At 65.1% G+C, this 230686-nt stretch carries 150 protein-coding genes and 5 tRNA genes (2 of these 155 running past the window's edge); 91 read left to right on the top strand and 64 right to left on the bottom strand.

What is annotated here, in order from left to right:
* Positions 1-326: the 3' end of an SDR family oxidoreductase gene (locus OHA42_RS06405; RefSeq protein ID WP_406235369.1), read on the top strand. It extends 433 nt beyond the left edge of the window; only the last 326 of its 759 coding nucleotides appear in the window; its start codon lies beyond the left edge, outside the window; it ends in the stop codon at positions 324-326.
* Positions 327-427: 101 nt separating this feature from the next.
* Here OHA42_RS06405 and OHA42_RS06400 read toward each other — a convergent pair.
* The 5 genes from OHA42_RS06400 to OHA42_RS06380 all read right to left on the bottom strand — a co-directional run bounded on the left by OHA42_RS06400 (position 428) and on the right by OHA42_RS06380 (position 2834).
* A tRNA-Ser gene (locus OHA42_RS06400) sits at positions 428-518 on the bottom strand.
* A 76-nt stretch (positions 519-594) separates the two neighbouring features.
* Positions 595-1167: a PIN domain-containing protein gene (locus OHA42_RS06395; RefSeq protein WP_406235367.1), complete on the bottom strand. Its 573-nt coding sequence runs from the start codon at positions 1165-1167 to the stop codon at positions 595-597.
* Positions 1168-1176: 9 nt separating this feature from the next.
* A complete protein-coding gene (locus OHA42_RS06390) occupies positions 1177-1704 on the bottom strand; it encodes a helix-turn-helix domain-containing protein (RefSeq protein ID WP_406239130.1) in 528 nt (175 codons plus the stop codon).
* A gap of 102 nt (positions 1705-1806) precedes the next feature.
* Positions 1807-2241 carry a nucleoside deaminase gene (locus tag OHA42_RS06385; RefSeq protein ID WP_406239128.1) on the bottom strand — a complete coding sequence of 145 codons (435 nt, stop codon included), beginning with the start codon at positions 2239-2241 and terminating at the stop codon, positions 1807-1809.
* Between the two features lie 53 nt (positions 2242-2294).
* Complete coding sequence (locus OHA42_RS06380; RefSeq protein WP_328408135.1) at positions 2295-2834, bottom strand: tRNA adenosine deaminase-associated protein; 540 nt, start codon at positions 2832-2834, stop codon at positions 2295-2297.
* Between the two features lie 58 nt (positions 2835-2892).
* Between OHA42_RS06380 and OHA42_RS06375 the strand changes: the two genes are divergently transcribed.
* Complete coding sequence (locus OHA42_RS06375; protein WP_406235365.1) at positions 2893-3843, top strand: prephenate dehydrogenase; 951 nt, start codon at positions 2893-2895, stop codon at positions 3841-3843.
* Between the two features lie 278 nt (positions 3844-4121).
* Here OHA42_RS06375 and OHA42_RS06370 read toward each other — a convergent pair whose 3' ends face one another.
* The 3 genes from OHA42_RS06370 to OHA42_RS06360 all read right to left on the bottom strand — a co-directional run bounded on the left by OHA42_RS06370 (position 4122) and on the right by OHA42_RS06360 (position 8659).
* Entirely contained in the window at positions 4122-4637 is a 516-nt protein-coding gene (locus tag OHA42_RS06370) for a putative glycolipid-binding domain-containing protein (RefSeq protein ID WP_406239126.1), read from the bottom strand.
* Positions 4638-4760: 123 nt separating this feature from the next.
* Positions 4761-6815, bottom strand: a complete 2055-nt coding sequence (locus tag OHA42_RS06365) for an ABC transporter ATP-binding protein (protein ID WP_406235363.1) — start codon at positions 6813-6815, stop codon at positions 4761-4763.
* Positions 6812-8659 carry an ABC transporter ATP-binding protein gene (locus OHA42_RS06360; RefSeq protein WP_406235361.1) on the bottom strand — a complete coding sequence of 616 codons (1848 nt, stop codon included), beginning with the start codon at positions 8657-8659 and terminating at the stop codon, positions 6812-6814. Before OHA42_RS06360 ends, OHA42_RS06365 begins: the two co-directional genes overlap by 4 nt.
* A gap of 275 nt (positions 8660-8934) precedes the next feature.
* Here OHA42_RS06360 and OHA42_RS06355 point away from each other — a divergent pair, with 275 nt between their 5' ends.
* A complete protein-coding gene (locus OHA42_RS06355) occupies positions 8935-9213 on the top strand; it encodes a putative quinol monooxygenase (RefSeq protein WP_406235360.1) in 279 nt (92 codons plus the stop codon).
* Positions 9214-9223: 10 nt separating this feature from the next.
* On the opposite strand, the gene fadD32 (OHA42_RS06350) is transcribed toward OHA42_RS06355, so the two are convergent.
* The gene (gene fadD32 / locus OHA42_RS06350; protein ID WP_406235358.1) at positions 9224-11140 is read right to left on the bottom strand and encodes a long-chain-fatty-acid--AMP ligase FadD32; all 1917 of its coding nucleotides are present in this window, start codon (positions 11138-11140) and stop codon (positions 9224-9226) included.
* A gap of 100 nt (positions 11141-11240) precedes the next feature.
* Positions 11241-12491, bottom strand: coding sequence for a KasA/KasB family beta-ketoacyl-ACP synthase (locus OHA42_RS06345; protein WP_406235357.1), 1251 nt, complete (start codon positions 12489-12491; stop codon positions 11241-11243).
* A gap of 368 nt (positions 12492-12859) precedes the next feature.
* Between OHA42_RS06345 and OHA42_RS06340 the strand changes: the two genes are divergently transcribed.
* The 3 genes from OHA42_RS06340 to OHA42_RS06330 all read left to right on the top strand — a co-directional run bounded on the left by OHA42_RS06340 (position 12860) and on the right by OHA42_RS06330 (position 15419).
* Entirely contained in the window at positions 12860-14014 is a 1155-nt protein-coding gene (locus tag OHA42_RS06340) for a DNA cytosine methyltransferase (RefSeq protein WP_406235355.1), read from the top strand.
* Positions 14011-14442 (top strand): very short patch repair endonuclease, encoded by a 432-nt coding sequence (locus OHA42_RS06335; RefSeq protein WP_406235354.1) that lies wholly within the window; start codon positions 14011-14013, stop codon positions 14440-14442. Before OHA42_RS06340 ends, OHA42_RS06335 begins: the two co-directional genes overlap by 4 nt.
* A 269-nt stretch (positions 14443-14711) precedes the next feature.
* A complete protein-coding gene (locus tag OHA42_RS06330) occupies positions 14712-15419 on the top strand; it encodes a DUF998 domain-containing protein (protein WP_406235352.1) in 708 nt (235 codons plus the stop codon).
* Here OHA42_RS06330 and OHA42_RS06325 read toward each other — a convergent pair.
* Positions 15416-16990, bottom strand: coding sequence for an esterase-like activity of phytase family protein (locus OHA42_RS06325; protein ID WP_406235351.1), 1575 nt, complete (start codon positions 16988-16990; stop codon positions 15416-15418). The two genes, OHA42_RS06330 and OHA42_RS06325, sit on opposite strands and share 4 nt — an antisense overlap.
* Before the next feature lie 72 nt (positions 16991-17062).
* On the opposite strand from OHA42_RS06325, the gene OHA42_RS06320 reads away from it, so the two are divergent.
* The 5 genes from OHA42_RS06320 to OHA42_RS06300 all read left to right on the top strand — a co-directional run bounded on the left by OHA42_RS06320 (position 17063) and on the right by OHA42_RS06300 (position 21681).
* Positions 17063-17455, top strand: a complete 393-nt coding sequence (locus OHA42_RS06320; protein ID WP_406235349.1) for a RidA family protein — start codon at positions 17063-17065, stop codon at positions 17453-17455.
* Positions 17456-17524: 69 nt separating this feature from the next.
* Complete coding sequence (locus tag OHA42_RS06315; RefSeq protein ID WP_406235347.1) at positions 17525-18253, top strand: maleylpyruvate isomerase family mycothiol-dependent enzyme; 729 nt, start codon at positions 17525-17527, stop codon at positions 18251-18253.
* 297 nt (positions 18254-18550) lie between these two features.
* Entirely contained in the window at positions 18551-19318 is a 768-nt protein-coding gene (locus OHA42_RS06310; RefSeq protein ID WP_406235345.1) for a VOC family protein, read from the top strand.
* A 186-nt stretch (positions 19319-19504) separates the two neighbouring features.
* Entirely contained in the window at positions 19505-19933 is a 429-nt protein-coding gene (locus OHA42_RS06305; RefSeq protein ID WP_406235343.1) for a GNAT family N-acetyltransferase, read from the top strand.
* 512 nt (positions 19934-20445) lie between these two features.
* Complete coding sequence (locus tag OHA42_RS06300) at positions 20446-21681, top strand: IS256 family transposase (protein WP_406230349.1); 1236 nt, start codon at positions 20446-20448, stop codon at positions 21679-21681.
* A gap of 100 nt (positions 21682-21781) precedes the next feature.
* Here the strand turns inward: OHA42_RS06300 and OHA42_RS06295 are convergent, their stop codons facing one another.
* Positions 21782-22087 (bottom strand): YdcF family protein, encoded by a 306-nt coding sequence (locus OHA42_RS06295; RefSeq protein WP_406235342.1) that lies wholly within the window; start codon positions 22085-22087, stop codon positions 21782-21784.
* A gap of 246 nt (positions 22088-22333) precedes the next feature.
* Here OHA42_RS06295 and OHA42_RS06290 point away from each other — a divergent pair, with 246 nt between their 5' ends.
* The 3 genes from OHA42_RS06290 (at position 22334) to OHA42_RS06280 (ending at position 24335) form a co-directional block, all read left to right on the top strand.
* On the top strand, positions 22334-22555 hold the full coding sequence (locus OHA42_RS06290) for a cold-shock protein (protein ID WP_406235340.1): 222 nt from the start codon (positions 22334-22336) through the stop codon (positions 22553-22555).
* 188 nt (positions 22556-22743) lie between these two features.
* The gene (locus OHA42_RS06285) at positions 22744-23004 is read left to right on the top strand and encodes a hypothetical protein (protein ID WP_406235339.1); all 261 of its coding nucleotides are present in this window, start codon (positions 22744-22746) and stop codon (positions 23002-23004) included.
* A gap of 689 nt (positions 23005-23693) precedes the next feature.
* Positions 23694-24335 carry a hypothetical protein gene (locus tag OHA42_RS06280; protein WP_406235337.1) on the top strand — a complete coding sequence of 214 codons (642 nt, stop codon included), beginning with the start codon at positions 23694-23696 and terminating at the stop codon, positions 24333-24335.
* A 274-nt stretch (positions 24336-24609) separates the two neighbouring features.
* Here the strand turns inward: OHA42_RS06280 and OHA42_RS06275 are convergent, their stop codons facing one another.
* Together OHA42_RS06275 and OHA42_RS06270 are read right to left on the bottom strand one after the other, a co-directional pair.
* Positions 24610-24915, bottom strand: a complete 306-nt coding sequence (locus OHA42_RS06275) for a hypothetical protein (protein WP_406235335.1) — start codon at positions 24913-24915, stop codon at positions 24610-24612.
* A gap of 826 nt (positions 24916-25741) precedes the next feature.
* Positions 25742-26575: a sigma-70 family RNA polymerase sigma factor gene (locus tag OHA42_RS06270; protein WP_406235333.1), complete on the bottom strand. Its 834-nt coding sequence runs from the start codon at positions 26573-26575 to the stop codon at positions 25742-25744.
* A gap of 160 nt (positions 26576-26735) precedes the next feature.
* Between OHA42_RS06270 and OHA42_RS06265 the strand changes: the two genes are divergently transcribed.
* The 11 genes from OHA42_RS06265 to OHA42_RS06215 all read left to right on the top strand — a co-directional run bounded on the left by OHA42_RS06265 (position 26736) and on the right by OHA42_RS06215 (position 33935).
* Positions 26736-27176: a hypothetical protein gene (locus OHA42_RS06265; RefSeq protein ID WP_406235331.1), complete on the top strand. Its 441-nt coding sequence runs from the start codon at positions 26736-26738 to the stop codon at positions 27174-27176.
* A 14-nt stretch (positions 27177-27190) separates the two neighbouring features.
* Positions 27191-27445, top strand: a complete 255-nt coding sequence (locus tag OHA42_RS06260) for a hypothetical protein (protein WP_406235329.1) — start codon at positions 27191-27193, stop codon at positions 27443-27445.
* Between the two features lie 2 nt (positions 27446-27447).
* Entirely contained in the window at positions 27448-28041 is a 594-nt protein-coding gene (locus tag OHA42_RS06255; RefSeq protein WP_406235327.1) for a DUF2637 domain-containing protein, read from the top strand.
* Positions 28042-28057: 16 nt separating this feature from the next.
* Positions 28058-29332 (top strand): FtsK/SpoIIIE domain-containing protein, encoded by a 1275-nt coding sequence (locus OHA42_RS06250; protein WP_406235323.1) that lies wholly within the window; start codon positions 28058-28060, stop codon positions 29330-29332.
* On the top strand, positions 29329-29652 hold the full coding sequence (locus tag OHA42_RS06245; protein ID WP_406235320.1) for a hypothetical protein: 324 nt from the start codon (positions 29329-29331) through the stop codon (positions 29650-29652). Before OHA42_RS06250 ends, OHA42_RS06245 begins: the two co-directional genes overlap by 4 nt.
* A complete protein-coding gene (locus OHA42_RS06240) occupies positions 29649-29825 on the top strand; it encodes a hypothetical protein (protein WP_406235318.1) in 177 nt (58 codons plus the stop codon). Before OHA42_RS06245 ends, OHA42_RS06240 begins: the two co-directional genes overlap by 4 nt.
* Before the next feature lie 44 nt (positions 29826-29869).
* Complete coding sequence (locus OHA42_RS06235) at positions 29870-30133, top strand: hypothetical protein (RefSeq protein ID WP_406235316.1); 264 nt, start codon at positions 29870-29872, stop codon at positions 30131-30133.
* 174 nt (positions 30134-30307) lie between these two features.
* Positions 30308-30751 (top strand): hypothetical protein, encoded by a 444-nt coding sequence (locus tag OHA42_RS06230; RefSeq protein WP_406235314.1) that lies wholly within the window; start codon positions 30308-30310, stop codon positions 30749-30751.
* 130 nt (positions 30752-30881) lie between these two features.
* Entirely contained in the window at positions 30882-32594 is a 1713-nt protein-coding gene (locus OHA42_RS06225) for a replication initiator (RefSeq protein ID WP_406235313.1), read from the top strand.
* A 13-nt stretch (positions 32595-32607) separates the two neighbouring features.
* Entirely contained in the window at positions 32608-32781 is a 174-nt protein-coding gene (locus tag OHA42_RS06220) for an excisionase (RefSeq protein WP_406235311.1), read from the top strand.
* Positions 32781-33935, top strand: coding sequence for a tyrosine-type recombinase/integrase (locus OHA42_RS06215; protein ID WP_406235310.1), 1155 nt, complete (start codon positions 32781-32783; stop codon positions 33933-33935). The genes OHA42_RS06220 and OHA42_RS06215 overlap by 1 nt, the downstream gene beginning before the upstream one ends.
* Positions 33936-34033: 98 nt before the next feature.
* On the opposite strand, the gene OHA42_RS06210 is transcribed toward OHA42_RS06215, so the two are convergent.
* The 3 genes from OHA42_RS06210 to OHA42_RS06200 form a co-directional block, all read right to left on the bottom strand.
* A tRNA-Arg gene (locus OHA42_RS06210) sits at positions 34034-34106 on the bottom strand.
* A gap of 37 nt (positions 34107-34143) precedes the next feature.
* Positions 34144-34233: transfer RNA gene (locus tag OHA42_RS06205), tRNA-Ser, on the bottom strand.
* A gap of 91 nt (positions 34234-34324) precedes the next feature.
* On the bottom strand, positions 34325-35065 hold the full coding sequence (locus OHA42_RS06200) for a dienelactone hydrolase family protein (RefSeq protein ID WP_406235308.1): 741 nt from the start codon (positions 35063-35065) through the stop codon (positions 34325-34327).
* A 96-nt stretch (positions 35066-35161) separates the two neighbouring features.
* On the opposite strand from OHA42_RS06200, the gene hisC reads away from it, so the two are divergent.
* Positions 35162-36256 carry a histidinol-phosphate transaminase gene (gene hisC, locus OHA42_RS06195; RefSeq protein WP_406235307.1) on the top strand — a complete coding sequence of 365 codons (1095 nt, stop codon included), beginning with the start codon at positions 35162-35164 and terminating at the stop codon, positions 36254-36256.
* 34 nt (positions 36257-36290) lie between these two features.
* Here hisC and OHA42_RS06190 read toward each other — a convergent pair whose 3' ends face one another.
* On the bottom strand, positions 36291-37106 hold the full coding sequence (locus OHA42_RS06190) for an alpha/beta hydrolase (protein WP_406235305.1): 816 nt from the start codon (positions 37104-37106) through the stop codon (positions 36291-36293).
* Between the two features lie 58 nt (positions 37107-37164).
* On the opposite strand from OHA42_RS06190, the gene OHA42_RS06185 reads away from it, so the two are divergent.
* The gene (locus OHA42_RS06185) at positions 37165-37383 is read left to right on the top strand and encodes a hypothetical protein (RefSeq protein ID WP_406235303.1); all 219 of its coding nucleotides are present in this window, start codon (positions 37165-37167) and stop codon (positions 37381-37383) included.
* A gap of 315 nt (positions 37384-37698) precedes the next feature.
* On the opposite strand, the gene OHA42_RS06180 is transcribed toward OHA42_RS06185, so the two are convergent.
* Complete coding sequence (locus OHA42_RS06180) at positions 37699-37845, bottom strand: hypothetical protein (protein WP_328408102.1); 147 nt, start codon at positions 37843-37845, stop codon at positions 37699-37701.
* Between the two features lie 297 nt (positions 37846-38142).
* Between OHA42_RS06180 and OHA42_RS06175 the strand changes: the two genes are divergently transcribed.
* A complete protein-coding gene (locus OHA42_RS06175) occupies positions 38143-39195 on the top strand; it encodes a nitric oxide synthase oxygenase (RefSeq protein WP_406239124.1) in 1053 nt (350 codons plus the stop codon).
* A 27-nt stretch (positions 39196-39222) separates the two neighbouring features.
* Here the strand turns inward: OHA42_RS06175 and OHA42_RS06170 are convergent.
* From OHA42_RS06170 to OHA42_RS06160, 3 genes are all read right to left on the bottom strand, one after another.
* Positions 39223-39307 (bottom strand) — tRNA-Ser (locus OHA42_RS06170).
* 24 nt (positions 39308-39331) lie between these two features.
* Positions 39332-39832 carry a MarR family winged helix-turn-helix transcriptional regulator gene (locus OHA42_RS06165; RefSeq protein WP_406235301.1) on the bottom strand — a complete coding sequence of 167 codons (501 nt, stop codon included), beginning with the start codon at positions 39830-39832 and terminating at the stop codon, positions 39332-39334.
* 43 nt (positions 39833-39875) lie between these two features.
* Positions 39876-41051, bottom strand: a complete 1176-nt coding sequence (locus OHA42_RS06160; RefSeq protein ID WP_406235299.1) for a lactate 2-monooxygenase — start codon at positions 41049-41051, stop codon at positions 39876-39878.
* 195 nt (positions 41052-41246) lie between these two features.
* Between OHA42_RS06160 and OHA42_RS06155 the strand changes: the two genes are divergently transcribed.
* On the top strand, positions 41247-42209 hold the full coding sequence (locus OHA42_RS06155; RefSeq protein ID WP_406239122.1) for an NAD(P)H-quinone oxidoreductase: 963 nt from the start codon (positions 41247-41249) through the stop codon (positions 42207-42209).
* Between the two features lie 75 nt (positions 42210-42284).
* Here OHA42_RS06155 and OHA42_RS06150 read toward each other — a convergent pair whose 3' ends face one another.
* Positions 42285-43163 (bottom strand): RNA polymerase sigma-70 factor, encoded by an 879-nt coding sequence (locus OHA42_RS06150; protein ID WP_406235297.1) that lies wholly within the window; start codon positions 43161-43163, stop codon positions 42285-42287.
* 173 nt (positions 43164-43336) lie between these two features.
* Between OHA42_RS06150 and OHA42_RS06145 the strand changes: the two genes are divergently transcribed.
* Positions 43337-43822, top strand: a complete 486-nt coding sequence (locus OHA42_RS06145) for a carboxymuconolactone decarboxylase family protein (protein WP_406235295.1) — start codon at positions 43337-43339, stop codon at positions 43820-43822.
* 227 nt (positions 43823-44049) lie between these two features.
* Here OHA42_RS06145 and OHA42_RS06140 read toward each other — a convergent pair whose 3' ends face one another.
* The gene (locus OHA42_RS06140) at positions 44050-45252 is read right to left on the bottom strand and encodes a cysteine desulfurase-like protein (protein WP_366529420.1); all 1203 of its coding nucleotides are present in this window, start codon (positions 45250-45252) and stop codon (positions 44050-44052) included.
* Between the two features lie 237 nt (positions 45253-45489).
* Between OHA42_RS06140 and OHA42_RS06135 the strand changes: the two genes are divergently transcribed.
* The 7 genes from OHA42_RS06135 (at position 45490) to OHA42_RS06105 (ending at position 52318) form a co-directional block, all read left to right on the top strand.
* The gene (locus OHA42_RS06135; protein ID WP_406235293.1) at positions 45490-46098 is read left to right on the top strand and encodes a bacterial proteasome activator family protein; all 609 of its coding nucleotides are present in this window, start codon (positions 45490-45492) and stop codon (positions 46096-46098) included.
* 264 nt (positions 46099-46362) lie between these two features.
* A complete protein-coding gene (locus tag OHA42_RS06130; RefSeq protein WP_406239120.1) occupies positions 46363-47217 on the top strand; it encodes an ABC transporter permease in 855 nt (284 codons plus the stop codon).
* A gap of 10 nt (positions 47218-47227) precedes the next feature.
* Positions 47228-48067, top strand: coding sequence for an ABC transporter ATP-binding protein (locus OHA42_RS06125; RefSeq protein WP_406235292.1), 840 nt, complete (start codon positions 47228-47230; stop codon positions 48065-48067).
* A gap of 73 nt (positions 48068-48140) precedes the next feature.
* A complete protein-coding gene (locus OHA42_RS06120; protein WP_406235290.1) occupies positions 48141-49232 on the top strand; it encodes a glycosyltransferase in 1092 nt (363 codons plus the stop codon).
* Positions 49233-49505: 273 nt separating this feature from the next.
* Positions 49506-50555, top strand: a complete 1050-nt coding sequence (gene rsgA / locus OHA42_RS06115) for a ribosome small subunit-dependent GTPase A (RefSeq protein ID WP_406235288.1) — start codon at positions 49506-49508, stop codon at positions 50553-50555.
* A 55-nt stretch (positions 50556-50610) separates the two neighbouring features.
* Positions 50611-51306 (top strand): hypothetical protein, encoded by a 696-nt coding sequence (locus OHA42_RS06110; RefSeq protein WP_406235286.1) that lies wholly within the window; start codon positions 50611-50613, stop codon positions 51304-51306.
* A gap of 160 nt (positions 51307-51466) precedes the next feature.
* Positions 51467-52318 (top strand): NAD(P)-dependent oxidoreductase, encoded by an 852-nt coding sequence (locus OHA42_RS06105; protein WP_328408081.1) that lies wholly within the window; start codon positions 51467-51469, stop codon positions 52316-52318.
* A gap of 203 nt (positions 52319-52521) precedes the next feature.
* On the opposite strand, the gene OHA42_RS06100 is transcribed toward OHA42_RS06105, so the two are convergent.
* On the bottom strand, positions 52522-54423 hold the full coding sequence (locus OHA42_RS06100) for a glycosyltransferase (RefSeq protein WP_406235285.1): 1902 nt from the start codon (positions 54421-54423) through the stop codon (positions 52522-52524).
* Between the two features lie 154 nt (positions 54424-54577).
* The gene (locus OHA42_RS06095; protein ID WP_406235283.1) at positions 54578-55168 is read right to left on the bottom strand and encodes a GtrA family protein; all 591 of its coding nucleotides are present in this window, start codon (positions 55166-55168) and stop codon (positions 54578-54580) included.
* A gap of 138 nt (positions 55169-55306) precedes the next feature.
* Here OHA42_RS06095 and OHA42_RS06090 point away from each other — a divergent pair, with 138 nt between their 5' ends.
* The 3 genes from OHA42_RS06090 (at position 55307) to OHA42_RS06080 (ending at position 58995) form a co-directional block, all read left to right on the top strand.
* Positions 55307-56299: a glycosyltransferase gene (locus tag OHA42_RS06090; RefSeq protein ID WP_406235281.1), complete on the top strand. Its 993-nt coding sequence runs from the start codon at positions 55307-55309 to the stop codon at positions 56297-56299.
* Entirely contained in the window at positions 56296-57969 is a 1674-nt protein-coding gene (locus OHA42_RS06085; RefSeq protein WP_406235280.1) for a DUF2142 domain-containing protein, read from the top strand. Before OHA42_RS06090 ends, OHA42_RS06085 begins: the two co-directional genes overlap by 4 nt.
* A 321-nt stretch (positions 57970-58290) precedes the next feature.
* On the top strand, positions 58291-58995 hold the full coding sequence (locus tag OHA42_RS06080) for a hypothetical protein (RefSeq protein WP_406235278.1): 705 nt from the start codon (positions 58291-58293) through the stop codon (positions 58993-58995).
* 61 nt (positions 58996-59056) lie between these two features.
* Here the strand turns inward: OHA42_RS06080 and rfbB are convergent, their stop codons facing one another.
* Complete coding sequence (rfbB, locus tag OHA42_RS06075; RefSeq protein ID WP_406235276.1) at positions 59057-60070, bottom strand: dTDP-glucose 4,6-dehydratase; 1014 nt, start codon at positions 60068-60070, stop codon at positions 59057-59059.
* A gap of 297 nt (positions 60071-60367) precedes the next feature.
* On the opposite strand from rfbB, the gene OHA42_RS06070 reads away from it, so the two are divergent.
* Positions 60368-61078 carry a hypothetical protein gene (locus OHA42_RS06070; RefSeq protein ID WP_406235274.1) on the top strand — a complete coding sequence of 237 codons (711 nt, stop codon included), beginning with the start codon at positions 60368-60370 and terminating at the stop codon, positions 61076-61078.
* Between the two features lie 302 nt (positions 61079-61380).
* Here OHA42_RS06070 and OHA42_RS06065 read toward each other — a convergent pair whose 3' ends face one another.
* Positions 61381-62373: an alpha/beta hydrolase gene (locus tag OHA42_RS06065; RefSeq protein ID WP_406235272.1), complete on the bottom strand. Its 993-nt coding sequence runs from the start codon at positions 62371-62373 to the stop codon at positions 61381-61383.
* 225 nt (positions 62374-62598) lie between these two features.
* Between OHA42_RS06065 and rfbA the strand changes: the two genes are divergently transcribed.
* Together rfbA and OHA42_RS06055 are read left to right on the top strand one after the other, a co-directional pair.
* Complete coding sequence (gene rfbA / locus OHA42_RS06060; RefSeq protein ID WP_406235270.1) at positions 62599-63471, top strand: glucose-1-phosphate thymidylyltransferase RfbA; 873 nt, start codon at positions 62599-62601, stop codon at positions 63469-63471.
* A 2-nt stretch (positions 63472-63473) separates the two neighbouring features.
* The gene (locus OHA42_RS06055) at positions 63474-64022 is read left to right on the top strand and encodes a dTDP-4-dehydrorhamnose 3,5-epimerase family protein (RefSeq protein ID WP_406235268.1); all 549 of its coding nucleotides are present in this window, start codon (positions 63474-63476) and stop codon (positions 64020-64022) included.
* Between the two features lie 71 nt (positions 64023-64093).
* On the opposite strand, the gene OHA42_RS06050 is transcribed toward OHA42_RS06055, so the two are convergent.
* Positions 64094-65554, bottom strand: a complete 1461-nt coding sequence (locus OHA42_RS06050) for an MFS transporter (RefSeq protein WP_406235266.1) — start codon at positions 65552-65554, stop codon at positions 64094-64096.
* A gap of 85 nt (positions 65555-65639) precedes the next feature.
* Here OHA42_RS06050 and OHA42_RS06045 point away from each other — a divergent pair, with 85 nt between their 5' ends.
* On the top strand, positions 65640-66065 hold the full coding sequence (locus OHA42_RS06045; RefSeq protein WP_406235265.1) for a MarR family winged helix-turn-helix transcriptional regulator: 426 nt from the start codon (positions 65640-65642) through the stop codon (positions 66063-66065).
* Positions 66066-66095: 30 nt separating this feature from the next.
* Here OHA42_RS06045 and OHA42_RS06040 read toward each other — a convergent pair whose 3' ends face one another.
* Positions 66096-66971, bottom strand: a complete 876-nt coding sequence (locus OHA42_RS06040; RefSeq protein ID WP_406235263.1) for a helix-turn-helix domain-containing protein — start codon at positions 66969-66971, stop codon at positions 66096-66098.
* A 220-nt stretch (positions 66972-67191) separates the two neighbouring features.
* A complete protein-coding gene (locus tag OHA42_RS06035; protein ID WP_406235261.1) occupies positions 67192-67752 on the bottom strand; it encodes a DUF4282 domain-containing protein in 561 nt (186 codons plus the stop codon).
* Positions 67753-67937: 185 nt separating this feature from the next.
* Between OHA42_RS06035 and OHA42_RS06030 the strand changes: the two genes are divergently transcribed.
* The 3 genes from OHA42_RS06030 (at position 67938) to OHA42_RS06020 (ending at position 71601) form a co-directional block, all read left to right on the top strand.
* Positions 67938-68429 carry a hypothetical protein gene (locus tag OHA42_RS06030; protein ID WP_406235259.1) on the top strand — a complete coding sequence of 164 codons (492 nt, stop codon included), beginning with the start codon at positions 67938-67940 and terminating at the stop codon, positions 68427-68429.
* 116 nt (positions 68430-68545) lie between these two features.
* The gene (locus tag OHA42_RS06025) at positions 68546-70735 is read left to right on the top strand and encodes a molybdopterin-dependent oxidoreductase (protein ID WP_406235258.1); all 2190 of its coding nucleotides are present in this window, start codon (positions 68546-68548) and stop codon (positions 70733-70735) included.
* Between the two features lie 224 nt (positions 70736-70959).
* A complete protein-coding gene (locus OHA42_RS06020; RefSeq protein WP_406235256.1) occupies positions 70960-71601 on the top strand; it encodes a pyridoxamine 5'-phosphate oxidase family protein in 642 nt (213 codons plus the stop codon).
* An 85-nt stretch (positions 71602-71686) separates the two neighbouring features.
* Here OHA42_RS06020 and OHA42_RS06015 read toward each other — a convergent pair whose 3' ends face one another.
* On the bottom strand, positions 71687-72142 hold the full coding sequence (locus OHA42_RS06015) for a GtrA family protein (RefSeq protein WP_406235254.1): 456 nt from the start codon (positions 72140-72142) through the stop codon (positions 71687-71689).
* Positions 72143-72259: 117 nt separating this feature from the next.
* On the opposite strand from OHA42_RS06015, the gene OHA42_RS06010 reads away from it, so the two are divergent.
* From OHA42_RS06010 to OHA42_RS05985, 6 genes are all read left to right on the top strand, one after another.
* A complete protein-coding gene (locus tag OHA42_RS06010) occupies positions 72260-73717 on the top strand; it encodes an FAD-binding protein (protein ID WP_406235253.1) in 1458 nt (485 codons plus the stop codon).
* Complete coding sequence (locus OHA42_RS06005; RefSeq protein WP_406235251.1) at positions 73714-74475, top strand: decaprenylphospho-beta-D-erythro-pentofuranosid-2-ulose 2-reductase; 762 nt, start codon at positions 73714-73716, stop codon at positions 74473-74475. The genes OHA42_RS06010 and OHA42_RS06005 overlap by 4 nt, the downstream gene beginning before the upstream one ends.
* 281 nt (positions 74476-74756) lie before the next feature.
* A complete protein-coding gene (locus OHA42_RS06000; protein WP_406235250.1) occupies positions 74757-74900 on the top strand; it encodes a hypothetical protein in 144 nt (47 codons plus the stop codon).
* Positions 74897-77152 (top strand): galactan 5-O-arabinofuranosyltransferase, encoded by a 2256-nt coding sequence (locus OHA42_RS05995; protein ID WP_406235249.1) that lies wholly within the window; start codon positions 74897-74899, stop codon positions 77150-77152. Before OHA42_RS06000 ends, OHA42_RS05995 begins: the two co-directional genes overlap by 4 nt.
* A gap of 615 nt (positions 77153-77767) precedes the next feature.
* Positions 77768-79570: a glycosyl transferase gene (locus OHA42_RS05990; RefSeq protein ID WP_406235248.1), complete on the top strand. Its 1803-nt coding sequence runs from the start codon at positions 77768-77770 to the stop codon at positions 79568-79570.
* Positions 79571-79592: 22 nt separating this feature from the next.
* The gene (locus tag OHA42_RS05985; RefSeq protein WP_406239118.1) at positions 79593-83102 is read left to right on the top strand and encodes an arabinosyltransferase domain-containing protein; all 3510 of its coding nucleotides are present in this window, start codon (positions 79593-79595) and stop codon (positions 83100-83102) included.
* 194 nt (positions 83103-83296) lie between these two features.
* Here OHA42_RS05985 and OHA42_RS05980 read toward each other — a convergent pair whose 3' ends face one another.
* Complete coding sequence (locus OHA42_RS05980) at positions 83297-84229, bottom strand: NADP-dependent oxidoreductase (RefSeq protein WP_406235246.1); 933 nt, start codon at positions 84227-84229, stop codon at positions 83297-83299.
* 98 nt (positions 84230-84327) lie between these two features.
* On the opposite strand from OHA42_RS05980, the gene OHA42_RS05975 reads away from it, so the two are divergent.
* Positions 84328-84732 carry a winged helix-turn-helix transcriptional regulator gene (locus tag OHA42_RS05975; protein ID WP_406235244.1) on the top strand — a complete coding sequence of 135 codons (405 nt, stop codon included), beginning with the start codon at positions 84328-84330 and terminating at the stop codon, positions 84730-84732.
* 83 nt (positions 84733-84815) lie between these two features.
* The gene (locus OHA42_RS05970) at positions 84816-84977 is read left to right on the top strand and encodes a hypothetical protein (protein WP_379062104.1); all 162 of its coding nucleotides are present in this window, start codon (positions 84816-84818) and stop codon (positions 84975-84977) included.
* Positions 84978-85086: 109 nt separating this feature from the next.
* On the opposite strand, the gene OHA42_RS05965 is transcribed toward OHA42_RS05970, so the two are convergent.
* Positions 85087-88425 (bottom strand): arabinosyltransferase domain-containing protein, encoded by a 3339-nt coding sequence (locus OHA42_RS05965; RefSeq protein WP_406235242.1) that lies wholly within the window; start codon positions 88423-88425, stop codon positions 85087-85089.
* A gap of 265 nt (positions 88426-88690) precedes the next feature.
* On the opposite strand from OHA42_RS05965, the gene OHA42_RS05960 reads away from it, so the two are divergent.
* Positions 88691-89188: a peptidylprolyl isomerase gene (locus tag OHA42_RS05960; protein WP_406235241.1), complete on the top strand. Its 498-nt coding sequence runs from the start codon at positions 88691-88693 to the stop codon at positions 89186-89188.
* Positions 89189-89254: 66 nt separating this feature from the next.
* Here the strand turns inward: OHA42_RS05960 and OHA42_RS05955 are convergent, their stop codons facing one another.
* The 16 genes from OHA42_RS05955 to glf all read right to left on the bottom strand — a co-directional run bounded on the left by OHA42_RS05955 (position 89255) and on the right by glf (position 115479).
* Positions 89255-90799 carry an acyl-CoA carboxylase subunit beta gene (locus OHA42_RS05955; RefSeq protein ID WP_328408034.1) on the bottom strand — a complete coding sequence of 515 codons (1545 nt, stop codon included), beginning with the start codon at positions 90797-90799 and terminating at the stop codon, positions 89255-89257.
* Between the two features lie 30 nt (positions 90800-90829).
* Positions 90830-96196 (bottom strand): polyketide synthase Pks13, encoded by a 5367-nt coding sequence (pks13, locus tag OHA42_RS05950; protein ID WP_406235239.1) that lies wholly within the window; start codon positions 96194-96196, stop codon positions 90830-90832.
* Between the two features lie 114 nt (positions 96197-96310).
* Positions 96311-98224, bottom strand: a complete 1914-nt coding sequence (gene fadD32, locus OHA42_RS05945; RefSeq protein ID WP_406235237.1) for a long-chain-fatty-acid--AMP ligase FadD32 — start codon at positions 98222-98224, stop codon at positions 96311-96313.
* Between the two features lie 193 nt (positions 98225-98417).
* The gene (locus OHA42_RS05940; protein ID WP_406235235.1) at positions 98418-99437 is read right to left on the bottom strand and encodes an LLM class F420-dependent oxidoreductase; all 1020 of its coding nucleotides are present in this window, start codon (positions 99435-99437) and stop codon (positions 98418-98420) included.
* A gap of 194 nt (positions 99438-99631) precedes the next feature.
* Positions 99632-100606, bottom strand: coding sequence for a cutinase family protein (locus tag OHA42_RS05935; RefSeq protein WP_406239116.1), 975 nt, complete (start codon positions 100604-100606; stop codon positions 99632-99634).
* A gap of 14 nt (positions 100607-100620) precedes the next feature.
* On the bottom strand, positions 100621-101157 hold the full coding sequence (locus tag OHA42_RS05930; protein WP_406235233.1) for a DUF732 domain-containing protein: 537 nt from the start codon (positions 101155-101157) through the stop codon (positions 100621-100623).
* 102 nt (positions 101158-101259) lie between these two features.
* Positions 101260-103032 carry an alpha/beta hydrolase-fold protein gene (locus tag OHA42_RS05925; protein WP_406239114.1) on the bottom strand — a complete coding sequence of 591 codons (1773 nt, stop codon included), beginning with the start codon at positions 103030-103032 and terminating at the stop codon, positions 101260-101262.
* Between the two features lie 263 nt (positions 103033-103295).
* Complete coding sequence (locus tag OHA42_RS05920) at positions 103296-104330, bottom strand: alpha/beta hydrolase (protein WP_406235232.1); 1035 nt, start codon at positions 104328-104330, stop codon at positions 103296-103298.
* 284 nt (positions 104331-104614) lie between these two features.
* Positions 104615-105658 (bottom strand): alpha/beta hydrolase, encoded by a 1044-nt coding sequence (locus OHA42_RS05915; RefSeq protein WP_406235231.1) that lies wholly within the window; start codon positions 105656-105658, stop codon positions 104615-104617.
* Between the two features lie 349 nt (positions 105659-106007).
* Positions 106008-107069 carry an alpha/beta hydrolase gene (locus OHA42_RS05910; RefSeq protein WP_406235229.1) on the bottom strand — a complete coding sequence of 354 codons (1062 nt, stop codon included), beginning with the start codon at positions 107067-107069 and terminating at the stop codon, positions 106008-106010.
* 324 nt (positions 107070-107393) lie between these two features.
* Entirely contained in the window at positions 107394-108485 is a 1092-nt protein-coding gene (locus OHA42_RS05905) for an alpha/beta hydrolase (protein WP_406235227.1), read from the bottom strand.
* 235 nt (positions 108486-108720) lie between these two features.
* The gene (gene zomB, locus OHA42_RS05900) at positions 108721-110676 is read right to left on the bottom strand and encodes a flagellar motor control protein ZomB (RefSeq protein WP_406235226.1); all 1956 of its coding nucleotides are present in this window, start codon (positions 110674-110676) and stop codon (positions 108721-108723) included.
* Between the two features lie 4 nt (positions 110677-110680).
* The gene (locus OHA42_RS05895; protein ID WP_328408017.1) at positions 110681-111607 is read right to left on the bottom strand and encodes a decaprenyl-phosphate phosphoribosyltransferase; all 927 of its coding nucleotides are present in this window, start codon (positions 111605-111607) and stop codon (positions 110681-110683) included.
* 1 nt (position 111608) lies between these two features.
* Positions 111609-112121, bottom strand: coding sequence for a phosphatase PAP2 family protein (locus OHA42_RS05890; RefSeq protein ID WP_328412583.1), 513 nt, complete (start codon positions 112119-112121; stop codon positions 111609-111611).
* A gap of 116 nt (positions 112122-112237) precedes the next feature.
* Positions 112238-114175 carry a glycosyltransferase gene (locus OHA42_RS05885; protein WP_406235224.1) on the bottom strand — a complete coding sequence of 646 codons (1938 nt, stop codon included), beginning with the start codon at positions 114173-114175 and terminating at the stop codon, positions 112238-112240.
* 77 nt (positions 114176-114252) lie between these two features.
* Complete coding sequence (gene glf / locus OHA42_RS05880) at positions 114253-115479, bottom strand: UDP-galactopyranose mutase (protein WP_406235222.1); 1227 nt, start codon at positions 115477-115479, stop codon at positions 114253-114255.
* A 246-nt stretch (positions 115480-115725) separates the two neighbouring features.
* Between glf and OHA42_RS05875 the strand changes: the two genes are divergently transcribed.
* Positions 115726-116949, top strand: a complete 1224-nt coding sequence (locus OHA42_RS05875) for a hypothetical protein (RefSeq protein ID WP_406235221.1) — start codon at positions 115726-115728, stop codon at positions 116947-116949.
* 22 nt (positions 116950-116971) lie between these two features.
* Here OHA42_RS05875 and OHA42_RS05870 read toward each other — a convergent pair whose 3' ends face one another.
* The gene (locus tag OHA42_RS05870; protein ID WP_406235219.1) at positions 116972-117694 is read right to left on the bottom strand and encodes an SDR family NAD(P)-dependent oxidoreductase; all 723 of its coding nucleotides are present in this window, start codon (positions 117692-117694) and stop codon (positions 116972-116974) included.
* A gap of 107 nt (positions 117695-117801) precedes the next feature.
* Between OHA42_RS05870 and OHA42_RS05865 the strand changes: the two genes are divergently transcribed.
* Complete coding sequence (locus OHA42_RS05865) at positions 117802-118428, top strand: TetR/AcrR family transcriptional regulator (RefSeq protein ID WP_406235217.1); 627 nt, start codon at positions 117802-117804, stop codon at positions 118426-118428.
* 312 nt (positions 118429-118740) lie between these two features.
* Here OHA42_RS05865 and OHA42_RS05860 read toward each other — a convergent pair whose 3' ends face one another.
* From OHA42_RS05860 to OHA42_RS05845, 4 genes are all read right to left on the bottom strand, one after another.
* Positions 118741-119316, bottom strand: coding sequence for a hypothetical protein (locus OHA42_RS05860; RefSeq protein WP_406235216.1), 576 nt, complete (start codon positions 119314-119316; stop codon positions 118741-118743).
* Positions 119317-119375: 59 nt separating this feature from the next.
* A complete protein-coding gene (locus OHA42_RS05855; protein ID WP_406235215.1) occupies positions 119376-119954 on the bottom strand; it encodes a hypothetical protein in 579 nt (192 codons plus the stop codon).
* 245 nt (positions 119955-120199) lie between these two features.
* Positions 120200-120964: a MerR family transcriptional regulator gene (locus tag OHA42_RS05850; RefSeq protein WP_406235213.1), complete on the bottom strand. Its 765-nt coding sequence runs from the start codon at positions 120962-120964 to the stop codon at positions 120200-120202.
* Between the two features lie 82 nt (positions 120965-121046).
* Entirely contained in the window at positions 121047-121985 is a 939-nt protein-coding gene (locus OHA42_RS05845) for an EamA family transporter (protein ID WP_406235211.1), read from the bottom strand.
* A gap of 107 nt (positions 121986-122092) precedes the next feature.
* Here OHA42_RS05845 and OHA42_RS05840 point away from each other — a divergent pair, with 107 nt between their 5' ends.
* Positions 122093-122593, top strand: a complete 501-nt coding sequence (locus OHA42_RS05840; protein ID WP_406235210.1) for a MarR family winged helix-turn-helix transcriptional regulator — start codon at positions 122093-122095, stop codon at positions 122591-122593.
* A 103-nt stretch (positions 122594-122696) separates the two neighbouring features.
* On the opposite strand, the gene OHA42_RS05835 is transcribed toward OHA42_RS05840, so the two are convergent.
* The gene (locus OHA42_RS05835; RefSeq protein WP_406235208.1) at positions 122697-124085 is read right to left on the bottom strand and encodes a SpoIID/LytB domain-containing protein; all 1389 of its coding nucleotides are present in this window, start codon (positions 124083-124085) and stop codon (positions 122697-122699) included.
* Positions 124086-124405: 320 nt separating this feature from the next.
* On the opposite strand from OHA42_RS05835, the gene OHA42_RS05830 reads away from it, so the two are divergent.
* On the top strand, positions 124406-126802 hold the full coding sequence (locus OHA42_RS05830) for an N-acetylmuramoyl-L-alanine amidase (protein WP_406235206.1): 2397 nt from the start codon (positions 124406-124408) through the stop codon (positions 126800-126802).
* A gap of 88 nt (positions 126803-126890) precedes the next feature.
* On the opposite strand, the gene OHA42_RS05825 is transcribed toward OHA42_RS05830, so the two are convergent.
* On the bottom strand, positions 126891-127691 hold the full coding sequence (locus OHA42_RS05825) for an HAD family hydrolase (RefSeq protein ID WP_406239111.1): 801 nt from the start codon (positions 127689-127691) through the stop codon (positions 126891-126893).
* A 257-nt stretch (positions 127692-127948) separates the two neighbouring features.
* Between OHA42_RS05825 and OHA42_RS05820 the strand changes: the two genes are divergently transcribed.
* The 8 genes from OHA42_RS05820 (at position 127949) to OHA42_RS05785 (ending at position 137947) form a co-directional block, all read left to right on the top strand.
* Positions 127949-128926: an ABC transporter permease gene (locus tag OHA42_RS05820; protein WP_406235204.1), complete on the top strand. Its 978-nt coding sequence runs from the start codon at positions 127949-127951 to the stop codon at positions 128924-128926.
* Positions 128923-129843 carry an ABC transporter permease gene (locus OHA42_RS05815; protein WP_406235202.1) on the top strand — a complete coding sequence of 307 codons (921 nt, stop codon included), beginning with the start codon at positions 128923-128925 and terminating at the stop codon, positions 129841-129843. Before OHA42_RS05820 ends, OHA42_RS05815 begins: the two co-directional genes overlap by 4 nt.
* Positions 129840-131690 carry an ABC transporter ATP-binding protein gene (locus OHA42_RS05810; protein ID WP_406235200.1) on the top strand — a complete coding sequence of 617 codons (1851 nt, stop codon included), beginning with the start codon at positions 129840-129842 and terminating at the stop codon, positions 131688-131690. The genes OHA42_RS05815 and OHA42_RS05810 overlap by 4 nt, the downstream gene beginning before the upstream one ends.
* Positions 131691-131714: 24 nt before the next feature.
* Positions 131715-133424, top strand: coding sequence for an ABC transporter family substrate-binding protein (locus OHA42_RS05805; protein WP_406235198.1), 1710 nt, complete (start codon positions 131715-131717; stop codon positions 133422-133424).
* Between the two features lie 32 nt (positions 133425-133456).
* The gene (locus tag OHA42_RS05800) at positions 133457-135136 is read left to right on the top strand and encodes an ABC transporter family substrate-binding protein (protein ID WP_406235196.1); all 1680 of its coding nucleotides are present in this window, start codon (positions 133457-133459) and stop codon (positions 135134-135136) included.
* An 11-nt stretch (positions 135137-135147) separates the two neighbouring features.
* Entirely contained in the window at positions 135148-136815 is a 1668-nt protein-coding gene (locus OHA42_RS05795; RefSeq protein WP_406235194.1) for an ABC transporter family substrate-binding protein, read from the top strand.
* Positions 136812-137474 carry a hypothetical protein gene (locus OHA42_RS05790; RefSeq protein WP_406235192.1) on the top strand — a complete coding sequence of 221 codons (663 nt, stop codon included), beginning with the start codon at positions 136812-136814 and terminating at the stop codon, positions 137472-137474. The genes OHA42_RS05795 and OHA42_RS05790 overlap by 4 nt, the downstream gene beginning before the upstream one ends.
* Positions 137475-137602: 128 nt before the next feature.
* Positions 137603-137947 (top strand): PCC domain-containing protein, encoded by a 345-nt coding sequence (locus OHA42_RS05785; protein ID WP_406235190.1) that lies wholly within the window; start codon positions 137603-137605, stop codon positions 137945-137947.
* 60 nt (positions 137948-138007) lie between these two features.
* Here OHA42_RS05785 and cutA read toward each other — a convergent pair whose 3' ends face one another.
* Together cutA and OHA42_RS05775 are read right to left on the bottom strand one after the other, a co-directional pair.
* On the bottom strand, positions 138008-138340 hold the full coding sequence (cutA, locus tag OHA42_RS05780; RefSeq protein WP_406235188.1) for a divalent-cation tolerance protein CutA: 333 nt from the start codon (positions 138338-138340) through the stop codon (positions 138008-138010).
* 159 nt (positions 138341-138499) lie between these two features.
* Positions 138500-138844: a YrdB family protein gene (locus OHA42_RS05775; protein ID WP_406235186.1), complete on the bottom strand. Its 345-nt coding sequence runs from the start codon at positions 138842-138844 to the stop codon at positions 138500-138502.
* Positions 138845-139021: 177 nt separating this feature from the next.
* Between OHA42_RS05775 and OHA42_RS05770 the strand changes: the two genes are divergently transcribed.
* Positions 139022-139744, top strand: coding sequence for a FadR/GntR family transcriptional regulator (locus OHA42_RS05770; RefSeq protein WP_406235184.1), 723 nt, complete (start codon positions 139022-139024; stop codon positions 139742-139744).
* 93 nt (positions 139745-139837) lie between these two features.
* Entirely contained in the window at positions 139838-140476 is a 639-nt protein-coding gene (locus OHA42_RS05765) for a sterol desaturase family protein (RefSeq protein ID WP_406239109.1), read from the top strand.
* A gap of 286 nt (positions 140477-140762) precedes the next feature.
* Here OHA42_RS05765 and OHA42_RS05760 read toward each other — a convergent pair whose 3' ends face one another.
* Positions 140763-141320 carry a TetR/AcrR family transcriptional regulator gene (locus tag OHA42_RS05760; RefSeq protein ID WP_406235182.1) on the bottom strand — a complete coding sequence of 186 codons (558 nt, stop codon included), beginning with the start codon at positions 141318-141320 and terminating at the stop codon, positions 140763-140765.
* A 119-nt stretch (positions 141321-141439) separates the two neighbouring features.
* On the opposite strand from OHA42_RS05760, the gene OHA42_RS05755 reads away from it, so the two are divergent.
* From OHA42_RS05755 to OHA42_RS05670, 18 genes are all read left to right on the top strand, one after another.
* The gene (locus OHA42_RS05755) at positions 141440-142201 is read left to right on the top strand and encodes a carboxymuconolactone decarboxylase family protein (RefSeq protein ID WP_406235180.1); all 762 of its coding nucleotides are present in this window, start codon (positions 141440-141442) and stop codon (positions 142199-142201) included.
* Between the two features lie 593 nt (positions 142202-142794).
* Positions 142795-144213, top strand: coding sequence for an MFS transporter (locus tag OHA42_RS05750; protein WP_406235179.1), 1419 nt, complete (start codon positions 142795-142797; stop codon positions 144211-144213).
* A gap of 74 nt (positions 144214-144287) precedes the next feature.
* Positions 144288-144509 carry a heavy-metal-associated domain-containing protein gene (locus tag OHA42_RS05745; protein WP_406235177.1) on the top strand — a complete coding sequence of 74 codons (222 nt, stop codon included), beginning with the start codon at positions 144288-144290 and terminating at the stop codon, positions 144507-144509.
* A 29-nt stretch (positions 144510-144538) separates the two neighbouring features.
* The gene (locus tag OHA42_RS05740; RefSeq protein ID WP_406235176.1) at positions 144539-145474 is read left to right on the top strand and encodes a hypothetical protein; all 936 of its coding nucleotides are present in this window, start codon (positions 144539-144541) and stop codon (positions 145472-145474) included.
* A gap of 283 nt (positions 145475-145757) precedes the next feature.
* Complete coding sequence (locus tag OHA42_RS05735; protein ID WP_406235175.1) at positions 145758-148085, top strand: heavy metal translocating P-type ATPase; 2328 nt, start codon at positions 145758-145760, stop codon at positions 148083-148085.
* 279 nt (positions 148086-148364) lie between these two features.
* Complete coding sequence (locus OHA42_RS05730; RefSeq protein ID WP_406235174.1) at positions 148365-148508, top strand: hypothetical protein; 144 nt, start codon at positions 148365-148367, stop codon at positions 148506-148508.
* 576 nt (positions 148509-149084) lie between these two features.
* On the top strand, positions 149085-150419 hold the full coding sequence (locus tag OHA42_RS05725; protein ID WP_406235172.1) for an ATP-binding protein: 1335 nt from the start codon (positions 149085-149087) through the stop codon (positions 150417-150419).
* Positions 150416-150832, top strand: coding sequence for a roadblock/LC7 domain-containing protein (locus tag OHA42_RS05720; protein WP_328407958.1), 417 nt, complete (start codon positions 150416-150418; stop codon positions 150830-150832). Before OHA42_RS05725 ends, OHA42_RS05720 begins: the two co-directional genes overlap by 4 nt.
* The gene (locus OHA42_RS05715; protein ID WP_406235170.1) at positions 150829-151200 is read left to right on the top strand and encodes a DUF742 domain-containing protein; all 372 of its coding nucleotides are present in this window, start codon (positions 150829-150831) and stop codon (positions 151198-151200) included. Before OHA42_RS05720 ends, OHA42_RS05715 begins: the two co-directional genes overlap by 4 nt.
* Positions 151181-151825, top strand: a complete 645-nt coding sequence (locus OHA42_RS05710) for a GTP-binding protein (RefSeq protein ID WP_406235168.1) — start codon at positions 151181-151183, stop codon at positions 151823-151825. The genes OHA42_RS05715 and OHA42_RS05710 overlap by 20 nt, the downstream gene beginning before the upstream one ends.
* Entirely contained in the window at positions 151822-153096 is a 1275-nt protein-coding gene (locus OHA42_RS05705) for a cytochrome P450 (RefSeq protein ID WP_406235166.1), read from the top strand. Before OHA42_RS05710 ends, OHA42_RS05705 begins: the two co-directional genes overlap by 4 nt.
* Entirely contained in the window at positions 153093-154346 is a 1254-nt protein-coding gene (locus OHA42_RS05700; RefSeq protein ID WP_406235164.1) for a cytochrome P450, read from the top strand. The genes OHA42_RS05705 and OHA42_RS05700 overlap by 4 nt, the downstream gene beginning before the upstream one ends.
* A gap of 353 nt (positions 154347-154699) precedes the next feature.
* Positions 154700-170281, top strand: coding sequence for a hypothetical protein (locus tag OHA42_RS05695; RefSeq protein WP_406235162.1), 15582 nt, complete (start codon positions 154700-154702; stop codon positions 170279-170281).
* 138 nt (positions 170282-170419) lie between these two features.
* Positions 170420-172312 carry a hypothetical protein gene (locus OHA42_RS05690; RefSeq protein WP_406235160.1) on the top strand — a complete coding sequence of 631 codons (1893 nt, stop codon included), beginning with the start codon at positions 170420-170422 and terminating at the stop codon, positions 172310-172312.
* Between the two features lie 484 nt (positions 172313-172796).
* Positions 172797-174440 (top strand): hypothetical protein, encoded by a 1644-nt coding sequence (locus OHA42_RS05685; RefSeq protein WP_406235158.1) that lies wholly within the window; start codon positions 172797-172799, stop codon positions 174438-174440.
* A 56-nt stretch (positions 174441-174496) separates the two neighbouring features.
* Entirely contained in the window at positions 174497-222724 is a 48228-nt protein-coding gene (gene add, locus OHA42_RS05680; RefSeq protein ID WP_406235156.1) for an adenosine deaminase, read from the top strand.
* A gap of 414 nt (positions 222725-223138) precedes the next feature.
* Positions 223139-224551 carry a hypothetical protein gene (locus OHA42_RS05675; protein WP_406235154.1) on the top strand — a complete coding sequence of 471 codons (1413 nt, stop codon included), beginning with the start codon at positions 223139-223141 and terminating at the stop codon, positions 224549-224551.
* Between the two features lie 6 nt (positions 224552-224557).
* Positions 224558-224992 (top strand): YbaB/EbfC family nucleoid-associated protein, encoded by a 435-nt coding sequence (locus tag OHA42_RS05670; protein WP_406235152.1) that lies wholly within the window; start codon positions 224558-224560, stop codon positions 224990-224992.
* Between the two features lies 1 nt (position 224993).
* Here OHA42_RS05670 and OHA42_RS05665 read toward each other — a convergent pair.
* Together OHA42_RS05665 and OHA42_RS05660 are read right to left on the bottom strand one after the other, a co-directional pair.
* A tRNA-Gly gene (locus OHA42_RS05665) sits at positions 224994-225065 on the bottom strand.
* A 538-nt stretch (positions 225066-225603) separates the two neighbouring features.
* Positions 225604-226485, bottom strand: coding sequence for an SDR family NAD(P)-dependent oxidoreductase (locus OHA42_RS05660; RefSeq protein ID WP_406235150.1), 882 nt, complete (start codon positions 226483-226485; stop codon positions 225604-225606).
* Positions 226486-226570: 85 nt separating this feature from the next.
* Between OHA42_RS05660 and OHA42_RS05655 the strand changes: the two genes are divergently transcribed.
* Positions 226571-227386 carry a helix-turn-helix domain-containing protein gene (locus tag OHA42_RS05655; protein ID WP_406235148.1) on the top strand — a complete coding sequence of 272 codons (816 nt, stop codon included), beginning with the start codon at positions 226571-226573 and terminating at the stop codon, positions 227384-227386.
* A gap of 416 nt (positions 227387-227802) precedes the next feature.
* Here OHA42_RS05655 and OHA42_RS05650 read toward each other — a convergent pair whose 3' ends face one another.
* Positions 227803-228009, bottom strand: coding sequence for a hypothetical protein (locus OHA42_RS05650; protein WP_406235146.1), 207 nt, complete (start codon positions 228007-228009; stop codon positions 227803-227805).
* Between the two features lie 7 nt (positions 228010-228016).
* Positions 228017-228769 carry a lysophospholipid acyltransferase family protein gene (locus OHA42_RS05645; protein ID WP_406235145.1) on the bottom strand — a complete coding sequence of 251 codons (753 nt, stop codon included), beginning with the start codon at positions 228767-228769 and terminating at the stop codon, positions 228017-228019.
* 134 nt (positions 228770-228903) lie between these two features.
* On the opposite strand from OHA42_RS05645, the gene OHA42_RS05640 reads away from it, so the two are divergent.
* Positions 228904-229896 (top strand): hypothetical protein, encoded by a 993-nt coding sequence (locus tag OHA42_RS05640; protein ID WP_406235143.1) that lies wholly within the window; start codon positions 228904-228906, stop codon positions 229894-229896.
* Positions 229897-229938: 42 nt separating this feature from the next.
* Positions 229939-230686: the beginning of a Rieske 2Fe-2S domain-containing protein gene (locus OHA42_RS05635; protein WP_406235141.1), read on the top strand. The gene runs 794 nt beyond the window's last position; only the first 748 of its 1542 coding nucleotides appear in the window; the start codon lies at positions 229939-229941; the stop codon falls past the right edge of the window.

Below are 230686 nucleotides of genomic sequence, written 5' to 3'. Positions count from 1 at the left end.
GCGACGATGTGGCCTACGTCCCCGCAACCCGCACCCAACTCGTCGCCGCCCGCACCGTCGCCGAAAAACTGGCCGAACTCGCCACCGACGGAACGGCTCCCACTACAACCATCGAAATAGCAGGCCCGGAAGAGCTCAACCTCGCCGCCGCCACATCCCGGCTCGCCGCCCGCCGTGGCGCCCCCTCCCGAGTCGAAGAAATCACCGACCTCGAAGACCCCAACCACGAACTCCAAGCAAACGGCGCCCTACTCCCCGGGCCCGACGCAGTCCTCGCCGGACCAACCTTCACCGAGTGGCTGGACGAGCACTACCCCGCCCGATAACCCGCGCAGCGGATGGCGGCATGTCCCAGACGACGGAGACGGACGCGGAGTCGGAGTCGGCATAGAAAAAGCCCTCCACCTGGAATTCAGGTGAAGGGCTTTGGCGGTGGCGGAGGGATTTGAACCCTCGGAGGGGGGTTACCCCTCACACGCTTTCGAGGCGTGCTCCTTAGGCCGCTCGGACACGCCACCGCCGACAACCATACCGGACCACCGCCGGATCGATAAATCGCCTGTAGAGACGGGAAAACGGAGCTTTGGCGGCCCGCTACATGACACTGCGGATGAGGTCGACTGCTTCGCTCATGCCGTACAGCGTCACCAGGCGATCGAGTATCACTTCGACCGTCTCGGGTGGATTCTTGTGGCGGTTCGCGATCGCCTCGACGGCCTGTAGAGCCGTGTCTGGAGAGACGGATACCGCGTCGGCTGCGAAGACGGCAGGCCGGAGGATCTGAATCTGACTAGGTATCGAGGTCAGCGGGAAGTCGCGCACGTTACTGGTCACGATTGCCGCTGCACCGCCTACAACCGCAGCCGCGAGGACATGCTCGTCGTCCGGATCCGGGAGGTTGAAAGTGCCCTCGTGCGGTTCCCAATTCTGCACCAGAGCATCATCGAATGCCGACTGCATCGCCTCGATCAGACGGCTCGCCTTGGCAGCGGCCTTCGTCGAATCCTCGCCGCGCTCAACGCACTTCCTGGCTTCGTGGTATTCCAGCTCTTCCAAGATCGTCGCCGACCATAACGGCCGGTAGATGCCTTCGATCGCGAGCGATAACAGGAAGTCACGCTGCAGACTCGGCCAGAGGACACAGGTATCGAGCACTACGGCGAACATCGATCCCTTTCAGCCTTTCGCCCTCCGGCGTTCTGCTACAGCGTGACGCACGGCACGCAGCTGCTCGCGGATCGCTTCGGGTTCCTCGTCGGCATCGATGTCGATCGCAGTGGCGGCCAGCGCGTCGTACTGACGCTGCCGACGGGCCTCGCGATAAGCCAAGACATCTTCGAGCCGCAGTCGATGCCGGGTCCCGATGCGCTCTGCAGGTAGGTCACCTTTCTCGATGATCCGTTTGACCGTCGGCCTGCTCACACCGAGCAGGTCAGCTGCCTGTTGTGAGGTCAGCGTCATGCTCCGGGGAGCGATTGTCACAGCTTTACCGGCCAGCATGGCCGCGACCACCTGAATCAGCGCCTTATGCACTTCTTGCGGTAGCTCGATCCGGTCGTGCTCACCCACACCGACGAGTGCATAGCTGGGCTCAACGGCGGTTCCGCGATGCTGCTCGTGAGCTTCGAGGAAGCTCAGGACGGGCGCCAACTGCTTCGGGTGCTCTGTGATGAACGTCCGTTCCTCCAACGCCTGTGCGCTCATCTCTAACCTCCCTCGCCTGATCTCGGCGATGCTCAAACGAATGTTCCAAACTATGTTTCGAAACGTTCGTTTAGCGTCTCATGTCGAGGCCGATTAGTCGAGTCAACGTTGGGCACGGAAGAAGTCGTCGAGGAGCGCCACGCACTCCTGCTCGAGCACGCCGCCGCGCACCTCGGGGCGGTGGTTGAGGCGGCGGTCGCGGACTACATCCCAGAGTGAGCCGACGGCGCCGGTTTTGGGTTCCCATGCGCCGAATACGACGCGGGCGACGCGGGCGAGGACTAGTGCGCCCGCGCACATGGTGCATGGTTCCAGGGTGACAGCGAGGGTCATGCCTTCCAGGCGCCACCCATCACCGTGCACCTCGGCGGCGCGGCGCAGGGCGAGGATTTCCGCGTGTGCGGTCGGGTCGCCGAGGGCTTCGCGCGCATTGACCGCGCGGGCGAGCTCGCGGCCTGCCGAATCGAACACCACGGCGCCCACCGGGACGTCGCGGACACCCGCGTCGCCGGCGGCGGCGATCGCGGCGCGCACCATGTCGGAGTCGGAGAGACCGTCTCTCAGCAAGCCCACGTCGGCCGACACACTCCTCAGCGCGGCAGCTTGTCCAGCACGGCCGACAGCTCGTTGGCGAAGCCGAGCCGCTGGGCGATCATGCCGAGTTGTTCATCCGGGTACAGGTCGGTCTCGGCGAGGATCACGCTGAGCACAGGTTCGGGCAGGCCGAGATCGGCGAGGACGCCGAGGTCGCCTTCCTCCCATGGCTCGATGTCGTCGAGTTCGTCGGGGTCGATATCCGGGATTTCGACATTGAGGGCCTCGAGCACATCGGCGGCGATGTCGTAGTCGATCGCGGCGGTCGCGTCCGAGACCAGCATGCGGGTGCCGCTGGGTGCGGGCCGGAGCACGATGAAGAACTCGTCATCGATGTCGAGTAGTCCGAACACCGCGCCGGAACTGCGCAATGCCTTGAGCTCGTTCTCCGCCGCGGACAGATCGGTGAGTGCAGCCGAACTGAGCGGACTACACCGCCATTGTCCTTCTTCGCGGACAACGGCCACTGCGAACCCTTCTACGTCGTCGTAATCATCCGACGCCGCCCTGTTCGTGCCCGAGCGCTGTGCTGCCATGGCCGCAACGGTAGTCGGCTCGAGCCGAAATGTTGAAGTCGTATGCGAATCTGTTCCGGTGACTCGTGACCAGAAAGCACCCGTGTGCGTCCTCGGGACGGGCTTGATCGGTGGTTCCCTGCTCCGCGCAGCTGCCGGCGCGGGCTTCGACGCCTGGGGATACAACCGATCGGAGTCGGGTGCGCACGCCGCACGCGCCGACGGATTCGATGTCACCGGCAATCTGCGCGGTGTGTTGACCAGGGCCGCGGACACCGACGCGACGATCGTCGTCGCGGTGCCGATGCCCGCGGTCGACCACATCCTCACGGAGGTTTCCGCCTTCGCGCCCAGGTGCACGCTCACCGATGTGGTGAGCGTGAAGGCTCCGGTGGCGGCGGCCGTACACAAGCACGGACTGTCCGCGCGCTATGTGGGCGGCCATCCGATGGCGGGCACCTCCGAATCCGGCTGGGCCGCCACTGATCCGGGTCTGTTCCGAGGCGCGGCGTGGGCGGTCGGCGTCGACGAGGGCACGCACCCGGAACCGTGGACGCGCGTGGTGCGGCTGGCGCTGGCCTGCGATTCGGTGGTCGTGCCGGTTGTCGCGGACGAGCACGACAGCGCCGTCGCCCGGATTTCGCACCTGCCACATGTGCTGGCCGAGGCGCTCGCGATCGCGGGTGACGGCGGCGGGGAGCTGGCGCTCGGGCTCGCGGCGGGCTCGTTCCGCGATGGCACCAGAGTGGCGGGGACCGCGCCGGCCCTGGTGCGCGCGATCTGCGAACCGAATTCCGCGGCGCTGCTCGCCACGTTGAACGACACGCTCACGGTGCTCGCCGCCGCCCGCGACAGCCTGCGAGAGACAGGATCGCTCGAGGATCTCGTCGACGCCGGGTTCGCGGCACGGCAGCGCTACGAAACGGCGCAGCGCTGGGAGATCACCGGTGTCCACCCTGGCGAGCACGACTGGCTGGGGCAGTTGCGCGAAGCTGGTCGGCGCGGCGGCGTTATCACCAGTCTGGGCTGATGATCGGTCACCCGGCCGATCACGATGCTGGTTGAGGCACAGGATGGTGCGTGCAGAATCCAGCACGGCGTCATCGGTTCAGCTGGATTGATGGGCCGAATGTTCGGCCGATGCGATGTTGATCGAGGCTCGACCTACGCAGGCAGCTTCCGCTCGATGCGCAGCATCGGCGCCGAGCGGAAAGGCGTCCGCGAGGACATTCGTCCACGAGCGGACCGGGCCTGGTGGGGGCGATCAACCGTGCTGCTGGTCATGGGTCACCAACAGTCGGGCTGCCGTCAAATTCGCTCGGCCAGGCCGGGGTAGTCCAGCAGGAAGCCGTCGGCGTCGACGGTGACAGTGGCGCTGGAAACCGGCGACAGGACGCTGATCCCGTCCGTGCCGCTGCTGTAGGTGAGGCTGGCTTCCTGGACGAGCAGGTCGGGGAGGCGGACGTAGACGACCGGCACCTGGACATCGCCGACCGCGTGCTGCAGGCCGAAGCGGCGGATCGGCAGGGTGTTGAAGAACGGACTCAGCACCACATCCACGTCGAGCGCACCCGCGAAGGTGGAGCGCACATGGCTGCCACCCGCATCCACCAGCCAGTAGTTCTCTTCATCGCGCGCGATGGACGCGTGCCGCTCCCCCGCCGCAGTGGTGCTGCGCAGCGACAGCCGCTTGGTGACGCCGTTCTCGTCGGTGACCAGATCGTAGGAGGCGCTGAAGGCGGGATGGTCCGCGCAGGCGCCACCGATCATCCGGCCCGCGGCGCGGATGCGGTTGCCGTTGAGCGTCACGCGCACCGACTCCATCCGCACTGCGTTGTGCGCACGCCAGGTGAGAATCGCCGGCCACCGCGATGCCGGTTGGCTGTCAGGGCCAGAGGCTGGGTTCGTCACGTATCTACCGTAAGGGACGCAGCCGTCTGCCCCGCGTCACACCAGCGACTCGCGCCAGGCCGCGTGCAGACCGGCGAACCGTCCGGTGCCCCCGATCAGGGCGTCGGGGGTGCCGTCCTCGACGATCCTGCCGGATTCCAGCACCAGCACCCGGTCGGCGATGGCGACGGTGGAGAGCCGGTGCGCGATGATCACCGCGGTGCGGTCGCGCAGCACCGTTTCCAGTGCCTGCTGGACCAGCCGCTCGCTCGGGATGTCCAGGCTCGAAGTGGCCTCGTCCAGCACGATCACCGCGGGATCCGCGAGGAACACCCTCGCGAAGGACACCAACTGCCGCTGGCCCGCCGAGAGCCTGCCGCCGCGCTTGCGCACGTCGGTGTCGAAACCCTCGGGCAACGCCTGCACGAAGTCGTACAGTCCGATCGCGCGGGCCGCCGCGTGCACCTCCTCGTCGGTGGCGTCGGGTCTGCCGAGCCGGATGTTGTCGGCCACCGATCCGGAGAACAGGTACGACTCCTGGGTGACCATCACAACATTGCGCCGCAGGTCGACATCGGTCAGCTTGCGCAGGTCGATGCCGTCCAGGGTCACCGTGCCGCCGGACGGATCGTAGAAACGTGTCAGCAACTTGGCCAGCGTCGACTTGCCCGCACCGGTCGCGCCGACCAGGGCCATCACCTGCCCCGCCGGGATGTCCAAGGTGAACTCCGGCAACACAGTGCGGGTCCCGCCTTCCGGCTTCGATACCTTGTCTAGCGTTATACCGTTGGGCTGCAACGCCTTTGTGGCTTCGTTACCCATCGCGGACACGGCTGTGCCCACCTCGGGCAGCGGCTCGGCATCGTCGGGCAGCGCATTCACACCACCGCCGTCGACCTGCTGCTTCGCACCGGTCTCCGCGGGCCGGTTCGCACTGGAGTCGTATCCGAACCACACGCGATCCATCCGGACCGCGCCCTGGGCCTTACCGAGCGATGTCGGCTCGGTCGGTTCCGGCACCGACGGCTCCTCCTCCAGCACACCGGAGATCTTCTCCAGCGCCGCCGCCGCGGACTGATAGGAATTGAAGACCTGGGCCAGTTCGTCGAGCGGACCGTAGAACTCATTGAGGTACAGCAGGTACGCGGCGAGGACACCGACCGCGAGGTCACCCTCGATCACCCGCCACGCACCGACCACGATGACGATCACGGTGGTCAGGTTGCCGAGCAGCCGGGTGAGTCCGGCGTAGTCGCCCATGCCGCGCATGGCGGCGGTGGTGGCCTGCCGATACTCCGAATCCTCCAGTGCCAGCACCGATTCGTTGCGCTGTTCGCGCCGGAAGGTCTGCACGGCGCGGATGCCGCCCATCGACTCGACGAACTGCACGACGACCTTCGCGATGGCGCCGCGCGTACGTCGATAGCCCGCGCGCTGCCTGCGCTGCGCCCAGCGGGTGACGAGCACCAGTGGGACGAAACCGACGAGCACGATCGCGGCGAGTGTCTGATCGAGATAGACCAGCAGGACCGCGATGGTGAGCACCGAAAGGATCGCGCTCAGTGCCTGATTCAGCGCGCTCTCCAGCAGTTCCTGGAGTGTCTCGATATCGCCGGTCAACCGGGCGACAACCTTGCCCGAGGTGTACTTCTCGTGGAAGGCGACGCTGAGCCGCTGCATGTGCTCGAACGAGCGGACCCGCAGGTCGAACAGCACGCTCTGACTCAGATTGCCGGAAACCCGCAGGAAGAAGAACGTGGTGAGCACGCCGAGGCCGACCGTGCCGAGGTAACCGACGACGGTGAGCGCCAACGGAGTCCAGTTACCCCGGGCTCCTTCGGCGATCCCGGTGTCGAGACCATGCGCGATGAACAGCGGCGCCGAAACCATCGCGGCGTTGTCCACCACGATCAGCACCATGGCGAGCACCGCGATCTTGCGGTACGGCCGAACCAGGTCGAGCAGCAGTCGCCGGGATCGACCGGCCAGCACCAGGTTTCCGGTCTGGGTGACCTCTTTGTCCTCGCTGGCGATGCCGCGCCAATCGGCGACCGAATCCCGGGTGGCCGGTTCGGCCGCACTCGGCGTGGTCGCTTCCGCTTCCGTCGTCATGATTCACCTCCCATCAGCTCGCGATAACGGCTGTTGGTCTTCAGCAATTGATCGTGGGAGCCTTCGGCGACGATCCGGCCGTCGGCGAGCACCGCGACCCGGTCGGCCAGCGCCGCCGTGGACGGCCGATGCGCGACGAGCAGCGTGGTCGCTCCCGCCAACACGGTGCGCAGCCGTTCCTGCACGCGCTCTTCGGTTTCCACGTCGAGCGCCGACAGCGGGTCGTCGAGCACCATGATCCGGGTCCGATCACCCACGCTCTGCCGACCATTTCGATTGGCATGTCCGTTGTCGCTGACGGGGCCGAGCACCGCACGGGCCAGCGCGAGCCGCTGACGCTGACCGCCGGAGAGGCTGAGCCCTTGCTCACCGATCCTGGTGTCGAGCCCCCACGGCAGGTCATCCACGAACTCCGCGGCCTGGGCGATGTCTAGCGCGCGGCGCACATCCACATCGGTGGCCTCGGGGTCACCGAGCGCGACGTTCTCCCGCACGCTCGCCGAGAACAGCACCGGATCCTCGAATGCCACCGAGACCAGCGACCGCAGATCCGACACCCGCATCGCGGAGATATCGATGCCGTCGATGGTGATGACACCGTCGGAGACGTCGTAGAGCCGCGGAATCAGGTTGAGCAGCGCGGTTTTTCCGCTGCCCGTCGCGCCGACGAGCGCCACCGTTTCACCAGGGCGCACCTTCAGCGAGACATCGTGCAGCACCTCCCCTTTCGCGTCGGGGAAGGCGAACCGCACACCGTCCAAGGTCAGCTCGCCCGCGATGTGCGCAGGCAGCTCTACCGGGTCGGCCGGATCGGTGATGTCGACCGGGGTGTCGATGATCTCCCAGTACCGGTCCGCCGCGGTGCGCGAATCGTTGAGCTCGGCAAGTAGGAATCCGGTCCAGATGATCGGCCACTGCAGGAACGTCGACAGCGTGATGGCCGCGACCAAGGTGCCGAGCGTCATCGTGCCGTGCGCGACGGCGTAGCCGCCGTAGCCGAGCGCGAAGGCGATCGCCAGCTGCGGCAGGCTCATCATCGCCGACCACAATGTCGCGTCCAACCGGACTTTGAGCATTTCGGTCTGTTGCAGTTCGCGCGACTGTGCGGTGAAGCGTCCGCCGAAGAACACGCCGCGGCCGAACGCTTTCAACACTCGGACGCCCTGCGCCGACTCCTCGGCGGTTGTCGCCAGATCACCGGACTGGTCCTGCGAGCGGCGCGACGCCACCTCGTAGCGCCGCACGAACCGCGTGCAGATGTACACCAGCGGGATCGAGATGATCCCGAAGATCAACCCGATCTGCCAGCTCAGCGCGCACAACACGAGCAGGCCGACCGGAATGATGACGAAGTGCAGCACCAGGAACGGGCCCGCGAACGCGACGAACCGGCGCAGCGTGGCCAGATCATCGATCGCGCGGGAGAGCAGCTGTCCCGATTCCCAGGCATCGTGGCGTCCGATCGCCAGCGACTGCAGTTTGCGGAAGATCTTGGCGCGCATCGTGATTTCGAAATGCGTCGCGGGTTTGGAAACCAGCCATCGGCGTCCCCACACGCCGAGTGCCTCCAGCAGGCCGAGTGTCAGCACCGCGAGCACCGGCAGGACCGCACCGGAGAAATCGCGATGGGCGATCGGGCCATCGATGATGCGCGCGATCAGCAACGGGATCACGATCGCGGTCAGGGTAGCGACCACGGCAAGCGCCGTCGCCCCGATCAGTGCGGCGCGATACGGCCGAAGGTAGGGCAGAAACCGACGCAGCGAATGCAAGCGTCCAGGCGCGGCGGCATCGAGCCGCTCCGGTCTATCGGCCTCCGGTTCGGCCGACGGCCGTTCGAGCATGACAGACAAGGCTCCCCCTCGTGGTCCGTGGATCGGCGGTGTCGCGAACGGACCTTCCCATGATGTTCGCATCGGGGTCCGACAATCCAGCGTCGCATCGACGCGCGCTCCCGCCAACCGATTTTTCCGGCTGGTCAGCGACCGCCGCACCGGTATCTGTAAGGGAAGTCGCGCTCGGGCAGGTCGGCACCGCAGTCATGTCCACAGCCAACAACCTCGAGTTATCTCGAGGTCAAGCAAGCACGGGCGGTACCCGCCGGGCATAGACTCCGGAAGTGATCATCGTCGCCGGCTACCTGCGCGTCACCGACCGGCAGAAATACCTCGCGAGCTGCCGCGCGGTCGTCGAGTTCGCCCGCGCGACCGAGGGCTGCCTGGATTTCAGCCTCGGCGCCGATCTGGTCGAACCGGATCGGGTCAACGTCTACGAGCGCTGGTCCACCCGAACCGCGCTCGACCGGTTCCGCGGCGCCGGCACCGAAGGCGAACTCGACGCCCAGATCCTGGGCGCCGAGGTCCGCGAATTCGACTACACCGACGAAACACGGTTGTAGCGGCGGTTTCTCACACGGCCGTCTGCTGATCGCTCGGCGCGTCCGGGAAGTCCTGCTGCTGATGTCCGCCGCGCAGGGTGCCCTCGAGGTAGGCGGCCCGGCAGGCGCGGCGGGCGATCTTGCCGCTGGAGGTGCGCGGGATGGAACCCGCGGGCACCAGCAGCACGTCGCGGACGGTGACGCCGTGCCGTTGCGCGATGGCCACACGCACGATGTCCGCGACCGGCTGCGGGTCCAGCTTGCCCGCGCCGGACCCACGCTCGGCGACGATGACCAACTGCTCGGAGGTGTCCTCGGCGTCGTAGTTCAGACCGGAGCGACTGCCCTGCTCGAACACCAACGCGGGCAACTCGTTCGCAGGCACCGAGAACGCCGCGACGAATCCCGGGCGCAGCGCGGTGCTGGATTCCTGTGCCGAGAACTCCAGATCCTGCGGGTAGTGGTTGCGGCCGTCGACGATCACCAGATCCTTGACCCGGCCGGTGATGAACAGCTCGCCGTCGAAGTAGGCACCGAAATCGCCGGTACGCATCCACTTCGCGTCGGAAGCGGTGCCCTGGGCATGACTGCCGTCGGGTAGCCGCTTGGTGAGCCTGTTCTGGAAAGTCGCGACGGATTCCTCCGGGTGCCCCCAATAACCGATGCCCATATTCTCGCCGTGCAGCCAGATCTCGCCGACCTCGCCGTCGGCGCGCTCGATGCCGGACTCCGGATCGACGATCACCGCCCACTGCGACAACGCGACGTAGCCGCACGAAACCTGGGCGATCGCGTTGTCGGTGCCCGGCTCGACCTCGACCATGCGTCCGCCGTTGAGCTCGCCACGATCCACATAGACCACCTTGGCCTCGTCCTCGGCCTTGGTCGCCGAGACGAACAGCGTTGCCTCCGCCATGCCGTAGCACGGCTTGATGGTGGTTTTCGGCAGACCGTAGGGCCCGAACGCCTCGTTGAACTTCTTCATCGACGACACCGATACCGGCTCACTGCCGTTGATCAAGCCGATCACATTGGACAGATCCAGCGCCTCGCCCGGCTTCGGCTTGCCCCGGGCCGCGGCATGCTCGAACGCGAAATTCGGTGCGGCGGCAAAGGTTCCCGCACCGTCGGAGGCGGCGGCCAATTCCTTGATCCAACGATAGGGCCGACGCACGAACGCGCTCGGCGACATGATCGTGATGAAGCCGCCGCCGATGGTCGGCAGGATCACGCACAGCAGACCCATGTCGTGGAACAGCGGCAGCCAGGTGACGCCGCGCGAGTTCTCGGTGACGCCGATGGCATCGATCATCTGCAGCAGGTTCGTGCCGACCGAGCGGTGGGTGATCGCCACACCCGCAGGCGTCCGCGTCGACCCCGAGGTGTACTGCAGATAGGCGACGCTGTCGATATTGATCTCCGGGCGCACCCACGCCGCACCGACGCTGTCGGGGATCGCGTCGACGGCGATGACGCGCGGACGCTGCCCCGCGGGCAGATGCCGGAAGAAGTTCCGCACCCCCGCCGCAGCGGATCCGACCGTCAGAATCGCCGCGGGCGCGCAGTCACCGAGCACCGCGTGTAGGCGATCGGTGTGACCCTGCTCTTCGGGGTCGAACAGCGGCACCGCGATATTGCCCGCGTAGACAGCCGCGAAGATCGACACGACGTAGTCGAGGCCTTGCGGGGCAAGGATCGCCACCCGATCGCCCGGCTGCGACACCTGCTGGAGTCGAGCCGCGACCGCCCGCAGCCGGACACCGAACTCGCGCCAGGTCAGTTCCAGGTACTCACCATCGCGTTCCCGTGAGTAGTCGATAAAGCGGTACGCGAGTCCGTCACCGTTCTCCGCGCTGTGCTTGTCGACGAAGTCGATCAAGGTCTTGTCACCCAAGATCTTGATATTGCCCTGCTCGTCCAAATAGTCGTCGAAGGTTTCGCCGATCATCGCCTTATCCTTTTCCAACGCACGCACTAAGCCATGACACTGAACACAGACAGACACCGGAGCGCCGGGAAGATTAGCAGGTCCGGTGGCCCCGGGTCACTCAGTACCGACCGAAAGTGAGTGCGACGTTGTGCCCACCGAAGCCGAAAGAGTTGTTCACGGCGTACTCGATGCGCCCGGCCCTTGCCTGACCCCTGACGATGTCGAGGTCGACTTCCGGATCCTGATTCTCCAGGTTCAGCGTCGGCGGGACGATGGCGTCACGCACCGAAAGCACGGTGATCACCGACTCGAGCGCGCCGACGGCGCCGATGGAATGTCCGAGTGCCGATTTCGGCGCGTACACCGACGCATGGTTGCCGATCGCCTTGCTGATCGCGAGCGCCTCGGCGGTGTCACCGATCGGTGTCGCGGTCGCATGGGCATTGATGTGGTCGACATCGTGTTTGGTCAATCCGGCGCTCTGCAGCGCCCTGGTCATCGCACGCGCTGCGCCGGAACCCTCGGGGTCGGGAGCAACCAGATGGAAACCGTCGGAGGTGATCCCCGCACCCAGCAGCCGCGCGTGGATGGTCGCGCCGCGCGCTTTGGCGTGCTCCTCGGTCTCGACGATCATCATCGCGCCTGCCTCGCCGAAGACGAACCCGTCGCGATCGACGTCGAACGGCCGCGACGCGCACTTCGGGTCGTCGTTGCGCGTACTCATCGCGCGCATCATGGTGAATGCCGCGATCGGCAGCGCCTGAATGGAGCCCTCGACGCCGCCGGTGACAACCATGTCGGCATCGCCCATCACGATCATCCGCCACGCGTTGGCGATCGCCTCCGACCCGGACGAACAAGCCGACACCGGCGTCACGACACCGGCTCGGGCACCGAGCTCCATGCCGACGCAGGCGGCAGCGCCGTTGGGCATGATCGCCTGCACGGTGAGCGGCGAAACCTTGCGGTAGCCACCGTTTTCCATTTTGTCGCGGGCGTCGACGATGGCCTCGGCGCCGCCGAGGCCGGTGCCGATCGCGACGCCGAGGCGGTCCCTGTCCACCTCCGGGCTGCCCGCATTGCGCCAGACTTCGCGGCAGAGGCAGATGGCCATCTGCTCCACATAGGACATGGACCGCGTCTCGGCCCTGGTCAGAACCGTACTCGGCGCTACCTTCAGATGGCCGCCGATACGGACAGGGAGACCGAAATCGTCGATGAAGGCGTCCTCGAGGATGTCGATGCCGCTCTCCCCATTGAGCAGGCCCTTCCAGGTGGAATCGACATCGCCGGCGATCGAGGTGGTCGCCGCGAGACTGGTGACGACAACGCTGGGGTAGGCCCCATTCTTGGTGGACGGAATCTGCATATCGCTCACTTTCCTGGCGTCACTTGGGATAAACCGGGAACTGCGCGTCGACGCTGGAGCGCCGGAAGGTCAGCAGTGGCCAGGAGCAGATTCGCCTCCTGCCGTCGAACGGCCATGACGATACCCGGCCGATAGCCCATTGGCATTATCGGTGCGCGCGTCCGGATCTCGGTGCCGGACACACGGCCGGGTTGGCGGCCGGGTGGGCGGCCGGCACTGAGATCCCGACTCGAGTAACCTGCTGTGCGAGCACGGAGCGCAATCGCCGCAAGCAATCGCTGCTGTTCGCATTAGCTGCTGGTCCTTTCGAGCGACCTGCAAGCAATCGCTACGGCCGATCAGCGCCCATCGTGGGATCGCGGAAAGGGATGACTGTGACGCGCGGGCGGATGGTCGGGCTGTTCGCCGGTATCGGCGGGCTCGAGCTCGGACTCGGCGCGCACGGCTGGGACACCGAATTGCTCTGCGAGATCGAGCCGGGCGCCCAGGCTGTGCTCGCCGCGCGCTTTCCCGATGTGCCGTTGTACAGCGACATCACCAAGCTGCGTGCCATCCCCGCAGGCACCGAACTCGTCGCCGCGGGCTTTCCCTGCCAGGACCTCTCGCAGGCCGGACGCACCGCGGGCATCACTGGTAAACGCTCCGGCCTTGTCGACGAGGTGTTCCGGCTGGTGCGTCGCAGGCGCGGGCCGCGCTGGCTGCTGATCGAAAACGTGCCGTTCATGTTGCAGCTCGGTCGTGGCGCGGCGATGCGGCACATCACCGCGGCGCTCGAGGAGCTCGGATACACCTGGGCCTATCGGGTGGTGGACGCGCGCGCGTTCGGGCTGCCGCAGCGTCGGCAGCGGGTGCTGATGCTCGCCTCCCGCACCGAGGACCCGCGCCAGGTTCTTTTCGGCGACGACGCGGGCGAGCGGACCGTCGGCGATCCCGAACGAGATCCGTGCGGCTTCTACTGGACCGAAGGCGTGCGCGGACTCGGCTGGGCGGTGAACGCGATCCCCACCATCAAGGGCGGCTCTGCGCTCGGCATCGCAAGCCCGCCCGCGGTGCGGCTGCCGTCCGGGGAGGTGGTCACGCCGGGCATCGTCGACGGAGAACGCTTGCAGGGCTTCGATTCCGACTGGACCGCGCCCGCAACCGATGCGCCGGGTATTCGGCAGGGGCATCGCTGGAAGCTGGTCGGCAATGCGGTGAATGTCCGGATGGCGGAGTGGGTCGGCGCGCGCCTCGCCGAACCGCTCGGTGCGATTCCCGACGATCAGCCGCTGGCGCCCGGCCAGCCGTGGCCGACCGCCGCGTGGGGTCGCTGCGGTGTTGCCCACCGGGTGCCGGTGTCGACCTGGCCGGTGCACGAGCCGTATGAGGATCTCGGCAATTTCCTCACCGATTCCCGGCTGCTTTCCGCGCGCGCGACCGCCGGATTTCTGCGCAGAACAGGTATGGGCAGTCTGCGATTTCCGCCCGGCTTCCTGGCCGATATGGAAAGCCATCTCGATCGAATGGGCGGCTGGGCGGCATGAGCGCGGGCGCTTCGGCACGGCGGCCGACGACCGACGCGGCGACGAGTGCGCGCATGGCGCGGCAGCGGCGCAGCGGAACCAAGCCGGAACTTGCACTGCGCCGGGAACTGCACCGGAGGGGATTGCGGTACTTCGTCGATCGGGCGCCGCTACCAGGTCAGCGTCGCCGGGCCGATCTGGTGTTTCCCCGGCTGCGGGTGGCGGTTTACGTCGACGGATGCTTCTGGCATCGCTGTCCGCAGCATGCCACCGATCCCAAGAACAATGCGGAATGGTGGGCACAGAAGCTGCTCGGCAATGTGGAGAGGGACCGCGCCACCGATTCGGCGCTGACCGCGGCGGGCTGGCAAGTGATTCGGGTGTGGGAACACGAAGACGCCGTGACGGCGGCGAATCGGGTACAGACCGTTATCGAGGCCGGCCGCTGAATGACCGGTGGCGCACCCGGACCAAGGTGCGCGGAGCATGCGCGGCCAGATAGCCCGACACCGCCATGGCAGACATCACAGCGATCCCGCCCAGGGCCGTCGCGAAAGCAATCATGGGAACTCCTTCGATGTTGTCTCTCCCACAGAGTGTCCGATAGACCTGACAGGATCCTGTGCGCGGGTTGGGAATGCTGTACGAGCCATGTTGGGTAGGACACACTGACCAATCGGTGATCACCGGACCGGAAATAGGCGGGAGAATGGGTCGGGTGAGTGGTAGCCGGAAGATCGCCGAACGGCACGTACGCGCGGCCTCCTGGTTCATCGCAGCGGCCATCGCGATCGCCGGACTCTGCTATTCGTCGTGGCTGCTCGAATTCTTCCTGCACATCGACGTCGACCCGGTGAATTCTTTCCTCAGCGAACTGGACGCCGAGGGCAAGCCCCACCGGGAGATATTCGCGACGGCCGACAAGATCGTCGGCGCATTGCTGATCCCCGCGGCCATTGCCGGGCTCCTGCTGTTTCCCCGGCGCAGGTTCACCACCGTCGGCTGGGTGGCGCTGTGGTGTTTCGGCGCCGCGACCATCGGCGATGTACTGCTGCCGCTGCGCGACTGCACCCCGCAGGACAATGCCGCGTGCGGCGGAGGCGGCAGCGAACTTTTCCCGCAGCTGCATCAGCCGCACGCGCTGACGAGCACCATCGCGGTGACCGCTATCGCGGTCGCCGCCTTCGCCTTCAGCCTCGCGGCGTTCCGATACCACCGCTGGCGGATCCTGCGCGAGGCCGGTCTGGTTGTGCTGGTGATCGGGTCGGCGGCGACCGTGTGGATGCTGGTCGCCGACAACCTGACCGGCAATTACGCGCTCGGAATTGCCCAGCGGATCCAGGTCGGATCGATGTCGCTGTGGCTGATCACGCTGGCCGCCGCGGTGATTCTGGAGGGTCGGGAATGGACCGACCCGGATAGTTAGCCGACCTGTAGGCGCACCGTGTGGCTGTCGAGCTTCGCGGGCAGCTTGCCGGTGTCCACGAGCAGGATCTCGCCGGTGTCCTGGACACCGTCCGGCAGGGTCTTGGGCTTCAGCGCGAACGGCGGCTGCTCGCCTTTGCTGCCGGCCAAGCCGAAGTCGCTGTCGTTGGCGATGTAGATCGTCTTGCCGCCGTCCAGGGTTGCGATGCCCTCGATTTTGTCGTGCCCGTAGAACTTGCCGTCGGCATTGAGCCCGGTGACCAGTGCCGTGAGATCCAGGTTCGCGGTCTTGGCGACCGGTTTGACGCCCACCCGGCTCAGTGCCGAACTGCCCTCGGCGGTCGGCACCGTGCCGACCAGGGTCTCCAGCGGCTTGCCGTCGATCAGCAGGCCGCCGCGTTCCGGATCGTATTGCGCGCCGGGCACCTTCGACTGCGGGCCGACATCGGTGGCGCCGGAGATGTCGACGGTCCACAGCTTCTTGTTCGATGTGGGCGGCAGCTCGCCGTCGCGTTCGTCGACCAGGAAGGTGGTCGGGCTCAGCGCGGTGATCTCCGAGACCGCGACCTTCGTCTGCTTCGGGTTCTCCAGCGGGTAGACGAATTCGCGCAGCGCTGTGGTTTTCAGGTCGACGGTGACGATGCGGGTCATCGGCACCTCCTTGGCCGAGCCGTCCAGCCCGGGGGTTTTCAGGCCGCTCTGCACGATACCGACGAGAGTGCCGCCGTCCGGGGTGCTGGTCAGACCCTCCATGCCCTGGTTAGGGGTGCGCAGCGCAATCTCCTTCGGCAGTCCGGCGCCGGGAGCGAGCCGCTCGATCTCGGCGCCCTTGGCATCGAAATGCACCAGGAACGGGCCATATTCGTCGGAAACCCAGAAGCTGCCGTCGGGTAGCGCGACCAGACCCTCCGGATCGAGCCCGTGTTCGGTGGGCGGCAACACGGTGCCCGCGAGATCGCGGATGGTTTCACCGGTACTCGCCGCAACATCGACCTGGCCGTTGAACGGGGTGCCGTTCGCGGTGTGCAGATCGATCGAGGACTGCAGCGTGGCGCGGTTGCCGACCAGCTTGAACCGGCCGATCTTGGGCACGAATCCCGGTGTCGGCGAAAGCTTCTCGTTCTTGCCGGGACCGTCGACATTCGGGCCGCGGTCGGTGAGGCCGTAGAACTCGTCCTTCGATCCTGGCACCGGCGTCCATGCCGAGCCGAAACCGCTGGCCTGCACGGTGGCACCGCCCAACTCGCCGAGCGGCGGCAGGTCGGTGGTGTACAAACGGACCGCATCGGTTGTGGTGACGCCGAATTCGTCGGCGCCGGTGTAGCCGGGCTTCGGCTGGTAGACGAGCGCACCGTCGGTGCGCCTGCTGAGCGAGCCGTGTTGCGGATCGGCGAACGCGACGGCGGCACTGCCACCCGTCACGCCGAGCAGGTCATCCAGGGAGATCACCAGCGGCTGGTCCGCGGCCACGGTGAAGTTCACCTTCGGGTCCGAAGCCGAGCAGCCTGCAGCGAGCACGCCGACGCACAGAACGGCGACTGCGGCGATGCGAGGACGAGAATGAGCGTTCACGCCTGTCTGCCTACCTTGTCGATCCGACGTTGGAAAGAAGTCCGAGTGACGAGTCCATGCCATGCTGTCGTCATGACCGCTCGTGTGAATATCTCCTCGGCCTCCGAGTTCGAAGACATCGTCGGCTACTCCCGCGCCGTCCGGCTCGGCAACGTGATCGCGGTCAGCGGCACCACCGCCTCGCTCCCCGGCGGGGGTGCGGTCGGCGGTGCCGATATCGGCGAGCAGACCAGGGAAGTCCTGCGCCGCATCGCCACCGCGCTCACCGACGCCGGCGCGAGCCTCGAGGATGTGATCCGCACGCGCATCTTCGTCACCGATATCTCCCGCTGGCCGGAGATCGCCAAGGCGCACGCGGAGGTCTTCGGCGACATCCGGCCGGCCGCTTCCATGTACGAGATCAAGGCACTGATCACCCCGGCACTGCTGGTCGAGATCGAGGCCGACGCGGTCGTCGGCGAGTAGTCGCCGTGACTGCCCCGGACTCAGCGCTTTACGGGGCGGGACCGAGCCCGGATCGCTAGGGTCGGCATCGTGACAAGCGATGCTCCGGAAACCACCGTCCAGCTCGACACTGTCGCCGAGGCGACGACCCGCTTCCTCGACACCGCACGCCGTCTCGGCGATAGCGATGTCACCGGTCCTTCGCTACTGCCCGGCTGGACCCGCGGACACGTACTCGCCCACTTGGCCCGCAATGCCGACAGCCTGGTCAACCTGTTGATCTGGGCCCGCACCGGCAACGAGACGCCCCAGTACGCAAGCATGCAAATCCGCGATGCCGATATCGAGGCAGGCGCCCCGCGCCCGTTGGCCGATCAGCTCGCCGACAACGAGGCCGCCGCCACCCGCTGGCTCACCCTCGCCATGGAGGCGCCGCCGGAGGCGTGGGAGGCCATCGTCCGCACCAGGCAGGGCAGGCCGATCCCCGCCACCGAGGTCATCTGGATGCGCCTGCAAGAGGTCGAAATCCACCACGTCGACCTGGCGGCCGGTTACCAACCCGCCGACTGGCCAACCGATTTCGTGACCCGCCTACTTCCCCGAGCCGCCGCCGACCTCGCCAAAGCCGCCGCATCGGACCCCGGCGCCACCGCATTCGCCATCCATGCCATCGACACCGACTTCACCGCGACCATCGGCGCCGAGGCACCGTCCCGCACCGTCAGCGGCCCCGCCACGTCCCTCTTGGCTTGGCTGATCGGCCGGTCCACCGGCGCCGACCTGACCGGCGACCTCCCGGCTCTCCCCGCCTGGAAGTGAAGTGACACAACACAACAGCCAAGCCACGAGTTCTGGTCGGATTGGTGATTCCCGTCAGCACGGACGCGAGAATCAGGGTGCTGCTCGAAGCCGTGTCTCATCGAGTGTCTCGCCACGATCGAGACGTGACCGACTGCACCGAGGAGCTCCCGCCTGGAAGTGCCAGAACGACTGAGCCGCCACTGCGTGGATTCTCTCGACACGCACAAGGCGACTTTGCTGGAATAGGCCACCTCGTGCGGGATGCGGGCGAGGATAGGGACGGTATGTCAGCGCACTTCGACGAAGGAGCGTCCCATGACAGTGATCACGCAAGCTCCGCCGAACGGTACCCCCACCTGGGTTGACCTGGGTATTCCCGATCACCGGCGGGCGATGGAGTTCTACGGCGCGGTGTTCGGGTGGGAATTCGGGGAGGAGGGGCCGCCGGAAACCGGCAATTACACGATGTGCCTGGTGCAGGGCAAGCCCGTGGCCGCCCTGATGAAAAACTCCGACCCTGACGCCACCGACTTCTGGTGGAATATGTACTTCGCCACCGACGACTGCGACGGCGCGGCCAAACGCATCACCGATGCGGGCGGCCAGATCCCGATGGCGCCGATGGACGTCATGGAGCAGGGTCGGATGGCCATCGCCGTCGATCCGGCAGGCGGCCAGTTCGGCCTGTGGGAAGCGCGCGTGCACATCGGCGCACAGGTCGTCAACGAGCCGGGCGCGATGGTCTGGAATGAACTCGTCACCGCCAAGGCGGACGCGGCGCGCGACTTCTACACGGCCGTCTTCGACTTCACGCTGGAACCGATGGCGGGCTTCGACTACACGGTGCTGCATCGCCCTGACCAACGGCCCATCGGCGGCATCCAGGGCGAGCCGTCCGCGCCCAAATCCGCCTGGCTGACCTACTTCGACGTCGCCGACGCCGACGCGACTCTCCAACGCGCCACCGCCGCGGGCGCCACCGTGACGCTGCCCGCACAGGACACGCCCTTCGGCCGCATGGCCGGACTGCGTGACCCGTTCGGCGCGGAGTTCCGCATCATCGAGTCGGCCCAGCAGTCCTGAGCCGGGCCGAACGAGAAACAGCCACCCCGTAGAAGGTGGCTGTTTCTCTTCGTCCGTCGCCGGCTGTGCCGATGATCGGCCGAGGCTTGCTCTTGTTGGGCGTCGGGGATTAGATGACACTGCATGATCAGCATCCGGCCCAGAACTGTTGCGGATCTGCCGTCCTGTGTCGCGGCTCTTCGCGAAGTGCATGAGACCGATGGCTATCCGGCCGTTTGGCCCGAAAGTCCCGCGGGCTGGTTGACTCCGGCCAAGATGGTTGATGCGCGTATTGCCGAGGCGGATGGCGTTGTGGTCGGCCAGGTCGGTATCGGTGAGAGCATGCTTCCCGCGGCGGTTCGTGACGATGTTCCGGACGTCGCGTTGATCTCGGTGATCCGCCTGTTCGTTGCGCCGTCGAGTCGAAAACGCGGTGTGGGTCGCCGACTGTTAGACGCGGCCGCCGAGATGGCCGAACAACGAGGATGCCGCGCTGTGCTCGACGTGGAAATCGGTGGCGTTGCCGCGATTTCGTTGTATGAACGGGCAGGCTGGAAGCGAGTTCATAGTGGGCTGGCCAACTGGACGATGCCGGATGGTCGAGTAGCGTTTCTACACTACTACCTGAGTCCGTGACTCGCGGTCTGGTGCGCGTATCGGTTGAATTCACCCGGTCCAGTGTGCGGTTGAGCTGCCGGGTCAAGATCAGTCGGAATACGCCCAGCCGACGCCCGTCTATCCGCCGATACGACCCGCTTACCAGCGGTCAGGACGAGGTGTTCGGACTGGTCCAGAGTGCAAGCACTGCGAACCGGAGGCATGCCAGTCCGACAGAATCGACTGGTGAATCCAGCATCAACCAGTCACTGGAAAGCGGCGCGCGTCGATTCGGGGGCGTCCTGCTCGATTGCCCATCCCTTCTCGGGGTAGACCCAGATGCGTTGAGTGTCACCAACGATCATTGTTGATGACACGGTCGATGTCGCCGATGCTCCGGATGTAATCGTCCAGTGGCAGGTTGAGTCCATCAAGATGGTGTACGAACTGAACGCCCTTGCAGCGCAAGGGTGTGTCGTAACCGTGAATGGGATGGTCACCGCGTGATCCTTCAGAAGACCTACCAAGTCATGAGAAGGAAGTTTCACGCGATGACCTCTGTCCAGCCTATCGACCCGGGCAAGATGCTGTCCGACCAACTCGCTGTCACCAGCCCTGACCTGCTGCGGAACATGCTCTCGACGTTCATCCAGACACTGATGGGCGCCGAAGCCGACGCTGTGTGCGGTGCCGGCTACGGCGAACGCAGCGAGAATCGGGTCAACCACCGCAACGGCTACCGCCACCGCGACTTCGACACTCGGGTCGGCACGATCGACGTGGCGGTCCCGAAACTGCGCCAGGGCACGTATTTCCCGGACTGGCTGCTCGAACGCCGCAAACGCGCCGAACGGGCCCTGACCTCTGTGGTGGCGACCTGCTATCTGCTCGGTGTGTCCACCCGACGGATGGAGCGCCTTGTCGAATCACTCGGTGTCACAAAGCTTTCCAAATCACAGGTCTCGATCATGGCCGCCGACTTGGACGCGCAGGTCGAGGCGTTCCGCACCCGCCCGCTCGACCAGGGGCCCTACACGTTCGTCGCTGCCGATGCCCTGGTGTTGAAGGTCCGCGAGAACGGCCGCGTGGTCAATGTCCACACCCTGGTCGCGACTGGCGTCAACGCCGATGGCTACCGCGAAATCCTGGGCATCCAGGTCACCAGCGGCGAAGACGGCGCGGGCTGGTTGGCGTTCTTCCGCGACCTGGTCGCCCGCGGCCTGTCCGGGGTCAGCCTCGTCACCAGCGACGCCCACGCCGGACTGGTGGCCGCGATCGGCGCCACCCTTCCCGGCGCCTCCTGGCAGCGCTGCCGCACCCACTACACGGTCAATCTCATGTCGATCACACCGAAGGCATCGTGGCCCTGGGTTCGCACGTTGCTGCATTCAGTCTTCGATCAAGCCGACCCGGAATCGGTTGCCGCACAATATGATCGGATGCTCGACGCCTTGACCGAAAAACTGCCGAAGGTGGCCGGTCACCTCGATGCGGCCCGCGCCGACCTGCTTGCGTTCACCAGCTTCCCCAAACAGATCTGGCGCCAGATCTGGTCGAACAATCCTCAAGAACGGTTGAACAAGGAAATCCGGCGCCGCACCGACGTCGTCGGCATCTTCCCCGACCGCACCGCCATCATCCGTCTCGTCGGGGCCGTCCTGGCCGAACAGCACGACGAATGGATCGAAGGCCGCCGCTACCTCGGACTCGATGTCCTGGCCCGCTCACGTGACACCACCGACCCCACCGAACAGGAGGAGACCACCCCCGCAGCTCTCACCGCCTAATGAAAGCCGGATCACCGGTGACCATCCCCGCTACACCACGCGTTTGGGCTTGACCCAGTGGCAACAGGCGTGAGCCGCAGATGACTTCGACTTCCGGCCATTACTTCCGGCAGATGGCGTAACTACGACGCTGTTGATAGGGCCTCGATATCAGCATTACCGACGAGATTCCCTTCCTGCCTTGCTGATTCAGCAGATCCCGGGTGAACTCAATGTTATCGCCGGTGTTCGGAGCCTTGGGTTCGACGAGGATTGCGTCCCTCCGGAACGCCGAGTTCGATCGCGTGCTCCTGTACCTCGAGTCCTGACCCCGCCCGCCCGACACCACCGAGGTTCGCCACGACTGGAAAGGCCGATACGCACCGCCCCTGTACGCAGAGCTACACGCCGTCAACACCAAGCCCATCAGGGCAGTGCCGGGCTTGCGTGCTTGCAGACGCAGCGCTCCCGCCGCTGCTTGTGCGTTGGACTACTGGCTGTACCGAGCGCGCCGACCGGTGAGCGACGCAGGTTTGCCGATCTAGCGACGCCGCCGTGCCGAGAGCGGTTCGACGGCGGTTCGACGTGTAGTAGTCAATCCGCCTCGGCTCGAGGCATTTTCGCGGGACCATGGAACGCGACCGAGTAGGCCGCGACAGGAGAGGGGCACAGGATGGAAACCGGCACAGTGTGGCGCTGGAAGCCGCGTAACGGTACCGGCGTGATCAAGCTCGATGACGCCGACAGCACGCTCGTTTGGTTCCACCTGTCGGACGCTCGCGGAGACCTCGACATCACAACGATCGCCGAGGGGCTACCGGTCGATGTCGATGTCGAACCGATCCCGCAGGGGGAATACACATATCGCGCAAAGTCGGTACACCCAAGAGACTGATACTCACCGCCCTGGCCGCCGCAGGTATCCTCGCTGCGGCCACAGGCCCGGCAAACGCCATTCCTGGCTATGCCGACTTCACACCAGGCAAACAGGACTACCGGTACGACGGTGACCACGGCACGTTCACCGGAAGCGCGGTCTACGCGAGTCAGCAACCAGAGGGTGGCAACCGGCTCATCTGGTCGTTGCAGCTCTCGCCGTACGTGCAAGGGCTCATCGTCGGCAACACGATGGCGTGCGGTGCCTATGTCGAGGGCAAGTCCGGATACTCGGACAACCACAGTGCCATCCCGGCAGACTATCGGTGGCATTCGATGGTCCCGAATCTTCAGCTCGACAAGCAGTACAAACTAGTCATGAGCTGCGCGTTCACCGCACAGAACGGGTATACGACCGCGCCTGGTCACGCCGACTTTCAGATGGTATTCACACTGAAGTTCGCCTGACCTTCGGACGCAGTGCCCGCCCACTCGCCCACCCGTGCTGTATTCCTGTGCGCTGGCGACCGCGCCGACCGGAGGACGACGGGCATCGGCATCGACGTAATCGATGAGGTGCAACGGGACGCGATGACGGGGATGGATGCCCGGTTCGAGTGACATTGCCGGCAAACGGTGTCGTCAAAGATGCAAGAAGGCCCCTCCCGGTATCCCGGAAGGGGCCTTCTACCTGTGTGCGCCCGAAGGGATTCGAACCCCTAACCTTCTGATTGATTCAGGCGTACACGACCCTCCGCTGCTGTTCGTCAGTACTGTTGGGCAGCAATATGTTTCGGACGGGCCACGGCCTCTTGGTGTGCTGTAGTACGGGTCCGTACGCGTACGTTTGTAAGGGCAAAGTACCGGTTCCTCGTGTCGGAGCCCCTAGCCTTCGCTTACGAGTGACCTGGGGACTTCCCTTCCCCTGCTTCCTCATATTGGCCATCCCTGAGCGGAGGGAGGGCGTGCCAAGGGCGCTCTTTCCCTTGACTCGTCTGAGCGAGGTCAGACAATTGGGCCATGAGGAGGCAGGGATCTATGCAACCCCGTGCAGCCACCTCGACGGCTTGCCAGCAGCGGGCAGATGCTCGGCCAACCTGGCCTTACAGTAGAACATCTCGAAAACGTTGTGTCGGTACCACGAAGAGGAATGCGGCATGCAACACGAACCTCAACACTCGCTGTACACAACAGCCCGCGATCACCAAGTTGTCGTGCTGCACAAGACTCCTATCGTCGCCTATCCATTCGGGCGACCGGAGCCGGAAGCGTCGGCCTCCGACAGTGCCGCCACGGATGAAGCACCTGCCAAAAATCGTGCCTCGGTGGAGGACCCCCGGGTTACGCACGGTCGAATCGGTGTGCCCGCACCGGTGGCGGCCATAGATAGCCGTGAGCAGAACGAGCGGGATGCACCGGCCGACACCGACTCGATATCGGCACTGCTCCGAGATGGTGACAAAGCGAACTCGACACAAGCTCCAGCCTCGGAAGCTGAGCACGATCCAAACCTCGCTGTCGAGCCGATACCGGAGTCGCTGGCACTTGCGCATGTGCGTAAGCACATCAACAGCCACGATGCCGGTACGAGCAAAGCCTCATCGGGAAGGTTAGCTGCCGAGCGGTTCAGCGTCGGCTGGATGGTGTACACACCCGCGATCGGGCGCCAGCGCGACAATGAGATCTACTATGTCACCGACGATGGAGAGCTCGAAGAAACGTCGGCGGCGACCGATCCAGCCACGTACATGAAATCTGTCAAACAGCGATTCAGGCAACGCCGGGCGCTGTTCGGATAGGCCTCCCGGGCGCAGCATCATTTTGTGCGGGTCTTTGGCCCTGCCCTGGGTTGGGTTGCACACCAGGGGCTGGCTCACCGCCTGCCCGATAAGGCCTGCCATTCACGCGCAGAGGCTCGCAGGTCAAGGGTGGCGAATGCCATCAGCTCTGCTGACGCGAATGCGCCCTTGAGGTGTGAGGGGCGCGGGATCACAATGCAGGCCAACCCAGTACAGGGCCACGCGGCCACCGGTCGCGATACCACTTACCTCACTGCGGATTCCGTTCAGCAATTCACTCGCACCTGGTGAGTGGCTTGGTGATCGGTTGTGTGCCTCCTACCGCTCGCGCGGTCGGAGAGGTGCCCGCGCGGGCGGTAGGGGCTGACCCGGTGGCTCGGAGGAGCCGGAAAAAGGGGGGCCGAAGCCCCCGGGCCGGTTCGCTGTAGTCGTCCTCGGACTCCCGTGCTGCCCAGTAGGCCGCGAGGCAGGCGCCGCAGACGTGGTCGTGCTCGTCGCCAGGGAGGTAGACCGGGAGGGTGCCGACGGCGGGGTTCGGGCAGTTGGGGGTGATGCAGGCGAGGGCGGCGGTGGTGGTCATGGTGGGGGTTCCTCTCCGGTTGGTGTCGGTGAATCTGGGCTCGCCCCGGACCAGGCCGCACCCACCCCGGCAAAGGCTCGACGGCGCGAGGGAGGTCACGCGGCTCATGCCTGCGATACCGTCACGTCCGGTTTTGGGGATAGTCCGCCGCGTGGCCTCCCTTGTGTCGGCGACACGTCTTGGCCTTTGCCGGGGTGGGTGTGGTCTGGTACGCCATCGGCAGATTCATCGACACCAACCGGAGAGGAATCCTGGTGACCACTGCTGGCACGGGACTGCATCACCCCCAACTGCTCGAATCCCGTTGGTGACCACAGCCAGTCACTCCGTCCGCCGGATTCCGTTCAGCAATTCACTCGGACCTGGTGAGCGGCTTGGTGATCGGGCAGAGTGCCGGCCTTCCGGCTGACTGGTGACGGCTCGCTGATCCACTTACCCGGGTTCGGCAGGCGGGTCTTATGAGGCAAGCGAGCGAAGCTCGTGCGGCAGCACCGTATGAGAGTCGGTGTGCTGGTGGCTGTCGATCGGGCAGAGTGCCGGCCGATTCGGGCTCGGTGATCCGTTCGGCAATTCGCTGTCGGGCGTCGTCAGGAGCTCGGATCGATGCTGTCTGAGCATTCAGGAGTTCAGGTCGTCTGCTGATAGCGCATGTGTGCCGCCGACGCGCCGGCGTCCGAGGAGCGCCGACGAGGACGCCGGTTGCGCGGCGGCGGCGCGCATGCGCCGTCGCGGGCGCCCTTGACTCTATATAGCGAAATTCAGCAACAACCCCGTGAAGTGACGGGCGTGCAAACACGCAGCCTCTTCGGTAGTTCGACGGCGAGGCTCACAGCGGCACCGAGTACGGCCCGACGAGCAGCTGGCTGCCGGTGACGACCAACTCTTGGTCGAACTCACACTCGATGATGCAGTCAGTCAGTTGTGCAGCGGGGTCGTAGACCGTACTCAGATTGGTGCTGAGCCAATGCGCGACTCCTTCGGAGCCGACAGAGGTGATGCCCGCGATGTGGACGATCACGCGGTTGTCGGCGATCCGGCGTGAGAGGTAGCCGATGTCCTTGCGGGTGCTGTCCGTGCGATACGGCGAAAAGTGCTGGCCACCACCACGGCTGTCGCTGATCGACCATCCCGCTTCGGTGCGGTCGAACGCCAATAGCGGATCGTCTGCCAGTAGATGACGGGCGACCGGCGCAGACTTCGGACCGCAAACGATGATGCAGTCACCCAGAGGGACACGTTCCGTGTCAGGGTTAATGTCGAATTGCGTTGTAGTCAAAGCCAATTCAGCGAGCTTCCGCTGCAAGTAGCCCCGAGTTGCTTCATCGTTGCTGTCGACGTAGGCGCGCTCACGCCCCTCCTCGATGCCGATTCGGCGGGGAACACCAATCGCAACAGGGCCTACGCCGAAGAATGCCCGTTCAGGCGGCGGGGCCGAGGTACGGATCTGACTGATTCGCCCCTTGGTCAGCCCGAGTCGTTCACCAATCTCCGAGAAGCTCAACCCCAGGTCACGGTTTGCCTGCTCGATCGCAGCCTTGCGCAGTCTGGCCAGCTCCGTCGAGCGTTGCTGGTAAATCCCGATGAGTTCGCCAGCGCGTAGCCCGCGCCGGATGGGATCCGGGTCATTACGGATTGCGTCGAACTCATCCTCGATAGCCACAACTCAGAGTTTAGATCCCCTTGACGAGAGATGGATCGGCATCTAATCTGGGTTTACTCCCCCTAAACAGCAACAGACCGTCTCATACGACGAGAGTTTAGGGGGGATAAACAAATGAAGTGTATGCGCAACACACCACCTCACACAGGAGCTGATTTCAATGGCACTCAAGGACATGTGGCTTTCCACCGACTTCCGTACCGTCTTCCCGATGGGGGTGTTCCTGCTCGGCGGCATCGAGGCCGTTACCGAGTTCAACGCGGACCGCAACGCACCGAAACGTCACCAGGTCGATTTCGATCGTGACGGCAACGGCACCGGCAAGCGCCTGTGGAAGGCCACGATCATGGACCCCACGGGAGGGAAAGCGGCGCAGGCCAGTTTCGATGTCGTGTTCGTCGCCGATCAGCAGCCGGTTCCCTCGACTCCGGAGATCTCGCCCGGCATCCGCCCGATCGAGCTGGAAGGGCTGATGCTCAAGCCGCGCGTGGTCGGTAACGGTGAGTTCAAGTCGATCGGCTGGAATATCCGGGCTACCGGCATCGTCGGTGACAACTCCGGTGCGAAGGTCAACCAGTCCGCCGCCGCGAAGGCTGCGTGATCGACATGTCGCACATGAGCATGCGCGTCGGCCTCTGCGCGTCGATGACGGTGGAGTACCACCCGTCCCGTGACAGTGAGTACGGCTCCAAGATCCCAGCCTCGGTGTGGATCACGCTGGACAACGAACACTCCGGGGGATCGACGGTGTTTTTCGATATCGAGCATGTTCGCCAGCTCGCCGAACAGCTGCCGGGCCTGGTGATGGCCCACGATGCCGCCGAACATGCAGTCAGGGAGCAGGCTGCCCCGATCGCTGAGGCTGCGTAGCGATGGACACGGCGGATCGGCAGTCCAAGGGTATGCGGTGGGCTCGCTGGTCCGCCGTCCTGGTCATCGTCACCATCGGCGTCGCCTCGTTCATCCTGAGCTTCGCCGCTCTGCGTGACCTGGCGATCCTGGCCAACACCCCGCACCGGTGGGCGTGGCTGTTTCCGGTGATCGTGGACGGCACCATCATCCAAGCCACCATCTCCGCGCTCGTGTTGGCGAAGTCACCGGAACGGCAATGGTTCCTGCGGGTCCTCGGTGCCGGGGCCGTGGTGTCGATCGTCTGCAACTCCATCCACGCAATCGCTGCCGGGAACCCGCTTCCGGGGTGGGCGTGTGCCATCGTCGCCGCGATCGCACCGGTATCGCTGCTCATCGACACCCACGGGCTCGCTCTGCTATTCCGTGCAGCACAACAGGATTCGGCTTCCGTGGTCATTGCCGAACCTGAACCCGTCGAAGTCCCTGCGCCCGTCGTGGCGGCTGAGGTCCCCGCTGAAGCCCTGGCCCCTGTGCCGGTGCAACCCGTCCATCACATGCCTGTGCGCCCGGCTGCCCGGTTGCTGCCCGTCGCGGCCCCGCTCACTGTTTCTTGAAAGGTGTTGATGAATCATGAGTTTGACAACCACGTTGCCCCCGCTGGCCGCGATAGCTGGTGGTGTGGGCATGGCTGCTCGGATGGCGTATTGGTCCCGGTGCAAGCCTGCGGTCCGTGCGGAGACGGTGGCGGATTGGGTGGCTGCGGCACCGATGGAGTTGAAGGCTTCGATCCTGGTGTTCTGCGATCGCCAGCAAGAGCTGATGCTGTGGCGTGAGCTGGATCTCGGCTCGGAGGATGACGGGTTCCCCACGGTCCTGGATGTCGAGTACACCGCCTACGGGCTGGATGTAGACGTGCAGATGCGTGGCGGCCACAAACTCAGCGACTGGACAGATCAGAACACCCTGGACGCCTTCGCCCAGTACCTCGGCGTCCCCGAGGTCACCGCGCTGTCGGCGTTTCCCGGATTCATCCGTATCCAGGTCAGAGTGCACGACACCCTCGCTGCTGATGTGCCGGTGCCGATGGAAGTCCCTGATCATGTGGACTTGGAAGCGGTCACCGCAGGAGTGTTCGAGGACGGGCAGAGCTGGACTGTTCCGATCCAGGGCCGTCACATCCTGGTCGCCGGCGGTATGGGTGCGGGCAAGTCGAGTCTGTTGTGGTCGCTGGTCAACGGCATAGGTCCGGCGATCCGCTCCGGTCGGGTGGAATTGCGGGTGATCGACCCCAAGGGCGGCATGGAGCTCGGCTACCTGGAACCGCTGTGCACCCGGTTCGCCTGCACCGGCGAAGAGGAAATGGTCGGGCTGCTGGAGGAAACGGTCAAGGATCTTCAAGAGGCCACGCAACGCTATCGCGGCAAGGTCCGCAAACCCGTTCCGACACCGCAGAACCCTCTTGTAGTCACGATCATCGACGAGGCGGCCACACTCTCGGCGTTCTCCACCCCGAAGATGCAGCAACGTTTCGAACAGGCTCACGGTCTGCTGCTGTCACAGGGTCGGGCGCCGCTGTATTCGGTGATCGAGACGGTGATCGATCCGTCGAAAGAGAATGTGCCACAGCGGCAGTTGCTTCCATATCGGGTCGGTATGCGTATGGACGAAGCCGGTCAGGTCGCGATGATCCACGGACAGGGCGCCCGTAACCGCGGCTCGTACTGCGACCGTATCCCGCACTCGACACCGGGTGTGTGCTACGTGCAGGAGGACGGTAAGGCCGGTTTCTCGCGGGCTCGGGCGTTCATGGTCACCGACGCCGATGTGGACCGGATCGTGGCGCAGTACAAGCCGGTTCCCCGTCCGGTCGACCTGGCCGACTTCGCCCAGGGGCGTGCGGCATGAGGACAGGGTTTGTCATGGAGTGCCATGTGGTCATCTACTGCGACGGCTGCGGCGACATCTACACCGAGAACACCGCTGAGGGCATCTGCTTCGACACGGTCAATCAGGCTGTCGGCTACCTCAACGCCCGATCCGCTGGTGTCGGCTGGATCTATGACGGCGACAAGGTCGTCTGCGACGGCTGCCAAGCATTGGCCCGCTGCACCGAACACGGTCACGCCTTCCCCGAACGCCGTATCTCCCTGCGGCGGCTCAGCAAAACCACTCATTCCCGCACCTGCACCGTGTGCGGCATCTGCGAAACCGAGGTCCTGTCATGAACACCAGCAGCCGTTACGACGACAACGTCATCGACCTGCAAGCCCGTCGTCGCTGCCAGCTGCAAGCCCGTGGCCTCGACCCCGTCACGGTCGCGGTTCACCTGCTCGCCGAAACCGGGGCACTGCCGGCTTGGGGCACCGATGACTACGACGGTGGGGACTGGGCGGCATGAACAGCCACGAGTCTTCACGCGGCTATTGGAAGCCGGATCGGGGCATGGACTTTCACCGGGTGCTGGTCTCCGCCGATCGTGGGCATCTGCGCGAATCGTGCGAGGTATTCGCCAACTACCTTCCCGACGCTACGCAGGATCGGCAGATCCAGGTGACCCTGCACAAGGAACACAACTTCGCTGCCGTGCTGCATCTGGCCATGACTGTAGACGACGCCATCGCAGTAGTTGGTGTGCTGCAAGCCGTAATCCGGCAGGCGACAGGCGGCGAGTACGCACTACCCGAGACAGGGACGGCGAGGCGGTGAACGTCGCATGAGCGCCAAACATGAAGCACCGCAAGTGAATTCGATTGTGAGGAAAGCAGCCGATCAGGTCGCCAAGACCAAGACCCGGCGTACGAGGAAGCCCAAGGCGAAGGACGTGCCTCGGTGGGACTGCCGCGGACAACTCTCGCTGTTCGATATGTCTGGAGAAGCGAAATGACTACAACATCGGTGGTCGTGGTGGCCGGGGTGTTCATCGCGGGGATGGTGCTGTGGCGACATAGGAGTCCGCAGACCTTCGAGCGGTGGATCACCTCCCCGGTCCGCGCCCGCTACCTCGCCTGGTATCGCTACCGCCGTCGTTGGACCCGCCTCATGACCGCCGCCCGCCTCACCCTCACCACGGACGGCACCACCCGAGTCCCGCGGCTGCTGTCGGTCCGCATCGGTCACACCACCGACCGGGTTCGGGTGCGGATGCTCGACGGGCACTGCCCCGCCGACTACGAAAACCGCACCACCCACCTCGCTGGCACCTTCGGTGTCCAGGGTTGCGACGCCGCACTCGTCGGTCCCGGAACGGTCGAAATCGTCCTGCACCAACCGAATTCCATCACCACAACCGACGTCTTGCCGGACAACCTGAAGGACGTGGCCTGACCGACATCAACGACCGAGGCCGGACCGGGGACACCACCCCTGATCCGGCCTCCGGACCATCCACCCGGCAAACCTCAGCCGAGAAACACCGACCAGATCACCACCGAAACCCGAAGGGGGACAACACGTTATGACCGCACCGATAATCGGCATCGCCCCCAACCGGGAAACCGCTGCCGACCGACGCGCGATGCCCGACATCAACGACATCGCCGAATCCGCCGCCGAGAAGGAAGGTGTGTGCGCCCGCGTCGTGCCCATGCGGGCGTTCGATCCGATCACCTCCCGCACCTCCTACGTCGGCGCCCCCTGCAAGTCCACCAACGCCACCACCTGTCCGGCCTGCGCCAAAGCAAACCGCTATCTGCGCATGACTCAGCTGCGCGAAGGCTGGTGTACCGAACACGAACCCGTCGACACCACAACCGAACCGACCCAAGCCCAACAGGACGTATTGGGCGGGCGCGCAATCCTCTTCACCGACTACCACGACGCTCGCCGTGATGGAGATCACGAACTCGCCGACGCGATCAAAACTCTGGTTGCCGAGCTCGATGTCGAGCTGCGTGAACTCGGCGTCCGTGGCCGACTCCCAGCCTTGGATGAGAAGCCCCGCCGCAAAGCGAAGTCCACCCGTCGCCGTGACGACGTGCCCGACCTGCCACGCAAGAAGGTCAACAAGGCCCTCACCGTGGGCACCGCATACGCGAATGGCAAGCATCGGCCCTCGACATTCTTCACCATCACCCTGGACTCCTTCGGGCACATCAACAAGGTCCGCGACCCCGAGACCGGGAAGATGGTCTCCGATGGTTCCCCGCGCGACCCGGAGTCCTACGACTACGCCCGCCAGGCCCGCGACACCATCCACTTCGCCCGGCTGTTCGACCGGTTCATGCAGAACCTGCGTCGCGCGGTCGGCTGGAACGTCCAATACTTCGCGACCGTGGAACCACAGAAACGTGGTGCCCCGCACCTGCACATCGCTATCCGGGGCTCGATCCCCTCGCAGCTGCTGTATCAAGTCACCGCGGCAACCTACGTCAACATCTGGTGGCCGCACTTCGACACCCCGGTCTACACCGGGGCGAACATGCCGCAGTGGGACTACACCGCCGGCACTTTCACCGACCCGCGCACCCGTAAGCCGCTGACCTATTGGGATGACGCCCTGGCGGTGATGGACACCGTGGACGATCTCGAACCTGCCCACACGCTGAAGTTCGGTGGCCAGTCCAAGGCGGTGCAGATCCTCGGCGGCTCGGAGGAGATGGACACCAAGGTTCGGTATCTGACGAAGTACCTGACCAAGTCCATTGGGGAAGTCCTGGAGACCGACTCGACCCGCGTTGCGGTGCATTACGACCGGTTGCACGCCGAGCTGCAGCAGACTCCGTGCTCGCCTCGGTGTGGTGTGTGGTTGCGCTACGGCATCGTCCCCAAGGGCGCCAACGAGAAGACCCAGCCGGGCAAGTGCAAAGGCAACGCCCACCGGCGAGACACCCTCGGCCTGCCTGGTCGACGTTGCTTGAACTCGGGTAGGTGGTCGGGCAAGACGATTCCCGATCACAAGGCTGATCGCCTCGACTTCGTCCGCCAGGAGCTCGCCCGCGTCGGGATCCTCAAGCCGGATACCTCGCATCTGCGGATCACACCGGTCGGGCCTGCTGACAAGGACGCACCGCCTCGTTCGCATCTGGTCATGGCGCTAGTCGCTGCCCGGATCAACGACCGCGCCGAGTACACCAATGCCCGCCTCACCATGACCGACGGACCACCAGGCGATCCCCGGGGAACCGGTGTGTCACATGAGTTTTCGACTGTTCAGCAATCGGCAGCATAGGGAGGAACCCATCATGTCCAAGCTTCTCAACGAGTCCGAAGTCCGCAAGTTGATCCCGATCGGTCACAGCAAGTACTACGAGCTGATCGGCTCCGGTGCGCTGCGCTCGGTCAAGATCGGCCGTCGCCGGTTCGTCACTGAACAGGCCATCACCGACTACATCGCCGAACTCGACCAGGCCGCCTGATGCCACGCCAGAGGATGGCCCCTGGCGAGTGGGGCAAGATCACAGTCAAGAAGTTGGGGCCTGGCCAGTTCACCGCATCGACCTACGTCCGAGATGAGGATGGGGTACGCCGGCAGGCCGAGCGGAGTGGATCGACTGAAGAGGCTGCGCGTCGGGCTTTGTTGCGGCATCTGAAGAAGCGAACCACGCCCACTGTGGGTGCTGTAGTGAGTGAACGAACGTCGTTGTCGGAGCTGTTCGACGTGTGGATTGCGACGAAGGATCACCTGAAGGCCCAGTCACGCGACGAGTACCGCAGGTTGTGGGCCAAACACGGTGAATCCCAGCTGGGCGCGTTGCGCGTGCGCGAGCTTTCGACGAGTCGTGCGGAGCGCTACATTGCAACGTTGCCCACCTCGCGGGCTCGGATGTTGCGCGTGGTGTTGGTCGGCATGTTCGCAACGGCGGTTCGGTATGACGTACTTGCCGTGAATCCGATTCGGGAGGTGACGCGCAAGTCCGGCAAGGCTGCACCAGCGCGGGCGTTGACGCCGGAGGAATTCGCTGTGGTTCGTTCGGCAGTGCAGGTGTACCGGGAGCGGCCTGGCGTCAGTGGACCGCGTCCGGGCCGGTTGCTTCTGGAATTCATCGATGTGATGGCGTCGACAGGATGCAGGCCGAATGAGGTGCTCGGGTTGCGGTGGTCCGATGTCGATTTGCTGGCTGATCCACCGACAATGACCGCGGATGGCACGGCGTTGGACCACGGCAAGGTGACGGGGAAGGGCGTGCATCGTCAGGACGAACGCAAGGGCGGTGCTCCGGCGCATACGGTCGTTCTTCCGAAGTTGGCGGTGGAAGCATTGACCGGACTGTTCGGCAATGCCACCGATGCGGAAGGTCCGGTGTTCGCGAACCGTGATGGCGGATGGATGAGCCTGGCGAACCTGCGCCGGTCACTGCGGTCTGCTTTGCCTGATGAGCTGCGATGGGTGACGCCGTACAGCTTCCGGCGGACGGTGGCGACAGTGGTCCGCGACGATCTCGGTCCAGCGCAGGCTCAGGCTCAGCTGTCGCACGCGAAGCTGTCGACCACCGAGCAGCATTACCTCCAGCGGCAGACCCAGGGACCGGACGTTCGCGGCACCCTCGACCGATACGCCGAGGGAAAGTAACGGTTCGTTTGTATGGGCAAAGTACCGGATTCGGTACAAACTACCTTGAATGCCGATCGGCCCCTGAACTGTCCGTGCAGTTCAGGGGCCGATTCTTGTGCGCCCGAAGGGATTCGAACCCCTAACCTTCTGATCCGTAGTCAGATGCTCTATCCGTTGAGCTACGGGCGCATGCGGTGTTCAGTTGTTACCCGGCGAACCGGGGTTGTGGCGGAGGCGAGAGGATTTGAACCTCCGGTCCCCGTGAAGGGACAACTCATTAGCAGTGAGTCCCATTCGGCCGCTCTGGCACGCCTCCTGGAGCCTTCTCTTCGAGGGCACCGGTCCTTTCGAACCGCCGAGCATGAAGGTTACAGGAGCTGATGTCCAGATCGCAAAACGCCTGGTTATCACCGTAGATTGCTGTCGAACCAGTCGAAAATCCTGGTTTGCGAGTCGATGAAATCACGGTCGTCGTCGAGGCCCGGACGATCGGCGCGGTGCGCCAGGCCGGGGTAGCTGATGACGAGGCTGGCCACCGCGGCGCGGGCGGCCGCGTCGCGCAGTTTTTCGACGTGGTCGGGCGGGGTGGCGGGGTCGTCGGAACCGTAGAGGCCGAGCCAGGGAGCCTGCAGATTCGGGGCGGCGTTCAGGAGGGCGTCGGCCCGGTCGGTCAGCGGCTCGACGATGCCGGGCGCCGCGACGCTCACCGCCGCGCCGATCGGCCGGTTGGTGGCGACGAGGAAGGCAGCGGTGCCCGCGTGGTCGAAGCCGAGCACGCCGATGCAGTCGGGGAACACACCACGACGGGTCAGCCAGTCGAAGCAGGCGTCGAAATCCTCGAACAGCTCGTCGCCGAAGATCTCGGCGGCCGGTTCACCGTCGGCCCGATGGAAAAGGTTCGGTGCAACCACCGTCCAGCCCTCGGTCGCCAGCGCGGCCATGAGCTCCAGCAACGACCCGGTGAACTCACGGGACTCGTGCAGCACCACGATCCCGCCGCGGGCATTGCCCTCCGGCTCGGTCACGGTGATGGGCACCTGTTTCTCGGCCGCTTGTTGCCGGTTGTCCACCGACAATTCCGCGTTTGGATCGAAAATCATGTCGTCGCCACGGCGCAGCGGCGCAATATCGTCATAAGTGCCCGACATGGAACCAGCGTAGGGCGACATGCTGATATTCGCGAGAAATTGCACGTGAGCGGCCCTACCCCACAGATTTTCTGGTGCCCGGCATAGGCTTGGAGCGTGAGCGCGAAGATCCGGCCGGACCTCGATTCCATTCCGGCGTACGTCCCTGGCCGCAACCATCCCGGCGCAGTCAAGTTGGCCAGCAACGAAACGACCTTCGGTCCGCTGCCCGCCGCGGCGAAGGCGATCGCGGAGGCCGCCGAATTGGCCAACCGGTATCCGGACAATCAGGCCACGGAGCTGCGCGCGGCGCTTGCGGACTTCCTCGGCGTCACCACATCGAATGTCGCCGTCGGCTGCGGCAGCGTCGCACTGTGTCAGGAACTCGTGCAGATCACCTGCTCCGCGCCGACCGACGAGGTGCTGTTTGCCTGGCGCTCGTTCGAGGCGTACCCGATCGTCACCCAGGTCGGTAACGCGACCGCGGTGCAGGTGCCGCTCACCCCGGAGCTGGTGCACGATCTGGACGCCATGGCGGCCGCGGTCACCGAACGCACCAAGTTGATATTCGTGTGCAATCCGAACAACCCGACGGGCACCGCGATCGACAAGGATCGGCTGCAGCGCTTCCTCGAAGCGATCCCGAAGCGGGTGCTGATCGTGCTGGACGAGGCCTATTACGAGTATCTGCGGCTGACACCGCAGGACCGCCCCGACGGCGTCGAGCTCGGCCGCACCCGGCCCAATGTCGTTGTGCTGCGTACCTTCTCCAAGGCTTACGGCCTGGCCGGCCTGCGGGCGGGCTACGCCATCGGTGATCCCGTGGTGATCTCCGCGCTGCTGAAGGTGCATATCCCGTTCAGCGTGAACCGGGTCGCACAGGCTGCCGCGATCGCCTCGCTGGAGGCGCGGCACGAACTGCTGGACCGGACCGACACCCTCGTCGCCGAACGCGAGCGAATCCGCGACGCGTTACTCGCGGCCGGTTACTCGGTGCCGCCGAGCGAGTCGAACTTCGTGTGGCTTCCGCTCGGTACGCGCAGCGCCGAGTTCGGCGAGGCGAGCGCGGAGGCCGGCGTGCTGGTGCGCCCCTACGGCGCCGACGGTGTCCGGGTGACCATCGGCGACCTGCACGAAAACGATCAGTTCCTGCGCTTCGCCACCGATCCGAGCGTTGCGGCCGAGTTCGGGGTTGCGACACAGTTCGGCTGAGCGCCCGACGTTGGGCTGAGCGCCCGCGGTTGGGCTAGGCGACGCCGAGAGCCCGCGACACCGTCGGCCACGACCGGGCGAGTTCATCACGCCAGTACGGCCACGAGTGGGTTCCGGTCAGCCGGAAGTGCGAGGTCACCGGGATGCCGAGCGCGGCGAATCGCTCGGCGAGCCGCTGCGTGCACAGATTCGTGGCGGCCTCCAGCGGACCACCGAATCCGATGGTGCTGACTATCTCGGGGTTGTCCGGCGTGTCGTACTCGCCGGGCAGGCCGCTGCCCACCGAGAGGTAGATCGCCTTGCCGCGCAAGGCTTCCGCGTTCAGCATGACGTCGTGGGCGAGCCATGCGGGATCGTTCTGCTTGCCGAACATATTGTCGGGCTGACCACGGTAGGTGGCCACGATCGCGCGGGCCTGCGTCTGCCCGAAGTCGGTTCCCATGGAGAAACAGCCGCTGTGCCCAGCCACTGCCACGTATAGCTGCGGCTGCCGGAAGGCGAGCATCATCGCGGCCTCGGCGCCCATCGAGACACCCATGACCGCATTGCGCCCATTACCCTCGAATTTCGCATCGATCAGCGGCGGCAGCTCCTTGGTGAGGAACGTTTCCCACCTATTGGTGCCGAGCACCGGATCCGGCTGCTGCCAGTCGGTGTAGAAGCTGGCCGGGCCGCCCACCGTCAGCACCACATTGACGTCTTTGTCTTCGAAGAATTCCTCCGCGTGCCCCTGTTCGGTCCAGTTGTTGCTGGTCGGGTTCGCAGCGCGGCCGTCGAGCATGTAGACCGTCGGGCGCGCATGGTTGCGCTCACGCGGCAGCAGCACGTGCACCTCGACGTCGCGGCTCATAGCGGGCGAGTCCACGAACACCCGCAACCAGCGGTCGTTGATCGGTTCGATGTGGTCGATGGCCGCCCGACGCGCGGGCGCGGTTGTCGGCTCGGCCGGGGCGGGCCCGTCCGCGGATCCGGTGCTGGGCCGCGGCGGATCGCCGGGCGCCGCGGATCCCGAGGACGCACCGATCGCCACCGCACCCGTTATCAGTGCAACACTCACCATGGCGCTGGAGACCCAACGCCGCACCCTGGGCCGAGACAGCATGATCGCCATCCTGCCAGAGATGTAAAAGTGGCCGCCGCCGCCATGTCAGCGCCGAATCCGGCGGGATCTGCGCCACCTTACAATTCTCGGTCGGCGGCCAGGCTGTGCTGCCAGCGCCGTTCCACCCCGGCGACGCGCCACCCGCCACCGCGACCGCCCGGGTCACTACGAACAGACCGACGACGATGTAGCCGAGATCACCCGAAGCCAGGTTCCGTCCAGAACCAGAAACCGACCGTGTGGACTTTCCGGTGCTGTTGTCTGCCACCAGCTTTCGGGCGGGTGTGGTCGATCCCGGCGAGGAGAGCCGAACCGATCGATCGGACTGCGACACGCCGGATCAGGACAGCACGCCGCAGCCGAGCAGCCAAAACCGTGAATCCAGGCACACGACCAGCACACCGGTCGTACGCTGCTGCACGGGCCTTTTCAGCCGTCGATTGGGACGAGCATGATCGCGGATAGCAAACACCGGCAGCAAGGTCATGCTGCTATGTGCGCCCGCGGCAAACCGTTAGCTCGTCCCGCGCCCTCGGTAGGCCAGCACGCCCGCCGCGCGACCGCCGCAACCCTCGAGTTATCTCGAGGCCCACCGGATGTCGTCGGGATCGACTGCGCCTAGGTGCGCGAATTCTCTGCTCGAAACATGTCCGTCTGTTTGGCCGCAGTACCTGATGCCCGACCGGAGAAAACTGTGAATCAAGTGTTTCCCGTAGCGTCGCTCGACAAACAGCTCGAAACCCCTACCGACACCGAGTCTTTCAGCCTCGAGCTACGGCGGCGCATGCATGAATGCGACGAATTCTTCCGCCGGCCCGAACTGGCCCATCTGTCGACGCACCGTCGTCGCAGCGCGCTGGAGCAACTAGAGCAGACCGGCAGTTACCAGCAGACGGCCGAGGAAATCCTGATCGGAGCCAAACTCGCGTGGCGCAACCACGCCCGCTGTGTCGGTCGGAAACACTGGCGGTCGCTGAAGCTGCTCGATGCGCGGCGAGTGCGCTCGGCCCGGGAGCTCGCAGAGGTCTGCTGGCAGCATTTGCACATGGCAACCAATGGCGGCGCGATCCAGTCGATGATCACCGTCGGCCCGCCACGCCAGGCCGACGGACGCGAATTCCGCATCGTCAGTCCACAATTGATCCGGTATGCGGGATATCGCAATGGCGACGGCTCCGTCACCGGCGATGCGGCCAATATCGCGATCACCGAGTTCGCGACGAAGCTCGGTTGGTGCGGCGCGCGAACACCTTTCGACATTCTGCCGGTGCTCATCAGCACGCCCGACGAGCCGATCCGCTGGTTCAACGTGCCGCCCGAGCTGGCACGGGAGGTCGCGCTCGAACACCCCGAATTCGACTGGTTCGCCAGCCTCGGCCTGAAATGGCATGCGGTGCCTGCGGTTTCGAATATGAACCTGGAGATCGGCGGCATCACCTACCCGTTCGCCCCGTTCAACGGCTGGTACATGGGCGCGGAAATCGGTGCGCGCAACCTCACCGACACCAACCGCTACAACATGCTCCCGCTGATCGGCGAGATGATGGGTCTGGACACCCGCCACGAACGCACCCTGTGGCGCGACCAAGCCCTCGTCGAACTGAACCGGGCAGTGCTGCACAGCTTCCGCAGATCCGGCGTCTATATCGTCGACCACCACACTGTGGCCAAACAGTTCTGCGACCACGTCAAGCGTGAAGAGGCCGCGGGCCGCGCCTGTCCAACCGACTGGACCTGGGTCAACCCCCCGATCTCCGCAGGGCTGACCCCCACCTTCCATCGGTATTACGACCCGCCGGACCTCGACATCCGCCCGAATTTCGTCCAACGCCGCTGACCGCGAGGGACGAATGGCCAACTATTGCGGAGACGGAGGGATTTGAACCCCCGGTCGCTCTCGCGACGCTCGCTTTCAAGGCGAGTGCATTCGGCCGCTCTGCCACGTCTCCAGGGTCACGATCGTAGCGGACGGATCAGCCGGCACGCTCTCCGATCACCCGGTCGATGCACGCGAAGGCCTCGCCGATCGCTTCCAGTTGGACGGGTGTCAGCAGGCCGACGAAGTCGCGGCGAACGGCGTCGACGTGTCCGGGGGCCGCCGCCTCCAGTCTGCGCATGCCCTCCTCGGTGAGTTCGGCCAGCACACCGCGGCCGTCCTCGAGGCAGGTATTGCGGCGCACCATGCGCTGGTCTTCCATGCGCCGGATCTGATGGGTCAGCCTGCTCCGGGACGAGAGCACGCCATCGGCGAGCTCGCTCATGCGCAGCGATCGACCGGGCGCCTCCGACAGCAGGACCAGGATCCGGTATTCGGCGAGGCTGAGGTCACTGTCGCGTTGCAGCTGTCGATTCAGCGCTGCCATCAGGCGCTGGTGGCCGTCCATGTAGGCCCGCCATGCGCGTGCCTGCCCCGGGTCGAGCCAATTCGGCTCCGCAGACACGCGAGGGCTGGGTTCGGGATGCACGTTCTCCATTCTAAGCGCGTCCGATCTGGCATAATCCCAGGCCGCGCGGAGTTCAGCGCGCGGTCGCGACGAGCGATCGGTCCAACTCGCCCGGGCTCGCGCAGCCGGAAAGCCCGAGCGTGGAGTCGAAATCGGCCAACAGCACCCGTAGCGCATGGCGCACACCCTCCCGCCCGGCGATGCCGAGACCGTAGGCCCACGGCCTGCCGTACAGCACCGCCTTCGCGCCGAGCGCCAGCGCGATCAGCAGGTCCGAGCCGGTGCGCACGCCGGAATCGAAAAGCACGTCGGCGCGGTCGCCGATGGTGGCGACGACGGCGGGCAACGCGTCCAGCGCGGCGATCGAGCCGTCCACCTGGCGGCCGCCGTGATTGCTCACCACTACCGCGTCGGCGCCCGCGTCGACCACCTGGCGGGCATCCTCAGGGTGCAGGATGCCCTTCACCGCGATCGGCAGATCGGTCCATTCGCGCAGCCGGGCGAGGTCGGCCGGGCGCAGGGTGTGGTTGCCGAACACGCCGGCCCAGGTGAGGATGGCCGCCCGCATCGCGTCCGCACTGTCTTCCGGCGGCGTCGGCAATTTCGCGCGGAAGACCGGATCGGACAGATAGTTGGCAATGCCCTTGCCGTGCAGGAACGGCAGATGCGCAACCTCCAGATCGCGTGGCCGCCAGCCGAGACTCGGGGTGTCGACGGTGACGATGATCGCCTTGGCCCCCGCGCGCTCGGCGCGGGCGACGAACGAGCGCGCGAGCTCGTCATCGCTGGGCCAATACAGCTGATACCACCACTCGCCCGCCGCCGCGCCGACCTCCTCGATGGTCGAGGAGGCCGCCGTCGACAGCACCGTGCCGAGGCCGAGTTCCTTGGTGACCTCGCCGACGACCACCTCACCGCGCTCGTGCAGCAGTTCGAGCACCCCAACGGGCGCGGTGAGCACCGGCGCGGCCAATCGGGTGCCGAGCACCTCCACCGACAGATCGCGCGCCCCCGGCCCTGAGGTGCCGCGCAGCATCCGCGGCACGATCCGATGCCGATCGAACGCGCTGCGATTGGCCGCGGCGGTCCGTTCCGACGACGCGCTGCCCGCCACATACGCGAAGGCGGCCGGGTCGAGCAGCTGCTGTGCCCGCTGCTCCAATCCCGCGGCCGTCATCGGCAATTCGGGCACCGAACCACCGAGTCCACCCAGGTAGATCTCGTTCTGGAAGTCGACGAAGCCGCTCACGGGTGGGACGGTAGTCCGTTCGATCCGTTCGCGCAGGATGCTCGTCGGATTGGGTGCGCCGAGTATGCGGCGCGGTGTCACAGCTGCCGAGTCGACGGCTCGAATAGGCCGTCGCGCGCACGGTCCGATGGCGCACCCGGCAGGATGGGTCGGGTGCGTGCAATCAACCTGAACGGTTTCGGCGGGCCCGAGGTGATGGAGTGGACGGCAACTCCTGACCCGGCGCCGGGGCACGGTGAGGTGCTGATCGAGGTGGCCGCGGCCGGTGTCAATCGCGCGGATCTGTTGCAACGCCAGGGTTTCTATCCGCCGCCGCCCGGGGCGAGCGGGATCGTCGGCTTGGAAGTCTCCGGTGTGATCGCGGAGCTCGGCGACGGTGTGCACGACTGGCATGTCGGCGATCGCGTGTGCGCGCTGCTGTCCGGCGGCGGTTACGCCGAACGGGTCGTGGTGGCGGCGACGCAGGTGCTTGCGGTGCCCGACGGACTGGATCTCGGTGCGGCGGCCGGATTGCCGGAGGTAGCCGCGACGGTGTGGTCGAACCTCGTCACGACGGCGGGCCTGCACGCGGGCCAGCTGGTGCTCATCCACGGTGGTGGCAGCGGAATCGGCACCCACGCCATCCAGTTGGCGGTGACCCGAGGGGCGCGGGTCGCGGTGACCGCGGGGTCGCAGCAGAAGCTGGAGCGCTGTAAGGAGCTCGGTGCGAGCGTGCTGATCAACTATCGCGACGACGACTTCGTCGCGCGGATCCGCGCCGAGGAGTCCGGCGCGGGCGGCCCCGGCGCCGACATCATCCTCGACAACATGGGCGCCGCCTACCTGCCGCGCAACGTAGAGGCACTCGCCCAGCACGGCCACCTGGTCGTCATCGGCATGCAGGGCGGCGTCAGCGGAGAACTGAATCTCGCTGCGCTGCTCGGCAAATGGGGCAGCATCCACGCGAACAATGTGCGCAACAGACCCGCCACCGGCAACCACAGCAAGGCCACGATCATCGCCGACCTGAACCGCCAGGTCTGGCCGCTGATCGCCGACGGCACCATCGTGCCGGTCATCCATGCGGAGATCCCGATCGAGGACGCCCCCGAGGCCCACCGGATGCTCGATTCCGGCGAGACCTTCGGAAAAGTGATCCTGCGCGTCCGCGAGATCTGACCACCATGCCGAAGTCCGGCCGGTCGGCCGGATCGGCGACCCGTCGGGTAGCGACGCCGACGGAGTCTTTCGGACTCAGCGGCTCACCGCGGTCTCCTGTTCGACACGAGACAGCTTCGCAGGATTGCGCACGGCGTAGAGCCCGGTGATGAGGCCCTCGTCGATGCGCACCGCCACGACGGTGTCGATCTCGCCGTTGAGCCGGAGAATCAGCGCCGGGTTGCCATTGACCTGCGCCGGCTGCAGCGACGCCGCGGCAGCGATCCTGCCCAGCACGGCGGCTACGCTGCCTGCCCCCACAACGGGCGACAGCGCGGCCTGCACGACGCCGCCACCATCACCCAGCAGGACGACGTCCGGCGCGAGCAGGTCGAGCAGGCTCTGCAGATCGCCTGTTTCGATCGCGCGTCGAAACGCTTCGAGTGCGTCTCGGGTCTCGGCCGCGGAGACGACCCCGCGCGGCCGGCGCGCGGCAACGTGCGCCCGCGCCCGGTGGGCGATCTGGCGGACCGCGGCCGGCGTCTTGTCGACGGCTTCCGCGATCTCGTCGTACTCCAGATCGAATACCTCGCGCAGCACGAACACCGCCCGCTCGGTCGGCGCGAGCGTCTCCAGCACCAGCAGCATCGCCATCGAGACGCTGTCGGCCAACTCGACGTCCTCGGCCACGTCGGGCGCGGTCAGCAGCGGCTCGGGCAACCAGGGACCGACGTAGGACTCCTTGCGACGGCCGAGCGTACGCAGCCGGCTCAGCGCCTGGCGGGTGGCGATCCGAACAAGGTATGCACGCTGCTCCCGCACCGCATCGAGATCGACGTCCGCCCATTTCATCCAGGTCTCCTGCAGGACGTCCTCCGCGTCGGCGGCCGAACCGAGCATCTCGTAGGCGACGGTGAACAGCAGGTTGCGGTGGGTGACGAACGCCTCGGTGGCGGAGTCCATGCGCTCGCTCATCGGCGGCTCCTGTCTGTGCGCTCTCGACTGTGTCGGGCACAAGACGCCGGTACCAACCGTTTTGTGACACCCGCGATCGGTGGCCCACATCACATGGCCGCGCTGTCACGGGGATCGGGTCGTCGGCATCTTGTGTTCGTTCGGTACGCAACACCACCAGTAAGGACGAAATCATGGACGCCCGATTCAACATGCTCGACAACCCGACCGGCGCGAAGTTCGGCAAGCGGTTTGCCAACACCAGTCTGGTGATCGAACAATCGACGCTACCGAAGGCCACGCAGGAGCTGGTGTCGCTGCGCGCCAGCCAGATCAACGGCTGCGGTTTCTGCGTCGACCTCCACACCAAGGAGGCCGCGGCCGCCGGTGAAACCGCAGTCCGGCTCAACCTGGTCGCCGTCTGGCGCAAGGCCAGCGTGTTCACCGAGGCCGAGCGGGCCGCGCTGGCGCTCGCCGAGGAGGGTACCCGGCTCGCCGACGCCCAGCACGGCGTGTCCGACGAGACCTGGGCCCAGGTGCGCAAGCACTACGACGATGACCAGATCGCCGCGCTGGTCTGCCTGGTCGCCCAGATCAACGCGGCCAACCGGCTCAGCGTGATCGTGCGCAACCAAGGGGGTTCCTACCAGCCAGGCATGTTCGCCGGCATGACGAACTGATCGGCAGACGAATCCCGGCCCAGGATTACTCGATCCGGGCCGGGCATGTCCGGCTCGAGCGAGGTGCAACTTCGTTCGGCGGCGCCGGACCGCACCGGTGGCGCGGCGCTTACGCATGCGCAGGTTGTCGGGTTGCGGCAGCCATTGTGGTGCGCAACAACTTTCAGTACTTCCGGGAAGTAGACGCCGCAAAACCACGGGCGCGGGCGCCACTAGGTCGACCACGGTCACTCCAGGGCGGCGAGCGCCCTGCCGAGTTGGTCGATCTCGAATTTGGTGGTGTACGGGGCGAGGCCGACGGTCACCGCACCGCCTTCATCGTTGACACCGAGCGCGTCCAGCAGGCGGCTGCCGCCGTGCACGCCGCTGAGGGTGCCGATCCGGTTGTCGGCCAGCTTGGCGGCGACCTTCTCGGCCTGCATGCCGGCGAGGGTGAAGCTGACCGTCGGTATGCGGGTGGAGGCGCGGCCGATGACGGTCAGGTTGGGGATCTTGTCGAGCACGTCCATCAAGTGCTCGAAGAGCTGATCGTGGTAGTCCTGCAGCGAGGTGATCGACATCTCCAGGCGCTCGCGGCGGGTGCCGGTGGCCCGCTCGTCGAGCCCGGCGAGGAAGTCGATCGAGGTGGTGAGCCCAGCGAGCAGGGCGTACTGGTGGCCACCCACCTCGAGCCGCTCGGCGCCCTTCGCATACGGATTCAACGACATCGACGGAATCCGGTCCAGGAACGCGGGATCACGGAAGACCAGCGCGCCGATCTGCGGGCCACCCCATGCGGGGGCGCTGAGCGCGACGACGTCGGCATTGAGTTCGTCGATATCGATGAGCGCATACGGCGACGCACCGAAGGCGTCGGCAACGAGTAGACCGCCCACCTCGTGCACACGGTCCGCGGCGACCCGGACCGCGGGCGCGGACCCGACGATCGGTGATGCCGCAGTGAGCGCGACGAGCCGGGCGGTCGGCCCGATCAGTTCCTCGAACTGCCACGAAGGCATCTCGCAGGTCTCGATCTCGACCTCGGCCCAGCGCACATGTGCGCCGTAGCGGTTCGCGATCCGCAGCCATGGCGCGACATTGGCCTCGTCGTCCAAACGCGACAACACAATCCCGGTGCCCAGCCCGAGGCGCGAACTCAGCGACTCCGCCAACCAGGCCAGCAGCACCGCCCGGTCCGGTCCGAGCACCACACCTGCGGGATCGCCGCCGACCAGGTCCGCAACGGCCTCACGGGCCGCGTCCAAGATCGCGGCGCTGCGCACCGCGGCGCCATTGCGTCCGATATGCGAAAACGACGAGGTGCGGAAACCTGTTGAGACGGCACGAGATACCGAATCCGGGACCAGCATGCCCGCTTGCGGGTCGAGATGGATCCAGCCGTCGCCCAGGGACGGTATCAGGCCCCGAACCCTCGCGACGTCGTATGTCATGTTGGCCACTCTAAGGGCAGCGGGCAGGGCTGTGTAACCGCGTTCCCTCTCGAGGGGAAAGACACCGACAGGCACGCGCGCAACGACCTGGGACTCAGCATGGCAACCGACTTTCAGCAAATCCGAACCACACGACCCGAACAGAATAGAACGCCGGCACACCGCCGCGGCACGGACTCCGGCGACCTCGACCGCCCGCCTTAGCGTGTTCGCGGCGAACGCGACATGATAGGGATCATGACGCAATCGGATGAGGCACCGGAATCCATCGTCGTGATCGGACCCGATGGCCGACCGCTGGCCGCCACCGCGGAGGCCGGATCGGACTCGCCCTTCACCGCGCAGGTTGTCACCGACAGCGACAAGAAATCCGATGCGTCGGATGACACCGACGACTCCGGCGAATCGCTCGCCGATATGGTCGAGCAGCCAGCGAAGGTCATGCGCATCGGCACCATGATCAAGCAGCTGCTGGAAGAGGTACGCGCCGCACCGCTGGACGATGCGAGCCGCACCCGGCTGCGCGAGATCCACAAATCCTCGGTCCGCGAGCTGGAACAGGGCCTCGCCCCCGAACTGCGCGACGAGCTGGAGCGGCTCACGCTGCCGTTCACCGACGACGCCATCCCCACCGACGCCGAACTGCGCATCGCCCAGGCGCAGCTGGTCGGCTGGCTGGAGGGGCTGTTCCACGGCATCCAGACCGCACTGTTCGCCCAGCAGATGGCGGCACGTGCCCAGCTGGAACAGATGCGTCAGGGCGCGCTGCCGCCCGGCATCCATGCGCTCGACCCACGGGGTGGCGCACCGGGCCAGACCACCGGCGGAACCGGACAGTATCTGTAGACCCCGCGTGGCCACGCGGGCCGACCGGAATTTACGAGGGTAGGCTCGGGCACCGTGCCCGCCGCTGCCGCTCGCCCCGACTCGGTTTCCGCTGTCGACCCGGGGCGTACTGAAGAGAGCCAAGTGCGTTCAGATACCAGCCAAGCACTTTCCGACGAGCCTTCCGCAGAGACCTCGGCGGAAGACGCGAAGAAGAAGTCAGCGAATGAGACTCCGGTGACCCCCGACGAGCAGCCGACCACATCGGCAGACGACGCTCCCGCAGTGGAGTCCGTCGCGGTCGAGACACCAATCGTGTCGGATTCGCAGACCTTCCAGCGCGCCTTCAAGGATTTCCGCGGTGGCTTTTCGCAGCGCGAACTATGGCTGTCGCTCGGCTGGCAGGACATCAAGCAGCGCTACCGGCGCTCGGTGCTCGGGCCGTTCTGGATCACCATCGCGACCGGCGTGCAGGCCGCGGCGATCGGCCTGCTGTACGCGGCGCTGCTCGATCAGCCGATCAAGGACTACCTGCCCTATGTGGCCGTCGGCATCATCGTCTGGAACGTCATCAACGCAAGCATCCTCGAGGGCTCCGATGTGTTCATCGCCAACGAGGGACTGATCAAACAGCTGCCCTCGGCGCTGAGCGTGCATGTCTATCGCCTGGTGTGGCGGCAGCTGCTGTTCTTCGCGCACAACATGCTGATTTATCTGGTTGTGCTGGTCGCATTCGGTGTCTGGGAGAAACTGCACTGGACCGCGATATTCGCCATCCCCGCACTCGGGCTGCTGTTCCTCAACGCGATGTGGGTGTCGATCGTGTTCGGCATCTTCAGCACTCGCTACCGCGATATCGCGCCGATCCTCGGCAGCCTCACGCTGATGCTGTTCGTGCTGACTCCGGTCATGTGGAATACGAAAAGCCTGGAGGCCCAGGGCGGCCAGGTCAGCGAGCGCGCGAAACTGGCCGAAATCGTCCCGACGTTCCATTACCTGGAAATCGTCCGTGCGCCGTTGCTCGGCGACGATCAGCATCTGTATCACTGGGTGATCGTCGGCACCATCACCGTGATCGGCTGGATCGTGGCGATCTTCGCGATGAAGCAGTTCCGTTCACGCGTGCCGTACTGGGTTTAGGAGGGGCTCGATGACCGACCATGTGAGTATCGAAACCCGCCAGGCGTGGGTCGAGTTCCCGATTTTCGACGCCAAATCGCGGTCGCTGAAGAAGGCGTTCCTCGGTAAGGCGGGCGGCGCGATCGGACGCAATCAGTCCGATGTCGTGGTCGTCGAGGCGTTGCGCGACATCACGCTTTCGCTGAAGGAAGGCGACCGGATCGGCCTTGTCGGGCACAACGGCGCAGGCAAGTCGACGCTGCTGCGGTTGCTTTCGGGAATCTACGAGCCCTCGCGCGGCAGTGCGCGCATCCGTGGCCGCGTGGCGCCGGTGTTCGATCTCGGCGTCGGCATGGACCCGGAGATTTCCGGCTACGAGAACATCATCATCCGTGGCCTCTTCCTCGGGCAGACACGCAAGCAGATGCTGTCCAAGATCGATGAGATCGCCGATTTCACCGAGCTCGGCGAGTACCTGTCCATGCCGCTGCGCACCTATTCGACGGGTATGCGGGTTCGCCTGGCCATGGGCGTTGTCACCTCGATCGACCCGGAAATCCTGCTGCTAGACGAGGGCATCGGCGCGGTGGACGCCGAATTCATGAAGAAAGCCCGCATCCGGTTGCAGTCATTGGTGGCCAGGTCCGGCATCCTGGTGTTCGCCAGCCATTCCAATGAATTCCTCGCGCAACTCTGCGATACCGCCATGTGGATCGACCATGGGCAGATCCGTTTGCGCGGCGGTATAGAAGAAGTTGTGCGCGCGTACGAAGGACCGGAGGCGGGAAACCACGTCGCCACCGTGCTGCGCGAAATGGAAGCCGAGCGGACAATGGGCACCGAACGAGAACTGGAGCGGAATAAGGCATGAGCGAGCGCAGCGAGCGAATCGTGTGCCAGCGCGCATCGCGCATGCCGGGGCCGAGCGTCAGCGAGGCGGAGGCATGAGTGAATCGACTGGGCAGGAACCCCCGATCGTCACGGGGGGGCAGTCCCCGGTCGATCCGCCGCAGGACACCTCCGAGACGGTAGCCGCGGCCGATGCCTCGATCGACGCGGCGGCACCGAAGGTCGACGCAACCGCGAGTGATTCGGCGCCGGCGACCGCTCCCGCCGACCTCACCCCGACCGGTACCGGCCCCGACGCCAGGATCATCGCGGTCGTGGTCACGCACAAGCGGCGTGAGCTGCTCGCGGAATCGCTGAAGGTCGTCACCTCCCAGTCGCGGCCGGTGGACCACCTGATCGTGATCGATAACGGCAACGAGCCCGAGGTCGCCGAACTGGTCGGGCAGCAGCCGATCGAATCGACCTACCTGGGATCGGCGCACAACCTCGGTGGCGCGGGCGGTTTCGCGCTCGGCATGCTGCACGCGCTCACCCAGGGCGCGGACTGGGTGTGGCTCGCCGACGACGACGGCCGGCCCGAGGGCCCCGAGGTGCTGTCCATTCTGCTGGATTGCGCTGCCCGGCACGGCCTTTCCGAGGTCTCGCCGGTGGTCTGCGATATCGACGAACCGGATCGGCTCGCCTTCCCGCTGCGCCGCGGTGTGGTGTGGCGGCGGCTGCGCTCCGAACTAGGCGACGAGGACTTCCTGCCCGGTATCGCCTCCCTGTTCAACGGCGCTCTCATCTCCGCCAAGGCGGTCGACGTGATCGGTGTGCCCGATCTGCGCCTTTTCGTCCGCGGCGACGAGGTCGAGGTGCACCGCCGCCTGGTCCGCTCCGGCCTGCCCTTCGGCACCTGCCTACAAACGGCCTACCTACACCCCAATGGCGCCGCCGAATTCAAGCCGATCCTCGGCGGCCGCATGCACACCCAGTACCCCGATGATCCGGTGAAGCGCTACTTCACCTACCGCAACCGTGGCTACCTGATGGCCCAGCCCGGTATGCGAAAGCTGCTCCCCCAGGAATGGATCCGCTTCTCCTGGTTCTTCCTCGTCACCCGCCGCGACCCCGCCGGCCTGCGCGAATGGTTCCAGCTACGCAGCCTCGGCCGCAACGAGCAGTTCGGCAAGCCGGACAAACGCTGACCTTGTAGCAACCGAACGCCGCAAACCATCCCCGCGCCGAACCGCGCGCGCTTCGGCGCGGGAAAAATAGGTTGCGCAGGGTTGGGCGCAGCTGTCAGTGTGTTGAGGAACTTCGAGGAGATAGGTGAGGAGGTGGACCGCGTGACTACCGAGCTTCGGATTGTCATGCCCGGGCGAGCTGCGCGACTGCGCGCCGCCGGACGGACCTCCACCACTCACTCCACTCACTGAGCCCGGGTCGGGCTCGGTGCTCGACGAAGGATTCCTTCCATCATGGTCGACTACGACCTGCTTGTCCCTTACGGCTGGACCGAAGCCGTAGCTACTGAATACGAGGCGCTCATCACCGATGGGTGCGTGCCCGCGCGGGTGATTCGAATGGACCGCAGCGAATGCGATGTCGCGACGCCCGCGGGGCCGGCCCGGGCTCGGTGTCCGCGATCGGATTCCGAGATCAGCGGCCTGTGCACCGGCGACTGGGTGAGCATCGATGCCGAATCGACGGTGCGGCAACTGCTGCCGCGATGGTCGGCGATCATGCGATCGGCGGTGTCGGGACGGTCGCAGGGGCAGGTGCTCGCCGCGAATGTCGACACCGTGCTGATCTGCACCGCGGCCGACGGAGATGTCGATCTCGGGCGCATCGAGCGGATGCTTGCGCTGGCCTGGGAAAGTAATGCACAGCCGATTGTGCTGCTCACCAAAGCGGATGCGGCGCTGGATATTCCGCTCGACGAGGTGGCCGCCGTCGCACCGGGCGCTGCCGCGCTCGCGGTCAGTGCCAGCAGTGGGTTCGGGCTGGATGTGCTCACCACGATGCTCGACGGAACCGTCGCGTTGATCGGCCCTTCCGGCGCCGGCAAATCGACGCTCGCCAATGCCCTGCTCGGTCGAGAAGCGTTCGCCACCAATGCTGTTCGCGCGGCCGACAAGAAGGGCAGGCACACCACAGTGCACCGGGAGCTGCAACCGTTGCCCGGTGGCGGCACGCTGATCGATACGCCCGGATTGCGCGGCATCGGGTTGTGGGATGCGGCCGAGGGCATCGAAAAGACCTTCAGCGATCTGGAATCCATTGCCGAGCAATGCCGTTTCGGCGATTGTGCGCACCACGGCGAACCGGGCTGCGCGGTACAGGAGGCCATCGATAACGGCGAGCTGACCCAGCGCCGGGTCGACAGCTATCGCAAACTGGCCCGCGAGAACGCCTGGATGGCCGCCCGCACCGACAAACGCCTCCAAGCCGAGCGGGAGCGAGTCTGGCGCAACCTCACCAAGCAGCACCGGAGGACTTACCAGGAGCGGAACTCTCGGCGGCGCTGAACTGGCCGAATCACGGTAGGGTCGGCTCGCATTAATCGATAACTGGGAGGGTTGAATGAGTTACCCCGGCGGGTATCCGCCTCAGGGCCAGCAGCCCGGGCAATGGCCTGGGCAGCCCGCATACGGCCAGCCCGCACCGCAGTACGGTGCGCCGCAACCATACGGTGCACCGCCGCAGTACGCGCCGGATCAGCAACACCCGAGCCAACCACAGATCCCGCAACCTGCCTACGGCCAACCGCAGCCTGCATACGGTCAGCCGCAAGCTCCGCAGTTCGGGCAACAGGCCGCACCGTACGGACAGCCGTACGGACAGCCCGCACCGCAGTTCGCGCCGCAGGCGCCCTACGGCGCACCGCCCGCGCCGCCTGCGCCGCCCGGAATCACCGTCGATGCGTCGTACTCGGGATTCGCCTTCCTGCTGGCATTGACCAAGCCGAAGATCCTGGTCAATGGTCAGCGGGTGCCGAACACACGCTGGGGACAGAATCACATCCCCGTCGGGCCGGGCCAGTACCACGTCAAGGTCACCACCCCGTGGCTGTTCGATATGGGCCCCGCCAATGTGACAGTGCCGATCGCCGAGGGGCAGGGCACACGGTTCTATTACCGCGCGCCCGTGGTCATCTTCCTCAACGGCGCGATCGGTCAGGTGCCGCAGAAGACGCCGGGCATGGTGTTCCTCTACGTCACCTGGGGACTGGCCGCACTGATCATGCTGCTCAACATCGTCATGATCGCGAGCATCTGACGCCTCTGGTGAAGTCGAGGGCATCGGAACATCGCGGTTCCGATGCCCTCTCTTCGACCACCCTATGCAACTGGTTGCATAGGGGCAGGGTTTACCCTTAACGTGCAAAGCGCGGAAGGCCGCGGGGCGCCACCTGCGGCACAGACGACAGGAGCAGGTCATGACGGAACCGGGATCGAAGCCGCTCGCAGGCAAGACGATGATCATGTCGGGCGGCAGCCGCGGCATCGGTCTGGAAATCGCCAAGCGGGCCGCCGCCGACGGCGCGAACATCACCCTCATCGCCAAGACCGACCAGCCGCATCCCAAACTTCCCGGCACCATCCACACCGCGGCGGCCGAGCTGGAGGCCGCGGGCGGCCAGGTGCTGCCGTTCGTCGGCGACGTGCGGATCGACGAGTCGGTGGCCGAGGCCGTGCGCCAGACGGTCGAGCGCTTCGGCGGCATCGACCTGGTGGTCAACAACGCCTCGGCGATCGACCTTTCCCCCACCGACGCCATCTCGATGAAGAAGTACGACCTCATGCAGGACATCAACTGCCGCGGCAGTTTCCTGCTCTCCAAGCTCAGCATTCCGGCACTGCGCGAGTCGGCGGCGGCGGGCCGCAACCCGCACATCCTCACCCTCTCGCCGCCGCTGAACCTCGACCCCAAGTGGGCGGGCATGGCGCTGGGCTACACCATCGCCAAGTACGGAATGTCGCTGACCACACTGGGATTGGCCGAGGAGCTCAAGGGCGACGGCATCGGGGTCAACTCGCTGTGGCCGCGCACAACCATCGCTACTGCCGCGGTGCAGAACCTGCTCGGCGGCGAAGAAATGATCGCCACCTCCCGCACCCCCGACATCTATGCCGACGCCGCCTACCTGGTCCTCACCGCACCGTCCAAGGAGACCAGCGGAAACTTCTTCCTCGACGACGAAGTCCTTGCCGCCCACGGCATTACCGATCTCGACAAGTATCGCGTCGTCCCCGGCGACGGCGAACTGACCACCGACCTGTTCCTCTGAAGCACAGTCCCGAGGTACACCCGGCGCTCGGCCTCTGTTCGAGGTCGGGCGCCGCGTCGTGAAACGACTGTTGCGCAGCGGGTTTATCGGCGACCGAAGCGCCGATGCCCGGACCCATCGGCGACTGCGCCGACGCGCCCCGGTGAACCGGACGAGCCGCACCCGCGATGGCGGGTACGGCTCGTCACTCGTTGTACGGCGACCTAGTCCGACTCGATGCCGTAGAGGCGTTCCCAGTTCGCGCGGCTGGTGAGCTCCGGGACCGCGGCGCGGTACTGCTGCTGCAAGGCGGGCAGTTCACGGCGCAGGCGACGCAGGGTGCGCAGGGTGCGCAGCAGCAGGGCGCGGGCCCTTGCCTTGTCGCGGCGGCGGATTCGGACGCCGGACTGGGAGGCATCGGTGACGACGACATGGTCGAACAGTGCGACGTGCCACCAGTGCGCATCCTCGCGGGTGATGCCGATCAAGCCGTGCTGGGTACGGCCGGTCCACTGGCCGATGGCGCGCTTGATCAGCACAGCAGTCACGCGGCTCGGTTCGCCGCCCGCCCTGCGCAGCTGGATATCCCCGGAGCGCACCGGTGGGGTCGCGGCCGCGTGTTTGGCCGTCTCCGGATAGTCGCCGCGGGCGGCGCGAGCGGCGGCCAACGCCTCGATTCCGCCGTCGCGCAACACCTTCGGGCCCTGGAGGAAGTCCTCGATGCCCTGCAGGGTGGTGTGCACCAGACCGTATTGCATGGCAACCAGGTGTTCGGCCAGACTGCGGAACAGCTGGCGGCTGATGGCCTTCGCGTCGAGATCGGCGTGCAGCGAACCGACGATGAGCGAGTTCCGGGTGCTGAAGTAACGCGCCCAGTCGTCGTAGTCCTTCCAATAGAAGTCGGCGTGCCACACCGCGGCATTCGGCAGGGTGACCGTCACGAACCCGTTCTCGCGGGCCCGGACGCCGTATTCGACGTCGTCCCACTGGAAGAAGATCGGGATCGGCAGACCGATCTTGGCCACGACCTCCGCCGGGATGAGGCAGGTCCACCAGGCGTTGTAGCCCGCATCGACGCGCCGCTCCTGGTTGCGCTTGAGCATGCTGGTGTTGCGCAATGCCTTCGGCACCTTCTGCCCGTGCTCGAGCTCGTGCAGGTGCACCTCTTCGGCGCCGACATTGAGGTAGTCGGGGTTCAGCAGAAACAGCATCTGGGCACCGACCAGCGTCGGCTCCACTGTCATATTGGCGAAGGCATTGAGCCGCAGCACCGTTTCCGGCTCGCACAGGATGTCGTCGTCCATCAGGATCACATCGGCGTGCTCGTTCACCGCGGACACCTCGTAGAGGCCGCGGGTGAAGCCACCCGCCCCGCCGAGATTGGGCTGCCGGATGTAGCGCAGTTTGTCGCCGAAGACCGGCAGGGTGTTCTGGAACACCGGACGGTTCTCCACCAGATCGGTGCCCTGGTCGACCACGTACACCGCGTCGATCGCGGCGAGCACGGTCGCGTCCGAGGCCAGCGCGGCCACCGTTTCGGCGCAATCCGCGGCCCGGTTGAAGGTGCAGATCGCGATCGCCACCGGCCGCACATGGTCGGGCGCGACCGAGGTCCAGGTGAGTTCGGTGATCCCGAGGTCGCCGCCGATGGCATCGAACTCGAGCCACAACGCACCACCGTCGACGTATTGGTCCAGCGGCGCTGTCAGTGTCAGCGGGCCGGCCGCGGTGATCTCGGCGGTCTCGATGATCCGTCGGTGTCCGGCGATATCAGAGGCGACCACCCGGACCCTTGCCTTCGCGGCCACGTCGAGCACCATCGTCGCCCGCACCTCGGTGACGGTGGTCCAGCGCTGCCAGTAGCTGGCGGCGAACCGACCGAAGTAGGTGTTGGTGTGGGCCGTCGCGCCCTTTTCCAGTCGTAACGCCAGTCGCTCCCGATGCGCGCGGCCCTTCACGACGGCATACAGCTCGTCGCTGACCTTCGCCGATGGTCCGGTGAAGATGCCGCGCTGCAACAGCAACCGATCGGGCGCCCGATGGTCGGCGCGCAACGAGGCGGGCGCTTCAGCAGCCGAAGGTCGATCGTTCGTTTCGGTAACGGCTTGGGTAGCCGACTGATCCATGAAGTCCTCGAAATCCTCGGTGTCGATTGGCGGCGCTCCCGGGTGCTCGCTCGGGGTGCCGACGGGACAGACAGCCCCTGGATGCCGTTCGCGGCGGGTGCGAGGATATCAACCGACCTCGGCCCGCGCCTGTTCAGCAACCAGGGTGCCGCAATTACTTCTGTTGCTCGGCGTTCGCCGGGCCACCGACAAAGACGAATTTGTCGTAGGCCCAATAACGGAAAACCACCGCGACGATCTGCCCGATCAGTGTGCCGGAAATGTTGTCCGACAGCGGTGTCGACAGGTCGAGCACGTAGCGGGAAAAGCCGAGACAGCCCAGCTGCAAGCCGATGGCCACCACGTTGAACACGGCGTAGAGCAGATATTCACGGCCAGGGTTGTCGGTGTTCTTGTGCGCGAACGTCCACCACTTGTTGCCGAAGTAGGTGACCACGGTAGCTACGGCGATCGCGATGATCTTGGCGGGCAACGGAGAGTGGTACAGAATTCCCTCCCCGCCCCAGAACACGAGCAGGTTGTAGGTGCCCGCATCGACAAGGAACCCGATCGCACCGACCACGAGGAACGCCCCGCCGCGCCGCAGGGCGCCGATCACTTTCGCGGCAAGCGGCTGCGCGGCCGGCACCGGTGGCACGGAGCCGGACCGCTCGGGTGCTGACACGGGCTGCTCGGGGTAGGACACCGGGCGACGGTACCCCAGCCGGTACCGACCGCGCCTGCGCTGCGCCCGGCGCAGCGTCATAACCGGACTCCTCCGACCGCACGCATTAGGCTCGGTGAACCGAGCGCACGCAACCCTTACCGGGTACACGCTGCGCCACACTGCCCTGTACCCTCCCGGTGTTCCCATTCACACCGCCGACCTCGAGGATTGACCCGGGTGGACTCCACCGAGCTTCGTATAGCCGCCGTGGTCCCGTGCCACAACGAAGAGGCTTCGGTCGCCAAGGTCGTCGCCGACCTCCAGGCTGCCGTGCCGGGAATTGTCGTCTATGTCTACGACAACCTGAGTACCGACGCGACCGCCGAGCGAGCCCGCGCGGCCGGGGCGATCGTGCGCGCCGAGCACACCAAGGGCAAGGGCAATGTGGTGCGGCGGGCCTTCGCCGACATCGAGGCCGATGTGTACCTGATGATCGATGGCGACGACACCTATGAGGCGTCGGCCGCACCGCTGATGATCAAGACACTGCTCGACGGCCCCTACGACCATGTGCTCGGCGTCCGCAAACAGGAAGACGAGGGCGCCTCGGCGTACCGCTCGGGCCACGAGACCGGCAACAAGGTGCTCAACGGTGTTGTCGGAAAGGTGTTCGGCGAGAACGTCGAAGACATGCTCAGCGGCTTCCGGGTGTTCTCGCGCCGCTTCGTGAAGAGCTTCCCCGCGGTGTCGCGGGAATTCGAGATCGAGACCGAACTGACGGTGCATTCGCTGCATCTGCGGGTGCCGCAGACCGCCGTCCCTGTCGGCTTCCGCGATCGGCCCGCGGGCAGCGAAAGCAAGCTGCGCACCTATCACGACGGCTTCAAGATTCTGGCGCTGATCATCGGCCTTGCCAGGCATGAGCGCCCAGTCGCGTTCTACGGCTTGTTCGGCACCCTGAGCTTTCTGGTCTCGATCATCTTGACCATCCCGATAGTGGTCGAGTTCTACAACACCCACGAGGTGCCGCGCTTCCCGACACTGTTCCTCGCCTTCACGCTGCTGCTGCTCGGCAGTCTGGCCTGGACCGCGGGCCTGATCTTGGACGGCATCCGCCGCTCACGGCACGAGGCGTCCCGGCTGGTCTACCTGCGCTACTCGGCCGTCAGCGCCGACGACCCGCACCCGAACGGACATGGTGGTGACGCGAACGGTGGAGCCGACCGTTGACCACTTCGGCCGACCGAACCACGACCGACGACCAAGAGTCGACACCTGCGGATAACGCGACACCAACGGATAGCGCGCCGGGTCGAGCCATCCTCGACCAGCCCTCGAGCTCGGACAACGGTGCCGCACAACCGAAGTCGCCCGACGCTGCCGAATCGGCGGGCACAACGCGTAACGCGGTCCGCCGAACAGCGCAGCGCATCGTCGCCCGCTTCGGCGCGGCGACCGTCGCCTTCACTCTTCTGGCCACCCTCTTCGGCGCATCGTTCGCCGTGGTGACCCCACCCTTCTGGGGCCATGACGAGATCACCCAGTTCGGCAGGGCCTATCAGGTCGCCCACGGCGGCTTCCTGCCCGAGCGGATCAAGGACGATCGCGGCGTCGCCTACGGCGGTAACGTGCCGACCAGCATCACCGCCGTGATGGGCTATGCGATGCACGACTACACAACCAACCCGGAAGAGCCGGACCCGATGGTCGCCGATCCCGGCGACTACGACCGGCTCGGCGGCGCGGAAGTCTCCTCGGCCACCGAACCGGTTTGGTTCACCAATACCGCCGCCTACTCGCCGGTGCCGTATATCCCGGCCGCCGTCGGCATTCGACTTTCCGAGCTGTTCGGCCTCGACGTCGGCGGCATGGTGCTGCTCACCCGGCTCGCCGGACTTTCCGCTTACCTGACCGTCGTCGGATTCGGCTTGTGGGCGCTGCGCAGGCATCGGGTGCAATGGCTGGCGTTCACCGTCGCCGCGCTGCCGATCGCGGTGTTCCAGTCGGGCACGGTCACCGCCGACACGTTGACCAACGCGCTGGCCATCATGGTGTCCGCGTTGCTGGTCAAAGCGCTGTTCCTCGGCGACCGGCTCGGGCGGGTGGAAACGGCGGCGCTGCTGACCGCGACCATCCTGCTGCCGATCAGCAAGCCGACGTATGTGCTGCTCGCGATGCTCATCGTGGTGGTGCCGGTGCATCGGTTCGGATTCTCCCGCGTCGCGCCCGGCGCATCGTGGGCCACGTCCGGTTGGCAGCGCTGGATCCCTTGGGGATTCGCCGCCGCCGGTGGTCTTGTCTTCGCGGCCTGGATGAAGGTCGCCGCGCCGACCGGGGACGGCATGGGCCTGATGCGCCCACCGCACCAGTGGAATTCCGTCAAGCCCGGTGAGCAGTTGCACGGCATCCTCGCCGATCCCCTGCATTTCGTGAATACCTTCGGCGAGAGCATCGCGCTGCGGGACCAGCGGTGGTTCAGCCAGTTCTTCGGCGAACTCGGCTTCGCCTACATCGACGTGCCCGCCCTGTCGATGCTGGCCTGCCTGCTCGCCTTCGCGGTGAGCGTCGGCATCGCGGAGCGGATGAACCCGGCCACCGCGACGTTCCGGCGCGCCCTGATCGTCGCGCTCACCCTGGCTGCGAGCGTTGCGATGATCTACGTGACGCTCTATATGTCCTTCACGCCGGTCGGCTACTACATCATCGACGGCGTGCAGGGCCGCTACTTCGTCCCGCTGGCGATCATCGGGCTTGCCGTGCTGCTGCGGTGGATGCCGTTGCGCCTCACCGACTCCGAGGGCAAGACGCCGACGCGGGGCCCGGCGATCACCGTCATCGCGGCCACTGCGTTCGCACTCATCGCCGCGCTGTGGAAGTACTATTCCATTGTCTGGGGCTGATCTTGATAATCGCCGAACCATCGGTCACGAATTTTGATCTTGAATTTGCCGAACACTCATTCAGATCACAGTTGGCACATCAATACGTGAGATAAGTTGTGATGTCCATCTCGAAATGTCCCGCGAGTCCTCGGTGGCCCACCCTGCCGTCGAACACGAAAAACGCTGACAGATAGCACTTTTCAGACACCAACGAGACCATCCGGTCCGGCAGGTGAACGAGGGCTTAATAAACAATCACGTTTGATTCACCACAAATTAGCTGACCTCGATTCTTATTACGGAGTCCACTCCGAACAATATGCATCGAGGATTCAATAAATGCTGATGAGGAAATTTGCCGCCACGTCGGCACTGCTGATCGCCGCGATCGGCGTGACCGCCGGCACTGTCAACGCCGCACCCGCCGACGAGGCGCCGGTCAACTTCACCGCGAACGCCACCGACACCTCGACCATCGTCTCGACCGATGCCGGCGCCATGACCGTCGAAGACGGCGTCTTCAAGATCAAGGCGACCAACGGAACGGTGCTGGCGGGAACGCCGCTGTCGTTCCGGGTGGACGACTTCGAGTTCCCGATCGCCGCCGCGATTTCGGGCCGCACCGCGACTCTCACCCCGCAGATGGACATGGCACACGCCACGTACAAGCCGGTCGCGTTGCCCTTCGAGGACAAGGCTCCCTGGAAGAGCGAATACGACCGTGAGCAGGCCGCCTTCAACCGCATGAAGGACACCATCGCCATGGGCGCCACCATCGGCACCCTGGTCGGTGGCCTCGGTGGCGCGGCTGTCGGTTGCGTGCTCGGCGGCGTGCTGGGCGGCGCGGTTGTCGGTGGCACCATCGTCGGCCTGTTCGGTCCGTTCCTGCCTGCCGCTGCTGTCGGCTGCGTCGCGGGTGTTGCCCTGGTCGGCGCCGTCGGCGCCGTCGCAGGCCAGATCTTCATCACCGCCCCGGTCGCCATCGGTGCGGCGATCCAGTACTTCACCACCATCAACCAGCCGTTCAACGCGCCCGCCAAGTAACGCGCCTTCGAACACACGAAACCCGCCCGGCAAATGCGCAGGGCGGGTTTCGCGTGTCAGGTCAGTGCGCCGAACTGATCTCGGTCTCGCCCGCGGCGGCGTAGGCGCGCTCGGTCAGCGCCTTGTGCGGGCGCCACCACGATTCGTTGTCGCGGTACCACTGGATGGTCGCGGCCAGCCCCGCGCGGAAGTCGGAGTAGCGCGGGGTCCAGCCGAGTTCGGACCGCAGCAACGACGCGTCGATCGCATAACGCTGGTCGTGACCGGCGCGGTCGGTGACGTGGTCGAAATCGTCGGGGTCGCGGTCGAATGCCTCCAGGATCATCCGCACCACCGACTTGTTGTCGAGTTCGCCGTCGGCGCCGATCAGATAGGTCTGGCCGGTCCGGCCACGTTCGAGGATGTCCCACACCGCCCGGTTGTGGTCGTCCACATGAATCCAGTCGCGCACCTGATGTCCGGCGCCGTAGAGCCGCGGACGGACACCGTCGATGAGATTGGTGATCTGGCGCGGGATGAACTTCTCCACATGCTGATAGGGCCCATAGTTGTTGCTGCAGTTGGAGATCGTCGACCGGACGCCGAACGAACGGGTCCAGGCACGCACCAGCAGGTCACTGGAGGCCTTGGTCGCCGAGTAGGGGCTCGACGGGTTGTAGGCGGTGTTCTCGTCGAAGGCGGCGGCCTCCGGGGTGAGGTCGCCGTAGACCTCGTCAGTGGAAACATGGTGGTAGCGCACCTCGTGCCTGCGCACCGCCTGCAGCAGCGAGTAGGTACCGACGATATTGGTCTGCACGAACGGCCACGGGTCGGCGAGGGAGTTGTCGTTGTGCGATTCGGCCGCGAAATGGACGACAGCGTCGACACCGCTGACGAGCTCGTCGACCAGGTCCAGATCGGCAATATCGCCGTGCACGAAGTCGATTCGGTCGGCCACCGGCGCGAGCGAGGCCCGGCTGCCCGCGTATGTCAGGGCGTCAAGGACGGTTACCGTCGTGTCGGGGCGCTCGGCCACGGTCTGTCGAACGAAATTCGCACCGATGAATCCGGCACCGCCGGTTACGAGCAATCGCACTCCACGACACTACGTCCACCGGTGGGCCCGCCGGCTGCCGAGCCCCTTCGCAGTGCTGGGAGGCCTTCGCGCGGTGTGACTTCAGTCTCACTATCTGGCGGAAGAGTGAGGCGACCAGTTTGATTCTCCGCAGAAATCCCTAGTCGACGCACTTATTTCCAAGACCCCACCAAGCCTCGGGTCTCAATGGTGAACAAAATTTGAATAAAAGGTCACAACCGGTTCACCACTCGTTAGCTGATCTAGATTTCGATCGTCTAGTCCCCTCCGAACGCTTCACACTGAGGTCTAAAACAAATGCTGATGAGGAAATTTGCCGCTACGTCGGCCCTGCTGATTGCCGCCATGGGCGTCACCGCAGGTACCGTCAACGCGGACCCGGCGGCCCCGGCTGCCGACGCTCCGATCAACTTCACCGCCAAGGCCACCGAAACACAGTCGATCGTGACGACCGATGCCGGATCGATCGTTGTCGAAGATGATGCACTGAAGATCAAGGCTGCCAACGGCACCGTGGTCGCAGGAACCCCGCTGAAGTTCCGCGTCGACGAGTTCGAGTTCCCGATCGCCGCCGAAATCTCCGGCCGCACCGCGACTCTCACCCCGCAGATGGACATCGAGCACGCCACCTACAAGCCGGTCGCGCTGCCCTTCGAGGACAAGGCCCCCTGGAAGTCCGAATACGACCGTGAGGTGGCCGCCTTCAACCGCTTGAAGGACACCGTCGCCATGGGCGCCACCATCGGCACCCTGGTCGGCGGCCTCGGCGGCGCGGCCATCGGCTGCGTCCTCGGCGGCGTGCTGGGCGGCGCGGTTGTCGGTGGCACCATCGTCGGCCTGTTCGGTCCGTTCCTGCCCGCCGCTGCTGTCGGCTGCGTCGCGGGTATCGCCCTGGTCGGTGCGGTCGGCACCGTGCTGGGCCAGATCTTCATCACCGCCCCCGTGGCGATCGGTGCGGCGATCCAGTACTTCACGACGATCAACCAGCCGTTCGTCCCGGCCAAGTAGAACCGGCTTGCACAACCTGATGCAGGCAACCCCGCCCGGCACTCGCCGTGGCGGGGTTGCCTGCATTTGCCATAGGGACCGCGGCACTGAAGACCCGAAGGCCCCTCAGGTGAACGAATGATGAATAACTCAGGGACAGCAGCTGACAGTTTGCGATCCAGGTGCCATCAACGCCGAATCAATTCGGAATGGATGTACGAGCAATTGTCGATGCGGAAGGTGTTGCGACAGGCGCCACCTGGCAATGTGAACCCCGCCCCGGAAATTCTAGGGCGGGGTTCGACTCGTCCGGCCGACCGTGATCAGGCCGTCCGAGCCTGCTCCGGCTGCTCGAGGCGAGCGCGCACAAATCGGGAGACCCTGGCCAACGCCGCCCGGCCCTCGGGGAGGTTGGGGAAGATACTCATGAACGCGTGCACCTGGCCGCGCCACAGCTCGAGCGAGTTCGGCACGCCCGCCGCGGTGAGCCGCTGCGCCATCAGTTCGCAGTCGTAGCGCAGTATTTCGTCCTCGGCCGCGATCAACAGCACCGGTGGCAGGCCGGCCAACGCACCATTGACCGGCGAGAGCATCGGATCGAGCCTGCGGTCGACCTCGGCCCCGATCTGCACCACAGCGGCGAGCGCGGACAGCGGGATATACGGATCGCGCGCCGTATTGATGTAGTCCCGCTTGGCCGCGTAGTCCAGATCGAGCAGTGGGCTCAGTCCGATCAGGCCGGCCGGGCTCGGCAGCCCGAGCTCGATCGCGCGCAGCGCCGTGGCGAAGGTCAGGTAGCCGCCCGCCGAATCGCCCGCGAAGACGATCCGCGCCGGGTCCGCCCCGTGTTGCAGCAGCCAGCGGTAGGCGCTCAGGCAGTCGTCGATCGATTGGGCGATGCTCTGTGCGGGCAGCTGGCGGTAGTCGACATTCACCACCGGCAGTCCGGTGCGCCTGGCCACGCTGGCCGCGACGGGACGGTGCGTGCGCAGTCCACACACCGCGAATCCGCCGCCGTGCATGTACAGCACCGCGCCGTGACGCAGCGCGCGGGAGCCGCCGGACGGACGGATGACCTCGAGCCGGAAACCGTTCAGCTCCACCTGCTCCCGGTCCACGCCGCGTGGCTCCGGGCGCAAACGCGCGAGGGTGTCGATCGCCGCCGCGCCGATGGGAATGGTCGCGCGGGTGATGGGCGCGACTCGCAACACCGGCCGCACCACCCCGAGGCACGTCGCCAACAACATTCGGGAGTGCGCGCTCTGGCCATCCGGATTCATCACAACACCGGGCTCGCCGATTCTGCTCGCTGACATCGCGCACCTACCTCACAACTGGCACGCCGAGCCCGACCGGAGGTTGTCGCGGGCGAGTTGTCGACGCTGACATCTCACACATTGATATTTCAGAACATCACGTTAACGTGACATACGCAACAACAATCGCCCGGCGCGCCCGGGCACCACACGTTTGTGATCAATTTGTGGGCGAGTCGGAACCTCCCCGACTCCGGGCCAGGCGAAACTGGCAGACTCCTTCCCATGCGCGGAATCATCTTGGCGGGCGGCACCGGTTCCCGGCTGCACCCCATCACGCGCGGGGTGAGCAAGCAGCTGGTCCCGGTCTACGACAAACCGATGATCTACTACCCTCTGTCCACGCTGATGCTCGCGGGCATCACCGACATCCTGGTGATCACCACCCCGGAGGACGCCGAGGCCTTCGGCAGGCTGCTCGGCGACGGCAGCCAATTCGGCATCGCCATCGACTACGTCGTCCAGCAGGAGCCCGACGGTCTCGCCAAGGCCTTCGTGCTCGGCGCGAGCCACATCGGCACCGACAGCGCGGCACTGGTGCTCGGCGACAACATCTTCCACGGTCCCGGCCTCGGCACCAGCCTGAACCGTTTCGCGGAGGTCGACGGCGGCGCGGTGTTCGCCTACTGGGTGTCGGACCCGACCGCCTACGGCGTCGTCGAATTCACCGAAGGTCGCGCGGTATCGATCGAGGAGAAGCCGAAGACGCCGCGGTCCAACTACGCCATCCCGGGGCTGTACTTCTATGACAACGACGTGGTCGAGATCGCGCGTGGGCTGCGCCCCTCTGCGCGCGGTGAATACGAGATCACCGACATCAACCGGGCCTACCTGGAACAGGATCGGCTCCAGGTCGACGTATTGGCCCGCGGCACCGCATGGTTGGACACCGGCACCTTCGACTCACTGCTGGACGCCGCCAACTACGTCCGCACCATCGAACAGCGGCAGGGTCTGAAAATCGGTGTGCCGGAAGAGGTCGCGTGGCGGATGGGCTTCATCGACGATGACCAGCTGCGCACGGCGGCGGAGCCGATGGTCCGTTCGGGCTACGGCAGCTATCTGCTCGACCTGCTCGAGCGCGGACGGGACTGGTAAGCGTGGAATTCCGTGAACTCGCCGTGCCCGGCGCCTGGGTGATCACCCCGCGCCAGTTCGGTGACGACCGTGGCATGTTCCTCGAATCGTTCAAGGCCTCCGAATTCGAGAAGTTGACCGGGCGGGCGTTCGACCTGCGACAGGTCAATTGCTCGGTCTCCGCCGCCGGCGTGCTGCGCGGCATCCACTACACCGAAGACCCACCGGGCCAGGCAAAATACGTGACCTGCGTGCGCGGTGCGTTCCTCGATGTGGTCGTCGACCTGCGCCCGGGCTCCCCCACCTACGGACACTGGGACAGCGTGGTCCTCGACGATATCGACCGGCGCTCGATGTTCCTTTCCGAGGGCCTCGGCCACGCGATCCTGTCGCTGGAGGATCACTCCACCGTCACCTATCTCTGCTCGCTGGAGTACAGCCCCGAATTCGACAGGGATATCGATGCTTTCGATCCGCGGCTCGGCATCGACTGGCCTACGGTCGGCCGCGACGGCAAGCCACTGACCTACGTCCGATCCCCTAAAGACACGGTGGCACCGCCTTTTTCGTGATCCGACGGCAATAGCCGAACGCCACCACCGCGGCGGGTGGTGGCGTTCGGCGCTATTCGGCCGCAGCGGGGTCAGCCGACGAGTTCGAGCTCCGGCTCCGGCTCGGTGGCCGGCTTGCGCCGCTTGGGCAGGAAGGCGAGCAGCGCGACAAGGGCGCCGACCACGGTGATGCCTGCGGCGAACTCCAGTCCGGGGCGGTAGGCGTCGAGCACTGCCGACGGCGAGGTGTCGGTGTGCACACCGGAGGAGATGATCGCCGTGGTGACAGCGAGGACGATCGCCGCGCCGACTTGCATGGAGGTCTGCAGCACACCGGCCGCCAGACCCTGTTCCTCATCCTCGATACCGTTGGTCGCCTGAATGTTGATGGCGGGGAAGCCGACCCAGCCGATGCCGATCAGCAGCACCGCGGGCAGCAGCATCGTCCAGTAGGACGGTGCGGTGTCCAGCCGCAGGAACAGCAGGTAGCCGATGGCCATCACCACCATGGTGACCGCGATGATCGGCCCGGTGCCGAACCGGTCGACCAGCTTGTCGGAGAAGAACGCCGACCCCACCACGAGTAGGCCGACCGGCAGCAGCGCCATCGCCAGCTTCAGCGGCGACCAGCCGAGCGAGTCCTGCATGTACAGCGTCACGATGAACTGCCAGCTGAAGTAGGACCCCGCCACCGCGATGATCGCGAGGCTGGCCCGCACCAGCGACGACTTCTTCAGGATGCCGAGCCGGACCAGCGGGTACGCGACCCGCTTCTCCACCACGACGAAACCGGCGAAAAGCACCACGACCGCGATGAACGAACCGATGGTGCGCACCGATCCCCAGCCCACTTCCGGCGCAGTGACCACGGTGTAGACCAACAGCAGCATGCCTGCGGTGGACAATAGCGCGCCGAGGATGTCGTGACCGCCCTCTTCGGCGGCCTCATCCTTGGGCACCAGCAGGTAGGCGGCGACCAGCGCGGCGAGCGCGATCGGCACCGGAAGCAGGAAGGTCCAGCGCCAGCCGACACCGGTCATCAGCCCGCCGAACAGCAGGCCGGAGGAGTAGCCACCCGCGCCGAACACGGTGTAGATGGACAGCGCCTTGTTGCGCGCCGGGCCCTCGGCGAAGTTCGTGGTGATGATGGAAAGGCCGGTCGGCGCGGTGAAGGCGGCGGCAAGGCCCTTGACGAAGCGGGTGAGAATCAGCAGCGGGCCCGAGGTGACCAGGCCGCCTGCCAGTGAGGCGATTGCGAAGACCGCGAGCGCGATCAGGAAGACTTTGCGCCGCCCGAGCAGGTCGGCGGTGCGTCCGCCCAGCAGCAGCAGACCGCCGTATCCGAGCACGTAGCCGCTGATCAGCCACTGCAGGGTGGTGGTGGACAGATCGAGTTCGGCGCCGATGGACGGCAGCGCGACTCCGATCATCGAAACGTCGAGACCATCGAGGAACAACACAATGCAGAGAGTGATCAGCATGCCCCAGAGACGGAGCGACCAGCTGATCGAATCGGTCGCCTGGGCGGCCGGTCGGGTTGCCGCAGAAGTCATGCGGGGTACGCTACATGCGTGCACATTAAATGCCAACACAACTAATGCGCTTGCATTGAAGTTCGGGAACCACTAAGATGGGGCCATGTCGAAGGTGTCGACTCCAGACGCAGCCCGGCGCACCGTCGCGCCGACCGGGCTGGTGGGAGAGTGGCGTGAGCTGCTCGACCGACATGCGGCGGTGAGTTGCGCACTCGAAAAGGCGCTACAGAATCAGCATGAGATCGGACTCAGCGAGTTCGAGACGCTGGACCGGCTGATCGACGCCGACTGCGGCAACTACCGGATGAGTGATCTGGCCAATGACATCTACCTGAGCCAGAGCGCGCTCTCGCGCGCCGTGGCTCGGCTGGAGCGCGATGGCCTCGTCTCGCGCACCATGTGCGCCGAGGACCGCCGCGCGATTTTCGTCTGCCTCACCGACAAGGGCCGTGAGGTCTACGAGCAGGCACTGCCGACCCATCGCGGGATACTCGAGAACACCTGGGACGGCGTTCAACGCTGCACCTAGGCAGCACCGATCGCCCGCTGTCGCAACCGATCACACGCCGGCACGCGCCTCTTCGATGACGACCCGCGCATCCGACGCCGCCGCCTTGATGCCGGCGAAAGCCTTTCGGTACCGCGCTGTTTCGTGTTCCTTGTCCAGGTAGACCGGCCCGGTGAACGCCTCGACGTAGACGACCGACGGTTCGGTCAGCTCGCCCTCGGCGACCTCGGCGAAATCGAGCAGCACGAAGCGGCCCGTCTCCATGCCATCGTGATAGCCGGAATCCGAGGGGACCACCTGGATTCGCACGTTGGGCAGATCACACATGCGCCGGAGGTGCTCGAGCTGCTCGGCGGCCACGTCGCCGCCGCCGACACGATGCCACAGCAGCGACTCACCGATCACCACGTCCAGCTGCAGCGGCGAATCACTCCGAGTCACCAACGCCTGCCGTGCCATTCGCAACTGCACCCGGCGCTCGATCTCGGCGGCCGTCGCGTCGGGGCGGCCCGCGGCGAGCAGCGCGCGCGCATAGGACTCGGTCTGCAGCAGGCCGGGAACCAGCTCGTTCTCATAGGTGGACAGCAGCCTGGCGGCTTCCTCCAGCCCGATGTACACCTCGAAACCCTCGGTGATCACATCGCTGTAGCCGGTCCACCAACCCCTGGCCTTGGTTTCCCTTGCCAGCGCGGTCAACGGCTCGACGAGTTCACTCGGTGCACCGTAGATCTTGCACATGGCTTCGACATCCAGGCTGCGCAGCGAGGTCTGGCCGGTTTCGATCCGCCAGATCTTGGCTTCGGACCACTCGAGCTGCTGGGCGGCCATCCTCGTGGTCATCCTGGCTCGGTTGCGCAGATCGCGGAGGTGACGGCCTAGCTGCCTGCGCGGCATCGTCGAACCTGTGGTGCCGTGCGGTGAAGCCATACTTCCCCCTCGTGCCGGGCGTCATTGCCGCTCGCGAACCTCCCGTGAACGTGAGTGCGACGCTTCCTACCTGATATCCGTCGTTAGGAATCGGACATCCGAACAGCATTGTTTCACAATGAAACTCGCAGAGGACACTGTGGGTGTCACAGATACGCCGATGACGTAGCTACGTCGAATGGGTTCGAGCGCCGTCGGATACGGCAACCCAGATCGGTTGCTACTTGCGCGAACCGCCCTTGCGGAACCGCCAGAACTGCACTGCACGGACATCTTCGGAGAGCTGGTTGACCGGCTCCGCGACATCCGAAAGCGCCTGGAACAGATCGTCGGCCAGCTCACTGATGTGCTCCACCCTGGTCGCCAGCCTGGACGCGTTCACCAGGAATTCCAGCAGCAGCCGGACCACGGCCGCGATGGTCAGCCCGAGCGGCACCGCCACCAGCGCGGCCAGCACCCCGAGCACCGCGGAGACCTGCCACATGAGCACGATCAGCGCGATCGGCAGCGCCACCGCGAAGGCCAAACCGAGCATGTAGGCCAGCGGCAACAGCGTCCTGGTCGCCGGGCGGTGAAACTGCACATCGAGCAGTCCGCGTGCGGCCTCGACGCTCCACTTGCCGAAGGCGCGCGGGCTTTCGAAGGGCTCGGCGGGCGGTTCCTCGGTGACGGTGGAGCGAGAGAACCGCCGGGAGGCGGACTCTTTCCAAGCGATCCAGCGCGATTCGGTCTCGTACTCATCCGAATCCGGCGCCGGAACGCCGTTGGATTCATCGGTCATGTCGCGATCCTCCCCGCATAGCGCCGACCCGCCAAGAGACGACCGGAAACCTGCCATAGCGAGCCGGCACGGATGAGACGAATACGACACTCGGAAAGATCTTTTGAAAACCCGTAACGCCCATGCCACCCCCCGCCGATACGACCCATGAATGCAGCAGGACCCAGTTCATCGGGGAATGGAGAATGACAGTGCGCACCACGTTTCCGACTTCCGTCTCGGCGGCAGAAATGACTGCCGCGGCGCAGGAGTACATCCAGCGCGGGTGGACGATCGCTGAAACGACGAACGGAATCTGCCTGATCACGGATGCCGATTTGTCGGGCATCGAGGTCAGCGGCGAGCTGGCCGCCGAGGTGCGCCGGTTCCTCCGCGCGAACAACCTGTCGGGTCCCGTGATCGAGATCCCCGGCGCCGAGCGTCGCGAGATCCACTTGGTCACCGGCATCCGCAAGGCCGCGATGGCGCTGGAGGCGCTGCGCGATGCCGGCGCGACCGTCTACACCGACGGCGATGGCATTCCGCTGCCGCCGACCCAGCTGATGGCGGGCTCGGCCTGCTGGAGCATCGCGCCGAACGAGGCCCGCTGGATCCCGCCGGTGGTCGCGATCAGCGCGGCCGTCCGTTCGGCGACCTCGCGCAAGCAGCGCACCGCGCTCACCAGCGTCGCCTGCTGAGGAGACACCTGCATCAGGGCAGGATCCGCACTACCCGGCCCACCATGACCGATAGCCGCATTGCGGTTATCGGTCATTGCTGTTTCACTCTGCGTTGCCGCGGGCGATGATGGGGTATGGCCCAGATCACTGATCCGTCCCGCACGCTGCTGCGCACCTGCCCGCTGTGCGAGGCGGTCTGCGGACTCGAAATCACCCTCGATCCCGACAACCATGTGACCTCGGTCCGTGGTGATCGGCAGGATCCGTTCAGCAAGGGCTTCATCTGCCCCAAGGGTGCGAGCTTCGGTCATCTGGACGAAGACCCGGACCGGTTGACCGAACCGATGATTCGCGACCGTGCGACCGGCACGTGGCGCACCGCATCCTGGAGCGAGGCATTCGATCTGATCGCCGAGCGCTTCCCCGCGATCGTGGCCGAACACGGGAACCAATCCGTGGCACTGTATCTAGGCAATCCGAATGCGCACACGGTGGCGGGCGCGCTCTATGCGCCGGTGCTGATCCGCGCGCTCGGCACCAAGAATTTCTATTCCGCGAGCACGGCCGACCAGATGCCCAAGCAGGTGGCCAGCGGGCTGATGTTCGGTGATCCGCTGACTGTGCCGGTGCCGGATCTCGATCGCACCGACTATCTGCTCATGCTCGGCGCGAATCCGCTGGAGTCGAACGGATCGCTGTGCACCGCACCGGATTTCCCCGGCAGGTTGAAAGCGATGCGTAATCGGGGCGGCCGATTCGTCGTCGTCGATCCTCGGGTGACCCGCACGGCGAAGCTCGCCGACGAGCATCTGTTCATTCGGCCGGGTAGCGATGCTTATCTCTTGTTCGGAATTGTCCACACGTTGTTCGCGCAGAACCTGACAGACGTGCGTGTCGACGTTTCCGGACTCGATGACGTGCGCGCGGCCGCGGCAGATTTCACCCCGGAGGTGGCCTCGGCGCGAACCGGAGTACCTGCCGAGACCGTTGTCCGGCTTGCGCAGGAGCTCGCGGCCGCGCCGACCGCCGCGGTGTACGCCCGAATCGGCACCTGCACAGCCGAATTCGGCACCCTCACCCAGTGGCTTGTCGATGTGATCAATGTGTTGACCGGCAATCTGGACTCCCCCGGCGGCGCGATGTTCGCGAACGCTGCTGCCGGCGGCATCGCCCGCACCAAACCGTTCCGCACCGGCCGCTGGGCCAGCCGGGTTCGTGAACTGCCCGAGGCGATGGGCGAGCTGCCGGTGGCCACCCTGGCCGACGAGATCACCACGCCCGGCCAGGGACAGGTCCGCGCGGTGATCACGGTCGCGGGCAACCCGGTGCTCTCCGCGCCGAGCGGGGCCCGGCTGGACGTGGCCTTCGCGCAGCTCGAGTTCATGGTCAGCGTCGACAGGTATCTGAACGAAACCACCAGGCACGCCGATGTGATCCTGCCGCCGCCGCGGCCGGTGCAGTCGCCGCACTACGACTTCGCGCTCCTGCAGTTCGCGGTCCGTAACTATGCGCGCTATTCGCGACCACTTGTGCCGCTCGGCGATCGTCCCTCGGAGGCCGGCGTGATCGCTCGGCTCGCAGCAGCGCTGACCGGAAGGCCACACGACGGGACCGGCGGGCAGGACCCACTCACCGCGGTGGACGAGCTGGTCATCGCGGGCACGCTGCACAAGGCCGGGCTGGCGGATCGGCGGCCGGAGCTGATCGGCGACAACAGCACCGAGCAGCGCATCGACATGATGCTGCGCCTCGGCCCGTACGGCGAGTGGAATGGCGGCACGCTCAATCTACAAGTGCTGCTCGACAATCCGCACGGCATCGATCTCGGGGCGCTGCAGCCGAGACTGCCAGGAGCGTTGCGCACGGCTTCCACCCGAGTGGAGCTCGCGCCGCAAGAGCTGCTCGACGATGTGGTGAGGATGCGCGGCAGGCTCGACGACGCCGCGCCGGATCTGGTGCTGATCGGGCGACGCCAGTTGCGGTCCAACAACAGCTGGATGCACAACATCGCGACGCTGGTGAGCGGGTCGAACAAGTGCACACTGCATATCAATCCCGCCGATGTGGCGCGCCTCGGCCTGGGCGACAACGCCGTGGTGAAATCGGCCGCCGGATCGTTGACGGTGCCGCTGGAGCCAACCGACGCGATCATGCCCGGGGTGGTGAGCCTGCCGCACGGCTGGGGTCACACCGACAGCACCCAAGCGGTGGCGCGGGACCACGCCGGGGTCAATGCCAATGTGCTGACCGATGATTCGGTGGTCGACGTGCCGTCCGGGAACGCGGTGTTCAACGGTGTCCCGGTCACTGTGACGCCGGCCTGAGCGCGCCGCCGCATTCGCTGCCGACCGACCGTCAAAAATTCCGTTCGGTCGGCTTCCGGCTAACTTGTGGAAACTCTTGCGCTAATTAAGCATTCGATACATTCTCGAGATGGATTTTGTAGCCTTGCCCAGCGAAACCCATTAAGATGGACAGGATTTCGGTTTAGTCGCGGTTCAGCGTCGAACCCCGAGTAGCCGGACTCCGGCTACCAGAGGGGGCACAGATGCCCGGCAGACAGCGTGGCAGTGACGGTGAGCACGAACTCCAAGACAGGTACAACACCGAGGACAGAGCCGGCCGTTTCTACGACGACCAGGTGCTCGACCGACTGAACCCCACGATGATCGAATTCATCGCGCGGATGGATATGGCCTTCATCGCCACCTCGGACAAGCACGGAGAATGCGACGCCAGCTTCCGCGCGGGCCTGCCCGGCTTTCTACACGTCATCGACGAACGCACGATTGCCTATCCCGAATACCGCGGCAACGGTGTCATGGCCAGCCTCGGCAACATCCTGGAGAACCCGCACGTCGGCATCCTGCTCATCGATTTCGTCCGCGACCTGATCGGCCTGCACATCAACGGATCGGCCCGCATCATCGACGACGAGAACTTGCGTCGATCGGTGTCCGATCTACCGGAGAGCCACAAAGGTCGAGCGGCCGAGCGCTGGGTGGTCGTCGACATCGACGAGGCCTACATCCACTGCCGCAAGCACATTCCGCACCTGGTGCCCGCCGCGCGCGAGCAACGCGACTGGGGTACCGACAACGTCCGCGCCAAAGGCGGCGACTACTTCGGCGCCAAAGCACAGTCCCGCGAGGCAACCGACCCCACCACCCCAGCCTTGGTCCCACGCTGACTCATGTGATCGGGGGTGGAGAAAGTGGCTCTCGAGAACCCTTTGGACCGCCATTTCACTACCCTCGACGAGCCCCTATCCGAGGTCAGTGGATTTTGAAGATGACCAGGCGTTGGACGACGAAGTTGATGACGGTGGCGGTGCCCTGGGCGACGACAAATGCCAGCGGCTGCCGCCACCACTCGTCGGTCAGGGTGGCGTAGAGCACCGCGTTGATGCCGACCTGGACGGCGAAGGTGATGGCGTAGAGCACCACCACCGCGAGGAAGCGGGCTCGGCTCGGTGGCGCCTGGAAGGTCCAACGGCGGTTGATCAGATACGCGGTGGTGGTGCCCGCGATGAAGCTGATCGACTTGGCGACGCTGACCGGCAGCCCGATCAGGTTCAGCAGCAGACTGTAAATCCCGTAGTCGACGACGGCCGACAATCCGCCGGTGACACCGAAGCGGATGATCTGCGTTTTCAGGTCGACATCGGTACCGCCCGGCTCGTCGACAAGCGGCAGCTCGGCCGGGAGCGGGAGGTGGGGTTCGGCATGCACGCGACGAGCGTAGCGGGAGGCGGCCGGTGATGTGGGCGGGCATTGGCCCGGCCTCCCGTACCGAAGAGTACGGCGAGGCCGACCGGATGTCCGGCCATGCATGTAGCCTCTATGCCGATGTCCACGAAAGCTCCGACCGCCACCACAACCGGTATCAACTCCGGCAACACCCCCGATGATGCGTTCGCTCTGCCGACACGCACTCGGGCGTTGACCGGGTGGGGTCGCACCGCACCAACCTCTTCCGAAGTGCTCTCGACGAGCGATCCCGAACTGATCGCCAAGGCTGTTGCCATGGTCGCCGAGGACAACGACAGCAAGCCTGCCCACCTGCGCCGCGGTGTGATCGCGCGCGGGCTCGGCCGCTCCTACGGCGATCATGCGCAGAATGCCGGCGGCCTCGTCGTCGACATGACCGCGCTCAACCGCATCCACCGCATCGACGGCGACACCCACATCGTCGATGTGGACGGCGGGGTCAGCCTGGATCAGCTGATGAAGGCCGCGCTGCCGTTCGGGCTGTGGGTCCCGGTGCTACCGGGCACCCGCCAGGTGACGATCGGCGGCGCCATCGCCTCCGATATCCACGGCAAGAACCATCACAGCGAGGGCAGCTTCGGCAATCACGTGCGCTCGATCGATCTGCTCACCGCCGACGGGCAGGTGCAGCACCTCACACCGAAGCGCAACGCCAAGTTGTTCTGGGCCACCGTCGGCGGCAACGGACTCACGGGCATCATCCTGCGGGCCACCATCGAGATGGTGGTCACCGAGAGCGCCTACTTCCTCAACGACGGCGTCAAGACCACCACCCTCGACGAGACGATCGCGGCGCACAGCGACGGCAGCGAAGCCGACTACACCTACTCCAGCGCATGGTTCGACGTGATCAGCCCGCTGCCGAAGCTCGGCCGCGCCACCATCACCCGCGGCCGCCTCGCCAAGCTCGACGAGCTGCCCGCGAAGCTGCAGCGCAAGCCGCTGAAATTCGACGCACCCCAGCTCATGACAGTTCCGGACATCTTCCCGAACTGGACCATGAACAAGGTGTCGCTGATGTCCATCGGCGAGGCGTACTACCGGATGGGCGGCAACTACACCGGCAAGGTACAGAACCTGACACAGTTCTACCACCCGCTGGACATGATCGCGGAGTGGAACCGTGGCTACGGATCCAACGGATTCCTGCAGTACCAGTTCGTGGTGCCGACCGAGGCGGTCGAGGAATTCAAGCGGATCATCATCGACATCCAAGCCTCGGGCCACTACTCGGCGCTCAATGTCTTCAAGCTGTTCGGGCCGGGTAACCAGGCGCCGCTGAGCTTCCCGATGCCGGGCTGGAACATCTGCGTCGACTTCCCCATCAAACCGGGACTGAACGAGCTGGTCGGCGAGCTGGACAAGCGGGTCATGGAGTTCGGCGGGCGGCTGTACACCGCGAAGGACTCGCGCACCACCGCGGAGGCGTTCCACAAGATGTACCCCCGGATCGACGAGTGGATCAAGGTCCGCCGAAGTGTCGATCCCACAGGCGTTTTCATGTCCGATATGGCGAGAAGGCTGGAGCTCCAGTGATTAATGCCGTAGGCAACCCGCAGACCATCCTGCTGCTGGGCGGTACCTCGGAAATCGGTTTGGCGATCTGCGCCGAGTACCTGAAGAAGGGGCCCGCGCGGATCATTCTCGCCACGCTGCCCGGTGATCCGGTGCGCGAGGACGCGGTCTCCCAGATGAAGGCGGCCGGCGCGAATCAGGTCGACGTCATCGACTTCGACGCCCTCGACACCGAGAGCCACCCGAAGGTCATCGATACGGCCTGGGACGCAGGCGATGTGGACGTCGCCATCGTCGCCTTCGCCCTCGACGGCGATCCGGAAGAGCTGTGGCAGAACCAGCGCAAGGCCGTGCAGGTAGCCGAGATCAACTACACCGCAGCGGTTTCCGTCGGCGTGCTGGTCGGCGAGAAGATGAAGGCGCAGGGCTTCGGGCGCATCATCGCCATGTCCTCGGTCGCCGGTGAGCGGGTACGCCGCTCGAACTTCGTCTACGGGTCGACCAAGGCCGGCCTCGACGGTTTCTACCTCGGTCTCGGCGAGGCGCTGCGCCCCCATGGCCCGCGCGTGCTGGTGATCCGACCCGGCATGGTGCGGACCAGGTTCTCGGCGCACGTCAAGGAGGCTCCGCTCACCGTCGACAAGGAAGACATTGCGGCGCTTGCGGTTTCGGCTTCCCAGAAGGGCAGGGAGCTCATCTGGGCGCCCGGCGCCTTCCGCTTCGTGATGATGATCCTGCGCCACATCCCGCGCCCGATCTTCCGCAAGCTGCCCATCTGAGCTTGCCTGCCGCGCCTCGGCCCTCCGCACCCGTTCCCGGGAACCGCAGCTCCTGTGGTGCTCGGGGCGGGTGCGGACCCGTAAGAAGGTGCGGTGCTGCGGCCGGTCAGTTCGAGACCGGCCGGTCTGGTCGGAACGCACCAGGCCGCGTACGGTGCGCGCATACCGCGCCAGGACCTGGCAGCATAAGCGCCGGTCGCCTGCGTGGCGACCTTGCGCAATGCCGAGTAGTAGGTGCGGCGCAACGATCACCGAGCCGACCCAGTGATTCTGGAGATGCAATGCGAGTATTCGGACAAGATCGCGGCAGCCACCTCGAGGTGCGCCGATCTCGTGGCAGGGTCGCCGACACGGTGGCCGCGCTGGATGCGGCCGCACGGTCCGATCAGCAGGCAGCGCTGCGCGGCGACGAGGCGGTTCGATGACCACGGCAACCGCGGTACGCGCCACCGCCTCGCGGCCGACCCGTGGCGCACTGATCGCGCGGTACATCGGCTCCGGCCTCGGCGAAGCGGTACTGGCGGGCCTTGTCGCCGTCATAGTGGCCACCGTTGGGCTGGTGGCGTTTTCGATGGTGCAGTGGCCTGCGTTCAACTCGTCCAATGTGACTCGGGCGTTGACCACGGTCGGTCAGGTCCTCGCCGCGGTGATGCTCGCGGTCGCGATCGGTCTCATTCGCGTCCGGCGGTGGCCGTTGGCGGCGAAACTGCTGTCGTGGGTGGGGGTTTCGACGTTCGTCACCTTCACCCTCGGCATGCCGCTGGCGGCGACCAAGCTGTATCTGTTCGGCGTCTCGGTGGATCAGGAGTTTCGCACCGAGTATCTGACACGGCTCACCGACAGCGCGGCACTGCACGACATGACATACGCCGACCTGCCCCCGTTCTACCCCGCCGGGTGGTTCTGGATCGGCGGGCGCGTGGCGAATGTGCTCGGCATGGACGGCTGGGAAGCCTTCAAGCCGTACGCCATCGGGTCGCTCGCTGTCGCAGCGGTGATCTCGCTCGTGCTGTGGTCGAAGCTGATTCGCGCGGACTGGGCAATCGGCGTCACCGCGGCGATCACGGCGGTCGCACTGACCACCGCCGCACCGGAGGCCTACAGCGCCGTCATCGTCATCCTGCTGCCGCCCGCCCTGGTGCTCGCCTGGGGTGCGTTGTATCGGCCGGGTGAGCACAGCCGGAACGCATCGGCAGCACGACCTGCCGCCCCGATAGCCGACAGGGATGGCGTGGCCGGCGATGCCGGCTCGGCGGAACCTGACAGCCGGACGGCAGGCGGACCGGCACCAGCAGGCGCTGCCGACTCGGCCGAACACGGCAACCGAACCACCAGTGCGCAAGCACCGGCGAACGCTGTCGACCCAGCCGAACACGGCAACCGAACCACCGGCGCGCAAGCACCGGCGAGCGTTGTCGCCTCGGCGGAGCGCGGCAGCCGGACAGCCGGCGGCTGGGGCGCGGTCATCGGGACCGGGCTGTTTCTGGGCGTTGCGGCCATGTTCTACACGCTGTACTTCGGGCTCGCGGCCTTCGCGATCGGCCTGATGGGTTTGATGGCTGCCGGGCTCGCCGTACGGGAGCAGCGGGCGGCCGCGCATCCACGCCGGGCGCGAGCGGTCGCGACTACGGACACTGGGTCGTCGTGGCGCGCCGCGATTCCACCGCTGGCCCGCCTGGCTGTGATCGGCGTGATCGCCGGGGTTGTCGCACTCGTCGTGTGGCTGCCGTATCTGTTGAAGTGGCTGAGCACGACCACTCCCAAGTCGGGCACCGCGCTGCACTACCTACCCGTATCGGGCTCCGAGCTGCCGCTGCCGATGGCACAGTTCTCGCTGCTCGGCGGGCTATGCCTGATCGGAACGGCCTGGCTGGTCGTGCGGGCTTCCTCGTCACGGCGAGCGCAGGCGCTCGGCATCGGTGTCGTGGCGATCTACCTCTGGACGCTGCTGTCGATGGTGGCCACGGCAGCGGGAACCACGCTGCTCTCCTTCCGGCTGGAACCGATCCTGGATGTGCTGCTCGCCGCGGCGGGTGCGTTCGGCTTCGTCGAGGGCGCGCGGGCCGCGTACCAGGCGTTCAACGAGCCGGGACGATTCCGGCTCGCGGTGATCGCTGTCGCCACCGTGGGCGCGCTCGCGTTCACCCAGGACATCCCTCGGGTGCTTGCCCCCGAGATCACCACCGCCTACACCGACACCGACGGAAACGGCGAGCGCGCAGACAAGCGCAGCCCCTCGGCGGTGTCGCACTACCGTGAGGTGGATGCCGCGTTACTGGCGCAGACCGGCCGGCCACGCTCGGACACGGTGCTCCTCACCGCCGACACCAGTTTCCTGGCCTTCTACCCCTACTACGGGTTCCAGGCCCTCACCTCGCACTACGCAAACCCGTTGGCGGACTTCGCAGGCCGCGCCGCCACCATCAAGGGCTGGAGCAAGCTGGACTCCCCCCGCGCCATGCTCGACGCCCTCGCCGCCGCCCCGTGGCGCGCACCGGACGCCTTCCTGTTCCGCAGCAACGGCGACAACTACACCCTCCGCCTGGCCGAGGACGTCTACCCCAACGACCCCAACGTCAAGCGCTACACCGTGACCTTCCCCAAGAAGCTCTTCAACGATCCCCACTTCACCAGCACCGACATCGGCCCCTTCACCCTCATCACGGTGACCGAGTAGAGCCACGGCAGCTCGATCCCGGTGGATTGTCTGCCCCTACACGCCGAGCCGACAGACGCGGCGTAGCCCAACGATCGGCTCGGTGTCACGGGCGATCGCATGGGCTTCGCGGCAGAGTCGCGGCTGCCTTCCTAGCAGCCCGTCAGCCACGAGCCACGAGGGCGAACGCGGCATGCCACCGCAAGCGCAAGGCCACCGAGGGTCGGATCGGCATCGCCTCGCGAGTCGCCAGGGCGTCCTGCCCACGCGGCCACTGGCCCCGCGGGTCCGCATCGCCGTGGCTCGCTCGGCGTCGGTCGGTGGCTTATCACGGAGGGCTCTACTCGAGGTTTGCCGCAGTGATGTGCGACTCGTGGGACGGATATGAGTGGTTTGCGCGCGGAATGGGTAAGTGGACGGGGACGTCCGGGACTCAGCCAGATGATCGACGCGGGAACCCTGAGGGCAGGGTCTCGATGACATCCGCCAGGACAACGCCAGGAAGCCGGGCTGCCAGGGTGTTCACAGGGTGGCTGGGTACTTTGGACGGCTGGTTCTGCCATCTGGAGGAGTAGTTTGCCGGTCGAGACACTGGAAGTTGTAGGCGTCGTTTCAGCGGGAGCGACACCGAACGGAGTGTCTCTATCGGACCGGCCGGTGGCGGTCGGGAAACGGCGGCTGCCACGGATTCGGGTCGCTCGCATCGATCTGGTCGTCGCGGTGGGGTATCTCGCTTCCGCGGTCACTGTGCTGTCGGGGCAGTGGCGCAACACACAGAGCGGGTATCTGATCAAGAGTGGTCAGGACCAGACGATGTGGGAGTGGTTTTTCGCGGTGACCGCCCATTCGGTGGCCCATCTGCAGTATCCGCTCGGCACCGATCTGCAGAATTTTCCGGCCGGCGTGAACATGATGGCCAATACGGCCATGTTCGGGGTGGGAGTGCCGCTCACCCCGATCACCTTGATGTTCGGTCCGACCGTCACCTTCGTGCTGGTACTCACGCTCGGCCTGAGCGGCACGGCCTTCGCCTGGTATCGGCTGTTCTCCCGGGAGCTCGTCGAGTCTCGGCTTGCCGCGGCGATCGGCGGGCTGTTCTGCGGTTTCGCACCGGCGATGATCTCGCATGCCAATGCACATCCGAATTTTGTCGCGCTGCTGCTACTTCCGATCATCGCGGGTCTGATCATTCGCATGGCACAGCGCGCGACAACCGGTGGCGATGCAGGAGAAGGTATGCCGCGCAGACGTATTCGTGACGCCATCGCACTCGGCCTGCTGGTCGCGATGCAGATCGCGCTCGGCGAGGAACCGCTACTGATCTTTGCGCTCGCCTTCGGCCTGTTCGCCGTTGTGTACTACCTACACGCGCCGCGCACGGGGCTGCGAGTGCTGCGCGCGCTGATTCCGACCGTCGCACTCGCCGCGGTGATCACGGTGATGCTCACCGAGATTCCGCTGTGGTGGCAGTTCTTCGGGCCGCAGAGCTACCGCTCGATCGACCACGGACCGATGGGCAATGACCTGAAATCCCTCGTGCAGTTTCCGTCCGAATCGCTGGGCGGGATGTTCGCACCGGGCCAATACGTGGCGATCAACGAGACCGAGCAGAACGCCTACTTCGGGTGGCCGCTGCTGCTGTTGCTGACCGTCACCGTGGCACTGCTGTGGCGAGTGCGCGTTGTCCGCGCCGCCGCTGTTGTGATCGCGGTGTTCGGGGTGCTGTCGCTCGGCGCCGTCGCCATGTTGGGCAGACAATCCACCGGGATCGAGCTGCCGTGGCATTGGGCCGAACTGGTCCCGCTGCTCAATACCGTGCTGGAAACCCGGCTCACCATGGCGGCCATCCCGGCCATCGCGGTGATTCTCGCGCTGGCCACCGACCGCGCGGTCGCATCGTGGTGGCAGTCCGCGGGGGACCGGAAACCCTTGGTCTGGTTCACGGCGCTGACGCTCGCGCTGCTGCCACTGGTGCCGACCGTCCTTCCGGTGACCGAGCGCGCGCCGACGCCGGAGTTCTTCGCCGACGGGACGGTGCGCGACTACGTGAGCGGCGGTTCGGTGGTCACGGTGCCGCCGCCGCGACCGGCCGACGCGCGAGCGCTGCGCTGGCAGGCCGACGCGAACTTCGACTTCGCACTCGCCGGCGGCTATTTCGTCGGCCCGACCAGCACCACGAAGAAGGGCATCTACGGACCGGAAACCAGGCCGACCACCGCGCTGCTCGTCCAGGCGCAGGACACCGGAGTCGTGCCGGACATCGACGCGGACGCCCGCACGCGTGCTCGCGACGACCTCCGGTTCTGGCAGGCAGATGTGGTGGTGCTGCCGTCGACGAAGAACGTCGATGTGCTGCGCACGACCATGACGCAACTGCTCGGGGTCACACCGACCCGGGTCGAGGATGTGTGGCTCTGGGACGTTCGGGTGCTGCGGTAGCAGGGATCACAGACGACGGTAGATAGCATCAACCCCCGTGCGACCGGACCGATCATCACGAGCGTTCACCCGTAACCGCCTGATCGCCCTCGTCTCCGGGCTTCTCGGATTCGTGTTGGCGCTGCTGACACCGCTTTTGCCGGTAGAGCAGGACCAGGCAACGCTGGACTGGCCGCAGGCCGGTGCAGGCAGCGTCGAGGCGCCGTTGGTGTCCTATGTGCCACAGCGGTTGAGCGCGACGCTGCCGTGCGCGGTCGTGCAGGCGGCCGGGTCGGGCACGCTGCTGTCGACCGTTCCCGACGGCTCCGGGCAGGCGACAGCCAAGGGGCTTGTCGTCTCGGTGACCGACGGCATGCTCGCGCTTGTCCAGCGCGACGTACCGCTGCTGTCGGCCCCTGTTGCCGAGATCGCAGGCTGCGAGGCGGTCACCGTCACGGCGACCGCCGCCGTGACGACCGCCGAATTCACCGGCGCGAAGCGCCAAGACGGGACGCCGTTCCGCAACACCGTGGCCCGGGACATCCGGCCGCAGGTGGTCGGGGTGTTCACCCCGCTGGACGCCACACAGCTCGATGGCGCTCGGGTGCACATCGATATCGACTCACGGTTCTCCTCGACGCCGTCCGCGCTGAAGCTGGCCGCGATGATCGCCGCTGCCGTGTTCACGATCATCGCGCTGATCGCACTGCATCTGCTCGACAATGCCGACGGCAGGCGGCCACGCCGCTTCCTACCCGCGCACTGGTGGCGGTTCACCATCGCCGACGGCGCGGTGCTCGGCGTCCTGGTGCTGTGGCACTTCATCGGCGCGAACACCTCCGACGACGGCTACATCCTGAACATGGCCCGCGCCTCCGAGCATGCCGGGTATATGGCCAATTACTACCGCTGGTTCGCCGTGCCGGAGGCGCCGTTCGGCTGGTCCTACGAGGTGCTCGCGTGGATGACCAAGGTCTCCGACGCCAGCCCGTGGATGCGGCTGCCCGCATTGGGGGCGGGAGTGGTGTGCTGGCTGGTAATCAGCCGAGAAGTGCTGCCCCGCTTGGGCGCAAGGGTGCGGCGCAACAAGGTCGCGCTGTGGACGGCCGGGCTGGTCTTCCTCGCCTTCTGGCTCCCCTACGACAACGGCCTGCGGCCGGAACCGCTGATCGCCGCGGGCGCGCTGCTCACCTGGTGCTCGATCGAACGCGCCATCGCGACAGGACGGCTGTTGCCCGCCGCCATCGCGGTATTGATCGCCGCCTTCTCGTTGGCGGCCGGGCCGACCGGACTCATCTGCATCGCCGCGCTGATCGCCGGGTCTCGACCGGTGCTGCAGATCATCATCCGGCGGGCACGGGACGCGGCTGGGACGCTCGGCGGGGTGCGGCGCGACGAGGCCGAGGCGGATCTCGCTGCTGCCAAGGCCGAATCCGGCACCGAGACCCATGGGCGCGGATTCGGCAGCAGCACGGATTCGACCGCGGGCACCGGCACACCGACCGGAGACAACGAAACCGGTCGCAGCACGGATTCCGCTGCGGGCCAGGATGATTCCGGCCAGAGCCAGGGCGCTGCGGTCACCGAGCGGCGCACTACCGACGGCAGCCCGTCGCGGCTGGCCGCGTTCTTCCGGTATGCGGCGCTGCTCGCACCCGGCCTCGCGGCCGGAACCCTGGTCCTGGTAGTGGTTTTCGCCGACCAAACACTGGCGACCGTCATGGAAGCGACCAGGGCGCGCACCATCGTCGGCCCGAATGTGGCCTGGTTCGATGAACGCACCCGCTGGGATTCGCTGCTGATGCTGGCACCCGACGGGTCGCTGTCGCGACGCTTCGGTGTGCTCGTCATGCTGCTGTGCCTGCTGGTCTGCGTGCTGCAGGTGCTGCGCAAGGGGCGGATTCCCGGCACCTCGCGGGGGCCGTCGGTGCGCATCCTCGGCATCGTTTTCGCCTCGCTGTTGCTGATGATGTTCACACCGACCAAGTGGACCCACCACTTCGGTGTGTACGCCGGGCTGGCCGGATCGCTCGCCGCACTGGCCGCGGTTGCGGTGGGCAGCGAGGGCATTCGCGCACCGCGCAATAGGGCGCTGTTCGCCTCCGCGGTGCTGTTCCTGCTGGCGATCACCTTCACCGGATCCAACGGCTGGTGGTACGTCTCCAGTTACGGCGTGCCGTGGTGGGACAAGGCTCCGCTGATAGCGGGCAAGGGCATCTCCACGCTGTTCCTCGTGCTCAGTGGAGTGGCGCTGGTCGTCGCGGTGTGGCTGCACTATCGCGAGCCGTACCGAAGGGCCAGTGCTTCGGCCCCCACGCGTTTCGATCGGTTCGCCTCCGCACCGCTGACCATCGCCGCGGCGGTGCTGGTGCTGTTCGAGGTGGCCTCGCTGGCCAAGGCCGCGGTCACCCAGTTCCCCGCGTACTCCATCGCGAAGTCGAATCTGGAATCGCTGTCGGGCAATTCGTGCGCGCTGGCCAACGAGGTGCTGGTGGAGACCGACTCTCGGGACTCACTGCTACTGCCCCTCACCGGCTCCCCTGCCGACGGATTGTCGGCGGAATCCAAGGGCTTCACCCCCAACGGCGTCGCGAGCGACCTCACCGCCGACGCCGACGAAACGGTGTCGGGCGGCGCCAATTCGGTGAATACCGATTCGAAGAACAAGACCACCAAGACAACCGGAGCCGGCACCGGCGGCGGCACCAGTGAACAGGCCGGCATCAACGGCAGCACGGTGGCCCTGCCGTTTGGACTGGACCCGGCGCGCACGCCGGTTATGGGCAGCTACCAGGACAGCGATCAGCAGCAGGCCAAGCTGACCTCGCAGTGGTATCGCCTCGACCTGGGCGGCAGCTTGCGCGACGATCCCGCGTACCGGGTCCTGGCCATCACCGCCGCAGGCCGGATCCGCTCGGTCGACGCGGATGGTGTGGTCACCTACGGCGCGGAACTGCGGCTCGAGTACGGCACGCGGGCCGCGGACGGCACCGTGAATGTGCTCGGCTCCGTCGCCCCGCTGGACATCGGCCCCGCACCGTCGTGGCGCAATCTCCGTGTCCCGCTGAACCAGATTCCGCGGGAGGTCGACGCGGTACGCCTGGTCGCGGTGGACAACGACATCACCCAGAAGCAGTGGCTGGCGCTCACCCCGCCCCGGCTGCCCAAACTGGCAACCCTGAATTCCGTTGTCGGCTCGACGAATCCGGTCCTGCTCGACTGGCATGTCGGCCTGGCCTTCCCCTGCCAACGCCCGTTCGATCACCACGACGGCGTGGCCGAGGTCCCCGACTGGCGCATCCTGCCCGACCGCGTCGGCTCCGACGCCTCCAACGCCTGGCAGGACGACATCGGCGGCGGACCGCTCGGCTGGACCGGCCTGCTCCTGAAGTCCCAAACCATCCCGACCTACCTCGACAACGACTGGTCCCGAGACTGGGGTTCCCTCGAAAAGTTCACCCCCTACGCCCCGAACGCCGTCCCCGCCACCATTGGCGTCACAGTCGAAACCCGCAACGGCTGGACCAAATCCGACCCGATCCGAGTACGCTGACCGCCCTCTACCTCCCACCCCGATCAAAGCGCCGAGCGTAGTGAAATGGCGGTCCCCATCCCCATCCCCAACCACCATTTCACTACCCTCACCCACCCCGCATGGTGCTGACACGAGGTCAGTGCCTTCGGGCAACTGCACGAGACGTAACCACAGCCAGACGACGAAAACCACGCCGCTCCCGCAGGTTGGTGTTACGGGACCAGGACCAGCCGGCCGCGAATTCCGCCTGCTGCGAGGCGCTGTTGGGCTGCGGCGACCGCGTCCAGTGGGTAGGTGTCGGCGACCCGGAGGGTCAGCTTGCCGGTGTCGACGGCTGCGACGAGATCGTCGAGTTGCGCGCGGTCGGCGTGGACGAGGACAGTTGTCACCTTGGTGCCGCGCAGCGGGATCGGGGTGGCGGGCACGCTGATCGAGACGAAGCGGCCGCCCGCGCGGACAGCGGCGAGGGTTCGGGGGCCGAGGGCGGCGGCGTCGAGGGCGGTGTCGACGCCGCCGGGGATCAGTTCGCGCACCGCGTCGGGCAGTGACGATTCGCGGGGGATGAAGTCGGTGGCGCCGAGCGCGCGCACCGCCTGCTCGTCGGCGGCGGCGGCGGCGGCGATCACTCGGATGCCCGCTGCGGCAGCGAGTTCGACGGCGAAACCACCGACCGCGCCGGCCGCGCCGGTGATCAGCAGGGATTCCGTCGGCTGTGCGCCGATGGCGGCGAGGGCCTGGAGTGCGGTCAGGCCGTTGAGCGGAATCGTCGCGGCGGCAACCGAATTCACGGTGGTCGGGGCGGGGGCGACATTGCCGGCCTCGAGGACTACGTAATCGGCTTGCGCGGCCAGCGAGACATCGAGTCGGTCGCTGATGCCGATCACCTGCTGGCCGGGCTCGAATTCGGTGACGTCGGCGCCGACCGCGTCGATGGTGCCCGCGACGTCCCAGCCGATGCCCCATTGCGCACGCGGCGCGGCGAAGGGCGTGCCGCCGACACCTCTGCGAACCATCAGATCGACCGGATTGACCGACGCCGCAGCGACTTTGATCCGCACCGATCCGCGCCCCGGTTGTGGTGTCGGCACCTCGACGAGCTCGACAACGGCTTCGAGACCCGGCTCGCGGACTACTGCTGCACGCATGATGTTCCTTTCCTGGTGGACATCGACCAACCTAAGACCGTTACTATCCGGTGGGTAGTAGTTACCTGAGAGTGCGTAACGAGTAGCAAGGGAAGTCCGTGGCGACCACAACGGCGGCGCAGCACCGCGAGCTGGCGAAACAGCGGTACGACGCATTCGTCGCGGAGTGCCCCACCCGCCAACTGCTGGACCGGATCAGCGACAAATGGGTGAGCCTGGTGCTCGTCGTGCTGACCGACGGCCCGCGGCGCTACGCGGAGATCAACAGGTCCATCGCCGGAGTCAGCCCGAAGATGCTCACCCAAACCTTGCGCACCCTCGAACGCGACGGTCTGGTGGAACGCCGGATCACCGCCGAGGTGCCAGTCCGCGTCGACTACGAACTCACCGCGCTGGGCCGCAGCCTGCAACCAGTGATGTCGGTGATCAAGTCATGGGCCGAGGAACGGATGGACGACGTGCTCGCCGCGCGAGCGCGTTACGACGGCGAGTCGGGAGTATGACGCGTCGGTACAGCCGGAACTACCCCCAAGATTGGCAATCCGAAAACCTGCCGAACCTGCGGCGGGACCGTAATCTGAGCACCATGACCGCGGCCTTCGATGACATGGATCTACGCGACCTCGTCGGAATGCTCACCGCCGACGAGCAACGGGAACTACGACCGGCGGTGCTGCGTGTACTGGCCCGCCACCCCTCGCCCGAACTGCTTCGCCGTGAACTCGGCCTTCGCATGACGAAGGTCTGACCACCCGTCCGAGCACTGAGAGCAGGAAGGTCCGTCGCGCCGGTTCGAAGTCACCGGCGCGACGGCCTTTTGTCATGTCGGGGCGCCCCGGGCAGGGGCGCCCCGCGGGTCAGAACACCCGGAGCTGTCCTGGCGACCACAGACCGCCACGGGTGGTCGTGCCGGTCTCCAGCTTCGCCGGGGTGGCATTGCGGTCGTACTGGTCGTAGCGCTCCAGGGAGCCCCAGTCACGGGCCCAGTCGTCCTTCATGTAGGTCGGGACCGTTGTCGACTTCGCCAGCATCTGGGCGAAGCCGAGCGGACCGCCGAACTCTTCGGCCTGCCAGGTGTTGGTGGAGCTGACGGCCAGCGGACGATCCGGCAGGATGCGGTAGCCGGGTACCTCGGCGACACCGTCCTTATGGTCGAACGGACGCTGGCACGGGAACTGCAGACCCACCGCCCAGTCCAGCAGGACCGGCTGCTCGGAACCGATAAAGCTGTTGAGCGACTGCAACTTCGGCATCCGCGGCGGGGTGAAGGCCAGCCACTGGTCACCGATCAGGATCGGGTCGTTGGCGACGATCCGCACCGCATCGGCCTCCGGCGCGATCTGATCGAGCGGAACCCGCAGGTTGCGCCACGACGGGAACGGACCGATATCGCGCGGCAGGTAGGTGCCGAGCGATTCGACGCTGCCGTCGGGCAGCCGCTTGCCGTAGTCGACGGTCAGCGACTGGCCGTATTTGACGTCGCCGGTGTCGTCGATCGACAGGATGCGGCCGGCCGCCGAAATCACCACGAGCGGCTTCTCCGGTGAGCGGGCGGGCAGCTCGTACCAGCTGGACACCACGTGCGCGGGCTGCTGCACCCCCTCCTGGTAACTGCCGAGGATCGGAGTGGTCGACGGGTCGAGCCCGAACGGCAGCGCCACCGTGCTGCCGTTGACGCCACGCGCACCGACGCCGCCGCCGGTGCCCGCGCTCTGGCCCTTCTCGAACGCGGCGCCGACGGACTGGGTGGAGGTGTTGCCGGTGCCCGGCTTCACCTCGACGCTGTCGGCGGACAGGTCCTTCGGAACGCCGTTGGGGTCGAAGCCGACCGGGTCGGCCCCGGCAAGCGGGTCGTTGGGATCCTTCAGCGCAGCGGCCGGGTCGACGATCGGCTGCAACCTGCCGCCGTTGGGATCCGGTTCCACCAGAATGTCATTGGCGAGACCGCAGGTGTTGCCGCCCAGTGCATCGAAGTTCGAGCGGGCCAGCGAGTAGGCCGGGTACTGCGAATACGCGCCCTTCACCAGCGAGAGCACCTCGATGGCGACCATCAGCGCGGCGACAACGGTCAGCGGGATGGCGGCAAACTTGCGGATTCGCTTGCCGCGCACCGACTTCGCCGAAGGCTGTGGCTTGGTGTAGTCCTCGCGCAGCGCATACCAGGCGACCAGCGCGAGCGCCGCGCCGAAGAGCACGAGCATCAGGGTGTTCGACTGGTAACCGTGCAGCGAGATCCGCTTGTCGAACCATGGCACACCGAAGCTCGAGACATACCAGTACCCGTTGATGCCGGAGAACGAGATCGCCAGCAGGAAGAGCAACCCGGCGAGGAATATCGCTCGATTCTTCCGCGCACGCAATGCGCTCGCCGAAACCGCCACCGCGGTGACCGCGGCGAGTGATCCTGCGATGCCCGCATACGCACCGAAGTGGTGAGTCCACTTCGTCGGGTTGAACATCATGAAGAAGATGGTGCCGAGGACAACGCCCATCAGCCGCCAGGTCGGGCCGCTCGCGATGCCGGGAACCTGCCTGCGCCGCAACAACACCAACATGGTGGTGAACAAGCACAGCAGCATCGCAAGGAAGGCGAACCGGCGCGGCAGCGAACCGTCGACGGTCTCGACGAACAGGTAGTAGTAGCGCAGGTAGTCCTCGTACCAGGCGAGGTTCGGCCCGGTGGCCTGACGCACCCGGTTGGCTTCCTGAATACCGGCGAAGGTCTGGTCGCTGTAGACCACGATCAACACCAGCAAACCGGCCGCCGCTATCGGCGCGAGCAATGGCAACGTGCCGAACTGCCGATGCCGTCGCACCACGATCCGCACCAGCGGGCGGATACCGGCGAGCAGGGCCGCAACACACATCAACCCGGTTGGTGCGGCCGCCAGCGTGAACGCGGCGACCAGAATCGCTACCGCGGCCGGAAGCAGGCGACCGGTGGCAATGGCCCGCTCGATCGACACCCAGGTCAGCAGCGCGCCGAGCGCGACGATCGGCTCCGAGCGCAGACCGTTGTCGAACGGCATCCAGAAGGTCAGGAAGACCAGCCCACCGGTCCACAGCGCAACCTTGCTGTTGCGCACACCGCGTCCGAGGCGAGGCACCACCTCGCGGCTGATCACCATCCAGCAGAGGATGGCGCAGGCCAGCGCCGGCAACCGCACCCACGCGCTCGCGGTCGAGATCTCCGAGAAGATCTGGATCACGTAGTAGTACCAACCGAACGGGGCCTCCGGCACGCCGTACCAGCGGAAGTAGTTGGCCATGTAGCCCGCGTGCGGTGCGACCCGCACCATGCTCAGGATGTAGCCGTCGTCGGAGGTGTTGGCGCCGACGAAGTGCCACACCAGCAGGATCCCGATGACGCCGCCGTCGGTCCAGGTCGGCTTCAGCCAGTTCGCGGGCAGGAATCGGCGGTGGCCGCGCCCGTCGCTGCCGTCCAGCCGGGCCAGCGCACCGAGGGCGATCAGGGTGCACAGCACCGCCGCGATCATCGCGATCAGCTTGATCGCGGTCGGGGTGGAGGTGAAGCGGGTGTCGACGGTCATCTGCATCGACAACCCGGCCGGCACCGCGCCCTGCAGATCGGAGAAGACGCCGACCACCTGCGGCCGCAGATCACCGGCGAGCTGCCCCGCGACCGGCACTGCAACCATTTGCTTGGCACCGGGCGCGCCACCCTCGACCGGCTTCTCCACCATCGTGGTCAGGCCATCGAACGCCGCCTTGGTGCTGTTGCTGTCGGAGCTGATGGTGATCGACGAGCACTCACCCATCTGCGACCGCTGCGCCGAGGCCACCACCGCGTTGCGGTCGATCACGTCGACCGCAGTGTCGGACACCCGGACGAACATGGCCTCGAGCGCCGCCCGATCCCCCTGCGGCGGCGCCGTCGCAAGCAGCATGCCGCCCTGCTCGGGCAATTCCGCGACCGCAGCACACGGAATGGTGGCTTTCATTTCGATAGGGACCTGCGACATCAGCGGCGCCTGCACGTTGCCGAGCTTGCCGTCTTGCGGCCAGTTCAGTACGGCAGTCGTCTGCGCGACCGGCAAGAATGGACTAGCCAGCGCGAACAGTGCCCCCAGCACACCCGCCACCAGCGCGATTATTCGCGCGGTGCGGAAATCGTTCGGCGCGGCCGCGGGCGCGGCAGGCGGTTTCGTCAAGACAGCAGTAGCGGCGTCGGGCACGATTGGCAATGCTAGCTCCCCTGCCTCTCCGCGTCTTCAGGCCAGACGCAGTTGTGCCCTGCGTGGCGTCGGCGTCCGAGCCGACTATCGGCTATCGCCCCGTCATCCTGGGAAAAGTCAGAGTTGTCGACCGGATGTCCCCGCTCGTAGTGGCACCTGTAACAGGCCCGAATAGATGGGAAAGGGGGCTTGGCAGCAGTCGAGCGAACAGAAAGTAGACCCCGAATGGCTGACCGGATGTGGGGTCAGTGGAAAGCTGGGGGTCATGACCAAGGTGAATCTCGAGACGAATTTCGGAAAGATCGTGCTGGAGCTGGACGATGCGAAGGCCCCCGCCACCGTGGCGAACTTCGTGGAGTACGTGAACGCCGGCCACTACAGCGGCACCATCTTCCACCGCGTTATCCCCGGCTTCATGATCCAGGGCGGCGGCTTCACCCTCGACATGAAGCAGAAGCCCACCAACGATCCGGTCAAGAACGAAGCCGACAACGGCCTGAAGAACGACAAGTACACCGTCGCGATGGCGCGCACCAACGACCCGCACTCGGCCACCGCGCAGTTCTTCGTGAACGTGTCTGACAACGGCTTCCTCAACCACACCGCGCCGAGCCCGCAGGGCTGGGGCTACACGGTGTTCGGCAAGGTTGTCGAGGGCACCGAGGTGGTCGACAAGATCGCCGCTGTCAGCACCGGTTCGAAGGGCGGACACCAGGACGTGCCGCGCGACGAGGTCGTCATCGAATCGGCGTCCGTCGCCTGACCTGTTGCCACACAACGCGAATCGGGCCGCACTCCACCGGGGTGCGGCCCGATCGGGTACGGCGGATCAGAGCGGCAGCAAGTGATGTTTACGCGGATTGCGAGCAAGCTTCTTGTCGCGCAACAGATGTAGCGCGCGACGTAGCTCCAGCCGGGTGGCCGACGGCTCGATGACCGCGTCGATGTAGCCGCGCTCGGCGGCCACCCACGGTGTCGCGATGGTCGCGTTGTAGAAGTCGATCATCTGCTGACGCACGGCCGCGCGCTGCTCCTCCGGAGCCGCCTCGATCTGCTTGCGCCCGATCAGGCTGACCGCACTCTCCGCACCCATCACCGCGATGCGCGCGGTCGGCCACGCCAGATTCACGTCTGCGCCAAGCTGTTTGGAGCCCATCACCGCGTACCCGCCGCCGTAGGACTTGCGAATCACCACGGTGACCTTCGGGACGGTGGCCTCCACATAGGAGAACAGGAACCGGCCACCGCGCTTGATGACGCCGATCTTCTCCTGCTCGACGCCGGGCAGGAAGCCGGGGGTGTCCACCACGAACACGAGCGGAATCTCGAACGCGTCGCACATCCGCACGAAATGCGCCGCCTTGTCGGAGGCCCGTGCGTCCAGGGCACCGGCCGACACCATCGGCTGATTGGCGACCACGCCGACGCTGCGTCCGTCCACCCGCGCGAATCCGGTGATGATATTGCGCCCGGACCCCGCGCCGATCTCGTGGAAATCGCCGTCGTCGAAAATGCGCAACAGGATGTCGTGCATGTCGTAGCCCGAGTTGTCCGCGTCGGGGACAAGCGAATTCAGTTCCAGATCGCTCTCGGTGGTCTCGGGCTCCAGACCCGGATTCACCACCGGCGGCAACTCCTGGCAGCTCGTCGGCAGGAAGCTCAGGTAGGCGCGCACCCATTCGAAAGCGGCGGCCTCGTCGGTGGCAACGTGATGGATATTGCCGTACTGCGCTTGACTGTGGGCACCGCCGAGTTCCTCGAGACTGACGTCCTCACCGGTCACCTCCCGGATCACGCCGGGGCCGGTGACGAACATGTACGCCTCTTCGGTCGCCACCACCACATCGGTGTTGATCGGGGCATACACCGCGCCACCGGCACACTTGCCGAGGATCATCGACACCTGCGGCACCATGCCGGACAGCGGTTCCTGGCGTCGGCCCAGCTCGGCGTACCAGGCCAGCGACGTCACGGCCTCCTGGACACGCGCGCCGCCCGAATCGTTGATGCCGACCACCGGGCAGCCGACCTTCGCCGCGTATTCCATGATGTAGGCAACCTTGCGGCCGAACATCTCGCCGACCGATCCGCCGTACACGGTCTGATCATGCGAGAACACCGCGACCGGCCGACCCTCCACCAGCCCGTGCCCGGTGACCACGCCGTCGCCGTACAACGCCGTCGGGTCGCCCGGCTTGCGCACCAGCGCACCGATTTCTACGAAGGTGCCCGGATCGAGCAGCATGTAGATCCGGTCGCGGGCGCTCGGGATTCCCTTCTTCGCCCGCTTCGCCACCCCCGCTGCCCCCGCCGGTTCCTGCGCTAACTCGAGTCTTTTGCGCAGGTCGGCGAGTTTCTCGGCAGTAGTGCTCACTTGGCCCCTCTCATCAGGTGGTGCGGCCCCCTAGGGGGCAATCACTGCAAGCTTCGCGGTGAGGTCGGCTCCGATCTTCCCGATCCGCGGTTCGTCGACGATCTGCAAGTGATCGCCCGCGATGTGGATGACCTCGAGATTGGGAATGTACTCGTCCCAGCCACCGTTGGGCCGCCGATCGGCGTAGCGCGGCTCCAGCTCGATCATGCCGTCGTGATAGCGATCCGCGAGGTACAGCACCACATCACCGTCATAGTGCGTGGGCGTGGTCTTGGACAAGTGGCGACCCTCGATCCACGACGTGCGCTGATGCTCGAGCACACCGCCGGGGATCTTGGTGCCGCTGATCTTGATGAGATCGCTGATCATCTTGAACTGTTCTTCATCGGAGGCCGCGGCCAACGTCTCCAACTGCTCGCGATCCAGCTCGCCCTCGACGCCATAGGTCTTCTTCGCGAAGGCCTGGTAACGCTCGACGCGGCGCACCCGCTCTTCGGGGCTGTTGTCTTCGCCCTCGGTCGGGATAGCCAGGTCGATCAGCCCGACGATGCGCACATCGGCGCCCTCGGCCCGCAGCAGCTGCGCGACCTGCAGCGCGAACACCGCACCGAGCGACCAGCCGTACAGCACATACGGACCGTTGCCCTGGATCTTGCGCAGTTCGGGCAGATACTGACGCGCGCGCTCCACAATGTCGCCCTCGACGCGTTCGAAGCCGTACATCGGGGTGTCGGACGGCAGTCGCTTGAGCAGCGGCTCGTAGACCAGCGTGTTGCCACCCGAGGGATGGAACACGAAGACCGGCACGGCATTCGAGCCCTCGGCGCGCGGGCGCAGCGGCCGGATGAAGCCGTCCACATCGGCGCCGCTGTCCTGCAGCTCACGCACGATGTCGGCCAGCTGTTCGATGGTCTCGCAGTCGAGCACGTCGTCTACGGTGACCTCGGCCTTGACTCGCTCCGTGAGTCGGGCCGCCAGCTTCTCGGCGAGTTCCTCCTCCAGGATCGGCAGGGTGTTGAAGATGCCGCCCGCCGACTTTCCGGTGACGATGGCCCAGGTGGCGAAGGTCAACCGCTCGGCGGCGTCACGCGGTGGCACGTCGTCCTCGTCGGCCTGCTGCGGTGCACCGAATACGGACTCGACCGCCGCGGGAGCCTGCGCGACGACCGCCTCGGCGGCGGCTTCCACAGTGGTGTCCACGGTGTCGAGCGACCGCTCGATCGCGGCTTCCTTCGCCTCGGCGGCAGCATTCTGCTCGGCCGAGCCCACGGCGGGAGTCGCCGTGCCTGCGGCGGCCCCGGTAACGCCTGCGGCCGTCTCGGCCTCCGCGACGATCGCTTCGGCTTCCGACTCCACCGACGTGCTCTCGGCGTTCAGCGAAACCCCTTCGGCGGCGGCCACATTCGCCACCGCTGCCGCCGGATCCTCGCCCGCCTCCAGTGCGGCGCGGGCCGCGGCCATGAACCCACCGTCGACCACGATTTCCTCGCCGGCGGCCTGCTTGTCGGCCATCGTCTGCATTTCTTCGCGATGGTCGATGGCGTAGCGCAGAACCTTGCCGACCTCGTTCAGGTTCGCGTCGCGCACGGCCTGGATCTGCAGCTGCGGAATATTGAATTCGTACTCGACCCGATTCTTGATGCGCATCGCCATCAGCGAGTCGAGGCCGAGCTCCATCAGCGGGATCTCCATCGGCAGATCCTCGACCGCATAGCCCATCGACTCGGCGACGATCAGCGCCAGCCGCTCCTCCAGCGGCTGCGTGCCTTCCGGATCCCAACGGTCACCGAAGGTTTCGACGATCTCGATGTCCGCGTCACCGGTCGTCGCAAGCACCGCACCCGGAACAGGTGCGGCCACAACGATTTCGGGCAGCGGCGCACCGGAGGTGACGACCGCCTCGAACAGCAGTTGGAAGGTTGCGCCCGCGCGGGCGTGCACCTGTACCGAAGCGCCACCGAGATGCGGCGTCAGTGTGGTGGTCAGTGTTCCCGTGTCCGGCAGCGCCGCGTGCGGGATCGATGCACCCAGCGACGCATCGCTGAGCACCTGTGCCGCAGCGGCATTCACCAGCGCGGCCAGGTCGGTGACGGCCGATGCCTGCACCTCCCACACGTGCCTGCCGTCGGGCAGCGCGACGTGGGCGCCGGGCACCCGGTCATTGCCTCCGCCGGAGGACATCCGGGCCTTCGGCCAGTACTGCTTGCGCAGGAACGCGGTCCGCGGAATATCGGCGTAGTCGCCCACCGGCAGCAGCGAGGACAGCTCGACGCGGTGCCCGTGCACGTACAGCTGAGCCAGCGCGGCGATCACGCCCGCCGACTCGTCTTCCTTGCGCTTGAGCGTCGGGATGAGCTGCGCGTCGTGCAGGCCCGCCGCGAAGGTGGTGCCGAGGACCTGCATCAGCGCAACGGAATTCGGGGCCAGCTCCAGGAACGTGGTGTGCCCGGTGTCCACCGCGAGCTTCACCGCATTGGTGAAGTACACCGCGTGGCGCATGTTCTTGACCCAGTAGTCCTCGTCGTGCACCGGATCGCTGCCCGCGCGGTAGAACTGCTCCTTGTTGACGGTCGAGTAGAGGCCCGCCTTCAACCTGGTCGGCTCGATACCCGCCAGCTCGGCCGCGAGCTCACCGAGCAGCGGATCCATCTGCGAGGTGTGCCCCGCGCCGCGGGTCTGCAGCACCCGGGAGAATTTTCCGGCCGCCTCGACCTGCGCCACGATCGCCGCGACCTGGTCCTGTGGGCCGCCGATCACCGTGTTCGTCGGCGCGGCGTACACCGCGCATTCCACGTCCGGGTAGTCGACGAGCATCTTCTCGACGTCGTCGGCGCTGAGCTCGACCAGCGCCATATTGCGCACGTCGGCGTCGCTGATCATGGCCTCGCCCTCGCCCATCAGGCGCGAGCGGGCGCAGATCACGCGCACCGCGTCCTCGAGCGGGAGACCACCGGCGATGTAGGCTCCTGCGACCTCGCCCATCGAATGACCGACCACCGCATCGGGTTCGGCGCCGTGCGCGCGCAGCAGCGCGGCCAGGCCGATCTGGATGGTGAAGATGCCGACCTGCGAGGTGCCGACGTTGTAGTCCTGGTTGTCGTCCAGGATCATCTCGCGCACCGAGTACCCGGCCTCGTCCATCACCAGCTCGTCGACCTCGTCGACGGTCTTGCGGAAGATCGAGTTCTCCAGGTAGAGCTGCTTGCCCATCTTGCGGTGCTGCGCGCCGAAACCGGCGAGCACCCAGATCGGGCCGTTGGCGGCGGGGGCATCCGCGGTGAAAACACCTGCGCCAGGCTTACCCGCCGCGATAGCGCGCAGGCCGGCGACCGCCTCCTCGTGAGTCTTGGCAAGCACCACACCGCGCGAACGGTGGTGGCTGCGCTTGGCCAGCGACCGCGCCACATCCGTGAGCGGGACATCGCGACCGGCGTCGGACTCCAGCCAGTCGGCCAGGTCCGCCGCGGCACGACGACGACGCGAGGGCAAGTACGCCGACACGGCCAGGATCACCGGCAGCGGCTCTTCGCGCTCGGCCGACCATTCCGCCTCGGGCGCTGCGGTCGGGGTGGTCTCCGCGACAGACTCGGCGGCAACCTCGGTGGTCTCCACGTCGGCTGCGACATCCTCGGACACGGGCTGCACCTCGGCCGTGGCCTGCGCGGGCACGTATTCCTGCAGCACGATGTGCGCGTTGGTACCGCCGAAGCCGAATCCGGAGACGCCGACGGTCGCGGTACCGCTGTAGCGCGGGAATTCCGTCGGCTCGGCGACGACCTTGAGGTGCGCCTGGTCGAACGGGATGTACGGGTTGGGGCCGACGAAGTTGATGCTCGGCGGCAGCACATTGTGCTGGAACGCCATGATCACCTTGGCCAGGCTGGCGGCACCCGCGCCGGACTCGAGGTGCCCGAAGTTGGACTTGGCCGAACCGAGCAGCGCGGGCTTGTCGTCCTCGCGACCGCGGCCGACGACCCGTCCGAGTGCGTCGGCCTCGATCGGGTCACCGAGCAGGGTGCCGGTGCCGTGCGCCTCGATGTAGTCGACAGTCGAGGGAGCAATGCCCGCGTCGCGGTAGGCGCGGCGCAATACATCGGCCTGTGCGTCCGGGTTCGGCGCGAGCAGACCGTTGGACCTGCCGTCATTGTTGACCGCGGAACCCTTGATCACCGCATAGATTTCATCGCCGTCACGCTCGGCGTCGGCAAGCCGCTTGAGCACGACCAGACCGCCGCCCTCGGAGCGGACCATGCCGTCGGCATCGGCGGAGAAGGCCTTGATGTGGCCGTTCTTGGCGACGCCGCCGTTCCGGTCGAAGCCGAGCGTTGCCATCGGCGAAAGCAGCATGTTCACGCCGCCGGCCAGCGCCAGATTCGCATCGCCGTCACGCAGCGCACGCACCGCCTGGTGCACGGCGACCATGGTCGACGAGCAGGCGGTGTCGATGGCGACCGACGGGCCGCGGAAGTCGAAGAAGTAGGACACCCGGTTGGGGATGATGCTGGAAACGCTGCCCATGATGGCGTACGCCTCGGCCGAGGCGGGCACATTCGGATCGGGACTGCCAAGCCCGAGTGCGGCGATCAACTGGAATTCGTTGCTGGAAGAGCCGATGAAGACGCCGACCGGCTCACCCTTGAGCTCACTCGCCGGAATCCTGGCGTGCTCCAACGCTTCCCAGGTCAGCTCCATCATCAGGCGCTGCTGCGGATCGACCCGCTCGACCTCGATCGGCGACATCGCGAAGAACTCCGCGTCGAAGCCCTTGACGACCTCCTGGTCGAGGTAGCCGCCCAGCGTGTTGCCCTCGGCAACCGCCTCGGCAACCGCGGGCTCACTGGTGAACTCTTCCCACCGGCCCTCCGGTAGGTCCCGAATCGCGTCGCCGCGGTTGATCAGGAATTCCCAGGTCGACTCAGGGGTGTCGCCCGCGCCGGGCAGCCGGGTCGAAAGGCCGACGATCGCGATGTCGTGCGCCTCGCCCGGCTGGTACCCGGCCGTATAGAACGAGTCGTCGGATTCCTGCGGCAACTCCGGATCACCATTGATGACGACCTCCGCCAGCGACGCGATGGTCGGATGCTGGTAGACCACCGTCGCCGTCAGCACGACACCGGTGAGCTCTTCGATGTCACCACCGAGCGCGATGGCATCGCGCGAGGCCAGCCCGAATTCCTCCATCGGCCGGTCCACCGTGATGTTCTCCACGGGTTGACCGGTCGCGTCGGAAACCCAGCGCCGCAGCCACTCCCGCAGTTCCGCGACGGACAGCTCCGTCGGGGCAGTGGACTCCGCAGCGGACTGCGTAGCCTCTCCTGCGTCAGGAGTGTCGATTGCGTCCGCCTCGGCGCGCGCAATGTCGGTCGTCTGGGTGGGCGTGCCCTCGTTGTCAGCCATCAATTCCTCAAGCTACCTGTCTGCGTACCGGGCGCGCCTGGAATTGACGCTCGGCATGGGGGTGTTCGGCGCCGAGCATCGATGGTCGGCTCGCCGAATCACCCCTGCGGGCATTTACTCTTCCGGAGCATCGGGGAATGCCTGCTGGGTGTAACCCCCGCGCAGCGTTCCCTCCAGATAAGCAGTCTTGCAGGCGCGCCGAGCGATCTTGCCGCTGGAGGTGCGCGGGATCGAACCCGCGGGCACCAGCAGCACGTCACGCACGGTCACACCGTGGCGCTGCGACACCGCCGCGCGGACCGCGTCGGCGATGGGCAGCGGGTCGGCCTTGCCTGCGCCCGGACCACGCTCACCCACGATGACGAGCTGCTCGGAGGCATCGTCGGCGTCGAACTGCAGGCCCGAATGGCTGCCCTGCTCGAAAACTTCGGCAGGTAGCTGGTTGGCGGGCACCGAGAACGCGGCGACGAAGCCCGGTCGCAGCGCCTTGCTCGCCTCCTGTGCGGAGAACTCGAGATCCTGCGGGTAGTGGTTGCGGCCGTCGAGGATCACCAGGTCCTTCACGCGACCGGTGATGTACAGCTCGCCATCGAGATACACGCCGTAGTCGCCGGTGCGCATCCAGTTGGCGTCGTCCTCGGCGCCGTCGGCATGGCTGCCTTCGGGCAGGCGATGGGTGACCTTGTTCTTGAAGGTCGCGTAGGTCTCGTCCGGACGACCCCAGTAGCCGATGCCCATGTTGTTGCCGTGCAGCCAGATCTCACCGACCCGGCCGTCGGGCAGCTCGCGGCCCGCGTCGTCGTCGATGGCGTCCGGGTCGACGATCACGGCCCACTGCGACAGCGCCACAAAGCCACAGCTCACCTGGGCGATGGCATTCTCGGTGCCCTGCTCGACCTTCACCATGCGACCCGCATTGAGCTCGTCGCGGTCGACGTAGACCACCTTGGCCTCGTCCTCGGCCTTGGTCGCCGAGACGAACAGCGTCGCCTCCGCCATGCCGTAGCAGGGCTTGATCGCGGTTTTGGGCAGACCGAACGGCGCGAAGGCGTCGTTGAACTTCTTCATCGACGAGGTCGTTACCGGCTCACTGCCGTTGATCAGGCCGATCACGTTCGACAAGTCGAGGGACTCGCCGTTCTTCGGCAGACCACGCGCCGCGGCGTGCTCGAACGCGAAGTTCGGTGCGGCAGCGAAGGTTCCGGCGCCGTCGGAGGCGGCGGCCAGTTCCTTGATCCAGCGGTAGGGGCGACGCACGAAAGCGCTCGGCGACATGATCGTGATGTATTTGCCGCCGACCGCGGGCAAGATCACCGTCAACAGGCCCATGTCGTGGAACAGCGGCAGCCAGGTGACACCGCGAGAATTCCAGTCCAGGTTGATGGCATCGACCATCTGCAGCAGGTTGGTGCCGACCGCCCGGTGGGTGATCTCGACACCGGCCGGGGTCCGCGTGGAACCCGAGGTGTACTGCAGGTAGGCGATGTCATCGATCGCGATGTCGGGACGCACCCAGGTTTCGCCGACGCTGTCGGGGATCGCGTCGACGGCGATGATGCGCGGGCGCTGTGCGGCGGGCAGCGAGCGGAAGAACTGGCGCACCCCGGCCGCGGAGGAGCTCGCGGTGAGGATGGCAGCAGGCTCACAGTCGCCGAGCACCGCATGCAGCCGGTCGGTGTGACCCGGCTCATCGGGGTCGAACAGCGGCACCGAGATGGTGCCCGCGTAGATCGCGGCGAAGAAGGAGATCACGTAATCGAGGCCCTGCGGCGCCAGGATCGCGACCCGGTCACCCGGGTTGGTCACCTGCTGCAGTCGAGCGGCCACCGCGCGCAGCCGGATGCCGAATTCACGCCACGTCAGTTCCTGAGCTTCACCATCACGTTCACGCGAGTAATCGATGTAGCGATAGGCCAGGGTGTTCGCGTCGTTCCGAGTGTGCTTCTCGACGTGATCGACCAGGGTGTGATCCTCGGGAATACGGATGTTCCCGGTTTCGTCCAGGTAGTCGTCGAAAGTCTCTTCCATTCCTTCTTCTCCTCCGAGGCACATCGCAGCAAGACGGCGACATCGCCGCTGTTACCTGTGAGGCCCCGACTCGCTATCGCCCGCGGGTGCTCTACATACAAAGAGCCAGCCTGCAGATTTTGTTGCGGTCTGCGCGGTGACCGCTATCGGCTAGATGTTCTCAAACCAGAGTCATGTTACAGAGAAGAGCGGCTCACTCATCCCGCAGCAGTGGAATAACCGGCGCGAAAGCGTCCATCTGGGTGGGGAACACACCGACGTAGGACATCGATGTGAGCTCGCGCACCCGGCGGATCTGCGCGGCAATCTCCTCGAATGTGCCGATGGCCACATACGGCGATTCGAGAATCTCCTCGACAGAGAGCTTCACGTCGACCTCGAGGTCGGGGTGCAGGCCTCGATCGATCGCGGAAAGGGCCATTTCCGCGGTCTTCTCACGGTCGTCGGTGATGACGATCGCGGTGATGGCCCAGTTCAGCTCGATGTCGGCGAACCGATCGCCCGCGGCTTCGCGGATCAGGTTCACCTTCTCGATGGTCTTGGACATGGTGATGCCCGAGAGCAGACCTTTGCCGTTCTTGGTGGTGACCGGAACGATCGAGATGATGTCGGCGTGCTTGGCGGCCAGCCGGAGCATCTTCGGGCCGCCACCGCCGGTGCAGATCGGCGGGCGCGGACCCTGACGCGGACGCGGCGTGCCCTTGATGCCGTTGACCTGGTAGTGCTTGCCCTCGAAGGTGCATTCCTGGCCACGCAGCAGCACATCGAGGATGGTCAACGTCTCGTCGAGCTTCTCCAGCCGAATGCCGGGCGTCTCGTAGGGCAGCCCGGCGGCAGCGAACTCGTCCTGCTTCCAGCCCGCGCCGACGCCGACCTCGAGGCGGCCCTTCGACAGCACATCGATGGTGGCGAGATCCTTGGCGAGCACCACAGGATGCCGGAAACCATTGGCCAGCACCGACGTTCCGAGTCGGATCTTCTCGGTAGCCTGCGTGAGGGCGCCGAGCGCGGCGATCGGACCGATCTGGTCACCGAGGTGATCGGGCACGACGAAAGTGTCGAAGCCGTACTCCTCGGCCTGCTGCGCCGTCTGAATGAACTTGCGGGCACCGCCCTCTTGCTTGTTTCCTTCGCCCGCGGCCGCGAAGCGGAAGTTACGCAGCGGCGTACCCATCGCGGTCAACTCACCAGCCGGTGCGGCGGCTTCTGTCATGAACTCATGCTCCTGGCTGTAAGGAAATTGCCTGCGCGCCGGCCAGCCCCCGGTTCTAGGGGCAGCACTGCCGGCGTCGCGATCATCAGCGCACTTTACAGCCTGCCCCGGTCCGACTGACGAGGCTTCGGTATGCAGGCATGCATGGCCCTATTGTCGGGCCTCGCCGATGTGGTTGTTCACAGGTGGACTTCTCAGGAGTGCGGCGGGTGTGGTGCCCCTTCGATCAGACCGTTCGCCCAGTTCACCGCCCATTGTGTCGCGGTTGTTCCGTCGCCGTCGACCACGAAACCGTTGTAGAGGCTGTGCACCGGGTTGCCCGCCGCGCGGATCAACGTCATTGTGCTGCCGATGATGTTCAGCGGGTTCAACGCCTGCCGCGGCGAGTCACAGATCAGATCGCCCGGTGCGCAAATCGTGAAGGTGCGATCGGCCAGCGAGCCGAATCCGCCCGGCCGCGGACCGGTCATCGTGATTCCCGGCACGGTCAAACCCTTCAACGCGACCTCCGCGCCGACACCGAGTGGCGGGTTCCCGATCTGGATGGGCTGCCCCGGTCCGTTGTCGTTGGTCCGCCGCCCATCGGCAATCAGCGTCACACCCAGCACCTGGTCGGCGGGGACGGGCCCCTTGCCTGCGGCGATTTGGGAGGCGACGTCGCCGCCGATGACCGCGCCCTGCGAGAAGCCCGCGATGACGTAGGTGGTCAACGGACATTCCCGATGCCGCTTCGCCATCGCATCGACCATCCGCTGCGCGCCCTCGGAACGGCTGTTGTTGTAGGACTGCTGGCCGTCCGGCGGAATCGCGATCGGATTCGAGAACTGCGCGACATAGGGGACGGTGTACACATCCAGCCTGCCGGGCGGGAACTGACTCTGCACCGGCCCGGAGATGTTGAGCATCAACGAGATCGGATTGGCCGTCGGGTTGTGCGGGTCGTCGTTGCTGTTGGACTCCCAAGTGCCGGGCACCGAGATCATCTGGACATCCGGGCAGCTCGCAGGCTGCGAGGTCGGTCGCTCCGGCGGCTTCGGACCCGGACCCGGACCCGGCGGGCGAAGTCTGCCCGCGAGCAGGTACCACAGCAGCAGAACGAGAACGATGACCAGCGCGACGACCGCGAGGAGCACCAGACATCCCACCGGTCGCAACCGGCGGGAGGCCATACCTCGACGAACACTCACTGGCAGTACGTCTGCTTAGCGGTGTCGATGTAGATCTTGCCGACTTTCTCGACCGGCATCTTCGCCGGATCGAAGGACGGGTCGGATCCGGCCATCGCGTTCACGAAGGTCGTCAGGTCCTGCGCGGAGGCGCCTGCCGCGACGCCCTGGCAGACATAGGTGCCGATGCTCAGCGCGATGTCCGGGCTGGAAGCGGTGACGCCTTTCTCCTTCAGCGCGTCGAGGAACTTCTTGTCCTTGTCGGTGAGCTTGGCGGTGTCCCCCGGTGGCACGACATCGGTCGGCACCGGCTCCGGGCGCTCGGGGGCGACCGTCTCGGCGGGCGCCTGCTGGGTCGACTCGGGAGCAGGCGTCTGGGCCCCGGTGTCGCCACCTACGCTGCTCGACGTGGCAGGCGGCTGCGAAGCCGCCGTGGTGTGGGTCAGCTTCGGAGTGCTCGATGCCGTCGAATCGTTGTCACCGCATGCGGCGAGCAATCCGGTGGCGGCGAGTGCCACAGCGACGCCGAGTACCTTTCCACGGGTCCGATGCATGAATTCGTGTCCTCGATCTGTTCGCGAATAGGGTCCGATCGCCACCAGGCTAGCGGCAACCTTGGACGAGCCGGCGGCAGTCAGCAAACAGACCGGTCTGAATTAGATACCGTGAACTTCAGGTTTGCCGTCGCGGACCACGATGAAACCGGCCTGGAAATTCTGCTGGAAACCGCCGGGAACCGTGAACTCGTCGCTGATCGGATACCCGAGCTTGCCGTTCTCGTAACCGACGTCTTTCCAGGTGTCCATGATCGGACCCGAACGGACCGCCCACACTCCCGACAGCGGGCTCCAATAGATGCCGCCGCCCTCGAACCTGCTGAAGCGGCCCAAGTCCTTCAGCGGCAGCTCTTCGGCTGCCGGGAAGCCCAGCCAGCTGTTTTCGTATCCCAGCTGGGCGTACTTGCCCATGATCAGCCCATGCAGCCGGTGGACGCCGGTCTTCTGGCTGTAGTAGAAAGGCCCGTTCTCGAAGGCCTGCACCGAGCCGTCCCGGTCCGGGGTCTCGACCTCCGGCGCGGTCGGATAGCCCGCGGGTCCGCGCTCGAAGCCTTGCTTGCCCCACTCGTCGAGGATCGCGCCGCGCACCACCTGGGCGCCGGTCTGCGGCGTCCAGTAGAGCGAACCGTGCTGGAAGGCCTGGAACCGGCCGCGGCCGTCGGGCAGCGCGCGCTCGTCGTCGGTCGGCAATCCGACCGCACCGAGCGCGGCCTGGTAGCCGCCGCCGATCATGCCGCCGACAGGATGGGCGCCGGTCGCGGGCGAGTAGAACACCCGGCCGGACCGGAAGTCCTGGGCCACACCTCCGCTCACCTGGTATTCGGCGGTGACGCAGTCGCCGAGCCAACCATTGGCGGTGGCCACGGCGGCAATCGCGCCGCCTGCCCGGCAAGACGCAATGCCTGTGTCGATGCCGAGCGCGGCGGCGGCCTGCGGCCAGGACTGCCGCATCTCGAAATCCCAGTACGGCCACGAGTGGGTGCCGGAGGGACGGTAATTCACCTGGGCCGGGATGGTCAGCTTGCTGAGCTTGGTCACGAAGTTCTGCGAGGTGAGCCGCGACAGAATCTCCAGACCCATGCCCGTGAGGTTGGCGCTCACCCCTGGTATGACGGCGGCCTGGTCGAATGGTCCGATCGCACCGCTACCGCTGGACACGTACAGGCTGATCCCCTTCAGCTTCTCCGCCAGCGCGTACGGGTCGTGGCCATCCCACTCCGGGCCGGTCGGCGGACCCCACATCGCCGCGGAGTCGAACCCGCCCGCGTCGCGCATGGCGAACTGGATCGCCTGCGGCATACCGAGGGTGGTCGTGGTGAGGAAGCCGGAATACGACGCGGCGTACTTGACGAAGCTCGGGTTGCGCGCGGCCAGGAACATCGCGGCCGTGCCGCCCATCGAAAGGCCCTCCATGCCACGCACATCCGTTGCCCGCCATTGGCTCTCGAGTAGCGGCGGAAGTTCCTTGGTCAGGAAGGTTTCCCACTTGTAGTTGTGGCCGTTGTTCGGCTGCAGCCAGTCGGAGTAGAAGCTCGACTGTCCGCCGACCGGCAGCACAACGGTGACGTTCTTGTCGGCATAGAAGTCGGCGGCGCCCGCCTCCTTGGTCCAGCCGTTCTCGTCGTCGGTGGCGCGCAGACCGTCGAGCATGAACAGCAGCGGAAACCTGGCGTACGGGTCGGTGTTCCAGTCCCTGGCCAGCAGCAGCTGCACCTGGACTGGTGCGCCCATCGATGGCGAATTGATCCACAGGGCGACCCTGCGGTCGGTGAACCACACCATTTTCTGCACCGACGCACCTGCCGGTGCGGTGGCGGCGACCTCTGGCTGCGCGGTGGCGGGCGCGGTCAGCGGCGAAAGCCCGGCGACCATCGGCAGCGCTACCGCGGTGGCCAGCAGCGCGAACCGCCCACGAGCCCGGCGGGCGTCGCCGCGTCCGCGTCTACCCCTGCCGCCCCTGATCCCTGCCACAAGTGTTTTCTACCCCTGGAAGGGCGGTCAACCTGGTAGGACGCGCGGGTAGCACGCTAATCCGCCGCCCCGCGTATTCAGGCGCTGTTACCCGAAACGCGAACGGCGCCGCCGCTCCCTGTTCGGGGAAGCAGACGGCGCCGTTCGCGGTCTAGGTGGCTAGATCACCAGCCGCCGGTGGCATCCAGGATGCCGTTGCGGGACTTGAAAAGCTCACCCTCCCAGTACTTCCAGGAGTGGGTGCCCTGGGCGGGGAAGTCGAACTGAGCCGGAATCTTCAGGGTCGCGAGGCGAGCCTGGAAGGCACGGGTGTTCACCAGCGACAGCGCCTCGAGTGCCATGGCGTTACCGGTGTTGAACGCGCCGACCGCCGAGTTCGGCCGGTCGAACTGACCTGGGAGGCCGCTGGCCGCCGAGATGTACATCGGCAGGCCCTTGAGCTGCGGCGCGAACACGAACGGGTCCATCCGCAGCCACGCCGGGCTCCACGGCGCCGCCATCGAGTCGACGTTGAAGCGGCCCGCGTCCAGCATCGCGATACGGATCGCCTCGCGCATGCCGGGCGCGGAGATGTTCAGGTAGCCGGAGAAGGACGAGGCGTGCTTGAACTGATCGCGGTGGTAGGCGGCGAGGGCCAGTGCGGCGCTGCCACCCATCGAGAGGCCCGCGATCGCGTTGTTGGTGCGGGAGACGCCGTAGCCCTCGAGGAAGGCCGGGAGCTCCTTGGTCAGGAAGGTCTCCCACTTGTAGGTGGTCTTCTGGCCGTTGGTGTTACTCGGCGCGTACCAGTCGGTGTAGAAGCTCGACTGTCCGCCGACCGGCATGATGAGGGAGATGTTGTCATTGCCGAACTGCTGCAGCGCGTTCGTCTCGAACGACCACGCGTTGCGGTCGTCGCGAGCACGCAGGCCGTCGAGCAGATACAGCGCCGCGTTGCCGCCGCGCGCCGCCCACTGCACCTGAACCTTGATCGGGCCCATGACCGAGGGGACCATCAGATCCTCGAAGCCACCCGCGGGGGCGCGCAGCACAGGGCTGTGCGCCGGGGCGGCCATGGCAACGGTCGGGGCCGCCACTCCGGCGGCAATCGGTAGCGCAAGTGCTGCGGCACCGACAGCCAGAATTCGATGACGCCAACCGCGAGGGGTGACTCGCCGTCCCGTGCTTCTCTTCGGGCCGGCCGCCCTGCCGAAACGCATGAATCCTGCTCTCTTTCTGCTGTTGTGGTACCACCTGTAGCCCATGAGGGCCGGGCAGCACCCGTGCTTCGAACGAGACGCACGTCACATGTGTATCGGACCCCGACATTCCGATACAAAACGACGGCGCTACAACGATCTGGTCACACTTGCGCTCGCTGGACGATATTCGACGCCGGAAGCCTAAGCAACCGGGGGGCCGAAATCCGCCCACCCATACACAACCTGTGATCGTGCGGTGACCTTATCGCGTTCGCTCGGAGATGTCGTCACCGATCGAGAATTCACCCCAGATTGGCGCTGAGGTCGGGCAGCATCTTGTAGACCTGGTCGGCCCAGTAGTGCCAGTTGTGCACGCCGATCGGCGTGTAGTCGAAGTGCACATTCGTCGGGCCGAGTGAGTCCAACCGCAGCTGGAAGGCCCGCGTATTGGCGAGCGCGATCGTCTCCAGCGCCATTGCATTGCTGAGGTTGTAGGCGTCGAGCGGATTGTTGACTACGTCACGCGGACCGCTCTGGCCGTTGCCGGAGGAAATCCAGAGTCGAGTTCCGTTCGCGCGCAACAACGGTGCGAACATGAACGGGTCGTTGCGCAGCCAGCGCGGATCCCACGGCGGGCCCCACATGGCGTCGATGTTGTATCCGCCCGCGTCGAGCAGGGCCAGCCGCAAGCCCTCCCTCATGCCGGGTCCGGAGATATTCAGGTAGCCCGAATACGAGCCCGCGTACCGGAATTGATCCGGGTGATAGGCGGCGAGCGCGAGCGCGGCGCTGCCGCCCATGGACAAACCGAATACGCCGTTGCCGTTCGGATTGAAGCCGAGCCGATCGCGCAGCGCCCAGCGCAGATTCTCGGTCAGGAACGTTTCCCATGCGTAGGCGCGCTGCTGGCCGTTGGTGTTGCTCGGCGCGATCCAGTCCGAATAGAAGCTGGACATCCCGCCGATCGGCATCACAACATTGATATTCCACCGCGGAAGCACCCGGGAGATGTCGGTGTCGATTTCCCAGCCGCTGAGGTCGTTCCCGGCCCGCAGACCGTCGAGGGCGTAGACGACGCGGTCGGTATTGCCGTCGGCGGCACGGAAGATCCTGGTCTTGACCGGGCCCATGTTGGAGTCGACCCAGAAATCGTGACCGGCCGGATCGAAGCTCGCCACGGCCGGTGTGGCGAGGTCGGTGACTGCGATTCCGAACGGCAGCGCGAGCGCGAAGGCCACGCCGGCAACGGACCGACGCAGCCACCGACGGCGACGACCGCGCCCATCGGCTTCGAGCATGCGTCCGTGCTCATCGGCAACATTTTCGCGTACCACGCCTGATCGCATTCGATTCGACCTTTCGCCCGTGCGATCACCGCTGACCGCAACTGTCGTGCATGAGGATCGACGTTCGACACCGACGACTCTCCGCACCGGGCAGGTCGTGGCGCTACCGCTCTTCATAGGCAGTCATTCGAAGCTGATAGCGGTGAAAACGCACTGCGATACCGGATCGTGATAAAAACCATAGATTTGCCGATACCACCGTGCGGTCAGCGTCGCGAGGAGTACCGCGGCACCGAAATTCTTCCGACAGCAACCAATCAGCCAACATTGTGCACACAGGCAATTTCAGGCAAATACAAACGGACCGCCCGGCACCGAAGGGGTGCAGGGCGGTCCGTCGTGGTGCACGTCAGCCGATGTTCGCCGACAGGTCGGGAGTCATCCGGTAGACCTCGTCCTGCCAGTTGTTCCACGCATGGATGCCGAATTCCGGGAAGGAATAGACGACGTTGGATGCGCCGAGTGCGGCCATCCGCACTTGGAAGGCTCGCGTGTTGATCAACGCCAAGCTCTCCAGCCCCATGCCGGTAAGGGTGTTGAAGCTCGGCGCGTCGGTTGCGCCCGGCCGGCCGCTGCCCGCGGCGATCCACAGTCGGGTCCCGTTGCCGATCAGTCGCGGCGCGAAGACGAACGGGTCCATCCGCAGCCACTGCGGGCCCCACGGCGGCGCCATCGAGTCCACGTTGTAGCCGCCGGCGTCGATCATGCCGGCCCGGATGGCTTCACGCATGCCGGGCGCGGAGTTGTTCAGGTAGCCCGAGAACGAGCCGGCGAAGCTGAACTGATCCGGGTGGTAGGCGGCCAGCGTCAGTGCCGCGCTGCCACCGGTCGACAGGCCGAAGACGCCGTTGCGGTTCGGGTTGAAGCCGAGCCGGTCCCGCAGCGCCCAGCGCAGGTCGCCGGCCAGGAAGGACTCCCACTGGTACCGGTAGCTTTTGCCGGGGCCGCCGGAGAGCGCATTCATGGCGCCCGAGCCGGAGGACGAACCAGCACCCGCGGGAACGCCGAAGAATTCGCTCGGCGCGTTCCAGTCGGCATACCAGCTCGACTGGCCGCCGACCGGCATGACCACGTTGATGTTCTTACTCGCCAGCATCTCGGCGATGTTGGTTTCGATCTCCCAGCCGTTCAGGTCCTCGCGGGCCCGCATGCCGTCGAGCACGTAGACGACGCGGTTGGTGTTGCCGTCCGCGGCGCGCATGACCCTGGTCTTGATCGGACCCATGCCGGAGTCGACCCAGAAATCGAACGCGGCGGGATTGAATGCTGCCGATGCTGTCGCGCCGCCGCCTGCAATGGTGATCCCCAGCGGCATGAGCAGGGCGACCGTTACTCCGAGCGCCCACTTGCGCAACCGGGAACCCGGGGCTGCAGAGCTATCGGACCTACGTTTCCAGCGCGGACTTCGCATTCCTCTCGACCTTTCATTCGGAAGGCCGGTCAGCAAACTGTTAGTAATCTCGACCAGCCCCCTTATCGGGCATTCAGGCGGAGAATCTCCATAAAACGGACGTTTCCACCTGTGTGCATGTTCTCCGTGTATCAATCGCACGCGAATGCTTCTATGTTGCTGGAAAGTGATTCAAGCCACAAGAAGTGCAGCGTTCGTCGGTGCACATTCGTTGTCAAGGGGGCTGGGGACGCCCTGTTTCGGATAACGAAAAGGCCGCCTGGTGCATGCGCACCAGGCGGCCTTTTCACCGCATCCCAGGCTCTACAGAGCCGGGCTCATGATTCACCCGATGTTGGCCGAGAGGTCCGGAATCATCCGGTAGACCTCGGACTCCCAGTTGCGCCAGTTATGGATACCGACCGATGGGAAGCTGTAGGTGACATTCTGCGCACCGAGGCTCATCATGCGGACCTGGAAGGCCCTGCTGTTGACCAGCGCGAGCGCCTCGAGCGGAGTGCCCTGCAGGATATCCAGCGGCGATGTCGCGTCGGCGGGACCCGGCAGCGCGCTACCGGCGGCGACCCACACCCTGGTGCCGTTCGCGATCAGTCGCGGTGCGAAGACGAACGGGTCCATCCGCAGCCACTGCGGGCCCCACGGCGGCGCCATCGCGTCGATGTTGTAGCCACCGGCACTGATCATGGCCACCCGCAACGCTTCACGCATGCCCGGCGCGGAGATGTTCAGGTAGCCCGAGTAAGAACCCGCGTACCGGAACTGGTCCGGATGGTAGGCCGCCAGTGTCAGCGCGGCACTGCCGCCCATGGACAAGCCGAACACGCCGTTGCCGTTCGGGTTGAAGCCGAGCCGGTCCCGCAACGCCCAACGCAGGTTGTTGGTGAGGAACGATTCCCACTTATAGGTGTTGTCCTTGCCCAGCGTCTCGTTCCAACCCGAGGAACCCGTCATCGCCGAACCCGACGAGGAGCCGTTGGCCGACCCCGACGAACCGGTGTTGAGGCCGAGGAAGTTGCCCGGCGCGTTCCAGTCCGCGTAGAAGCTGGACGGTCCGCCGACCGGCATGACGACGTTGATGTTCCACTTGGTGAGCTCGCGGGCGATCTCGGTCTCGGCCTCCCAGCCGTTGATGTCGCCGCGGGCCCGCATGCCGTCCAGCGCGTACACCACGCGTCCGGTGTTGCCGTCCGCCGCGCGGAAGATCCGCGACTTGATCGGACCCATCGACGAGTCGACCCAGAAGTCGAACGCGTCGGGATTGAACGCTGCCGACGCGGGGGCGCCAGGTCCTGCCACCGACACCCCGAGCGGTAGCAAAACGGCCAGCGACATCAGCACCGACCGCTTGAACCACGAACCGGCTATCCGGGACCTCAGACGTCCACTTTCGGCCTTACGCCCGATAACGCCTCGCATCTGTTTGGACCCTTTCTTCGTCCGACCGAATCCCGATCGATTTACGGTGACCGCCGGTTTTCGCCCATCGCGAGGGCACGCCACCGGCGGGCGTGCCGTCGCAGCCTAACGCGTCATCGATGCATGGGCGTTATCAAAAAGTGATAAAGCGGCGTACGCCACTCTATCGGCATCCTCCCATGAAACTACTGAGCCCACGGTGATCCGTGGGCTCAGTGTGACTACGAGAATATGATCAACGCGGCGGTTGTGGGAAGGGATCGACCAGATCGCAGCGTTGGATCTCGTACTTCGGCACCCGATCTATCCGGTACTTCGCGAACTTCAGCGCATGCAGCAGGTTGTGCTTGAAACGGTCCAACGTCAGCGGATCACGGTAGGAGATCGCCAGCGCCTCGGTGTCCGGGCACTTCATCGCCGTGCGTGCCTGGGTGACCCATTTCTCGTCGAGGAACCACGGCATCCACGGCTTCCTGTCCACCACGCCGGTGTCCACGATGACCCAGTCCGGATACAGCGCTTTGTCGTGCCCGATGCGGCCGTCGGTCAACCGGTCGGTGTGCGCGGCCAACGGATAGGCGAGGCCCATCTGGTCGATCACACGCACGTTCAGCGGGACGTTCATGCTGGTCATGCCCAGATTCAGGAAGTAGACCGTGTGCCCGGCGCCGCCTTCGGGGATCGGCTGCGGCGGTGGTGCGATGTACCAGAACATGAACGACGGCGAGTTCAGCAGCAAGCCGCCGTCGGGGGTGGCCGCGATGTCGTTGACCATCGGCCGGATGCGCGGGTAGTCGAGGTAGTCCTCGGCCAGGATCGGATGATCGTGGCCGGTGTTGAGCACGTAGTAGACACGCTCGTCGACGATGCCCGAGGAGCTGATCTTGGTCCCGGTCTTGATCGCCGTGGTGTTGGCGGCGAACAGCGCCCAGCCCGCGGTGCCGATCAACGCGAACCCGATCACCGCGAACGACCAGTCGGTGGCCGACATCGACCGCAGACCGCCCTCCGGCAGCCGGATCGGCACCACCGCGACCGGCAGCAACAGGCAGAACAGCTGCGGCAACAGCATCCGGCCGTGCATGAAGTCACCACCGACGCGCAGCGCGTACACGGTCAGGATGACACCGCTGCCGAGCATGAGCGTGACCACCGCGCTCGGCGAGCGCAGCCAGGCACGCACGCGGTCGACGGTCCAGCCGCGCTGCTCGTCGGCAGTGGTGGGCCGACCGGCCGGTGCCGGCGCGACGGCAGTCGCGGTGCGCGCCGCGACGACGCCCGCGGCGAGCAGCACCAACAGCGGAACCCACAGGTAATAGGGACCGACCAGGTCCCACAGGTATTTGAAGCCCTGTCCCCACTTCGCGCCGCCCGCGTCCTTGGCGACGGCGGTGTTCGGGTAGGGCAGGCCGTAGTAGCCCATCCGCCAGACCTGGTAGCCGAGCGGGACGATCCCGGCGGCCGCAACGATCAACGCCCGCAGCACAATCGGACGCAGCCGAGTCTGTGGCACCGGCGCACAGAAGATCATTGCCAGCGCCAGTCCGCCGACCAGGGTCATCTCGGGACGAATCAGCGGCGCGAGTCCGGCGAGGAACACCAGTCCGAACAAGCCGGGCAGCCGGACCCGCTCGGCCTGGCTCCACCGGATCATCAGCCACCACAGCAGACCGAGCCAGCAGATGACCAGACCGCTCTCCAGTCCCGAGGAGGCGTAGTCGCGGGCAGGCGGCAGCGCGATGTAGACAAGCACGCCTGCGGGCAGCAGCAGCGCGGATTTGGTGCCGCCCCACAACCGCGCCGTACCGAGCATGGCGAACACGATCGCGGCCATCGACACCGTCAGCGCGACACCGAGCACCACGTACTCGAGCCTGGCCTGGGTGAGCCAGCTGAAGAACCAGACCAGATAGGTCCACGCCGTGCTGGTGTTGGTTTCGACGCGTTCGCCCTCGTTGAAGACCGGTCCGTTGCCAGCCAACAGGTTTCGCACCGTGCGCAGCACGATCAGGCCGTCGTCGGCGATCCAGCGCCGTTGCCAGGCGCCGGTCGCGAACAGGACAACAGTGAGCGCCATCCCACCGACGAAGATGGCTCGGGGTAGCTGCACGTGCCGCAAGGCCGAGCGAGCCGGCCCTTCGGCCGGCTCCTCGCTTGCGTATTCCGTTCGCTCCGCTCCCTCGACCAACATCTCGTCAGGTGAGATAGACAGCGACACCTACCGCTCCGATCCAGGCGATTGCGAGGAACTGGAGGATACGGTCCCCCAGCGCGATCTCTTCGGGTTCACCGGCCTCGCCGCCATCGACGTCGACCGCATAACGCAGGATTGCGATGGTAAACGGAACCATCGAGATGGCAAACCAATTGGTGTGCTTGAGGCTGTCCTGTTGGAACGCCCAGAGGCCGTAGAACACCACCACCGCTGTCGCGGCGAGAGTCCAGATGAAGCGCAGATAGGTCGGCGTGTAGTACTCGAGCGACTTGCGGATCTTGGCGCCCGTGCCCAGTGCGATCTGCAGTTCGGCGTAGCGCTTGCCCGCCGCCATGAACAGCGAACCGAACGCCATGATCAGCAGGAACCATTGCGACAGATCAATATCCGCCGCCGCGCCACCGGCGACGGCGCGCAGCAGGAAGCCCGAGGAAACGATGCAGATGTCCAGCACGGCCTGATGCTTGAGGCCGAGGCAGTAAGCCAGCTGGATGCCGATGTAGACCGCCATCACGACGGCGAGATGCCACGACGCGAGGAACGATCCGGCGATCGACGCGACGAGCAGCACCGCGGCCAACATGTAGGCCAGGTTCACCGGAACCACACCCGCGGCGATCGGGCGGAACCGCTTGGTCGGGTGCGCCCGGTCGGCTTCCACGTCGAGCGCGTCGTTGACGAGGTAGATGCCCGACGCCGCCATGCAGAACACCACGAAGGCGATTCCGACAGGGGCGAGCACGTCCACCTCGGTGGCCGAGCCCGCGGCCAGCGGCGCGGCGAGCACGAGAACGTTCTTCACCCACTGTCGCGGGCGAACGGCCTTGATCAACCCGCCGGCCAGCGTCTTGGGCGGGCCTTTGACAACAGCCTCGGCTAGGTCGGCGCTGGTCGGCTCTTCACTCATGTCAACCAAGGCTCTTTCTTGTCCGGTCACTATCGAGTCTCTTTTCGGCGGCAAGCACTACAGCGGCGGACGCGGCACCGAGCGCGGATCCGGCGAGCACGTCGGAGGGATAGTGCACCCCGAGCACGACCCGGGAGAGCAACATCGGTGGAACGAGCACCGCAGGCAAGGGTAGCCCGGTCAGTTTCCCGAGCAACACCGCCGCCGCCGTGGTCGAGGTCGCGTGCGAGGACGGGAAGCTCAATTTGCTCGGCGTGGAGACGTTGACCTGCACCGATGGGTCGTTCGGGCGAGGACGTCTGACGATCCGCTTGATCACGATGGACGCGGCGTGCGCACCGACCGCACCGACCGCGACCCCCGCCCACTGCCGACGCCGCGGTTTGTCCGCGAGCCAGCCGACGGCGGCGATGCCGACCCAGCCGAGCGCGTGCTCACCGAAGTGCGACATGCCGCGGGCCGCCTTGACGACCGCGGGGTTGCCGCCGATCGCCGACTGCACCGCATTGAGGATGGCGACTTCGGGCGGTGCCGGCGCGGTCGCGGTTTCGGGCGCGACGCCATGGGCCGCATGCCCGTTCGTGCTGCGCAACGCCTCGTTCACCGCCGCGCTGTCACTTGCTCCGATGCTCACTGCTGCGTGCCTTTCGTGTCGCCGATACCGAAGGCGTTCTCCCACGCGGCGATGCTGGTCAACTGCGGATGGGCAGTGCGGTAGCGCTCCTGCATCTCCGGGAAGCGCGCGGCCAGCTCCTTGCGCAGCCGCATGGCCTCCTTGAACAGGCCGAGGGCCTGCCGTGGATCGCGCTTGCGGTAGACGACGCCGCGGCCGTCGGCGGTGGTGACGGTGACGCCGTCGACCTGCGAGAGCAGGAACCACCGCGCGTCCAGGGTCGGCACATTCAGCTGCGGACGCTCATGATGCTCGGGCTGGGCCGGCCGCACGCTGTGCACGAAGCCCTTGGCGAGCCGGACCACCTTGGCGATCGGGTTGGCGGGTTCGCCGACCGCGCCGACGCCGATGTGGCTGGCCAGCGGCAGTTCGGTGGACGAGGGCAGGATCACCGCGTCGGGGTACTGCTTGCGCAGCTCGTGCACCGCGCCGAGGGCGCTCGGCAGCAGCTGGAACAGCCGCTCCGGGCCCGCGAGGAAGTCGCGAATCGCCAGGTTCTGGATGGCGACCGTCGAATACTCCAGGCACAGCAGGTGTTTCAAGGTCGCCTTGACCGTGTTCACCACCATGGCGCGGCCATTGCCGGGCAGGTGCAGCGAGGCGACGACCAGGCGGTTGCGCAGGTGGAAGTACGCCTGCCAATCGATGGCGTCGTCCTTGTCGCTCCAGGCCATATGCCAGACGGCGGCGCCGGGCAGGGTGACCGTCGGGTATCCGGCGGCACGAGCACGCAGACCGTATTCGGCGTCATCCCACTTGAGGAACAGCGGCAGCGGCTGACCGAGCTCCTCGGCGACCTGCCGCGGGATAACACAGGTCCACCAGCCGTTGAAGTCGACGTCGATGCGCCGGTGCAGCAGCTTGGAGTTGTCGCGGTCCTTCAGCGGGTACTTCGAGAAGTCGTGGTCGTACTCGACATTCGGCGCCGCGGTCCACATGAAGATGCCGCGGTCGACGACCTCGCCCATGACATGCAGGTGCGAGCGCTCCTGCAGGTTGAGCATCTGCCCGCCGACCAGGACCGGCGACTTGGCGAAACGGGCGAATGCCAGTGCGCGCAGGATCGAGTCGGGCTCGATCTCGATGTCGTCGTCCATGTAGACGATGTACTGGGCGTCGGTGGTCTTCAGCGCCTCGTACATCACCCGGCTGTAGCCGCCGGAGCCGCCGAGGTTGGGCTGGTTGTAGATGGCGAGCCGGTCGCCGAGCACCGCGGCGGCCTCGGTGAAGCCGGGCTCGTCGACCACCTTGCGGGTGCCCTGATCAGGGATGATGACGGCCTTGATCTTCTCGAGCACCAGTGGATCGGACCCGAGGGCACCGAGGGTTTTCACCGCGTCGGTCGGCCGGTTGAAGGTGGGCATGCCGACCGCGATGCTGCCGTCGCCCGGCGCCTCGATCGGGGCGTACCAGCCGCCCGCCAGCAGCGTGACCGCCGTGTCGGTGGTGATGTCGAACCAGATCCAGCCGCCGTCCTCGAACGGGCCGAGATCGGTCTCGAACTCGACGTGCACCGATTCGGTGCCGGGCGCGACGGCGAACTCCTTGCCCTGCACGTGGATTCGCGAGCCGTCCGCCTTCGAGCGGTAGACGTCGACGCGGCCGTGTCCGGCCAGCTCCAGCCGCAGCACCACCGATTCCAGGATGCTCCAGCGCCGCCAGTAGCTCGCGGGCAGTGCGTTGAAGTAGGTGCAGAACGACACCTCGGATTCCGCGCCGACCGACAGCGAGGTGCGGGTGGCGGCGTGCGCGCGCCGTGCGTTGGTCGCCGACTCCTCGACGTAGAGGGTGCGCACGTCCAGCGGCTCACCCGGCCTGGGCAGGATGATGCGCTGTAGCAGCGACTTCGCGCGGGTTTCGGTGGTCATATCTTCCAAGATCGACTGGGAGGTCATCCGTTACTTTCGGTCTCAGTGCGGGTCACCCGCACCCGGTCGGCTTCGACGAGCCGGGCTTCGCGAGTGTGACTCATCTACGCCTCATCCGCGAGCAGCTCGCCCGATTCCAGGTGCGGCCGCAGCACATTGTCGAACATGCTGAGCGCGCTGCCGATGGCCATGTGCATGTCAAGGTACTGATAGGTGCCGAGGCGGCCGCCGAAAAGGACCTTCTCCGTTGCGGTTTCCTTCTTGGCGAGGGCGCGGTAAGCGGCGAGCTTGGCGCGGTCCTCGGGAGTATTGATCGGGTAGTACGGCTCGTCGCCGGTCTGCGCGAAGCGGGAGTACTCGCGCATGATCACGGTCTTGTCGTTCGGGTAGCTGTCGCGCTCGGGGTGGAAGTGGCGCGGCTCGATGATGCGGGTGTAGGGCACGTCCGCATCGTTGTAGTTCACCACCGAGGTGCCCTGGTAGTCGCCGGTCGGCAGCACTTCGGTCTCGAAATCGATGGTGCGCCAGCCGAGTTCGCCCTCGCTGTAGTCGAAGTAGCGATCCACCGGGCCGGTGTAGACCACCGGTGCGTCCGGGTTCTCGGCGCGGATCTGCTCGCGCACGTCGAACCAGTCGGTGTCGAGCCTGACCTCGATCAGGTCGGCGGCGGCCATGTTCTCCAGCCACTTCGTGTAGCCCTGTGCGGGCAGGCCCTCGTAGGCGTCGTTGAAGTAGCGGTTGTCGAAGGTGTAGCGCACCGGCAGGCGGGTGATATTGCCCGCGGGCAGTTCCTTCGGGTCGGTCTGCCACTGCTTGGCGGTGTAGTCCCGGACGAACGCCTCGTAGAGCGGGCGGCCGATCAGCGAGATCGCCTTTTCCTCCAGGTTCTGCGCGTCCTTGGTCTCGACCTCGGCGGCCTGTTCGGCGATCAGCGTGCGCGCCTCGTCGGGGGTGAAGTAGCGACCGAAGAACTGGGAGATCAGGCCGAGACCCATCGGGAACTGGTAGGCCTGCCCCTTGTGCATCGCGAAGACACGGTGCTGGTAGCCGGTGAACTCGGTGAACTGGGTGACGTAATCCCACACCCGCTTGTTCGAGGTGTGGAACAGGTGCGCACCGTACTTGTGCACCTCGATACCGGTTTCCGGCTCCGGCTCCGAATAGGCGTTGCCACCGAGGTGGTAGCGGCGGTCGATCACCAGCACTCGCTTGCCGAGCAAGTTGGCGGTGCGTTCGGCGACGGTCAGCCCGAAGAATCCGGAGCCGACGACGATCAGATCGAACTGTGAGGCGGTGGGGACGGAGTTACCCGAGGACGATGCGGCGGTCACGGGAGCCCAGCGTATCGGAAGTCTCCGCGCTGTCCTGGCGGAGTCACCGGGCGGGCTGAGCGGCCCTGCTCCAGCCGGTGGTTTCGTCTGGAGAACATCCGAATTTCGCCGAAAGTTTGCCGAAACCGCAATGTGACCGCAATAAAGCCGCTATTACATAGGCACTCGAATTGAGCGGGCGTCCAGTTTGTTGGCGGATGCCGGTTCGAGCCGCACCACCGCCCGATCGACCGGAAGACCTCGCACATGCGGATGCCACGCCCCCTCGCCCCACTCATCGGGCTTCTCGCCCTGTTCACCGTCCTCGGCAGTGCGGTCCTCGTCCCCACCGCACAGGCCGCCGAGGCCGACTCGCTGGCAGGCACACCGATCGCCGACGGCGCGGGGCTGTGCGTGACAGGCGCGCCGACCTTCGACGATGTGGTGACCGCCGCCGCGACCGCCGTGCGCACCATGGTTCCGATCGACCGGCTCGGCGACTTCGACCGCACCGTCACCGACTTCCGCGGCACCATCGCCGCGGTTCGAGTCCATCGAGATGGGTTGCCGATCGATCCGGCCACGGCGGGTGGACGGGTGGAGTTCCTGGACGATCCGATCGTCACCTACCTGGTCAACGGCCTCGACGCGGTGCGCACCGGGCGGCTCGACACCACCATGTCGGTGTCGCGGCTCACCGTGAACGATGCGATCGAGGTGTTCGTCCTCGCTACCCGAATCGTGAAGATCCCGACCCAGCTGGCAGCGAGCTTGGTGCCCAGCGTCGGTTTCCTCCTGAAGCCGGTGGTCGGCGCGGCGTTCAGCGGTGTGAAGCTGCTGGCACGCAAGGTGCAGGACTTCATCGCTGCCAACTGCGCCGCGCCGAACGCCTACCCGAAGCTGGTGCTCGACGAATCCGAGATCGGCACCGAGCGCGTCGAAGTGCCCGCGCCCATCGTGGATCTCGCCAATACCCTGATCCGCGCCGACGGCTCCTGCACGCCGCTGGCCGAGCTGACCACCCACACCCTGGTCGAACGCACCCGAAACTTCCTCGAGCACGCCGACCTGCCGCTGGACCGTCCGGCCATGAACGCCGCCGCCGACTCTGTGCAAAACTTCCTGCGCGAAAACCGCGTCGCCGAGATCGCGCTGCTGCGCCGCACCGAAGAGCTCGGCCCGTTGGTCAGCGCGATGGATTACGGACCGCTGACCTTCCTCACCAACCTCGGCTTCGGCATCTACGAGGGCAAGGCGCTCGACACTGTGCCGCTGTCCGAGGTTCGCGTCGAGCATGCCTTCGACCTCGCGACGTTGGCCTTGGATGTAACCAGCTTGCTGCTGACCGCGGGCGCCACGGTGCTCGGGTTCACCGGCGTCGCGGCGTCGGTCACGACCCCGCTGTCGATCGTGCAGACCCTCGCCTTCGCCCCGACGACCTATGGCGCGCCGGTCATGAAGGGCGTCATGCAGTCGATGTGCGCGGTGTAGTCACTGCTCGGACGAACCAGCGTCAGTCGGGGAAGCCGACCTCCACCTCGACCTCGGTGCGCTCGGTGTACATGCGCCAATAATGTTCGCCCAGTTCGTCATTGCCCATTCTGGCGATCTCGACACCGGGCGGCACCAGCTCGGGATGCTCGTCGACGATGCGTTCGGCCTTGCTGTTGCCGATCAGCACGCCGATGTTGAGCAGTCCGACATAGACGCCGGTGCCCGCGAGTTCGACGTCGAGTTGACGGATATAGGTGCGCTGCGCGCCGAGGATGACGCCGAAGTTGGACAGATAGGGCAGCACAAACCGGTCCGACGACCCGGAGGAGAAGAGCAAGGTGCCCGCACCGCGCTCGACCATCGCGGGTGCGAGCGCGCGGGTCATCCAGATCGGTGAGTAGAGCTTCAGTTCGAGCGGGACGCGCAAGGCTGCCGCGTCCACGTCCAGCGTGGTCGGGGTCCGGTCGGCCATGTCGGCCGCCGCACCGTGCAGCGCGACGTCGATCTGCCCGAACGTGCCGGTGATGTCGTCGACCACACCGCGCAGCTGCGCTTCGTCGGTGAGATCCGCGGGAAAGGCGGCAGCCTCGATGCCTTCCGCGGCCAGCTCCTCGACGTGCTGCGCGGCCTTGTCCGGATTCCGGCCGATCACCGCGACCCGGAAGCCCTCGCGGCCGAACCGCCGCCCGGTCCCCATGCCGAGCCCCGGCCCGAACCCGAATATCGCGATCGTCTTCGTCATGCCACTACCTCACTATGTTGAGCCATGGTTCAAGTTCACTGCGACCGTAGCATTAACTTGAACCCATGCTCAAGATAAATCGAGCAGCAGATTTGTAGGATCGGCAAATGCCCGAGGACAAGCCGTTACGCAGCGACGCCCGCCGCAATAGGGACGCGCTCGTGACCGCTGCCAGGGAAGTGTTCGAAGAACGCGGTCTCGACGCACCCCTGAAGGAGGTCGCCGCCCGCGCCGGCGTCGCCATCGGCACCCTCTACAACCGCTTCCCCACCCGCGACGACCTCATCGCCGCCGCCGTCGAGGACCGCATCGAAGCGGGCGGACGCATCGCCGAACAGGCCATCGCCATCGACGACCCCTGGGACGCCTTCACCTACCTCGTCGAGAAGGTCTGCGAACTCCAAGCGAGTGACCGCCTACTCAGCGACCTGTCACTGCGCGCAGCCCCCAGCGCCGCCATCGCGCACGCCCAGGAACACGGCCACGGCCTGATGCGCCGAATCATCATCCGCGCGCAGGAAGCCGGCGTCCTGCGCCCCGACTGGGTCCTGGAGGACATCGCCTTCATCACCTGGTCCCACACCCGCATAGTCGAAGCCACCGCCACCGTGGCCCCCGACCTCTGGCGCCGCCACCTGGCCCTGATCCTCGACGGCCTCCGCGCCTCCGCCGCCCACCCGCTCCCGGTTCCCCCGATCACCGAGGACCAACTGATGCAGGCCATGCGCGGCTGAGCGAATCGAAAGGCGCTCAGGTATGCGAGCTACTGCTGGGGCCATCGATGATGCCGATCGGGGCGCCGGAACCGAGGCCGGCGATGATTCCGATCGAGCCGCCGACGATTCCGGTGCACGACAGGACGAGCAACATGATCCGACCTGTTCGCGGTTCGCGGAATACTGTTGCGCCGCAACCAATGACGATCGATGCCGACCACAGCCGTTTCGCTCGACGAGAGAGTCGAGGTGTGCTCCGCGGTCAGTAGACCGAGCCGTCCACGACGCTGAGCAGATCGGTTAGATCGCGCAATGCGGGCCGCGAGGCCGTCAGTAGACCGGCTCGTCCAGATGTGGAACGGCGCGGCGGCGAGGGGGTGCCGCTACCCAACGAGCGGTGTAGCTCGATGCCGCGGTGAGGAAGGTGACGAGGGGGACGACCATTGCGGTCAGGCCGGCGAGCCAGTCCGTGTGAACGAGGGCCGTGAGGGTGCCGACCAGGCCGAATGTCGACTCGAGGGCGTCGGCGGCGCGGGTCCCTTCACCGAACCAGTGGATGCCGTATCTGAATTCGTAGTGGGTGAGCGAACAGGCAAGGGCGACAAGGGCGATGGCCATCATCAGGCCCGAAGCGACGGTGAGGGTATAGCGGCCGGTCTCGTCACGGCGCAACAGCAGGATTGCGCCGTAGATCAGCGCGAAGGCCAACAGCAGGGCGCCGAGGGTCGCGAAGATGGTGAGGGAGTTGTCGAATTCGTCCGGGTCGCTGCGGAATGCGATCAGCAGCATGCCCGCTCCGATCAGGTTGCTCGCACCGAGGACAAGGCCGAGGACCCCCGCCGCTGTCGCCGGCACTCCGCTCGGTTCCGAGTACGGGGCTGCGCCCGAATTCACAGTGGCATCCACAGCTCGACCGTAGTCGGTGATCGGTGTCCGCACTGGACATCCAGGTAGCCCGGAAACAGCTACGGGTATCGCGGCAGGCGGCCCGCAGCGATCCAGCGGCCTGTCGAACTCCACGCGGCCAGAATCAAGGTGAGCAGCGGAGGGCCCGCGCCGATCGCAACGACCATCGCAAGATCGGAATCGGCGAGCGCGTCGATGCCACCGAGGGCGCCGACGCCGAATATCGGTAGGGCGGCGACGAACAATGCCAGAACCGCTCCGAGAATCACCATGACCCTTCCGGTCTGCTTGCGACACAACAGCAGAACGGCACCGAGGACCAGCAGAAACGCGATGAGTCCGACGCCACCGAACCACACGGCGTAGACGGTGTCGAGCCGGACCCGAGTGGACGCGATAGAGCCGTCCCTCGCGGTGAGCGGACCGTGGCGGTCCCGCCAATCCAATAACGCGAACACCGTGCTGATCGTGTGCTGCACACCACCGATCAGCGCCAATATCCCTGCGGTGATGGCAGTTCCGCCGCCGGGCCGTGGCTGGTAGCCGGGCGGCGGCGGGTAGCCGGGCCGCTGTGGATAGACGGGCACCTGCGGATAGATGTGCTGCGGATTCCCTGCGTGACCATACGGATAGTTCATCGAGCCCCCCTCGTCCCTGCTGGCGAACTCTACCCTCCGCGAGCACTCGAATCGAGTGCTCGGCGTGGACCTCTCCCGCCGACACAGTCACCGCCGAGTGGCACACGATATTCGAGCGCCCATCCCCAGAGATGGTCTGCCGAACAACCAGCCCACGCGCGTCTACTGCCGCGGCCGAGCCGAAAGCGCCCGCATGTCCTGTGACATGCGGGCGCTCTACCTTGTTGCGACCGAATAGTTTCCGGCTACCGCAGCCGGTTCTCGGCATAAACCTTCATCGCGTCACGCACGAATTCGGCTGTGCCCTCGCCGTGTAGGTCGTAGTTCTTCCTGAACCGCGGGTCGGCGACGTACATTTCGCCGAGACCGATGAAGGCTTCGGCAGTGAGCTGCCAGCCGTCGCCGAGCCAGTCACGGTGTCGTTGTGCGATGGCCTGGACCTCGTCACTGTCGGGTGTGCGCCCTGCGGCGCGCGCCCGGCCGTAGTCGGCCGCGATGTCGATATGCGTTTGCTGGTGTGCCTTCTTGTCGGCCTCACTCAGCGAACGCCACCAACGGTCGCCGCTCTCGTAGGCGTCCTTGCCCCAGCGTTCGATCACCTCATCCTTGTATTGGGTGTGGTCGAACCCATCGAAAACTTCTGCTGCCATGAGTTGTTCACCTCGTTCCGTCTTGTGCAGCGTGGTGGTCACCGATTCGATCTGGCGCCGGATCCGATCCTGTTCCTGCCGTAGCAGTTCCAGATGCGCGCGCAGTGCGGTGGTGGTGCCCTGTTGTCCGGCAAGAACTTCGGCGATGGCAGGCAGGCCGAGGCCGAGTTCTCGCAGCAGCAGGATGCGTTGCAGTCGCACTAGGGAGTTCTGGTCGTAGTAGCGGTACCCGTTGGCGCCGATTCGGCTCGGCGGCAGTAGCCCGAGCTGCCCGTAGTGGCGCAGTGTCCGGCTGGTGGTGCCTGCCGCTTTGGCCAGGTCCTGGATGGACCATTCGCCGGTGCGGGTGGCCGATGTCATGACCCTTTCCCTTCGTTCTCGTCGGTACTACCAGCTTGCAAGTTGACGTTACGTCAATGTCAATACTTTTCTCGGCGAACTCCTAGCGGGCCGGGACGGGCACCGGCGCACCCGGCTCTTCGGGCAGCGCCGCGGGTGCAGGCTTGCCTGCCAGCTGACCGAGCAGGGTGCCGACCAACGCGATCACCATGCCGAGCACCTGCAGGGGAGTAAGCGCCTGACCGAGCGCGACCCAGCCGATCACCGCCGCCGACACCGGACTGAGCAGCCCGAGGAAGGCGATCGAGGTGGCAGGCACCCGGGAGATGCCGCGGAACCACAGCCAGTACGCCACCGCGGTGCCGATGATGCCGAGGTACAGGTAGCCACCGACTGCACGGCCGTCGAGCGCGGGCGGCGCGCCCTCGATCAGGACGGCCAGCGGCGCGATGAACAATCCGCCCGCGGTGAGCTGCCAGCCGGTGAGCGCGAGTGGACCGACACCATCGGGCCGTCCCCAGCGCTTGGTGAGCACCGTACCCAACGACATCGACGCGGCGCCGGCGAGTCCGGCGATCACTCCGAGCGTGTCGAGTTCGGCATTGCCCCGCAGCACCACGAGTGCGACGCCGAAAACACCGACCAGACCGGCGATGATCTTGCGCCCGGTCGGCTTCTCCGCGAGCACCATCGCCGCGAAGCCGAGTGCGATCATCGGCGCCACCGCACCGAGCACGCCCGCGACACCGCCCGGCAGCCGGTAAGCGGCCAGGAACAGCAGCGGGAAGAACGCCCCGATATTGAGGATGCCGAGCACCGCGGCCCGTCCGATCCAGATGCCGCGGGGCAGCACCCGCGTGAGGGCGAGCAGCACGAGCCCGGCGGGCAGCGCACGCATGAGCGCGGTGAACAGCGGCCGGTCCGGGGGCAGGAACTCGGTGGTGACGGCATAGGTCGAGCCCCAGACGATCGGGGTCAGGGCGGTGAGCGCCAGGGTGCCCGCGTAGGAACCTGCGGCGCGCGGGGCGGTGGTTGTGGTCATGTCGGTCGCTCCTCATTGATAATCTCAACGTTGAAATATCTACCGCACCAGGTGTCTCATCGTCAAGTTGATTAATGTTAAGATTCTTAAGAGCGAGAGGAGCTCTCATGGGAGACGCTGTGGACCTGATCACCGAACACTGGAGCCGCGAACGCCCCGATGTGGATGTCTCACCGATGCAGGTGATCGGGCGGATCAGCCGCCTGTCGCGCGTGGTCGAACAGGACCTGAAGAAGTTCTTCGCGGGCCACGGCATGGAGTTCTGGGAGTTCGACGTGCTGGCCACGCTGCGGCGCTCCGGCGGCGAAACCGGGCTCACCGCAGGCGCTTTGAACCGAGCGGCCATGGTGACCTCCGGCGCGATCACCAATCGCATCGACCGACTCGCAGCCAAGGGTCTGGTGGAACGCATGCCCGATCCCGAGGACCGCCGATCGGTCCGGGTTCAGCTCACCCCGACCGGCCGCACCCTGATCGACGACCTACTCCCCCTCCACATGGCAAATGAGCAGCGCATGCTGAAGACGCTGGATCCCGCGGCGCGCGAACAGCTGGCGGGCCTGTTGCGCAACCTGTCCGAGTCCCTGGGCGACACCTCGCTGGATTGACCTGCACCGCCGCTTCGGGGTCAGCTTTCGCGCGAAAGACGAACCGCCCGACACGCCGGCGGCTTCGGAAACCCTCGGCCTCGAAAACACTTCTCGGGCAATGTCATCGAACCGATCGGCGTTCGTCTCCGGTCGGACCGCCGGACGGGATGGCAGTGTTCGGCGTCGGACCTGGCGTCGGGGTCGACGCGGTTTTCGGTGCGACGGTGTGCCCCGGCGCAACGATGCTCGCGGGCGACATCGCATCGGCAAACGGCACGGCGGCACCCGAAGACGTCGCCTGATCGGCCGGCGACTCGGGCACCAGCTCCATCAGCCTGGTGAAGTCGACGACCCGAGCACCGAGCGTCGGCGTCGAAACGATGATGCCATTGGTGAACATCCGATAGGTGCCCGCCTGCTGTGGCAGCGCCATCTCGGGCCCCAAAGGCTGTCCGACCGAGCTGTTCACGCCGCCGATCCGCCGGTACTCGATATCGATCGGCGACTCACCGACGACGGTCCGGGTGCGCGGATCCGATGGAGCAAAGACTGTCTGGTCGGCGGGTCCGGGTTCGACTGGCAACGGCCCCAATTCGCCCGGCGTCGGGCCGACGGCGAAGGTATAGATATCGGCCGGCTCGCCACCGTCGGGCGCGGCGGAGTATTCCGCACGCAGGATCCGTCCGTCACGTAGCAGGACCATGCCCGCGGTGGCGACTACCGCGGCCGCCGCACGCGGATCTTCCTTGTCGGTACCGGGATATGCCTGACAGTCGGTGGTGTCGCAGGTCTGCGCGTAGGGGTAGCGGTGTTCGGCAAGGGCATACGAACGAGCTGCGATCGCTTGAGCGCGAAGGGCTTCCGCCGCACCTTTGTCCGCCCAATTGGCCTGCACCTCGGCGGGCACCACACCGAGCAGGTAGTCCTCCACGTCGACCCGGTTGACCGTGTGCGCCTCGCCGTTCTCCGTCGCCACACCGAGCGCGCCCCGGTACGCAAAGCCGCCGCACAGGGTCAGATGTTCAGCGGCGGGTCTGCCGGGCGTTCGGTCGAGCGGATAGATCCACGGGTCGTCGGTCGTGGAGTGCCACACCACCTCGCCATCACAGCCGGTGGTGACGACCACATTCGCGCCGCCGTCGGCCAACGCTGTGAGATGAGCGGCCTGGCCTGCGGCGAGCTCCCGTCCCGCGACCCGACCGCCGGCTTCGGCGTAGGCGTCCAGGGTGGAGTCGTCCTGTTCGATGAGCCGCACCGCGACCGTGGTGTGCGGGATCCGGCCAAGGTCTGCGCCCGGGTAGTAGTGCTCGAGAATCCGTTCGGCCGACAACCCCTCGAGCGCGCTGTCGAACGCGCCGACCTGACTCATGCCACGTCCGTGCCCGGGCCCGGCCAGCGGTCGATATCCCGTTTGCCCTGGCCAACCCCAGAATGCGAGAAGTACACCCACAGCGAGCAGCACACCACCGGTGATCAGCACCGGACGCACGGATATTACGGACCGTGCCATCGGGCCGCGATATCCGCGGACCGAGCGCGGTATGCGCGCACCCCATTTCGCCGGTAATTGTCGCTGCGCCCGTGCGCTTTCATTTCGGTGCTGTCTGCGTCGCATCCGTTCACTCCCACGGTTTCCAGGACCGGATCGGTTGCCTGCCTGTCGGCATGTCGCGCCATCCGGTCGCAATCCGAGAGCTACATTCGAGCAATCATATTAATCCTCAACAAGAGGTTTAGATATGTGACAGTTGTAAACTAGTGTGATTGTTGAGGCATCAGGAAGCAAGCATGACTTCTTTTTCACAGATCGCCGGTTCGACCTGATTGGAGATGCTCGTGCCGTACCGCAAACCGAAACGTTCCTACGTAATCCCGGTTGTCACCACGCTCGCGGTAGCGGCCCCGCTCGCAGCATTGACCATGAGCGATTCCAGCGATTACCGCTCGACCACCGATAGCGAGCTGGCTGCTGTACCCGCACAACTCGCCGAAATGGCGCTGGCCTCCGCCCCCGACATCACGCTCCCGCTGCGGGATCTCACCGGCCTCGACCTGCCGGACCTGCATCTGTCCGACCTGCGCATGCTGCCATTGCCATCGTCGCTACGGATTCCCGATGGTCTGCCGCTGCCACCAGGCATTCAGCTACCCCGGGAAATTCCATTACCCAAGCTCAATTCCGGCCAGAGCCCGACAGCGCCGGGCCCCAGCCCGAATTCCGGTTCGAGCCGAAATATCCCTGGTCAGAGCGAATTCGCTCCCGGGCAGTTTCCAACAGCTCCCGGACAGCGCCCCAACGCCGGCCAGTACACCGCCCCGAGCCGAACGGCTCCCACGCCGCCGATCCCGGGCCGCGCCCCGATCGCGAGCTTCATCGCCGACACCAGCCTGCTGGAACCGGGAACTACCCCCGACACACCGGCATTGGCGCCCGGCGCCGTCCCGCCCGACCTGGTCGACCAGGTCGGCGCGCAGGTCAAAGAACTCAGCCGCGAAACACCGTTCAGCGTGGTCGCACTCACGGCAAAAGATCTGGTGAACACCAACGCCATGGTCCGGGCCCGCCAACCCGACGGCGCATGGGGGCCCTGGTACGACACCGAGGCCGTCGACACCCGGCGCACCGACCATGCCCCGGCAGGCGGCACCACCGGTACGGAACCGATCTATGTCGGCGACACGGAGGCCGTGCAGATCCTGGTGACCCGCAAGCCCGTTGCGTCGACAATGCCGCAGGAGCCCGCGACCCCTATGCCGCCGACACCTGCCGCCGCGCGCTCCGACGACCCGGCCCAGATCAATGCCGCGGCCATGAACGCGGTCCTCATCGATCCCGGCCGCGGCGCCATCGACGGCGAACTGTCCAACGTCGCCGCGGCACTGCCCGGCGGCGGCCCGAACGTGATCACCCGCGCCCAGTGGGGCGCCGACGAATCGATCCGCTGCGAGGAGCCGACCTACGACGCGGACGGCGTCGGCGCGGTGACCGTGCACCACACCGCGGGGCGCAACGACTACAGCAAGGCCGAGTCCGCGGGCATCGTCCGCGCGATCTACGCCTATCACGCAACAACGTTGGGCTGGTGCGACATCGGCTACAACGCCCTCGTCGACAAGTACGGACAGATCTTCGAGGGTCGCTTCGGCGGACTAGATCGCCCGGTGCAGGGCGCGCATGCGGGCGGATTCAACGAAAACACCTCGGGTGTGTCGTTGATGGGCAACTACGAGTCGGAGGAGCCCTCGGACGAGGCGATCAACGCCATCGGCAAGTTCGTCGGCTGGAAGACGAAGGTCGCGGGCCTCGACCCGAAGGGGTACACCACCATGTACTCCGAAGGCACCGAATTCACCTCCTACGCCCAAGGTGAGAGCGTCCGGCTGCCGATAGTGTTCGCGCACCGCGACGTCGGCAACACCAGCTGCCCCGGTGACGCCGCCTACGCGATGATGGATCGCATTCGCGACATCGCCGCGAGCGGCGCGGGACATTCCAGCGCGCCAGCACAGACCACCCAACCGCAGACCGGTAATACGCAGACGCAGAACGGCACTCAGCAACAGACCGCACCGCATGCGCAGTCCGACCTCGCCACGCTTGCCGCGCTGACCAACGAGCTGCTCGCCATAGTGAACGAGAGCGGAATCGCCAGGTACTGGTTCGACCACGGCGGCCCGACCGGCATGCTCGGCGCCGCGAAGTCGCTGCTGCTTCCGGCGGCCCAGGGCCAGCAGTACGCCAAGTTCACCAATGGGTATGTGTATTCCGCACCCGACGGCCAGGTGTACGCGGTGATGGGTGCGCTCCTCGACCGCTTCCTCGCACTCGGCGCCGACGCGGGCGTGCTCGGCCTGCCGCTGAGCAATTCCTACCCGGTGCCCAATGGCCTGCGTTCGGACTTCCAATACGGCTCACTGGTTTTCAACCAGCTGACCGGCATCGTCACCACGGTGTGGAAGACCTACAACGACACCTACCAGCAGGAAATGGGGCGCAAACCGAACAACCGGATCGCCGCACCCGGACCGGCGCCCGCACCGGCGCCCGGCGTCGCACCTACCGCAGTGCCGGGCGATGCTCCTGCACATGGCGCTGATCCGGCACCGGCACCCGAGGCCGCTCCGGCCCCGGGGGTCGCTCCGGCACCCGAGACCGCTTCGACACCGGGGGTCGCTTCGGCACCAGAGACTGTGCCCGCACCAGAAGCCGGTCCGGCCCCGGAGTAGGACCCACCGCTGCAATGTTTCGAAAGTTGTTGCAGCACAACATATTGAGCCGCCATCGATTGGTCCACCCGAGACCAACCGAGCCGACTCAGACCCACCAGCGTTCCAGCACCCGCGCAACCCCGTCCTCCGAATTCGCCGCGGTGACCTCGTTGGCGGCGGCAAGCGCCTCCGGGTGTGCGTTGGCCATCGCCACCCCGTGCCCGACCATGGTGAGCATCGGAACATCGTTGGGCATATCGCCGAACGCGATGATCGTCGAATGCTCCACCCCTAGCCGTTGTGCCACCGAGGCCAGCCCGGAGGCCTTGGTGACGCCCGGTGCGGACAGCTCGATCAGGCCGTGATCGGTCGAATAGGTGATGTCGGCGCGGTCCCCGATCAGTGGCGCGAGCACCGCGCGCATATCGGCGCTGCTTGTTCCGCGTAGTCGGACCAGCATTTTGATCGCGGGCGCGTCGATGACCTCGCTGCGGGACACGGCGGTGTCGTCAGGATTCAGCCAGGCGTGTTCGTATTCGGGCGAGCTCACGAACTGCGGCGTCACCGCGTCGTGCGCGCGGGCGCCGACGCGTTCGGCGGCGAGACCGCAGCCGGGCAGCGCGCGTTCGGCCAGATCCGCGATCCACACCAGGGTCTCCACGTCCAATGTCTTGCTCGCCAGCACCCGATCGGTGGCACTGTCGTAGATCACCGCACCGTTGCCGCAGACACACAACGGCGCGTAACCGAGACCGTCGACCACCGGATCGATCCAGCGCGGCGGCCGACCGGTCGCGAGGACGAACGGCACGCCATCGGCGACCAGGGCGTCGATCGCCGCCTTGGTCCGCGCGGTGACCCGCTCGTCGTGATCAATGAGGGTGCCGTCGACATCGGTGGCAACCATCTTCGGTTTGGGCAGGTCCAGGCGAGTCACCTACGCCATCCTGCCGGAAAACAGTCTCGAGACGATCGCGATGCGCGTCAGGAGGGCGGTCGAGGCCATATCGCGTCGTCGGTCCCGGTCCCCGGCTGGGACTTCGGAGATCCGACAGAATAAAGGACATGCCGAACCACCGCGTGGCACGCGCGCGGCCACCCACGTCCTTATGATCAGGGGCTAATACTCACGCTGGCCCGCCCAGCCGTAAGACCAGAGGACTGATGACCGGCTTCCTGCTACGACGCGCGCTCAATTATGTCGTGCTGTTGCTGCTGGCCTCGTTCCTGACGTTCAGCCTTGCTTCGCTGACGTTTCGGCCGTTGGACAGTCTCGAACAGCGCAACCCGCGGCCACCGCAGGCGGTGATCGACGCCAAGGCCGAGCAGCTGCATCTCAACGATCCGATTCCGCAGCGCTACGTGACCTGGCTGAAGGGTGTCTCGCACGGTGACTTCGGCACCACGCTTGCCGGACAGCCGGTCAGCGAGGAGTTGCCGCGCCGCGTTGCGGTCAGTCTGCGACTGCTGATCATCGGTTCGCTGGTCGGCACCGTGCTGGGCGTACTGATCGGCGCGGCGGGGGCGATCCGGCAATACAAATTCAGCGACTATTTCACCACGGTCGTGTCGCTGCTGGTCCTGAGCACTCCGGTGTTCTTGCTCGCCACCTTGTTGAAATATGGTGCGCTGGAAGTAAACTCGCTCACCGGTTCGCAGATCTTCCTCTATACCGGTGAAACCTCGGCGAATACGGTCACCGGCGTCTGGCCGCAGCTGCTCGACCGCCTCCAGCACCTGGTGCTGCCGACGGCGGGCCTCGCGCTCGGCGGTATGGCGGGCTACAGCCGTTATCAGCGCAACGCCATGCTCGATGTGCTGCAGAGCGACTTCATTCGCACCGCCCGCGCCAAGGGGCTGACCCGCAGCAAGGCGCTGTACAAGCACGGCCTGCGCACCGCGCTGATTCCGATGGCGACGCTGTTCGCCTATAGCCTCGGCGGCCTGATCACGGGCGCGACGTTCACCGAGAAGATCTTCGGCTGGCACGGCGTCGGCGAGTGGCTCGTCGACTCGATCAACGCCCAGGATCTCTACGTGGTGGTGACAGTGACGGCCTTCGCCGGGCTGGTGGTACTGGTGTCGGGTCTGCTCTCCGACATCGTGTACGCGATTCTCGACCCCAGGGTGCGTGTGGGATGACAGAAGCCGAAATCATTGTTCAGGGCGCGCCCGAGATAGCCGCCTCCGGCAGACGCAAGCTCGTCTGGCGCCGGTTCCTGCGCAATAAGCCCGCCATCGCGGGCGCGACGGTGCTGATCGCACTGTTCGTCGCCAGCTTCGCGCTGCCGCCGCTGCTGGCCTACGACTATCAGCAGCTGGACTACACCGCGCTGCTGAAGCCACCGAGTGCCAAGCATCCCTTCGGCACCACGCAGATCGGCCAGGACGTGCTGGCGCAGACGCTGCGCGGCCTGCAGAAATCGCTGGTCATCGGCCTGTGTGTCGCACTGTTCTCCACCGCCATCGCCGCCACGGCGGGCTCGCTGGCCGGCTTGCTCGGCGGCTGGACCGACCGGGCGATCATGTGGGTGGTCGACCTGCTGCTGGTGGTGCCCAGCTTCATCATCATCGCGCTGTTCGCACCGCGCACGAAGGGCAGCGGATCCATCGCCTTGCTGATCGTGCTGCTCGCTGCATTCGGCTGGATGATCAGCGCGCGCATCGTGCGCGGCCTGACCCTGAGCCTGCGTGATCGCGAATTCGTCAAGGCCGCCCGGTACATGGGTGCGCCGACCCGGACGGTGATCGTCAGTCACATCATTCCGAATATCGCGTCGATCCTGATCATCGACACCACGCTCAGCGTCGGTGCGGCGATCATGGCCGAAACCGGTTTGAGCTTCCTCGGTTTCGGTGTGCAGCCGCCCGATGTGTCGCTCGGCTCGCTCATCGCAGCGGGCACCAAATCGGCGCTGACCTACCCCTGGCTGTTCCTGTTCGCCGGTGGCCTGTTGATCATCACCGTGCTGAGCGCGAATCTGGTCGGCGACGGCCTGCGCGACGCGTTCGATCCGGGCGCCAAGCGGGCCCGCTCGCGGAAGAAAGCGAAACCATGACGGGAGCAAGTTCGACCGCACCCCTGCTCGAGGTCACTGATCTGCGAGTCTCGTTCCCCAGCGAGGAGGGCCGGATCGACGCGGTGCGCGGGGTGAACTACACGGTGTCCGACGGTGAAGTACTCGCTATCGTCGGCGAATCCGGTTCCGGCAAGTCGGTGTCGTCGCTCGCGGTGATGGGGCTGCTGCCGGAGCAGGCGCGCATCAACGGATCCATCCGATTGCGCGGGCGCGAGCTGCTCGGCCTCGGTGACCGCCAAATGTCCAAACTGCGCGGCAGTTCCATCAGCATGGTGTTCCAGGACCCGCTTTCGGCGCTGACCCCGGTGTACCGAGTGGGCGATCAGGTCGCCGAGGCGCTGCTCGCGCACGGCACGATGGGCAAGAAGGAAGCCGCCGAGAAGGCAGTGGAACTGCTCGACCTGGTCGGCATCCCCGAGCCCGCGGTGCGCGCCACCATGTTTCCGCACGAGTTCTCCGGCGGCATGCGCCAGCGCGTTGTCATCGCAATGGCGATCGCCAACGATCCCGCGCTGATCATCTGCGACGAGCCGACCACCGCACTCGATGTGACCGTGCAGAAGCAGATCCTGAATCTGCTCCGCAAGGCGCGCGACATCACCGGCGCCGGCGTCATCATGATCACCCACGACATGGGCATCGCCGCCACTCTCGCCGACCGGGTCGCGGTCATGTACGCGGGCAAGATCGTCGAAACTGCCACCACCACAGAACTTTTCAATGCACCGCGGATGCCGTACACGGTGGGGCTGCTCGGCTCCATTCCGCGCATCGACGGCCCGGCGCGCAGTCCGCTGATCCCGATCGTCGGCGCACCGCCCGCGATGCACTCGCTGCCACCCGGCTGCTCCTTCGCGCCGCGCTGCCCGATCGCCATCGACGATTGCCGGGCGGCCGAACCACCGCTGGAGAAGACCAACCCGGGGCACTCCGCCGCCTGCATCCGCACCGCGGAGGTCGGTTCGAAGGAACTGTTCGAGGCCTACCGTCAGGAGATCTCCGAACCGCAGACCGAGGCCGCTACCGAAGACCGTGTGGTGTTGAAGGTTTCGGAGCTGGTGAAGACCTTCCCGATCACCTCGGGTGTGGTGTTCCGGCGCCGCAAAGGCGAGGTGCGCGCGGTCGACGGCATCAGCTTCGAAGTCCGCGCCGGCCGCACACTGGCGCTGGTGGGCGAGTCCGGTTCCGGAAAATCCACCACGCTCACCCAGATTCTGGACCTGGTCCGGCCCGAATCCGGCAGCATCGAGATCATGGGCAGCGATGTCGCGACCCTGACCAAGGCGCACAAGCGGGAGATCCGCAGGAAGATGCAGATCGTCTTCCAGGATCCGACCGCGTCATTGGACCCGAGGCTGCCGATTTTCGACGCACTCGCCGAGCCGCTGCGCATCGATGGCCGTTCACGCGCCGACATCGCTCGACGGGTACCGGAACTGCTCGAACAGGTCGGCCTGCGCCCGGAACACTCCGATCGCTACCCGGCCGATTTCTCCGGCGGCCAGAAGCAGCGCATCAGCATTGCCCGCGCGCTGGCCTTGGATCCGGAGCTACTCGTGCTCGACGAGCCGGTGTCCTCCCTGGACGTGTCGATCCAGGCAGGCGTGCTGAACCTACTGCGCGACCTACAGATCGAACGCGGACTGTCCTATCTGTTCGTCTCGCACGACCTGTCGGTGGTCCGCAACCTGGCCCACGACATCGCGGTGATGTACCGCGGCAAGATCGTCGAATCCGGTCCGGCGGAACAGATTTTCGCCGATCCGCGCAATGAGTACACCAGGGCGCTGATCGACGCGATTCCGGTTCCGGCCGTGAGCCGGTAGCGGCCGGGAGCAAAGGAGAGCGCAATGCGGATCCGATCGAGCCGAGCCGGGATGGGCTCAACCCGAATGCCCGCACTGCGATGTGCCGCGGTGGCGGTCGCGCTCGGCCTGATCGCGACCGGCTGTGGCGCAGAAGACTCCGACGCGGGCAAGGGGCTGTCGGACGCGCTCGGCACCACCAGCGATATCAACCCGCGCAACCGCGACGACATCCGCGAGGGCGGCAACCTGCGCCTGGTGACGACCACGTTTCCGGCGAACTGGAACACGCTGTCCAACGACGGAAACGACGGCGAAATCGCCGATATCGAACGACCGATGATGCCGCGCTCCTTCACCACCGATGCGGCGGGCGAGCTTTCGGTGAACAAGGACTACTTCACCGACATCGCGCTGACCGGCACCAACCCGCAGCAAGTCACCTACACGATCAACCCGAAGGCCGTCTGGTCCGATGGCAACCCCCTCACCTGGGAGGACATCCGCTCCCAGGCCAACGCCCTGCGCGGGGCCGACAAACGCTTCCTGATCGCGATCACCAACGGTTTCGAGTTCGTCGACAAGGTGGAACGCGGTGTCGACGACCGGCAGGCGGTGCTCACCTTCAAGCACCCGTACGCGGAATGGCGCGGCCAGTTCGCGGGCAATGCGTCACTGTTCCCGAAATCCGTGACCGCAGACCCGGATTCGTTCAACAACAGTCTCCTCGACGCCATGGGACCGAGTGCGGGCCCGTTCGTGGTGCAGTTCACCGATCGCTCGCAGGGCCGAATCGTGTTGGGCCGCAACCCGAAATGGTGGGGTGCCACGCCGAAGCTCGACACCATCACCTACAGCGTGCTCGACCACCCGGCGTGGGTGGGGGCGTTGCAGAACAACGAAATCGACCTGGTCCGGCTCAACAGCATCGACGAGGTCAAAACGGTGCGCAACACCCAGGGCCTGGCACTGCGCCGCGCACCGGGCAACCGGTGGCGGCACATCACGTTCAACGGAGCACCGGGCTCCATCCTCGCCGATCCGCAGGTGCGGGTCGCCATCTCCAAGGCCATCGACCGGCAAGGCATCGCGACCGCAACCCAGAACGGCCTCGTCGAGAATCCGAAACCGCTGAACAACCACATCTTCCTGCAGGGCCAGGAAGGCTACCGGGACAACAGCCTCGGCTTCGATCCGGCCGCAGCCGCCAAGGAACTGGACGCACTCGGCTGGAAGCTCAACGGTGATGTCCGCGAGAAAGACGGACGCAAGCTGATCATCCGCGACGTTATGTACAACGACCCGCTGTGGGTGCAGATCGCCCAGATCATCCAGCAGAACCTGGCACAGATCGGCGTCAAGCTGACCATCGACACCAAGCCGGGCGCGGGATATTTCACCGATGTCATCCAGCCCGGTGACTTCGACGCTGCCCAGTTCATCTTCCAGGGTGACGCGTTCCCGCTCGGCAGCATTCGGCAGATCTACCGCTACGACCCGAACGACCTCCAGGGTAACTACGGCCGCATCGGCTCACCTGAGCTCAACGACCTCATCGATCGCACCCTCGCGGAACTCGATCCGACGAAGGCGATCGAGTTGGCCAACGAGGTGGATCGAAAGGTGTTCGAGGAGGGCCATTCCCTGCCGCTGACCCAATCCGACGGCAGCTTCGGTGTCCGTGCCGAGTTGGCCAATATCGGCTCCCCCGGGCTCGCGACCTACGACTACACCACCATCGGCTTCCTGAAGTAACCCAGCAGCATCGCTGCGGAAAGGAGCGGACCATGCGGATTCGTTCATGGACGACACGACTGGCGATCCCCCTTGTCACGGTCGGCTTGATCGCGGCCGGGTGTAGTTCGGATGAGGAGGCCGCGCCGGAAGGCGCTGCCGCCGCGCTCGGCACCACCAACGACATCAACCCGAAAGATGTCAGCGAACTGCGCGACGGCGGCAATCTACGCCTCGCCATCGGCGCACTGCCGCAGAACTGGAATGCGCTGCACAACGACGGAAACGACGCCGACACCGGCGGGCTGCTGCGCCCGGTGATGCCGCGGGCATTCAAAACCAATGCGGCAGCCGAACTCTCGGTCAACACCGACTACTTCACCGATGTCGCACTGACCGGCACCGAGCCACAGCAGGTCACCTACACGATCAACCCGAAGGCCATCTGGTCCGACGGCACCCCGATCACGTGGGAAGACATCAAATCCCAGGCCAACGCGCTCAGCGGGGCCGATAAATCGTTCCTGATCGCGAACAACACCGGCTTCGACCGGGTCGAGAAGGTCGAGCGCGGTGTCGACGACCGGCAGGCCGTCATCACCTTCAAGAAGCACTACGCCGACTGGCGCGGACAATTCGCGGGCAACACGTTCCTGTACCCCAAGTCCGTCACGGCCACCCCGGAGGCTTTCAACAAGAGCCAGCTCGACGGCCTCACGCTGTCATCGGGTCCGTTCATCATCCAGTCGGTGGACCGGGCACAGGGCCGGGTCGTGCTCGGTCGTAACCCCAAGTGGTGGGGCGACACACCGAAACTCGACACCTTCACCTTCAGTGTGCTCGACAGTGCCGCGCTGCTGCCCGCGCTGCAGAACAACGAGATCGACGCGGTCGGCCTCGCCAGCAGGGACGAGTTGAAGACGGCGCGCAACACTAACGGCATCGCGATCCGCCGCGCACCGGGAAATAGCTGGTCGCACCTGACGTTCAATGGGGCGCCCGGATCGATCCTCGCCGATCAGGGTGTGCGCGTGGCGATCTCGAAGGCCATCGACCGGCAGGGCATCGCAAGTGCCATCCAGAACGGCCTCGTCGAGAACCCGAAGCCGCTGAACAACCACATCTTCCTGCAGGGCCAAGACGGGTACCAGGACAACAGCCTCGGTTTCGATCCGGCCGCGGCGGCCAAGGAGCTGGACGCGCTCGGCTGGAAGCTCAATGGTGAGGTCCGCGAGAAGGACGGCAGGAGGCTGGAAATCCGCGACATCATGTACAACCAGGACGTCTGGGTGCAGATGGCGCAGATCATCCAGCAGAATCTCGCTCAAATCGGCGTCAAGCTGACCATCGAAACCAAGTCGGGCACAGGCTTTTTCACCGATGTCATCCAGCCGGGCAATTTCGATGTCGGGCAGTGGACCTGGGTGGGCGACCCCTTCCCGCTCGGTAGCCTCATCCAGATCTACGGCTACAACCCGAACGATTTGCAGGGCAACTATGGGCGCATAGGTTCGCCGGAGCTCAACGACCTGATCGAGCAGACCATCTCCGAACTCGACCCGAAGAAGGCCATCGAACTGGCGAATCAGATCGATCGCAAGGTGTTCGAGGAGGGGCATTCCCTGCCGCTGATGCAGTCACCGGGCAATGTCGCGGTCCGGGCGAACCTCGCGAACTACGGCGCGACCGGGCTGGCATCCTACGACTACACCAAAATCGGTTTCCTGAAGTGAGAGGACCAGCAATGCGGCTTCGTTCCCTCGGCGCCCGGTGCGCCATCCCGGTCGTCGCACTGGGGTTGATCGTGACGGGTTGCTCCAACAGCGACGTGGCCTCGGGCACCAGCACCATCGGGAACACGAACGACATCAATCCGAAAGACCCGAGCGAACTGCGCGACGGCGGCAATCTGCGGTTGGCGCTGGGTGCCTTCCCGTCGAACTTCAACTACCTGCATGTCGACGGCGGCACCGATGACGGCGCCACCGTGATCGGCCCGACGATGCCTGCCGCGTTCGTCAGCGACGCCGCCGGACAGCTCACAGTCGACCACAACTACTTCACCGATATCACCCTGACGAGCACCTCCCCACAGCAGGTCACCTACACGATCAACCCGAAGGCCGTCTGGTCCGACGGCAGCCCCATCACCTGGGAGGACATGCGCTCTCAGGCGGCGGCGCAGAGCGGCAAGGACAATGCGTTCCTGGTCTCCTCGACCAGCGGTTTCGAACGGGTCGCGAAGGTGGAGCGCGGCGTCGACGATCGGCAGGCGATCGTCACCTTCGACAAGCCCTACGCCGAATGGCAGGGCCAGTTCAGCCCGCTGTATCCGAAGGCCGTGACCGCGAATCCCGATGCGTTCACCAATCTCGACCTCAACTCGCTGTCGGTCAGCTCGGGACCGTTCGTCATCACCACTATCGATCGCGCCCAGAACCGGATCACGCTGAACCGCAACCCGACCTGGTGGGGCGACACCCCCAAGCTCGACACCATCACCCTCAGCGTGCTCGACCACAGCGCCATGCTGCCCGCGATCCAGAACAACGAGCTCGACTACGGGTACATGTCCGGCATCGAGCTGGTGACCGCGGCCAAGAACTCGAAGAATGTCGTCATCCGCCGGACACCGGAGCCGAGCTGGTCGCATCTGACCTTCAACGGTGCGCCCGGCGCGCTGCTCTCGGATCCGCAACTGCGCATTGCTATTTCGAAGGCTATCGATCGGCAAGGTCTGGTGACCGCAGCCCAGAACGGCATCGTCACCGACCCGAAGCCGCTGAACAATCACGTCTTCATGGCAGGTCAGAAGGGCTACCAGGACAACGCGGGCCCAATTGCGTTCGATCCCGCCGAGGCCGCGCGGATGCTCGACGCGCTCGGCTGGAAGCTCAATGGCGATGTCCGTGAGAAGGACGGCCGCAAGCTGGAAATCCGCGATGTGATGTACCAGCAGGATCAGTGGGTGCAGACCGCGCAGATCGTGCAGCAGAATCTGGCCGCGGTCGGCGTGAAGCTGACCATCCAGACCGTGCCCGGCAGTGGCCTTTTCAAGGACGTGATCGATCCGGGCAACTTCGATATCGCCCAGTTCAGTTGGGGCGGTAGCGTTCTCCCACTCAGCGCGTTGCCCCAGATCTATGCCTACAATCCAGAGAACCTGCAGGGCAACAAGGCCAGGATCGGTTCACCGGAACTCAACGAACTCATCGATAAAACGATCTCCGAGCTCGACCCCGACAAGGCGATCACACTGGCCAACCAGTGCGATCAGATGATCTTCGCCGAGGGCTATTCGATCCCGCTCCAGCAGGCCTCGGGCACCTACGCGGTCCGCGAAAACCTGGCCAACTACGGAGCCTTCGGCCTCGCCTCCCCCGACTACACCAAAGTCGGCTTCCTGAAGTGAGTTCCGGACCGGGCCACCCCCTGGCCTACCCGGTCATCGTGACGATCGGCGCCCTGGCGATCTGCCTCGCCTGGGCGCCGTTCGCCGACCCGGACCAACTCGCCGCCCTGGCAACAGTGGCGCTCGGCGTTCTCGGCTACACGGCCTACCAGCTGAGCAGAGCCCTCGGCCTGCTACCCAACGGATCGCCCGGCGCCACCCGCACCATCGGCATCAAACGCATCCGCCAAGACCACCGCCTCCTCAGCCGAACCTGGCTCGAAATCACCGGCACCGATCGGCCCCGCTGGCTCCCTGTCTATTTCGACCCAGCCCTACTGGCCCTCACCGAAACCACCGGCGAGATCACCGACCGATCCATCCACACCGGCACCCTCCGCCTGTACCCCTCCGGCCGTATCCGCGATACCGAACCCCCAGGCCGCCTCATCGACAACCCCTCTCGCCCCGACCCCGAGGCCCCCACTCTCGCCACCAGTTCCACCCGCCCCACCCGCCGACTCCTGCTGGACGCCCAATCAACAGTCGCCGCCCCGTTCATCGCCCTGATGTGGGTCTACGTCGCCAATGGCGGCTTCACTGCCTTCCTCGCCGCCACCATCGTCGCCGCCGCCTGCACGATCTGGCTCTCCGCCATCCGGGGCTCCGACCCCAGCTGACTCTTCGTGACACATTCCGCCAGCCGACGGCAGCAATCAGCCGCTACCTCACGTGGCGAGTCCGATCCGGCGGCTGAGTTCGCGGATGCAGTTCCGGTTATGCGGCGCTCGTCAGGGAAGGTGAATCCATGCTGGTGTTCGAGGTCAACTATGGCGAAATGATGAAATCCCTTACTGCACAAGCGGAGGCGGCGGAAATCACCGATGCCGCGATCGTGAGTCTGATCGGAGGAGTCGACCGTTTCACCATCTCGACCATGCCCGCCGATGACGCGACGAAGGACATCGTCAGCAACTATGCGCTACCGGCCGAGATGCACGGATCCGGCGAGATCCGTGACGGCAAAGTCCATGTCCACGCGACCATGGCGGTCCAAGGCGACAGGGCTATTGCCGGCCATGTACACGAGGCGCACATCGGCACTTGGTTCGCGCGGGCGTACGTAATTCCGCGTCCAGCGCGTGATCAGTAGCGGTCGTCGGCATCGGGACGTCTGAAGACTGGGCGTAGTACCCGCATTTGGCTCGCGTACCTATTCCGGTGCAACTGTCGTTCGCTCGACCCATTCCGCGTAGCTGTCCGAGCACCAATCGACGGGAGTGGCGGACACCTCTGGGCTGTCCCAAGGGTGAATCTCGACGATTCGAGCCGCGAGCCGATCGCGGGCACCCGCTGATGTGCGGAGCGTGACGCGCCATTCGGTGCCTTCGCCGAGCTCTCCGAGATGCCAGAAGACCGAGATCGCCGGACCTGTGATCTCTGCGCCTGCGGCCAGCTTCTCCGTGACAATCACGCGCGCGAGCGACCGCGCGTCGGCTTCCGTTGCAGTGGTCGAGGTTACGGCCCAAATTCGCGCGGCAGGCATGCCGATCAGCCTAGGTGTTTCAGCGAAATCGGCAGACATATGCGGATTCGGGCGTCGTCGACAACGCTCGCGCTGGCGGAACAGACGGGCTCGAGGTTCCGCGCAGTTCACCGCACCGTTTCCTCAAGATCTCCTGAACCCGTACGCCACGCGGCGTGCTCACGGGGTGATGTGCCCGAGCCTGATCGCCAACAGGTTCGCGATCAGGACGGCGACGAAGACGACCGCGGCCGCTCGGTAGCTCACGGCCCACAATCCGACCGCAGCGCTGCCGAAAACCACGACCTTGGTGACGACCGCGAGCAGTGGGTTGTCGAATGTCGCATTCGGCGCCGCGAAAAGGCCCCACGCCACCGCCGCGAGGAGAGGCGTTCCCACGGCCAACACGAGCTTGACCGGAATCGCAGTGGCGGTCTTCCAGCCCCACGCTGCCAGCGCCGCGAGCGCGACCAACTCCATCACGAATGCCAGCGTGAGGTTGGCCCATTTCCAGACTTCTTGCATGTCCGTTCTCCCTCAAATAACTGAGAGCATCGCTCTCTAATGAGAGCAGTGTGCTGGACTGGTTCGCCTTCGTCAAGTGGCAGCCCGGCACTGACAGCGGATGTCGAGCGGGTCGGGGTGCGATGGCAACTGGTCTGACCACTTGACCATCTGGCCGATGTGGCGCACAGTAGGGATATGGCGTTGCAACCGGTGGTCAAGCGGTCGGTGTCCGGCGATGTGTTCGAGCAGATCGCGGCGGATGTGTTGAGTGGGGAGTTGGCGCCGGGGGCGACTTTGCCTAGTGAGCGGCAGTTGGCGGAGGCGTTGGGGGTTTCTCGGCCTGCGGTTCGGGAGGCGTTGCAGCGGCTGGCGGCGGCCGGGTTGGTTGCGGTGCGGCAGGGGGATGCGACGACTGTGCTGGATTATCGGCGGGGGGCCGGGCTGGAGGTTTTGCCTCGACTGCTGGTGCAGGGCGGGGAGTTGGATCCGGGAGTTGCGCGCAGCATTCTCGAGGCTCGGCTGCACAACGGGCCGAAGGTCGCCGAGTTGGCGGCTACGCGGCTGGGCAAGACCGACTCCGCCACCGTTGGTGCGGCGCTCGAGCGCACCGTGGCAGCACTTGCCGCAGAACAGGATCCGGTCGCCCAGCAGCGGCATGCGATGGAGTTCTGGGATCACGTCATCGACGCGGCCGATTCCATCGTGTTCCGGCTGATGTTCAACATGCTCAGCGCCGCCTACGAACCCGCGCTCACCGCGCTGGCTCCGATCATGTCCGCCGAGGTGGGCAATGTCGAGGCGTACCGCGAACTGGCCGCCGCCATCGTGGCGGGCCGGCCGCAACAGGCCGCCGAGATCGCCCGGGCGCTGCTCGAGCCGGCGACCACCATCCTGATCGATGCCCTCGGCGGGTACTGATCACGCTTCACCCTAGGAAGAACCTTGACGAAACCTCATTCCCCCGAACAGGATTCGAGCGCCCGGGCACGCGTTCAGCGAGACGAGCGCGCGCTGCGGCGCGGGCTCACCCTCCGCGAGGCCTTCCGCGAGTTCATCCGGCACCCTTCGCCGTGGCTCATCGGCGTCACCCTGCTCGCGGCCCTCGCCGGCCGAATCATCGTGGGCGACTGGCAGTTGACCGACGCGCTGGTACCCGCCGTGATGCTCGCGGTGTTCCCGATCTTCGAATGGATCGTGCACGTCACCGTGCTGCACTGGCGGCCACGCAAACTCGGTCCGGTCGCCATCGACAGCGAGCTGGCCCGCAAACACCGTGAGCACCACGTTGATCCGCGCAATATCCCGTTGATCTTCATCCCGACCAAGACACTGTCGGTACTGGTCGTCGTCCTCATCGCCGTTGCCGCCCTGGCATTCCCACGCCTGGGCCTCGGCCTGACCTTCCTGCTCACCATCACCCTGCTCGGCCTCGGCTACGAGTGGACCCACTACCTGATCCACACCGACTACAAGCCGCAAGGCTCGCTCTACCGCGCGGTCTGGCGCAACCACCGCCACCACCACTACAAGAACGAGCACTACTGGTTCACCGTCACCACCTCCGGCACCGCGGACCGCCTCTTCGGCACCCACCCGGACCCTGCCGAAGTCACCGCCTCCCGCACTGCCCGCAACCTCCACTCCGCCTGACCGCCGACAGCCGACGCTCCGCAGGACACCGGTCCACGCGTCGGCTGTCGGCTTCGGCCCACCACCCCCCGACCGCTCCGCCCTCCAACTTCCCTGTCAGCAGCAGCGGCCGAGTCGGGAGACGGGTGATCACCACCAGCAGGCTTGAAACGGGCGGGGTGGTGGATTTCGCGCGGGGGCCGACGATGCCGGGTTCGCGTCAGTGGCACATGGCTGCGGCCAAGCCGGGAAGCGCTGCCGCCGGCGTACCACTCGTCGTCGTCCACCGGACTGGCCGCTCTGTCGGTCAGTTCGAAGCGAGCAGGCGCGCGGCGATCGCACGAGCGCGGTGAGCGGCGGCGGGACTAGCTTCACGGACGGACGTGACGATGGCGCCGTCGACCAGGAGGGCGAATTCGGCGGCGAGTTCAGGGGCGTCGGATCTACCTGCCGCGGTAAGGAGTTCGGTGAGGTAGTCGATTACTCGGCGCTTGTGTCGATCTGCTGCCTGGTGCGCGGCGGCGGTGGGGTCGGCTACTTCGACCATGGTGTTGATGAAGGCACAGCCACGAAAGTCTTTGCGGGCGAAGCGTTCCGAGAGCGCATCGAATACGGCCAGCGGACGGTCGGCCGGGTCGGGCGCTTTCGATTCGACCGATTCCCGCAACCAGTCCAGCCAGCGGCGGTCGCGGCCCTCGAGCACCGCGATGACCAGGTCGTCCTTGCTGGTGAAGTGGCGGTAGAAGGAGGCACGGCCTACGCCGGACTCCTGAAGCAGGCGGTCGACGCCGACCGCGCGGATGCCCTCGGCGTAGAACAGCTCCTCCGCGGTGGCGAGCAAACGCTCCTTGGCCTGTGTTGCCATGACGCCACCATACCAGGACGGAACCAGTCAGTACCATCTTGCTTGACTAGTTCGGCACCGATCAGTACCGTCCCATTTCGGCACCGATCGGTACCATCACGTTCGAGCATGGAGTGCACATGTCGCGGCTACCTCTCGTCTCCACCGAAACTGCCGACGCGGAACAAGCAGATCTGCTGACCGAAGTTCAACGACAGCTGGGCCGGGTCCCGAATCTCTATGCCGCCATGGCGAACAGCCCGGCAACGCTGCGCGGCTACCTCACCCTGCGTGACGCGCTGACGCACGGAAAGCTCTCCGCCCGCGTCCGCGAGCAGCTTGCGCTGCTGGTGGCCAGCGAAAACAGTTGCGACTACTGCGTGGCCGCGCACACCATGCGGGCCGGACGGATGGGGTTCACCGATGAGGCGATCGCGGCCACCCGCGCGGCCAACGCCGAAGACCCGCACGCGGACGCGGTACTGCACTTCGCCAAGAAAGTGCTGCAATCCCGCGGCCGCGTCGACGACGGCTTGATCGCCTCGGCCCGGCAGCGCGGGGTGAGCGACGCCGAGCTGAGCGAGATCGTCGGCCACGTTTCGCTGAACATCCTGTCCAACTACTTCAATCACGTCGCACAGCCAGAGCTGGACTTCCCACCGGCCGCGGCCCTCACCCCGAAAGACACTGCAATGACTACGAAATGGCGTTCGGCACGCACAGTCGCACTGGTCGAGGGCTACTCGATACTCGACAACGAGGGGCGGCCGGTCCGCACTATAGATAACGTCCAGGTGCTGATCGAAGGCGGCTTCCTGCACGTCAAAGTCTCGGAAACCGCCGAGGTGCAGGTCGTGTCGGCACCGGCGGTCGCTGTTGTCAGCTACCGTCCCGAATCCTGAACGCCACCCTCGATTCACGGTCCGCCCGACTCGATTCCGGCCACGCCCGCGCCGCGCGACGAGCGACCGAATCCGCGCCGTCGATCGACCGATCACCGTAGAGCCCGGTCCTGACGATCCTCGATCGTCAGGACCGGGCTCGCGGCATCTCCGGGCTCGCGGCATCTCCGGGCTCGCGGCATCTCCGGGCTCGCGGCATCTCCGGGCTCGCAACATCTCCGGGCTCGCGACATCTCCGGGCTCGCGACGTTTCCGGGCACACAGGCCCAGCCCCGCGCAGCCCCCTCGGAACCTCGGATCCAACTGGACGAAAACGCGTTCCGCACACCACCCCAGGCAGGACATAGATCCGCACGGGGCGTTCGAGTGTTCGCATGCGGTTCCACAACACCGTCGAGATCCACGCTCCGATAGCGCCGCACCCTCCGCAACATCCTCTTCGATGCCGCCGCACCGTTCACCTCATCGACCACAGACCAGCTGCCACGACGCCCTTCCGAGCGAATCCGGGCCGTATCGATCTTGACAGATCAATACCCTAGGGGGGTATGGTACCGACAATCGTTCAGCTGTTCGGAAAGGACGGAATCGACATGACTACGCAAGTACGACCGACCGCGCGAAAGTGGTTGGCACTGGCGGTGATCGCCGCCGCGCAATTCATGGTCATCATGGACACCTCGATCATCGGCATCGCATTGCCGAAGATGCAGGCGGAACTCGGTTTCTCCCAGGAGAACCTGACCTGGGTGTTCAACGCCTACGTGGTCGCCTTCGGCGGACTGCTGCTACTCGGCGGCCGACTGTCCGACCTACTCGGCGCGCGGCGAGTATTCGCCGCGGGCTGGGTGGTGCTGCTGGCCGGATCCGCTATCGCAGGCGCGGCAGGCACCGTCGGCATCGAGCTCGCCGGTCGCGCCATCCAGGGTGGCGGGGCCGCCCTCATCGCACCGTCGGCACTGACACTGTTGATGATGCTGTTCGGTTCCTCGCCACAGGAACTGACGAAGGCACTCGCTGTTTACGGCGCCGCCGCACCCGCCGGCGGCACCGCAGGCGTGTTCCTCGGCGGCGTGATCACCGAATACATCAGCTGGCCTTGGGTTTTCTACATCAACATCCCGATCGCCGCGCTCGCACTCATCGCCGTTCCCGCACTGATGCCGAGCGCACCGATTCGCTCCGGATCGGTCGACCTGCTCGGTTCCGCCACCGTCACCGCGGGACTCGCCGCCGCCGTCTACGGCATCGTCCGCGCACCCGAGGTCGGCTGGGCGTCCGGACAGACCTGGGCGGTCCTCGCCGCCGCGGCCGCATTGCTCGCCGGATTCGTCTACCTGCAATCTCGCCGCAGCGAGCCGCTGATGCGGCTGAGCATCTTCCGCGCACCGAACCTCGCCGCCGCCAATATCGCCCAGCTGCTGCTCGGCGCGGCCTGGGTCCCGATGTGGTTCTTCCTCAACCTCTACCTACAGCAGGTGCTCGGCTACCGCGCATTCCCGTCGGGCGCGGCGCTGCTGCCGATGACGACGCTGATCATGCTCGGCATGGTGGTGATCGCACCGCGGGCGATGCAGCGTTTCGGCGCGAAGCCGATGATCGTCACCGGCCTACTGGTGCTCGGCATCGGGCTGGGGATCATGTCACTGGTGCGGGCGACCGGCAACTTCTGGATCGATGTATTGCCCGCCTCGCTGGTCGCCGCGGGCGGCATGTCGCTGGCCTTCATACCCTCACTGGGTACGGCTATCTCCGCGGCGCGTCCTGAAGAAGGCGGGCTGGCCTCCGGCATCGTCAACGTCAGCTACCAGGTCGGCTCGGCCATCGGGCTGGCCGCGATGACCGCGGTCGCCACCGCGGTCGGCGCCGACAAGGTCGGCGATCTTCCGGCGCTGACCAGTGGTTTCTCGGCAGCATTCCTCGGCGCGGGCGGCATCGCGATTGCCGGGGCGGGCATCGCGGCGGTGACCATGCGCACCCCCGGGCGGGAATCCACGCCCGAAGTCGTTTGACAAAATACCCTAGGGGGGTATGGTAAAAACCGAATGAGGCGGCAGGCGCCGCCATCGCCAGAAGGAGAGACCTCATGAGCACCGCAGCCACCACCGCCACTGTCACCGTCACCGGAATGACCTGTGGATGCTGCGTCAACTCGGTCAGCAAGGAGGTCGGCAAGATCGCCGGCGTCACCGCTGTCGACGTCGACCTCGCCACCGGCAGGGTCACCGTCGACAGCGCGGCCCCGGTCGAGCCCGGCGCGATCGCCGCGGCCGTCGACAAGGCCGGCTACCAGGTCACCGCCGACTAACTCGACATCTTCCAGAACGGAGCATCCCGATGAACGCATCCAGCAAATTCGCCGGCTTCGCCCTCGGTCTCGCGGCGGTCTTCGGGATCGCTCTGGCCATCGGCGCCGCGATCGGACCGGACGCCACCGAACCGGCCGCGCACGATTCGAATACTCACGAGGAAGGGGCCGCCACCGCTGGCGGGCCGAACTCCGAGGAATACCCTGCCGGACTTATGGCCACGCAAAACGGCTACACCCTGCGGCTGGACACCACGCAGACCAGCGCGGCAGCAAATGTTCCCCTGCGTTTCCGCATCCTGAATCCGGCAGGCACACCAGTGACCCGCTACGTGCGCAGTCACGACAAGGATCTGCACCTGATCGTGGTACGCCGCGACATGGTCGGTTTCCAGCACGTGCATCCCACCCTCGACCGGACCGGAACATGGAGCGTCCCACTGGATCTCACGCGCGCCGGTGACTACCGGGTATTCGCCGATTTCACCGCGGAAGGCAGCGACAACCTCACCCTCGGCGCTGACCTGCGGGTGGCGGGCAACTACGACGCACAGCCACTGCCCGCACCGGCGACCACCAGTACGGTCGGCGATTACACGGTCACCTCGACCGGCGCGGTTACGCCAGGACAAGCCTCCACGGTCACCCTCTCGGTGCGCCGCGACGGCAAGCCGGTCACCGACCTACAGCCCTACCTGGGCGCCTACGGTCACCTCGTTGCACTGCGGGCCGCCGACCTCGGCTACCTGCACGTCCACCCCGAAGGCCATCCCGGTGACGGCATGACCCCGGCAGGCCCCGGCATAACCTTCGCCGTCACCGCACCCAGCGCGGGCGACTACCGACTGTTCCTCGACTTCCAGCACGAAGGAGTCGTCCGCACAGCCGAATTCACTCTCAGCGTCGCCCCTGGTCCAGCGCCCACCAGCAGTGCCACCGCGCCGGAACCCGCACACGGCCACTGACCGTGCCACCCCGAACGGAGCAACAATGACCCCCGAAACTCGGCCGACCGGCAACGAGCAGACCACCACCGCCGAACCAACTCGGGCACCCGGTCCGCACACCGATCCGAGTCCCCTGTCACTGGTCCGCGTCGACGAACCCCCGCGTGGTTGCTGCCGATCCCGCTGACGCCGGACCGCAAGCAGCCACCCGCACCGAATCCACTCGAATAACCCGTAACCGACCCACAGCGGGCACGCCCGCTCCCCCACAAGCCCTTTGCCGCACAGAACGGAGCAGACGATGACCACCACGACGCAACCACCGGCCAGCGGTCAGGTCGAATTGGTGATCGGTGGCATGACCTGCGCGTCCTGCGCCAATCGCATCGAGAAGAAGCTGAACAAGCTCGACGGCGTCACCGCGACCGTGAACTACGCGACCGAGAAAGCTCGGGTCGACTTCAGCGGCAACGTCTCGTCTGCGGAGTTGATCGCCACGGTCGAGCAGGCAGGCTACACCGCGGCGCTGCCCGCGCCGAAAACCGATGTGCCGACGGAAACCGCTGCGGCCGAACCGGATCCGACCGCGTCACTACGCACACGCATGCTGGTCTCGCTGGTGCTGACCGTGCCGGTGATCGCCATGGCGATGGTGCCCGCACTGCAATTCACCAACTGGCAGTGGCTGTCGCTGACGCTGGCGGCGCCGGTCGTCGTCTGGGGCGCGCTGCCGTTCCACAAGGCGGCCTGGACCAATCTCCGCCACGGGACGGCAACCATGGACACCCTGGTGTCGATGGGAACCATCGCCGCACTCGGCTGGTCGCTGTATGCGCTGTTCTGGGGAACCGCCGGAACGCCGGGCATGAAGCACCCTTTCGAGTTCACCATCTCGCGGATGGACGGCAGCGGAAGCATCTACCTGGAGGCCGCGGCGGGTGTCACCACCTTCATCCTGGCCGGACGCTTCTTCGAGGCCAGGTCCAAGCGGCGGGCAGGCGCTGCGCTGCGCGCTTTGCTGGAACTCGGCGCCAAAGAGGTTTCGGTGCTGCGCCGTGCGAGCGACGGGCCCCGAGGAGGCAGCGTGCGTGACCACGCAGGGCCCCGGGAGCAAGGCGATGGATACAGCTGGGTCGAGCAGCACATCCCCGTCGACCAGTTGGCTGTCGGCGATCAGTTCGTCGTGCGGCCGGGTGAGAAAATCGCCACCGATGGCGTGGTGGTGGAGGGTTCCTCCGCTGTCGACGCCTCGATGCTGACCGGTGAATCGATGCCGGTCGAGGTCGGGCCCGACGATGCGGTGGTCGGCGCGACGGTGAATGTCGGCGGACGAATCGTGGTGCGCGCCGGTCGAGTCGGCTCCGATACGCAGCTGGCGCAGATGGCGAAGCTGGTCGAGGACGCACAGACCGGCAAGGCGCAGGCCCAACGGTTGGCGGACAAGATCTCCGGGATCTTCGTGCCCGTCGTGATCGCACTGTCGGTTGCGACGCTCGGATTCTGGCTCGGCACCGGTGGTTCCATCGCGGCGGCCTTCACCGCCGCGGTCGCGGTGCTGATCATCGCCTGCCCGTGCGCCCTCGGGTTGGCCACGCCGACCGCGTTGATGGTCGGCACCGGCCGAGGCGCGCAGCTGGGCATCCTGATCAAAGGTCCCGAGGTGCTCGAATCGACCCGGCGGGTGGACACCGTGGTGCTGGACAAGACGGGCACGGTCACCACCGGCAAGATGGCGCTGCTGGATGTCGTTGCCGCGGTAGGCGAGGACACCGGCGAGATCCTGACGCTGGCCGGAGCGCTGGAGGATTCGTCGGAACACCCCATCGCACAGGCCATCGCCAAGGGCGCGCGCGACAAGGTCGGTGAACTGCCGCCGGTCGAGGGCTTCGCGAATATCGAGGGCCTCGGCGTGCAGGGTGTTGTCGACGGACACGCGGTGATCGTCGGGCGCGCCCGGCTGCTCGCCGACTGGTCACAGCAGCTCGACGCCGACCTCGAGCGCGCGATGCACGAAGCCGAGTCACAGGGCAAGACCGCGGTCGCGGTGGGCTGGGACGGCAAGGCACGTGGCGTGCTTGTTGTCGCCGATGCGGTGAAACCCACTTCCGCCGAAGCGATATCGCAGTTGAAGGCACTCGGGCTCACCCCGATCATGCTCACCGGTGACAATGCCGCCGCGGCCCGCGCGATCGCCGATCAGGTCGGCATCGATGAGGTGATCGCGGAGGTTTTGCCGAAGGACAAAGTGGACACCGTCGCACGGCTGCAAGCCGAGGGCAAGGTCGTCGCCATGGTCGGCGACGGCGTCAACGATGCCGCGGCACTGGCGCAGGCCGATCTCGGACTGGCCATGGGCACCGGCACCGACGTCGCCATCGAGGCAAGCGATCTGACCCTGGTACGTGGCGACCTGCGCGCGGCTGTCGATGCGATCCGCTTGTCCCGCAAGACCTTGGGCACTATCAAGGGCAACCTGTTCTGGGCCTTCGCCTATAACGTCGCGGCGATCCCGCTGGCGATGGCGGGCCTGCTCAACCCGATGCTCGCGGGCGCGGCCATGGCGTTCTCCTCGGTCTTCGTGGTGAGCAACAGCCTGCGGCTGCGCGGCTTCCGCTCGACCGCGCGGTAGCCCACTCGGACAGGACGGGCGGGGCGGCACAGCTCATGTGCCGCCCCGCATCGGTCCGGCAACCGCTGCGCCACTATCTCTTCGACGCAGGCCCGAGCTCGCCGCCCGGCGATCAGCGACCACGTTTACCGGAATCCGAGCGGTGTTCGACCCCTTCGGTTTCGACCTTCTCCTTGCGAACGCCCTCGGTGCGGTCTGCTGATCTTCGACCTCGTCGGCCGCCGATCCGACCCGCCCCACCCGCCGCGCGGCGTGCTGAGTCACGGACACCTCGTCCTCGTGCAGCACAACCTCACGTTGCTGCTCACCGATCTTCACCCCATCCACGCGGACGGGTCCGTGATCGGCTCGCGCACCACCCTGACCTCCTTGTGGGTGGCCGGCACCGGCAATATCAAGATCGACGTGCTGCTGCCCTTGTAGTGAATGTTGCCGTTTCCTCTTGGAAATACGAACCGATCAGCTACAAAATGGCAACTACGCGGTACTTACTGACTCGAACACCCGGCACCTGAGATATTCACTCCGCCCGACCTGCCGCAATCCGGACGTGGACGGCATTGCGATTCCGGCATTGCGGCGACCGAATTCATCCGCCTCGCGAAAGGGCCCGGCCAAACGGTGACGACCCAGTCGTCGGTTGCGCGAAAGATGACGGCAGGGCACCGCAAACCCGCAGCACCCGGCCTGCGTGGTGCCGGCTCGGCCCGCATATCGTACTGATTCAAAATTCAAGTAAGACAACAGGTTACGAACACATTGGCGCCTCGTCGCCAGTTCCCATTGATGGAAGATCACTCTTTCGTTCGCAGACCCCGGCGGCTATGCTCGTCCGCGAGATCTGAAACTGCCTGGTGGCCTGCATTATTCACCGAAGGGCTCCGCAGGCAGGAGGGATCGGGGGAATTACGGCATCTCCCCCTGGCGAACGCGAGTGCGGAAGTACGGGACTTGTCAGAGTTATTGAATCCGCCGGATGGCGAGCTGCAGGAACACGCCGTGCCTGGTCTTCACATGCCCTATCTAGCGCTGCTGACCTCCGGTGTCACGAGCGCGGTCGTTGTGGTGATAGCGGTGGTCAGTGCACCGGCCGAATTCCGTATTCCGCTTGCCGCGGGCGCGATTGTGGTCTCGATTATTCTGTGCGCCAGTATCACCGGGGCCGCGCACTACCGCGGTGAGGCCGCGCGTGCCCGCGGTGCGGCGGAACGAGCCCGCCGAGCTACCGCGGCGACCGTCGCCCAGGCAGCAGCCACGGCGGCGGCCGAAATCGCGGCCGCGAACGAACGTGCGGCGGGCTGTGAACAGGCATCGAAGACCAGCGAGAATCGCCGCGCCGCCGCCATGTCCGCCTTCGCGGGCGCCGCGGGCCGCATGCAGGCGATGACCACCAGCATGCTCGCCGAGCTGCGGGAGATGGAGCATCGCCACGCTGATCCGCGAGTGCTTGCCGACCTGCTGCACCTCGATCACCGCACCGCACAGGCAGGCAGGCTCGCCGACAGCATCGCCGTACTCAGCGGTGCCAGGTCCGGGCGTAGGTGGGCCAAACCGATTGCCATGGAATCGATCCTGCGTGGCGCGATGGGCCGAGTCGCCGGATATCAGCGCGTCCGACTGCGCGCCATCACCGACATCGCCATCGTGGGCCACGCGGCCGAAGGCGTGATGCACACCTTGGCGGAACTGCTCGACAACGCTTGCAATTTCTCCCCGCCGACCACCGAAGTCCATGTCTACGCCGCCGAGGTCCCCGCCGGTGTCGTGCTGACCATCGAGGACAGCGGACTGGTCATGAGCGAATCGGCGCTACGCCGTGCCCAGCAGGCCGTCTCGGTTTCGAGCCCCAACGGGCGCGGTAGTCGAGCGGGCTCGGACCTGTCCTCGCTCTCCGGTACTCGGCTCGGCCTCGCCGTGGTCGGTCACCTCGCGCGCAAGCACGGACTGACCGTGTCCTACCGGCCCTCGGCCATCGGTGGCACGGCAGTGGTCATGGTGGTGCCGCGCGATCTCATCGCGCGTATCGAACGAACACCGGAATCGATCACCTCGATCACACTGCCCACCCCCGCGCCGGCCGCGGTGCCGACTCCCGTTATCGAACCCGCGCCGGCCCCGACCGAAGCCGCGCTGCCGAAGCGGCAAAGAGGCAGCGCACTGGCCGCGGCTCATCCCAATGGCCTGTCCACACCCGACGCCGCCACCTACACCGCGGCGACCCCGCCCGCATCGACGCCTTCGGCGTTGGGCGCTTTCCAGCGTGCGCTGGCCGGTCGTGAGACCGATACCGCCGCATCACCGTCCCCTTCCGTTGCTGTGGAGAACGATCGATGACAACGTCTTTGCCGACACAGCTTGGCTGGCTGTTGGAACAACTGCTGTCCAAGACCCCGCGCACCCGACATGCCCTGCTGCTGTCCGGCGACGGTCTGAAGATCTGCCACACACCGGAACTCGGTGTCGACAGCGCCGATCAGCTCGCCGCCATCGCCGCGGGTATCCAGAGCCTTTCGCACGGAGCTTCCGTCGAATTCGGTGACGGCCGTGGCGGTGTGCGCCAGTCGATGACCGAGTTCTACGGCGGGATCCTGTTCGTCGTCGAGGCCGGTATGGGAGCGCATATCGCCGTCGTCGCCGCCGAAGACGCGGACGCGGGCCTGGTCGGCCACAACATGCGGGAGCTCGTGGAACAGCTCGGGCACTACCTCGCCGCCGCACCGCGCGTCGGGGGAGAGAGCGTGTCTTGAGCTGGAGCGGCCGCGACGACGACCCGGATCGGCTCTACACACTGACCGGCGGACGGAGCACACCGGATTCCGACAGCTTCGATCTGGTCGCCCTCGTGGTCAGCGAGTGCGATCCGTCGCCCGGCATGCAGTCCGAACACGTGGCGATCCTCGGCATGTGCCAGGCCCCCACCGCCGTCGTCGAAATCGCGGCGGAGCTACGGCTGCCGGTCGGCATCACAACGGTCCTGCTCTCGGACCTGCTGTACGCAGGCAAGATCACCGTGCGTCATCCCCAGCCGGGCCCCACAGTTCCTGGTGCGCCGTGGAATTCGCTGCCCGATGCCACCACCCTCGAGAAGGTGCTCGTTGGACTCCGTAAACTTTGATCCCCCGCCCGCACGGGCCGACGCACCGCTGAACAGCAGCACCCGTCATGGACTCAAGATCGTCATCGTCGGCGGCTTCGGCGTCGGCAAGACCACCCTGGTCCGCTCGGTCAGTGAGATTCGGCCGCTCGACACCGAGGCGACGATGACCAACGCGGGCGTGGGAATCGACGACCCCCGTGGCGCTCCGGGCAAATCGACCACGACGGTCGCCTTCGACTTCGGACGAATCACCATCGACGACGAGAACGTCCTCTACCTCTTCGGAGCCCCTGGCCAGGAACGGTTCTGGTTCCTGTGGGACCGATTGTTCACCGGCGCGCTCGGCGCGATCGTGCTCGTCGATCAGCGCAGGATCGCCGATTCGTGGTACGCCATCGACCGGCTCGAACACCAGCAAACACCATTCATCGTGGCATGCAACAACTTCGGCGGTCCGTCGGATCGAGGCGCAGCCGTGCGCGAAGCCCTCGATCTCGACCCACAGGTACCGCTCATCGAATGCGACGCCAGATCACGCGAATCCAGCAAGCAGGTGCTGATCACCCTGGTCGAGTACCTGTACACCGATACACCCGAACCGGACCGGTCCACTCTCCTCACCGCCTCGGAGCCCGCATCATGACCACGCCAAGTGCCACGTCGGGCAATACCCAGCAGTGCCCGGTCGCCCACGCAGTTCCCTTGAGCGGCCCCGGTTTCCAGATCGACCCGAACCATCTCTATCGCGAGATGCGCCGCGAGCACGGGCCGGTGGTCGCCGTCGAACTGCCCGGCGGATTTCCGGCCTGGCTTGTCATCGGCTATCGCGAGTTGCATCAGGTCACCAGTGATCCGGAGTTGTTCCCGCGCGATGTCGGTCTGTGGAATCAGTGGCCGAACATCCCGGAGGATTGGCCACTGCTCCCGATGGTCGGGCGGCCGATGCCGTCGATCTACTTCACCGCGGGCGCGGAGCACCTGCGGCACGTCGCGATGGTGGAACCCGCACTGGAAGCGGTCGATCCCTTCGAATTGCGGCGCACCTGTGAGGATTTGGCCGATCAGCTGATCGACGTATTCTGCGGACGAGGCGCGGCCGATCTGGTTGCCGACTTCGCCGAGCCGCTTCCGGTGCTGGCGATCGCGCGAATCGTCGGCTTCCCCGACGCGGACGGGCCGCAGCTGGCCTGGCTGATGAAGACGATGGCCGACGGCGGCGCGGACGCGCAGACGGCCTATCTGCATCTCCTCGAACGCATACAACACCTGGTCGCCGTGAAGAAAGAGCGACCCGGCGACGATCTGGTGTCGCGGATGCTGGCACACCCGACCCCGTTCACCGATCAGGAATACGCGATGGACCTGATGGCCATCACGGCGGCGGGACACCTGACAACCGCGGACTGGCTCGCGAGCTCGGTGCGACTGATGCTCACCGACGACCGGTTCGCCGCGGCACTCGGCGGCGGGCGGCACAGCGCGGGCCAGGCGATGAACGAGGTGCTGTGGGAAGAAACGCCGACTCAGATCCTCGCCGGTCGCTGGGCGGCTCGTGACACCAGACTCGGCGACAAACTCATCAGGGCAGGCGACATGCTGCTGCTCGGACTCGCCGCCGCCAATGCCGATCCCCATGTCCGCCAACATCTCAGCGCAAGCGGCGAACCGGCCCATACCGGCAACAGCGCGCACTTCGCTTTCAGCTACGGCGAGTACCGCTGCCCGTTCCCAGCGCAGCAGATCGCGGAAATCATCGCGCGGACCGGCATCGAGGTCTTCCTCGACCGGCTGCCCGATATCGATCTCGCGGTGCCCGCGGAAAGCCTGGTCCGACGCCCGTCGGTGTTCATGCGCGGCATGGTGTCCTTGCCCGTCCGTTTCACACCTGTTCGCGCTGTCGGAGGTCATCAGTGAGCCAAGAATGTCCGCATGCCGGACCTATCGCCATCGACCCCATGGTCACCGACCTCGCGACGGAAACCACCCGACTACGCGCCGCGGGACCGGTCACCCGCATCGAACTGCTCGGCGTGCCCGCCTGGACCATCACCGAACACGCACTCGCCAAACAACTCCTCACCGACCCACGACTGATCAAAGACATCAACGCCTGGTCGCTGTGGACATCCGGTGTCGTGACCAGGCAGTGGCCACTGATCGGCATGATCGACGTCGGCCGTTCGATGTTCACCGTGGACGGTGCCGAGCATCGACGGCTGCGGATCAAAACCACCCAGGCGCTGACGCCACGGCGGTTGGACGCGCTACGCCCGGTGGTCGAACGACTTACCGTCGAGCTCTTGGACGACCTTGCCGAGGCATCGCGCGAAGGCGCCGTCATCGATCTCAAGTCGGAGTTCGCCTATCCCCTACCCATGCGCGTCATCAGCGAACTCATGGGCGTCGACCGCAGTGACCACCCGATGCTTCTCACCTGGTACAAGGCGTTCTTCTCGCTGCTCACCCCGCAGGATGAGCGGTTACAGGTGATCAGCGACCTGACCGACTACTTCACCGACATGGTGCGGAAGAAGACCGCCGATCCGGCCGACGACCTCACCACCGCCCTCATCCTCGCCGACGAGGACGGACGGCCGTTGACCGAGGAAGAGGTCGTCGGCAATCTGCAGGCGCTGGTGGCGGCCGGGCACGAAACGACGGTCGGCCTCATCCTGAACGCCGTGCGCGCACTATTGCGTCGGCCGGACCAGTTGAGCAGCATTCGCCGCGGCGAGTTCGAGTGGAAGAACGCCGTCGAGGAAACACTGCGCTGGGACACTCCGGTAACCCATCTGCTGATGCGGTTCGCCACCGAGGACATCACTGTCGGCGAGACGGTGATCGCGAAGGGCGACGGTGTGGTCATGTCCTATCGGGCGATCGGCAGGGACACCGCGCTGCACGGCCAGGACGCCGAAGAGTTCGACCTCTCGCGCCCGACAGCCAACCGGCACATGGCCTTCGGCTACGGCCCGCATATCTGCCCCGGTGCCGCGCTCGCCAGGCTGGAGGCTGGCATCGCGCTACCCGCCTTGTTCGAGCGGTTCCCCGATCTGCGACTCGCGGTGCCGGACGAGGACATTCGTAACCTTCCGGTACTCACGCAAAACGATCTGGCGGCTTTTCCCGTGCTCCTGAAGGGTCCTTTGAGTTTTCCTGGTTGATCAGAACCTCTGACAAAGGTCCACGCGGTTCCGAGGCGGCCGGATCCGCCGGCCCGCCGTGCGATTCCCTGAATTCGTCACCGACGAGCTGACCGCGCACCGGACAGTGCGAAGCCGAACCGGCATCCCGGCTCTCCGGCGCGCGGTTGCGACCCTCGATCATGACCCATTTGGTACATGATCGCACCGGCTATTACTGGTGTTCTGGGTGCAGTTACTCGATGCGGTGGAGGCATTCATGGCACAGCACTGCGCCCTCACCATCAGCGGATACGTCGCCGCGATGGGGAGATCTGAACCAGCGAAAAACCTAGACCGGCTGACCGGGAATACGCGAAGACGCTAGGTCCCTGGTGGCTGAGCAACTGCTGCCCGGGGTCCCTCCGGACGTGCAGATCGCGATGTTCGGGTACGTGCCCGACGCGAAGATCGAAGGAATGCGGCGCGCTGCGGACGCGTGGTCGGACTCGGCGAACAGACTTGCCGGGGTACTGCACGGCATCGAGGCTTCGCAGCAGCGGGCGGTGGCGGCGGCAGCGAACGGTTTTACCGCTGAGGCGATACGCAAGCAATATTCGGAGCTCGCCGAAGGCACGCGCCGGCTGATGAAATACAGCGACAGCATGGCCGAGCAGTTGTACGAGGCTGCTACCGAGTTCGAGCTCGAGAAGTACATGGTGATCGGGATCGCGTCGGTGTTGGCGGCGCAATTGACGTGGGACTTGGCGATGGGGTTCGCCGGGGTTGCGCCGGCCGCGGCGCATCGGGCCGCTGCGGGTGCGGCGATGAGCGTGGCGTGGCGCGATCTGATGGTGGCGATGGCCGTGCGGGGTGCGGTGATCGGTGGGTTGATGATGGGTGGGGTTCGTGCGGTCGCCGAGGGTATTCAGGTCGCGCATGGGGACCGCGAGGCGGTGGATTGGAAAGCGGTGAGGATCGCCGCCACCGCCGGCGCGGTCGGTGGGGGGTTCGGTGGGGCGGTCGGTAGCGTCGTCGCGCCCGCGGTGAGCCGCTTGGGGGCGAACGCGGTGTCGAAGACTGCACAAAATGGTTGGCGGGTGGCTGCGGTGGTGGCGGCGGGGGTCTCCGGTGGTGCGGTGGGTGGGTTGACGGGTGGTTTGACCGCGGGATATTTGACGGGCAATTACGGGAATCTGGCCGACATGGTGTTGATGGGGGTCGGTGGCGGGTTGGTCGGTGGTCTCGGTGCCGGATACCGGAGTGTGAGGACTGCGGGCTACACAGGTGCGTCGGCGACTGGAGATAGTCGCAACCGAGCGGTGTCGGACCTCGGAGGTATCGAGCACACCCCCTCGCACGCAAGGGAACCCGTCACCGGGGCCGATGAGGGACAAGTAGCTCGCGCCGACGGGCTGACCCCGGAAATGATGGCCGCGGGTAAAGAGGCCGAAGCAGTTGTTGTCCGCGACCTCACCCCCGAGAACATCGCGAACATGAAACCACGAGAAGCCCGCGCCGCTGGCGAGTTCATGAAGAATCGCGCCGAAGCACCCGGCGCACGTCGGTTCGAGCCCATAGACAAGGCGACACTCCCGCAAAAGGCCGAAGCCGAAGCCCGAGCCGCGCTCGACAGACTGAACCTCGGCGAAATAAGGCTGCCCCCCGACGCCCCAGGCAGACCACCAAGTCGCGGTACCCCACCCGCCGTGCTCGGACACAGCAACATCCATCCCCCACAAATAACCAGCCCCCACCCTCCACCACCAGCGGGCGGCGCCCAACCCTCACCCGGAGCGCGGAACGCGACCGCCACCGTATTCGCACCAGCCGAAGGCGGGTTGGGCAGGCCGACCGCTTCGACTGGGCAGGTCAGCGCCCCGGAGGCCGCCGTACGCACCGGCCAGGACACACCGGGGCCAGGTGCGGTCGCGGACGCGCCAGCGAATCAGCGCCGAGTCGCGGAAGCCGCGTTGCCGGAAACCGGGACTCGGGTCGAGAACGAAGGCAGGGTTGCAGGCAGCCCAGACGAAGCCAGTGGTGTGTCCACTGCCGACAAGATCGCTGCTCCTGCCGGCGAACCGGCCCCGACAGCCGAATCAACCAGCGCGCAAGATAATTCGGTCTCTCAGCGCGGACATGATGATCCCGGGACCGCTGACCGCGCGCACGGGGACTCGCCGCCCGCGGGCGATGGCGGCGGCGAGTTCGTGGCTGCGCATGAAGTAGGCGCAGGCCAGCGGAACTGTGGCGAAGAGGCGGTGTCGGCCACTAAGAAGGCGACCGGATACGAGGGAGGCGATCCGGCGCCGACCGGTGATCGGCCGATCGGCTCGAAGGGGATGAGTGGTGATGAGTACGCGCGGCGGTTGGGCGCGGATTGGCGGAAAGGAGGTTTCGATTCACCGGAGGCGTTGTTCGAACATGTTCGGCGCAACGGGGGGACGGTTGCCGCCGGCGTGCAGTTCAAGGACGCGGGCGCACACGCGTTCGTGGTGAGCAAGAACAACCACGGCGAGGTGGTGATCCGCGAGCGGGTCGGCGATGTGGTTCGCGAGATTACTCGCACTGGTGTGCGTGAGTGGAATGTCGACGCACAGGGGCGACAAGTCGGTGCAGAACGCATACGCGAGATTGCCGGTGCGGACGCGCGATGGTTGAAGAGCCTGTCGCCGCACGTCGAAAGCACCCACGGGATCGTCTTCAAGTTGGTGGAAGGGTCGGAGTCGCCGCTGCAGCGGCCGGAGTCGCCGCTGCAGCCCGGGCAAGCGCCGAAAGGCCATGGTCCACAGGATGCGATGGGGCACGGACCGACAGGTGGGGCAGATATTCTCGAGCGGCCGTCGGTCGCGGCTGCAGGTGACGAACGCATCCTCGCTGACCTGGAGTTCCAAGCAGCATTCGATCGCGAGCTGGCGCAGCTACTTGGAGAAGGGACCCCAGATGCCACACCATCCGCATCGCCGCGCGCCACTCCCGACGCGAAAAACCACACCTCCCAAGTAACACCGACGATAGCTCCGGACGCCACACCACGCAGCCCTGACGTAGGTGCGAACAGTCCTGCACCACAAGCCAACACACCGCAACTAGTGCCAGAAGCAGCACCGCCACGGCCCGCCACAGACGCGAAAACCCACGGTGCACAGACTGCGCCACCGCAGGTTCCAGAAGCAAGGCCTGCTACGCCGCCACACACCACCACCGACGCGATCGACGCAGCCCCACAGGCAGCCACACCCGAGGTTCCGAACACAGCCCCAGCTACCCCGCCACACGACTCGAACACCGTGGCCCCGCAGGCGACCGCATCGACGGCGGATCACACTACGCCCGGAGCCCTCGACACGAACAGCGCTGCGGCTCCGGCAGCCTCGCCGAGAACAGCGCCGGACCTCACACCGATCGACTCCATCTCGGACCCGACAAGCCCCATCGGACCCACAGCTTCACCGAAATCAGCCCTGGCCGCGTCGCCGCCGCAACACCCCCTCACCGAGGTGAACAACATTGCGGCACAGGCGAACCAACCAAAGCCGCATTCCGATCCCATACCATCCACACTCCTTCCTCCCACTCCGACCAATAGCGCTGCACCACTACTGATCTCGCCAAATGCGGTGCCCGACGCGGGACTTCCGGCAGTCGATCTAGTTGGGCATCCGGATGTCACCCACACGCGGACGGATCCGACGCAACCCCTCGGCACGATGCCGGGCAGGCCAGGTCTCGACGGCGACCAACGCCCGAGCGACCCGGAGGAAGTTCCTCGAATCAAGCCCACCTACGTCCCGGATCCTCGCCCCGACCACTTCCAAGACCCGCATAAACGCAACGTGGGCGACGTCCCGGACGAACTGCCCATAGACCATGAGCGACCAGAGCCCGGCTACATAACACTCCCCGGCGTCTCGGGCGCGCCGGAGAAGGAACACCCTCGGGATATCGAGCCCCTGATACCGAAACCGGTCGCCGACCCTCCAGGACATTTGCCTGCCACCACATCTCGACGCAACACGTCCCCATTCACAGACCCCGACGAGTCGGATGACCGAGACACCGGAGTCTCCCACTCAGCCGACCCGGAACCGCCACCGGAGATCACCCATTCGACGCCCTTCACCGACCGGATCTCGGACCATCTATCCGCCGACCCCGCAACCCGAACCCACGAATCCTCCCCACCCCACTACTCCCCCCGCCCGAATACCCTGATCCCAGGCGGCCCCCAGGACCCGAAAACCCGACCCGGTTTCCACCCCGACGACCTCGGCTACAACCGCGATATCAGCGGAATCCCGCAGATCGGCGGTCTGCCACCCCGGCAACTCGCGAAACCGGGCAAGCCGGTAGAGCAACGCCGACCTACCCCATGGGCCACGGCGACCATGGGCGACGAGCCGGATCGCCGTAAGAAACGCCGCCCCGCCAATGAATCGGCCCCGCCGCCACCGGATCCGGTAAACCCTCCCGCACCAGCGTTGGCACCTGCCGCCTCCGAGTCAACGGAAGCAAAGATCGAACGGCTGCACGGGATCCCCATACACCGCCAGCAGGCCATCCAGGAATACGCCAACAAGCACAATCTGATCATCACCGTCCGCCCCACCAATCCGGATGCCGTGGCCAGGATCAATGCCGGCCTCCCCGCCAAGCCGGAGCTCGTGAAATCCAAGTCGATCAACGACAAGGACGTCGAACTCGGTGCGAAGCCGGGCAGCCAAGGTTTGGTCGGGTACTTCGTGTTCCCCGAATCCGCATCCGAGCCCGGCGAGCTTCGTCTGCCACCGCGCGACGGAGTCTCGGAGGAACACTGGAATCAGCTCGTCAAACGGCTGGATGAGCGCCGGGCAGAGTACGCGGCGCTCAGGGCAAGTATGGACAAACACATTGACAAAGGCCGATTCGTTGTCCGCGAGGGCATCGTGCACGGCCGCAATGATGCCGGCGAATTCCTACCGCTCACCGGCGATCACGACCTTTTCGACATCCGCCATGCCGGCGGTAGCCGACTGTCGCCGTTGGAGAACTTCCAGCACTTCGATCAAGCACACCTCGCGGATATGGGTGTCCAGCATCCACCACTGGCGTACTGGAACCCGACGTCACAAGCCGACTGGGACATGTACATCGGACTGATGAGCCAGCACGGGGCGAACGGTGTGCCACTGGTGCAATTCCGACCGGATCAGGATCCGGTGCTGACCCAGGTGACCCCTGCCGAACGTGCCGAGATCGCCAAAGACCGTGCTGTGGTGCTGAAACAAGCGCTGAACGACACAGAAGTTCGACTCGATCAACTGATCAGAGGACAGAACGAATCGCTTGATCAGGTCCGTGAACTGCTGGACCAGGCTCGCGACATCAACCAGATGATCGCCTGGAACAGCACGGAATTATCTCCTGCTCCGGATCAGACCCTGGATACCGGCGACTCGACCGTCGAATCCAATACCCGGCAACAAGATCTATCGGCCGATTCCGCTCCGGATCCATGGTTGGTCGACACTCCGGATCCGGCGGCCGGTCTCGTCAACGAGGTGTTGGGGCGCACCGACGTCGGACGCGAGGCCTTGGCTGCCTTGCGTGATCTCGGTTGGTCGGTGCGATTCGAGGATCGTGGCGGCACGGGCGACCGGTTCAACCCGCGGACCATGGCAGCAGTCGTCGACACGCACGAACGTGGGCAGTTGTCGCAGGCGAGCTCGGTGGTGCGGATCGCCGCGCTCGCGGAGGCGGTGCGGGCGGGGCACGTAGAGGTCCAACCGACCAGGATCCGGGACATCCCCCGAGCCGAGTATGTCGAGTCGCACCGACGTGCCGAGGCGGCGGCAGTCGGCAAGCTTGCCGAGTTCCACCTCGAATTGGAACAGCAGCACTACATTCTGCCGGGCATCGAAGACACGGCTCTGCCGGGCACCGGAGACACGGCCACGCGCTTCGCCAGACAGCTGGAATCGGATTATCGCAATGCCTACAACGCCGCAGTGCAATCCGAGCTCAATGAGCGGCCCGGCACCGATTCCGAGCAGCTACACAGCGTGGGGCAAGAAGCGGCCGTGGCCGTGCTCTTCTCGAACGAAATATTCGATGGCAATCGCGACAATTATGGTCGCGAATGGGATCACTGGCGGGAGTCGAAAACACCGGCCGGCATGCAGGAGTACCGCCCGGTGTCGGCCGAGGCGGCGCGGCAGCTGGATCGACTGGTCCGCGAACGCGCGGCCGCACAACGCGAGCTGGCGCGAATCGAACGCGACTGGAACCGCCTGGTTTTGCGCGCTGAGGGGCGCCTCCCGGAGCATATTCCCGCAGACCGTCGTGTGGTCTTCACGGAGGTGAAAAACCGGTCCGAGAATGGCCGCACGAATGCCTTCAACATGACGTTGCTCCAAAATATTACGACGCAGTGCATCACCGCGCGAGAGAAGCTCTACTCCATAGAGCGCGCGATCACGAAGGCTGTTTGGCACGATCCAATCGACTCCGAAATACGTGATACAAGGGGTCGTTGGATCAACAACAGCATTGCCCTACTCGGCCACGATTCGCAACAAATGGTGGTGCTCGATACAAATGGAGATCTCGCCACGAATGTGCGACTGGCAAACGACCGCAAGAAGCTTCCGAAAGCTGTGTTATCGGATGGCTTCCCGACTCACCGAGTTGGCGTTCGAATCGACGGCGCAGGGGCGGTATTCACAATACGCGAACCGGTCATCCTGCCGGAGGAGTTGGCCAAGGAGCAGGCACTGCCCGAGTGGGGCTCGCCCACTGTATGGCTACTCGGCGATGGCACACAAAAACTTACCGAAATCACCGATTACAAATTATCTCTCATTTACCATAGGTTGAGTTCCAATAGTATCGGCTTACGCACATCTGAAATATTACAGCAATACGGGATACACATACGATTCAATGGGGATCCGAGCTCAGAAACTTGGCGCGATAATGAATATCGACAGCAGAACCTGAGCAGCGCTTCCGGCTATGATTCGACGACGAACGCGGTAGTCCTTCAAGATAGTCAATCGGTAGATGATTGGGCGCACGCTGTGGTGCAAGCGGCTTCGTTGGCCGAGCAGCAGAACACGGCAGCGGAAGGTCAACTGGAGCGCTTGGCATTATATCGCAAAGAATACATTGACCTGATGGTCGGTCGACAGGCGCTGGCGTTCGCGCGATCATCGGAGTTCGTACTGATCGATAACCGCGAGCGAGATTTGAGTTATGGCCTCGGGGAAACACCCGTTGTGGTTTACAGCAAAGCATTCAGCAAGGCTCGAAAGATCGCAAAAAATGCCTACCAGGACGACAGGGGCATCACCGAGAACATGATTGATGCTGCCGCCCACCAGGCAGGCACTCGCGCGTTGCGGGAACGCCTGCTCGAAGTCGGTCCGCGGATCGATGGGCGCGACTATGCCGCACACTACGGTGCCGAATGGGACCGCGCGCACGGTATCCCTGTCAGCGGAAACGAGGCGCAACCCGCCAAGCGACGTACTCCCGCAGCTACAGCGCAGCGCAGAGATCAGTACATCGGTCAAGTCGAATCACTACGGGCACTTCGCAATCCGAGGCAATTCGTCCCGATAAGCCCTGCCGAGCGCAGCTACGACGATGCCTACGACAAGGCATATCGGAAAGCCGCCCGCGCCAAGGCTCGCTCGGGCTCGGTCGGACCGGAGCAGGCCGGCGTAGAGGCCGGACGCCGGGCCGTACGCAAGTACTTCGACAAGGTCGGATCCGAAACCGCCGAGATCACCCTCGATGTCGCGCGCCACGCCCATGACAACACTGTTTCCTACCAACCGTGGCCGAAACATGAAGCCACAGTTCCCACCATCGAGGTGCGCCCCCTGTCGCAGGCCGATGCGGTCGATCGAGCGCGCGAGGCCATCGAGGCCGTTCTGCACGATCAACCCGGCGGACAACAACTGACCGCGCGGATCGCCGAGTACCCCGGCTTACCCATGTGCCTGCCCCGACTGGTGGTCGCCGCCGCCGAGGGCCAACACATGGACGCACTGAGTGAGCTGAGCGATGCTCGGCCGGAGTTCGTCCACGTGCTGTGGAACGGCACGCATCAGATCGAATACCTCATGGTTGGGCCAGGTTCCGACGGCAGGACCGATACCAGACCAGTCGAGCCGAGCATCGCCGAGGGGCCCTACCGTCACCCGAACGTCTACGAAGCCGTCGGCCACTTGCTCGCAGAGTGGATCCGCTACCGCACGCGCACAGAGAACGCCATCCATATCGGGTTCGACACCTGGCTGCGTCAACTCGGACCAGGTTCGTTCTACGCTGCGTCCGATCCGACGGTTAGGCCCGTGGGCAGTCTGCGATATGACTTCGTCTCAGATCGACGCAAGACGGTCGAAGACGATGCATTGGTGCCCGAGCCGCACCCGATCGCGGTCGTGCACCAGCTGCTGACCCGACTGGTGCCCCTACCTACACCGCTCCCCTCGGCACCGGGCACGCTTCAGCAGCCATCGACGAAATTCACGATGGCGCGGGTCGAGACGCCCGTCTGGCCCTTCTGGATAAGGGTGCATACCGATGGCACCGGGAAGTGGCGAATCGAGGAGCCGACCGGCGCCGACATCGGCGCCGACGCACTGGCCAGGCAGTTCCACGACCTGACAAGCACCAACCCGGACGAGATCGCGAACCAGATCAGCCGCCTGCTGCTCGACGGCTCCGCAGACCTGAACGAGCGCAGCACACCGATCAGCCGCCCCGCGAAAGGAGGGCGGCTGCGGCCATTCCGACGGCGCGGCGGAGGCAACCCCGGAATCGGCGACCCAGGCGTGGTCTCTTATCACGACCCCAATCCGTTCCCGGACGTTTTCGGCCGCCCCGCCCGCCGACGCATCGGCGGCCCAGTGGGAGGACGCTCGAAGAGAGACCCCTTCACCGTTTACCACCACGATCCCGACGGCGACGGTCAAGACTACGACGGTCAGGACTACGGGAAACCGGCAGCGGCGAAAGTCGGTGTCGGTGACATCGAACGGCAGTACGGGATCCCCGTGCACCGCCAGCAAACTATCCAGGAATACGCCAACACGCACGATCTGATCATCACCGTCTGCCCCACCAATCCGGATGCTGCGGTCTTGATCAAGGCGGGCATCCCCGGCGAGGACAATGTGCATATTCGCGATGGCGGCGAATTTATGACGCCAACTGGCGATCGCGACCTCTTCGACATCCGCCACGCCGACGGGAGCCGACTGCCTCCGTCGGAGATCCCCCAGTACTTCGACCAAACGCAGCTCGCGAACGCGGGTGTCCAACATCCACCGCTCGCGTACTGGAACCCGACGTCTCAGGCCGACTGGGATATGTACATCACCCTGATGAACCAGCACGGCCCGAACGGCGTGCCACTGGTGCAATTCCGACCGAATCAGGATCCGGTGCTGACCCAGGTGACCCCTGCCCAGCGGGCCGAGATCGCCAAAGACCGGGCGGAGGTACTGGCGCAGGCGCTGCGGGAAACGGAAGCTCAACTCGATCAACTGGTCAGGGACCGAACCGAATCGCTTCATGAAGCCCCCCAACTGTTGAATCAGATTCAAGACATCAACCAGATGATCGCTTGGAATCACTCGGAGGTACCTTCTACATCGAATCGCATACTGAACGCCGATGATCCGGCCCCCGTGTCCGGCCAACCGCCGGATTATGCACCCGAAGGTCCCGCGTGCGAACCGTGGATAATTCACCTACCAGATCCGGCGGCCAGTGCGGTGGAAGAGGTGCTTGCACGCACCAAAGTCGGGGGCGAAACTCTGACCGAATTGCGCGATGCTCGCGTGGCGGTTCGATATGAAAATCGCGGCGGCGAGGGGGACTTTTTCAATGCGCGGACGATGGAAGCGGTCATCGATACGTATTTGCGCAACCAACTGGAACAAGCGAGCTCGGTGGTGCGGATCGCTGCATTTGTGCAGGCGGTCAGGGCGGGCGAGGTCGAGGTCCAGCCGGTCCGGATCCGAAACATGGACCGCGCCGCGTATGTCGAGTCGCTACGCCATGTTGAGGCGGCCGCAGTGGGCAGGCAGGCCGAATTCAACCTCGAATTAGAGCAGCAACAATATATCCTCACTGGCGCTCAGGAAATGGATACGCTCGTCGCGAAGCGACTGGAGTCGGACTACCGCGATTCCTATAACTCCGCGAAACAGGCCGAGTTGGCGGAGAATCCTGCTGCTGATCATCCATATCTGCGCAAGATCGGGCAAGCAGCTGGGATCTCTGCCGTTTTATCGAGTGAACTATTCGATGGCAATCGGCATAGCCATGGCCGCGAATGGGATCGTCGGCAAAACACGAGCGTACCGGCAGGAATGGAAGAATTCGTTCCGAGTACGACCCGGTCGGCACGTAAACTGGATCAACTGGTGCGCGCACGCGCCGCCGTTCAACGCACGCTGGAGGAGCTCGAGAGTGACTGGGAATGCACAAAGCGCCCAAATTCATACAGCAACCTCGGCTCATTATCGAATCCTTCGGACCGGAAGCAGGCCCTCGAATCGGCAGAACGCAACCGCCATACCGACGCGCGCCAAGGAGAATTCTACTTCGACGTGATGCTGCAGGGCGTCATGATCGAACAGTACACACGAGCGCTCGAAGAGCTGTCCCGCATCAATAAGGCGATCACCGGAATCGTTCAGCGTCACCCTATAGAAATCAACGACGGCGTTGTATTCATCGCAAGTCAACCAGCAAGCTTGGAGGAGCAGGCTACAGATGAATCGCTACCCGCACCGTCCGATGATGTTTTGCTCGCTCCAGATTCGGAAACACCGACCCCGTTGGCCCATGACCTACGGGAACTGACTTACGCTATGTGGAACACCGTGATTGAAAGCCAGATCGAAAAAGGCAACGATATTGCCCGCAGAGCAATGGAGATCATTAGCCTGCTCGGGGTGTCTGTGCGAATCGGCGAAGACCCACGGATAAACACTTTGAATAACAACAACCGCGGTAGATTCGCCGATTACGATCATGCGTCTAATGCGGTGGCTTTTAAACACTATGGCTATGGCGAAGTTTATGCGGTGGAGCTGGTACGGGCAGCGTCCATGGCCGAACAATTGCACACGGCGTCAAATGGTCCGCTAGAACGTTTGACATTGCACCGCGACGACTACGTCGATCTTATGGTGAAGCGGCATTCTTTGGCCTTCGCGCGCTCATTCGAGTTCAATCTGTGGAATGTAGATATCGACGCACGCAGACTACGGCATCTGCGCGACCAACATGAGCCTCTAGAAATGGCCTACAACGAAGCATTTTTCCGGGCGAACAAGGTGGCGATACGCGCCTACGGATACACCTCGGGTACAACCGAAGACATGTATCGGGCCGCCGCCCATCAGGCGGGTGTCCGCGCGGTGAGCGCACAATTCATCGAACTGGGTCCTCGTATCGACGGCCTCGATTATGCCTCGTTCTACAGAGCCGAATGGGATCGTGCGCACGGATTCCCCCCGGTCGGCAATGAGGCACCGCCCACCAGACCAAAGGAGACCCCCGCAGCTCGGAAGGAACGCGGCCGACTGTATGTGAGCGCAGTCGAATCGGTGCGGCAATCGCGCAACGCGAGGCAGTTTGTCCCACCAAGCCCCGCCGAGATCGCCTACAAGAAGGCCTACGAGAAGGCCTATCAGAAAGCCGAGCGCGCCAAGCCCCGCCCCGACGCGATCGAGCCGGAACAGGCCGGCATCGAGGCCGGCCGTAAGGCCGTACTCGAGTACTTCGAGAAAGTCGGACCCGAAACCGCCGAGATCACATTGGACGTCGCGCGCCACGCCCACGACAACACCATCTCCTATCAGCCGTGGCCGAGACCTGACACCGCGGCCACCACCGTCAATGTGCCCCAACCGACCGCACCCCCCGTCGCCGGCATGCCCCAACTGTCCGAAAAAGACGCGATCGATTGGTCACGCAAAGCCATCGAGGACGAGTTGTGCATTAGATCCGGCGGACAACAACTGACCCCTCAGATCGCCGAATACCCCGGCCTGGTGCCGACGCGCCCGCGCCGACTGGTGGTCGCCGCTGCCCGGGACCACCACATGGACGCACTGAGCGAGCTGATCAACGCCCGACCAGAGTTCACCAACGTGCTGTGGAACGGCACACATCGGATCGAATACCTACTGGTCGAGCCAGGTCCCGACGGGAGCCCAGTCACCTTACCGGCCTCTCCCTACACGGCTGAGGGACCCTACCGTCACCCGAACGACGACGAAGCTGTAGGTCACTTGCTCGCCGAGTGGATACGTTTCAGCACGCGCAAGGAGAACCCCCTCCGTCTCGGATTCGATGTCTGGCTGCGTCAACTCGGACCCGACTCATTCATCGCCGCTGACGACCCGTCGGGTCTGCCGGAGGGCAGGCTGCGACCCGACTTCGTCGCGTATCGACGCACGACGATCGAGGCCGACGCATTGGTGTCAGAGCCGCACCCGATAGCAGTCGTCCACCGACTGCTGACCCGACTGGTGCGGCTACCGCCGGCTTGGACAGCGTCCTCGCATCACTGGCAATCACGAGAATTCAGCGGGGTGCTGGTCGAGACGCCCGCGTGGACCTTCTCGATAAAGGTGCACACCGATGGCGGCGGACTTTGGCGAATAGTGGAACCGACCGGCACCAATATCGCCGCCGACGCCCTGGCAAGGCAGTTCCACGACCTGACAAGCACCAACCCGGACGAGATCGCGAACCAGATCAGCCGCCTGCTACTCGACGGCTCCGCGGACCTGAACAATCGCAGCACACCGATCGACAGCCCCGCGAAAAAGAGTCGCCTACGGCCATTCCGACGGCGCGGCGGAGGCAACCCCGGAATCGGCGACCCAGGCGTGGTCTCCTATCACGACCCCAATCCGTTTCCGGACGTTTTCGGCCGCCGACGCATCGGCGGCCAAGTGGGAGGACGCTCGAAGAGGGACCCCTTCACCGTGTACCACCACGATCCCGACGGCGACGGCCAGGAATACGACCCAACTCCGAAGCCCGGGGCCCCCGCCGAGACAACTCCTCCGCAACGCAACCAGGATCGAGTGTCAGCAACAGACGAATACCGGCGAGCCGATGCGCGGGTCAATAAGGTCAGAGCAGCGTTGGACGCGGCGCGGGCGCGGGCGGGTGAGCCTCCTGCTGCCCGCCAAATGGACCTGCTCGCGGGGATCGACGTAGACCTGCTGCGGGCGGTGCGCGTGGAAGTCGCCGCGGAGTGCGATGTCGCAGTCGTGGAACCGGCTACCGCGACGCCCGAAGACCTGGCGCGTTATCAGAAGCTGCGCCACATGGTTGACGCGTTGGAAGAGCTGTCGGCCGCACACTCAGCGTTTCTGACCGGCGAGCAGCTGAACATCACCGGCGAGGAAGTGAAGCAGCTCGTCCACCTTTTCCACGGCCAGGCACATCTGTCGCAGATATTGCGACGCATCGCAGCCGACGCTCGGCAGGAGCAGTTCGTGCGCATGGTCCGGGAACAGGCGGGGCTCCCGCCGGACCGCGAGCATGGGCAGGAGGACCTCCGACTCGCGCGCCCACAGGAAATGCGTCAGTGGATCGCGATGGACAGCCTGCGTCTCGGGCTTCCGCTGCAAGCGTCTGATTACTCCATAACTGATCCGGGCTCCACCCCGAATCAGGTACGGACAGAACCGACATCAGACCTCGCTGCGCTTCTAGCCGACATCCACCGGTCTGGCATCGAAGCGCGACTGGTGGTCGGCGGCGGTCACATGTACCGGCCAGCGGAGCCAGGCGAGGTATTCGCCAACATCAAGCAGGCAGTGCACCCTGATGTGATCACCGATGTCCGCGATATGCCCGTCATTCCGGATGGCGCGTTCGACAGCGTCTACCTCGAACGGTTCTCATTAACCGATGTCGTCGGGTTGCCGGGCGCAATGGCCGATGTCCACCGCGTCCTCAAGCCTGGGGGCGAGCTGCTGATCACCCCCAGTATCGAGGCCATATCGAGTGCTGACGACCGCCTCCATACCATCCGCCGACTCGAGGAGTCCGGTTTCGAGCAGATCGAATTCCGGATAGGAAAGAAGAGTCTCTTCACCGAAGAGCAACGGGGCGACTGGTTCGAAATCACCGCCAGCAAACCGAGCGCACCGCCACCCAACATGCCGCCGGTAGTGCCGGAGAACGCGCAGCGCGGTGATCCACCGCAGTCCGAGTCTGCACCGAAAACGCCGTGGACCAATCCCCACTCGTCGACGGGCAAGCAGCGACATCCCGCGAGCGAAATCAGGTCGAAGCCGAGAACCCCATGGGGACCAGCCAAGGGTCCGCGCGGTGCAGGTGCTCGCGGTGGTCGCGTAACGAACGCACCGGCCACGCACGACGAGTTTTGTGCTGCGCTCGACACCGAGCTGAGCAGTGGTATGCCCGCTCCCACCCAGGTGCTGGCCGATGCGACCTCACAACAGATGACAGACGCCCTCCTCGAGCTCACCACGAACCAGTTCGAGGTCCTGTGGAATCTGCAACAAGGTTTTTCGATCGCCGAAATCGCACAGGACATGGACTCCACCCCGGATGCAGTCACCACCCTCGCGAACGACGCTGTCCACAGCGTCGTCACGTTTCTCACCAGGTCCGCTCCACTTGCCCGGGCATTGGCCGAAGCGACGCCGTGGCACATTCAGTCCGCGTTCCGCCAGCTCACGCCCGAAGAGCGACGAGTGGTCGACAGTATGTTTCGATACGGGAGATCGGTCCCGTATATGGCGACACGAATGCAGCTCAGCGAGCCGGAGGTCAAATTCCTGGCGCATCATGCTGTCCAAACAATTGCGAACTTCATTGCCCAGAAACGCGGCCTCGTCGAGGTTGATCCGACGGCCGATACCCGCTCCACAATTACAATCATACATACCGAAATGCTCACCGCCGTTTTGCGACGTTTAGAAGATCCATCTCGTCCCGCGCTCAGTGCGACGGCTGCTGAACTCCACTCGCTCTCAGGCCGTTTCGCCCCGCTCGCGGGCGCAGGTTCGCTCAGCGAGATAAGGCCCCATCAGGGCGTGAGGTCCGGCAACAGCCTATACCTGGGGACCGTACACAACACTATTATAAAGAACCCCCACTCGGCCGCCCTCATCGAGGAATTAAAAGACTGGTTCGCTAAAATCCACGAATTATACCCCGCAAACAAAGACAAGGTCATCGCGTTCACCGAAGGCGGTCGGCGGGAGATTGAGGATACCTTAGAAAAAGCATTCTCCCGCCATGGCGAGATGGGAGTCATAACGTTCCTGGCTGCAAAATACGGTATCGAGATCCGCTCCCTGGAAGAAGACGTCCGGGACCAGGTTGCGGCCATAATCCAAGGTGGACACTCACCCGAGGCAGTTTTCCTATATTATTGCATGCGGAGAGGACCGCAAGAGTACCGCCGGCAACATGCCGTGCGGAAAGTACGGGATTTCGACCGCGCTGAACACGACTTTCCGGCGGAGTACGACGGCCATATGCGAGAAACCGCTGAAATGTATGCATGGATCCTTCGCGAATATACCGACCTCGAATTCACCGATCCATATTCTGAATTCCTTCGACTTGCAAAGCTTGAATACCCCCTTCGGCCATCGACCGGCAGGTACGGTCTGACAGAAGAGCGTTGGCTGTTATACGAGACCGTATATTTTAACGGAGGACCCCCGGCCACCAGCCGTGTACAAAGCGTCGCCGGAGCGTGCCACGTCCGTAGACAATCGGCAACGGCACAGAAAGTAGATGCTGCCGTAGCATCCGAAATGACGGTAATCGCAGCCTTCGGAGAACCACATTTCCCCCATGTCGTCCGAATGATGTCAAACTTCGCGGACGGTGATGTCTATGAAATCCAACCCGAAATGCCGATGCCAAAGAAGGGCGCGGCATCTCTAGGCCTGCCCGCCGACAAGTAGACGCCGGCCCGCCGCACGCATTCATCGGGCGGGAATGCGTTCCCGCTCGGGTCCGAGTTGGACCTCGACCCAAATTCACGTCGTAAGCGCCTCGACGAGCTGTACAGGCATCCGTCGGTTCGCGAACAGATACGCAGGGTGACGGAACTCAACGTCTTCGGCGGTGGTTGGGTACGTGGGGGACCGCAACCTGAACCGCACGGCGCACTGCCTCCCAGTGCGCGGAAAGCGCTCGAAACGGCCGAGAACGAAATGGACGAGGTGGTGGCCGAGGCTGTCCGGCCGCTTCGTCCCTTCCTGCCGAACGACACGGACTACACACGGATCAGTCAAACCGAGCAGACAATCGCGAAACTGGTAGCTCGACAACCTGTTCTGCTTGATGCCGTGCTCCGTCGACTCGTCTTCGACGATGTTGCGGCTCGCGTGCTGATCAGCGAAGCTGCTGTACCACAGGCTAATAAGCACTTTGGCTTGCTCAAGCCGCGCATCGAAGCCGCACAGCAGTACGCGAGCGACGTACGCGAAGCGTTGGCAGTACTGGTTTCCAGGGAAGTGCTCGCGGCGAGAGGCGCGGTAACGGTCGCGGAGGGCGTCGGGATGGTGCGCGACGAGCGGGTTGTGGTCGTGTCTCCGCTGCTCGGGCAGGAGGAGCTGCTGGACGAGGTGGCGCCAGGGCTTCGAGAGCGGGCGCAACGGGACGGAATTCCGATCGAATACTGGCAATTGCTGATCGGTGCGGACGGTCGGCTGACCGTCGAGCAGGTTTCCGGTACCGCCACCGAGTTCGAATCAGCCATCCGCTACTACAACACCGACGAAGACATCAACTGGATGAACAGCCTTATCGACGAACGACCATTCGCCGAGAAAGTGGCCGAAGCTGTCATCTCGGGTGAACGTTCGCGTGAAGTCCTCAAAGGCGACCTAGCGGACGCGACAATGTCCGCGGCGGTGGTGTTGGTCACCTACAACAACCATTACCAGGTTGTCGAGAAGACAGTACGCACCACGGATCACGCCGATGCCGAGGAGTTGGGCTCGCGGACCCTCAGAGATGTCGGCGCTCGTGCTCCAGAAGTGTTGCGCATGAGCGACCTCGTTGATGTCGGCGCTCGGACCCCAGAAGTGGTGGGCCAGAGCGAACTCGTTCTTCTCATCGAGTACGTGCCGGGAGTCGACTCAAACACCATTACCAAGTGGTCCGACCACCCGTACGACCTCTTCTTCCACACTCCCGACGCATGGCGTCTCGGGTTGGGCGACACACTGATTCGGCCATGGGACCGGGGGGAAGGCGCCAACTGGCGGCTCGAACACAACGTTCATATCGTACCCATCGACAACAGCAATGCGTTCGGAGATTATCCGCCGCCGATAGGTTTCACCGATCATTTCCTCGACCAAAGCGGCGATCAGCCGCGTTGGGTTGCGCACCGTATCCCGAGGACGGAACTCGAGGCGATACGGGGGCGAATCACCGCATCGGAATCGGAATACTCACGTTTGGGCCGCTTGGACTGGTACCACGACGTGTTGGAGATCTTTGTCAAGATCGCCGCATACGGTGTGGAGGACACGGCATCGTCGAGCACCGACCCCGAGGCTGCGCTGCGAGTTCTGATCGGACTTCGCGATGATTGGGCTTTCGCCTTCAGCATCGATGGCGCGGTTGATACCCGCACTCCACAGGAGTGGCGCCAAGTGATCAAGGATCTGAGAACCACATCGGGTGTGGATCAGACGTGGCTCGAGAACCTTGACCAGCTCGACAAACTCAACAAAATGCTCCTACACGCACAGCTGAAGGAAGTGAGCGCCGAGGAACTCGATGACGATGTGTGGCCGGGATTGACCGACGTGTACCTGGAAGGCATTGCCCAGCGACTCGCCGACCTGGAGGAAGGGGCGCGGTACCCAGACCCGTACGACGAATCCGACGAGGAATGGCAAACACGCTTCGACCGTGAAATCCAGGCGGCCACAAACGAATCAGAACCGGACAACGGTCCACCCACCGACATCGCATAGCCAATCGCGACGACGACGGTCTGCCAATCGGCGACATGGCTCACAGAGAGCTGATGCAGCTGAGAGCTTCGCTCGGTGCGGAGGGGCCGATGCTGGGGCAACGATGGGCCCGGCCGCTTATTCGGCGAAAACTATGAGCCCGCTGCTCGCATACATGAGGCGGGATGGGTTCCCGATGGGTTCCTGACCTCGACCCGCGCCAGGGAACCAAGTCGGTCTGCCCCGGCGGCGCCTCGGCCGGCAAAGAGCGGGAACCACGCCCCTCACATTGGTCGACAGGTTCCCGACCTACGCCTCGGGGTGACAGCCGAGAGCATTCACAACCTGCTGGTACTCGCCCCGAACGAATCCTGCGGCCTGCCGAAGCGTCTGGTCGGCCGACGCAATTTCCCAGCAATGGGAGGCGATGCTCTACCGATCGTGATCGATGGAGGACAATCTCTTTCTCGGTTCCACAGAACCAGGTTTGAAGGGATTGCCGGGCATGGGCGAATCGTTGGAGGTCGATCCAGACCTGCTACGGGCGCTGGCACCGGAGCTCAATGCGCTCGCCGACATGGCCCAGAATGAGCTGACGCAGCTGAAAGCCACACTCAACGCAGAGGGCGAATGCTGGGGCAATGACGAGCCCGGCCGCACCTTCGGCGAGAGCTATGAGCCCGCAGCGGAACAAGGGCTGGCGGGCTACAAGAACCTGATCGACAACCTGCGCAGAATCGGTGACAGTGCCACCAACGCGGCCGACACCTTCCACAACCAGGACCAGGAAGTCGGCAATCAGATCCGCAACCTGGAGCTCGGTGGCCCCCAACCCGGTTGGAACACTCCTACCCCGTCATTCGACCAACCGCTGCCTGGTGCCGGCCGATCCCCAGCGGCGCCGCCCCCGAACAGTTCTGCACCAAACCCAAAGGGCGGTGCCGGCGCCCCGAACCCCAGCGGCAGCCAAAGCCCTTCCCCTCGATCCGAACAGCCGCAGCCCGCGTCGAACGGCAGTCCGTACTCGCCGTATCAACCGCTGTATCCCGACTATGGTCCGGATGCCGGCCAAGGACTGCCCGGCGAGCAGCCGATAGGCAGCCAACCCGGCTCCATCGCACCGCCGGCATCCAAGGATTCCGCGCCGCCCCGTGCGGCGGCATCCCCGTCCGGAAAGCCCGAGCGCCCGCCGATCGCCGGACGTTCGGACACACCATGGTCGGGGTCTGCGCCAGATACTCCGTGGCAGCGAAAAGGGTCCGCACCGGGCACGCCCAGCAAGGCGGGAGCACCGATATCCCCCACCGGGTCCGGCGCGCAGAGCCCACGCAATGCGCCCGGAGGTGTCCCTCCGCGAGTCTCTCCACCACAGCCCGGCAGCCCGGGGCCGGGACAGGCACCCGCGAAGCGTGCGAAGCCCAGCCGGAACAAGAAAACTCGCCGCCCCCAGCCTGTTTCGGTCAAGCCGAAACGGGTCGCGACCGACCCAGCAGCCATGGAGGTAGCGCGCCAGCTTGCCACCAGGCATGGCCTGCAAATCGTCGGGTTCGAGACCTCGGGCGTCGCGGAACGCACGGTGCAGGAGATCGCGGCGGCCGTCGACGACATACTCGGGAAATACCCGTTCCTGAAGCTCGGCGGTATCGAGATCAGCGAGCTCGGCGACGCAGCGTCCGATGTGAAGTGGAAGCGGGAAGCGGGCTGGATCATTCTCGACGGCACCGTGCTGGCCGACCCCGCCAAGCTCGCCGACATCGTCTCCGCCGCAACTCGATCAGGCGCGTCGGTACCCGGATCCGATGAACGTCCGATGTATTCGACGATCGTCAACGACCTCGGCCGAGTAATGGAGGCGGCCGCGGGTCCCGCAGCACGCAAGCGAGCACATGCAACGTTGATCGCCGAATATCGGCGCATCAGCGGGCCATGGGACCGAACCGACACGCTGGCCCAGATCGTTGCCGGCTACCGGAAATGGCGTGCGCAACTGAGCGGCCGGTGTTTCTCCGGCCCTCGGTTCGAACCTCGCGCGGCATTGATCGAAGCGTTCACCGAGGTCGAGCTGTGCGGTGACAAGGCCTGCGGACCGGCGAAAGTGTTGCACCAGTTGGTGGTCGAGACCGCGCGAGGGCGTTCGGACATCGGGTGACAGCGCCACTTCTACCCGGGATCCCCCCGGGTTTGCAGGACATGGTGTTTGGGCACATGCCGAACGCGATCATCGCAGGGATGCGGCGAGGCGCGGACGCCTGGTCGGACGCAGCCAACAGGCTGGTCCAGGTCCTGGACGGACTCGAAGCTTCCGAGGCGCGCGCGCTGGAAGCGGCGACCAACGGTGCTACCGCCGACGCGATACGCAGCCAGTACAAAGGCCTCAAAGAAGATACGCAGCGAATGATTGCGTACTGCAACAGCATGGCGAAGCAGTTGTACGAGGGCGCCACCGCCCTCGAGCTCGAGGGGTACATGGTCAAAGGAATCATGTACGTGTTGCTGGCGCAGTTGGCTGTTGACCTTGCGTTCGGCATTGCTGGTGTCCCGGCGGCGACTGCTCATCGAGCTACCGCCGATGCGGGGATAAAGACCGCGTGGAGCGAGCTGCTGTTCGGAATGCGGCAGCTGATGACGAAGTTCGCGACGGAACGTCCGGTGCTGGCGATGGTGGTCCGGGGTGCGACTCGTGGCGCGATTGTCGGTGGCGTGAGCATGGGTGGTGTCCGTGCCGGCGCGGAATGGATTCAGGTCACGCACGGCGATCGCGCGGAGGTGGATGGGGCGGCAGTCGAGTCGGCATTCAAGGTCGGCTTGCTCGCTGGGGCACTCGGCGGCGGAGTCGGCAGTGTCGTCGCGCCTGCGGTGACTCGCTTGGGGGCCGGCGCCGCGTCCAAGGCCGCACAGAACACTTGGCGGGTCGCGGCCGTGGTGGCGGCGGGGGTTACCGGTGGTGCCGCAGGTGGTTTGGCGGCGGGAATATATACCGGCGGAAACCTGGCCGATTCGGTGCTGATGGGAATCGGCGGCGGTTTGATCGGTGGAGCCGGTGCGGGTTTCCGTGCCGTGCGGACCGCAGGTTACAACCCCGCTGCGGGCGCTGGCGGTAACCGGGCTGGGACCGAGCTCGGGCTCAACCAGCGAGGCGTGCGTGAACCCGTCACCGGGGCCGATGAGGGACAGGTAGCTCGGCCCGACGGGCTGACCCCGGAGATGATGGCCGCGGGTAAAGAGGCCGAAGCAGCCGTCGCCCGCGACATGACTCCCGAAAAGATCGCGAGCATGGAGCCACCGCAGGCCCACGCCGCCAACGAGTTCATGAAGAATCGCGCCGAGCCGTCCGGCGGGGCACGTCGGTTCGAGCCGATAGACAACGCCAAGCTCCAGCAAAGGGCCGATGCCGAAGCCCGAGCCAAGCTCGACAAATCGAATGTCGGCGAAGTGAAGCTGCCTCCCAACGCCGCAGGCAGGCCACCAGGTCCGGGCACCCCGCCTCCCTCGCTCGGCCACGGCCCCATCCGTCCGCCACAAATAGTCAGCCCTCACCCTTCGCCACCGCCGGGCGGTGCCCAGCATTCGCCGGGAGCGCGGCCGGCGACCGGGACGGTATTCGCACCGGCCGAAGGCAGTTTGGGCAGGCCGACCGGGCAGGTCATCGCGCCGGAGGGCGCCGTACGCACCAGCCAGGACGGACCGGGTCCCGGTGCCGTCGCGGATGCCCCAGCGAATCAACGCCCAGTCGCGGAAGCCGCGCCGCAGGAGCCCGGGGCTCGGGTCGAGAACGACGGCAAGGTTGCCGGCAGCCCAGACGAAGCCGGTGGCGTATCGACTGCCGACGAAGCCGCCCGTCCTGCCACCGAACAGGGCACGACAGCCGAATCAACCAGCACGCACGACAATTCGGTCTCTCGGACCGGACAGGATGCTCCCGGGAACACAGCTGACCGCGCGCACGGGGACTCCCCGCCCGCGGGCGATGGCGGCGGCGAGTTCGTGCCCGCGCAGGAAGTAGCCCCAGGCCTGCGGAACTGTGTTCCGGAGGCATCCTCGCGCATCAACGAGCACATCAAGGAACAGACCGGGAAAGACGCCTTCGATATGTCGGAGATCGGCGATCGGACGGCCGGATCCGAGGGCGTATACGGTGACCGCGTCGCGAGAGCAGGTCGCGGGGATTGGCTGACCTACGGCTCGCCGCAGGCATTGATCGAGCACGCTCAACGCACCAACGGGTCGATTTTCGGCGGTGTGCAGTTCAAAAATGCCGGAGCGCACGCGTTCGCGGTCATCAAGAACGCGCAGGGGCATATCGAGGTGCACGAGCAAGTCGGCAACATGGTCCGCAAAATGTCCGGCGACACGGTCGAACACTGGAGGGTTGACACACAGGGTCGACAGGTCGGCGAGAAGACCACGAGATTCGTGAAAGATGCTGTTGGGCAATGGGTTCGGGATCTCACCCCACACGTCAAGAGCACGCACGGTATCGGCTTCAAAGCCGACGGCACCCCGATGATCCCGCTCAAGCCCGGGGAAGCACCGCGAGGGCATGGCCCAGCGGACCCGATGAAGGGGTACCAAACGGACGGTGGGGCTGCCGTTCTCGACCGGCCGGTCGACGCGCCGGTGCGCAACGAACACCCACCTAGTCTCGAGCGGCCGGTCGACGCACAGGTAGGCAACGAACACACCCCCCTCGATCCGGAGGCCCAGGCCGCATTCGAGGACGCGTTTGCCCGTGACTTGGCGAAGCTGTTCGATGAGGGGATCACCACACCACCGGTGACGCCGAATCCCGCACCCGAGGCGAACGGCCCAGGCGCGCGGGCAAACTCGCCGGACATAGTTCCCGGCGACGCGCCCGCGCCGACGGCGCATTCCCGGGCTGAGGGCAACGACCTTGCGCCACCGCCCAGTCGACCGACAGCAGCAGCTCACGATGCCGCGCCGTCAGCATCGCACGGCCCTGTCGCCGACGCGAGCAACCCTGCCGCGCAAACTGCCACATCAAGACCCACCTCGGGCACCGCGTCATCGACACCGCCGCGCCCGACCCCGGAAGCGAACAACCTCGCAGCACAATCGACCACTCCGAAGGCTGCTGACCAGACACCGTCACGTACTGCCGCTGAAGCGAGCAATCTTGCAGCACACAAAGACCCAACGATCACAGGTTCGGATCACGCCCCGCCGAAAGCAAACCTCGATCATAGTGCCGGCCAAACATCCCTGCCGAGGGCAGTTCCGGAGGTCACGCCACCGGAGACGCCACGACTGATCCCCGAAACTGGCGGTCCCGCAGCGCACGCGGCAACGCAGCACCAGGTCTCCGACCCAGCCAACCCCGCAGCCCGAGCAGGCACCCCGACAACTGTTCCGACCCGCACACCGTTGGTGCCGCCCGGCCCTGTCCCCGACACCGACGACCCCATGGCACAGGCCGCACCGGGAACGGTTACCGATCACCCGATCTCGCCGCAAGCGCACACCCCGGGCACGAATGGTCTTGCGCCAAAGGCAAGTACACACCAGGTCGCTGATACCAACCACCTCGGCGCACCGTCGGTTTCTCCGACGCAGATATCGGGGCTCGGTCCCGCGACGACAAGCCCGCACCCGCTCGGCGCCGAAGCTCTGAGTGGTTCACCGAACCTGCTCGGCGCCACGAACGCGCGGCCGGACCTCGACGAGGAGGAGCCCGAAGAGTTCCCCGTGCGGGATATCCCCGAAGTCCCGGGTCCCCACCCCGGCAGCGTTCCGAATACCTATGTCCGACCCGTGCCGAACTTTACGGAGGTATTGCCTCAGGAGTACACCTTCCCGAAGCCGGACTACATACCGCTGCCAGGTGTTCCCGACCCGCCGGAAGACGAACGGCCCGAGGACATCACGCCGCTGATTCCGCACCTGCCCGCGCAATCCCCGGCGAACCTGCCGCCCAAACCGGCCCCCATGGTCTCACCGTTCAACGTCCCCGACGAGCCGGATGAACCGAACAGCCCGGTCTCGCCATGGACCGGAACGAAAACTCCGCTGGAGGTCACACCACCGGCCCACACCGAAGACGCCGTGTTGTCCCCCCGGTTGCCTGCAACGCCGGAAACACCCCCGTGGGCCCCCCGATCCAGCCGCTACGCCACTCCCCCCGACCCGAAAACCCCTGGCGCGCCGTTCGATCCGTCAGCCCGTCCCGGACTGCACCCGGACGACCTCGGCTACAACCCCGACATCAGCGGGATCCCGCATATCGGCGGGCCGCCACCCCGGCAGCTCGCGAAACCGGGCGAGCCGGTAAAGCGACGCCGTCCGGTCCCATGGGCCAAGGCGACAATGGGCGGCGATCCCACCCCTCCCCGGAAGCGTCGTCCCAAGAAGCAACCGGCCCCGCCGCCTCCGCCGCCTCCGCCGCCCGAGCAAGATCCGGCAGACCCGCCGACACCGGCTATGAAACCCGCCGAATCTACGAAGGCCAAGAGTCCCGTCAACCGTGCTCGTAGCGAGCAAGAGAAGGCGGGCCCACGTCTACCACCCTTGTTGAAGGTGGACGAGCAGACCCTTGCCGAGCGATCGCACGAGGCACTCCAGGCATCGGTCAAGCAAGGGATCTATCAGATAGAGGCCGAGTTGCGCCTCATGAACGAGGCACGCTGGCAAGCTGCGCAGCTTTCCGAACTTCCAGCCTGGCTCGGAAAATGGGTAGTCCATGACAGCGCTAGACAGCAGGCAACAGCCGAGGGCAAGACCAGCCCGGAATACCAGCAACTGCTGAATCAGCAATCCGAAATCCTCGTCGCCGAGCTCATCAGAATACTCGGTGCCCAGGAGCCGGACTACACATATGTAAACCCGGACGAGGATCTGCTCCACGAATTGCGGAACGCAAGCAAACGACCCGACGCACCGCCCGAGATCGGTCAACTGATCGAGGCCGTCGAACTATTCCTGGGTCTCGCCCCTAAAGTGGGCGTTCCTACCGCAATCACCGATGCGTCGGAGGCCGCACCCACATTGTCGGTGTGGACCGGACCGAAACTCCGTGGTCGACCGAGCGAAGCCGACGCGGAGCTCTATCGCAGGCACGTCGAGGCAAAAGAAGCCGGAGGTGCCGACCTCATCTCGGACCCCGAGATGCAGGCGGTTGCCGAGCGCTACGTCGCCAACGATCGCCGCGCCGAGGCGTTGGCAGCGGAATTGGGGATCACGCGCGCACAACTCGACGTGCTGATGACCGAAGAACTGGAGGACGCGTTCAGCGGCGACATCGAGATTCGCCTCCGTCCTGTGACTGTGCTGTATGTGCTCAGGAGCGGCGGCTTCAAAACCGTCTTCGAAACCGCCGCTGGGAGTCGACTGGCCGCGCATATATTTGATAGCAGGAAAACGCAAGAGCAGGTGTTGTTCGGCTACTCATTCGATCATCCAGCAAAATTGCGACCGGTCTCCGCACATGTACGCACAAGAATGGGCGACGCACGCGACCTTCTCTCCGAGTACGGGAAGGTGGGCGCGGTACTCAAGCACCACATGCGCCAACGAACAACGGCGACTGTCGGCAGCCCTTGGGGCACACACGCTTCCGCGAGCCCCGTCGACGATCCGCAGCCTGAGTCATTCAGCCCCACCCCGACCCGACACCGTGATCTCGGCTACTTCGGACTGGAAGGCACCCAACGCGACTACGCCGGAGCAAAATTCAACCAAGACCACGTGATCGAGGCTCAGATTCACCCCGACGCCGAGACGCTGGCCCGAGGCGAGGACGCTCCACCTGTAGTAACGCTCGACGATATCGACCACTTCATCTTCTATGACGATCAACCGGATCTCGCTCTGCAGGAGGCGCTGCGCGAGGCAGGGATTCCCTTTTGGATGCACTACGACTATCCGGCCGAGCTTCGACACGGACGGAATGCTGCGGCATTGCGGGAGGTGTCAGGGGCTGAACAACCCCACCAACAGTTCCCGTCCCAGGAGCCGCGCGCTGACCAGACTCCCCCGACTGCGGGACCAGGCAACGGCACCGCCGCAACGGATCCGCTGCCCTCGACAGCCACACCATCCAACAAGCTCGGAGGCGGGTCAGCGGCGAGTGGATCGTCGCAGGGGCCGGTGGTGTCCTACTATCGCGAACCCGACCCGGCAGAGGTTCTGGACCGCCCCGTCCGCAATCGTCCGACAGGGCCGGTCGCGAGGTCTTCGGCGGGCCTGCCCAGGCAAGCGGTGTTCTACCGATTCGACCCGGATGGCGAGGACGGTAATGCACCGTCGAATGGCCGCACACCTGACGCAGGCTCCCCACTGTCGAACGGTCTCGACCTCTCCTTGTTGCAGTTGGTGCGTGAGGGAGTCGCCTCGGAGCTCGCTGACGCGTCAATAGATCCGAACGATGCTGTTACACGTGCGGATCTGGAGCGACAGCATCGACTCACCCGCATACTCGATGGACTGGACGAGTTGTGGGCCGTCGCGAATCAACAGACGGCGACCACGCCGGAACGATTCGAATTACTGACCAAACACTTCGACGCGGTGACCGAGTGGCTGGTCGCGTTGCTGAACGCGAACAACCTCACCAAAGAAACACCAGCCCAGCAGGTCTCCACCGTCCGCAATCAGGACCAGCACGTCTACCAGCAGACCGGGCCGGCTGCGGAGGCAGTCGATCACTACCGAGCGGTCGACAGCCGGGTCGATCAGGTCTTGGCGGCATTGGACGCGGCGCAAGCCGGACCGCCGCCAACCGTCGCCGACCGCGGACTGCTGAACGATATCGCGGCAGCCGACGTGCGCTCGATACGCGCGGGGGTCACGGCGGAGCGTGCTGCTTTCGAGCTGGATCCGAACGATGCGGTGAAGCATGCGGACATCCATCGCGTCCACAAGCTGGACAGCATGCTCGGTGCGCTCGATGAGCTCTTGGCTGTGATGATGAGATCCCAGGAGGTCACATCGGAACGGCTCCGGCTGCTTGTGCACCACTTCTATGCGGCAGCGGAATGGCTGCCCGCGTTGATGAACGCAGACAACCTCACCAAACCGACAGGGCCACACCAGGTCTACCAGTTCCCTGATCAGGAACAGGTGATAGCGAATGCCGTGGAACGCTATCGAGTGGCGGACGCTCGGCTCCGTGCCCGCACCGACGAATTGGGCGCAGCCCAGCCTGCGGGCGCCTCCGATTCCGCGGCGGCGCAGCCCGGACCATCCGCACCGGCACCGCCCGTCACCCCGGACAAAGCGGCCGATTCGTCGGCACCCGCGCAGGCTGAAGCCACACCGCAAATACGGTTCGCGCCGAAGCCGAAGGAGCCGAGAAAGGGCGGTTCGAAGACCCCGGAGCCACGCAAATTCGCTTGGGAAGATCACGGCTTAGTCGCCGCACTCAGCGATATCGGCGTCAAGTACAGCAAAAATGAAGATGCGTATGCGATCGGGACGGTGCCCATCGGCGATGAGCTGGCGCAGGTGGCCATCGTTTGCGACGGCGTGGGGTCTACGGAGGATGCTGAACTTGCGTCACGGGCCGCCGCAGACGAAGCCTATGAATATCTCGTCGCGGCGCTGACCGCGCTCGAACCGGGCAGCCAGTGGGACCCCCTCCCGATCGTGCAGGGGGCAATGGCGGCGGCCAACAATGCGGTCCTCCGTTTCGCGGCTATGCCGAAATACGCCACCGACGACCCCGAGGAAGCCAATCCTCCCCTCTGCACAATCGTGATCGCACTGCGGGAATCGGATCGGCTCACTCTGGATTGGGTCGGAGACAGCCGCGTGTACTGGCTGGCAATGGACGATGGACCCTCCTATCTACTGACCAAGGACGACTCCTACGCGAATTACATGGGGTGGACCCCAGAACAGGCAGCCAGTGCCGAGAACGCCAAGTATGCCCATGTGATCGTCCGTAGTCTCGGCGAGGACTTGCAGGAATCACACGCCATAACCTTCACCAATCTGACCGGCCCTGGCGTTGTGATGGCGGCTTCCGACGGTGCCTACGGCAAGACCCCCGAGCCCGAAGCGCAGGCACACATCGTCAAGCAGGCGCTGATTCAATCCGGCGGTGAACTGCTCGCCGCATCGAGCGCAGTGCGGCAGCGCGCCCGCGATGCCGGTGATCGCGACAACATCACCAATGCACTTATTTACTGTCCCCCCGCGGTCGGCGGTGGAAAGCCTTCAGCTCCAGACGGTTCCAGCGGGCGGCCACCCGGGGTGGCGGACTACCGTGGCAAGGACCCCTTCACGCTGTTCAATTGGGACCCCAACGGTCTGGATTACAACATTGCCCCGAGCCGCGGCAAGTCCCCGGCTCAGAAACCCGCCGAATCTACAAAGGCCAAGCCGCTCACGCCTGTACCGAAACCTGCACCGCCCGAGGCCGCCCGGGAACCGGGATCTGCAGGGCGATCCCAACCGCCCGTTCCCAGCCCGGCCACACTGGCAGAATTCCTCGCTGCCAAACGCAACCGCACTGCGAGTGCCGAACCCAACCGTAACCACCCGCTGCCAGAAGCAGACCCGGACTGGCAGCAGCAGCGCATGAAGGTTGAGGTCGAGTTGGCATGGCGGGCCTACAACCTCCGTGACCAGCCGCTGCCAGAAGAGGACAAGGGCTGGCGGCAGCACCGCATGGTGGATGAGCTCGAACTGGCAAAACGGGCCTACAACCTGGAAATTGCCAGAGATGCTGCGGTCGCAATGATATACAAATTATTAGATTTGCTACCTAAATTGCATCCAGACGCGACTCCCGAGGAGATCCGAGACGCCTTCTATGCACGCCACGATCATCAGGCGGGCGGGATGAACCTCCGTTCGGTATCGCTGGAAAGTCTCGTGCGTACCGGAAATCTGCGTGAGCTGGTGTCGGCCATAACCAACGCAATGTTCCGGAGCTTCGAAACAGACCCTTCCATACACACGACGCTGGACCAAGGTTTGGCGAAACTGCTGAACGAAAAAAAATGGGATAAGAAAGCTGCCGCACTGGGGTTCGATGTCGCCGCACTCAGCGTAGCAAAGGCGAAACTAGCGACCGAACCGGAGATTACTGCGGCGCATCTCCTAGCTATCAAAAACATCGTTGAAGACGGTCCGATGTTGGACGAATACCTTCTCAGCATAGAGTCGCGCAAGGATCGCCCGAACGAAACCAGAGACCTCACCCTACAGGACTATCTGCTATTCAAACCGCTGTCGCTGAATGAACTCGAGGCGGTTCACGGCGAGCTACACCTTTTGCGCAGAGATTCGCTGGAGATTCCCGATTTTCTCCTGCCCCGAAAAGATCGTGGCCTGGTGGACGAGGCCGCACTGAAGGCAATGCTGCGAGCCGAGGACAGCACCGTCGTCTCTGTACAGGTGACCTACCACTACGACGCACACAACCACATACGCGACGATGAGGGAAACGCCCTCGTCAGGAAGATCGAGGTCCTCCGGGACGAGGGTGTTGTCGATCCCGAGACGGCGATGAACAGCGATCCCGCGCGATACGTTGTAGCGCTCGCCTGGCGCAACGGGCTGGGAAAATTCGACTTCGATCCGGAAGGCGAGTGGTTCGTCAATGTTATTAAAGCACTCAATATCCCGGGGGGTGCTGGAATTTCGGGCACCGTAGCGCGATTGATAAAGCGCGCTATCTGGATGGGGCTACGGGGCGAGCCGTTGCACGCATGGGCCCTCGCGGTGATGACATTCACCTGGCCAGAACACCACTCGGGGTATGAGGTCGCAAAAGGCTTCCTGCTCAGCGGCTATCCTCTGGTGGACGAGACCGACTTTCCCATACAAGGCGTCCGGGACATTACAGCGCTGTACCGGGCTTTTAATGCACTGATCACTGCTGCCGAACAGTCCGCACTGGTCGAGCCCGGACAACTCCACCAACAGTCCCCATCCCAGGAGCCGGGCGCTGACCAGACTTCCGCGACTGCTGGTGACGCACCCGCTGATAAAACGACCGCGGCGCAGATCCGGCACAGCGGTGTATCCAGCATCGCGGGAAACGGCGCGCCGGGTTCGCCCGCCGCGCTGGCCGCGGCGGTCGATCTTCCATCGCAGAAGCAGGCGCGGGACCTTTCACATACCCAAATCGAGAAGCATTATGACGATTCGCAATTGGGGACGATCACCGCCGTCAATATGGGGAGCGATGGTTCCGACCATGCGTACGGATCACCCGGTCAAGGCACTGGACCGCCGTCGGCCACTCCCGGTGAAACCCCCGTCGAACAGATCAGCAACGCCAACGTCGGGGAGGACTCCGGTCTATCGCCACGGTCACCCGTAGGCCCGGTTCTGCCAGGCGCCGCACGGAGCTCCGGCGCGTCCACGCCCGCGCAATCACACAGCGCCATTCGTGAGCTGTTGACCGATTGGCCGGTCGAGGGGCATGCGGCGGCGGCCGAAGCGATGGTGGAGGCGCTGCTGCGGACCGCGCACGGCCCGGCCGTGGTTCGGTCGACGGGCGTGGGCGGGCAGTGGGTGTTGGTCGAGGTGATCGACGAGAGTCGGACCGTACCAGTACGTGATGAGCCGGACAAGAAGTCGGGGCTGGTTACGCCGACGGAGGCGGGTCGGGTCACCGATCTGTTGGATAAAGAGGCGGGCGCGTGGGGGTTCGAGATACGCAAGAGTGGGGAACGGACGAGATGGTTCCAGCTCTTTGCGCCTGCGGCACAAGCTGATCCGTCGCAGGCAATGCCCAATCCTGCTTTGGAATTGACATTCGAGCGGGGAGAAGTTGGGCGGGGCGCCTCTTCCGCCCGGGATGCTATTGCCAGGTTGTTGACGCAGGCCGGTTGGTACGGCAAGCAGATCGACGGCGTTGTGCTGGCGGCGACGGAGGTGTTGACCAATGTGGACCTCTATGCGAAACAAGGAGGTGCCCAGGTCAGGGCATATTTTATCGACAACGTGTTGCGTTTCGAGGTAACCGACACGTCGCGGGGGCTGCCGAAGTGGCGACCGGAGAGCGACGTCGATGAGGTCGATGAGGTCGCACCGTCTACCACCGTCGATGAAGCCGATGTGAAAGCCCTGCTCGCGCAATTCGATTTGGCGGATCTGGAGGCCGGCCGCTCGGATCCGCTCGCATTGGGTGACCGCCCGGACGGGACCCACGGCCGGGGTTCCAAAATCATCTGGGATGCCGCGACAGCGCTAGGCGTGACTTTGGCGCGGGATGGGCGTCCGGGCAAGACGGTCTGGATGGAAGTCCAGATGGAGCCCGCGCCGACGTCGCCGGGTACGCAGGACGACATTCGGGGTGCCGCACCCGGGCACGCAGCCCCCGATGACGGCGCCCCAATGGTGGTGACGCCGTTCACGTCTCCCACTTCCGCAGCAGAACCCGATCCCTCTGGAGACCACGGCGAGTTGTCCCCTAGTGAGGTCGAGATCCTCGGGCTCGTAGCAGAAGGTAACTCGAACCAGGAAGTCGGGGCGCTGCTGGACCTTTCGTTGGGGGCCGTTGAGGACCATCTGGCCCGCATCGGTGAGAAGCTTGGCACGGAAACTCGGGCGGGGATGACCGCCGTCGCGCTACGCACGGGCATCCTTCCCATCGCTGACATCGATCCCGGCGACGCCCACGGCAGGTTGACCGCCCGGGAGGTCGAGGTACTCGGGCTCGCAGCCGAAGGCAAGACGAACAAGGAAATCGGGGCGGCAGCGGGAATATCGGCCGACACCGCAAGAATCCACCTGGACCACGCGGGCGCCAAGCTCGGCTCCCGTGACCGCGCAAGGATGGTCGCAGTCGCGCTGCGCACAGGCATTCTTCCGATCGACCCAACAGCGGCCGGGGAACCCGCTCCAGTTCCCGAATCGGCGGATCAGTCACCGAGTCACAGCGAACTGGCTGATCATGAGATCGAGATGCTCGGCCTTGTCGCGAAAGGCATGTCCAACGGTGACGTCGGGGCGGCGCTGGGTATACCGGACAAGACGGTCCGTTCCCGCATGGCCCGCATTGGTTCGAAGCTAGGTGCTGGTAGCAGAGCGGCGATGGTAGCCATCGCAATACGCTCCGGTGTCCTCCCTGTCACCGACCCCGCTCTCGCCGATTTCCATGGCGAGTTGTCCGCCCGTGAGATCGAAATACTCGACCTAGTGGCAGAAGGCAAGACGACCTCGGATATCGCGGAGGCACTGGCAATAAAGCCGCGTGCCGTAGAAACTCACTTGGTCCGCATCGGCGACGAGCTCGGCGTCGGTGATCGAGCGGGAATGGTCGCGGTGGCGTTGCGCACAGGCATCCTTCCCATCGACCCCGCTGCGGCCGGGGAACCGACTCCCACAACAGTCAGCGGCGAGTTGTCCGCCCGTGAGATCGAGGTACTCGGGCTAGTCGCAGAAGGCAAGACGAACAAGGAAATAAGTGCGGCACTTGGCATATCACCTGTCACGGTAAGTTTCGACCTGACTCGCATCGGCGAGAAGCTCGGCACTGGCAGCCAGGCGGCGATGGTGGCGACGGCGGTGCGTTCGGGCATCCTCCTCCTCACCCATCCCAGTGCCGCGAGCGAATCCGCTCCGACCGGGGACAGCATCAATACTCCAGCCGCTCCGAAATCGGCGGCGGGAGGCGAGCAGGATCGGTCTCCGAAATTCGACAGCCCGGAGAATCCACCCCCGAGTGCCGTTGGCGAACCCGCCAGCGCCAAGGGCGATTCCAATTCGGCCCCCGCGGGCCGGCCGTCCCGATCGGAGTCAGAATCCAGGTTCGCCGCCTATCGGCAAGCGCTCACCCGGGCCTATGTGTCCAGTTCGGGCGCGGCGGAGTCCGACCCGGTGACCCAGTCGCTGGCACAGATGACCGAATCGGTCCTACAGCAGGGCCGCCAACAGCTGAATTTCACCCAGCGCAACCTCGTTACCGAGGCCGCCAGGGCTGCGCATCAAGGCCGAGCCATCGACATCCTCCAGGGCGCCGCAGTCGATAGGTTGGCCAGGGCGGTGCACGCGCTGGCGCCTGCAACACCTGACGAGCCGTACCCGAGCGACCCACATGCTGGGTCGCCGCGCTACGGCGGGGTGACCGATCGCGAGGTCGAGGTGCTCGAACTGGTCGCAGCGGATAAGACAAACAACGAAATCGGCGTATTACTGGGCAAATCCGCAGCCACAGTGAAGACCCAACTGTCCATCATCGGCGGCAAGCTCGGAAATAGTGATCGGGCGGCGATGGTCGCGATCGCGCTGCGTACGGGCATCCTCCCCCTAGCGGCCCCCACTGCTGCGGGCGATCCCGGGCCCATCGACGGCCAAACCACGTTGACCGATCGTCAGATCGAAGTGCTCGCCCAGGTCGCGGAGGGTCGGTCGAACAAAGAAGTAGCGGTAGCACTCGGCGTATCCCCAAACATCGTGAAGGAAGAGCTGGCTCGTATCGCAAAGAAGTTCGACACCAGTGGCCGAGCGGGAACGGTGGCAGTCGCGCTGCGGGCGGGCTTCCTCCCTTCGGCTGCAAGCGAATTCGTTCCCGCCACTGGCCACGACGTGTTGTCCGACCGTGAGGCCGAGGTGCTCGGCCTGGTCGCGGAAGGCAAGACATTCAGCGACATCGGGCGTGCACTGGGAATAGCGGAGACAACTGTCGACTCCCATCTCCGCCGCATCGCACGCAAGCTCGGCACCAGCAATCACGCAGTGATGGTGGCGATCGGGCTGCGCACGGGTGTACTTCCTATGACGGTCGAGCCCGGCGCGGGACCAGGCAACGGCACCGCCGCTACGGATCCGCTGCCCTCGACAGCCACACCATCCAACAGGCTCGAAGGCGGGTCACCGGCGAGTGGATCGGCGCAGGGGCCGGTGGTGTCCTACTATCGCGATCTCGACGTGGCAGAGGTTCTCGACCTGTCGCCAACTAACCAGCGTCCTGGCGGCCCGGTGCAGGACTACTCGAGCAAGGACGGCTCTACGCTGTTCCGCTGGGGGGACCACGACGGCCTGGACTACGGCGACCCCCCGAATTCCGGCAACACATCCGACGGGGGCTCCAAGCCGTCCATCGAGGAACCGGCAGCTACCGGTGAGCCCCTTGCTCAGCAGGTCTCCAACGCACGCAATCAGGAGCGGATATCGGAGGCGGTGGACCGCTTCCGACAGGCCGATGCGCGGATCGATCAGGTCAAGGCGACCTTGGGCGCGGCCCGAACGAAAACCGGCGTGCCACCCGGCCCCGACGAAACAGAGCTGCTCGATCTTGTCGACGTGAATGAGCTGCGGTCTCTCCGCGGGAAGATCACATCGAAACAAGATGGCGCAGTGATGGATCCGCGCACTGCATCGGCCTTGGAAATGAAGCTGCACCACATGCTTCGTGACGTGGATAGCTTGTCGGACGTGAAATCGAGAGTGGCGGCCCACCAGCCTCCGGGGGTATCCGCCGAAGAGCTCAAGAGACTGGTCCATAGCGTCCATGCCCAGCAAGCATGGTGGTCAGCTTTGGACGACATCACGGAGGTGGCTCGGGTCTACCGACTTCCTGATGGGTTCATCGCGGGTGTGGAGAGCCGTTTCGGTCGGGTCGACCGGCCAGTATCGGATGCGGTCGAGCCGAGCAATACGCCCGATCCTCGGGTGGCCGAGGATCGGGTGCAGTCTCCCCCGCTCGATCCTGGCACCGCACCCACTGAAGTGCCGCTATGGGCTCGATTCCTGGCAGACGGGGTAACTCCGGACTTCGCGGCGCGATTGCAGTATGGCCGGGAGATCTGGGATGAGGTGGTCAGCAGGCTGACCGATGACGAGCGCGCGTTGTTGCGTCCGTTTGCGACGGTCGATCGGTCCGATCGTGAATTCGTCGCGATGCTCGATGCCGCGCAGCGCGGAGACCGTGAACTCACTCCCGAGTTGGCGCGGTTCATCGAGGTCATCAACGACGTCCTTACCCGCCGTCCGGTGCGGGAGCAGATCGTGGTGACGATCGCCCTCAGCGAAAATCCGCTGGACATGACCAGCGATCCCACCGGTACTGTCCAGCAACTGAGCGGATACGTGCGGGCGATCGTCGGGCCGACACAGCCGCTGCCGGGGGCAATCTTTCACCTCGAGCTGACCGTTACCGAAGGAACGCCCGCTGTATTCCTGAACGGTATCCCCCCTACTCCGCCCTCCATACCCGGCATGCTTTTTCACGATTTGCCCTACCGGGTCGACAGCGTCGAAAGCCTTGGTGACGGGGGGTATTGGCGGATCCACGGGACGGTAGCGCCTGCGCCTTCGGGCTCGGAACAAAAAGCCGATCCGGCCGCGGGCGATGTGCCGCAGCAGCCAGCTCCCGGACTTGACCCGGCAGCACCGTCTGAGGTGGGGCAACAGCCGCGAGCGGACGTGCGCAGCGGCGCGCCAGATCCCCGAGTTGCCGAAAAACCGGTCGTGCCCGAAACAAGCACCCCACCCACCCCCGGACCCGTCCAGTCCGCGCAGCCCGAGATACCAACTCGGCCAGCACAATTGGTGTCCAAACCGCTCGAAGGCGAGGCGGGGTCGCCCAAACAATTCGGCGGTGACCTCGGCCCGGTCGCGGCATGGACCGATATCGGCACCCATCACACGATCAACCAGGACGCCTTCACGATCGGAACGATGGACGTCGCAGGTGAGCTGGTGACCTGGGCAGGAGTTTTCGACGGCGTGTCGAAGGTGGCGAACGGCGAGGAGGCTTCGCAGGCCGCTGCGACCGCGGTCGATGCCGTGTTCCGCGAGGAGCTGGCCGCAATCCGGCCGGGCGAGCAATGGGATCCATTACCGATCGTGCAGAAAGCGACCGCGGCGGCCCAACGCGCGGTTCGCGATTTAGCGTCGCTACCGAAATTCGCCGGTCTCGAGCCGCCCGCGTGCACCCTCGTTGTCGTGCTGGTGGAACGCGACCGCTTCACCCGCGATTGGGAGGGCGACAGCGAGATCCATTTGGTCCCCCTCGATGGTGGCAGCTCGAAACAGCTGACCGAAGCCGACTCGAATCGAGCACTCGCGAAGAAGATGCTCGGTTGGGACACAGCGCAGTTCAAGCGATCAGGGATGGACGACGGGCTCACTCGTTACCTGGGTGATAAGCCCGAAGGACAGCAGTCGCACGCAGTAACCGAGCCGACACCGGACGGTCCGGCCATACTGGTCTTGAATTCGGATGGCGCACGCATCAACGAAGAGGCCATTGCCGTCCTCACGCAGGCATTCGCTCAGCCCTCGGGTTCTCTGGTTGCGGCGCCGAAAGCTCTTGTCCAGCAGTCCCTCGACGGAGGCAGCAGGGACAACGTCACCGTGGCGGTGATCCCGCTCCCCGCCCGCGCTACCGATACCGCACCCGCAAAAGACGTGTCACCGCCGAACAGTCCCGCACCGGAACCGCTATCGGACCCGCGACTGGGCAACAGCAGGCCGCAGAAGGAATCGACTGACACCCCGCGCCCTGCACAAGACCACCGCGACGCCGGACCCGCCCCGGCACGCGAAGCCGGGCCAACCAACCCCGCACGGTTGCCGGATAGCGGACGCGGCGAGGTAAATGTCGATCTCGCAGTCGATGTCGCACCCCGAGGGAGCAAATACGAGACACCCTGGGTCTTGAACCGATTCGGTGGATTCGATGCGGACAGGCCGCAGCTGCCACCTCCGGATAAGCAAGGCCACAGCGGCTCCAAGCCGTCTATCGAACCGGCCGGTTCCGATCGCGAAGCTCCGGCGTCGCAACCGCAGATCGCCGACAGACCGGCCGCAGACGAGCAGCAGGCCCAGCGTGGGAACGTTCCCGACGTCGCGGAAGTACAACCACAGGCCGAGCCCGCAACCGACCCGAACATCAGCCCTGCCCACCCGGGGCAAGACACACCCGAACCATCAGCACCCCTCCCACGCTCACTGATCGTCGAGCTGACATCACGGATACACGACGCCCGAAACGCCGAGCAACCACGCGACACCGTCATCGACTTCCGCGACCTCCCCAACGACGCGCTCGCCGCATACATCCGACTGGCCGAGTTCGCCCTACCGGTCCTCGACGAAGCACTGCGATCAGGCACCGACATCCACAGCGCCGAATTCCTCGAATACGCCAGCAGCAAGGTGCACGACGGTTGGCTCCAACACAATTGGCGCACCGCCACACCCCAACAACGCCTCCCATACGACGACCCCGACTTCCCCGAAGAACTGCGAGAGCAGAACCGGGAAGTCGCACGCGCCGCACGCGACCTCGTCGGCGCCGGCAGATCGCTCGAAACCGGTGTTGCCGAAGGCGATCCGTTCGCCGATTGCGCCACCGGCGCGGAGGTCGCCGCGGAGTTGCAGCGCAGATATTCGGTCCGCGCGATCGGTCTCGACCTGCCCGGGTTGCCGGTCGAGTACGCTCGCGAGCTCGCCCGAGCGGTCGCCGCGATGCTGACGAAATTCCCGCACGTGCAACTTCACCAGGTAATCATCGGATCCGTCTCCGGTACACAACCGTTCGCTATGACCGACAACGTTGCCGGAACCGAAACGACCTACCCATACACCCGATCGCTCACGCTGAGCGAGGGCCTCCTCACCTACCCAGAAATGCTCGATGCGGCATGGGCCGGGATGGTGGAGGCCGGAGTGGCCACCGGTCCCGCCGACCGGCCGGTGTTCGGCTTGTTCGTTCGAGAATTCGGCGACGCACTGAACAATACGGGCGGACGGAGCGCCACAAGAAAAGCAGCACTAACCCTTTCCAAATACCATCGCTCGATAAGCGATGACTCGACTACCGCCGAAGTGCGGGCATGGCGAGCAGGAGAATTCCGGACCTACGGTCACGATCGGGACGATTCCTTCGATTCGCCCATGGCGACGTTCGGAGCGTTCGCGGCAATGGAGCACGACGCCGGCACCGCGACAACCGGCGAGCAAATTCTGTACGACCTGCTGAAGACCTCCGCCGAGAAAGCGGCCGCACAGTACGAATTGCGACAGCGACTGGTTGCGGAGTACCACCCGGTCACACCGGCGGAACAGCAGGCCAAGATGGCGATGATCGAGGCCATGGCCGCCGATCATGGTGTCAACTTCATCGGCTTCGACAACCCCGGAGTCCACCTGGACACTACTAGCCAGTTCGCCGCCGCTGAGCGCCATATGGCCGCCGTATTCCGCGTGCTCGAAAAGACCGATCTTCATATCAGCCTGCTGGACACGGATACGATCGCCCACGACTCTGCGCAGGGCGGCATCGAAATCAATGAGCTATGGGCCACCGCGCCCGTGCTGATGCGCGCCATGGGAATAAAGCAAGTTGCCTCCGGGCGGATGCGCGGTGACCCCGAACGATGGTATTTCAGCCTCGCCATCCACGAATTGACTCATCGGGTGCGCAGGAATTTGCCGAGCACGGACTCGGACGCCTACACGGTGCTGGCTGAGGACTTGACAGCAGAAACCGGATCGAATGACCATGACGAGCTGATCCGGTTGCTGCGAGCTGAATTCAGCTCATACCCTTTCCGGTCGGATAACACGTTCGACGGGGTGGAAGGGGAGGCCGAGGCAGTCGTCGCCGTAGAGGTCTCTGTCCAGACTCCGACCAGGCTCGAGAAGAAACTACACGCTCATCTCGTCGCGCTTTCCGACGCCGAAGCTCTCGCCCGCGGGATCACTACCGAAGCCGATTCCGCACAAGCGGGCACGGAAGACTCTGCCGCTGGGTCGATTCCAAGGGATTCCGGGAAACCGTCCCGCCCGGTGCCCACTGTGCCCGCCGATATTCCTGGTTCGACGACTGCCATCGCTGAGGCACTGGGTCTTCTTTCACCGAAACGGGCTCTTGAAGCAGCCACATACATGCCCGTGTTCGCGAACCCGTCGACACGGTTCGATTTTGGACTGGTCACCGCACACAACCCCGCGGATGGCTCCTACAGTGCATTCGGATCCCGGGACGGTAAAGGGCAGCGTGGTTCTGGGAAGTCGGCTGCCGAATCCGATGGAACCACCGACCCGCGGGCACCAAGACCGAGCGCCCCGAACAGCACGGTCCCCGCCGCACCGCTCTCGGTCGAGGGGATCCTGGATGCCGGTCGAGGCGAGCCGGAACTGGTCCATCCGGTAGCACAGCCGATGCCCGGGATGCCGCGAGGCCAACTGGGGCAAGCATTTCCGCACGACATGCCGCCCGGAGACGGGAGTGGATACCAACCAGCAAACGGTTCCGGTGATCAGACCGCTCCGACGCGGGCCCAACTCGAGTCGCAGCGCGAGCATGCCCGCATTCAACGCAATGAGCTCGCCGAGCAGCTCGACATCGACCCGAAGACACTGGAGCCCGGCTCCGAAGGGAATCAGGCGTTGCGGGCGCGGGTCCGCCAGGGGCAAGCGCTTGTGGCTGCGCAGCTCGACGATAACCGGCGAGCCGATCCGCCACGGCCGCCCGACCGAAGCACGCTCGAAAATCTCGAAAAGCTCCGTGCAGACCAAGAACTGCTTGTCAGGGTCGAACGGTTCAACCGTTTGGACACCGAGATTCGCCTTCTCGACAAACTCGACGAAGCCCGCAGCCTGGGCGATTCGAAGCTCACAGCGGCACTGGGCAGGGTCGAAGAACTCGCGGCCCGGTATGAGCGGGATCCCGCTGGATTGCGCGAGCCGCAGAACCTGAATGCGTTGCGGCACCAACGCGATGTGGTGGGTGCCGTCCTTGCTCAGCTACTTGACGTCGACGGGGCGACGCTGGGCCCATGGGTACACACGCTCGCGACGTTTCTGGAGGTTGATGGGAGGCCGAACCACGATGCCGTGCGCCGCGCAGCGCAGCGGTACACCGAACTCGATTCGCTGATCACCGCTGCCGATGAATCCCATCTGCTCGGCGGTCTGGTCGATCGGCTCGAAGGACTCACCGAGCAACGTCGCGTGGCCGAGGTGCAGCGTCGGCGAGCACGGGCAGCTCTCGGCGCGGCGGCCGACGCGGTTGTTCTCGGGTTGAGCGACCCCCTGGCGCCACACACCCCGCCGGCGCGGCAGCACGCCCAGTTCCGTCAGCAGGATGCGGCGGTTCGTCACCTGGACAGTGAACTCGATGCGATCGCCGACGAGCTGATCGCTCCGTCCGCCCAGCCCCGACAAGTGCTGCCGACGGATTGGCCTGCTGTGCACTCGGCGTTGCAGGAATTCGCCGACGGCGCCTGGTATCAGCTGTCCGAGGGCCGCCAGCAGGTCCCGCGGTTCAGCAGTTACCTCAACGAGGTCATCGTGAGCGCCAAGGCGTTCCACTCGCTGAATCGGGAACAGAAGTGGTCGCTGATCCCCGATTTGCAGTACGAAAACCAAAGGGGCATACCAGCGCGCTGGCTCAACCGGGTCGCCCGCCTGGCGCTCTTGCGAGAGAAGCAAGCAAGCGACGACGAGCTGACCGTGTGGCGCGCCGACACGGAGTTGGACGAGTCCGCGGCCGACGCGCTGGAGCGGCGGCGCGCGATGTCGCCCGATTTCCATGAACAGCGAGCAACCATCGAGACCGCGGTGCTCGGGTTGATGATGGCCGAAGAGCGCGCCATCGGATTACCTGGTCATCCGCACGTGCATCTATTGGGTTTCGACCCCGGGCAATTCGAGTTGGCGGGGCGATTCACACTCGCCATCGGAGACGTCGATGCCGCGGACGAGGTTCATGTCCGAATCTTCAACCAGGATGTCAACCTGGCTTCGGTGACCGACGCCATCGCGCGCGCGGCCGAGGACATCGCCGCAGCGGCGCAAGTTACTCCGGGGCGGCGCGTCGCGTCGGTGGTGTGGATCAACGCCGGTGGGGAGGCCACAGCGCAGCTGAAGGACGACATCCTCGGGATCATCGGAACTCGCGAATTCTATGCCGATCAGCCAGGCGGGCGACCCGCCCTCGAAGGCATTCATCTCGTGTCCGGGCACGATGGCGCCAACGGGTTGGTAGCGCAGGCGAAGCAGGATCCCGAACTGGCGGCGCATCTCCGGCCAACACCTCGGCGGCCCGTCGATGTGACGATTCGCAGCGACGGATCGACCGGATATCACTCCCCCGACGAGCCCGAGCTGTCATGGGACGATCTTCCGCTGGCGCTGCTGCTGGAAGGCGGGAACGCAAAGGATTGCGCCCCGCAGGTGCGCGACGTTCTCAAACGCGATGGCGTCCGGGTACTTTCGCCCGAATTCCCGCCCCCGCCAGGGGAGCTGTCCGCTGAGGAATTCAGCCGGGAAACCAGCGCCCGTTGGCATCCCGGCGGTTTCGTGGCCGACGACCACGGCACCGCAGGCGACAAGGTTGCCGATTTGCTGGAGGCTTGGGGTCCAGGGACACAGGTTGCGGTGGTCGTGCGACGCCCCGGCGACGTGGGCGCCCACATGTATCTGGCGCGGCTCGAGCAGAACGGCGACGTCAGGGTACGTGACCTGTTCGGGTACGACCCGAGCCAGGAGCCGCTGGACTACCGTCCGCGCGAGGAGCGGTGGACGAAGTACGTGCGAGGCACCCCCGATGAACAAGGGGCGCAATACTTCGGAGTCCCCTTCACACCGCACCGCCAGCCGGTGAATCGGTTCGATCCGAGCACGCAGGCAGCGCCCGGTGAACCACTCGCCGACTACCCGCTCGAACCGATCGGTGCCCGCCAAGAAGGCGAGCATGAGCAAGGCGGCGAGAGCGACGCATTCGATACGCCGAAAGGTCCGTCGGGCTCCAGCTCTGCGGTCGCGGCGACGGAACCGTGGTTGGTTCAGCTACCGGATCCAGCGGCCGGTCCCGTCGAAGAAATATTGGCGCGCACCGACGTCGGGGCCGAGGCGCTGGACGGACTGCGGCAAGCCGGTGTGGATGTTCAGTACAAGAGTGACCCGGATGCGACGGATTCGTTCGACCCAAGAACTATGACCGCTGTCATCCAGACCCACGAACGTAGCCAAGTGGAGCAGGCCAGCGCGACCGTGGCGGTCTACGCGAAGGCTGTTGTGGTGACGGCCGGACAGCTCGAGGTGCATCCGGCCAGAATCCGGGGCACCGACCTCGCCGACTATCTGAACTCGCAGCGCCTCACCAAAGCCGTCGTCTTGGGCGTTCAAGCCGAGTTCCACCGGGAATTGACCGCACAGGGTTTCGATCCGCCGGGCGAGAGCCTGGAAAACGCCCTCAACGCGCAGCAGGAAGTCGCATATTTCGCTGCCTACGACGCGGCGGTCGATGCGGCACAACAACAAGATTCGACCATCGATCCGACGCTGCTGCGCCGGATCGGACGAGAAGCCGGCGTCGTCGAGATCATGTCGAGCGAGTGGTTCGACGGCGATCGTCAAGAGCACACTCGCGAGTGGGAACGCAGGCAGACCGAGGACGCCCCAGAGCGCGAGTACATCCCGCCCTCGACCGAGTCGGCGCGGCAGTTGGAAAGGTTGGTACGCGAGCACGAAGCGGCGCGCCGTGAGTTGTCCCGGCTCAATGAGAACGTCGATCGCCTGCGACAGAGCTTGCATGACCGCCTCGCCGTCGATCTACCCCGCGCGTACGAGTTGCTGCGACATGGTGGGCAGGATATCGAGGGCCGAAGGGCATGGTTCGAACTGAACCTGCTCGCGGACGTGATGGCGAAGCAGGAGGCGGCTGAAGCGGAGCTGGTTCGGGTCAAGAAGGCGATCGCCACAAACATCTGGCACGAGCGGATCGACGCCGAAGTGGTTGCCTCGGGTGGCCGTTGGATCACCGATCAAGTCGCGATCGTCGATGGCGCGGCACCGCAGATGTTTGTGCTCCACTCCGATGACGCGGCCGCCGATATACAGGCGGCGCTGGATGCCGACCCGAACATTCCGACCACTGTCCGGCTAGGACAATCGCCGACCCATCTCATGCGGTTCTCCGTCGAGGAGTCAGGTGCAGTGTCCGCCTGGGTTCATTCGACGAACCTCATCGAGGAGTTGGCGGAGGCCATGCTGTCGGCGCCATCGCCGACGTTCCGCCCGGACGCCACATGGGGTGCACCGCAACTCGCGGAAGCGACAACCAGTGCGGTGAATGGCGCTTGGCAGATCCTGGGCGGCAACGATATCGGCCGCAAGTCGCAGCGGATTTTCCAGCGGTATGACGTTGGTATCCAATACACCACCGATCCGGCGGCGACCGCTGCGCTGGATGCCGCCAGCGGCCGAGTAATCCGAGGCCGTGCCGCCGGTTACGACCCCGTGTCGAACAGCGTTGTCCTGCAATATGGTTCAGACCCTGCCGAGCAGGCGATGGAGTTGGTGTGGGCGGCATCGTTGATCGAGCAGCTGCACCCGGCAACAGGGAATTCGCTGGAACGCCTGAGGGCGCTACGCGACGACTTTGTCAATCAGATGCTGGACCTGCAGGCGCGGGCCTACGCGCGCGCCTTCGAATTCGACCGGCTGCGCCTACACGGACACCAACGCGACCTGGGCCGGGAGAGTCTGCTGTCGCTGGCCTACCACGATGCGTTCACTGCGGCGCGGAAGACTGCCGAGCAGGCCTACCACCAGAACCCCACTGCCGTCGCCAACATGATCGACGCGGCGGCGCGCCGGATCGCCAAGCGGACCTACCGAGACAACCAAGAAATCGTGGAAACCATGCTGGACGCCGCCGCCCACCAGGCGGGTATCCGTGCAGTGCGTGCCAAGTTGATCGAAGTAGGGCCGCTCGTTGGCGGTGTCGACTACGCGACGCTGTACCGGGCGGAATCGGACGCCGCACGTGGCTTGGAGCCTACAAAGGGCGAGGCGCTACCAGTGCGGCCCAAAGACACATTGGCAACGTGGGAGAGACTCACTGACCAATTCGTCATGGAAATCGAAGCGTTGCCTATGCTGCGCAAGTCGGGCCGCTTCGTGCCGGAAGGCCCCGCCGAAATCGAGTACAACCGGGCCTACAAGAGCGCCGGGGGCGGCTCGGGCACCCACGGAGCGCTCGAAGCGGAGAAAGCCGCTGCCAAAGCCGGCCGTAAGGCGGTGCGCAAATACCTCGGCAAGGTCGGATTCGAAGCCGCCGAAATCGCATTCGACGTCGTACGCCACGCCGGCGACAATGTCGTACGCCACGCCGGCGACAATGTTGACACCTACCGTCCTTGGCCGGACGCTGCTCCCGCCTTGCCGGACGCCGATCCTGACGCCGGGCCATCCACCGATACACCAGAGCCGGCCGGATTGTCCGAGGCCGAGGCCTCCGAGCTGACCCGCCGCGCGATCGATGAAGAGCTGCGCAAGGACCCGGGCGGCAGGCCATTGACCTTTCACATCGAGGACCCCACCGGCGGGCCATTGACCTTTCACGTCGCCGAATTCCCTGGAGACTACGTCGAAGGTCCCAACGGTGAGCGGACCGGCCGCAAACTGCTGATTGTCGCGGCCGCGGAGGGCCAGCACATGGATGCGCTGCTTGTGCTGGCGGCCAGCCAGCCCCTCGAGCAGCCGCGGGAGCCGGAGGCAGACCAGCCAGACCGGATCGACTTCCCCGAGGTGCTGTGGGGCCGCAAACACCAGATCAAATATCTTCTGGTCGGGCCCGGTCCTGACGGTCTGCACGGCGTCAGGAAAATCGCGTCGGCAGCGGCAGAGGGATCACAGCGGCAGCCCACCCGTCAGGAAGCTGCGCTCGAAATGCTCAGGATTTGGGCTGGTTATCGCCTCGAAGAGGACCCGACGGAGCCACACACCGATCTCGGGTTCGACGACTGGCTCCGCCAACTGGGTCCGAAATCCTTCAACACCGTCGAGAATTCCTCTGGGCACAAAAGCAGACTGGGCAGACTGCGGCCGGACTTCACGGCACATGGCTTCGACACCGTCATGGATTCGTCGGTGACCGCACCACATCCGGCGGAGGCCGCATACCGGTTGTACACCAGGCAGGTGCCGCTGCCGCTGCCCGCGGATAAGGCCGCCGATCCGGTGGAGCCTCGTCGATTTCCGCAGTTCGAATCGGTCTTCGTCGAGACTTCGACATCAACCTTCCAGGTCGATCTGCAGTCCGACGGCAACGGAGGTTGGCTGGTCGCCGCGCCCCTCGGCAACAATCACCCAGCGGATGTGATGGCCCGCCTGTTCCAAGGCATGGCCGCCCCCAATCTGGACCTGATACTGGACCGGCTCCGCGAGAAGTTGGTCGACGGTTCGGCCGATCTCGAGGACCTCAGCGCACCGAAGAGCCGGTTGCGCCAATTCAAAGATCGACTCGGGCGAGGCGATAAGCCCGGGCCAACCGCTAGCGGTAACAACCAGACACCCAAGCAACTCGGGGGCGGTTCCACAGGGGGCAGTCAGCCTCCGGGTGTGGAGTCCTTGTACAGCTTCGATGTGGCAGAGGCGCTAGATCTCCCCGCCAAGAAGAACTCTCGCAGCGCGAAGGCGCAACCATGGTTGGGGTACATGGTGGACCCGAGGACCGGCGAGGGGTGGGGTGCGCCGTCGAATGACCAGTTCGGGGCGCCATACCCCGGCGGCGCGGAGCGACCCGCTCCGCCGAATCCTGCACCCGCCAAGGAACCGGCAACCGACACTGCACGCGCGAATTCCGAGCTGTCACCGGCGAGAAGGGGTTCTGAGGCGACACCCGCCGAGCCCGATGGCACCACAGACCCGCCAGGTACAGCGCCGAGTGGTTCTGCTGCGGTAAGCAATCCGCTGTTGCCGGAAGCCATGCAAGGCGTCTTGACTCGAATCGACGACGCTGGTACTGATCCAGACGCTGCCGAGGACGCCAAACATCTTGTCCTCGAACGCTATCGGGAAAATCAGGAAGTCGTCGCGGCCAGCGTTTATCGGGTTTCCCTGCTGAAGAGGACAGCTGGCCTCGTGAAGAGGGGCTTACCCGCAGCGGATGCAGAGCGGGATGCCCGCGCGGAGGCCGATGCTTATATGCGGACTCCGGCGGCACAAAAGAACATCGACCGCCAAGCCGCGCAAAACGTGAGCCAATGGGTGGACCAGGTGCGGGCCCGCGCCGAGCGCGCGGATGCCGATTTCGTCGACCGACTGGCGCAGGTCTACCAACAGGAACACCGAACGCCGTCCACGGCTTTCTTGGATGCTCTCCACCGCAGTCTCGCCGATGTGAAAGCAGAGTTGGCAGCGCTGCTGGAGCGGATGCCGCACCTTGTAGGTAACGGCGCGGATCATTGGCAGGCGGTTTACACCGCGCAACACGCGGCTTTGATCGAACCATCCATTGAGGGGGCGACCGACAACGCGGAGACCCGGCGGGCTCTGAAACAAACCCGCGCGGAAGGGCATGCCCAAGTGCTCCGGGGACTGCTCGCCGAAATCCGATTGGCCGCGCAATTCGATCAGGTCGACGCGGTGGGCAAGCCTGTCAAAGTCGAGATGGCGTCCGGGCTGCTGATGGATGGCGAGATCGACATCATCACCGATGGGGGCCGGGTCTGGCACGAATCGAAGACCACCCCACCAGACTCACAAACCAGCGCGACGGCAGCAGAATTCGAGATTCAAGGGCGGCGGCAGCTCTATATTTCGTACCTCAACCGCGAGTACTGGATAGATGGCAAGCCGCCACAGATCAAGTTTCACTTCAGAAACGGTGTCGGTAACATTGTCAAGGCCGCTCTGGAGTCCGTCCGCATCAAAGACAGTGCGGGTTACGTCATTTCCGATCATCGCATCGAGGTGGTCGACGAATCCGAGCCTCAGACGGCGGGCGCCAGGCAAGCGCTCGCGAACATCGCCAAGCCGGCGCCGATCGAATCCCCCAGCGAGACGTACAGCGAGATCGCACACCAGCTGATTGAGACACTCACAGGAGGATCCTCACGAGACGAACTTCGCGAGCAAGCCAGACGAACGGGCTGGGACCGCACCATCGTCGCAGCACTACGCGAAGCGATCACCTCCGGCCGGATGGCCACAGATCAGCCACTGCCTACCCCCGAACAACTCGCCACGTATTTGGGAATGGCATCAGCGATCTCCATGCGCAAGGGCTACCAACAACTGAGCGACGAGGGCTACCTGGCCAACACGGACAATGTCACCACCGTCGCGAGCCCCGAACACTGGACCGAGCCCACACCACCCGACAATGCCCCGTACACGCTGCACGACAACTTCCACCAACCAGCCGCACTCGATCTCCATGACAAGAAACAGCCCACACGATTGAAGGGTGGGACCGGATTCGCGGGGCTCCCCGAGAACGTCGTGGCCTTCCACCATCCACCTACCAGCGACAACCAGCCGGAATCGGTCAGCCCCGAACCGCCTGCAGCCCCAGATAGCAGCCCCGCTGCGGACCGCGCTGAAGTCCCTGACGTCGTGGCGATGCCGTCGCCTGCTGAGCGCCACAGCGCGCAGAGCGAGCCGAAGACACCGCGGCAACAGGCCGCCCAGATCGGTCCGACGGCCGCGCGCGCCGAGGATTCCCCTGGCATACCCACCGGCAGTGACGATCTGGCGATCATTCGAGCAGCCGCCGAGCGCAACGATCCGGCGCTGGAAGCGGCTATCACGAATCTTCCCCTCGCTCAGCAGGAGGCCAGCAGGCTACTGCACCTGGAGGGACTGACACATAAGCAAGCCGCCGATGCGATGGGCCAGGGGGTCAGTGCGATCCGCAGACTGGAGCACAAGGCCATCCCTGCGGTGGCCGAGGCGCTTCGCAGCGAGCCGGGTGCCGATAGTTCCAGCGCACCCGACGTTAGCAATACGACCAGCGTCGAACCGTCTTCCGCACCTGATGCATCAGGCGTTCAAGTCACCAGTATCGAGCCCAGCAAAACTGCGAAAGCTCCACTCGCCGAGCAAAATATCACGGACTTGCCGCACGATGGTCAGCCCGATACATCGCAGAACAAAGGTGGACTGCAGCAAGAGGAAGAACCTGTATCCAGCACCACTGTCCTGGACCCGTCGAACGAAATCGAAGGAGTCCGCGACGATAACCCGGCTTCGGTCGCCGAGCCAGATCCGGAATCAGAAGCCAGCATCGAACAACAGATCTCCGAAATACAAGCGGCGCTGGGTCTGCACACACCTCTCGACCTGCTGCTCGAAACGACGCTGTACATGGAGGACAAGTTCCGCGACATCGCGATTGTCGCGGGCCAGGATCTGCTCGAAATTCCGAGACTCTTCGGCGATAAGGAATGGCTGGCCTGGCTGAAAGCCCGGTTGTTCACCCTGCAGAACCTCGATCAGGAGCTGAGCGCTTCGTTCATCCAGGAAGTGCATGCGCTACTCGGCGGGCACGGAACCGCCCTGTATCCCGACATTAGTGGTACGGCGGGGGTAGAGGCGATGTCCGACTGGTACAACGAGGCACGTCGGACTGCGGATTTCGACCCTTACGAGCTAGCGGCGGACCTGCAGATCAGATCCGTGTCCGGTCACACCCGCGAAGGCGACCTCTACGGTCCGCTGTCGCGGATACTGATGAACTGGTCGCTGGCGAAAGACGCCAAAACCCCCAGCGCCATACCGGAATTCGATGATGCCCTGCTTACCCAGCGACACGACTGGGTGGAGACAGTACGGGCGGGTGGCATGCGCTACCGGCTGTGGAAAGCGGAGCTCGAGCAGAACGCCGGCGTAGTAGCCCCAGTGGCGCTCTTCGGCCTCGCACAGATGCAGCAACGCTATCAGCAGATCGGTGGCTCCCCATCACCTTTCATACCGGGAGAGCGGCATAATGCCACCGCCTACCAGCGGCTGCATACGCGGCTGAGCTCGAACGGCAGTTCCGACACAGCACCGCCCCCGCCATCCACCCCGAGTCCGTGGAAGCGTGGCCGTCCGAAGAAGCCGGGCACAGCACCTGCCGAGGGCTCCGCCGAGACACCCGCACACGAGCCGTCATCGACGCCTGCCATATCGCAGACCAGCCGACCGCCGGAGGCCGCACCCGTCGCAGGCGCCGTCGTGCTGGAACTGAATGAAAAACACGTCGGTCCGCGCGGCGACAACCGGAATTCGACCGCCAGCGTCGGTGTCGGCGAAACGCCGCCGAACTCGACCGGGCAGCCGAAGGTCACGGCCGATGGTTCCGGGCGACATATGCTGTCGGCTCCCGATGTCAACGTGAGTGCACCACCGTTCCGGCGTGTGTTGGATGCGGTACGCGATCCGTGGTTGGCGGAACATCTCACTGCGGCCGTCCTTGCCCGCGTTGGTCAGGCAGAGCCGATCCTGGACTCGGATGCCGCCGAGGCACGGTTCAGCACAGCCCTCGATGACGTTCTGGCCGAGCACGATACGAGCTTCGACTGGCTTCGCGAGGCGCTTGTCACGGCCCTGGGAGGGCGAAAGCTCGCCGGTGCTCGCGGCATCCTGATGAAGCTCGCAAGCGGAGCAATGTTGGAGCGTGGCCTGGCACAGCTCACTCCAACGGCACGCAACGAACTGACGTCCCACATCGCGGGTGGTGCGACGGTCGCGTCGCGGCCGATGGAGGACGATCTGCTCGACGCCATGGCCCGAGAAGACAGTCTGCGTCTGTTGATCGACGCAGTCACTACCGAATTCGCCGCACATCCGCCCACCCGAGCATCTGCCGCCGAGATCGTCGCCGCATTGGGCCGCAGCACAATTGTCGAGCGGATGCCACCGGCGGTGCTGGCTGCGCTGAACAGTGATCAGCAGGCATTGCAGGAAGCCATCGATCAACTCACCCTCAATCAGCGGCAATGCCTCAATCTCCGCTGGCTACGTGAACTGTCGGTAAAGGACACGGCAGATGCGTTGGTCAGCAGTCCGGGTGCGGTCAGGGTCATGCAGCGGGATGCCTTCCTCCACCTTGATCGGCTGTTGTCGGCAATGCCAGACCTGCACCCAAATCGGCTCCGTGGTGGCAACGACACACCACCGAACAAACGACCCGGGGGCGGCCCTGGAATCGGCAGACAAACTCCGGGCGTTGAGTCTTACTACGACCCCGATCCGTGGGCAGCAGCTCTCGACCTCCCCGCCCGGAAACGCCCTCGTGGCGCGGCAGCATCACACGTACCAGCAGATGTGCCGCGGTGGGCCATGGGGTTCAATCGGGACCCCGACAGCGGTGAGGAATGGAAAACACCCGAAGAGCCCGGCGAAGCCGCGCTACCCTACAAACCCGCGCACTCTGGATACTGGAAATGGATCCGCGAGAAAACTGAACCCAAGAACCGAAACCTCGCCGCGCAGTTCCTGAGCTCTGGTTTCACCTCAGGTATTGGCAATGCCTGGGGGAGCGGCGCTGCCGTGTTGCTGGTACAAGCCGATAATGGCTCGACGGCGATGCTCGGCGGTGTGGCAGCCGCAACCCAATTGGCCACGCTGGGAGCCAACTTCGTAGTCGGACCCTTGTCACAGCGCAACAACCGTGAAGTGCTGGAAGCACTATCGGCCGCTGGACTCCTGACTATGCTGGCCAGCGGCGCCTGGGTCCTATTCGATTGGAACGGGGCCGCGTGGGCCATCGCGGGTGCGATGGTCCTCACTGCGGCCACTGATAGCATTGTCGGAACAATCAACCCCGTATTCGGCCTGCAGGTAGCCAGAACAAAAGAAGAAGAAACAGACGCTATCAACTATTCACTGCTGGAGCGTGCATATGCTGGCGCAGCAGGCAAGGCCGTTGGCCCCTTCCTCGTAGAAATCTCTTCGACGCTCTCATTCGCGGTCAACGGCATTTCCAAGGCAGTGAATCTAGCAGTGCTGCACTTTCTCCCCTCGGCACCTCCGGTGAAAGCGGAAGAAAAAGCATCTTTCTCCGACGGATTCCGCGACTTGTGGCATGATCGCTTCTTGCGCGGTCACCTCATGCTGAGCGTCCCAGCACTCTTCGCGAACACGGTTGGCTCCGTGCATTTGCAGAAAATATTCGTCGATAACGATTTTTCGGCCGGATCGATGTCGCTGGTCGTGTCAGGGATCGGCACCGGAATAATTCTGGGTGGGTTTGTGCCGAAAAAGTTGGTAGAAGCCACCAACGTCAAATTGGCCTACCCGCTCGCACTGACATCCTTGACAGCTTCCATGGCCACGATGGGCCTATCAAACAAGCCACTGGCCTTGTATGCGAGCATGGCTGCCGTCGGTTTTGCCAACGGGTTCGCCAACAAGGGATACGCCGAACTCCGGAAGACCGTTGTTCCTAAGCCGGCCCTCGCCGGTGCGGTGGCAACACTCAACATAGTTGGCACTATCGGCGGAGTAGCTGGTGGCCTGGCCGCCACACCGCTGCTCGCGAACCTCAGCTCGCAAGCAGTAGGCATATTAGACGCCTCCATATTCGGTTTGACAGCCGCCACGGCGGCAGTACTCGGTATCGCTACCCGCAATTACAAACACGAACAACGACCGCGAATCGATGGATCAACTGAGCACCCCGCATCCGGTGCCCTAACCCCCGCCGTCATCCGAAACTGTGCCATCCAAGTGGTCCGCGTATTCCGAGCACTCGGCGTCGACAACTCATCCGAACCCGACGACACCGACCCACAATGGGACGCCGACGACAACTGGAAACTCGTCGAAGCCTACCTCCGCGACGATCTCCGAGCACAACCAGGCAACGCGAACGATGAATTCGACGCCGCCATAGAAACCGTCCGCGACCCAAAAAACGACATCAATACCGTGATCATCGCCGCCGACGGACACCTCTACATGATCATGAACGTCGTAGGCAAAATTTACATCTACGACACCCTCATCGGCACCCCACGCACCACCAAAATAGCCAATGGAACCACGCTCCACCATATCGACTCACCCAAAGACAAACCCGACATCAACACACCGCACCTACGCAACATAGAGGGCGATGAGAACGGGCAAAATAAATGGAAGCGACCCGACTTCAACAAAGAAACCATACTTTTCCGCGCCGACTTCAAGGACGTGTTAGGCACACCGGCCTCACTCCCCAAACCAGCTCGCGCTCTCGCACACAGCCGACACCCCACGAGACTCCGCGGTCTCCCCGACGAGGCCCCCTCTCGCCCCGACCGCCGCGAACCCGCTCCCTCGGAATCGGGGAGTGCAACCACCGCAGGCGAAACAAACTCGGCGGCAACCGGTTCCGCGGCACAACAGCACCAGTCGCCGCAAAACCGTCTGCCGTCGTTCCGGGGCGCGAATGTGATACCCATGGACACCGACGAGCCCATGGATCACGCAGGAAGGCTGCGGTCATCACGCCGCGCGGTGGGCAAACCCGCTGTACTCAACGCCTTCAGCCCGGAAAGCGGTGCGTCCAAGGGCAACCCCGCGCCGCCGAGCAGTCCCGATAAGGAGACGATCGACGAGCTGATAATGGGTAACACGCGCTATGCATCAGCTGCGAAAGTGCCCGCCCTGGTCGCCGCGAATATGCCCGCGTTAGTCGCCGCGAACGTGCCCTCGTCGTTCAAGTCGGACCTGGGTTGGCGCGAGCAGCGCATGGAAGAAGCCCTGCTGGCAACGGCTCTCTACAACAGGCCTGAATCCAAGCAGGCAGCCGTTGCGGTGCTGAAACGAATGATCGAAGTTCAGCTCGCGTTGCACGAGGCGACTCCGGAGCAGATCCGCAACTCTCTTGACGCGGAAGAGAACAAGCTCTGGGGCGGGATGGTGCATCGTTCGGTCCCGCTGGAGGAACTACTGCGCACCGGCAACCTGCGCGAGGTGATGTCGGCGTTGCTCAATGGGATAGTCAGGAACGCGGAGCTGAAGAGGACCTCCGCGGGCACCACCCTGTTCGAGGGTCTGGCCACGCTCTTGAACCAGCCCGACTGGCGAACGCAGGCAGCCGCAATCGGACTCGGTGTCGACGCGCTCGAGACGGTACAACAGGCGTTCGAGACAGCCCATCCCGGAGTACCGATCACATGGAACGACCTCCGTGCGGTCGAGTACGCCGCGCATAACACCGAGGTGGCCCTACGCGCACGCGACGAGTACGTGCGCAGGGGCGAAGCGACCCGCGTCAGGCCCGACGAGGTGAGCCTGCGCAGACATCTCACAGTGCAGGACTGGGCGATGTTGGGAATGCCATTATCCGTGCGGGAATTGGAGGCGGTCCCAGGAAAGCTGAAACTGCTGCGCATCGACAAGCTCGATCCGAATCACGAACTGCCGCGCGACACTCGAGGCCGGGTCGACGAGAAGGCGCTGGAAGCCATACTGAAGGCTGCGGACGACACCGTCAGCCATGTGCTGCCCCTCTACCGCTATCGCACCGGCGGGCGTAATGAACGTGTCCGCGACGCTGACGGATACGCGGTCGTGGAAGGTGTTCTTGTCTACCGGGACACCAAGAAGACGGTCGACGCCGAGGCGGCGCTTGCGCTCGACCCCACCAGATTCGCGGTACCGCTGCCATGGCGGCCTGGTGTGGCGCTTGTCGACTTCAAACCGGAAAGCGCCTGGTTCCAAAAGATGGCCGTCGATCTTGGAATCGGTTTGGCGGCAGGACCTTCCGGCACCGCCGCTCGATTCATGTGGGTATTCGTTTCGCTGGGGATGCCGCAGTCACTGATGCGCGATTTCCTCGGGGCGGTAATAGCGTTCATGCTCTCCTACCATCACACGCTGGACGAGGTCGAAAAAGGCCTGCAGATGGTCGGCTCTGGATTGCTCGCCGAGGCGATGTCCCCCGACCAGGACGGCTACTGGCTTGCGCTGCATCGAGCGGCAACGCAACTGGCCACACCCATCAGCTCCGCAGAACAATTGCCGCAGGCCGAGCCGGATAGCGGCCCCGCTGCGGGCCGCGCGGAAGTCCCTGACGTCGTGGCGATGCCGTCGCCTGCTGAGCGCCACAGCGCGCAGAGCGAGCCGAAGACACCGCGGCAACAGGCCGCCCAGATCGGTCCGACGGCCGCGCGCGCCGAGGATTCCCCTGGCATACCCACCGGCAGTGACGATCTGGCGATCATTCGAGCAGCCGCCGAGCGCAACGATCCGGCGACGCCGAGTAATCCCGGCAACGAGATTCAGAACGATCAGCGAGGAACGGCCGCTGAACTCAACGCGGCGGCTGCGAAGGTGGCCGCGTTGATCGGGGTGGACCCGGGGCTCCTCGTCGTCAGGCCTGAGGCAGTCCCGAACGCGCTCAATACGATCCAGGCCGCATTGCGCCTCCTGGACGAGCCGGGCTGGAGGCGCGTGGCGGGCCTGGGCAGCCAGCTCCTGCAACTCCTGCCGTGGACCGGGCGTCAGGCGCTTTTGACTGTCGAGAGGGCGGATTCGGACACACAGCTGCTCCAAGGTGTGTGGGCGCAATTTAACGACAGGCGCATTCGTCAGAGGGCAGAGTTGGCCGAACTGTTCGGGCTACCTGAGTTGAGCACCACATGGCCGTCCGCGATGTCCAACGACCTGCTGTTCGAGATGCGACGGCTGGGTGAGCTGGCGAGCTCGGCACCCGAGATCAGGGAGTTCGTCGAGGCTGTTTCGCAATTCGTGGATGTGGCATTCGACGTGGAAAAGGTGGCACCGCGTCTGGATCGACCGAGCGTGGCGAAGGCGCCTTCGCAAGCTGCCCGCGAACTGGCGGCCCAAGCGTTGCAGAAGGCGGCACCGGGTGCGACGGTCGAGTGGCTGACGCGACCGGACGACGCCTACAAACGCAGCCATCGGCTGGAGATTTCCAAGTGGTGGTACCTCCTGCGTCCGGCCGAGCAAGCCGCGATCCTCGAGGTGTATCCACATGAAATAGGTTCTCGGGACAATTTTTCCCCGGAGGTACTGAACTACACGAACGAGCGGTACCTGAGGCTCGTCAAACAGAGCCTGGAGTCGCGACCGGCCGAGGATCTCAGCGCTGCGGAGCGCCAACAGTTGCGGTACTTGACCAATCTGTGGGACGGCATGGTCGAGGTAGACCGCCGAGCGCACGCCCATAAGAACGCGTGGACGGTGCAGCTGTTGTGGCTCGACCCGGAGACCCAGGTGAGTCACGTTGGGATCAGGATGCTGATGCCCGGCGTCGAGCACCTTCCGTTCTGGCATGTGCGAGTCGGTCCGGACGACACGTCATGGCCCGACCAGCTTTTCGAACAGGGTCCGGCCGCGGACGCCATGGCGGTGTTTCCAGGGCGGCGGCCCAGCCGCGCTCAGTTCGAATTTTCGGTGGGCCCACGTGGTGTGAACGGGGTTCGGCTGACCAGCGCTGAGGCGGCGCGCGATGCGGCGGCCGCGGGCGAGAAGATATCGGAGTGGATGCGTCGTCAGATCGGATGGCGCAGTGCCGAGCAAATCAAAACTGTGGGGCTCGGTGTCTCTGAGTTGGTCAAGCGTTCGCAGGCCGACAGCAACGGTGAGATTCGGGTTGTGGCCTGGACCACAGGGGAGAAACACGGCCAGCGCGAGCTCGGTGTCGGAGTAATCGACAACAACTCCGAGTCCCCTGCGCTGGCGGAGTTCACGGTTGTCCAACAGGCGGACGACGCCGGCGTCGTACAGCTCGAAGGCGGCAAGGAGACGTGGCTCCAATTCGGTGAATCGATACTGCAGAAACTGGTGCCCCCGAATGCGAAATTCGATGAGCTCCTCGGAGAGAAAGCCCAGCTGTTGGGGGGCACTGACCCAGGATTCATGTGTGGTCGCATGGCATTGCACCGTCTCGGGTTCTCCGCGGCCGAGGCACCCGGGTTCGAGGGAGCGCGCCCCGACTACCCGCACCCGCTGCCGTGGCCCTCGGGAATGGTGGTCGGCGACGTCACCAAGCCTCCCTCGATGGCACCGCCCCATTACGCCGCAGCAGTGGCCGGCCGCACCGAGGATTTCAAAGCGATCGGCCTCAGCGTCGAGAAGAATGAGCCGGTTGCCAGAGCGGGCCGCGAGGCGGCGCCGAAACCTCTCGTCAATGCCGATGAATGGACTCGGCCGCAGGATATTCCCGACCATAACCTGACGTACAACGGGATGTACTTGACGCGGCTGTCGTGGGCCGCCGAGGACGCCGTCGATAGAGCCTTGGCGACGTTCATGCCCGATAGTGACTTCGAGATCACGTTCGATCTGGGCGCAGGCACCTTCCAGGCACACGTCCAAGCAGCCGATCCACCAGTGGTGGTGGGCGGTTTCGGCGCGCAGGACGGCGTGGTGGTCGCTGTGGCTTGGGCGCCGCAGAATAGCGACCCAGACCCGGCCGAGGCAGACCTTGCCGCCGCGGCGGCCCGGGCGACGCGGGTGGGCGACGCGGATGTGGCTACGGCGCAAGAGGAGTCGATCGAGGCGACACTTCCGATCCCGGATCGCGGCTACAGTGACCGTGCCCCGGAGGCGAAGGGCGCATCGACCCACCAGGAAGCGCCCAACCCTCCCGGTGTTGAACCGGATTCGGCCACACATGCTGATCTCAGCACCTCAGCGCAACCGGATCCAGGGCTCACCTCTCTGCGAATGCCATCCACCGAACCGGCCGGTATCGACGAGCCGGTAGTGGGTAACCAGCGCTTGTCGAACGGATCTGGTTCGAATCCTTGGAACAAAAAAAGGCGAACGACCCCGGGGTCCACGACCCCGAATCCGTGGAACCGTGGCCGTCCGAAGAAGCCGGTGCAGGCACGCGACGACATGTCCGCCGATCCGGACGCGGGTCCTCCCGTCGCGCTCCCGCCGACCGACATACCGAAAGGTCTGCAGGATCTGGCGGCTCCCCAGAACCTGCCGACCGGCGATGGCCGCGGCTACGAACCCCGCGAGCAGCAAGCGGCCCGGAGCTCCGGCCCCACCGACAACGATCGGGATCGAGGCGAGAAGCTCGACGGGTCAACCGCAGACCGCGGCGGTGCACCGCGGGCCACCTCCAAGCAGTCGCCATGGAATCGCCGCAAGCCGGCTCACCTGGGGATCGATCACGAGCCGAGTAACCCCGCGCGCACCGGCCCAGGGACAGAAGCATTCGGCCCGGGCGGCAATCGGACCGACGACGATCAGCAAGTCGACGCCGATGCCGAAGCTCGGATGCCCGTCCCGAGCGAGCTGCCTCCGAGTGCGCGCAAGGCATTCGAGACCGCCAAGAACGACATCGATGAGGTCGTCCCGGACGCACTATTTATCGCCGAATTCAAGGAAGCGGAACGCATAACCACCCCGGTCGACCAAGGACTCCGCGCCCGCGCAAACACCAAACACCCACACAAAATCCAAGGCCCACCCCCCGAGGACCCCCGAACACCTGACCAGGAAATCGGCGTCACTTCCGGAGCGCAGACGCCCGGCTCGGCTGAGCTGCCGCCGAGCGCGCGTCGAGCGCTCGAGGCAGCCGAAAGCAAGGCCAAGGAGGTGATGGGCGCCGGGGAAACCGATGCGGAGGGACCGACGCAGCGGCCCGAGCAATCGACAGGGCGCTACCCAGCCGAGTCGAACGGGTCCGAGGCCCGGGCAGCATCGAAGCCAAGGTTCGCCCGCGCGCCCGGCCTGGCGGTAGCCGATAGGTTCACTTCGCAGCGTTCAGGGCTCGGGATCAAACCCGATGCACGCCGGTCCGGCCCGTCTGGCATCGAAGCCCGCATGTCCCCAGAAGGACAGCTGTTTGTGGAGTGGTATCGGGCTCGGCTGGCTGACAACTCGGGGATGCCGCGGCAGGGGCTTGCAGAGTATGTCGAGATGCACGGGCTCGGGGCAAGGCAGGTGGAGCGGTGGCTGGAACGTGCGGGGCTCGACACGAGCAGTCACCCTGAACAGGTCGGACAGTTTCCGCGGCCCGGAGACGGCGGCACAGCAGCATGGGCGATAGCGGTACGCCTATATCTCGGGCTGACGCACATGCAGATGGGTGCCTTGATAGGCGCCCGGTCCGGCGCATGGAAAGCTGCCGAACAGCACGGGAAATTGAACATGGTGCAGTTGCGGGCGTTGCTGCGCCGAGTTCCTGGCGCCCGCGAGGTATACACCGAGCTCGCGCAGAATTTCCCGGGGCTGCTCACCGAGGACGGCACAAGCAAGTATCCGGAAGGATACTCGACTATCGGTAGATATCTCCAGTTCAGCCGCGAATCAAAGGGCTATTCGCTCGCAAAATTGAGCAAACTTCTCGGAAGAAGTCAAGAAGAGATAGCATCGTGGGAGAGCGACGTATACCTGCCGAAACAGACAGATTTCGACGCCTGGTTCGATGCAGTCGCGATATCTAGCAAGGTAACGCGCGAAAATCTCGTCGAGATTTTCCCGCAGCTATCGCAAGAATCAGTACTGGTTCCGAATTTCTATGTTGCCGACTCGATGAGTGGGTATCTGGATCATTTCCAGCAAGTCAACAACCTCACATCATCAGAACTAGAAGGCATCACCGGAACCTCGGTCGCCGATATACGAGAATATGAGAATAATCATGAAGAAAAGAAGATCGCGGATGCTATGCGAGAGGCGTATGTCCGCGCACTACATCGGGCCGGTCCGTGGGGTGATCTCACCGATGCATGGGAACTTGTCAACCAGACAGATCCGACCGTACTAGATATTCCCGATCCGATCATTTACCAGTCGTTCGATGAGTGGCTGCGAGCGGTCGGCATGCATCATAGAATGACCTCGGCCGAATTCGACGACAGGATTTCGAGCGCTCAAGACGGATTTGCCAACCGCGATCCACATACAAGGACGGAAAGCGAGTTCTTTCTGGAGCTTCGGAACGCCTTCGATATACCACTACGAACGATGGCCGATGCGTTGCGGCTATTTCATTCGAATGAGGCGGCCGACAGTTTCTCCGATCTGACAAATGAATCACTCATATTTCCGAGGTTCGACGTAGCCGAGTCGTTCGGGGAGTATCTGCCACACTTCAGAAACCTGAACCATCTGACAAGAACGGAAGCCGCACGCATCTTCGGCGTATCCGTTCAGACCATACAGTTCCAAGAAGAGGACCCGGGTCGAGGCAGTGACGACCTCGCCATGGTGGCGACATACCGTCGCGCACTGCACCATGCAGGCCCCTGGAACGATCTGGCCGATGCTTGGGGATACGACTTCCGGATGGACCCCCTCGGATCCGACACACCGAACCCGGCTGACTACAAATCGGTACACGATTGGCTGAAAGCGACACGCCTGTTCCACGGAAAGACACAGCGGGAAATCGGGGCAGTGGTCAGAAGACGACGTCGAACGATCAGTGCTTGGGAGTCCCGTACAACTCCCGGCGTCCTTTCCCTCCGAAAGATTCGAGACGCACTGGATATACCGAACGACACTCTTGTTGCTGCCCTGATCCGCTTCTCTCCATATCGCGGCGTACCGGTCAAAGACGAGGCCGTGCAACGCTTGTTCTGGGATTTGATTGCGACAAGTCCCGGATCTGTGGAGGAGCGTGAGATCCGCAATAAAATATTCGAAATGCACGCATGGATCGCAGAAATGGCAGTTCGAGGATGGGACGTCCCAGACGAGCAACACAGCGATCTTGTGCAACGGGCCAACGAGGCGATCCTGATCGCCACTCGGAACTATATTCCGCCAGGAAACTTTACTGCACTTGCGTGGGATCACGCACGATATGCCGCTTTTAAAGCCTATTTTGAGTATCGATACAAGAACGTGGACGACTCGACGCGACGGCTACTCATCAAGGTCGGCGCATATATCAACAGGCATGACGACGGAAGCGGAGTTCTCTCCGGAGCTCTCCCCTCTGAAGCCGAGATAGCTCAAGCGCTGAATTTGACGCCGACCGAGGTAACAACTGCGCTGCAGCTGCGCGAGTATGAGACGGTGTCATCCGACGCGTCGTTCGGTCCAGAACGTCCACGCCCGGATGTGGAACAGCCCATAGGGGCATCCATGGATATGGACTTGTCGAAGGAGATGCGGAATCGGGTCAAGGAGGATCTAAAAGATCTCCCGGACCCAGAATTGGCAGAACGCATTGTGCTGCACCACTTAGTGGGCGCCCTTCTGAACATCACACCCGAAACCGCGCAACAAGTAATTGCTTCGGCCACCGAAAAGCTCCGTGAGGTATTCACCCGCCCAGAATCCACGCCGACCGATGATCGGGACTCGCAGCCGAGCCGCCCGCCAGTGTCCGGTGAACCTGCTCCATCGGCTCAGGAGAGTGCCGTTGCCGCCAGTGAAACAAACTCGGCTGCAAACAGTTCTGCGGACAGCCCCGCGTCTGTCCCGGCGGAAACGCTCGATCCGCCAACGAATGTCCAGCCTGAACCGCAGCAAGGGGCAGCGAAGGAAGCCAGCGCTGAGGAACGCGACGGTGAAACAGCTACCGACGCGGATGCCGCCGTTCCCCCGGCTGACGCACACAGTCCCGCCGAGGCTGAGAAGAGGCATCCAGACCGTGGCCCGGGAGACTCCGGCAGTTCCGACGCAGCACCTCCGCCTCGCAGCGGACCTTCGAACCCGTATCCGAAGATCGAGCTACACGTGCATCTCGAGGGCACGATCCGACCGGAAACACTACTGGAGATGGCCAGCCGTAATGGTGTGGAGCTGCCTGCGGACAATGCCGATGCATTGTCTGAGATGTATAAGTACCGCGACTTCGGCCACTTTCTCCAGATGTGGCGCACCACTACCGGTGTCATGCGGACGGAAGAAGACTTCCGCCAAGCCGTGATCGATTACGCCAAAGAGGCGAAGTCCCACGGTGTGGTGTATGTCGAATTCACCTTCTCTCCCATCAATCGCAATAAATGGGACGGTATCCCCTACGAGGCTATGTTCAACGGTGTCGCTGACGGCATTACTATCGCGGAAGAACATTACGGTGTCATCATGCGGGCAATGCCCAGCCTGATCTGGGGAGAACCGCCCGAAGGGGCTGAAGAATGCGCCCGTTGGGCCGCACTATACAAAGACCGAGGCATCGTCGGCTTGGACCTCAGTGGTAATGAACTGGCGCGCGGCGACGTCTCGCAGTACGACCCGGCGGTAGCCATAGCCCGCGCGGCCGGGCTGGGGATCGTGCCGCACGCAGGGGAAGCCGGAGGCATCGACGCCATTTGGGAGGTCCTGCGTTGGAATCCGGACGGGCTACAACATGGCATCGCCGCCGCCGGCGATCCCGCCCTGATGGCCGAGCTCGTCGCTCGGAACATCGTTCTGCGCGTAACCCCGACCTCGAATGTGGGCACCAACGTGGTGGCCAACATAGAGGACCATCCCTTACCGCAACTGCTCGCCGCCGGCGTCCGCTGCAGTATCAGTACCGACGACCCAGCTCTCTTCGGCACCGACCTCGGCAAGGAATACGCCTTGGCCGAGCAACTCGGTATCAGTCCGGCCGCCGCCTACCGAGCCGGGGTCGATGGCGCATTGTGTGACGCCGCCGTGAAGCAGCAACTGCGTGAGATCGGCGAGGAAGCGTTCCGAGACTCGGGCGACCCCGAGTTGGCAGTTTCTCCACCGGAACTGATGGAGATCCTGGCAGAGGGGTCGTCGAGAGACGAGCTTCTGGAACAAGCGAGACGCAAAGGCTGGCGCGATACCATCGTTCCCGCGCTACGCGAGGCGATCACCTCCGCTCGGTTGGCCACAGGCCGGTCACTACCTACACCCGAAGAACTCGCGGAGCATCTGGGCATGGCGTCGGCGGTCTCCCTGCACCAGGGCTACCAGCAATTGACTGGTGAGGGGTACCTGGCGAGCAGCGACGAGCTCGGCACCACCGTGGCGAGTCCAGAACATTGGACCCAGGCCACACCGCCCGATAATGCTCCGTACATCGCGCACGACAACGACTTCGATCACCGAGCAGCGCTCGATCTCCCTGACAAGAAGCGCCCCAGGCAATCTTTGGGTGGGCCTGGATTCGCGGGACTCCATGAGGGCGCCGTGGCCTTCCACCACCCACCTGCCGACGACCATCAGCAAGTCAGCGCAGATGCAGAAACTCGGACGCCCAGTTCCGCATCGCGACAGCACACCGGGTCGCGGGAACCGATACCAGCCCCGCCGGGCGCGAGTGTGGTGCCCACGAACCTGGACGACGCCCGGGTCGAAGCAAACGGACTGAAATCGTCGCGCGATGATGTGCGCGACGCGGCTGTGCTCAACGCCTTCAGCCCGGAAAGTGGGGCATCCAAAGGCAATTCCGGCGATAGCGCGTCTCTGAGAGCCCAAGATCTTGTGCTGGATTTGCCGAGACTGGAGCGGCTACGTACCGAGCGCGACGAGCTGCGGGCGGAACTGGAGACGCTGGGCGGCGCGGAGGTGGTGTCGTTCGATACGCGGAAGATAGAGCAGTATCTGGTGAGTCTGCTGGAGCTACGTCGCACGGAAACGGGTCCGCCGCAGGAACTAGCGCGTGGGATCGAACTGGCCGAGAATTTCTTGCGCATCGAAAGACTCGTCGCCGATGCCAACACAATCCTTCGGGCCGAGAGGCGACCCGGCGTCGGGCCGGTCGAGTCACCCGGGTCTCATCGGTTCCTGGACCAGCTCACCATATCGCCCGCCGAGTTCAACGATCATTCGGTCACGAGACAGCATGAGATCGCGGCAGCCGAATTGGCCCAGCACGCTAGGGTTTTCGCCGATGCCGAGGAGCTGGCCGAATACGTTCAGCAACATTTGATCTGGAACTTCGACAGCTTGCCGGAGGAAACGGTCAAGGCTGTGAAAACGGCGAAGGACGCCACCGGGACCGATCCCCTCGGATACGCGAACGTCAACGCGCACCTGGCCGCACCACACGGCGAAAGCCCGAACGACGACGTAGCTCGCGCGGAAATCCCTCGCATCAACCGGGCAATGAGCGAACTCCGTCATTCGCTGATGGTTGTCGGGGCGGCCACGTTGAGCGAGAGCGATATCGAGAACCCCAACAGCATGGTCGGCCAGACCAAGTTTGTGCACGGGTATCTGCCCGCCGAGATCGGCATCAACCCATCGAACAGATTGCAGGACTTCGACCTTGTGCATCTGCTCGTCCCCGCAGGGATGCGAGCGTTGTACGAAGAACCATTCACCGGAGTGAAGCAGGTCGTCCTCGACCACGGCTTCCACTACGTGGTGACCCGCGTCGTCGTCGACGACGGCCTTGTTCATCAATACGGTTATGTGCTGCCAAATGATTGGGGCCTGCAAACGGACAGCCCGCCGCTGCTACCGGCAGCAACGCCCGATCTACCCGCGGATCCCCCGTCTGAACCGCGGCACGACGCAGAAGCAGAGACGAGAGTCGACCCGAAAAGCACTCCGGACGCTCCACAGACTCGTGATCTGCCAGTCGAGCCATTGCCCGAGGTCGTGCCCGGCGGCATCCATGTACGCGACGTCACGCTCGCCGTAGCCTGGGCGCCACGCGAAGCCGACACACACCAGGCCGCCGCCGACCGAGCAACGAGCACAGATGAGCGCCAGGATGTTCCGGCCCGTCGAGGGAAGGGCGCGATGCCTCCCGACCCCGTCGCAATCAAGAACGCGTTGGACATCCCCCTGCGCCGAGCACAGCAATTGTCGGACCCACTGGTCGCGCCCGCGTCAGAGCTGAAGAAGCAGAAATCCGGTAGGCCGAACCCGTGGGTACTCACCAGGCTCGGTCCAGGGGACGCCAAGCACCCGGAGACGCCTGGTGAAGGCAACACGCAACGGGACGTGGCGGCCGAGCAGGAGCCGGACGCTGCGGGCTCGGCGCGGGTCGTTACCGCACCTGAGGGTGATGCGGCCGCGGTAGCCGAGCAGGAGGACAGGAGTCCGGCACAGATCGAGGCCGAGCGGCTGTTTGCCGAGGCCTTGCAGGTGCTTGCTGTGGCGGTCGAACAGGTGGACAGGGACCCGAACCAAGCTGCGGCACAACAGGCGTACGCGGAAGGCCTACAAAGGCTCGCCGAGGCGGCCGAAGCTGTGCTGCGGACCCTTCCCGGCAACAAGCATTTCGTCGGGATACCGCCCATCGAGCCTGGTGAGCTATCCGGCCGGGCCTGGAACGAAAGCCCAGAGCGGTATGCCTGGGAGCTGCGCTGGATCGCTGAGCGGAGTGCTCGCCTCGGGGCCCTCGCGGCGTTCCCCGCGGCCGCATTGGAAGCGGAAAAGCTGATGGGCCTTACCAATACGTCGCAGAGCTCGGTGATGATGCGGCAGTACCGGCGCCGGACGCCTGACCAGTGGAGTCCCCTCTGGAAGTATCAGTCGCTGATGGCGGGGTCGCCGGAGCAGCCGAGCGGAGCCGACACCACGAGTCGGGCCACCGTGATCGGCGGCCCCATCCGTGCGCTATCGCTCGACGAGATTCTGCAGGCCCTCTACGACTCGTTGATAGAGCCGAGGCCGGTGATGGACCTCGACCGCAACCGGATGGCGCCACCGCTACTCACGGTCTTAGAGCGTCGCGTCTGGCTCCCGATCCCCCGCGGCGGGTGGTTCGGCTACCACTTCCCGGTGAGCCGAGGGATGCAGAATCTGAAGCGGCCGTACATGCGCGCGCGACTCTATTCCGACCTGGTTCTCGATAATCGAGGTTCCGAACGGCGCTCCGAATACTGGATGACCAAGGTTACCGAGCCTTACCTGATCAACCATGGCAAGAAAATGCTTGTCGAGTACGACGCCGGTCCGCAGACCGGGGAGAATCGAATAGCTCGATGGTTCACGTCGGTGGTAGTGCAATTGATGGTCGCGCCGTCCGATGATGCCCCTGCCCTGCTCCATCAGGCCCTCCAAGAGCAGCTGAATCTCGATGTCGCAGCGTTGTCTGCCGAAGACCAGATGGTCCAGCGATTCGCCTCGATAGTGAACGATTTGATGGATGGGGATTACGACATCGGCAGCTACCTGCGCCGCCGGGACTGGCCGGAGATACCAGCGTTCATCGAGGACGTCCGGTCCGCTGTCAGTAAGCGCCATCCTCCCGGCGCTGTGGAGCAGGTGCCGGTCATCTGGACGCTGATCCAACCGTCGTCCGCAGAAACTGAGACGAATCGTCGAGGTGACCCTGCTCCCTCGGCACAGGAGAGTGCGGTCTCTGTCGGCGAAACCGATTCGGCTACAGGCAGTTCTGGGGCACCGCAGCTGGAGCGGCCCCAGCCGACGTTGCGCGGCGCGAACGTGATTCCGCTCGGCACCGTCGGTTTCGAAGAGCGCTGGGACAAGGAAGGACGGCTGGCGTCGTCGCGCAATGATGTGCGCGACCTCGCGGTCGTCAATCGCTTCAGCCCGGAAAGCGGTGGCGACAAGGGCAATCCAGACCCTGAGGGTGGCAAGGCCGGCGCGTTCGGTCAGCCGGAACCGTCCGCAGCTTCGGGGTCGTCTGATGAACCAACGGGGTCGCCGGCGACTGGCGACCAACTGCCACACAGCTCGTCGAACGTGCCCGAGCCTGCGGCGGAATCCCCGGCTGCTCCGGAGCTATCCACCGGCAGAAAGAACGAATCACTGCTGCGCCTGAGTGGCACCGACTCCAACGTCAGGATACGCCTCGGATCCGAGCTCCTCAATGCGACCGGATTCGCGGTCCTAGAAACAGCGATGGGAATGTGGCTTCTCGAGAAGATCGGGCCTGGGCCAACTGGTGCCATTGTATTGCTCACCAATGTGCCCTACGTTGTCGGCGCACCGATCGCGGGATATATGACCGACTACTTCTCACCCAGGAAGTTGATGAAGTGGAGCGTAATCGTGGGGACGGTAGCATCAGCCACAGCGACTGCCGCCCTTGCGACTGGAACTTCATTCGCCGTCCCCATACTCGTCACAACCACATTCGTAGAAGCAGGTGTTGCCGTCCTGTACGGAAACAGTTCCAGCAAGGTGCTTAACGCGATGGTAGGCGACGCGCAAATGGGACTTTCCCGCTTCAATGGCCTCAAACAGAACCTCACCCGAGTTGCGGGAAGCGCATTCGGGCCCGGGGTGCTGGCAGCCGGCGCTGCGTTTGCTCCCCTCTTCAATCTCGGCACAAATATCGTGAATCTGATGACAATGTCGGGAGTACCTGATCTCCCGACCGCGCGGCGTAAGAACAGTATTCGGGAAGAATTCCGTGATTCGATCGTGCTGGGTTTGCATACCCTATACGATCACTCCCTGCTGCGAAGTATCAACAATAGCCAAGTTCGCAACAATGCCATTCTGGGAGTGCAGTCGTTCCAGTTCACGTCGCTGGTCCTCAACTCTGGCTTGTCATATGGACAGCAGGGAGCACTGCTGACGCTTGTCCCTGCCGGCGCCTTGCTAGGGAACCGCATACGGTTGGAGAACCTTCGGATCAAAGCGCTCAACAACACCGCGGTGGTCGGCTTGGCCTCGACCGCCATCGTGGCGGCAATCACCACCAACCCCTGGATAGCCTCGGCGGCATACGCCGGTGGCTGGGCAACCCTCGGCGTGGCCGCGATACCTGTCAACACCTACGCGCGCGTAAAGGTCCCGTTCGAAGTGCAGGGACAAGTGGGAGCCATGCGCACCGCGACGACCAGAGCCGCATTCGCACTGGGCGGCTTGGCCGGCGGCGGCGCACTCGCGCTAGGTGGACAACAGCCTGCCGCCACCGCTCTCGCCGTCGGCATCGGCGCCACCGCGGCCTGGTCCATCCTTCAGCGACTCTTCGGACACAATAAGGCCCGGAAACTGCTGGACTCCATCAACCAAACAGCCGAAGCAGTATGGGCGCTCGGTCTCAACGAAGGAATCAAACCCAAACGACGACAAAAAAATTGGACTCACCTCAGGGACGCCATCGCCACCCAGCTCGTCGAAACCCACCTCGCCCCTGACACCGATGACCCTCTTGCTTACCTCCTCGACAAGGTCGAGGATCCCGACAACAAGGTCGACACCGTCGTCATCCTCGTCGACTACGGCAAGAACATGCACTCCTACACCGTCACCAATGTCGGCGGCGGCCACAGCGTCATCTTCGACACCAACATCCCCAACCACGACGACACCGACCCCGACGACCCCGACCGCATCCCCCGCGTCCGCACCCGCAAGAAATGGCAACAGTCCTACGCCCGCGACATCAAAAAGGCTTACGTCGCCGAACTCACCATCGACAACAACGACAACCTCACCAACCTCCCCACCCAACCCAACCAACAAACCCCACGTAAAGACGGCGAAATCACAGACAAACCCGGCAACCATAAGCGCCACCCTCCCGCCACTGAACCCGCTCCCTCAGCACAGGAGAGTGCGGTCGAGATCGGCGAAACCGATTCGGCTACAGGCAGTTCCGGGGCACCGCATGCTGAGGGGCCGCGGCCGACGTTGCGGGGCGCGAATGTGATTCCGCTCGGCAGGATGGGCTCCGAAGAGCGCTGGGATCATGAAGGAAGGCTGAAGTCGTCGCGCAATGATGTGCGCGATTTGGCGGTAGCCAATCGCTTCAGCCCGGAAAGCGGTGGCACCAAGGGCAATCCAGACGCTGAGGGTGGCAAGGCGAGCGCGTCCGGTCAGCCGGGACCGTCCACAGCTTCGGGGTCATCTGATGAACCGACGGGATCGCCGGCCACTGGCGACCAACTGCCGCACGGCTCGACGAACAATATCCCCACAGCCTCACCCGCGCAGGCAGAGAATTCCTCGATTACAGATCCGGAGCAGCCGAAGGCACCCGGGCCGGGGAGTAGTGGCCACCGATTCGAAATATCTCCGGAAGAGGCCCAGGAATTGTACGACGAGGTCCGGGATCGGGAACCGGACTTCGCCGGGACCGGCAACAGGATAAATATGGTTGACACGAGCTCAGGCCCAGCGGTGGTCAGATCCAAAAAAGAAGAACCGGCCGAGACTTTCTTGAAGAAATGGATGCCCGAGAACACGGCCATAGAATACGCGCGTGAGTGTGACGTGAGAACACCTAAGATCCTCTACGCCGGGACGGACCCGGCTACGGACACGGAGTTCACAATCATGCAGTATATTCCCGGTGAAACGCTGTCTTTCAATGATCCCGATCTGCTGAATCGGCTACCTGATCTTTTGGATCAGGTGCAGTCGATGTCCTCACACCCCCTACCGGCTGGAATGGAACTCGACATTCCAGGGTGGCAGCAGCAGATGATCCAGAATGCCGACGATGCGTATCGCAACCTGCCACCAGATCAGCTGTCGAGGCTCGACGAACTGGGGATCGGGCCGTTGTCGGAGCATGTTCGGCCGGACCTTAGTCGTGCGGGTGAACCGGTTGTCTTTGCTCACAACGACCTTTATCCGCTCAACCTTCTGCTCGATGACCAACGGAAATTGTGGATCCTTGATTGGGAGCTTGCCGGACCCGGTGATCCGCTCCATAACGCATCGCTCTTCCTCGAGCGTTTGTGGGGGATGGATGAGGTGACCCGTGCTCGGGCCACTGCGATGTGGATCGAGCGGATATCGCCTGTGAATCCTGCCGTTGATATCGAAGCAACCCTCAACATGTACCGCAGCATGGCACACTGGAGAGGAACAGTGATGGGCGCTGCGGAGATGCGGCCTAGCGTTGCTGCGGACCCAAGCTCCTTCGAGCGCTGGGTCGACTTGTACCACGAGCGATTTTCTCAAAATTCCAATTTTCCTGACCTTTCACGGGATGAATTGCACACACTGCTCCGCAGATGGGTTGAATGAGCCTGAATGAGCAGACGCCACGGCGGCGCTTCATGGGTGCCCGTCAGCGATGATCCCGTTGGGGGCGGATTTACATACGTTCCATCTGCGGGCTGTAGGTGACCTGAGCCGTACTCCCGCAGCGTTGCCAATCCTGTTTCGCTGTCACCGCACCATATTTCGCGTCACCCCCGCCGCTTGCGCGCGGGGTCGGTCTGGGCCTGCCACCGGATCAGCGCCGGACGGCCGCGAGTACTTGCCGAGGGACCGCACCGAGGTGTGCCCACTCAACCGCATCAGCATCGGCGTCGACGCCCCGTCCTCGGCGGCGTGCGTGAGCTTGGATCGAAAGCAGCCCTGCTCGGGCGATTGTGGAAGTATCCGACTTCGGGGTTTGCCGGCTGTCAGCCACCCGATGCTTGTGAGGAGATGGATTTGGCAGACGAATCGAGCGGGCTGACCGCTGAGCAGCCCCTTGCCCGCGCATTGGCGGCGCACGGGCCCACGGGCTGGCAGCGGGTGGATGCGGTATTCGTGGTCACGGTGGTGGGCGAGATCGCCCAGCTTGTGTATTCCATGGGTGAGCAAGCAGTGCCGATGGATCCGCCGGAGGTGGTGCTCGCACTCGTGCGGGAGCTGCGTGCGGTTGCGGCGGGGTCCGAGGCAGGACCGTGGTGGCGAATGCTGGTGGTGTTGAGCAGTTCCGGGGAGTTGGAGGTCGACTACGACTACGGTGAGGAGCCATTTCCTGCGGGACAGTTGTTCGCGCCGGAGGTGTATCGCGCTGACCTCGAGGCGTATCCACGTGACAAGCTGCCGGTGTGGTTGGCCGCGCATATCGGCCATGGTGACCGACAGCTGCGCACGCCACAGCAGGCTGCGGCCCAGGCTCGGGCCGACCGGGCCGAGCGGGTGTGGGCGGTGTTGGCGGAGAACGAGTTTCCGCCGTTCCCGGTGATGTGGGCGCGGTGGGCGACGATCTCGGCGGCATTTGTTGCGGCCAAGTCGGATTGGGGGCCTCGGATAGTTCCGTGGGCCGGTGTGTTCGAGGGGTCCGGTCGGGGTGGGTCGACGTTGTATGCGCTGCCTGCGGGGCGGGGCGTGTTGTCGGGTGGAGTGTGGAATGCACCCACGTTGGATGCCGTGTACAACGGTGGCGCGCCGATGCCGAAACTCTATGCGGGGGCACCGGATTGGGTGGTCGACTCCGTGCTGAATCCGCGCACGGCCTCGGGACTGCTGTCGTTCTGCTACTGGTGGGAGGCGGGGCGGTGGTATCGAGGACAGTCCCCCGGCGCTGGTGATTGCGCGACGGCCCTGCCAGGGGTGTGGACGGGCGATACGACGATAGGGATCGTCGCGAGGCTGGTTGCCGACGATTCCGACAATGATGCGACGGAGGCGATCGCGGCGCTGTTGGCTGCCGCCGAGACGGGCTCGGTGACCCGTGCGACGCTGGTCGAGGTGTTCGGCGATGACGGGCGCTTCGATATCGACGGCGCGCTCTATCAGTACTCGGCGGCTGGGCTGGTATCGACGACGCCGGAGCCGATGCCGGCGGAAGAGGCGATCGCTCGGGTACGGGACTACATCACCGGACGTGGGCTGGACACTTCGGGATATCCGTTGTCCCAGTTGGTTGCCGACCGGTTCGACGTCGGGTGGATGGTGTACGTGCCGGTGGCCGAGGACGAGATCGCTATCGGCCGGGCGATCTTCTACATCGGCGACGATGGGGTGCTGGAGCCCTCGTCGTCGTCCATCGCTCCTGGGATTTACATTGCCGACTTCACACAGCGGTTCTCCGAACGCCATGGTTCGGTAGCCGGATCAGGTTCGAAGGAGTAGTTACCGATGGAGCAATGGGAGTGCGATGGGTTGCGCTCGAGCAACTTCGGGATGCGCAACCAGGTCGATTTCATCCTGGATGCCCTCGCCGAGCAGCAAGCGCAGGTGACCGAGGTATACGAGCAGCTGGCCGCAGTGCGGGCTACAGCGAGTTCGGCCGACGGTTTGGTCACCGTGACCGTGGACGGCGGCGGTGTCCTCACCGATGTGCAGTTCGCGCAGGAGGCATTGCGCAGTACTCCGGAGAAGCTGGGTCGATCTGTCACCGAAGCGGGACAGGAGGCGGCGCGGCTCGCGAACGAGCAGAACGCGGCGATTACCGCCCCGATCGCTGCGGGGGCCGACGCGATGCCGGATCTGCCGGACCTGGTGCCAGGCGCGCCCAGCCTGCGGGATGTGCGTGCACCCTGGCGTCGCGATCCGGAAGAACCGGGCTCGTAAGAGCGGATGACGGGATTTGAACCCGCGACCCTCACCTTGGCAAGGTGATGCGCTACCACTGCGCTACATCCGCGTGCATTGCCTGCGCGATCCGATTCCGGCCGTGCATGTTCTGCGACGTTGAACTGTAGTAGGTGCGGCCCGGATTTCGGAAATCCGGGGCGACGGATCGTCGGTAAGCACTTGTCGGATCAGCCGTCAGATGTGCACTGATTGATCTGTATTCGCTTGCACAGCAACACTATTCGAGTTCTCTACGACGGCGGCCGCACCCTCGATGGCCCGAGCGGGGCATCGACTACATGACCGTGTACGGGGGCGTGCTGCTGGGTTACGTGCCGCTGACCGCCAAGCGGCGGGCACGACTCTGACACCAACCGCGACGCGACGTCGCGGGATGCCCGGAATCGACGAGACCCCGCGCTGGACTACGACCGGATTCCGGCCGACGCAACTGCGCGCTGGAGTGGATGCAACGAGGCGCACTGGACATCGTCCGGTGTGGGCGGCGTTGCCACCTACTCGCCCGTCCCGGCGAAAACCGCGAGTCCGGCTCACCGCTGAGGGTGGTCGAGTCCGCTGAGCCGAACCACGGTCAGCAGTGCGGGCGACTACCGAGATCCCTGAGCAACCGGGTTCGCCACCGGACCGAATGCGGTCGCGTGGTCGGTGGCCCATTCGGCGTACGTGCGTGGGGCGCGGCCGAGGACCTGGTGGACGTCGTCGGTGAGCACCGCGTTGCCGCCCGCGCGGACGTAAGCCTGGCCGGCGAGGGCGCCATCGGCGAATTCCACGGACATGCCTGCGGCAAGCATGTGTTCGCGGGCGGTGTCTTCGGCGACGTCGATGGACTGCACCGGGTGGCCGAGGACAGCGGCCAACACGGCAGCCTGGTCCGGGCCGGTGAGCAGTTCCGGGCCGGTGAGGGTGTAGACGCGACCCGAGTGGCCGGGCACGAGGAGCGCCTCGGCGGCCACTGCGGCCACGTCGCGCGGGTCGATGACGCCCTGGCTGCCCGAACCGGTCAGGTTGGGCACTGGCTGACCGGAGCGGATCGCATCGGTCCAGCTCAGGGTGTTCGAAGCAAAAGAACTCGGGCGCAGGATCGTCCACTCGAGGCCGCTTTCGCGCGCGGCGTTTTCACCGGGAATGTGCCAGGTACCAACTCGTCCGAGTTCGGGCTCGCCGGTGCCGATGGCCGACAGTTTCACGATTCGGCGGACTCCGGCCGCCTTGGCGGTGGCGACCAATGCCCGGTCGGTTTCGGCGTCGTCCGGTCCGAGCACGCCGACGATGAAAACGGCGTCCGCGCCCGACATGGCCGCGGCCATCGACGCGGTGTCGGTGTAGTCGCCGCGCACCACCTCGACTTCGGCGGGTAGCTGTGCCCGTTGCGGGTCTCGCGTCACGGCACGGACCTGCTCGCCGCGCGCTGCGAGTTGCCGAACGATTTCGCTGCCGATGGTTCCAGTGGCACCGGTAATAAGAATCATGATGGCCAGCCTGCCGTCGCCGCCCCGCGGTCTATAGGAAATTTCGGCACACCTGGACGGCCTCGAACTGCCTACAGTTGATCGGGTGACCACCACGTATCCGGCGCACACGCTGACCGACGAGCTCATCGAGACCACGGTGGCAGCGCCCGAATCCTTGCGGCCGTGGATCACCGAGCTGGGACACATCCCGACCGTCGCCGACGTCTCGGTGCCCTTCACGCATGTGCCGCACGTCGCGACGACCATTGTGCTGCGTGCCGAGGCGGCAGGCCACCGCGAGGCGATGGTCGTCGGCCCGCACACCAAGGCGACCTACTCCAGGGCCGAGAAGCCGGCCGGATGCGTGCGCCTTCGACTCGAACTGGGAGCCACCCGTCAGCTGCTGGGTGTACCGGCAACCGACCTGGCGAACCGGGTGTTCCGGCTCGCCGACTTTCCCGGTGTCGCAGCCGATCTGGCCGACGAGCTGACGCGCCTCACACCCGAGGAGGTGCTGCCTTTCCTGGCAGACGTCCTCCCCCGACGCATCTCCGAAGACCCGACCCAGCGCGCCCACCGGACCCTGCTGCGCGCCGCCGTCGCCGCCATGTCCACCGCCACACCGACCCCGGTCCACGAACTGGCCGCCGACCTGGCCGTGAGCGAACGCCAACTCCGCAACCTCTTCACCACCGGTGTCGGTGTCTCCCCCAAGCACTACGCTCGCATCGGCCGAGTCCGCCGCATCCTCGCCCATGCGGGCAACACCCCATGGGCCCAACTAGCCACCACCACCGGCTATTACGACCAATCCCACATGACCGCTGACTTCCGCAGTCTCATGGGCGTCCCCCCGACTTCCTTCCTCCGCGGCAACCTCCCCGCGCCCACCCCCTGTCAACCGCTCGATCACCCCTGACCGCCCACCCCGAACGGGACATCGGCCAGAGCCCACTTCGACGTCGCCGCAGCCACGTTCATCTCCCCTCCCGCACATTCGGCCAGCATGGTGAGAACGGTCGCCATGGTCGGCCCGAACAGATCCCTGATCAGCGTCGCCCAACCACAGACACTGTCCCCAGGAGACGGCAGGATGATCGGCCTGCCATCGCACCTCACGGTTACCGGCCACAACAGCCGGCTTCGGCCGCCACACCGTGTCACGACGGCCCGCACCGACGGGCGAGTGGCACACCAACGGGAGCACCTCTCGACAGCAGCCCGCACCGACCCGGCAAGTGGCACGCCAACGAGAGCACCACTCGACAACGGCCGCAGCCATGTGCCACTCACGGTGCTTCGACAACGAGCCTCTGGCGCTCGGCCGCGCGGCAGCTATCGGGATACGGCTTCGCCGTCGCGCAGTACGTGGGCGGCGCGATCGCCGGACTCGGCACCAGCGGTGCGGTCGACGCCGATTGTGTTGTAGTGCTTCATGGCGGGGCGCGGAATCCGATCCTGCGATATCGACCCGCGTGCTTGCATGGCGAATACCACGCGGACCAGGTGGGCGAGAAGGCCGTAGACAAGTTCCCGCGCCATAGCTCCCCTATCGAGAATCCTTCTCCGCCCGGCGGGCCGCCTTCTCCTCGGCTTCCGCGGCATCCATGGCGTCGGCTTCCTCGAGGGTGGGCGCGCTGCCACCGAGGCGGGCGGGAACCCAGTAGGCGCCCGGCTCGTGCGGGTAGTCGCGCTGAAGATCGAGCAGCATTTCCTGCATTGCGGCACGCAGCTGGGCTGTGAGGTCCGCCGCGGGCTCGTAGGGCTGGATCGGTGCGCCGACCGCGATGGAGATCGGAGTGTTGGTGCGGCCGAGGCGCTTCGGGAAACCCTTGGTCCACACTCGCTGCGCACCCCAGATGACGATCGGGATGATCGGGACATTCGACTCGATCGCCATGCGCGCGGCGCCGGACTTGAAGTCCTTGATCTCGAAGCTGCGGCTGATGGTCGCCTCGGGATACACGCCGACCAGCTCGCCCTTGCGCAAGTACTCGACCGCTGCTTGGTAGGAGTCGGCGCCCGCCGATCGGTCCACGGGAATGTGCTTGAGCGCCCGCATGATCGGCCCGGAGATGCTGTTGTCGAACACCTCTTTTTTGGCCATGAAGCGGATGTAGCGCTTAGGCGTGCGCACCGGAAGCCCGGCGTAGGTGAAGTCCATGTATCCGGTGTGGTTGACCGCGATTACGGCACCACCCCGGGCAGGGATATTCTCCTCACCCTTGACGGTGAATTTCAGACCTTCGACGAAGAAGACGGTACGGGCCAGGCCGATGATCGTCCGGTAGACGGGTTCCACAATTCCGCTAGCGTAGTCGCAGACTGTCCCATCCGGCAGAGCGCCGCCGCGCGCGCTGTCTCGCGAGCGCCGAACCGGACCCGGGATTCGCCCGATAGGCCCGAGAGCAAGACCTACGAAAGAGGACCTTGGAAGTGGACCGCGCCCGACCGATAACGCGTGAACGCGACCGGAAAGACCCGCGCTATCGTGACCGGACAAGGCAATTCGAGCACGACGGGGCAGCGCACCAGCAGCGCAGCGCCCCTCGCCACGGCGACCTACGGACAACGCCACGCATTAGCAGGAGCCTGGTCGGCGGACTCGTCGTCGCCGGAGCGGTCCTGCTCACGGGCTGCGATTCGGCCGTCGGCATTCCCAATGAGGAGCCCGCGCGCGCCACGGCGCAGACCACCACATCGCCCATCCTCGCCCCGACCGCACCGAGCAGCTCGGCCCGCCCGCCGATTCCCGCGAACGCCCCGCAGGTCGCAGCGGTGCCAGGCCTCCCGGCCGCCGCACCCGCGGTGCAGCGCTGGGCCGCCGACCTGCAAACCGAAACGATCACCGCGCTGCAGGCCAAGTGCTGGTCCATGGCCCCGGGAAATGTGGCCGACATGTACGAGGGCAAGCAGGCCATCCTCAACGCCCTCGCCCAGCCCGGCGTCGCGACCGAGGACACCGTCACCTGGAAGACCAGGACCACCGCAGTCACCATCGACCGCGCCGCCGCCGACACCGGCTACGCCTGCCCGCGAGTGATTGCGGCGGGCGAGGACGCCGGCCTGAACGACGCCGATGCCAGGCACACCGTGCGCCGGTATCTGGCCCGATCTGTCGGCGCTCCGCTCGACCCCTCCGACAAGGAGGGCACCTACCCGCTCGTGTGCAAGGCGAGCCCGGCGACCTGGGACCCCACCGGCACCGGCAAACCGAGCGCCGCGCCGTTGGCGAACAACGCAGGCAAGCTGACCGGCGCCACGAAGTTCGCCGACCAGGAAATCCAATCGGAGCGACTGCGCGCGGACTACATCGCGGTGCAGGTGCCCGTCACCAACGCCGCCGGAGTGACCCAGACGCGGACTTTCACCCTGACCGATGGTCACGAGGGCTCCAAGGGCTACTGCATCGGCGACGTTTCGCCATAGCCACTACTCTGGATGGCTGGTAACGGCTAGGAGGAGCAGCTCGTGCAGATCACCAGCGTCGGACACGCCGGATTCCATATTCGCACCGCGGCCGGGTCGATCCTTTGCGATCCCTGGGTCAACCCCGCCTACTTCGGTTCGTGGTTCCCGTTCCCCGACAACACCCAGCTCGACTGGGACGAGCTGGGCAATTGCGACTTCCTGTACGTCTCGCACCTGCATCGCGACCACTTCGACGCCGTCACGCTGGCGCAGCACGTCAACAAGGACGCGACCGTGCTGCTGCCGGACTACCCGGTGCCGGATCTGAAGCGCGAACTGGAGCTGCTCGGTTTCACCAAGTTCTTCGAGACCGAGGACTCGGTCAAGCACACGATCACCGGTCCGGGCGGCGAGCTGGACATCATGATCATCGCGTTGCGCGCGCCGGCAGACGGGCCGATCGGTGACTCCGGGATTATCGTCTCAGACGGCGTGACCACCTGTTTCAACATGAACGACGCCCGGCCGGTCGACATGGATGTGCTGCACGACGCATTCGGCCAGATCGACATTCATCTGCTGCAGTACTCGGGCGCCATCTGGTACCCGATGGTCTACGACATCCCGAGCCGCACCAAGTCGAACTTCGGCAAGCAGAAACGGCAGCGCGGCATGGACCGGTGCCGCAGCTATATCGAGCAGGTCGGCGCCACCTGGGTGGTGCCGTCGGCGGGGCCGCCGGTGTTCCTCGACGACGAGCTGCGCTACCTCAACGACGACCGCGGCGACGAAGGCAATATCTTCCCGG

The sequence above is a fragment of the Nocardia sp. NBC_01009 genome (assembly GCF_045208035.1).
Taxonomy (GTDB): domain Bacteria; phylum Actinomycetota; class Actinomycetes; order Mycobacteriales; family Mycobacteriaceae; genus Nocardia.
Note: the sequence above shows the minus strand (reverse complement) of the source record. Positions and strands in the feature narration are given on the sequence as shown.

Coding starts and splice junctions, on each gene's coding strand:
- OHA42_RS06280 (WP_406235337.1), top strand. CDS start 23,694: ATGCAACACGAACCTCAACACTCGCTGTACACAACAGCCCGCGATCAC.
- rfbA (WP_406235270.1), top strand. CDS start 62,599: ATGCGCGGAATCATCTTGGCGGGCGGCACCGGTTCCCGGCTGCACCCC.
- OHA42_RS06025 (WP_406235258.1), top strand. CDS start 68,546: ATGGCCCAGATCACTGATCCGTCCCGCACGCTGCTGCGCACCTGCCCG.
- OHA42_RS06310 (WP_406235345.1), top strand. CDS start 18,551: ATGACAGTGATCACGCAAGCTCCGCCGAACGGTACCCCCACCTGGGTT.
- OHA42_RS05650 (WP_406235146.1), bottom strand. CDS start 228,009: ATGGCGCGGGAACTTGTCTACGGCCTTCTCGCCCACCTGGTCCGCGTG.
- cutA (WP_406235188.1), bottom strand. CDS start 138,340: ATGCCTGCCGCGCGAATTTGGGCCGTAACCTCGACCACTGCAACGGAA.
- OHA42_RS06255 (WP_406235327.1), top strand. CDS start 27,448: ATGGACACGGCGGATCGGCAGTCCAAGGGTATGCGGTGGGCTCGCTGG.
- fadD32 (WP_406235237.1), bottom strand. CDS start 98,224: ATGGAAGAGACTTTCGACGACTACCTGGACGAAACCGGGAACATCCGT.
- OHA42_RS06290 (WP_406235340.1), top strand. CDS start 22,334: ATGGAAACCGGCACAGTGTGGCGCTGGAAGCCGCGTAACGGTACCGGC.
- OHA42_RS05845 (WP_406235211.1), bottom strand. CDS start 121,985: ATGACCACAACCACCGCCCCGCGCGCCGCAGGTTCCTACGCGGGCACC.
- OHA42_RS06240 (WP_406235318.1), top strand. CDS start 29,649: ATGAACACCAGCAGCCGTTACGACGACAACGTCATCGACCTGCAAGCC.
- OHA42_RS05660 (WP_406235150.1), bottom strand. CDS start 226,485: ATGATTCTTATTACCGGTGCCACTGGAACCATCGGCAGCGAAATCGTT.
- OHA42_RS06100 (WP_406235285.1), bottom strand. CDS start 54,423: ATGGATCAGTCGGCTACCCAAGCCGTTACCGAAACGAACGATCGACCT.
- OHA42_RS06390 (WP_406239130.1), bottom strand. CDS start 1,704: ATGAGCGCACAGGCGTTGGAGGAACGGACGTTCATCACAGAGCACCCG.
- OHA42_RS05785 (WP_406235190.1), top strand. CDS start 137,603: ATGCTGGTGTTCGAGGTCAACTATGGCGAAATGATGAAATCCCTTACT.
- OHA42_RS06135 (WP_406235293.1), top strand. CDS start 45,490: ATGACGCAATCGGATGAGGCACCGGAATCCATCGTCGTGATCGGACCC.
- OHA42_RS05870 (WP_406235219.1), bottom strand. CDS start 117,694: ATGACGAAGACGATCGCGATATTCGGGTTCGGGCCGGGGCTCGGCATG.
- OHA42_RS06245 (WP_406235320.1), top strand. CDS start 29,329: ATGAGGACAGGGTTTGTCATGGAGTGCCATGTGGTCATCTACTGCGAC.
- OHA42_RS05935 (WP_406239116.1), bottom strand. CDS start 100,606: ATGGCCTCCCGCCGGTTGCGACCGGTGGGATGTCTGGTGCTCCTCGCG.
- add (WP_406235156.1), top strand. CDS start 174,497: ATGCCGAACGCGATCATCGCAGGGATGCGGCGAGGCGCGGACGCCTGG.
- OHA42_RS06380 (WP_328408135.1), bottom strand. CDS start 2,834: ATGGCAGCACAGCGCTCGGGCACGAACAGGGCGGCGTCGGATGATTAC.
- OHA42_RS05910 (WP_406235229.1), bottom strand. CDS start 107,069: ATGCGAAGTCCGCGCTGGAAACGTAGGTCCGATAGCTCTGCAGCCCCG.
- OHA42_RS05745 (WP_406235177.1), top strand. CDS start 144,288: ATGAGCACCGCAGCCACCACCGCCACTGTCACCGTCACCGGAATGACC.
- OHA42_RS05875 (WP_406235221.1), top strand. CDS start 115,726: ATGCGGATGCCACGCCCCCTCGCCCCACTCATCGGGCTTCTCGCCCTG.
- OHA42_RS06125 (WP_406235292.1), top strand. CDS start 47,228: ATGACCGACCATGTGAGTATCGAAACCCGCCAGGCGTGGGTCGAGTTC.
- OHA42_RS06185 (WP_406235303.1), top strand. CDS start 37,165: ATGGCCGCCCGACGCGCGGGCGCGGTTGTCGGCTCGGCCGGGGCGGGC.
- OHA42_RS05995 (WP_406235249.1), top strand. CDS start 74,897: ATGACCACGGCAACCGCGGTACGCGCCACCGCCTCGCGGCCGACCCGT.
- OHA42_RS05685 (WP_406235158.1), top strand. CDS start 172,797: ATGGGCGAATCGTTGGAGGTCGATCCAGACCTGCTACGGGCGCTGGCA.
- OHA42_RS05920 (WP_406235232.1), bottom strand. CDS start 104,330: ATGCGTTTCGGCAGGGCGGCCGGCCCGAAGAGAAGCACGGGACGGCGA.
- OHA42_RS05800 (WP_406235196.1), top strand. CDS start 133,457: ATGCGGATTCGTTCATGGACGACACGACTGGCGATCCCCCTTGTCACG.
- OHA42_RS06155 (WP_406239122.1), top strand. CDS start 41,247: ATGGAGTGGACGGCAACTCCTGACCCGGCGCCGGGGCACGGTGAGGTG.
- OHA42_RS05795 (WP_406235194.1), top strand. CDS start 135,148: ATGCGGCTTCGTTCCCTCGGCGCCCGGTGCGCCATCCCGGTCGTCGCA.
- OHA42_RS06235 (WP_406235316.1), top strand. CDS start 29,870: ATGGACTTTCACCGGGTGCTGGTCTCCGCCGATCGTGGGCATCTGCGC.
- OHA42_RS06080 (WP_406235278.1), top strand. CDS start 58,291: ATGCTGATGAGGAAATTTGCCGCCACGTCGGCACTGCTGATCGCCGCG.
- OHA42_RS06365 (WP_406235363.1), bottom strand. CDS start 6,815: ATGACGACGGAAGCGGAAGCGACCACGCCGAGTGCGGCCGAACCGGCC.
- OHA42_RS06220 (WP_406235311.1), top strand. CDS start 32,608: ATGTCCAAGCTTCTCAACGAGTCCGAAGTCCGCAAGTTGATCCCGATC.
- OHA42_RS06120 (WP_406235290.1), top strand. CDS start 48,141: ATGAGTGAATCGACTGGGCAGGAACCCCCGATCGTCACGGGGGGGCAG.
- OHA42_RS06175 (WP_406239124.1), top strand. CDS start 38,143: ATGCATGAATGCGACGAATTCTTCCGCCGGCCCGAACTGGCCCATCTG.
- OHA42_RS05940 (WP_406235235.1), bottom strand. CDS start 99,437: ATGACAGAAGCCGCCGCACCGGCTGGTGAGTTGACCGCGATGGGTACG.
- OHA42_RS06035 (WP_406235261.1), bottom strand. CDS start 67,752: ATGACCGATGAATCCAACGGCGTTCCGGCGCCGGATTCGGATGAGTAC.
- OHA42_RS06275 (WP_406235335.1), bottom strand. CDS start 24,915: ATGACCACCACCGCCGCCCTCGCCTGCATCACCCCCAACTGCCCGAAC.
- OHA42_RS05840 (WP_406235210.1), top strand. CDS start 122,093: ATGGGAGACGCTGTGGACCTGATCACCGAACACTGGAGCCGCGAACGC.
- OHA42_RS06385 (WP_406239128.1), bottom strand. CDS start 2,241: ATGGTGCGCGCCGCGATCGCCGCCGCCGGCGACGCGGGTGTCCGCGAC.
- OHA42_RS06225 (WP_406235313.1), top strand. CDS start 30,882: ATGACCGCACCGATAATCGGCATCGCCCCCAACCGGGAAACCGCTGCC.
- OHA42_RS05970 (WP_379062104.1), top strand. CDS start 84,816: ATGACCGCGGCCTTCGATGACATGGATCTACGCGACCTCGTCGGAATG.
- OHA42_RS06050 (WP_406235266.1), bottom strand. CDS start 65,554: ATGACTTCTGCGGCAACCCGACCGGCCGCCCAGGCGACCGATTCGATC.
- OHA42_RS05720 (WP_328407958.1), top strand. CDS start 150,416: ATGACAACGTCTTTGCCGACACAGCTTGGCTGGCTGTTGGAACAACTG.
- OHA42_RS06250 (WP_406235323.1), top strand. CDS start 28,058: ATGAGTTTGACAACCACGTTGCCCCCGCTGGCCGCGATAGCTGGTGGT.
- OHA42_RS05925 (WP_406239114.1), bottom strand. CDS start 103,032: ATGGTCGCCGGGCTTTCGCCGCTGACCGCGCCCGCCACCGCGCAGCCA.
- OHA42_RS05835 (WP_406235208.1), bottom strand. CDS start 124,085: ATGGCACGGTCCGTAATATCCGTGCGTCCGGTGCTGATCACCGGTGGT.
- OHA42_RS05865 (WP_406235217.1), top strand. CDS start 117,802: ATGCCCGAGGACAAGCCGTTACGCAGCGACGCCCGCCGCAATAGGGAC.
- OHA42_RS05705 (WP_406235166.1), top strand. CDS start 151,822: ATGACCACGCCAAGTGCCACGTCGGGCAATACCCAGCAGTGCCCGGTC.
- OHA42_RS06295 (WP_406235342.1), bottom strand. CDS start 22,087: ATGGGCTTGGTGTTGACGGCGTGTAGCTCTGCGTACAGGGGCGGTGCG.
- OHA42_RS05805 (WP_406235198.1), top strand. CDS start 131,715: ATGCGGATCCGATCGAGCCGAGCCGGGATGGGCTCAACCCGAATGCCC.
- OHA42_RS06200 (WP_406235308.1), bottom strand. CDS start 35,065: ATGTCGGGCACTTATGACGATATTGCGCCGCTGCGCCGTGGCGACGAC.
- OHA42_RS05740 (WP_406235176.1), top strand. CDS start 144,539: ATGAACGCATCCAGCAAATTCGCCGGCTTCGCCCTCGGTCTCGCGGCG.
- OHA42_RS06070 (WP_406235274.1), top strand. CDS start 60,368: ATGCTGATGAGGAAATTTGCCGCTACGTCGGCCCTGCTGATTGCCGCC.
- OHA42_RS06150 (WP_406235297.1), bottom strand. CDS start 43,163: ATGAGCGAGCGCATGGACTCCGCCACCGAGGCGTTCGTCACCCACCGC.
- OHA42_RS06165 (WP_406235301.1), bottom strand. CDS start 39,832: ATGGAGAACGTGCATCCCGAACCCAGCCCTCGCGTGTCTGCGGAGCCG.
- OHA42_RS06110 (WP_406235286.1), top strand. CDS start 50,611: ATGAGTTACCCCGGCGGGTATCCGCCTCAGGGCCAGCAGCCCGGGCAA.
- OHA42_RS06065 (WP_406235272.1), bottom strand. CDS start 62,373: ATGTCAGCGAGCAGAATCGGCGAGCCCGGTGTTGTGATGAATCCGGAT.
- OHA42_RS05810 (WP_406235200.1), top strand. CDS start 129,840: ATGACGGGAGCAAGTTCGACCGCACCCCTGCTCGAGGTCACTGATCTG.
- OHA42_RS06230 (WP_406235314.1), top strand. CDS start 30,308: ATGACTACAACATCGGTGGTCGTGGTGGCCGGGGTGTTCATCGCGGGG.
- OHA42_RS06190 (WP_406235305.1), bottom strand. CDS start 37,106: ATGAGCCGCGACGTCGAGGTGCACGTGCTGCTGCCGCGTGAGCGCAAC.
- OHA42_RS05825 (WP_406239111.1), bottom strand. CDS start 127,691: ATGGTTGCCACCGATGTCGACGGCACCCTCATTGATCACGACGAGCGG.
- OHA42_RS05830 (WP_406235206.1), top strand. CDS start 124,406: ATGCTCGTGCCGTACCGCAAACCGAAACGTTCCTACGTAATCCCGGTT.
- OHA42_RS05670 (WP_406235152.1), top strand. CDS start 224,558: ATGGAGCAATGGGAGTGCGATGGGTTGCGCTCGAGCAACTTCGGGATG.
- OHA42_RS05905 (WP_406235227.1), bottom strand. CDS start 108,485: ATGCGAGGCGTTATCGGGCGTAAGGCCGAAAGTGGACGTCTGAGGTCC.
- OHA42_RS05960 (WP_406235241.1), top strand. CDS start 88,691: ATGACCAAGGTGAATCTCGAGACGAATTTCGGAAAGATCGTGCTGGAG.
- OHA42_RS05775 (WP_406235186.1), bottom strand. CDS start 138,844: ATGCAAGAAGTCTGGAAATGGGCCAACCTCACGCTGGCATTCGTGATG.
- OHA42_RS05895 (WP_328408017.1), bottom strand. CDS start 111,607: ATGAGTGAAGAGCCGACCAGCGCCGACCTAGCCGAGGCTGTTGTCAAA.
- OHA42_RS05755 (WP_406235180.1), top strand. CDS start 141,440: ATGTCGCGGCTACCTCTCGTCTCCACCGAAACTGCCGACGCGGAACAA.
- OHA42_RS06320 (WP_406235349.1), top strand. CDS start 17,063: ATGACCGCTCGTGTGAATATCTCCTCGGCCTCCGAGTTCGAAGACATC.
- OHA42_RS05930 (WP_406235233.1), bottom strand. CDS start 101,157: ATGCATCGGACCCGTGGAAAGGTACTCGGCGTCGCTGTGGCACTCGCC.
- OHA42_RS06260 (WP_406235329.1), top strand. CDS start 27,191: ATGAGCATGCGCGTCGGCCTCTGCGCGTCGATGACGGTGGAGTACCAC.
- OHA42_RS05750 (WP_406235179.1), top strand. CDS start 142,795: ATGACTACGCAAGTACGACCGACCGCGCGAAAGTGGTTGGCACTGGCG.
- OHA42_RS06020 (WP_406235256.1), top strand. CDS start 70,960: ATGCCCGGCAGACAGCGTGGCAGTGACGGTGAGCACGAACTCCAAGAC.
- OHA42_RS06105 (WP_328408081.1), top strand. CDS start 51,467: ATGACGGAACCGGGATCGAAGCCGCTCGCAGGCAAGACGATGATCATG.
- OHA42_RS06030 (WP_406235259.1), top strand. CDS start 67,938: ATGACAGTGCGCACCACGTTTCCGACTTCCGTCTCGGCGGCAGAAATG.
- OHA42_RS05980 (WP_406235246.1), bottom strand. CDS start 84,229: ATGCGTGCAGCAGTAGTCCGCGAGCCGGGTCTCGAAGCCGTTGTCGAG.
- OHA42_RS05815 (WP_406235202.1), top strand. CDS start 128,923: ATGACAGAAGCCGAAATCATTGTTCAGGGCGCGCCCGAGATAGCCGCC.
- OHA42_RS06095 (WP_406235283.1), bottom strand. CDS start 55,168: ATGACGCTGCGCCGGGCGCAGCGCAGGCGCGGTCGGTACCGGCTGGGG.
- rsgA (WP_406235288.1), top strand. CDS start 49,506: ATGGTCGACTACGACCTGCTTGTCCCTTACGGCTGGACCGAAGCCGTA.
- OHA42_RS06040 (WP_406235263.1), bottom strand. CDS start 66,971: ATGGCTTCACCGCACGGCACCACAGGTTCGACGATGCCGCGCAGGCAG.
- OHA42_RS05820 (WP_406235204.1), top strand. CDS start 127,949: ATGACCGGCTTCCTGCTACGACGCGCGCTCAATTATGTCGTGCTGTTG.
- OHA42_RS06360 (WP_406235361.1), bottom strand. CDS start 8,659: ATGCTCGAACGGCCGTCGGCCGAACCGGAGGCCGATAGACCGGAGCGG.
- OHA42_RS06140 (WP_366529420.1), bottom strand. CDS start 45,252: ATGACATACGACGTCGCGAGGGTTCGGGGCCTGATACCGTCCCTGGGC.
- zomB (WP_406235226.1), bottom strand. CDS start 110,676: ATGTTGGTCGAGGGAGCGGAGCGAACGGAATACGCAAGCGAGGAGCCG.
- OHA42_RS06340 (WP_406235355.1), top strand. CDS start 12,860: ATGACTGTGACGCGCGGGCGGATGGTCGGGCTGTTCGCCGGTATCGGC.
- OHA42_RS06370 (WP_406239126.1), bottom strand. CDS start 4,637: ATGGAGTCGGTGCGCGTGACGCTCAACGGCAACCGCATCCGCGCCGCG.
- OHA42_RS05850 (WP_406235213.1), bottom strand. CDS start 120,964: ATGACATCGGCCACCCGCACCGGCGAATGGTCCATCCAGGACCTGGCC.
- OHA42_RS06010 (WP_406235253.1), top strand. CDS start 72,260: ATGTCCACGAAAGCTCCGACCGCCACCACAACCGGTATCAACTCCGGC.
- OHA42_RS06300 (WP_406230349.1), top strand. CDS start 20,446: ATGACCTCTGTCCAGCCTATCGACCCGGGCAAGATGCTGTCCGACCAA.
- OHA42_RS05760 (WP_406235182.1), bottom strand. CDS start 141,320: ATGGCAACACAGGCCAAGGAGCGTTTGCTCGCCACCGCGGAGGAGCTG.
- OHA42_RS05885 (WP_406235224.1), bottom strand. CDS start 114,175: ATGACCTCCCAGTCGATCTTGGAAGATATGACCACCGAAACCCGCGCG.
- OHA42_RS06000 (WP_406235250.1), top strand. CDS start 74,757: ATGCGAGTATTCGGACAAGATCGCGGCAGCCACCTCGAGGTGCGCCGA.
- OHA42_RS06215 (WP_406235310.1), top strand. CDS start 32,781: ATGCCACGCCAGAGGATGGCCCCTGGCGAGTGGGGCAAGATCACAGTC.
- OHA42_RS05915 (WP_406235231.1), bottom strand. CDS start 105,658: ATGCGATCAGGCGTGGTACGCGAAAATGTTGCCGATGAGCACGGACGC.
- OHA42_RS06345 (WP_406235357.1), bottom strand. CDS start 12,491: ATGCAGATTCCGTCCACCAAGAATGGGGCCTACCCCAGCGTTGTCGTC.
- OHA42_RS06045 (WP_406235265.1), top strand. CDS start 65,640: ATGTCGAAGGTGTCGACTCCAGACGCAGCCCGGCGCACCGTCGCGCCG.
- OHA42_RS05735 (WP_406235175.1), top strand. CDS start 145,758: ATGACCACCACGACGCAACCACCGGCCAGCGGTCAGGTCGAATTGGTG.
- OHA42_RS06395 (WP_406235367.1), bottom strand. CDS start 1,167: ATGTTCGCCGTAGTGCTCGATACCTGTGTCCTCTGGCCGAGTCTGCAG.
- OHA42_RS06335 (WP_406235354.1), top strand. CDS start 14,011: ATGAGCGCGGGCGCTTCGGCACGGCGGCCGACGACCGACGCGGCGACG.
- OHA42_RS05770 (WP_406235184.1), top strand. CDS start 139,022: ATGGCGTTGCAACCGGTGGTCAAGCGGTCGGTGTCCGGCGATGTGTTC.
- OHA42_RS06145 (WP_406235295.1), top strand. CDS start 43,337: ATGGACGCCCGATTCAACATGCTCGACAACCCGACCGGCGCGAAGTTC.
- OHA42_RS06265 (WP_406235331.1), top strand. CDS start 26,736: ATGGCACTCAAGGACATGTGGCTTTCCACCGACTTCCGTACCGTCTTC.
- fadD32 (WP_406235358.1), bottom strand. CDS start 11,140: ATGATCGGCGAAACCTTCGACGACTATTTGGACGAGCAGGGCAATATC.
- OHA42_RS06180 (WP_328408102.1), bottom strand. CDS start 37,845: ATGACCTTGCTGCCGGTGTTTGCTATCCGCGATCATGCTCGTCCCAAT.
- pks13 (WP_406235239.1), bottom strand. CDS start 96,196: ATGGCTGACAACGAGGGCACGCCCACCCAGACGACCGACATTGCGCGC.
- OHA42_RS05855 (WP_406235215.1), bottom strand. CDS start 119,954: ATGAACTATCCGTATGGTCACGCAGGGAATCCGCAGCACATCTATCCG.